Here is a 230,686-nt window from a genome sequence, read left to right on the forward strand (position 1 = left end):
TGCTGCGGGTCAAAATTAAATGTAATCACGTGTAACGCGTCGGCGGTGCGCTCGCGATCATCTGGCTGTGTCTGCAGTGGTCCGCCGAAGTCCGTGGTGAGCGCCGGATCCTGCAGAGTACGTGAAGCGATTTTTTCGATGGATTGCACTCTCACTGCAATTGGTGTCCAGCGTCCCAGCACAAAAAACTGACCGTGCATGTTTGCATCAGCGTTCAGATGTAGCCTCGCCACCTGCCGGGCTTCACCGTAGGCGCGCCCGGCGAGGCTGCCGCGGGCGGCAATGCTGATAAACGGCTGGTTGAGGTCGAGATACTGCCCCGGGTGTAATCCCGGCATGGTCCAGTCCACCGTGCCGGAAACTTTTGCGGTCACCTGCAGTTGTTTCAGCTCCGTTTCCAGACGGCGCAGCAGCTGCTGTTTGCTGAGCAGATCCTGTAGATAGACGCCGTCGAGAGCATCCAGGCTTTCGGCAAAGCCATCACTGTTCTGGCGGCGATTGAGCAATGCCAGTTCCGCGCGGGTGCGCTGTATGCGGTGTACAAGGTCGTCGTTATAGAGCTCTGCAATCAATTCGCCGGCGTTGACCTTATCTCCGCGTTTAAGCGCCATTTGCTTAAGTACAGCACCGGTCGGCGCCATCACCTTTTGCTGCGCGGAAAAATAGGTGCTGGCTGGAATCTGCATTGGCCAGGGCAGGGGAGTGAATAGCAGTGCGAGAAGCAAAGCCGCTGCGCACAATGCGGTTGGGCGAAACCGTTGCAGAGTGTTGGTGCCGGCAGACTCCGGTTGGACGTTATCCATATCACTATTTTCATTCTCGGTGTGTTTGGTCGGGCTGCCAGCAGGGAGGCCTGGCTTTACCATGTTCTGTTCCCGCAGGTATGACCGGAGAGCCTGGATTTCCCGCATTGCAGGGATGATCAACAGCAGACTGATGCAGATCACAAACAGCAAAATTCCCGCGGCCTTGAACAGCAGCTGGTAGGCGGCGTAACTGATGCCGGCGAACACCAACAGCCGGTAAATCAGGCTGGTTAGCCCGAACAGTCCCAGTAATTGTTGCCTGCGAGTTCGGGGCGCGGGATGATCGCGCAGTAACAGTGACCAGCTCCACTGGCGCAAAATAGTGGTTGCGCTCTGTTGCAGGTTCTTTTCCCGAGTGATGTCGCTCAACAGGTAGTAGCCATCAAATTTCATCAGCGGGTTGGCGTTGATCATGAGTGTCGTAATGAGCGATGCAGTGAACAGGTAAAACATCAACGCGCGCAGAGGGCCGTCGTCCACCAGGCACCAGATCAGTGCCGCCATCACACCCAGAATCAGTTCAAACATCACGCCCGCAGCAGAGATATGCAGCCGCGCTTTGCGTGGAAGGCGCCAGGCGTCCGTAATTTCGCTGTACATGATTGGCATCAGCGCGATCAAACCCGCGCCGATGCTATTGGCACGGACGCCGTAAAGGCGCGCTACACTGGCGTGACCCAATTCGTGAACCAGGCTGAGCAGCAGATAACAGCAAAAGAAAATGGCCGCACCCGCGGCATTCCAGCTGGCACTGAAGTAGGCGAGAAATTCCGGCCAGTGCTGTCCAATGGAGATCGCGCTGAAGCCGATGGCCGCCATCAGCACGATGTAAAACCAGTACTGTGCGGTGCAGCGAGCCAACGGCAGCAGCAGGCGGCTGCTCCGGTCGGGTGTAAACAGCGGGCGACGGATGAAAATGGTTTGTTGCAGGCGGGTGAGTCTCCGCTGCTGTGGTGTAATGCTGGCCTGCTTTTGTGCGAGTTTTTCACTGCTGGTCTGCAACAGCTCATTGTCGACGGCGAAGCGGAATATGCCTTCGATCTGCCGCACCTCCACCGTGCAACCCCGCTGCTGTGTGATGGCGCTGGCGATGGCGCTCGCGCTGCCCAGGCGCCAGTGCTGCAACGTCAGCAGTTCCAGCTCTCCCAGCTCCAGGTACTGACCGCGCAGAGGGTCGTACAGCAGCCAGCTTTCCTGCAGGGCGTCCTCGCGCACGCGATGAAACTGCAGGTCGGTACGCAGCGGCGGCCAGAGGTTGGGGGCTGCCTGCGAATTCTGCGCAAAGTTGGGAGGCGCTGAACACTGCGACTGCACTTGAGCGTTTACCTCTCGTCCGTCTTACACGCCGAGCCAGCGGCGGGCCGACGCCAGTGGTTTGCGCAACAGGTAATAGATCAATGGAACCCGTGCGCCGTAGATACGTGCGTGGCCGCGAGTATTGATCAGTATCTGCGGGTGGTCCTGCTCGATTCTGGCCAGAAGCCGGTAACTGGCTGGGAGGTTTTCCCCTTCACTGGTGAGCAGGCTGTGGTAGTGCAGTTGCCCCTCAATGGGGGAGAGAGGGTCGGATTCCGCGTAAAACACGGTGCGTGCGTGCTCCGGCAGCGCAATGGCGTCTACGGTGGGCAGGTCGATCTGGATCTGGCGCGCATCCGGTTGCACGATTTCCATGACCTTCTCACCGGCGCGAATACGCCGTCCTATCCATTCCGCCGGGTCGGTGTACGTCGCGATACCGGACGCCGGCGCCTTTACCCGTGTCTTTTCTAACTGGGCCTGCTGAAAATCCAGTTCCAGATGGCGAATAGCCAGATCGGTTTCCGCTTCTGCCAGCTTGTGGCCTGCGGACGTCTGCTGGAAATTGTATTGGCGGGTCATGCGCAGACGCTCACTGTAGAGTGCGATCTCCTGCTGCACACGGTCGATTTCCGCGGAGACTTCGGCGTCTTCCAGAGTAAACAGCAGCTGGCCGTCCTCGACCCGCGCGTTGGGTGGAATATTGATTTCCCGGATAACACCGTCGGTGCGCGCAGAGACGATGCGCGGGTCGATCGCGGCGAGGCTTGCCGGGGCGAGTACGCTCTGACGCACCGGTAACAGGCACACGCCCAGGAGAAGACCGGCGGCGATCAGCGGGCGGCGGCGAAACCAGTGGCGTAGAGAGAAACGCTTTGCGCCGCGCAGCGCGAGCATTGCTTGGCGCACGGCCGCGGCCAGCTCCCGCAATATTTCCTGCTCCTGCTCGGAAAGCGCCTTGGCTCGGAGTAGCGCGAGACACCCAAGATCTGCGTTCCGCGCGCTGCCCAGTGGCATCAACACCAGTGTTTTATGCAGAATTTCCGTCTTATTGTTTGTGCCCGCACCGACAGCGGCTGTCGAGAACGGAATCGACAATTGCAGCGGTGGTTGCGTGTTGGCGCGATGGATGTTTTCACGCGCCAGTTGTTGCCAGTGGTGAGCTTCGCTTGCGGTGGCGTCTACCGCAACGACGTTGGATGCTGCGGTGAGCGTAAGCGCCGGACCAGACAGGAACAGGCAGGTGTCAAATGCCAGCAGCAATTGGCTGTCGGTACAGGCAATGCGCGCGATCTGGGATTCATCGCTGGCACTGCGCAACCGTTTTTCCAGGGCGAGAAATGTGTTGAGTTTTTCCAGCAGCCGCGTGTCCACTTCAGTTGGCTCCATTCGCGGGCTGGCCGGCGACAAGTTCGTCGCGCCGCGTGTCATCGAGTTCAAACTGCGCTTCGCCACTCATGCCGGAAATCAACAGTGCCGGGGTGGATGCCGCGGTTTCGATCTGGTCGATTTTTCCGATCACGCGCACGGTGCGGGTTACCGGGTCTACCAGCGGCACAATGCGCTGCAGGCTCGCGCGGTAGACACGCCCGGTTTCGTTGATGGTGACCTGAAAGTGGTCACCGATGGAGAGTTGCTCCAGCCAACCGGAGGGAATGATCGCTTCTACTTCCAGGCCGCGGTTGTCAATCAGTTCGAACAGCGGCATGCCGACCTCCGCGCGCTGGTGCGGCTCCACACTGCGACCGATCACAAAGCCGTCAAAAGGCGCGCGCACTTCACAGTAGCTGTTGCGATGCCGGAGTATCCGGGCGTTGGCGGTAGCCTCGGCCAACTGGGCTTCGCTCTGAACCATTTCCAGTTCGCTGATATTACCGCCCAGCTGCTTCAGGGAAATGTTGGCATCCAGCTGACGGCGCGCGAGTGCGCGCTGAGATTCCGCGCCTTCCAGTTCGGCCTTGAGTTCCGTGCAGTCGAAACGTGCCAGTACGTCGCCTTTTTCAAAGCGATCGCCGGCACGCAGGCGCACTTCGGTGATGCGCGCTGCCAGTTCGCTGGAGAGTTGCACACGGCTGAGGGCGTTGAGCTTGGCGGGAGCGGTGTGAGGCCGGACTGGCGCGCCTGTGGCAGTGCTGTGGAAAACACAGGATGCAAGCAGGGCTCCTGCGCAGGCAGTGGAGAGCACCGCGCGGAATAACTGTCGGGCGCGAAAAATAAATACCACGGTTACCACCTTTACCACTGTTACTGCATTTTTATCCACGGCTGCTGTTTCAGATTTGCTCTTTGCGCAATGCCGTTACCAGTGCGCTGCAGCCTGTCCCTGTTCACGGATTTCCGCCTCGCGTTTTTCCACCCCTTCCGGGTTGTAACCGCCGACGGGCAGCAGCTCCATGCCGGCGCTCTGGGTACGCATATCCGCTACCTGCTGTTCGATCACATCCAGCGGCTGGCGGTAGTCGATGTAAAACTCGGGTTGGAAGCCCACCGCGTTGCTGAGGCGTCCATTGGCGCTGCGCCAGTCGGCGTAACTCACGTCCCGTTGCACACTGGAGACCAGGGCCTGGGTGGCGGCGTGAATACTTTCGAGCTCAGTGCCCTGGCTCGACTGCCAGCGGGCGCGGGACTGGCTTGCCATCTCGGTGTCCAGTGAAGCCATTTCTTCGGCGTAACCGTGATTCAGCTGGGCGCGTCGCAGGTGGCTGTACGCCAGGTCTACCTGGGTGAGCACCGCGACGGTGAGCGCGGCGCGGCGCACGTCGCCGAGGCGCTCGGTATCGCGGGCGTAACCCACCAGGTCGCGTCCACCGACCACCGTCCCGAGCAGGTCCCAGGTGAGACGCAGGCTGCTTTCCGCCCAGTCGTTGTAGAGAAGGTAGCTGTTGTCGTCGTAGAAGTAACCGGTGCGCAGTTCCAGTCCGGGCAACAGTTGCAGGCAGGCCTTGCGGATTTCCGCAGCGGCAATGCGTTCGCGGTAGTCTTCCTCGAGCAGCTCGGGGCGGTTGCGCAGGCTGTATTGTTCAAGTTCGTGAATGCTCATTTCCGAGAAGGGACTGCGCAGTATGTCGCTGGCGCTGGCACTTACAGTAAACGGTGTGCCGGGTGGAAGCCCCATCAGTGAGGCGAGCTCCATTTTTGCGTTGTGCATGTCGCCTTCCAGCGCCAGCAGCTGCTGCATCAGGTCCAGCAGGTCGCGGCGGTAGGCGAGGCTGGCCTCGGTCTGGCGCAGGCCGCGCTCGGCGCTTTCGCGGGATTTCTCCAGGGCGCGGCGAGTCTGCTCAATGAGTGCGGGAAGCTGGCTCTGGGCGCGCTGGGCGGCGGCGGCCATCCAGAAGGCGTATTCCACATCCATGATGACGTTGTGCATCAGCTTGCGCTGACGCTCGATGGCAATCATGACGCCGTCGGCCGCCTGCTTGGCGGAAAGATAGTTGATGCCAAAATCGAGTACGTTCCATGAGAGTTCCAGGCCGGCGGTGCTGTAGGTTTTGTCCAGAGATGTGGATTGGGCGAGGGACTGATTGCCGTTCACGTCCTCGCTGCTGGCGAAGTGCTGTTTGTTGCGGTGATTGTAACCGGCGCTGGCGGCGATTTCCGGCAGCATGTCCCAGCGTGACAGGCGCAGGTTGCGGTTGGCCACCACGGCTTCCATCAGCTTCAGACGGTTGTCCATGTTGTAGGCGATGGCGCGGGCAATGGCTTCGTTGAGATCAATGGGGCCGGTTACCGGCTGCTGGTTGCCGAATGCGGTCTGCCAGTCGCTGTTGGCCCGCAAGTCTATGCTGGCGTCGTCCATGGCGGTGGGCTTAACCGCACAGGCGGACAGGGTCAGACCGAAGGCTGCCAGGGTGGCGAGGGGAGCCAGACGCATATCACTTTGTCCTTAGCATACTTATTGACTACGAAGTGCACGGTACAGCTGCGCCCGGTAAATCTAGTTGAGGTGACAAAAGTTGTTGGTACGAAGGTGCGAATTGGCGTTTGTATCTTTGAGAAATGTGTGTTTTCTCGCCGCTTTGGCGTCGTATTCACTGAATTGGCTGAATGCCGTACGTGGAGATTGGTTTCCCTCTCACTCCAGGGGGGAGGAGGATGGTGGAAAAATCTGGCAGTATCCGTACGGGGAATGTCTGTGATCCCCCGGAAAGCAATAATAAAAACAACGGAAACCGACGATGAGAGAGAGCCTCGCCCTTGGCCAGTATTCAGTTTAACGGTGTCAGCAAGCGCTACGACGACGGTCCCGCCATTGTGCCGGGGCTGGATTTGACGATTCGCGATGGCGAATTCATGGTGCTTGTCGGGCCCTCTGGCTGTGGTAAGTCCACCACTCTGCGCATGATCGCGGGGCTGGAATCCATTACCGCCGGCGACCTGATAATCGGTGGCCACCGGGTCAACGACCTGCCCCCCAAGGACCGGGACATCGCCATGGTGTTCCAGAATTACGCCCTCTACCCGCACATGAGCGTGTTCGAGAACATGGCGTTCGGCCTGCGGGTGCGGAATTTTCCCAAGCTGGGTATTGAGCGGCGGGTGCGGGATGCGGCGGACACTCTTGGTCTTTCCGATCTTCTCGGGCGCAAACCCGGCCAGCTCTCCGGGGGCCAGTGTCAGCGGGTGGCACTGGGCCGCGCCATGGTGCGCGATCCGCAGGTATTTCTGTTCGACGAGCCGCTCTCTAACCTCGATGCCGAGCTGCGGGTGCAGATGCGCGGGGTGATCCACCGTCTGCACCGCCAGCTGGGCACTACCTCCGTATATGTCACCCACGACCAGGTAGAGGCTATGACCCTCGGCTCGCGTATCGCCATTCTCGATCGCGGTGAGCTGATGCAGGTGGGTACGCCGCTGGAGTTGTACAACGATCCGGACAATACCTTCGTCGCCGGTTTCATGGGCTCGCCGCCGATGAACCTGGTGTCGGTGGTGCACGACGGCACCCAGCTCACCTGTGAATTGATCAATCTGCCGCACCCGAAGCTACAGGGCTTGAAGCCGAATCTGCTGCTGGGGTTGCGTCCGGAAAAGCTGGTGTATGCCGCCAGCGCTCCCGCCCACTGGCCGCGGCTCCGGGGTGAGATTGAACTGGTGGAGAGCCTGGGTGCGGAGATGCTGGTGCATCTGCGCGCGGGGGCGGATCAGGTCATTGCTCGTCTGCCAGGTTTGCGGGTGTTCACTCTCGGCGATGTGCTGGAACTCGCCTTCGACCCGGCGGCGGTGTATCTGTTTGACGCGCAGAGCCAGCAGCGTATTCGCAGCGATGGCGCCAGGGCCGGGGCAGGTGTGTGTTGAAACGATCGGGTGCTGCGTATTGGCTGCTCGTTTTTCTGGTGCTGGCCATCGAGGTACACGCCGCGGAAACCCTGAACCTCTGGCACGGTTATCGCGGCGCCGAGCGCGTCGCCTTTGAACAGCTGATCGACGACTACAACCACAGTCAGAGCGATGTTCAGGTCAAGGCGCTGGCCGTGCCCTTCGGCAGTTACGCCGACAAACTCTCCGCCGCACTGCCGCGAGGCCAGGGGCCGGATCTTTTTGTATTCGCACACGACCGCCTCGGGGGCTGGGCGAGTGCCGGGCATACCGTGGCGCCCATCGACCACTACGTCGGAGAAGACATACTGCGCCGCTTTCCCCCGAACCTGATCGATGCCATGACCTTCGGCGGTGAGCTCTACGGCCTGCCGCTTGCCTTCAAGAGCCCGGCGCTGATTCTCAATACCGATCTGGTGCAGACCGCGCCTGCCACCACCGATGCCATGGTGGCCGAGGCCCGCCGTCACACCGATCGTAAGGCCGGGCACTTTGGCCTCGCCTACAGCTACACCGAACCCTTCTTTCACGGGGCTCTGATGAACAGCTTTGGCCGCGGTCCTTTTGATCGCGGTGGCAATCTGGATCTCGCCAGCCGCGCCAATATCGATTCCGTGGATATGTTGGTGCGCTGGGTGCGGCTGGACCGTATTTTGCCGGAGGAACCCAGCAGCACTCTGGTTACCAGCCTGTTCAATCAAGGGCGTGCCGCCATGGTCATCAGCGGTCCGTGGATGTTGGGGGAAATTGCCCCGGGGGTGAATTACCGGGTCGTACCTCTGCCGGTCAACAGCGACAGCGGCTTGCCACTGGCGCCCTGGGTGGCGGTGGAGGGGCTGTTTCTGTCGCCCTGGTCGAAAAATCCCGCCGCGGCGGTCGCATTGATGGACTATCTGACCCGTCGCTCCTCCGCGGAGAAAATGGGGATAGATGGTGGGCAGCTGCCGGCCAATATCCGCGCCTTTGAACATCCGCGTATCGCCACCGACGATACCGCCATGGCGTTTCGCCGCCAATTGGAAGTGGCGGTACCCATTCCCAATCTGCCGGCCATGACCCTGCTGTGGGTGCCGCTGGAAAATGTGCTGAAAAAAGTGGTGAAGGGCGCGGCACAACCGGAAGCGGAGATGCGCCAGCTGCAGCGCAGCCTGAGTGCGGATCTGGCGCGACTGGAGCGTTCCCGCGTCCGCGACCACAGTCCGGTTCAGATGCCGCAATGGATGTGGCTGTTACCGTTGGCGTTGTTACTGGTGGCGCTGCTGCTGTGGCGCCGCTACAGGGGGCAGATGGCTGCGGGTTGGTGGGCCTACCGCACCGCGTACCTTTATATTCTGCCGGCCATGCTGGGCATGTTGGTGCTCGTATTTTTTCCGCTGGCTTACGGTCTGCTGCTGTCGTTTACCGACACCACCGTGTTCAATGAGCACACGCCGCTGTGGTCGCGCTTTGCGGGGGTCGACAACTATGCCGCAATACTTGGAGATTTTCATTTATGGCGGGGCCAGGGCAGCGAGCGCAGTCTCGATTTTGACAATTTCTATTGGACTCTGCTGATCACGATTTTGTGGACCGCGAGCAATGTGATGCTCGCGGTGGGGCTGGCGTTGGTGCTGGCATTGGCACTGGACAAACCCATCTTTGGTCGCGCCTGGTTCCGCCTGATTCTGATTCTCCCCTGGGCCATACCCAACTACATTACCGCCCTGGTGTGGAAGGGGATGTTTCACCCTCAGTTCGGGGTCGTCAATCAGGGGTTGCAGGTCATGGGCATGACGCCGGTGGCCTGGTTCGACTCCATCGGCGCCAGCTTTTTTACCGGGCTTGTGACCAATGTGTGGCTGAGTATCCCGTTTATGATGGTGGTCATTCTGGGCGGCCTGCAGTCAATCCCGCGGGAACTCTATGAAGTGGCGAAGGTGGAAGGTGCCGGGCGCTGGTTCCAGTTTCGCGCCATCACTCTGCCGCTGCTGAAACCGGTGTTGATTCCGGCGGTGATCCTGTCGGTGGTGTGGACCTTCAACATGTTCAATGTCATCTATCTGGTGAGCGACGGTGCGCCGGCGGGAGCCAACGATATCCTGATCACCAAGGCGTTCCGTATTGGTTTTGAAAAATACCAGTACGCGTACGCGGCGGCCTACTCCATGGTGATTCTGGTACTGCTTTTCTGTTACGCCATGTGGCAAATGCGGGTGAGCCGGACGCTGGAGGTGGTGCGGTGAATACGGCCGTCGGGCGACGAAAACAGGTTCTTCCCTCGCGGCTGGTAACAGTTCTGCGGGATATCTTCAGCTGGCGTTTTGCCCTGCTGGTGTTTTCCACTCTAATTGTGATCTACCCATTGTTATGGGTGGTGAGCCTTGCCTTTTCCGGTCAGCAGTCCCTGACCCTGGTGCGGTTACCGGAGGACGCCAGTATCGTTCAGCAGTTGCAGGCCCTGATCCCGTTGCCCGAGCAGTGGACGCTGGGTAACTTCCGCGCAGTGCTTACGGAGCAGCCGTTTCTGCGCTGGCTTGGCAACAGCCTGGTGGTCGCGTTGGCCACCACCGTAGTCGGTCTATCCCTCAGTTGCACCGCGGCCTATGCCTTTTCCCGATTCCGTTTTGCCGGGCGCGAGCGCGGCATGTTGCTGTTTCTGATTTCGCAAATGTTTCCCGCAGTATTGATGCTGATTCCTCTGTACGTGATCGTGGTGCAGTGGTTGGGGCTCGGCAATTCCTGGCTGGGCTTGATTCTGGTCTACTCCATTACCGCACTGCCGTTCTGTGTATGGATGCTGAAAGGGTATTTCGACACTCTGCCTTTTGAAATTGAGGAATCCGCGCTATTGGATGGTGCGAGCCGCTGGACCATTTTCATCCGCATCATCCTGCCGTTGGCGCGCCCAGCCATTGCGGTTACCGGTTTGTTCGCATTCATGACCGCTTGGAATGAATTTATCCTCGCCTCCATCTTTATGGACGATGAATCCCGCTACACGGTCCCCGTGGGCCTGCGTTTTTTTGTAAGCGACTACGCTTCCGAATGGGGTTTCTTTGCCGCCGGTTCCATTCTGGTCTCACTGCCGGTTATGCTGCTGTTTCTCTCTCTACAGCGCTTTCTGGTGTCCGGGCTCTCCGCGGGCGCCGTAAAGGGATAAGTGAATAAATAGCGTAACCACCGATTAAATGATTCCACCTATAAAAACAGGCGTGACGCCATGCACAATAATTTTTACCCACTGCTCTTCCGCGTTAAAGCGCTTGTACTGGCCACCTGCACTTTCGGAGGCGCAATGACCAGTGCCGCTGAAAATTCCGCAGAAAGCAATGTGGTTCACCAGCCGCAATTTCGAGGTGTACAGCTCTACACGCTGCGCAACCAGATGCAGGAAAGTGTGGACCAGACTCTGACCAGAGTGGCTGCGGCCGGCTACCGCCAGGTGGAATTTGCCGGTTTCTACGATCACAGTGCTCGCGAGATACGTACGTTGCTGGATAACCACGGGCTCACCGCGCCGGCCAGTCATTTCCCGCTGGAAGCCATGGAGGCGGACTTTGCTGCGGTGATCGAGCAGGCGAAGACACTCGGCAGCCGTTATATCGTGCTGGCATGGCTGGAGCAGAGCCGGCGCAGCGCGGCGGATTACCGCAGGCTGGTGGAAGGCTTGAACGATTGGGGGCGTCAGGCCCGGGCGGCGGGATTGCGCCTCGCCTATCACAACCACGATTTTGAATTTGAATCCACATCAGACCAGGGCGATGGATTTATTCCCTATCAGCTGTTGCTGGACAATACCGATCCACAGCTGGTGTATTTCGAAATGGATCTGTACTGGATGCACAGGGCCGGGCAGGAACCGGAGCATTATTTCAGCCGTTACCCCGGGCGCTTTCCGCTGTGGCATTTGAAAGACGCGGATACCGAGGGCGGTATGGCGGACGTAGGGCAGGGTGTCATCGATTTTCCCGCGCTGCTCGCGCACGCCAAACAGGCCGGGCTGGAATATGCGTTTGTGGAGCGCGACGATGCGGCCGCGCCCTACGACAGTATTCAGCGCAGCCTGCGCACGATTAAACGCTGGGATTGAATGTATTCCATCAGCCCGCCGGCGCGGGCCCGGTACTTTTTCGGATCATCAGCCGATGCGGCAGTATCTTGTTGCACGCCTGCATTTTTTTGCCATTCAGCTGTGGCAGCAGCAGCTCCATACACTCGATACCGATTTCCGTCATCGGCTGGGCCACAGTGGTGAGTGCGGGGTAGCAGTATTCCGCGTAGGAAATATCGTCAAAACCCATTACCGATACATCCTGCGGAATCCGCAGGCCCATATCGTGCAGAGTGGCCAGGCAGCTCATGGCCATTTCATCGCTGAAGTTGAAGATCGCGGTGGGCCGGTTGGGCTGCGCCATCAGCTTGCGTGTGGCTTGCTCCGCGTCTTTCAGCCCGTAATTTCCCGCTTCGATCAGTGAATCGTCCACCTGGATGCCCGCACCGCGCAGGGCGTAGCGGTAGCCCTTGAGACGATCCTGGGTGCTGGGGGATTTCAGATGCCCGGTAATGGCGGCGATGCGTTTGTGGCCGAGGGTAATCAGGTAGTTCACCGCTTCCTCCGCCGCCGCCACGTTGTCGATATTCACCTTGGGCAGGCCGGGAAGATCAATCGGCTCGCAGGCGTTGACCATCGGCGGCAGCTGATCCGCCAGCGGGATATCCGGGTCGACATCGATGGGAAGGTTGGAGCAGAACAGCAGGATACCGTCGGCCTGTCGGGAACGGGCCATGGCGGCGAAGGAGCGCTCGCGGCTCTCAAGTTCCTGGGTGTCGCCGAGCAGCAGTGAATAACCGTTCTCCAGTGCGATACTTTCGATGGCTCGGATCACCGGATAGTTGAATGCACTGGTGACGTCCGGAATGATGGCCACCAGGTTGTTGGTCTTGGCCTTGCGCAACCCCGCACCCAGATTGCTTGGGGTATAACCGGTGCGATTGATGACTTCGAGCACCTGGTTGCGCTTCTCTTCGCTAACCAGTTCCGGGTTGTGAATCACCCGGGATACCGTGGACGGGGACACGTTCGCCGCTTTGGCGATTTCGATGATGCCAGTCATGGTGCTTTCTCTCGTTTTTTATAATTGTTTTTACCGCCGTTTGAGTACTTCTTATTTCGTGGTACTTCTTATTTCATGGTACGTCTCAAAACTATCGCAGGCCCGATCGATGATAGCGGTTGCGGGGCAGCAGTGCATCGGTTTCCTTGAGTTTGGGATGATCGTTTAATCAACGGAGCATTTGAGGATGAATCATTTTCGAGAAACGTTTTCAGAAGGCCGGTGTGTTTGATTTTGATCCCCGGGATCTGAAAATTTTCAGTATGCCGTGTGCCTGCTCCATGAAAAAGGGGCGCCGTGGCGCCCCGCAAAATACTACTGACGAACGTTACTGAATCAGCAGGTTGAAGCCCGGCTGGATAAAAATCGTATCCGGATGGGCTATATCAGTGGTGCTCCAGTTGTTGATGTTGACCGTGCCGTTACCGGTGTAGGAGAAGAATGCGGCTCCCGGGTGCGGTGAGGAGAAGCGCGAGGTGGTCACGCCGTCGAGGCCGGTGCCGTCAATGACGATATCGTTGAACACAATATTCTGGAAACCGCCGCCGTAGCCCACCTGGATAGCGCTGCGCTGGGTGTCGTAGATGGCCACGCGGGAGATGGTGACGTTGCGGATCGAGTTGGTGGACGCCTCCAGATCGATCGCGCCACGCTCGCCATTGTACAGGTCCTGGCTGGTGCCGCTGCGGATGATGGTGCTATCGGTAAACTCTACCCCGGTATTGTCTTGGAAGTGATAGCCGGGGAATACCGTGTTCATGCGGAAGCCGGAGCCACCCACCGTGTCCACAATCAGGTTGTAGCTGGCCTTGTGACCGCTGCCACCAAAGAACGCCACCGCCGCCGCGCGCCAGTTATTCTCGATGGTGTTGTGAGTGAACAGGTTGTTCACTCCCGGTGGTGCGGCGTTGTAATTACTGGTCCACACCGCCAGTGCATCGTCACCGTTATTGCGCAGGCTGCAGTTGCGCACGGTGCTGTTGCTGGTGCCCTGGGCGAAGTTGACCCCGTCCGCCAGGTTGTTGCGAATGCGGCTGTGTTCGATCAACAGATTCTCCGCATGGATCGCCGGGTTATGCGCATAGTCACCCACCCAGAAGCCCGCTTCGAAATGCTCGACCCACACATTGTGAATGCGCGAGTTGTTGCCGAAGTTGTCCATAAACGCTTTGTAAATTGCATTCTGGCTGTAGCGCGAGCGCAGGTTGGAGTTCATATACACATGGCTGAAATCCAGTTGGCCGAGTATGCGCAGGGAGATACCGCCGCTGGCGGAGTTGGCATTGGTGAACTGGATATTGGTATGCCAGATACCGGCGCCAACAACCGTCAGGTTCTGAATCATGTTATCGGTACTGCCCACCCGCCACATATCGTTCAGGTGGAAGGTGCCCGGCGGAATGTACAGGCTCTGACCGGTGGCTACCGCCTGGTCCACGGCGTCCTCGAACGCGGCGAGATCGTCGATGCCATCATTGGCCACTGCGCCAAAGTCGGTCACCGCCACGGCATTGGCCGGGCGCGCGATTGCCGCGGGCACATGCTCGATCTCGATAAAGTCCACACCGTATTCGATAGCATCGGGACCTTTCTGAATACGGATCACATCGCCCGCCTGCAGCGGCGAATCCAGTTTCCAATGCACCTCGTCGAAACGGAACAGCGGGCGGCCGCCGCCGGGAGCATCATTGGGGTGGTCGCCGGAGAAATACTGCCAGGCGAAGTAGGAGGTCAGGTCGATGGTCTTTGCATACTGGCCATTGACGTACACATCCAGTGACCCGTTGAGCCCCATACCGTCGCCGGAGTCCGGCATGGTAAAGCGCATGGTCACCCCGGCACCACCTTCACCACTGCGCACCGTCCACTGGGTATAACTGCCACTGGCGGGCAGGGCGATATAGCTCTGTGCGCTGGCCTCGGAGGCAAGCTGACTCTGGTCAAAGGTGGGCGCACTGCGTACCACGGCACCGCCGCCGATGGTGGCGATATCCGTATCGTAACGGTAGTAGGGCATGGCCGCGCCGTGGCTGCTGTCCGGTTCCGGATGCGGCGAGCCGGAGCTGCCACCGCTGCCTGATCCTGACCCGGAGCCAGAACTCGAACCGGAGCCGGAGCTGGAGGAGCTTGAACCCGCACCGCTGGAGCTGCTCGAACTGCTGGAGCTGCTGCCAGTGCCTGAACTACCACCGGAACTGCCACCAGAGCTCGAACTTGAACTGGAGCTGGACCCGTTCAACCCGTTGATGGTGATATGGAAATCCGGTGACTCATCTTTGATATTCACCACATTGTTGAACATGGTCAGGTTGTTGAATTCCACACTGCCCACGGCGGGACCCTGGCCGGCTTCCGGCATGGGGTTGGACCAGATACCGAAGCCGGAGCGATTCGGATACTGCGGATCTACCTTGGCACCGGAAATGGTGACGTTGGTAAACACCGTATCCTCGAATACATTTTCGTGCTGACTGCCGGAGTACTTGGTCTGGAACATGATGCCGTGATAGGTGGGGTCGACAATTTCCAGATCCGAAATGCGGATGCCGCGGAAGGTACTGGATGCGGAGAACAGCCACATGGCCGGAAATACCTGATCTCCCCAGAAATGCCCACCGGAACGCAGAATGGTGATGCCCTCGAAATTGGTGGTGGGGGTGTACTGGAAGCCGGTAAATGCATAGCCGAAGTCCAGTGAGCTGATGGTGACGCCGCTGTAGGTCAGGGTATCTTCCACCTGGATATTGCGGAAGGTATTGCCCTGGCCACCGTAACTGGCGAGACCGGCCGCGCGCCAGGGTGTCATGGCGGTGAGGTTTTCATACAGATTGTTCTGCACGATACCGCCGCCGTTATCCGTGGCTGCAAACAGTGCGAAGCTGTCGTCACCGGTGGAGCGTGCTTCGCTATTGAACACATGGTTGCCGCTGGAGCCGTTGGTGAAGTTCACCCCGTCGGCGAACGTATTGCGGATACGTGCATTCCTGATCACGGTGTCGTGTACGCTCGCACCCCAGAACATACACACCTGGTGTTCCACCCACAGGTTGTCCAGGGTCATGTTGCGCACGCCGTTGAAGTCGAACACCTTGCCCGGGCCATCGATACGGCTGACGTAATTGCCAAAGAAACTGAAGTTGGCAAAGGTGGAACCGTTGGCGGCCTGGGATACCGCAAAACCCGCATCCGTATTCGTTTGCGAGGACGGTGTGTAAAAGCGCGTGTACCAGGGACCGGCGCCGACAATTTTCAATGGTGCCTGGGTTACCTGGAACTTGTAATTGGTCTCGTAATTGCCCGGTGGCAGATAGACACCCTCCGCACCGCTGCCGGCGGCGTCGGTAATCGCCTGTTGTACCGCCTGATGGGTAAAACCGTTCGGTACGACAAAGGTCCCCGGGTTCGGGTTGGGAATCGGGGATACATTTTCCAGGCTGATAAAGTCAATGGTGTACTGACTGTCATTGCCCGCGTCCTTCTGCAGGCGTATCACACTGCCCGCGGGAATCACCCGGTCGAACATCAGGTTGGCCTCGTCGTAGATATGCCGCGGCGCTCCGGCGCCGGGATTATCCTGAGGGGAGGCCTCGTTGCCGTACAGCCAGGCGTGCTTTGAGGTTAGCGGCAAGGTTTTTTCAAACTGTCCATTCACATACACGTTCAGGCTTGAGGTAATTCCGCCGCCGCCCGGTGCATCGGGAATGGAAAAGCGTGTGACCAGGGTATTGGTGTCTTCCTCGGTGGTGAATTCTACATAGGCGCCGGTGCTGCTCAGGGTCACCGCGCTGCGGCCGGAAGCCTCACCGGCGAGATCGCCGATGCTGCGATTGGGCGCGAGTACCTGGGCGCCGCCGCCGGTAACGCCATTTTCCGCCTGATAAATGGAGTAAAGCATGTCCGCACCGCGCACCGTGGGGTCCGGGCTGGTGCCTTCCTGCTGGGTAGTGCCGGTGACCCCAATACTGTCATCGGAGGTACCGAACTGGTTGTAGGCGCGCACCGCGTACTGGTAACTGGTGGCAGGGGTGAGTCCGCTGTCCGCGTAGGCGGTCTCTACGGTACTGCCGATTAGCAGGCCATCGCGCAGGATTTCATAACCTTCGGCCAGTGGCGCCGCATCCCAACTCAGGAACAGAGTGGTACTGGTACCGCCGGAAATGAGCAGGTTTTGCGGTACCCCAGGCGGCACCGGATCCGGGTAACCGTGGATTTCCACCTCGGAAAACTGCCCGGCATTCCAGCCGGTATTACCGGTTACCTCGAGTCGGACATAGCGCAGTGCGGTCTCTGCGAAGCTGGCAAAGGTAGTATTGCCTGTGGCGGGATCGAAGCTGTATCCCTGCGCACCGGCCAGCGGGAAAAAGTTCACCCCGTTGTCGCTGCCGGAAATGGCAATGGTCTGGGTGCGCGCCTGCCAGGCGAAATCCGGGGGTAACTTCATGGTTACCTGGTCCACGTAATGCGTGCTGCCCAGGTCAAAGGTCGCGGACTGCGGGAAGCCGCCGCCGCTCTCCCAGTAACTGGATGCATTGCCGTCGGTCATATTGGCGGGTGGCAGATGCCCCACCGCGCTGGTCGCCGTGGCACTGGCATCTATTACCGGATAGCTGCTCGGCGTGCCGCCGCTGCTGCCGCCACTACTGCTGCTGGATGAGCTTCCCCCGGAGCTGCTTGAGCTGCTGCCGCTGTCGTCGCCGTAAATTTCCAGCTCGGATACTTGCCCCGCGGGCCAGCCGTCGTTGCCGGTCACCGTCACGCGGAGATAGCGCGCGTTGGTGCTGTTGAACGGAATATCGACCGTATTGCCGCTACCCTGATTGAAGTGATAGCTGGCGCTGCCGACGATGGTGTTGTAACTGCCACCATCACTGCTGCCGCTCACGCTCAGGGTCTGGTTGCGGGACTCCCAGTTGCCGGGCAATTTCAACGTGATACTGGTGAGGGATTTGACACTGCCGAGATCCGCAGTGAGCGACTGCGGGAAGGCATTGTTGGTGCTCTCCCAGTAGCTCGCCTGGTTGCCATCATTGGCGTTGCCGGCGCCGTACACATCGGTATAAGACGTCGCATTCAGTTGCGCGCCCGACGCGAGATTGGTTTGTGCCTGCGCCGGTAAAAGGTAAAACAGATTCAGCAGCGCGCTGGCCGCGAGCACCGTAGCTTTCGGTTTACTCAGGTGCCCACTGGTACCTCGGTAGTGTCGCCATGAAGCATGGCTCAATCGGAATTTCATCATCGGTTCCTCATTGTTTTTTATCGTAGTACTGCGCTTTGTCCTGTGAACATCGTGCATTTCCCCCGCCGGGGGATTTTCGGGCTGCACGAGATTGCCCCGGTCACAGGTGCCGGACTGCAAACGTACTGCTTGAGAAATGGCCCGGGAGGGCGGAAGACGGTGAAGACGCTGCTTCGGAAAGCATTACACGCGGGCGCGGCGTCAGTGGAATGTGGACCGGCTTGCCCCAGCGGCTTTCCGGTGGGGCGATTGGCGGCTTCCTGTGAGTGTGGATATCAACCAGCGGCCATCAGGGTGTATCCGCCAGCAGGCTGATGGCCATGCCACCGCCGGGTGCCAGTTGTGCTCGCACCTTGTCGCCGGCCTTCACCCTGCGGGTTTCGATCACATAATCCTCGGGATTCTTCTGGTAGTCCGCTTTCTCCCCGTCGCGATAGATGGTGGCGGTATAGCTCAGGTCTTTGTTGAGAAAATCCAGATTCACGGCCACCTCGCGCGCCTTCTCATCGGTAATCGCACCGACAAACCAGTCTTCACGTCCGCGGGCCTGTCGTGCGATGGCAATGTGCTCGCCGATTTCACCGGACAATACTTTTGTGGTTTCCCAGTCGGTGGCCACATCTTTGATAAACTGAAACGCGTCAGGATATTTTGCGTAGTTCTCTGGCAGATCCGAGGCCATTTGCACCGGCGAGTAGATCACCACATACAGCGCGAGCTGCTTGGCCAGGGTGGTGTTCACCTGGTTTTCCGGACGGCTGGGCAGGGTGATATCGAAGGTGCCGGGAGTGAAATCCATCGGGCCGGCAAGCAGTCGGGTAAACGGAATGATGGTGGTGTGATCCGGCGGGTTACCGCCGTCTTTGGACCAGGCATCGTACTCCTGACCGCGCGCTACTTCGCGGGAAATCAGGTTCGGATAGGTGCGGCGCTCACCGGTATCTTTGACGGTTTCATGCGCGACCACCATGACCTTGTGCTCAGCGGCAACCCTGGTCACCTTTTCCGCGTGCTGAACAAATTTCTGGCCGTGGTGGTAGTTGCCGTTGGTCAGCAGCTCACCGCTCTCCACATATCCGGTTTTAACCGCTTTCATGCCGTGTTTTTGCAGGAAATCGTATGCGTCCTCCAGCTGGCGCTCGTAGTTGTCGGTTTCCGATCCTGTTTCGTGGTGGCCGATGATGTACACACCTTTCTCCGCGGCATACTTGCTGAGCAGATCGACATCGTAGTCGGGGTAGGCCTTGGTGAAATTGAATGCGGCGCCCCCGTGGTTGAACCACTCGCCGTCCCAGCCCCAGTTCCAGCCTTCCACCAGTACTCCATCGAAACCGTTGGCGGCCGCGAAATCGATATACTTCCTGGTATTTTCTGTGGTGGCCCCGTGTTTGGGGCCCTGGTTCCAGGTGCTCTTTTCCAGATGCATCTCCCACCAGATTCCCACATATTTTCCGGGTTTGACCCAGGAGACATCACCCAGTTTATTGGGCTCGTTCAGGTTCAGGGTGAGATAGGAGGTGATCAGGTCAGTTTCCCTATCCGCAATCTGTACCGTGCGCCAGGGACTGGCGAAGGGTACCGGGGCTTCCACCTTCACCGGATTGTCCTTGTGAATGGGTACCAGTGCCGCTTTGAGGCGAGTGCCATCGCCCACGAGGTTCATGGTGGCGTAATCCTTCAATACCGCCTCGTGAATGGCAACGACATGGGCGGGGCTGGAGTTCGCTTTCATGGTGAAGGGGGTGTGCACCAGTTTCACCTGATCCAGTGGGGTATTCCGGGTGAGGTACTCATACTTCTCACCGGCCAGTGCGGGTGTCCACCAGCTGGAGTAATTTTCCAGCATGTTGAACTCGGTAGCCTCATCAAGAATCTCCACCTGTTCAAGGCCGGGCTGTGCTGGCACCTGATAGCGGAACGCGATACCGTCGTCATAAGCGCGGAAAATAAGGTTGAGCTTACGCGTCGCCTTCCCCTGGTCTTTCAGCGCGACGACCACTTCGTTGTAGTGGTCGCGAATGAAACGCTCTTCACCCCAGGGTTGTTCCCAGGTGGTATCGGCGCTGCGGGACTGCACGGCCTCGATAGCGAAGTTCTCCAGCATATCGGCGGCCTTGTGGAAATCGAGCCCCAGCAGGGATTCTCCTATAACGGGCTCGCCGGCGTAGCTGGCGCGATAGGCGGGCTGCCCCTTGTCGGTGAGATAGACATCCACGGAGATCGCACCCGAAGGGGACTGCAGCTTCGTCGGGAGCACCGCGTTTGCAAGTGCGTGGCTGGAGCACATTGCTACCGCCAGACTGGCAGCTGCAAATCCCGCTTTTTTTAAAAATAGATTTTTCATCGCTAGGTTCCGCTGTGAAATTTCGTCGCGTGCGTAGACACGTCTTTAATAATTTTCAGAATGACTGGATGGTAAATATTCGCTGTGTCTGCTGTCTATAGATTGAAATCGTTTTCAATATTTTCATTTTCGCCGCTGTAACTGGAAGAAAAAATATTCCCGCGTTCGGACTGCAAACGAAAAAATCCCCGCAGCCATAGGTGCGGGGAAAGGCGAAGATGACTCGAGAGAGTCTGACATGCACAAGGTGAACACAAGATCCGCGCTATGCGGCCATCGGCTTCTCCGACGGGCAGTGTTTTTGGATAAAGGAGTCATGATCCGGCAGTTGCTGGATGAAATCCTCCAGCGCCTTCCGGTAGTTGAACAGGTGGGCTCGGGTAGTCGTATAGTTGAAATTGTTGATCAGCGGCGAATAGGAATCCGGCCGCAGGCCCATGCCTTCGCATACGGAGCGCCAGCTTACGGGTGCAAACAGCGCATCCATGGATTCAGGTAACCCGCCCTGAGCCCGAAAATATTCCAGCGTTTCGTTTAGAGAATCCGGTACCGTCATGTTCCTGCACCAGCGCCAGAAGGACGTGTCTTCGCGCTGGGTAAGGCAGTAGTGCAGTACGATAAAGTCGCGGATTTCCCGGTAATCCATCGCCATGCGGCGATTGAATTCCCGAGCCAGTACCGGGTTGCAATTCCGTTCGGGAAAGTGCCGCATAAAATGTACCATGCCGCGGGCGATCAGATGAATGGCTGTACTTTCCAGCGGCTCGATAAACCCGGAGGCGAGTCCCAGAGCCAGACAGTTGCCTTTCCAGATTTCCCGGCGCATGCCGGTCTGGAACGGAATCACCCGCGGTTGCGTGATCGGTTTACCTTCCAGTTGCTGCATCAGGGTGGCAACCGCCTCGTCATCGCTACAGTATTCGCTGGCGTACACATAACCGTTACCCGTGCGGTGCTGCAGGGGGATTTTCCAGCTCCAGCCTGCGGGCTGAGCCGTGGCGCGGGTATAGGGAGGTGGCGGTGCGCTATTCTCCGTCTGTACGGCAATGGCGCGGTCGCAGGGGAGATAATGGGACCAGTCTTCGTAACCGGCCTGCAGTGTCTGCTCAATCAGCAGCCCGCGAAAGCCGGAGCAGTCGATAAAGAAGTCACCGCCGACATTCCGGCCATCCTGCAGGGTTACCGCGCGGATATCACCGCTGTTTTCCTGCTGAACTTCGACAACCCGGCCTTCGGTGCGGAGCACTCCGCGTTGCTCCGCGTAGTTTCGCAGGTAGCGCGCGACGAGGCTGGCATCCAGGTGCAGTGCGTAGCGGGCTTCGGATACCGGTGTTTTGCTGGCACCCTGGGGCAGAAAAAACTTGTTGTGTTTGGCCATCACGGAACAGGCGGAGAACTCCTGCAATCCGAAATCATCCCCTTCGGCGCAGGACTTAAGCCAGTTCTGATAGAACACATACTCATCCATGTTTGCGCTGATGCTGCCGAAGGGGTGGAAGTATGATTCTCCGCGCAGTTTCCAGTCCGAGAACTGGATGCCGAGCTTGAAGCTCGCCTGGGTTTTCTGGATGAAATCTTTCTCGTCGATATTCAGTGAGTGCAGCAGTTCCAGAAACGGGGGAATGGTGGACTCCCCGACGCCGATGGTACCGATCTCTTCTGATTCCACCAGTTCAATGCTCAGTTCATCGCGGGAAAACTGATTGCACAGCACGGCGGCGGCTATCCAGCCGGCGGTGCCACCGCCGACGATGGTGATCTTCTTCAGGGGGTTCATGATGCCTCCTCCACTGCATGCTCTGCGGCACAATGCTCACGAATAAACCGGATGTGATCCGGCACACCTGCCACTGTGCCACGCAGCGTGGTGCGCATGGTTTCCAGGTGTTGCTGTATCTGCCGTTCGGGAAGTTGATCCACCCGCAGGTCGTACCGGCGGGGTAGTAAGTGAAAGCCGGCAAAAATGGCCAGCCAACTGGGCTGATGAAACATTTCCCAGCGGTAGTTGACGATATGGCCGCTGGCGAGAAACAGGTCCAGTTTGTGCTGAAGGGCGTCCGGCAATGGCATACTGCGGCAGTAGCGCCAGAAATCGCTGTCCTCCCGTGCGCTGGCCTTGTAATGCAGAATCAGAAAGTCCCGCACCCGCTCGTACTCCAGTGCGGTTGTCTGGTTGAATTCTTCGACTATGGCCGGCTGCCGCTCGAAATTGGTGACCAGTGTTTTTATTTTTTCAATTGCGGTCTCGATCAGCGCGATACTGGTGCTCTCCAGGGGCTCGAGAAAGCCGGCGGACAAGCCGATGGCGATGCAGTTTTTTTCCCAGGCCCGGGTGCGGCGCCCGGGGGTAAAGCGGATGCGTCGCGGCGTGCTTGTGAGTTCACCGGCAATATTGCCGCGCAATATTGCCTCTGCGCGCTCGTCATCCATATATTCGCTGGCGTATACATGGCCGTTCCCATCCCGGTGCTGCAACGGAATCCGCCACTGCCAGCCTGCGGACTGTGCGTTTACGCGGGTATAGGGGCGTGGCACCTCCGTGCTTTTGCTCTGCACAGCCAGTGCGGAGTCACACAGCAGCCACTGCTGCCAGGATTCATAGGGTACTCCCAGAGTGTCACCAATCAGCAGCGCACGAAATCCGGTACAGTCGATAAAAAGATCACCTTCGATGATCTTGCCGCATCGGGTACGCAGTGACGCAATCTCGCCATTTTCGTGTTGTGCGACGTGTTCAATGATGCCGTCCACATGGATAACACCTCTGGCAACAGAAAAGGTCTGCATCAACTCTGCAAACAATGTGGCATCAAAATGCAGTGCCCAGTCATAAACCCAAAGGGATGAAGGTGGATTGGGGGAAGGGAAGGTAAACTTGCCCGTTTCCGCCAGTGTGACTCCAAGGGAATATTCTCCGATCGGCGCGGCCTTGCCCTGCTGATACAGTTTCAGCCACAGCTGGTGAAAATCGATACTCTGGCCTTCGGTGCGAAGATCCTGCCCGTAAACACCGAATGGGTGAATAAAGGAGGAGCCGGGGCTGTGCCAGTCATTGAACTGGATACCCAGTTTGCAGGTTCCCTGAGTTGCGCGCAGTACGTCGGTATCGCGCATGCCCAGACTGCGATAAAAATTGCGGATGGTGGGAATTGTCGCTTCCCCCACGCCAATGGTGCCAATGGTGGAGGATTCCACCAGCGTGATATCCACCAGCGATCCGAAATGCTGCGACAATGCGGCCGCGGTCATCCAGCCGGCAGTGCCTCCCCCGGCAATCACGATGCGATTGTTTGGGTTGCCCATTACTGTTGAACTCTCATGGTTTCTTATTTTTTGTGACGCTTTCTATGAAGCGCTTCAGAGACGCGGGCTGGATGCCAGCCCGCGTCGGTACTTCTAGATCATTCCATTAAAACTTGGCGCGAATGCCCAGTGAGTAACGCGCCTCGTTGTCATAGATCAGTGCTTCCAGCTCCACACCGTCGGCAATGCGATAAACCTCACGCACGTCCTCGCTGGTCAGGTTGGAACCCTGCAGATACACCGTCACATTGTCCATGACATCGTAGGAGATGTTGGCATCCAGGTAGGTTTCCTCCGGCGCGTATTTGGCAAAGTTCAGCGGGCCGTAAGACTGGATAAAACGCTCGCTGCGATGGTTGAGTGCCATACGCGCCTGCCATTTGTCCTTCTGGTACCAGGTGATGAAGTTGAAGGTGTTCTCCGAGTTGTTGGCGAACGGATACTTCATGCCAGTCACGTCGGAGTGGTCCCCGGGTACTTCGCTGGGCGAATAGGTATAGTTTGCCTCGATACCAAAGTCGCGAACAATGTCCATTTCGGTCAGGTCGGAGAGTGCGAGCTTCGCACCCAGCTCGATCCCTTTCACTTCCCCACCTTCACCTACAACCGGGCCATTACCCTTAATGCTGTAGGTTTTGCCGTTGTACTCCACATCAATGGTGCTCTCCTGGGTCTCGATAAATGAATCGATCTCCACCAGATAGGCTCCCAGACTCAACATGCTCGCTTCACCGAAATAATATTCCGCGGAAATGTCGAAGTTGTTGGTAAGCCAGGGCTCAAGATTGATGTTGCCGGCGGAGTTCCAACCGCTGGGAATACGCTGTGTCGCATCGTTCGGGTCGGCCGCGGTAAAGATAGTGCGGCTGCTGCCGTAGTTGTCGAGATCCAGATCCTGTTTGTTTTTGGCCGCCGCGAAGCGCAGCATCACATCGTCGGTCACATTCCAGGCGAGGTTCAGTGATGGCAGCACATCGGTGCGGGTTTTGGTCTCGGTAATACGGCCGGTGTAGTAGTTTGAGCCTCCGTTGGTGCGCGTTACGCTGGTGGTCTCGTAAATCACCGCCTGGATTTCCGAGTCGATGACCTTGACCCCGAAGGTGCCGAATACGTTGCCGAATTCGAAATCCGACTTCACATAGCTGGTCAGTTCATTCAGTGTCAGATCGTAGCTGGTGCCGGGATTGACGATGGGTTTGATATCACCGAATACCCTGCGGTTCATGGCTTCAGCATCGTCGAGACTTTTCGGATCCACCGCCCAGAAGCCGGGAATTCCGTTGACGTTGTCACCGAGGTCTTCCACAAAGACGAGACCGAGGCCGTGATAGTCGAGGCCCTGCGGAGGCAGGACATAGTAGGGAACAAAGGAGCTGGCATCGTCCTCTGCGCCCACCAGACGTTCGCCAGCGGAGCACTCGGCACCGGTGCCACCACCGTCAAATTTCTGGTCGATGGAACGCCACTGTGCGTAACATCCCACTTCATTATTTGCCGCGGCCAGTTCCGGACTGGTCAGACGATTGTCGGAACCCACATAAAACTGCGCCCAGTAATCGTAGTTTTCCTTCTCCACCGTGCGGCGGCTCGGGCGCAGACCAAACTCTACGTCGGTCACGAACAGGTTTTCCGGTTTGAAATTCACCCGCAGATTGACCGCGTTCAGGTCAGACGCGATATTGCTGTTCTGCTCGAGCTGCAGGCCTTCCATGATCCAGCTGTCTTTGTTCGCCATATACTGGGCGAGCGTTTTTTCTCCGTTGGCATCGGTGAGACCACCGGCGATGGTCTGGTCGAAGCCGGCCAGAGAAACCTTGTAATCCCGGTAGGCCATGGTCAGGCGTGGGTCTTCGTTGTAACCCAGTGGATTCGGCAATACAAAGCGGCCGCCGTTTACGCCGACTTCATCCAGACGGTCGGGGTCGAGGGTGAGGTTGTAACGCTCGATGACATCGGCCGGATAAAAATGATTGTCGAGAGTCTGTACCGTGTCGCCGCGGAAGCTATTGATGCCACCCTGTGCGGTAGCAAAGACCTGGTCGTTTTTTGCGGAAGCGCTGATGGCGCGGAGGCTACCGCTCCAGGGGCCGCCGTTGTCCCAGTTCAATTCCACGTTGAAGTTGGTGGAGGCGGTATCGATTTTGCGATTTGAGGTGAGGGAGTAAATCCACAGTGGCTCCACATCGAACTCGTCGGCAACCACCCAGTTGCGGCCGTCGTCACCGGTGACCGAGTCGCTGATGGAGGTGGGTGCCGCGATCTGCGCACCGCTCCATCCGTTGGGATCGCTGTAACGCGGGTGCCACAGCGCCTGCTGCTCAGCACTGGTAGCGCCCTGGCCCTGCCAGCGGTTGGACAGGTTCAGACCGACGCGGCGCTGGTACTCAGTAGCTTCGGTGTGGAAACCTTCCACCACCAGGTCGAGGCCGTTACCCAGGTCGGCCTGAAGCGCCAGATTGATGCCATCGCGATTGCGCTCGTTCTCGGCGTTAAAGAATTCGTAACCGTGGTTGGTATTGACGGTCCAGTCTCCGGAAAATTCCGAGCCCGGCCCCATTTCCATTCCCAGTGGATCACCGACGTGCCCCACATAATCGTTGGCCAGATTCTTCTGTCCGGTCACGCCGGAAACCAACAGGCCGATATCGTCATTGCGCCAGTTCACCAGAGCATTGAACGTGCTGTCGGCTTCACCGCTGATTTCCCCGTAGGAAACGTCGTAGCCGCTGGCGGTGCTGAGCCCGTCTTCAAAATCCAGCGGGCGATAGGTACGGATATCAATGGTGCCTGTAATGCCGGATACGGCATTGGTCACATCCAGCGATTTGTAGACATTGGCGCTGCGCAGCAGCTGCGCGGGAACGTCGTTAAAATTCGGCTGTGCGCTGGCCAGATTGCCGGCGGCGAGAAACTGCTCACCATTGAGCATCACCGCGACCTGCTGCATACCGCGCACGCTCAGGCTACCCCCCTCACCGGCGGTGCGTTGAATCTGTACCCCGGTAATACGCTGCAGCGAGTCGGTGATGGTGGTGTCCGGCAGTTTGCCGATATCTTCCGCGGCAATACCGTCAACGATGGATTTGGCATCTCGCTTGGTATTGATGGCGGTTTGCTGGGACTGCTTGACCCCGTAAACCACCACTTCTTCCAATGACGCGTCGCCCAGCTGTTTTTCCTGGACCTGGGCCATGGCGGTTCCCGCGACGCTCATGAGCGCGTAGGAAGCGACCGCGGCGGCAAGGGTCTTCTTGCTAAAACGGTTGGAATTCTTCATGAATCTCCCCTGATCACCAAAATTGGTTACTTGTTATTGATCCCAAACAACGAAAGCCTGCACGTGACTAACCGGGCAAGCGCTTCACCCGTGGGGCGGGCGAATCCAGTGGTGAAAGGAGCGGTCGGCAGATTGGTGCGCGCAGGCCGGGGTGACATACGTTCTCGCTATAATGCCGGTTGTCTCTTTCTCTCATCTTTTTGCGGTGTTCCGATTGCTGGTTTTATTGTTTGCAATGGAATCACTTCATGCTTCGCAGGAGCGGTTTTTTAATTGGATGCTCCGCGTTTTCTTCAAATGTAATGAAGTCAAATTCCGAGCGTCAACGGAAAAACCATGAAAACAGGATGAAAACGTTTTCTCCAGCTGAAAACGTTTTCAGCCGGAAAACGTTTTCAATGGCCGCTGGAAATCGGTGAATTACCGCGGTGGTGCGCGCGAGTTGACAGGGGCAAGCAGGCTGCAAACTGGCGTGGAGAAAGAACGTGTCGTCTGGGATGGAGGGAATGACCGGGGAAAAATCGCGGTGGCAAATGCATCGATCAAATCGTGGCCGTGCGCGCTTGCTCTGCGGGAGCAGCCTCTACCCGCACAAACCAGGTTGCCACTGCGGCAATCGCAAACAGCAGGCCGGAAAGACCCAGAACATAGATTGCCTGACCGGCAAACAAGTGGTGTACCACCAGCGCCAGCAGACTGGATGCGAGGATCTGCGGAATCACGATGAACAGATTGAAAATACCTGCGTAAGTGCCCATTTTGTGCTGTGGCAGGGTGCAGGTGAGAATGGAGTAGGGAATGGCGAGAATCGATGCCCAGGCAAACCCCATCGCCACCATGGACACCAGCAGCCACTGCGGGTCGCGGATCCACAGGAAGGACAGCATGGCGCCGGCGCCGAGCAACAGGTTGGCAATGTGTGCACTGCGGATGCCGATGGCGCGGATCATCCATGGAATGGCGATAGCCGCCAGCGCGGCAAATCCGTTATAGGTCGCAAACAGGATGCCGACCCAGTTTGCGCCCTCGTTGTAATGTGCGGAATTCGTGTCGACGGCACCAAAGTGAAAGCTCGCTACGGCGGGGGTGCCATAGATCCAAAGTGAGAACAGCGCAAACCAGGTAAAAAACTGCACCACCGCGAGCTGGCGCATGGTGGTGGGCATTTCCAGAATGTCGTGCATGATCTGGTAGAGGCCGTTGTGGTATTTGCGACGCTGGTACATATTGGCTGCGAGCAGCTGGAACGCGCCATAGCCCATAACCCCCAATGTCAGAATCAGCAGTTTGCTGTCCAGCCCCAGTGTCAGTACGGCCAGGGTTGCGAGCAGACCGGAGCCGGAAAACAGCATTCCCTGCCGAACAAAGCGCGGTTGATTTTTGGCCGCGTTGTAGGTGTCCTGCCATTTCTCCCCGAGGCTGTGTTGCTCCCGCTGCAACTGCTGCGGGCTGTACTCGCGGCTGCAGACGCAGGTCCACAGTACGGTAAACAGCACAATCGCGGCGCCGATATAGAACGCGTAGGAAACGGAATCGGGAATGGCCTTGCCGGATGTGGTGTTGGTGACATCGAGCCAGTGGTTGAGTGTCCACGGCATGGCCGAGGCCACCACGGCACTCACGCCGATAAAAAAGCTCTGCATGGAGAAGCCACTGGAGCGTTGCTTTTCCGGCAGCATATCTCCTACCAGCGCCACGGATGGGCCGAGCATGACATTCAGCGATGCATCGAGAATCCACAGCATGGCGGCCGCCATCCACAGTTCGCTGGAATTGGGCATGATCAAAAGTGCTGTGGCCGCGGCAAACGCGCCGGCGATCAGAAACGGCCGGCGGCGGCCAAAGCGGTTCCAGGTATTATCACTGAGGTAGCCGACAATAGGCTGAATCAACAAACCGGTAATGGGAGCGGCAACCCAGAGAATGGGAATTTCTTCCACGCTGGCGCCCAGAGACTGGAAAATCCGACTAACGTTGGCGTTCTGTAATGCAAAGCAGAACTGGATGCCGGCAAAACCGAAGCACAGGCTCCAAATCTGCCAGAAATGCAGTTCTGGCAGCTTGGGCATTTCTGGTGCTGTCTGCTCACGAGGATTGTGCAGCATTTTATTGTTGTTCTTTTCCCATGACTCCCGCAGAGAGTATGGGGTGAAAACGTTTTTCGCAACCGGAAAGCATGTGCCCCCGGTCCCATTCCAGCACAAAATGGTTTTCCTTCTCTGTGAAAACGTATTCATGCGGTAAGGCGGTAGTTCTCATTCCAGCTTGCCGCTAGCATTGCTCCGTCGATCGACCACACATAAAACAAAAAACCGGATACCGGCGAGGCAGCGACCGCGCCTGGTGTCCCTGTGGAAGAGAGAAAACCCGAACATGGAATTTCCGCTGATTGGCGGCTCGCTGGTGGATACCGCGGTCGTCGCTGTGTATATCGTTTTTCTGATATCCGTTGCCTGGCTGGTGTCGCGCGAAAAAGGCGGGCGCCAGAAAAATACTCAGGATTATTTCCTCGCCGGCCACGGCTTGCCCTGGTGGGCCGTGGGTGCTTCGCTGATTGCGGCGAACATCTCCGCGGAACAGATTATCGGAATGTCTGGTTCCGGCTATGCCATCGGGCTGGCCATTGCCTCCTACGAATGGATGGCGGCCATCACCCTTATCATCGTGGGTAAGTATTTTCTGCCAGTGTTTATCTCCCGGCGTATTTACACCATGCCCCAGTTTCTGCAGCAGCGCTACGACCATCGGGTGAAGACCATTCTCGCGGTGTTCTGGCTCGGGGTGTATGTATTCGTCAATCTCACCGCCATTTTGTGGCTGGGGGCACTGACCATCCACACCATTGCCGGCGTGGAACTGGTTTACGGCATGGTGTTTCTTGTTGCGCTTGCCCTGGCCTATTCCCTCTACGGCGGACTCAAGGCGGTGGCGCTCACGGATGTCATCCAGGTGGTGCTGCTGATCTTCGGTGGACTGGTGTTGTCCTGGATTGCGCTGGATCTGATTGGTGAAGGTCGCGGGGTAGCCACCGGTTTCAACGTACTGCTGGAGCGGGCGCCGGAGAAGTTCGACATGATCCTGTCCCGCGACAACCCACACTACGCGAGCCTGCCGGGAATCTCCGTACTGGTGGGAGGCATGTGGGTGATGAACCTGTCGTACTGGGGGTTCAATCAGTACATCATCCAGCGCGCGCTGGCGGCGAAGGACTTGCGCGAAGGGCAAAAGGGAATCGTGTTTGCGGCCTACCTGAAACTGCTGATGCCGCTGATCGTGGTGCTGCCGGGAATAGCCGCGGTGGTACTGTTACCGGACCTGGCGCGGGCGGACCAGGCCTATCCGGCACTGATGAACCTGATGCCCGCCGGTCTCAAGGGGCTGATCTTCGCCGCCCTGATCGCCGCCATCGTTTCTTCCCTGGGATCCATGGTCAACAGTATTGCCACCATCTTCACCATGGACCTGTATGCGCATCGCCACCCAAGTCATAGCGAGGCCCACTATGTGACGATAGGGCGTATTGCCGGGCTTGTTGCTTTGCTGCTGGCGGCTGTGTGCGCACGCCCGCTGCTGGGCAATTTCGACCAGGCTTTCCAGTACATTCAGGAGTTCACCGGCTTCTTTACCCCCGGTATTGTGGTGCTCTGCCTTCTGGGTATTTTCTGGCCACTGGCGACGGCTAACGGTGCACTGGTGGCTGCGGTGTCCTCCGCGGCGCTGTCTTTGGTTCTGAAGTTCACCTGGCCCGAGCTGCCATTTATCGACCGGGTGGGATTGGTATTCCTGTGTTGCCTGGCGCTGGCGGTGATCACCTCGCTGTTGCAGTCTTCGGCGAAGGAAAATCCGGCGGCCCACACCCCGGCCCCTATAAAAGGAAGTGATGCCTCCTGGGAGGCAGGCTTCGCCACGGACCAGACGTTCAATCTCGCGGGACTCGGTGTCGTGCTGCTGCTGGTCGCGCTCTACGCCACCTGGTGGTAATACGCATAATTGGAGCTGGCCGGGTCTTTGAGCACTGCACTCGCTAGCCACACCGTCAGGGGGGCAGGCTCCTATTGCCTGCCTCCTTTCTGCCTGCCTCCTTCGTCCTTTCGCTCCCCCTTCCTGGTGCTGTGTTACCCAGCAGCGAATTGCGGAAGCAGGGGAGAACCCGGAGGAACCTCTCAGTCACAACGTGTCTTGCCGGTCATTCCTGTGTGCCCGAGCCATGGACCCACTTTTTTCCGGCGCTGCACCTTTCCGGGTGGCCCTGTGCGCTTTCTCGGTGCAAAATTGCGACATCATCATAACTAATTGATATTTAAGTAATTTTTCGTTCCCGCTTTATGGGGTTCAAGGTGGGATAGTTCATTTTTAGCCGTTTCGGCAAGGTGGGACGACTCATATTGTGGCGCGGCGGGAGTATAGCGTCGCGCCAGATCGGGTTATCCTTGCGTGGTCTCGAGGTCCCCGATCCCGGCGAATCCAATAACGAAAATGACGTGACGATGGGGGAGACAACTCCATGAACAGAATGACCGGATTCAAGAAGAATTCCATCGCGGTGGCCATCGCCACCCTGGCCGGCGTCAGCGGCGCGGCCTATGCACAGAGCGAACAGGATGCAGCACTGGAAGAAGTGGTAGTGCTGGGCATCCGCGGCAGTCTCGAAAGGTCGATGGATATCAAGCGCGACGCCCAGGGCGTAGTTGATGCGATTTCTGCGGAAGATATCGGCAAATTCCCTGATACCAATCTCGCAGAGTCCCTGCAGCGTATTACGGGTGTATCTATCGACCGCCAGAACGGGGAAGGCAGCCGGGTCACCGTGCGGGGCTTTGGTCCCGACTATAACGTGGTTACCCTGAACGGTCGTCAGATGCCTGCGGCCAACCTGGAAAACAGCGGCGCCTCAGCCTCCCGCTCTTTCGACTTCGCCAACCTGGCGGCCGAAAGCGTAAGCGGTGTAGAGGTATTCAAGACCGGTCGTGCCAACCAGCCCACTGGTGGCATCGGCTCCGTGATCAATGTGAAGACTATTCGCCCGCTGGAGCAGGCAGATACTGTTTTCAGTGTGAGTGCTAAGTCCTTGCACGATACCTCAAGTGAAGAGGGCGACAGCCTGACTCCCGAGGTGTCCGGTATATACAGTGGCAAGTTTGCTGACGATACCATCGGTGTAGCTTTTGCCGGCTCTTTCTCCGAGCGTCACTCTGGCCAAGCGGGCTCTGAAACCGGCTCGGGCTGGTACACCATTCCTGGTGGTCAAGGCGATTGGGGGTCCATTGCTCCTGATAACCCCAACTTTGAGAACGCACCGCAGGCCGGAGATATCTACTCCGTACCGCGTGGTATCGGTTTTAACTTTTCCGAGACCCAGCGTGAGCGCACTAACGCTATTCTGACTCTGCAGTGGGCGCCCTCTGACCAGTTTGAAGCCACGCTGGATTACGCCTACGCCGAGCAGGATGTAGAGCACCAATACCATGCGATGGGTGCTTGGTTTAACGGTGTGCCCGTATCCGGCTCCTTTACCAGAGGTTCCGGTAACGGCAGCGTAGTGTCCCCTATTGTTTATACCGATGCTACTGGCGCTGATGTCACCTTCAACGCTGGCGATTGGGGTACCGTTAACAAGAATGACTCCATCGGCCTGAATCTGGTCTGGAACCCCCGTGAAGATCTGACTCTTGCATTCGATTACCACAACTCCAGCGCTGAAAATGGAGCCAAGGATGATCGAGGCACTAACAACAATATCGCCGGGGTACAGTTCAATCGTGCCGCGACGACAGTGAATTACGGCTACGACTTACCCGCTGTGGATTTTACATTCATTGATGGGCAGGGCTTCGATCCGTCGCAGATGCTGGTCTCCGGTAATGTTTTCAACAATAGCTTTATGGAGCACGATATTGAGCAGGCGCGCTTTGACGGCACCTTTGATATCGACGAAAGCTTAGTGAAGAGTATCGATTTCGGTATTGGCCGTAGCGAGTCCACTAACCGCTCCGCATTTGCCAACGTCCAGAACGAGACCTGGGGTGGTTTGGGGACCGCGGCGGACTACGATGACAGCCTGTTTGTGCAGAAGAGCATGGCGGACGCACTGCACGACTTCGATAGCGCTAGCAGCTCGGATATGACTCCGTACTACTATGCCGCTGATTTCGATGGTATGCGCTCGGCTGTTGCCACTTGGATTGAGGCCAATGGCGATACCCTGCCAGTTGCGTGGAACAGCCCGTGTGGCCCCTGGCTGTGCGCGAGCAATGATTTCACTACAGACCGCACCGCTGTTGAGAAACAGCAGTATGCGTACACCCAGGTTAATCTCGCATGGGATGAAGTAGCCATGCCGGTGCGCGTGGCGATGGGTTTGCGCTATGAAGACACCGATGTGGACGCTATGGCAAAAGTGCCACAGTACGACTCCATTATTTGGGCGGCCGACAACGAATTCATTGCACAGTCTAGCGGTGTTGGTTTCAGCAGCCAGCAAGGGAGTTATGCGAACTGGTTGCCGAATATCGATGCCGATATCCAGGTGATGGACGACCTTGTTGTGCGTGGTTCCGTAAGCAAGACCATTACACGCCCAGGTTACGGCGATATCCAGGGTGGCCAGACAATTGACTCACGCCTGCGGCTTCAGGGTGGTACTGCTGCGCGCGGTAACCCGGATCTGGATCCGTTTGAATCGCTCAATTACGATCTCTCCACCGAGTGGTATTACGGCGAAGCCAGCTATGTATCTGCCGGTTACTATCGCAAGAGTGTGAAGAACTTTATTGGTCAGGAATCTTTTGAAGAGACACCGTTTAATCTCGCGCACCCGGGAACTGGTGAGCGTTATGACGAGGCAGTAGCAACGCTGGGTACGGATGACTCCGCGGCTGTTCGTGCGTATATGGAAGCAAAATACGGCGCGCCGGTTGTTGGCGATCCAGACAGCGATGAGGCCGCGGTGTTCAGTGTGTTGACTCCGGTGAATGCACGCAGGGCTGAAATCGATGGCTTCGAGTTCGCGGTACAGCATATGTTCGGCGACTCCGGCTTTGGTGGACAGTTTAACGTGACCACTGTGAACGGCGACATTGCATATGACAACTTCAATACCAATAAAGGTGATGGCGTTGAAAACCAGTTTGCGCTGCTTGGCCTGAGTGACTCCATGAACGTTGTGGGTTTTTACGACATGAATGGAATTCAGGCACGTATCGCTTACAACTGGCGTGATGATTTTCTGGTTAGTACATTCGATGGCGCTGGTGAGCGCAACCCGGTCTATGTCGCTGCCTACGGCCAGTGGGATGCCAGCGCAAGTTATGATGTACGGGATGACCTGACAGTGTTTTTTGAAGGGATCAACCTGACCAATGAAACCAAGCGCTTGTATGGCCGTCATGAAAATATGATGATCGGCGCGTTCCAAACTGGTGCTCGGTATAATCTGGGTGTGCGTTACAGCTTCTAAGGCTGTAGTCAGGAGTGGCAGCGCATTGCCACTCACGTCTCGCAGGATGCAAAGGGCGTGAGCAATCACGCCCTTTGTTATTTTGATAAACCTTGAATTTAGGGGTTCGCAATGCAACAGGCACCGTTATCCATTTTAATTTTGGGCGGCGGGGCTGCGGGGTGGCTTACCGCTGCGGTAATTGCTGCAGAGCACGGTCGCGCTCAGGGCGGGCAGTGTGAAATCGCTCTGGTTGAATCGCCGGATATTCCTACGATTGGCGTTGGAGAGGGCACTTGGCCGTCCATGCGGGAAACATTGCGGCGTATCGGTCTGAGTGAACATCGTCTGTTTAATGAATGCGAGGCCTCGTTCAAACAGGGGTCACTTTTTTCCGCTTGGCGTACTGCGGATCCCAAAGATAGCTATTACCATCCCTTCTCTCTTCCTCATGGCTATTTCGAGCAGGACCTTGCTTACTTTGCCAGCGAAAACTATGCCTATGCGGTGACTCCTCAGGCTGCTATCAGTGACATGTATCTGGCACCTAAACAATTGGCTACACCGGAGTATGCCGGGGTACTTAATTACGGCTACCACTTTGATGCGGTCAAATTTGGGATTTTGTTGCGTGATCATTGCACCCGCACTCTTGGCGTCCACCATATAAGTTCCCGCATAGCTTCCATTGAAGGCAATGGCGGGAGGGTGACGGCGCTAGTGAGTGAGTCGGAAGAGCGTCTGACGGCTGACCTGTTTGTGGATTGCTCTGGGAGCGCGGCGATGATCATCGGCGATTTTCTGAAGGTGCCGTGGATTGATCGTTCGGATGTATTATTTAACGACCGAGCCCTCGCAGTACAAATTCCACATCCGTCTCCCGACGCCCCTATTGCCTCGGTTACGCGATCCACCGCACGTAGCAATGGTTGGATCTGGGATATCGGGTTGCCTTCTCGCCGAGGTATGGGATACGTCTATTCCAGTCAATTTATCAGTGCATCGGAGGTTGAAGCTGACTTCCGTCAGTTCCTTACATCCAGTGGAGCTGTGGATACAAATGTTCAGCTAAATTTCCGTGAACTTCAGTTCGCACCTGGTTATCGCTCTGCTATGTGGCAGGGGAATTGCGTCGCTGTGGGAATGGCGGCGGGATTTATCGAACCACTTGAGGCATCGGCGCTGGCCTTGATTGAGCAGGGGGCGGGGCTGATTCGTGATTTTCTTCCTGCTAACTCAGGACAGATGACGATCGCCGAAAAACGCTTTAACAAACAGATGCTTGCGCACTGGGAAAGCATTATCGATTTTCTCAAGTTGCATTACGTTCTGTCACAGCGTACGGATTCTGAATATTGGTTGGCTCACCGGCGCGAGGAGTCAAGTACGGACTCGTTATTGGAAAATCTGACAATCTGGCGGCACAGGGCACCTGCGAAGCAGGATTTTCCGCAGGCGTTGCCGCTGTTTCCGCCAGCCAGCTATCGCTTCGTACTACATGGCATGGGGTATGCCTGTGATTTAGCGCGGGCACCGCGAAAAGATAGAGACAAAGTCCGCTCGAAAATACTGTTGGATGAAGTGCAAAAGCAACTTGCAAGCTACCGTCTGGGATTGCCGGAAAACAGAGTGCTGTTGCGACAATTGACGTCCCGCAATCGGACTGGAGTTCAAACTTCATGATATATCCGGAGTTTATTCCTCCTGTAGAGAGCTGTGACGGTATTGCGAACGAGGAAATTGCCGATCATATTGCCGGTAGATCCACTCCCTTACTGATTAAAGGTGGAGTTTCCCTCTGGCCAATGGTGGCGGCCGCTAATTCCGGTAATCTTTCTGACTATTTGGCGCAGTATGATCAGGCGCAGCCAGTTATGCTATTTCGCGCTCCGGCGGAGGCGCAGGGGCGTATTTTTTACAATGACACCCTAACGGGATTCAACTTCCAGCGTGCCTCGGGAAATTTACTGGAAACGCTTCGTGAGCTGGAATCTACTGAAGGAAGTACCGCATGCTGCTATGTGGGCTCGACGCCAGTTGATCACCATTTACCGGGTTTGCGTACGAAAAACGATATACCTTTGGGCCAAAACCAGCCGCTGGTTTCCATATGGTTCGGAAACCGTACCCGTGTAGCCGCGCATTTTGACTTACCGGAAAACCTCGCCTGCGTAGTCGCAGGGCGACGTCGTTTTACTTTGTTCCCCCCAGAGCAGGTGGCGAATCTGTATCCCGGGCCTCTGGACTTTAACCCTGCAGGGCAGACCATTAGCATGGTCGACTTCTTCGCGCCGGATTACGACCGTTTTCCGCGCTATCGCGATGCACTGGGTGCAGCGCAGGTTGCGGAAATGGAGCCGGGTGATGTGTTATACGTTCCCAGTATGTGGTGGCATCAGGTCGAGGGTCTGGATGACCTCAATGTGTTGGTGAACTATTGGTGGCGCTCGACTCCGGTCTGGACAGGCCTACCTCAGGATGCGTTGATGCACGCACTGCTTTCGATTGGCAGCCTACCCGAGTCTCAACGCAGGGCCTGGTCCGGGTTGTTTGAGCATTTTGTAGTCAGGCGCGAAGACGCCGTCAGTCATATTCCCGATCATATACGTGGCTTGTTGGGTGACCTGAACCGAGAGTCCTCCGCACGCCTCAAGAAATTTCTCATAGATAAATTACAGCGAACGCCATAAACCTTGAGATGGGCGGCGAATAAAGAGAGAAACGCATGAGCGAAAGCATTAAAAAAGTCGTGATTGCCGGAGGTGGAACTGCGGGCTGGATGGCCGCGGCGGCACTCTCCAAGTTGATGGGTTCACAGCTGGAAATTACTCTGGTGGAGTCCGAATCGATAGGAACTATTGGCGTCGGCGAGGCCACCATTCCGACCCTGGTGTTTTTTCACCGACTGCTGGGTATTGATGAGGCAGAATTCCTGCGCGAGACACAGGGAACCTATAAATTAGGTATCCGGTTCGAAAACTGGCGGGACGTTGGGAAAGACTATACTCACGCATTTGGCGTCACCGGCAAAGACTGCTGGGCATGTGGTTTTCAGCATTTCTGGTTGCGCGGCAGGAAAATGGGAATTGCTGGCGACTTTGGTGAGTACTGCCTGGAACGTCGTGCCGCAGAAGAGCACAAGTTCACCCATTTGCCAAAGATAGGACTCAATTATGCTTTTCATCTGGATGCGAGCCGCTATGCGGCCTATTTACGTAAATTCAGTGAAAAATTTGGCGTTAAGCGGGTGGAGGGCAAGATCGACCTGGTGCAGCTGCATCCGGAGAATGGATTTATCCGCGGGTTGAAACTGGACTCCGGGCAGGTGATCGATGGAGATTTCTTTATCGACTGCACGGGGATGCGGGCAATGTTGATTGAGAAGGCTCTGCACACCGGCTTTGAGTCCTGGTCGCATTGGCTGCCTTGCGATAGTGCGGTAGCAGTACAGACTGAAGCGGTGGAGGAACCCGTTCCGTTTACGCGATCTATTGCCCGGGAAAGCGCATGGCAATGGCGCATTCCGCTGCAGACGCGGGTGGGCAATGGGCTGGTTTATGCCAGCAGCTATCAGAGCGATGAATCAGCTTGCGAACAGTTACTTGAAAATGTCGAAGGCAATACTCTGATAGAGCCAAGGTTAATCAAATTTCAGACTGGCCGTCGCCGTAAGCAGTGGCACAAGAACTGTCTCGCGGTAGGCCTGTCGAGCGGATTCCTTGAGCCGCTGGAGTCTACCAGTATTCACCTGATTCAGCAGAATATAGTGCGTTTTTTACGCTTCTTCCCTCAAAGCGAAATTCATCAGTGTGAGGTAGATGAGTTCAACCGGCAGTGTGAATTTGATATGGATAGAATCCGCGACTTCATTATTCTGCATTACAAAGTGACCGACCGATCCGATACGGAATTCTGGCGGCACTGCAGCCAGATGGAAGTGCCGGATTCCCTTGCGGCGAAAATCGACATGTTCCGTGAGACCGGACATGTTTTTCGCGAAGCCAATGAACTTTTTGTGGATTCATGGCAGCAAGTGATGCTCGGGCAGGGTTTGGAACCCGAGCGTTATCACCCGTTGGTGGACAGTATGTCGGAGCATGAGTTAACGGAGTTTCTTCAGCATATTCGTACCAATGTGGATAACACCGTAGCTAAATTACATGGGCACAATGAGTATCTGAAAGGGTACCTGTCTGGCGCTATCGTTCCGCCACGTTGAACTAAACTGCATCCTCAATCAATAAGGCGCCAATCGTGACGCCGACAGCAACGCAGGTGGCTCACATAGGAAAATATTTCAAAGTGGGACGACGGAGTAAATCCAAAGATATAGCGTCTACCTTGCCATAACCAAAAACGTGGTGACGGCCTGTACATAGAGAACGTGTGCAGGTTCGGTTTTCCACGAAATTCTAATAATCAATAAATTTATAGCGAGGTGTGACTATGCGTGTAGTCCATTCGGGGCGACGCTCCTTTCTGTTGTTTCTGTTTTTTCCTGTCTGCTCGGCTTTAGCTCTGTCAACGGCGCAATCGGTGAGCGCGCAGACAAACAATCTAGCCACCGGAATGCCCGTCACCGCCAGCACCGCCGATCTTCCGGCCAGTAACGCCGTTGATGGCAACAGCGGCACACGCTGGGCATCCGCCGCGCAGACGGATCCTTCCTGGATCACCGTGGATCTCGGCCAGCCCTATGACCTGGATCAGGTGGAGATTTTCTGGGAAGCGGCCAATCCCGACACTTATGAAATCTGGGGGTCCAATAACGGTGTGGATTGGACCACACTCTCCACCCAAACTGGTGGCGTGTTCGGGCACCGCACCGATACCGTAACCGTGGACGGTATTTATCAGCAGGTGCGTATCCAGGGGATCAGCCGCAGCGCCGGTAACCAGTGGGGTTACTCCATCTGGGAACTGGGGGTGTTCGGCACTCCGGCCCATTGCGACAGCGGTTGCCTGGTGGAGCTTGATGCATCCACAGCACAGGCTCGCATGACCGGTGGCGATATCGTGGATGTGCATTATTCGGTGAACGGTGGAGGCCAGTTGAATGTGCGCATGACGCAAAATGGCAACAACTGGACTCACAATATTCCGAACCTGTCTCCCGGTGATGTGGTTACTGTCTATTTCACCAAGATCACCGGTGGGGTTGGCGAAACCACAGATCCCGTCCAGTTCACGTTCAGCGGGCAGGGCGGATCTTCGTCCTCCTCATCCTCTTCCTCATCATCGTCCTCCTCCTCCTCCTCCGGCGGGGGTTCCGGGAGCGGTTCCAGCAGCTCTTCCGGCGGCAGCTCGGGCAGCAGTTCCTCGTCCGGCGGTAATCCGGACCTCGGAAATATTGTGCCGCTCTACAACAGCGGTACGGCGTTGGAGCCCGCCATTACGTTTGAAACACCGACGGCGTTGGTAACCCGCTTTTCCGATCGCGCGCGGGACCGCCATGCCAAGGAAGATCATTTCCAGGCCTACGATCACTATCTGAGTTTTTATTGGGAAGACCGCACGGCTTCTATCGAAATCATCGATGAGGTAGCGAAGGGGGGCGATACGGTGCGGATGAATGTGCGCACCCAGTTCAAGCTGAGCGATACCGAGGCAGAAAACCGCTGGTTCTATCGCGGTGTGGGCACCGTGGCGGAGTATTGCGACAACGGCGTGATGACTGTGGTGGACAACTACAACTATTACAAAGAGCGCAGTTTCAACTGCCGCGAGAACCGTGCAATCCAGGTTGGCGACAAGTTGGAATTTGAAATCAGTCAGTTCCTCGATCCCAGCGTACCCAACGGTCGTGCGAATTACTACGGTACTACCTTCCTGTACATTGTTGGCGAGGGGCTGGTGCCATGGGACGTGGGTGGCAGTACGCCGTTTGGTGGCATAAAGGATTCCTACAAAATTGCGGAGAAGGCCTGGCTGGGCGGTGACACTACCATTCACGCGTCGACTTCCGGGGAGACGGACAATCACTTTCTGCAGATGGCGACGAATATCGGGTACGACAACGCGCAGCCGTTTATGCTCGGACGACGAGTGCTGCACAGCTCCGCCATCGACGGTGTGCACGATGAAAAGCCGCTGGAAAATCCCGCCTTCGCGCCCATGGTAAATCTGGCGGGGCCCCACTACATCAATACCAGTTGCGGCAGTTGCCATGAGCGCAATGGTCGTGCAGCGCCTGCACCGGTAGGCGAACCGCTGGAAAAGTGGACCTTCAAAGTGGCGGATGCCAGTGGTAATCCCGATCCGTATCTTGGTTCTGTGTTGCAGCCGAAAGCACGCAGCGGCGCGGCCAGTGAAGGAAGTGTTTCGATTGCCTACTGGAGCGAGCAGAATGGTTTGCGCTCACCAAATTATGCGTTTACCGGGGTAACGCCTGCACGTTTTTCCGCACGTATCGCGCCCAACCTTGTCGGCATCGGATTGCTGGAAGCAATTCCGGAATCTTCAATTGTCGCGCTAGCAGATGCCGGGGATAGCAATGGCGATGGCATTTCCGGTCGTGTGAATCGTGTGGTCGATCCGGAAACCGGAGAAACCCGTCTCGGCCGCTTTGGTTGGAAGGCGGGCACCGCCAGTGTCCGCCACCAACTGGCTCGTGCATTTAACACGGATATGGGCGTGATGACTTCCGTATTTCCCAACCCGGATTGCGGTGGCAGCCAGTCGGACTGCGGTGCAGCGGGTGCAGAACTTGCGGACAATCATCTGCGGGATCTGACCAAATATATTTCCCTGTTGGGCGTGCGTCCGCAGCGCAACTACGACGATGCGGCTGTGGTGAACGGTGAGCAGGTGTTTGCCAGTATCGGTTGTGCCGGTTGTCATACACCGACCATGCAAACCAGCGCGTACCACCCGCTGGCGGAACTGCGTAACCAGACCATTCACCCTTACACCGACCTGCTGTTACACGATATGGGGGCAGGCCTTGCGGATAATCTTGGAGAAGGCGAAGCCAGTGGTGCGGAGTGGCGTACACCACCGCTGTGGGGACTCGGGCTTTCCGCCTGTGTGACGGGTGGTGTGGAAAATCCGGTCGGTGGTCAGGGCAATGAAGTGTGCACACCTGTACACAGTTACCTGCACGACGGTCGCGCACGCAGCATTGAGGAAGCCATTTTGTGGCACGGCGGCGAAGGGCAGGCGGCGAAAAATGCCTATCAGTCTCTGCCGGCGGCGAGCAAGCAGAATCTGTTGCAGTTCCTCAACTCACTGTAACTGCATATATTCTTTCTATTCGGGGCGATATTTTTATCGCCCCTTTTTTTGCGTGAAAAGCGCCGGCCCACCTTGTCCCATACGGCAATGTGGGGCGACATTTTTCAGCAGGAGACGCTAAAAGAACCGTTCTCATGTGGGCAGCGCTGAATAGCTACTGTGCGGCTATAAGAAGCCGCGCTGCGTTTTTCAGTGGTGTCTTTGAGTGAGAGCGTGAAAACAATAAACAAAAATATGAGGATACAGCGATGTCCAGAATTCTGTTCAGATCTTCCGTTCTGGCAATGGCGGTTGCCGCAGGCGCCTGTGGCGGCGGTGGCAGCAGCAATGATGACGATGGCCAGGTCAATATTCCCAACGACCCACCCGTAAACGAGCGGCCGGAACAGTGCCTGGAAGATGCGCTGAACAGCGGTTACTGCCTGGTGTGGGCAGACGAATTTTCCGGCGATTCGATCGACAGCGAAAAATGGTCCCACGAAGTGAATTGCACCGGCGGTGGCAATAATGAGGCGCAGTGCTACACCGACGCCGCGGAGAACTCCTGGGTCGCCGACGACATGCTGTATATCAAGGCGATCCGCGAGGACGCTACAGGCCCGAATCTGGTGGACGATGATCCGAATTACGATCCGGACGATACCAGCGGCAGTGGTACTTACACCTCCGCGCGCCTGCGTACCAAAGGCATGGGAGACTGGAAATACGGCCGTTTTGAAATGCGCGCGAAACTGCCGCAGGGGCAGGGCAGCTGGCCAGCGTTCTGGATGTTGCCGAGTGAATGGGTGTACGGCGGCTGGCCACTCTCCGGTGAAATCGACATTCTTGAAGCCGTGAATCTGAAAGTGGCTGGCGAAGATCACATTCACGGCACCTTGCACTATGGGGATAACTGGCCCGGCAACAAATACACCGGCGAGGCCTACCAGATTCCCGGCGGCGCGAACCCGGCGGATGACTTCCACACTTACGCGGGGGAGTGGGAAGAGGGTGAAATCCGCTGGTATGTGGACGGTGACCACTACGCCACCCAGACCAAGGACGGCTGGTATACCACCGCCGCGCTGGACAACGCCTATGCGCCCTTTGATCAGAGCTTTCATCTGATTCTCAATCTGGCGGTGGGCGGAAACTGGCCGGCCAACGTCAACGCCGGAGGTATCGACGAAGCAGCCTTTCCGCAGGAATACGTGATCGATTATGTGCGCGTATACCAGTGCACGGAAGATTTCGAAACCGGCAAGGGCTGCGCCAGTACCGATGGGGAATTTGTGCACAATCCGGGCGTCGCGCCGCCCCAGGCACCGGACAGTGAGGGCGATGAACTGGCAGTGTTCGACGGCGAAGTCAAAGACCCCTACCAGTGGTACACCTGGACGGCATTTGGCACGGTGGACTTTCAGGTGGTGGATGCCGGTGGCGACTACGGCGAGGTGGGGCAGGTCACCTGGAATACCGACCAGGGCATCGGCTTCTTCCAGTCCGCCGCCAGCTATGACCTGAGCGATTACACCTACGTGGAATTTGACCTGCGGGTTCTGGAGGAACCGGATGATGCCGGTTCCGCGTCACTCACCTTCCGCGCGGACTGCGGCCATCCCTGTTCCTCCGGTGATTACCCGCTGGATATGCCCGCGGTAGATCAGTGGACCCACTTCCAGATCCCCATGATGGAGCTGGCGGAAATGGGGCTCAACACCGCGAGTGTGAATACGCCATTCGTCATTTCCCCCGCCTGGGACAACCAGAATGGAGCGGTATTGCAGGTGGATAATGTGAAACTCACCAAATAAATCTTGTTCAGACGTGTCCCATTTTGGTGTTTACGCGGGAGTGGCAAGGTGGTTTGCACCATTTTGTGCCCCGGCTTCAAAGTGGGACGACCCTTTTCCGCGCAATCCGTACAACGGAGGCTGGAAAAGCCGGGTGCGCGGTCTCAAAGATTGAGACTCGGCAGCGGCGGAAAGTCACTCGATGATTCGAAAAATAATGCGAACAGGAATGGGAGTTTTGCGGTGATGAGAAAGCGAATTTTGCTGGGGGTCATCTCCGGTCTGATAGCGGGCGCGGGGCTCGCGGGCTGTACGGAACAGAATGGCGCTCAGAAACTGACCGCCGAAACCCCATCCAGCGCGGCCGGCAGTCGCGCCGAAGTGAGCACCCACTGGCCGCAACTGACCAGTGGCATTGCCAAAGATCCCGCAGTGGAAGCCCGTATCGACGCACTCCTGGCCAAAATGTCCACCGAGGAAAAAGTCGGTCAGATGATCCAGGTGGAGATCCGCACCGCCACCCCGGAAGACGTGAGACAGTATCACATCGGCTCTATCCTGAACGGCGGCGGCGCCTTCCCCTACGACAACAAACACGCGAGCGTCGCCGACTGGGTGGCGCTGGCGGATGAATACTACAAAGCCTCCATGGACACCCGCGATGGCGGTGTCGCCATTCCCATGATCTGGGGCACCGACGCCGTGCACGGTCACAACAATGTGATCGGCGCAACTCTGTTCCCGCACAACATCGCCCTCGGCGCCGCGCACAATCCGGAACTGATGCGCAAGATCGGCGCCGCCACCGCCGCGGAAGTCCGCGCAACCGGTATCGACTGGGTGTTTGCGCCGACGCTCGCGGTGGTGCGTGACGATCGCTGGGGTCGCACCTACGAATCCTACTCCGAAGATCCCGATCTGGTTCGCGCTTACGGGGGTGAGATGGTGGAGGGCATGCAGGGCGCAGCGGGCAGTGAAAACCTGTTGCAGGGCAAGCATGTGATCGCCACCGCCAAGCACTTCCTGGCTGATGGCGGCACTCTGAATGGCATTGACCGCGGCGACGCGGTCATCAGCGAAGAAGAGCTGGTGCGTCTGCACGCCCAGGGCTATTTCTCCGCGATCGAATCCGGCGTGCAGACCGTCATGGCCTCCTTCAGCAGCTGGAATGGCGAGAAGATGCACGGCCACAAATACCTGCTGACCGATGTACTGAAAAACCGCCTCGGCTTCGACGGCTTCATCGTCGGCGACTGGGCCGGCCACCAGTTTGTGAATGGCTGCAGCAATGTGAGCTGTCCGCAGTCCGTCAACGCCGGACTCGACATGTTCATGGCGCCGGACCCGAGCTGGAAGGAGTTGTACAAAAACACTCTGGCTCAGGCGAAGAGTGGCGAGATTTCCGCTGAGCGTCTCGACGACGCGGTGCGCCGTATTCTGCGGGTAAAAATTCGTGCGGGCCTGTTTGAAGCGGGCGCGCCTTCCTCGCGCGCGTTTGCCGCCGATGAATCCCTGATTGGCGCACCCGAGCACCGCGCCATCGCCCGCCAGGCGGTGCGTGAATCCCTGGTGCTGCTGAAAAACAACGACCGGCTGCTACCGCTTGCGCGCAACCAGCGCGTGCTTGTGGCCGGTGATGGTGCCGACAATATCGGCAAGCAGGCCGGCGGCTGGAGTATCACCTGGCAGGGTACCGGTAACCAGAACAGCGACTTCCCCGGAGCCACTTCCGTGTATGGTGGCATCGCTGAAGTCGTGCAGGCCGCCGGCGGCACCGCCGAGCTGTCGGTCGATGGCAGCTTCGAGCAGAAGCCGGATGTGGCCATTGTGGTCTTCGGTGAGGATCCCTATGCGGAAATGCAGGGTGATATTTCCAACCTGCAATACAAAGGCGCCGGTGACCTGGCACTGCTGAACAATCTGCGCGAGCAGGGCATCCCTGTTGTGAGCCTGTTTATTACCGGTCGTCCGCTGTGGGTGAATCCGCACATCAATGCCTCCGATGCGTTCGCGGTCATCTGGCAGCCGGGCACCGAGGGTGCCGGTGTGGCGGATGTGATTTTCCGCAACGCCGACGGCGAAGTGAACCACGACTTCAAGGGCAAACTCACTTTCTCATGGCCCAACGATGCACAGCCCACCGTACGCAACCCCGGCGAGAATGAGGCGCTGGCCCAGTTCAACTTCGGTTACGGCCTCAATTACGGAAGCAGTGTTCAGGTGGCCGCGCTCTCCGAACAGAGCGGTCTCAAAGTATCTGATGGCGAACAGGCACTGGCGGTATTCAACGGCCGCGCACTGGATCCCTGGAGCTTCCAGGTGATGGATGCCGCGAACAATCTGTCGGTCATTTCCAGCAGCGTGGCGAAACTTTCCGGCATCAGTGTGCAGTCCGTTGACCGCAAGGTACAGGAAGACAGCCGTCGTCTGCAGTGGAACGGCGAGGGCAATGCCGTGGCCGGCTTCTTTGCCAACAGCCGCACCGACCTCACCAGCTATCTGGGCAAGCAGGGCGCCCTGGTGTTCGATGTGAAAGTGGACGCTGCACCGAGCGACGCGGTAAGCCTTGGCATGAACTGCGGTATGGACTGCGGTGCCGAGCAGTCCATCACCGAACTACTCAAGGACGCGGCGCCGGGCGAGTGGAAAACCGTTGCGGTAGATCTGCAGTGCCTGGCGGATGCTGGTGCGAAACTGGATATGGTGCTGTCACCCTTCTATGTACGTACCGCCGGTGCGTTGGATATGACCGTGCACAATATTCATATCGCGTCCAAGGCCGACGCGGACATTCATTGCGGTTAATGCCCTTTCTGTAAAGAAAAGCTCCGGCTGCCGAATTACCCTCTCTCGCGGCAGTCGGAGTTCGCGAAGCCCCTGAAAGCACCTGTAAGGTGCTGGCCGAAACATAACAACAATAAAAATCGATCCAGCAGTACACGTTTTATTTCGATCGCGCGAGCGATCATCAGCGGTACCCTCTGCCAGCGGTTGCGGCGGAATCCTCGGAAATACCATGCCTCCGAATCATTCGGCGGGCATCGTACGCCCGAAATTTGCCGATCAGGATCGCAGTATCTCCCTGATCCATAACATTCATAAAAGCATGATGGGAAACACAATGAAAACCAAGAGAGCAACGGTTAAACGCCGGCTGCTGTTGACGGCCGCGTGCCTGTTGGCACAGCCCGCACTGCTGGCCACTGCGCAGGCACAGACCGCGCCGATCTGGGCCGATGAATTCGACGGAGACCAGATCAATCGCGATACCTGGACCTTCACCACTGGTGGAGACGGCAATGGCAATGGCGAACTGCAGTACTACACCGCGTCACAGAAAAATGCCTATGTAGAAGACGGCAATCTGGTGATTGAGGCCAGGCGCGAAAATTATGAGGGCAAGGAATTCACCTCTGCGCGCCTGCATACCAACGGTCGCTTCGGATTCAAATACGGCACCCTGGAAGCGCGCATCAAACTGCCGAAACTGGATAACGGACTGTGGCCGGCGTTCTGGATGCTCGGTAATAATTTCGGTGTAGACGGCTGGCCCAAGTCCGGTGAGATTGACATCATGGAGGCCGGCTACAAGGCGGCGATCGATAACGGCACGGTCAACAACGCGGTCTCTGGCGCGCTGCACTGGTGGCACGAATCCGGCGACTGGAGCGACTGGCTGCAGGCGGACCACGCGGAAGAGGTGGTACTGGAAAATAATCTCTACGATCAGTATCACACCTATCGTCTCGACTGGACGCCAGAGGCTCTGACCATTTCCGTGGACGACACTCAGGTGCTCACCATGGATATTACCGATCCCAATCTGTCGGAATTCCGCGACAACCCCAACCACATTCTTCTGAACCTGGCGGTGGGTGGCTGGAACTTTGTAGAGATTACCGATCCCGCGCAAATCACGGCGCAGTTCCCGGCAAAAATGTACGTGGATTATGTCCGCCTCTATGCCAATGAGCATACCGAAGTGGACGTGGCGAGCGAAAATTATTATCGCGGCGACTTCGGCATCATGACCGAAACCCACCCGGTGCTGGACGAGTTCAACTGGGGCGACAACGCCAATCTCTATATCTGGAACAACATGACCGCCGTGGCCACCGCGCCATCCGAAGGCAGTGCCGTGCTTTCCTATTCCGTGGCCGCCGGCGACTGGTGGGGTATGGGGTTGCTGCATAGAGACTACAACATGCGCAACTACAAGCACGGCTACCTGCACTTCGATGCCAAGGTGAATTCCAGTGTGAACATCGAAGTGAACATGGCGAGCACGTCCGGTGGTGAGGCCAAGGTGACGCTGGCGGAAGGTGGCGACCAATACGGTCTGGTGCGCGATGGTGAGTGGCACACGGTGTCCATTCCGCTGTCAAAATTCGGCGGTCTGGATATGGAGACCATAAAAACCTTTTTCAGTGTTTCCGGCCCGGCACCCGCGGAGGCGTTCGAGATCGCTTTCGACAATATCTACCTGAGTGAGAGCGTTGCGCTGGAGGCGCCGGAGTACGGCAGCTACGGTATCTACACCGAAACCGCCGCGCATATGGATGCGGGTAATTTCGGCTTTGGTGTCAACGGTGACCTCTATGTGTGGGATGAAACCCTCACCCTGGGTACTGGCGACAGCCGCGAAGGGAATGCCGCGCTGCATCTGACCTCAACCGGCAAGGGCTGGTTCGGCCTCGGCTTTACCGCGCGTGAAGGCTTCAATCTCACCGCGTTTGATAACGCCAATGCCGCGCTGCATTTCTCCATGAAAACCAGCGACCAGACCGATTTCCGTATCGGCCTGAAAGGGGGCAACGTCGATGGCATCGGCCAGGTATGGATCGACTTCAAACCGGGTGCCGATCCCTATGGGTTTGTTCGCGACGGTCAGTGGCACGATATCGTCATTCCCATGAGCGAACTCGCACCGGACCTGGAGCTGGCGGATATGCGTCAGGTGCTGCAGGTGCTGGGTTTCGGTGAAGTGACGAGCCTGTCCATCGACGACGTGTACATGTCTGGCGGTGAACAGGCACAGGATCCGGGCACCGATGGTGAAGTGGTAAACCGCGCACCGGTGGCGGCGATAAAGCCCTCGGTCATGGGCGGACCAGCGGGAACCAGCGTCGTGTTTGACGGTTCCCGTTCCACCGACGTGAATGGCGATGCGCTTACCTACAGCTGGGATTTCGGTGATGGTGTTACCGGAAGCGGAGTGAGTGTTTCCCACACCTATGCCGACAATGGCAGCTACCGCGTGGTGCTCACCGTCAGTGACGGTCAGGCCAGTCACAGTGCGGTCACGCATATTTTTATTGCCGACAATTACGGCGCGGGGAAAAGTGGCAAGCGCGGCCTGGGATACGGTCATCACTCGCAGGAAGATTTCGAGGTGATGTCGCAAGGCATTTCCTGGTGGTACAACTGGAGCCATGCGCCGGATGTTCAGATCGCAGATATCTACCAGAACTATGGTGTCGAGTTTGTACCCATGGCCTGGAACGGTGCCTTTGACGATCAGGCCATGCGCGACTACATCGCCGCGCATCCGGGAGTGAAATATATCCTCGCGTTTAACGAGCCCAACTTCATCGACCAGGCGGCGATGACCCCGTCCCAGGCCGCCGCCGAGTGGCCGCGCCTGGAGGCCATCGCCGATGAGTTCGACCTGGATATCGTGAGTGTGGCGATGAATTTCTGTGGCAACTGCGTCACCGAAAACGGCACGACCTATTACGATCCCATCGACTATTTTGATGACTTCTTTGCCGTGTGCCCGGACTGTCGTGTGGATGCCATTTCCATACACGCGTATATGCCGGTGGTGGGTGCTATCGAGTGGTATGTGGATCTGTTCAAGAAATACAACCGCCCCATCTGGCTCACGGAATTTTCCGCCTGGGAAGACACCACCACCGAAGCGGAGCAGCAGAAGTTCCTGATCCAGACCGTAGACTACCTGGAAAATGATCCGGACGTGGCCCGCTACGCCTGGTTCACCGGTCGCCGCAACGGCCACCCCTACAATGGTCTGTTTGATTACCGTCAGCCCGGCGTACTCACAGAACTCGGCAATATCTACGTGAATATGCCGGTGCACGGCGCGGCGAGCGTGCACAACCTGCCGAACAAGGTGCAGGCCGAAGCCTACGGCACCATGAGCTCGGTGCGTGTGGATAAAACCACCGATGTCAGCGGCTTTCTGGATATTACCGAAACTGTCACCGACAGCTGGGTGGAATACAACCTGGTGGGCAGTGCCGGCAGCGCGCAACTGCAACTGCGTGTGGCTGCGGACGCTTCCACCAGTATCGAAGTACTGATCGACGGCGTCAGCCAGGGAACCGTGGCAGTGCCCGCGACCGCCGGCGCCTGGGACACGCTTTCCACCCATGTGAATCTGAATGACGGTGCGCAGAAACTGCGCCTGGTGTTCGCCGGCGCAGTGCAATTGAACTGGCTGGATATCGGCGGCGGAAGTGGTGATCCCGACCCCGAGCCCACCGGCAATATTGCACTGAACAAAAACGTCACCGTGTCCTCCATGGAAAACGGTGACCTGAGCGGCGCGGCTGCCGTGGACGGCGATATGGGTACCCGCTGGTCCAGCGCGTGGAGCGATCCGCAGTGGATCTCCGTGGACCTCGGCAGTGTGTCTTCCATCGACAGCGTGGTACTGAAATGGGAGGCCGCTTACGGTCGCGTCTATGACGTGCAAGTATCTGACGACGGTCAGAACTGGAGTACCGTCGCCACAGTAACCGACAGCGACGGTGGCGAGGATATGCTTTCCGGTCTCGGTGCCAGCGGCCAGTTTGTACGTGTCTTTATCCACGAACGTGCCACCGGTTGGGGAGCGTCTCTGTGGGAACTGGAAATTTACGGTAGCGGCGGAACCACGGAACCTCCCTGCTGTGACCCGCAGCCGGGTGGCGACCTGGCCCTGAACAAGCCGGTTAGCGCCTCCTCGGCGGAAGGTAACTACTGGTTTCCCGAATATGCGGTGGACGGCGACGCGGGCACCCGCTGGGCGACGGACTTCAGCGACAACCAGTGGATTCAGGTGGATCTCGGTGCGGTGTACAGTCTCAGTCAGGTTGTGCTGAACTGGGAGGCGGCCTACGGCAAAGTCTATGAGATTCAGGTCTCCGCCGACGGCAGCAACTGGGCCACCGCGACCAGCGTCAGCAATGGTGACGGCGGGGTAGACCAGCTCAGTCTTGCTACCAGCGGCCGGTATGTGCGTATGCAGGGTATCGAGCGCGGTACCGTCTACGGTTATTCCCTGTGGAGTTTTGAAGTGTATTGATCGTCGATTGATACCGGGACGGGCACCGGCTCAGCCGGTGCCCGACTGCCCGTCAAAGGGCAACTGTCGGCTCAGCTGTGAGCCACACCCGCCGCCAGCGCCTGTTTGCGGTATTCCGTTGGTGACATGCCCACCAACCGGCTGAAGAAACGATGGAAGGCGGACTTGCTGTTGAAGCCGGATTCCAGCAACACATCCAATACCGTCATATCCACCTTTTCGGGATCGGACAGCAGCGCCTTGGCAGCTTCGACCCGATAGCTGTTCACATACTCAAAAAAGTTGGTGCCGAAGTGCTTGTTGATCACCGCGGATACTTCTTTCGCGGGCAGGTCGATGCGTTCAGAAAATTGTTCCAGATTCAGGTTTTTCTTCAGGTAGATTTTGTCGCTTTCCATCGCATTGCGTACCTTCTCGATGGCCGGTTCCGACGGTTCCTCTTCCGTGGTGGTCTCGCGGGCCTCCTCTTTCGGCTGGGTAACCAGCAGCTGATGCGCATAGGTCAGGCTGTAGGCAAAGAACGCATTGATCAGGATGAACGCCAGATAGTTATCGGCGATGCCCATGTAGTCGGCGACCACCACGCTGGAGAACTTCGCCACTACGTGCACCACCATGGTCCAGGTCCAGGAAATACACACGCCCCAGGCCAGCGCCGACAGCCAGTGCAGTTCGGTTTCCGAATAGTGGGAATACTCATCTTTCAGTGCATGGCGATAGCGGCGGATTTGCAGCAGTGCCGCAATGGCGTAGATAAATGGCACCAGTGAGGCCAGGTCCCAGATGAATTCGATGGCAGTATCCGGCAGAGACTGGCCCGCATCGGCCACATGGCGCAGGTCGCTGCTGGAAATACCGAAGATCGCGATACACAGCAGAACCGCCAGAGTGGGAAGCAGATGCAATGCCTGACGACGGTTGAATTGAAGCTTCTGCTGGGTGAGCGAGCAGAAATACAGGTAAATTGCCGGCCCCTTCAGCAGCAACGCCGCGAACAACAGGTACGGCAGCAGGGTCTGTTCAAGCCACGGCGCCAGTGTGAACTGGTCGTTCCACAGCAGCAGGGTACAGCCGGAGGCCACCGCGATAATCAGCAGGAACGCCGTCAGCAGGCGGCCGTCGTGACGAGCGCGAGTGGGCAGTATTGACTGGAATACTGCCAGCAACAGGCACTCCGCCGCGGTCATCAGCAGTACCACGTCGTGGATGTTGAATATGTACTGTTTCATCGAATCATCGCCAGATTGGTTTGGGGCCTGTCTGCCACGTTCGCGGCGGCCTCTCTTTGTTATGTTTTATCGCTCTTGTGCGCGGGAGTATAAGAGAATTCCCCCCGCGGGAGGAGCGCAAGCCGCGCCCACGGTGTCCGCAGGCCATCCCGCTTGCGGATTTTCCGAAAGTGACACCGCCCAGTTTGACGATTTCCCCAAAGTGGGGCGACGGAAGCGGAGACGCGCAGCACACTGGTCCTATCGGGTTTCCCGTAGCCTGTGTTGGAGAGGTGTTCCTTTTAGGCTCCTCGGCGAATCCCGCACAGGCACCCGACATCATCTCTCTTCTCCCGCCAAAAGGTCATTTCTCGTCGACCTATGGGACCGGCAGGTTCAGCCTGCCGGCATTTTTTCTCCCCCTCCGGCTTGAAGCGCATAAACTGAAGCGTTGAAACCCCCTGGGTTCTGCAGGCGCCTCATCCCTCCATATTTGTGTCTCCAACAGGCGGGAGGGGTGGAGTTTTCGTCGGCAAATCATTACCTTATAGCGCCATTTTTTTCAGGGGCTGTGCTGTGGCATCGGGGGCCGAGGTATCAGTTCAGACCAGAATCCGGCCTGCATCTAAGGATTATTTAAGGAAATAGCCATGACCAGAATTGTCGCGGACATCGGTGGCACCAACGCCCGCTTCGCCGTAGCCCACTCTTATCAGGGCGGCTACCGGCTGGAAGCCATCCAGGTGGTGAACTGTGCGATGTTTGATGACTTCTACTCCGCAATGGGTCAATGGATTGAGGGGCTGGACGGGGAGCGCCCGACCCAGGCCTGCATTGCGGTGGCCGGACCGGTGGAGAAGACCCCCGAGGGTGGGCGCGTGACCATGACCAACCTGGGTTGGGACATACGCGCTGAAGCACTCTGCCGGCGGTTCTCATTGGAGCGCGCACTGGTAGTGAATGACTTCGCCGCCCTTGCGCTATCGCTGCCGCGGCTGCCGGAAGAAGACAAATGGGCGCTGCGGGATGTGCCTGCACAGGCCAACGGCCCCATGGTCGTGCTTGGCCCCGGCACCGGCCTCGGCGTGGCCGGCCTCGTCAGTGAGAGCGGTCATTACCGCGTGGTACCGGGGGAGGGCGGCCACGCCAACCTCTCCGCCGGCAGCGAGCGCGAACTGGAGCTGCTGCGTATTCTCGCCCGTGACCAGATGCCGGTGTACAACGAGTACGTGCTGAGTGGCGGTGGCCTGGTCAACCTGTACCGTGCCGTGTGTGCACTGCACGGACGCGAGGCGGAAGCGCTGACGCCGCCAGATGTCAGCAGCCGCGGCCTGGATGGCTCCGACCTGCTGTGTCGGGAAACCCTGATCGACTTTCTCAATTTCCTCGGCAGTGCCGCCGGTGATGCGGCGCTTTACTACGTCGCCCGCGGTGGGGTGTTCCTCGGTGGTGGTGTGCTGCCGCGTATCGAATCCCTGTTGCCGGAGAGCCAGTTTGAGCAGCGCTTTACCACCAAGGGCCGCCTGGGCGAGTGGCTGAAGGGGGTGCGGGTGGAGGTCCTCAAAGCCGGCTACCCGGCGCTGATCGGCGCCGCCGCCTGGCTGGAGAACTGACTGGCCCGTTCTCTCCCTCAGAACCGCGCTCTTTCGGGCTGAACAATTTTTGTTCACCGCGTATAATCCCCCTCCATGGTGACCCGGGCCGGCCCCCTCCTCCTCCGCCGGCCCCGGCTTCTCCCCCCTCCTCCCCCCTTGGGGGTGGAGGATATGGACTTCGGGTAGGCCTAGGATGGCATTACTCACCATAACGATAAGTCCAAGGGAGAAGATGATGAGTCTGACAAACAAACGTTTCCGGCCGGCACTGCTGTCTGCAGCTATTGCCGCGTCCGCTGTTTCCGTTGGTGCTTTTGCCCAGGAAGAGGGTAACACCCAGCTGGAAGAAATTACCGTTACCGGTTTCCGTAAGAGTGTTATGGACTCTATCGGCACCAAGCGCGATGCCAAGGCGGTAGTCGAGGCCATCTCTGCCGAAGACATCGGCAAGTTGCCGGATTCCTCCATTGCTGAAGCCATTTCTCGTCTGCCGGGCCTGGCGACCCAGCGCCTGGACGGACGTGCGAGCCGCGTTACCATTCGCGGTTTCGGTGAAAACGAAAGTGCCACTACCTTTAACGGCCGCGAGCAAGTCTCCATCAGCGATAACCGCGGTGTTGAATTCGATCTCTACCCCTCTGAGATCATGAGCGGCGTAACCGTCTACAAAACCCCGACCGCCAGCCTCGATGCCGAAGGTATCGCAGGCGTAATCGACATGCAGACTGTAAAACCGCTGTCTCGTGGCGAGCGTGTAATCCAGTTCAATGGCCAGATGGAGCAAACCAGCTTCGACAAGCTGAACCCGGATGGCGAAGACCAGGGCCATCGCGGCACCTTCTCCTATATCGACCAGTTCGCGGACGACACCATTGGTGTGGCGTTTGCCTACAACACCATGAGCTCCCCAAACCAGGAAGAGCGCTGGAACACTTGGGGTTACCGTACCGATGCCCCCGGTCTGGAAGGCTATTCCGTACTCGGCGGTGCCAAACCGTTCGTGCGTTCGTCCCTGCTGGAGCGCGACAGCGCCATGCTGGTGGTTGAGTTGCAACCCAATGAAAAGCTGCACACCACCCTAGACGCCCTGTATGTAGATTTTTCTGATGAGAAAATCCTCCGCGGTATCGAAATACCGGTCGCATGGGGACAGGGGGCGATCACCGCGAACGATATTGATGAAGAAACTGGCTTTGTAACCAGCGCTACTACCGAGGGGCAGCGCGTGGTCGTGCGCAACGACCTGGAAACCCGTGGAGCTGACCTCAAGTCTTTTGGTTTCAATACCAAGTACGATTTCAGCGACAGTTTCCAGTTGGAATTTGACGCAAGTCACTCTGCGGTCAAGCGTAAGATTTGGAGTTTCGAGAGCTACTCTGGTACCGGCCGAGGTGACAGCGAGGGTATTGCCGACGATCTGACCTATACCTTTGATGGTGGCAACACCGGCGCCAAATTTGAACACGGCCTGGATTACAGCGACTGGAACCTTATCCAGATGGGGGGGCCGCTGACCTGGGGATGGAGCCAGGCGCTGAATGACAAATACGGTCTGGCTGGTTCTGATTACGAGAACGCGGCTCAGGACGGCTTCCTGAATGCGCCGGAAATTGATGACGAGCTGACCTCTCTGCGTCTGGCGGCCACCCAGATGGTGGAAGCGGGTATCGTCAATGAAATCAGCTATGGTGTTTCCTACCGTGATCGCGAGAAGGAAAAACGCTCCAAGGGCTACTACATGACCTTGGCAAACTTCGACGCGGAAAATGGCGGCATGCTGGTGGTTCCAGAAGAATATCGCCTGGGCAGTGTTTCGCTGGACTTTATCGGTATGGGCGACATGATTGCCTATGATGCTGCGGCTATGCTGCGCGACGGTTATTACGATCTGACCGACGAAGCGCTTACCGGTATTCAGCACTTGACCAAGTCCTACAATGTTGGTGAAACGGTAACCTCTGCTTTTGCTCAGGCATCACTGGAAACCGAAATTGCCGGCCTGCCACTGACTGGTTCTGCAGGTGTGCGTTACGTGTACACCGAAGTGGATACCAAGGGTTATACGGGTAAAGTGGAAAATGGTCTGGTGGTTGCGGAAGCCTCCGACGTGAAGCATGACTACGGCCATGTGCTGCCGAGCCTGAACCTGGCACTGGCGATTGACGAACAGCAGACTCTGCGTTTCGGTGCGGCCAAGACCATCTCCCGCGCGCGCATGGACGAGATGAATTCATCTGTGAGCTTCGAGTTCATGTCCACTGCAGATGCTAACGGCAATAACTTCAAGATCAGCGGTGGTAACCCATATCTTGAGCCGAAAGAAGCAATTGGCCTGGATCTCTCCTACGAGAACTACTTCAGTGACGAAGGTTACTACTCTGTAGCGCTGTTCTGGAAAGACCTGGACTCCTGGCATTTCGACGGCAACTACGAAGTTGACATGTCTGAGGTGCTGGACCTGAGCTCTGTGGAGCTTCCGGAAGGCGTCAATACCACTGCGACCCGTTACTCCAAGATCAACGGTGGTGGCGGTACTCTGCAGGGTTATGAGTTGTCTCTGTCATTGCCGTTCAACCTGTTCAGTGAGAGTTTGGACGGCTTTGGCTTGCTGGCGAGCCACACAGGCGTAAGTTCTGATATCACAGACCCGAATGGCAGCGACTATGAGTTGCCGGGTCTGTCTGACAGCATCCAGAATCTGACCTTCTACTACGACAACCACGGCTTCTCCGCCCGTACCAGTGTGCGCAAACGCTCCGACTTCAAGGGCGAAGTATATGGTGTTGGCTTCGACAGCCAGCAGGTGGACGTTGTTGGCGAAACCATTGTCGATGCTCAATTGGGCTATGACTTCGGTGAGTCCGGTATCGGCGGCCTGGAAGGTCTGTCCGTCTATCTGCAGGGTATCAACCTTACCGATGAGCCTTTCACTACACTGAGCGGCGATAACGCGCTGCAGGTGCGTGACTACCAGAGCTACGGCAAGACCTATTTGCTGGGCTTCAGCTACAAGCTGTAATCTCTACTGAGTTGTCTCTATAGCCCCTGTAATTTCGGTTGCAGGGGCTTTTTTGTTTGCTGGGAAGCGTTATGTGATTTCGAAGGATCCCGTTTAAGAAACCCGTAAAGGGATAGCGTTGTGAACCATAAAACGATAAAAAAAATCGTCATTCTCGGCGGTGGTACCGCCGGTTGGATGACTGCGGCTATGATTGCCAGAAGCCTGGCGGGCACTGTGGATATCACTTTGGTGGAGTCCGACCAGATTGGAACCGTTGGCGTGGGTGAAGCTACGATTCCGCCGATTCTGAATTTCAACCGTGCGCTCGGCCTCGACGAGGTGGAATTCCTGCGTGCCACCAACGGCACCATCAAGCTCGGAATTCAGTTTGAAAACTGGTCGCGCCCGGGCGAAAGCTACATGCATGCCTTTGGCGGTATCGGCAAAAATTTTCCCTTTTGTGATTTCCATCATTTTTGGCTGCGCAGCCGCGCATCCGGCTACAGCGACAGTTACTGGGATTTCTCCCTGAACTATCAGGCGGCGAAGCAAAACAGATTTGCGCACCTGGCGAATATTCCCAGTACTAACCTTCCGGGACTTTCCTACGCCTATCATTTTGACGCCGGGCTTTATGCGCAATATCTGCGCCGCTACAGCGAGTCCAAAGGTGTTAAGCGTGTCGAGGGCAAGGTGTGTGATGTGCGCCGTAACCTTGACAGCGGCTATGTGGAAAGTCTGGCTCTGGAAAATGGACAGGTTGTTGAGGGTGATCTTTTCGTCGACTGCTCGGGATTTGTTGGCCTGCTGATTGGTAAGACCGTCGACAGTGAGTATGAAAGCTGGAGCCAGTGGCTGCCCTGTGACCGCGCCATGGCGATTCCCAGCGAGTCTGCTGCGACGATTGTCCCGTATACACGTTCCATTGCCCATGCCTGTGGCTGGCAATGGCAGATCCCGCTTCAACACCGCACAGGCAACGGACTGGTATATTCCAGCCGCCACTGGAGTGACGAGCAGGCCCGCGAGGTCCTGTTGGGCAATTTGCCAGGTAAGCCGCTTGCGGAACCGCGAATTATTCCCTTCAAAACCGGTCACCGGCACGAGCAGTGGAAGAAGAATGTGGTAAGCCTGGGGCTTGCCAGCGGATTCCTGGAACCTCTGGAAAGTACCTCCATCCATCTGGTGCAGTCCGGTGCTACCCGGTTGGTCAAGTGTTTCCCGCATCGCGGCATTCGCGCGGAAGAAGTGGCGGAATTCAATCGCCAGTCACGGGTGGAAATGGAACGTATCCGCGACTTTATAATTCTGCACTACAAGGCCAACCAGCGACGCGACAGCGACTTCTGGCGGCATTGCGAAAGCATGGATGTGCCGGAAAGCCTGCAGCACAAAATCGAGCTGTTCCGCGCGACCGGCAAGGTTTTCCGGGATTACGATGACTTATTCACCGAAGTTGCCTGGCAGCAGGTGTTGATCGGCCAGGGCGTGCTGCCGGAGGATCATCATTTGATTGCGGATGGTCTGAGTGACGCGCAACTGGCTGACCTGCTTCAGAGCCTGAAAACCCTGATCCAAGGTACGGTCAGACAACTGCCAGCGCACGACGAGTTTTTGTCCTCACTGCTGGCAGCTGGTACCAAATAGCCAGTTGATGGCATTGGGAAACTCACGGCGCCAGAAGGTTTCGCTGTGGCTTCCCTCGCCGTCGAGTTTTGCCTGCCACAAGTGCTGCTTTCCGCGACTTTTCAGGATTTTTTCCATTTCCATAAAGCCTTCGATCATCTCGTCCCCCTCGCGCGCGCTGGTCAACAGGTATACCCGTGTATTGTTCAGCTGCGGATTATTCGCAGATGCGGTCAACACACCTGGCGCAATCCAGTAGGAGGGGGAAAAAATACCGGCCATGCCAAAAATATCGGGGTAGCGATTGATGGCGTGGTTGGAAATGAGTCCCCCCATGGAGCTTCCCATGATCGCGGTGTGTTCGCGGTCTGCCAGCGTGCGATATTCCCGGTCGATACGAGGTTTCAATTCCCTCACCAGGAAATCCACATAGGCATTGCCTTCGCCCTTGCCGAAACGCTCGTTGTCGTAGGGGTTGAGTTCAGTCATGCGCAGCCTGTCGCCGTGGTCGATGCCCACCACGATTATTTCCAGGCCGCAGGTCTGTGCCAGCTGATTGAGGCTCTCGTCCACCCCCCATTCACCTACATAGGAGGTCGCATCGTCGAACAGATTCTGGCCATCGTGCATATACAGCACCGGGTAGCGTTTAGCGGAGTGCTGGTAACCCGCGGGCAGATAGATGCGGTAGGTACGCTCGCGTTGCAATGTGTCCATCGCAATCGCCGGCATTACATGTACATTGGCTTGTGCGGTAGATGATGCTGTAGGTGATGTGGCAGCGTGTAGTGCCGATGCGCCGAGTAGCAGGAGCAGCGCCTGCGCGAGTTTTTTGTGCATTGTTGTGACTCTCCGGGCAGAGGTAGGGTGCCAGTATCCAGCGAATCGCGCGGGAGAGCCTCAGCCTTGGCTGGGGAGGATGTGGGAAGGGCCCCGCGTAATACGGGGCCCAGGCAGGCTTATCAGTGTGCCGTGGTGGTAAACGCGTTACACACCATCACATCGATATCCAGAGAGCCGATCACGCGCTCGGCGGTATTGCCGCGCAGCATGGAGCCGGTCTCGCCGTACTGGTTCAGGGTGCCCATCACCACCACATCCGCGTCGATTTCTTTGGCGATTTCCGCAACCACTTCGTTGGTGTAGCCCTGTTTTACATGGATACGGTCGGTGGGTACTCCGGTCTTGTCCGCCAGTTTGGAAAGCTGACCGCGGTCGGGGTAGAGCATGGAGTCGAGGAAGGCATTTACCAGATGCAACTCGGCGCCATAGACGTCGGCTATGTAGCCGGCGCGCTCGGTGATCTGGCGGTTGAGCTGGCGCTGCTGGGTGGTCTGGGCCTGGTAATTGACGGTGGCCAGCACCACTTTGCGGCGGGCCTTCGCGCCGGGGCGAATCAGTACCACCGGGCATTTCGCATGCTTCAATACCTGCCATTTTGACTCCGCGAAGGTGAAGCGGCGGCTGGTGCGGGCGTGCACGGGCAGGTAGATCATTTCCGCGTTGCAGCACTTGGATTCCTGAATGATGGCTGCCTGCCAGTCACTCGACCAGCATACGGTGATCTCGAATTCCACGCCGGCTTCTTCAATGGGATTGCGGATCTGGTCGCGGAACCAGAATTCGTCCCGGAACAGGTGATCGTTGACCGCGCGGGTATCCACCGCCTCGCCATCTACGGCGACGAATACGGCGAGTTTCGGTTGCGGGGTGCGCTCACGGGCCGTAGCCAGGGCGCGTTCGAGGGCTACATGGCGGTCGTCATTGGGGTCGACGACAACGAATACGATGGGTTTATCCTGCATGATTGCTCCTTCAATTCTGATCCCTAAGTTTTCTCTCAGCTGCCCGGTCTATCGCTTCCGCCCTCTGTTATGTGCTTTTGGGGGCGGTCTGTGGGCGGTCACGTGACCGGGAGGTCAAGACTATCACCGGACGCGGCGTATTTCATCCGCACTCCACCCATCTACGCCCCATGTCGGGAGGATGAAACGGTGGCGGAGGCGAGTACATTAGGCTGCTGTGATGACCGTTCGATAACGACGGAGAGAAGATAATGAGAAAAATGTTCGGCCTGAGTGCCGCCGTATCCGTAGCCGCGCTCACCCTGGCCGCCTGCTCCGACCGTGAACCCGAGCAGGTATCTGTACCAGAGACGATCGAGTCCGCATTGACCCAGGTCAATAGCGGTTCTGTGGACCCCTTCTGGAACAATGCGATCATCTATTTCATGCTCCCGGACCGCTTCTACAACGGCAACCCGGATAACGACCTGTCCTACGGCCGCAAGAATGACGCGGCTCATATGCGCGGCTTCCAAGGCGGCGACCTACAAGGCGTTATCGACAAACTGAATGAGGGATATTTCGACGCGCTGGGTGTTGACGCCCTTTGGATGTCCCCGATCTATGAGCAGAATCACGATGCCACTGACGAAGGTACCGGGCGCACCTATGCCTATCACGGTTACTGGCCCAGGGATTGGACCGCCGTTGACCGCAACTTTGGCAATGAGGCGCTATTGGAAAAGCTGATTGAAACAGCGCACGGCCGCGGTATTCGCGTACTACTGGATGTAGTTGTGAACCATACTGGTCCAGTAACAGCAAAGGATCCGCTATGGCCGGCGGAGTGGAGTCGTTCCGACTCTGTGTGCGATTGGTCCGGTTTTTCCGGTACCGTCAGCTGCATGCTTGTTAGCAACCTGCCAGACATCCGCACCGAGAGCGATGTGCCGGTAGACCTTCCTCCCCAGCTCACCGAGAAATGGCAGCGCGAAGGTCGCCTCGGTCAGGAAGTGGCGGAGCTGGATGCGTTCTTCGAGCGCACCGGTTACCCGCGCGCACCGAAGTACTACATCATTAAATGGCTCACCGACTGGGTGCGGGAATACGGTGTCGATGGCTTTCGTGTAGATACGGCCAAGCATGTGGAACCTGAAGTCTGGGCAGTACTTAAAAAGGAATCCAGCCTGGCACTGGCGGAGTGGAAGGCCCGCAATCCGCAGCAGAAGCTCGACGATCGCGACTTCTTTATGGTCGGGGAAGTCTACGGTTACGGCATCACCGGTGGACGCGACTTCGATTTTGGCGATCGCAAGGTGAATTTTTTCGACTACGGCTTCGACAGCCTGATTAATTTTGATATCGCTGCGCGTGCCGATCGTGAAGATATGGAGTCGATCTTTTCTAGTTACTCGCAAATGCTGAATGGCGGGACACTAGATGGTTCGGGTGTGCTCAACTACCTGACTTCTCACGACGACATGAACTCCTTCGACCGTGAGCGTCAGCGTGCCCGCGAAGCGGCATTCAAATTGATGCTGGCGCCCGGCGCCGCACAAATCTACTACGGCGATGAGCTGGCCCGGCCACTGACGGTGCCCGGTACCGAGGGCGATTCCCAGCTGCGTAGCCCGATGAACTGGGGAGATTTGGAAAAAGCCGAAACCCGCGAAATTCTCAGCCACTGGCAGAAGCTGGGGCAATTCCGTCAGTCCCATATGGCGGTAGGTGCCGGCGTGCATCAGCAGCTTAGTGCTGCCCCCTATATTTTCTCGCGCACATTGAATGATGATCGCGTGCTGGTCGCGCTGGACATGCCGATCGGAGAAAAAACCGTGGAGGCCGGGGCGGTATTCGCGGAAGGCTCTCTGGTGAAAGATTACTACTCCGGTGCAGAAGCGCGGGTAGAGCAGGGGATGCTGAACTTTGACACCGGGTTTGACATCCTGTTGCTGGGAAGCCCCAGGACCCAGGATCTGAGTGCAAGATAAACCCTATCTCCGTCATTCCCGCGCGCGGGAATGACTTTGACATCGGTCAATAGGCCTTCGTTGGCTGCGTGTGACCTCAACTTCTCTTTCTCGTCGAAAGGTTTGCCGGCCATAGAGTTTCTATCGCCGGCTTTTTTTGTGCTGGATTTCAATGTCGATGTCAGTCACAGATATGGCGCGGTGAAGGACTACGCCCCCAGGGGAGGAGGAGGTAACACCGCGGAAATGGAGTAACGTGATCCTGCGCATCCATAGTTTGCGTGCGCTGCGCTGAGCGGTTGTCGGCGAATAAAAATTAAAAGGTTACGTGCAAAACGCATGATGACCATCCGGATAACAATAACTCCCGGAGCATAGCGATGATTTTTGCCCCAATAATGGCCGGAGTGTCACACTCCGCAGCCACCGTATGCCTGCGCGCGGCCCTGAGCCTTGTCGTCGCACTGGCACTGTGTCTGCCCCTCAACGTGAGCGCGCAAACCTGGTCTGAAGCCTGGTTCCGCGGTACTCCGAACGATTGGGGAACAACTGCGATGACCTACGATACCGGCGCCGGTGTCTGGGTTACCGAGCAGACCTTTGAAGGTGCCAACGCCCGTTTCAAAATCAGCCATTACCAAAACTGGAACGAAGCCTATCCAGCCAGCGACTACCAGGTAGCGAATGGCCGCTATCGCATCACTTTTGACGATGTGAGCAAAGCGATCAGTGTAGCGGAAATTACCGAGCCGCCAGCTGAGGGAGCACCCACCAGCCTGTGCTTCGACAACCCGCAGAATTACGCGGCGCCGCATATCTACTTCTGGAATCCACAGCCGGCGGGCAGTGTCGGTAATCTCCCCGGTTGGCCCGGTCTCGCCATGACCGCAGCGGGAGACAACTACTGCTACGACTTCTCTGCCCATCTCGACAGCGACGTCATGCCGGACTCCCTCAATGTCATTTTCAACAACAACGGCGCACCGCAGACTGCAGACCTGACTTACAGCGGCAACCCCTGCTATATCGGCGGACAGTGGCAGGGAGCGGAAACCTGCGGCCTGGACACCGACCCTGTTGTCGATCAGCCACCCACCACGCGCCCACTACTGGCGCAGCCGCTGAACTTCCCCATTTCCGGCAATGTCTCTGCCGGTAGCTACCGCTTTGAGGTAGCCTACCCGAATCTCCAGGGCCTGTTCATGTCGCCGGTGATGGTAATTCCGGATGGTATCAGTGACCTTTTGTATGTCGTGGATAAAGCCGGCTCCATTTTCGTGGTCCCCAATCGCGAGGATGTGGCACCGGCGGAAGTGCGCGCCTTGCTGGATATCAGTGGCGTGGTGCGCAATTACCACGAGCAGGGTCTGCTCAGCATGGCGTTTGATCCGGACTACGCCAGTAACGGTTTTATCTACATCTATTACATCCACGGTACCGACGACAACGAGCGCGCACCCGACGGCAGTTACGGTGATGCCATTCTTGAGCGCTGGACGGTCAATGATCCGGCAAATCCCACTCAAATACTTGCCGGTTCCCGCGCGGAAATTTTACGGGTGCCCCAGCGTGGTCCGGACCACAAGGGCGGCATGATGCAGTTCCACCCGGAAGAAAAATATCTTTACCTGAGCATCGGCGACGGCGCCTATGGCCACAGCGCCACCATGAGTTATCCCGAGGATCCGCGCACCAACAACGGCGCACAGGAGACCGATAACCTGCTCGGCACCTTCATCCGCATCAAACCGCTGACACAGCCGGTTAATGGAAAATATTACGAGATCCCCGCGGACAATCCCTTCGTCGGCGTGCCCGGCTTTCGGGGTGAAATCTGGTCCTACGGCCACCGCAATCCCTGGCGCTGGAGTTTCGATACCGAGGCTCCCTACACCCTGTGGGAAACCGAAGTGGGACAGGCGGGATTCGAAGAGGTCAACCTGATTGCAAAAGGAAAAAATTACGGCTGGCCCATCTGCGAAGGCACCAATAATCGCGGTGACCTCGGCGGCGATCCGGGTAAAAACTGCAGTACGGATTTCGAGCCGCCGCGAGATGGCTACGCCCATCCCACCGGCTTTTCCATCATTGGCGGTGTGGTGTACAGGGGCAATGCGCTGCCCGGTTTGAGTGGCCATTTCATTTTCGGGGACTATGTCACCAAGCGTATCTGGTCCATCGTTGACGGCGAGGCCAAAGCCCTGATCAGCGATACCTTCCCGGAAAACATCGCTTCATTTGGAACCGACCTGAGCGGCGAAACATTGCTGGTCTCCACATACGGTGTGGAGTACGGCGGTCAATCCACCATTTACAAGGTGGTGGACGACGATGCCGAGGCGGCGGTCATTCCGGCAAAACTTTCTGAAACCGGCCTGTTTTCCAATCTGCAAAATCTGCAGCCGGTAAGTGGTGTGTTGGAGTACGGCCTGAACACCCAAGGGTGGTTCGATGGCGCCAGTACCCGGCACTTCATCGCGTTGCCAAATGATCGTCAGATTGATTTCGCGGCGACGGAAAAATGGGAGCTTCCCGTTGGCACGGTGCTGGTGAAACATCAGAGTATTGCCACCACGGAAAATCCCGCGCAGCCATTCACCACGTCGGTACTGTTCCGACAGGATACCGGCAAGTGGCAGGCGGCGAATTATTACTGGAACAGCACTGGAACCGATGCCGACCTGGTGACCGAGTCTCTCACTGTGATGGACGGTGGTATCGAGAACCGTCAGCGGGTTGTACAGTCTGCCGCCGACTGTGGTTCCTGCCACATCGGAAGTGGCAGTCGCGAGCCTCTTGCTGTACACACCCGTCAATTGAACCGCAATTTCCAATATGGCGAAGGACCGGAGACCATCGCCAACCAGTTGGACGTGTTCAACAGCATCGCACTGTTCACGGAAAATATCGGCAGCGCCGCCGGTCACGCCGCATTTGTGGACGCCGACGATACCGGTGCGGATCTGAACGAGCGCGCGCGCACCTACCTCGCGACTAATTGTTCCCACTGTCATGCCAGCGGGTTTATGGATCTGCGCTACGACACCCCCCTCGACAGCATGCGCCTGGTCAATGTGGAAACCACCGGCGGCGCCGCGCGTCTGCGCCCTTTCGATCACACCAGCAGCTTGGTCTATATCTATCAGACCACCGACAACAATCGCATGCCCAAGGGCACCCGCTATACCAATCCCGTGGCCGAGGTCCTGTTCCTTGAGTGGATAGACGCAGTGAATGCTCAGCAGGTGGGTATCAGCTTACAGGCAGACAGCGAGCGGCTGAACGGTGGTGACGCGCTGACCGTGTATGTGCAAGCCCTGTACGACAACGGTTTTACCACACCGGCAGGCACCGCTCCGAGCGTTGCTTCCACTAACCCGGCGGTGCTGGCTGTTGAATCCGTCAGCGAAGGCGCATTCGTGCTGCGCGCCGGCGATAACGGCAGCGCCACGATTACGGTTCAGCAGGGCGGTTTCAGCGAGTCCCTCGGCATCAGCGTGACCAGTGTGGACACGAGTATTACCCGGCTGGAAATCGCTCCGGTGGATATCGCACTGGATAGTACGCGGCAGTTGGTTGCCTTCGGTGTGCGCGCCGACGGCACCCGTAAAAACCTGTACGGACAGGTGAGCTGGTCGATCGCCAGTGGTCCCGCCAGCGTGGACCAGAGCGGCCTCGTCACCCGCACCGGCACGGGCGTTGTCACCGTGCAGGCCGCAGTCGGTGAATTTATCGCAACCGCCAACCTCGCGGAGGGCTTTGACGGTATCGGACTGCGTTTCGATAACCCGGACAACTGGGCGCAGGTCTATGTGCACCTGTGGATCACCGTGAACGGTCAGGATCAGGCGCTGACCCAGTGGCCGGGAGTGTTGATGGCCGGCCCGGATGCGGACGGCTGGTGGACACATCATGTCGATGAGGAAGACCTGCCGAACGGTGAAGTAAACCTGGTGTTCAACAACGGCAATGGTCAGCAAACCGGAGACCAGCGCAACATTACCGAGTCTTCCAGTTTTGCTGGCGGCACCTGGGAACCCTGGACGCCGGAGACACCCGTCGGCGGTGACACGTCACGGGTCTCGGTCATTGGCGGCACCACCGCGGATGGCGAGCGGGATTACCCGATCGGCAGTGTGATTATCGTGAATGCCGGAGCCCCGCCATTCGGAACCGCGTTTGGTGGCTGGAGCGGCGACGCCGCGCCGTATATTGTCAGCGATCCGTCGCAGCCGCAGATCCAGCTGTTGATTCCGCGGCATGACCTCTCGCTGGTAGCGCTGTTCCCCAGCGTCAATAACACGCACGAAGCCGGGCAGAATTTTTACGCCGCCCAGTGCGCCGGTTGCCACGGTGATCAGGGGCAGGGGGATGTGGCCCCGGCTCTCGCCGGCACCGGTGGCAACTGGCAGCTCGGTGATCTGACGCAGTACATCAAAGACTTCATGCCCATGGATGCCGCCGCCAGTTGCGCAGGCAGTGAGCCTGGAGCATGCGCCTATGAAATCGCGCGGCTGATTGTCGATGAAGCCTGGAGCACAGGTGTTTGCGCCGGCAGCGACTGTGATGGCAGCAACCTGGATGCGCGCAACCTGCGGCTGCTCACCCGCGAGGAATATCTCAACAGCGTTCGGGATGTTTTCGGCATCGACTTTGATGTCTCTCTGATGAATCCGGTACCCGCGGACGGCCGCTATCGCAATTTCGATACGGCGTCTTTCCTCACCGCCGGCAATGACCGTACATTGGGTTACGAACTGGTATCGGGGCAGGTAGCGGATCTGGCTGTTTCCCAATCCGGTTTCGGCAATCTGGTCAGTGGCTGCGGTGATAACCCGTGTGTGGTGGATACCCTCGGCTTCCGCCTGTTCCGCCGTCCGCTGACGGGCGATGAGATCAATCGCTATACCGCACTCTATAGCGCGGAAGACGATGGTCGCCTGCTTATCCAGGCCATGCTGATGTCACCGCATTTTATGTACCGCTCGGAACTCGGCGAACTGGATACATCCACGGGACTTTACCGGCTCACAAACTACGAGATTGCCACGCTGCTGTCCTACACCTTCTGGGTGACCACTCCGGATGACACGCTGTTGCTTGCGGCCAGTGAAGAAGTTTTTGACGTGGAAACCCAGGTGAACCGCCTGTTGGCGGATCCGCGCGCGGAGCGCGGTCTGCGCCGCTTTATCGGTGGTTGGTTGATCAACAATCAGTATCCATTCCCGGCGATCACCAGCGCGGACCTCATTGCGGCCTTCAAGGAAGAGACGGTGGGTTTCGTGCTGGAAAATATTCGCAGTAACAGCGCATTCAGCGAGTTGCTTTCGGCGAATTACACCTGGGCTAACGGCGCACTGGCGGCCCACTACGGGCTCGACAGCAGTAACAGCAACTGGGCGATGCGCACGTTCGCCGCGGGAGATCCGCGCAGTGGCAGTGGCCTGTTGGGCCACGGCAGTTTCCTCGCCTCACGCACCAGTACCGTCAATCCGGCGCCGATCAAGCGCGGCGTTTACGTGCGCGAAGTGTTGATGTGCCAGGAATTCCCGCCGCCCGCGGCCGCGGACTTTAACGTGGTATTTGAAGATACCGACAGCAACCGCGAGGCCACCGCGCGGCATACGTCCGATCCCGCCTGTTCCGCCTGCCACCAGTTTATCGACGGCGTGGGTTTCGGTTTCGAACGCTTCGGCAGCGACGCCCTGTACCGCACCATCGAAACCATTGGCACCGGCGAGCAACGGGAAATCGACGATAGCGGCAGTATCAAGAGCCTGTACACCCCGGCCACGGTCATGGATCCCACCAGTCCAAGTTACGATTTTTACTCGGTGCCGGAGCTGGCGTCACTCATCGCCGGCAGTGATCAGGGCGAGGCCTGCTTTGCGCGACAGTTCTACCGCTATGTGGTGGGACGGGAAGAGGGCGTCAGTGATGATGTGATCATTCATCAGGTCAGTGAAGATCTGCGCAATGGTGGTGGTATGCGCGATATGTTGCGCACTCTGACACTGTCTGACGCCTTCATCCTGCGCCGTTGAAATTCGGGAGATAAGAATAATGAAACTGCTGAATAAATTTGGCTTCACCTCCGTCAGGGAATCCACCCGTCAGTCGCGTAGAAAATTCCTGCGCAATCTGGCGCAGGCCGGAATGCTGCTGCCGCTCGCCGGCAGTATGCTCGGGCAACGGGTATTTGCGCAGAGTGGCAGCGCGCAGCGGGTGCTGTTCCTTTACTATCCCAACGGCGTGGTGCCTTATAACTGGCTGCCTCAACAGGGGCCGGGGAGTATCAGCGGCAGTCAGGAACTGAGTTTTGGGCTTGGTCCGCTCGCGCCCTGGCACAACCGTATGATCGTGTTGCAGAACCTCACACTGGATATCGGCAGCGGCGCCGGTGCCCACTACAACGATATGCGCGGCATTTTGACCGGCAACAATCAGATCAGTCGCGAGAGCGCCAGTATCGATCACCTGATTGCCGAACAGCTGGGCAGCGAAGGGGTGTTGAGCCTCGGTGTGCGCACTGGCAGTCGCTCGGATATCATGATTTCCAAACCACGCGGCTATGCCAGTGAAGCCCGTCCCATTCCCAACAACGATCCGGCGGATGCCGCGCAAAAGCTGTCGGTGGGAATTGCCGGCGGTGGAAGTGCCGGTAGCAATGGCGACAAGCAGGCATACTATGAAGCCATTCTGAATGACTTCGACAGCCTCGCCGATGTCACCCTGGAAAACGCGCGCCGCGACAAACTCACGCTGCACGAAAATGCATTGAAACGCCTGCGGGATCTCGCCGGAAACCAGGTGGGCGAGTGCAGTTTCAACACCAATGTGATGAGTGACCCCTATTACAATTCCAGCAGCCAGCTCACACCAGCGGAGTGGCAGATGTTTCCCCACCTGGCGCGGGCGCAGGTGGAGAATATTGTCGGAGCGTTTTCCTGTGGCCTGCATCGAGTCGCCACCCTGCAACTTTCCAAGGGGGATGAAAACGGCAACCTGGTGAACTATTCCTACGACGAGTGCTGGCAGATGGCCCAGGACGCCATCAGTCAGGGCATCCAGCACAGCAACGGCAGCGGTCCCGTCGGTCCCATTACCCGCTGGTACAACGAATTTGCCAGCCACAGTGCTTCCCACCGCCCAGGCGACGTCCCGCATACTGCACAGGTGCGCTGGTATCACGCACTGCTCGCCTACACCCTGCAACAATTGGATAACAGAGGCCTGTTGGACGACACGCTGGTGGTGATGTTTTCGGAAGTCGGCGACGGCTCCAAACACGGCGGCGCCGCCGGCGCCGTCACCCTTGCCGGTGGTGCCGGTGGTGCGCTGCAGATGGGGCGCATCATCAACTGCGGAGACGGCGTCAACAACGGCCAGCGAATCTATGGCAGCCATCAACTGTTCGGCGATGTGGCGCGGTATATGGGAGTAAATAATCTTCCAGAGAGCCATTGGTCAGGTGGGGTTGTATAAATCACTACTAACAGAAGGTCGGCTGCGGCAGGATCTACTTGGTACTTTTGAGCCAAATTAAATGTCGGAACTGTTAAGCACGACTGGAGTTCGTGCTTTTCTGACGTTGACGGATTGGTAAAATCAGCTCCGGTTTCAAGGAGTGGAAACATGACAATCCAGTACAAAGTGGGGCTGAACGCCCCTAACCTACGAGAGGACGTTCGTCGCATCCAAAATTTGCTCAATCGGGCGTTGAAGACATTTCCTCGTATTCATGGCGCGTATAAACCTCTCGCCGACGACGGTAAATGTGGAAAGCTTACACTCGAAGCAATCAAAGTATTTCAGGAAAAGATAATGGGTTTCCGCTACCCAGATCAGGTAGTGGACCCGGGTGGTAAAACCTGGAAAAAATTAAATGGGAATGTGCCTGATGTGAGCACGCTTTCCGTCAAGGCTTCCGAATGGAGTTCCTCTTCCATTCAGTCTTGGCTCAATGAGCAGATCCCGCAATCGGTGATTCAGCAGTACCATGACGTAGACCGTCGTTTGAACATCCTATCTGCCCGTCCGGCAACACGTCTGGCCAAATTACCCAATCAAAGCGGGTCGACCAAAGACCGCTCGGTTATCGCCTTCCGTCAGGGGGACGAGCGCTGGGGGGCGAGCAAGCTTGGATTTGGTAACGGAACAATCCACCAATATGGTTGTACCATGACCAGTTTGACCATGGCTGCGACTTATCTCGGTAGTGCCAATAGCCATTGGCCAGAAAATATGCAACCTTCTCAACTGACGCCGTTGGTTGCCAACGAAATCCTGAAGAAAGCCCAGGCTTTCCAGCCCGGTACCGTAAACATGTACGTCACGCTGGGTGCGAAAGCGCTCGGCATGGAAGGCAAGGATAGCGGTGTGGGAATCAGGATTCAGCAAAGTGATCTGCAGTCTATCGACCATTGTCTTCAAAAGGGTGGCCTGGTGTTGGCGCACGTTGACTATAAAAAAGACTGGATCGGCGATCATTGGATTCTGATTTCCAGGAAAAACTCGCAGGGAGAGTATCAGGCAATCGACCCTACTTATGGAAAGCATATGATTCTGTATGCATCGCCCGATGGCGGTATTCCGGTTCAACCTCATGTGGTGCTGTACGGAAGAAATAGTAGTTGGATCGATAAAACTCCAGAAAACGTAAAGCGATATCGAGTTGTACGCTATCTGACACTCCATGATGCTAAAGAAAAAAACGGAGGTTAAATTATGAATTGTAAATCCAGAATTTTTAGCCTCGCGGCTGTGGTAGCTTTGGTAGCATGCGGTAAACCAGTAGCTGAAACTAGTTCCGGATACCCGGATAAATATGAAACCGGCTCTGAAAGGCAGGTCATGCAACTGGTGTTCAATGATGGTTGCGCGAGCTGGAACGGAGCCTCAATCAGAGTTTCTACTTTTGAGGGCTACTGGACATTGAGTCGTTATTCCAGTCAGCGATGCACGGCCCCGGCTCTTTTTGAACAGCAATTTGAGATGGACAGTCAGTTCATTGGATTTTGGGAAAACACGCTGGTTATAGACGTGGGTACTGCGGATGCCGATAGAGAAATGTATTTATTGGACGGAGGTTCTGGAGAACGAATTGGTGAAATTTGGTACGTGGGTGAGCCTTTGTTTGGAAAAACAGGCATCACTTTTTACGAGCCAACACGTGAACAGGCAATATTGGATGAGTGTCCGCAAAAACGCGAGGAATTAAACCGTTGGCAGGATCAGGGGGCGATGATCATGTATGCCAGCAAGAAGCGGTTTGACCTGAAGACTCGTAATACGAATGCGCTAGAAGAAAAAGGTTGCTATGCCATGCGCTAGGGCTGCGGCGATATTGAGTCGAAGAGCCAGGTAGTGAAGACTACCTGGCTTTTTACATTTTACTTACTGCACTGAGGGAAGATTCTGAAGGGCGTTTTTCAGCTCGCGCAGTTTCTCCTTCACCCGCGCTGCGTTGTCCGGTCCGATGCGGATCATTAATTTGTGCAGCCCTGGCATTTTCTCCAGCTTCTCATCGGCAAACTTGTAGTACACGGTGGGGCGTACGAGTTTTATCGGGCCTTCGATTTCCGGCGCATTCAGAGCCTGGTCAATGGCGGCGAGGAGAGCGGCGTGGAAGTTTTTGTTCTTGAGGCCGAGTTCACCATAGGCTTGCTTCAGGCGCGGGTACCAGAACTGGTAGAGGCCGACGGCCTTGTCGGTATCCACCATCGCAAACAGGCGCACGGGCTGGTCGTAACGCTGATAGTTTTCCTGAGACAGCACATAGACTTTCTGACCGTCAGTGCGGGTTTCCAGCTCTTTAACGGCAATGTTGCCTTCCAGATTATTGAACGGGCGGTTCTTTGGCATCAGGTCGCCTTTAGTCGCGGTGTTAACCGCGGCGACCCATTTGCGCACCACTTCGTCGGGCACGATCCACTTGGCCAGTGCGCCATTGGCGGACAGGCTGATGATGTCTTTGCGGGCTTCGCTGTCACTGTCATTCAGGGCGGGGAGCTTGCGCGGTTCTTCTTTGGGCGCGGCGGGTTCAGGCGCCGGCGGAATGTCTGGCTCTGGTTCTTCCAGATCGACGGTAGGCTTGGTTTCCGGGGCCGGTTCAGTGATGGGGGCGGGAACCTCGGGTTTGGGAATATCCCGTACGGCAAACCAGTAGATTCCGAAAGCCACCGCCGCCGTAATCAGCAGGGCGATCAGCCAATCCTTAATAAAGCCACCCATTTACATGTCCTCCCGTTGATAACTGCGCACTACGTATGGCGCGGTTGTGTTCAGTGTAAACCACTGACTGTGAGGTCTGAGACAGTATCAGGTTGGGAAGGTTTCGCCTACCTGTACGGGGGGCGGGGCACGAAGCAGGGGCGGGACGCTAAGCCGGAGACGGCGCGACACAGAGACAGGGGCGCGAGTGCGCCCCTGGCAGGACTCAAAGGCGAATTTTCAGGATCTGCCCCGACAGACCGGAAAGCTCCACGGCTACAGACCCGGTGAGGTCGTCGGCAACGGTCACCTCAGCACTTCCACTCTCCAGCTGGTTGACAAGGGTGTACTTACCCGGCTTCAGTTTCCATGCGTCAACCAGTTCTTTCGGCAGACCCAGGGTCACGGTGCTGGCACTGTCGGCGAAGTTTGCGATGACCAGCAGGCGGTCGTCGCCGTTCCAGCGTGCGAAGCTGTATTGCTGCTCACCGTAATTGTCGCCGTGCGCGCGGTTGTAACGGTGCAGATCCAGATACTCACCGGTGAGGGCTGGGCTCTGGTGGGAAAAGTTCAGCAGTTTGCCATAGAAATCCCGCAGGGATTTTTCGCCATCGCTGAGGTTCTCGCTATTGTACTGGCCGTCGTTATTCCAGCGGCGAATGCTGGGGACCGACCAGTAATCGAAGATGGTGGTGCGGCTGGTTCTGCCAAAACCGGCATCGCCAGTGCCGGCTTCACCCAGTTCCTGGCCGAAGTAGACAAGCGTGGGCGCGCCGCTGATGGTGGCGGAAACGATCATCGCGGGGATACCGGCGCGGGGATCACCGGCAAATTCCGGGCTGGCAATGCGCTGCTCATCGTGGTTTTCCATAAAGCGCAGCATGTGCGCCTCGATCCCGCTCAGACTTTGCTGGATATCTACCAGCGGGTCGGTGCCGGCCTTGTCTTCCATCACTGCGCGAATGGCATCGTAGGTGCCTACCTTGTCGTAGAGGTAATCCATCTTGCCGAGGTGAATGTAATCGCGGTACTTCTCCGGCTCATAGATTTCGGCGAGCAGCAGGGTGTCGGGCTTCTGCATCTTGATGCTGGAATTGAGGTAGCTCCAGAACTCCACCGGCACCATGCCGGACATGTCGTAGCGGAAGCCATCGATGCCGAAGGTGAGCCAGTAGTCGGTGATCTCGCGGAATTTTTTCCAGCTGCTGGGCACGTCCTTGCCCGCCCAGAACTGGGCATGGGCGCGGTAGTCTTTCTGTGCATAGTCTGCGGGCAAGGTCGCGAAGTCATGGCTGCCGTCCGGGCGCACGCCGAAGTTGATTTTCACCGTCTCGTACCAGTCGCCCTGTTCCGGTTGCGGGGCACGGCTGCCATTGCCGGTCCATTTGGCCGGAATTTCGGAGAAGGTACCGTCGACCAGATCGTGAGCTTCACCGTTCAGGGGGCGGTAGCCGTCGTCGGCGACCGGGACCTGGAAAGGCTCGCCGGGGACATAGTAAAAGTTGTTGTCGCGGGCGTAGGCCACACTGGTGTCGTCGTCGGCGCCGAAATCGCGCACGCCCTCGGGCTTGTCGAGAGACTGGTAATTGCGCGCAACGTGATTGGGTACGATGTCGATGATGACTTTGAGACCGGCCCTGTGGGAGCGCTCGATCAGTGCTTTGAATTCCTCAAGACGCTTTGCCGGATTGTCGGCCAGGTCGGGGTTTACGCTGTAATAGTCCTTGATGGCATAGGGGGAACCGGCGCGCCCCTTGACCACATCCGGATCGTCATTGGCGATACCGAATTCGGTGTAGTCGCGCACCACTGCGTGGTGCAGGGAGCCGGTGTACCAGATGTAGTCCGCTCCCAGCGCGCGGATTTCTGCCAGTGCCTTGGGGGTAAAGTCACTGAACTTACCCACGCCGTTTTCTTCGATGGTGCCCCAGGGCTTGTTGGTGGGATTGGTGTTGCCAAACAGACGCGGCATGACCTGGTAAATCACAGGCTTGCCGGTGGTGGTGGCGCTAATTGCCTGTGGTTCTTTGGCTTGCGTGGCTTCGGTTTTTGAATCGCAGGCGGTCAGGGCGCTGGCGGCAATCGACGATGCCAGGATTAGCTGAATAAATCTGTTCATGGTCAGTATCTTTTTGAATTAATGGCTGACAGTGAGAGGAAGTTCGCTTCCGTCCCATTCGAATTTCACGCGCAGGGTGTTGTTGCGCTTGTCGAAGTAGGCGGTACTGCCTGCGAGATCTTTCTCACGCTCGACAAGTGCAATCTGCTGTTCGCCGATCTGTATCTGTTTCGGCAGCTGACCCCAGTTGTGCAGCACCAGGTCGAGTGTGCGGGTGGTCGGTGCCCCGGCATAACCCTTGCCATCGCTGGCGAAGGTGAAGCGGGTGGCGGTCTCGCTGCGTTCGCCGGTAAAGGTCAGCTTCTGGTAGGCGCCTTTGGCGAAGGCATCCGCAGTAGCGCCGTCATCCTCGTAGACATAACCCGAAGACTGCGTCACCGACTCGTGGGCGTAATAGTCGAGACGCAGCTGGTGGCTGGAGTATTCGCGGGTATTTTTCATGTCCGGTACTGTGGGAATAAATGCACCGGCGCGCACCAGTACCGGGATGGTTTCCAGATCCACTTTTACCCGGGCGCTGTCACCGCCGTACTGGTTGTCGTTCCAGTAATCGAACCAGACACCGCCAGGCAATTGGACGCGGACTTCTCTGGTGCCAGCATCGGTCACCGGTGCCACCAGAAAGTCGTTGCCCCACAGGTAGGCTTCCTTGTTGTCCATCAGTGCCAGGTTGTTTTCATTGTCAAAAAACAGCGGGCGCATCAGCGGCATGCCGGTCTGGCTGTTTTCGAATGCCAGGGTGTAGTTGTAGGGTAACAGGCGGTAGCGCAGCTTGACGTACTCGCGGAGGATGTCGCGGGTTTTGCGGTCGTGGAATACCGGCTCGGGGGCGATGTGCTCCTGCGCGTGCGGGCGGTATACCGGCTGGAACACGCCGTACTGCAACCAGCGGATATACAGCTCGCGATCGAATTTTTCACCGCCGGCAAAACCGCCCAGATCCGAGTGGGTGTAGCCGAAGCCCAGCAGGCCCATCTGCAGCGACAGTTCCACCTGCGGTTTGAGTCCGCCCCACTCGCGGGAGACGTCGCCGGTCCAGGGGATCATGCCGAAGCGCTGGGAGCCGGGGAAGCCGGCGCGCATCATGATGAACGGGCGTGTATCACGGTTCGCTGCCTTTTCTTCGTCGAACAGCATCTGCGCCCAGCGGTGGCCGTAGGCGTTGTGGATTTCATCCGCCATACCCACCGCGTGCACGGTGTCGGACGGGTGCACTTCCGGCTCACCGAGGTCGCCCCACCAGCCGGCCACCCCCTGTTGTTTCAGGCCTTTGTAAATATTCCAGAACCAGTCGCGGCCGTCTGCGGAGAACACATCGATCAGGCCGGTGTTGCCGAAATAGAAATCAAATTTCTTTGGCTCACCGGCGAGGTTTTTCGCCAGCGCATTGCCAGCCACCGCGCTGTCCCAGCGCTCGGACGTGGAGAGCACAAAAGGCTCGGTCACCAGAATGGTGTTGATGCCCCGCTCGCGCAGGTCTGACATCATCCCGACCGGGTTGGGGAAGGCCTTGTTGTCCCACGCCAGGTTGCCCATGTGCCCCTGGATATCCGGGCCGAACCAGTAGAGATCCAGCACCAGTGCGTCCAGCGGGAAATCCTCTGCGCGGAATTTCTCCACCACGTCGCGCACTTCCTGCTCGGTGCGATAGCCAAAGCGGGAGGCGAAGTTACCGAACGCCCAGCGCGGCGGCATCGGCTGGCGGCCGGTCACATCCACGTAATGTTCAATCAGCTGCGGATAAGTGTTGCCCGCCACCACGATGTAGCTGGTGCGCCCGCCCACGGCCTCGAACTGCATTACGTCTTTTTCACTGGCGCCGAGATCCATGGTGCCGGTGGCGCTGTTGTCGAACAGCAGAATGTATTTGTTGCTGCTCATGACCGCCGGCAGGCCGAAGTACATCTGCTCGGATTCGGTGGTGTAGCCGTAGTGGGCCTTGTTATAGAGCGGCAGGCGGTGACCGCGACGATCCATACCCAGCACCCGCTGGCCGCCACCGATCAGCTTTTCCTGTTCGGCGAGGTTGAAGCGGAATCCGCGCATGGTCTGATTGGCGAAGAAGCCGTGTTCTTCGCCGAGCAGCGGTTTGCCATTGCGCAGGTATTCGATGGCGAAGGGCATCTTGTGGATAACCGCGGTCAGTTCACCCAGGGAGTAGCGCAGCGCTTCTTCGGAAACGTGCAGCTGTGCCTGCACATCGCTTTTCAGTTTTTCCGCGCGTGCAAAAGAGGGCAGTTGTTTGAGCCCTTCTCGCTGGTAGTGAATTTCCAGTGCGGCGTTGTTCAGGGGGGTGAGCGTCACCTCGCTGTCGCTGGTCTGGATCACCAGTTTGTCATCGAGCAGCTGGTGGCTCAGGTAACTGCGGCCGGTGTCCGAGCTTGCAACAGAAATGGTTTCTGCGAGTGCCGGTTGCACAGCGGTGGCCAGCAGGGCCGCCAGCCCGAGTTTTCGGATCAGTCTTTTGGACTTTTTGCTGTTATCTGCTTTCATCGTCGCTTTCATTACGTTTTTTTAAGATGGTTTCGTTATTTAGCGTATTTCTGCAACCAGTACATCGCCGGGGGCGACAACCAGTTCACTCAGGGAAATGGATTTGCCATTCGCGATATCGGTAGCGGTGGACTTGTTGCCGAGCATCTCCGCAAGACGCGCCGCTGGCAGTTCCCGCGGTTTGTCGCTCTTGTTGATGGCCACCATCACCGTGTCTTTATCGTCGTAGCGGAAGTACACATAGAGTCCGTCGATGGGCGCAAAGTGCTTGAGCTTGCCGCTGTGGATAACGTTTTTATCCCTGCGCCAGTTGAACAGGGTGCGCACAAAGTGCTGAGCCTCCTGTTGCGTTTTGTTCAGATTTTTGCCGGTAAAGGCGTTGACCTTGTCGCCCGTCCAGCCGCCGGGGAAGTCGCTGCGTACGACGCCGTCGTCCCGCTGCTTGGGGCTTTTTGCGAGGATTTCGTCGCCGTAGTAGAACTGCGGTATTCCGCGCATGGTGGCGAGGTAGGCCACGGCCATACGGAATTTGCCCGGGTCTTCATCCAGCTGGCTGAACAGGCGGCTGGTGTCGTGGTTACCACCAAAGATGACCAGATTGTTTGGGTCGGGGTAGAGCACATCGTTGGCGAGGGATTCGTACAGGGTGACGAGGCCGGTACTCCAGCTCTCCGGTTTTTCCAGGCCGTCGCGCAGTCCGTAGTGCAGGGGGAAGTCCATCATGCTCGGCACATGGGACACATAGCCATTGCGGTTGTTATTGCCCGCCTGCCAGTAGGCCACCAGTGCCGGCTGCCGCGTCCACTCCTCACCGACGATATTGAGATTCGGGTATTCGCGCATCATGCGCGCGGACCAGTCGGTGAGAAAGGCCGCATCGGAGTAGGCATAGGTATCCACGCGGATACCGGACAGGTCTGCGTATTCCACCCACCAGATGGCGTTCTGGATCAGGTAATTGGCCATGCGCGGATTGCGCTGGTTGGGATCGGGCATGGAGTCCACAAACCAGCCATCGGTAAACAACTGGTGGTCTTTGTGGCTGGCGTAGGGGTCCATGTGCACAGTGCGCGCGTGGTTGGTGTATTCGTATTCACCCTTCTCAATGCCTTTGCCGTTCAGCCAGTCGTTGCCCGGCAGATCCTTGAGCCACCAGTGCCCGCTGCCGATATGGTTTGGCACCATGTCCTGAATGACGCCGATGCCTTTTTCTTTCGCCGCCGCCACAAACGCGCGGAAACTCTCGTTGCTGCCATAGCGGGGATCGATACGGTAGTAATCCGTGGCGGAGTAGCCGTGGTAGGAGTATTCCGGCTGGTTGTTTTCGATCAGCGGGTTGGGCCAGATCTGGGTGAAGCCCATATCGGCGATGTAGTCGAGATGCTGCTGCATACCGGCGATGTCGCCCCCGTGACGGCCGCCGGGACTGCTGCGGTCGGGGCCTTCCAGCATATCCGCGGTGCGGTCGTTGCCGGTGTCGCCGTTGGCAAAACGGTCCGGGGTGATCAGGTAGATGACATCGCTGCTGTCGAAGCCCTTGCGATCGGCGGAGCCGGTGCGGCGCGGTTTCAACTCGTAACGGAGGTTGTGCTTCCAGTCACCCTTCTGCAGATGGATCTGCAGTGTACCCGGCTCGGCACGCTCGCTCACGGCGAGGTTGATAAACAGATAGTTGGGGTTCTGTTCGCGTTCAGTGCCGGTCACGGTTACACCGGGGTAGTCGAGACTGACCTCGGCATCGGCCAGATCGCGGCCGTGCAGCATCAGCTGGAGATGGGGCTCCGCCATATCGGTCCACCAGAAGGGCGGCTCGGTACGTCCCAGTTGCGGTGATTGCTCGGCCTGGGAGCAGGCGGAGGTGAGTGGCAGGGTCAGCACGAACATCAGGCTGGCGGCCAGGCGGCTTGCGGGCTTGGACATGGCGGGAACCTGTATTACCTGTCAGGAGTGATTCGAGTTATTTTCCCCATTGTGCCCAAGGCTGTCGCGCCTGTTATCCCCCTCCACCGAGGGGGAGCTCCCGCCACTTCGCCATTTTCCGGCCTGGCGCGTATTTTCTCCACGCCCCTGCAGGGGAGGAGGCCTCCCCCCACCTGAATTCGCGACCATGCGGGCGGGATCATGCTTTGATCCGGCGATGTACATAAAAATAATCCACCGCGAGATGATGAAAATGTTCAAGAAAACTCTGGCCCTGGCCGGGCTGCTGCTCTGTGCAAGCACCGCCGCCCAGGCCGAATGGTACCTGCGCGGTACCCACAACAACTGGCAGGCCGACCAGATGCAGAATCTGGGCAGCAATACTGTGCTGGCGGACGACGTGGTGTTTGCCAGTGCCGGCGAGATAAAGTTCGACCGCTGGGGTGACTGGAGCGAGAACTACGGCGCCAATGGTCAGCAGGGTGGGAACAATATCCCTGTGCCGGCCGGTACCTGGGATATCAAGTTCTACACCGATACCCACGACTACCACATCCTCCCCGCCGAAGACCCGGTTACACCGGGGCTCTCCCTGCACTTGCGCGGCACCCACAATGGCTGGGCGGCCGGTGACCTGATGACCCGCGTCGGCGAGACCGACGAGTACGAGGCGTGTCGCAACTTCGCCAGCGGTGACGGCAACGGCGGCCCGCGTTTCAAGATCGATCCCAGTGGCAGCTGGGCCGGTAGCCAGTTCCCCGCGCAGGATGTGGCCGCCGGCGGCTGGACCCATGTCGTTGCCAATGGTGCGAACAGCAGTGTGGTGAGCGTCACCACCGGTCTGGGTGAGAACTGCGGTGCGGTCGAACCGGATTCCGATAATGACGGGGTGCCCGACAGTCAGGACGACTGCCCGAACACCCCCGCGGGCACCAGCGTCGATGCCAGTGGCTGTGAAGTGGTACAGCCCGAGACATCCGACTTCCGCAACCGCAGCATGTACTTCGTGTTTGTGGACCGCTTTGCCAACGGCGATACCGGTAACGACAACGGCAACAACGCCGCGGCTACCTCCAGCAGTAAATCCGCTGGCGGCCTGTCCGAGTGGAAAAAATACTGGGGCGGCGATATCCAGGGCCTGATCGACAAGCTCGATTACCTGCAGGCGCTGGGGGTGACCGCCATCTGGGTAACCCCGCTGAACGACAACATCGACGCGTCCGGCAGCGATGGAGCTTACCACGGTTACTGGGGGCGTGACTTCTATGAAGTGGATGAACACCTGGGCGACTGGGCGTTAGTCGACCAGCTGGATGCGGCAATGGAAGCCCGCGGTATGAAACTGGTGCTGGATATCGCCCTCAACCACTCCAACCAGGACGACCAGTACGAGTTCGGCGCGCTCTACAAAGAAGGAGTATTCCTCACCGACGTAAACCAGGACAACGGCACCTGGTATCACCACAACGGCGCCATCGCCGACTGTGGCGACAGCAATCCGTCCACCACCTGCGGCGGCGAGTGGGACGATCCCTGGGCCTTCCGCAACAAAACCCTGTTCAACCTCACCGACTTCAACCACGGCGTCGGCGGCAACAGCACCGCAGACCAGTACCTGATCGATGCGGCGCTCAAGTGGATGAGCCACGGTGTGGACGCCTTCCGTATCGACGCGATCAAGCACATCGAGCCGAGTTTCATCAACCGTTTCTCCGCCGCGGTGCGCGCGCAGAATCCGGATGTGTATATCTTCGGTGAGTGGTATGGCGCCGGTGCCGGCGACAGTCTGTCCATGCAGTTCCTGAACGAAGATCGCGGTTCCGAGCTGCTCGATTTCCGGCTGCGCAACCATATCGAACAGGCCATCGCCGGCGATATCACCATGACCCAGCTGAACACCCACATCGAATCCCGCGCCGGCGCCATGAACGGCCGCGAAAGCTGGCAGCCGATTTTTCTCGATAACCACGATGCCACCCGCACCAGCGTATTCCTGCAGACTACCGGTCCGGTAGACAACGGCCGCACCGGCAAGGGCTTTTCCAAGTCGCTGGCCGACGCGCGCCAGAACCTGGGTATGGCACTGGTGATGACCCTGCCGGGTATCCCGACGATCTATTACGGTACCGAGCAGAACAGCACCTGGTTTACTGCCAATGGCGACGGCCAGGTGGGGCACGACCCCTACAACCGCGAAGGCATGCCCTCGTTCAGCCAGACTACACCCGCGTTTACCATGATCAGCGCACTGGCCAACCTGCGCGCACAGAGCCCGGCTCTGGCCTCGGGCTCGTATCAGGAGCGCTGGATCAATCAGGATATTCTGGTGTTCGAGCGAATCTCCGGCAGTGACGTGGTGATGGTCGCAGTAAACCGCGGCGGCAGCACCTCGATCAATGTGAGCAATCTGGCGCTGGCCGATGGTCAGTACACCAGTCTGGTGGGTGGCGATTCTGTAAACGTGAGCGGTGGCTCCGCGGTACTGAATCTCAGCGCCAATGAAGTGATCGTGCTGCATTGAAACGCTAAAACCCGCGTATAACGGAAAAGGCCCCGGAATGATTCCCGGGGCCTTTTTGTTTCAGCGCAATGTCGTTTCAGAGCAATAGCTATCGAAAATCAGAACTCTGCACTCGCTCTCAGGTACCAGAAACCACCGTTGAACCCAAACGGTGACGTCAGTGACTGGCGAACGCCGAGGAACTGAAGCGTCGGATCGGCTTCGTCATCTGCCTGTACATCGAAAATGTTCTCACCGCCGAGGGAGAGCTTGTAGTTCTCCCTGAGGGTGATGGTGGTTTCAATATCCACCAGAACTTTTCCGCTGTACGACGATGCATCAGACGCGTCGCCGGGACCGAACAGGCCAAAGGTGCTCTCCCAGTCGCTGTAGCGGTTGAAGCGCAGGTAGCCATTGAAGAGGTCGCCGGAATCGAAATCGAACGTCAGGGTTGTGCGATCACTGGGTACCTGGTTTTCGAGGTCGAATACGCGGGACTGGTTGATGGTATTGGGGGCCACCTTGGTGACTTCCTGCTGGTTGTGATTGTGGCGCAGGTCCACGGTCAACAGGCCGCCGGCGAGATCGAAGTCACTGGTCACCGCCAGATCGATACCGGACACGTCGGAATCAAACGCATTGACAAAGTAGTTGGCATTGCTGCCTTCCAGCAGCGACGCATTGGCGACGCCTGCGCCCTCCAGCAGAGCAACCTCAGCGGCGCCGATGGTGTTGTTGCGCAGTGCCAGCCGGTCTTCAATGGAGATGTTGTAGTAATCGATGGTCACGCTGGTGTTTGACAGCGGACTCCACACGGCACCCAGCGTGAAGCTGGTGGACTCTTCCGGTGTGAGTTCCTTGGCGCCAAGTGCCATGGCCACCGGATGATTTACTGGATAGGTGCCGTTCGGGATCAGATTACCCGCCGCGTCCGATGTGGTGGTGACGTTCAGCGTGTTTACCTGACCCGGTGTCGGTGCGCGGAAACCGGTATTGGCGGTACCGCGCAACGCAAAATGATCAGTGAAGTCATAACGCGCGGACAATTTCCAGTCGAAGGTTGAGCCGAATTCCTCAAAATTCTCAAACCGCAGCGCGGCACCCAACAGCAGTTTATCCGTCACGTCCGCTTCCAGGTCCACATAAGCGGCGGTGCTGACACTGCTGTATTCACCCGCGGCCTCCAGCGGGAACCCCTGGAAGCCATCGGAGCCCACGCCAAATACTGCGGCGGTGGGGCCCACGGCAATGGAGGCTTCATCGCCGGCGCCAATCTTGTAAGTCTCGTCCCGCCATTCCATTCCGAAGGCCAGGTTCAGTGGCGAGGAAAAAGAGGCAACGTCGATCGGTTTGACGAAATCCGCATTCACGCTGGTCTCTGACTGGGTGAGCGTGCCCGGATTGAAACTGGTAGGGGAGTGAATGCCGAGGCTCGGGTTGATGGAGTTTTTCAGCACATAGGAAACTTCACTCTCCGCGCTGCGCGCGCGTACATCCCAACTGATGCCGTTGGCCCATTCACCGCGGGCACCTGCTACGGCAGCGAAATCGGTGATATCCGCACCGAACTCCGGGTTGTAACCGCCGGGGAACTGGGTGTAGATGGGGTTGCGCAGTACGAAGCCGCTGGCGCTGCTGCTGTCGGCCATCAGGTAATCTGCCGGGTTCAACCCTTGGGCGATGATGTCATCCACCAGGGACTGGGGGGCCGCGTCGGGCATGAAGTCTCCATCCGCGTCTTTCTGTAAGGTGTCGCGGGCGGTGAATTCGGCCGAGGGGTCCAGTACCGGACCGCGGTAGAAGAAATCGGAGATGGTTTCGTTCTTGGAGTAGCCAAGGTTTCCGTACAGCTCAGTGGTGTCGTTCAGGGCGTAGCCGGTATTGACGAAAAACTTGAGGGCTTCTACCTCAGGGTCACCCCAGCGTTGTCCGAGGCCGTCCAGCGGCACGTTGTCTACACCCACAATACTGCCGACATACTCGGCATCCGGGCGGGCGCCACCGCGCCAGGTTTTGTCCGCGGACGAATGCTCGATGGTGGCATTCACAAAGCCCTGCTCACCCAGCGCGAATCCGCCGTTGGCCGCGAGTGTGGTGCGCTGGCCGTCGCCTTCGAAATATTCACCGGTCTGGGCGGAAAGACTGAAACCCTCCGCATCGTCCTTCAAAATTACGTTCACCACGCCGGCAATCGCATCGGAACCGTACTGGGCGGATGCGCCATCGCGCAGTACTTCCACCCGCTCGATGGCCAAGGACGGCAATGCGGCAAAGTCCACCGCCTGCGCGCCCTGGTTGGTGGTGCCGAGAGGCGCGAGCTGAAGATTTACCAGCGCGGAACGATGACGGCGGGTGCCATTGACCAATACCAGAGTCTGGTCCGGCGAGAGGTTGCGCAGGGTAACCGGGCGGATAAACGCGGTGCCGTCGGCGATGGGGAAACGTTGGGTGTTGAACGAGGGGGCCACTTTGGCCAGGGATTCGGTCAGGTCGAAGCTGCCCTGGTCGGAAAACTTGTCGCCGCCCAGTACATCGACCGGAGAGAGCGTCTCTGTGGGCATTACTCCTTCCTTGCGGGTACCGGTGGTGACCACTTCCTCCATCACGCCATGGTCGGCCGCGGCCTTCTCGTCCGTGGCCTGCTGGGAAAATGCCAGTGACGCCGGCAGCGCGGCCGCAGCGGCGATTGCCAGAGTCAATGCTTTGACTTTGAATTTTTGCATGATCATCGGTCCTATTATTTTTATGAAATCGGGATCGATAGTTCGCTTTTCTCGTCACGACGAAAACTATCGTGACCCGATTGTCGTTATTGTTCTGAATGAAGCTGCACCAGAGTAGGGCAATTGCGGATCGGCATCAATAAATGGTGCACAAAATGGAAATTACGCCAAGACATACACCGCCGTTATCATGAGGCGATAAGAGTCTTTCGGTTGAACTGGATTGATGAAATTCCCGTCCTCACTGAGTGCCGGTTCCGAGGACGAGAGGGGAATAGGTTTGTGTAGAGCCTGTACAGATACCGGTACGAAACACGCCTATCAGCGCTATTGGCTGGCGTTCTCTCGCCGGAGTGCCTTGATATCGATGGCCCGAGAAAATGCGTCCGGAACCTCTAACGTACTCAAGGTATTTTCGTCGGGCAGGCAATGCTCATTGACGAACTGCACCAGATCCTCCACCGGGTCGCAAAACAGAATGTCGAGTGACAAACGATTCATACCGTACAGGCCGCGGTGAATCATATTTGCACTGAATATCAGTAGATCCCCGGCATCCAGCCTAACCTTTATAGCACTGGAAAGGGGCTCGTGGTTCCTCCGCCCATTTCGCTCAAGGCGCACATCCAATTCCTCGCAGTTATCCCAGCGTGTATGCGTACCTGGGACCAGCTCCAATCCCGGTTCATCCCGCAGCGGAATCCGGAAGTGAATCACATTCGGACCAGACAGTGCCGCCTGCTGCTCGGAAACAGATAGATGGTACTGCGGATCTCTATGCCAGTAGTTGTTCTGCGAAGCATTCACCGGGTCGAAGAACAGCTGGGTATTCATAAAAGTAGCCCCGTCACCCATGATGGCAGTAACCATATTCATCAACTTACTGGAGCCGATAAACTGGAACAGTGCCGTGCGGTCCTCCTCGTCGAGGTGCATGGGGCCGGTCAGATAGGCAGAGTTGATTGCCTTGTCTTTATAAAAAGTGGCATTTTCCTGTTTCCAGGATTCATGAAAACGATCAACCACTTCTCGCAATCGGCGCAGCTCATCATCACCGAGAAAGTTTTTTTTGCGGAAATATCCGGTCTGTGAAAAGGAACTCGTCATTGCTGTATAGCCAGTCGGCGGTTTGGAAATATTCCGGTGCCCGGATGGAAAAAATACAACTCTCACTTTGAATGCTTTTGGGTGTTGCTACAGCCAGCCCACTGCCCTCAGCGGCGCAATGAGATACCTGCAAGAAGGTCGTCATCTTAACGCCCCTGGAGCCGCCAACCAACAAGGCGAAGTCTTATGCTACAGTGCCCGCCCTCACATTTCCCTGCCACAGCGAGCCCACACCATGAAACCCTGGATTGAACTCGGAACCGCCCGGATTCCCAACGACGGCGGCATTCTCACGCTGCGCCAGCGTGATCAGGAGTTCTCCATCTCGCTGTCCGGCCCCCGTGGTGAGCTGATGAACAGCCGTAGATTCCACAGCGAGCAACAGTTGTCCGTTCTGGGTTGCGCCCATCTAAAGGACGCACAGAACGCACGTGTGGTGGTGGGAGGGATGGGCATGGGCTACACCCTCGCCGCAGCCCTTGAGGCACTGCCTCCCAGTGCCGAAGTCATCGTCGCCGACTTGATTCCGGAAGTAGTAGCGTGGAATCGTGGGCCGTTGGGTGCTTGCGCCGGCCGCCCGCTGGACGATAAGCGGGTCACCGTCCATATCGGTGATGTCGGTGAGCTACTGGTGAACGGTGACGGTTACTACGATGCCGTGCTGCTGGATGTAGACAATGGTCCAGAGGGATTGACCCACAGCGACAACAACTGGCTGTATTCCGTCGAGGGCACCAGCGCTATCTACAGGAGCCTCGCGCCCAGTGGCACCCTGGCGGTGTGGTCGGCATCGCCCGACACCATGTACACTAGCCGTCTGAAAAAAGCCGGCTTTCAGGTCGACGTCAAAACCGTGCGCGAGCGCCCCGGAAAGGGGGCGCGGCATGCCATATTTCTGGCGAAGAAAACGACGGGGCGGTGATCACGCCGTTGTTTTCTGGAGCGGTTGTGGCTGTTGCTCGATGTATTCCCGGGTTGAATCACTGATGGCGCTCCGTGCTACACCGATAATGTCCGTTCCACTTGCTTATGATTTCCTCTCCACTAGGTCCCGGTTGTGTTGGATGAAATCGATGTGGAGTGACTGGCTGCCGGTCGATAAAACCTGATAGCATTTTCACTCAGCACACGTTTTACACCATCCGGATCCAGAACCTCAAATAGCATCAGGAAGTCCTCATCGGAATATTTCCTTGGTGCGCGAGTAGACGGTAGATCCGTGCCAAACATCAGCGAATCAGGATTCGCGGAGTACAAGTCTCTAATGGCAGCCCGCACCGGAAAATCCACCCGGCCAAACCCGGTCGCTTTTATCTTCACATTATTTTCCGCAAGCCGGGTCAATGTTCCAAATCCACGCTTACTCAAACCGAGGTGATCAATACTGACGGCCGGTAGGCTAGCGAGCACATCATAAAGGTCATCCAGATCTTCTGAATCGACGTAGAGCTCAACATGCCAACCGACTATCTCGAAAACTCTTGCTGCCAGTGACTTCAAATGTCCGATGCCTTCCGAGCCTCCACGCTTCAAATTGAAGCGAACTGCGCGAACGCCTGAATCATTCAGGCGAATGATCTTGCTGTCAGAGACTGAGTGGGGTAACTGAGTTACACCCACAAACGATGGTCCAAGCTTTTCAAGAGCATCTAGCAAATAGCTTTGATCGAAGGCCTGAAAAGAACCGGAAACGACAGCGCCACCGCACAAGTTGTACGACGAAACTCTGGACAGGTAATCCGCATATGAAAATGGGGCTGGCAAGTACCCGTTGTTGGCGATAAGAGGATAACGCTCGTCGATAATATGGAAGTGCGCATCGAACAATGATTGGCTCCGAATTTCTATATCCGATACGTCTACAGCTTGAATCACTCAAAATCTCCTGGGCTTTTAAATTCGGAAAGCTCTTGTCTCTTAAAGGTGTTAATAGAAATCGATTTGCATGGATTTCATAGAAAAGTTAGGCGCTGTAGGAGCGAAGAATCACAGAAAATTTCTACGCTGGAAGCCAGCTTGGCCAATCGATGGTAATTCAATAATCTTTAGCAAGACATACTACCAATGGATGTTTCTCTGTGGCCCATTCATGACAAAGATCGGATAAATATTGAGCTAGCTCGTCTTCCGTGATTTCGGATGGAATATATATTCCGGCATTTCGGCGCTTGCCTTCCGAACCCTGATAGAAAGTGGTCCAGCCACTTGGGTTTTTCTCAACGAGAACTTCTCTACCGAAAATGCTGTACTTATACCTCATCATGGATTCTCCAGTATGCTGAACCCTTTCCCTGAAGGGGTCATAGGTCTAGGGCAAATTACCTAGTATACCCTTTCCGCACCAGAAATTTGGCTCACTAACTCAGGCAAAAGGTTTTCGATAGAACTATATTGTTGGTGAATCTTTGCTCTCTCGAACCACTAACATGCATAAAGTGTCGTGGACAAAAAGAGTTGCCCCCTATACATTTCCGATTCTAGTGCGTATGCGACTATCGCAATCGGGTGGAGCAAAGTACCTACAACATATACGGGTAAAAGCTCGATTACTATTGATACCTATGCATAACGACTCAATAAGCGGAAATTGATAGTTGGCTATGATTTGAAGCGAAGCGGAAAAAGCCAACTGTTAATTTTCCGTTTGATTGCCTTGTTATATTCCGTTCTAACCACTACACCTTTGATTATTTTTAGCCTGATTACATATTACATTGAGAATTTTTTCACCGGCTTCTTTATATCCATTGCTAGATAAATAGTCAGATATTTCAAACAGTGCATCTATGCCTTCTGAAGATTGATTAATTGTGAAAGCTATGTACTTGTTAAGTTCTTCAGTCGCATTTTCAGAAATAGCATAATGAGCTGTTAACTTTTGCAAGGTTTCGATTGGAACAGAAGCCTTAAACCCAAACTTTTCAGATAAATCTGTATAGTGTTTTTTTAAACCGTTTAACCCTGAAGTTTTTACTTCGTAGGTTGGTTCCCAGCCCGCAAATGTTGATTGTAAAGCATATTGCATAGAAGAATGTTTAGTGGTTCTATGAGATTGCTCTGGGAATTTTTGGAATTCAAAAGAGCTTTTAGATAAGTTGCTTAACTTCTGAGTTAATTCAGTAAAAGGGTTTTGCATATGCTCACCTTCATTTGCGATGGTAATCGTAAGAGGAGCTTTCTTTTTTAAGTCCTCAATTTTTGATTTGGATACCATATCTAAGATGTAGTTATCATCAAGAGAAGGACTGAAGGCGAAGTATTTAGAAAAACCAGGATTATTACTTAACCAATAATCTAAGACGAAACGGCCTGAATTAGAATGCCCAGATAGAATTGTATAAGGTGCAACTCGGTAATTATCATTAACAAAAGATACGACTTCTGTCGCAAGAAATTCAGCAAATGGCGTTGTTTTTCCATTTTCAGGAGTAAGTTCTTTTCCTCTACTTTCGATACCCACAACTATAAAGTTTGGAATTTGATCTTCTAATAGGTCAATAGTCGATAGGGTTGAAAGCATATCCCATTGACCGTGTAGTACGTATAATACTGGATACGAATTATCTTCATCGTGATATTTCTTTGGGAGTTTTATAAATAAGTTTCTCTCTTCCCCAAGTGTACCGGACTTTAACTTAATTTCCTCAGCTAAAATTAAATCTGATGCAAATGAAAACTGTGAACAAAGTAAAACAAAACTAAAAATAAATACTCTCATTTATAGCTCTCCATGCTGATGAAACTCTAGGAATATAACGCCCGCAGCGTTGGGCGTCCCGCGGAGGCCCGCAGGGGACTTAACCCGCTTTTGCACACACCTAGTTGTTAGCAACTGATTTTACGCTCGAATTCTTGAGGTGAAACATACCCAATAGACGAATGTGATCTCTGATTGTTGTAGTAGCGCATATATTCGGTCACTGTCGATCTTAACTGTTTATCAGAATCGAAGACCTGGCGCTTAATACGCTCTGTTTTAAATTGGTGAAAAAACGACTCCATGAATGCATTGTCATTCATGTTCTTCACCCGATTCATGCTCTGACTGATCCCATACCGACGTAGTCGCTCACGATATTGGCCTGACAGATACTCGCTACCACGGTCAGAGTGGAAGATCAGCTCCGGGTGATGCCCGCGGTTGCGTACCGCCCTATCTATGCTGGCCAGAGTCAGAGAAACATCTCTGCGAGCACTCAGCGACCAGGAGACCACTTTCCTACTGTAGCGATCCATGACTACCGATAGATACTGCCAGCTACCATCACTCAGCTTTATATAAGTAACATCACCCACCCAAAGCTGATTCGGACGCGTCAGTTCGATGCCCTCTATTTTGCACTTGATCCCGTAGACATGCTTGTACGTGCCCGGCCGAGCTGTATAGATCTTCGACTTTACGGCCAGAAGGCCGTGCTTTCGCATGATTCTAGCAACTCGCTTTTGACCGACATTTATACCTGTTTTCTTAAGCTCTTGGGTGATTTTCGGGCTGCCATAGCAGCCATCATGCCGATTGAAGATCGATCTAATAAGCTCGAAAAGCTCGCTGTCTTCCTGCTCACGGTCAGAAGTACCCCGCCGGCGCCAGGAGTTATATCCATCCCGGGTAACACCATAGAGCCTGCACATCATAGCGATACTGTGCTTTTCCCGGTGCTGATCTATGAATTCGAAGATTTCCCTTTTTGCTGTAAAGAGAATTGGATGGCTTTTTTTAAAAGGGCATGCTCTTCCTGGAGCAGGTTATGTGCTCGCTCCAGCTTTCTCAGCCGCTTCAGCTCCGATTTCACCTCAGGATCAATCTGTATGTTTTTCTTCTTGGCCATGATCTGCCCCCGTCGCATCTCCATACGCCAACGATAAAGCATCACTTCATGGATATCGAGCGCTTCAGCCACATGTTTGGCTAGCACACCAGGAATCTCGGTTAGCGAGACTGCTGTTGCTTTGAAATCATCGTCGTAGCGGTTGTAGTGCTTTCTGCGTGCCATTTGACACCTCCAACTCAGTTAGATGGAGGTGTGTGCAAAAGCGGGTTAGGTTCCGAGCAAATTGCCCGGCCTTGTTATGAGCCTTTGATCAACTCCCCAACTCCCTGAATTCTCCAATTCAAGTGACAAGTACTAGAGACCTCACAGGAATCTTTTCCCTCACAGAACTTATCCCAGTCCACTTCATAGTTAACATCGATAAAAATTTCTTTGCTCTTCGGGAGACAGACAAATGCCTCATTAACAATCGTTTCACCGATTAACTCTTTGGACACTCTTAATGGAGAACTAAAAATAGCCTCTCCATCTTTAAAAACCAATGCCTCAACGTATGCCTTATCTAATTTTGGGATTATTGGATGACGATCAGGAACTCTAATAGTTAAATACGTGCAACTTGGCCATTCGTCAATCGCTTTAATATAAAACCCTAGTTTACTGGCTTCGCCAACTGAAATTCTTGTCGGAGGCTCGGAACACACCAAGGAACTCCAAGTAATGAAAAATAACGTAGCAATGCGTTTCATACTGGATGGCTCATAACGCCGCAATCAGCCGCGGCTTACTTTGTGTGCTTTTTGCACGAAAATGGGAGCGCAGCGACCGTGCAAAAAACGCACAAAGTAAGACGTCGGCTGCATTGCATTGTTAGGGCTCGGGGGCGGAGTGCCAAATCATTTTCTTTAGCTCTACCCCTGAACTACCACCCGCCTCCTTTAAATCCCTGAATCCGACCTTTGAATACAAGCTATATGCTGCTTTGTTTTTTAAAGATACATTCAAAATCACAGAAGCAAAACCTTGCGACTTAGCATGGCCGAGCAACTCTTTTACTAAGCTTACGCCAATTCCGCCATTTCTTTTCTCGGGCTTTACCCACATAGAAACTAGCTCGTATTGACCTTCGGTGTGAATACCACCGACTAATCCAACATCCTCTCCATTACAACGAGCAAGGAAAAATTTTAGCCCATTTACTTCCGAGGCTATTGACTTCCATTTTTTGTCAGAAATCTCTTTTGCATCATGATAGGCAAGACCAAATGCATCGGGAGAATCAAGAAGTGACTCTAGTCGAATTTTTTTTAACGATTTCCAATCGCTTTCAGTGACGGGCACGATGCTCAAAGTCTTGGAGCCCTAACGCCGCGCTCAGCCGCGGCTAATTTTGGGCGCTTTATGCGCGAAAATGGAAGCGCAGCGACCGCGCATAAAGTGCACAAAGTTAGACGTCGGCCTGCAGCGCTTTGTTATGCGGTGCTAGCAATTTAGCCTTGGCACCCACTGAAGTTCTCCGCTACGCAACTCAAATTCAACATCTAAGACTCTAATTGTTTCACGATCTATGTATATTGCAGGAGTTCGTAGTGAAATTTTTTCAGGATCTAAAATTCCAATGTTCACTTTACCGGAAAATGACTTAGCATCATCAAATTTTTTACCATTAATAAAGTAAACTTCTGTACCGCCCTTCAAGTTAATAGGACTCCAGGAATCGATTTTAGATGTGGAGAAAGCGGTCCCATCAATTGAAACCTCTAAGATATTTGAAGCTAGCTCTAACTCATGTCCATCTTCAATGCGAAATGAGACCCAAATATCTTTTTCACTAGTTTCAGAAGTATTTATTGACGACTGAAAAGTAACGCCTGGACGTATCTCTAGAGATAGAATTTCTTGATTTCCGCCAGGGTCACAAGTACGTGAACTTGTTTTTCCCTCTGGATGCACAGGCCTATAGTAATCCCCGCGGGGGACAGCAATACAGCCAGAAAGTATGACAGTAAAAATTAAAATTACGGGCCGCATACTTTTAGCTCTTACTCGCATAACGCACGCAGCAGGGGCGACCAATGCTATGCGCATTTTGTGCGAAAATTGGGAGCGCAGCGACCCGCACAAAATGTGCATAGCGTTGGGCGTCCCGCGGAGGCCCGAAGGGCCGGAGCAAACTGCCTGCGATTGTTAGCACCTTTACTCAAACCAATGGTTCTCATTATTTGTAAGGCAATCCCACTCAGGTCTAGAAACAACCGAGATATTTTCAAGTTTTGTGCCTATTAATATATTTGAACTATCCCAAGATAACACCTCACAGATATCATCTGGTCTACCCCCATCGAATTTCGGTAAATTATAACCAAATCCCCAAAACCCATTTACTAGTAAATTTTCGAGCTCTTTAACATTCTCGGGGATCATTTTTAACAAAGGCGCTTCTACTAACTTTCGAGCTATTTCCAAAGGTTGATAGAGTTCGTCATCTAAACACCACTCACCGCCATCTTTCCAAAGATACGCCAAATAATCTACGTGTGCTATTTGAATAGCATTCTTAGATAAATTTGGACCACTCTGATAAAAAATACTATACCTTAAGCTTTCTGTTTCAATTAGATCTATCGAGAACGGCTTAACTAGTGAATATCCAAGATCTATACCTGCGAATAAAGCTCTAAATTCTTCAAGAGTGGAATCAATATTCCCATTCTTTTCAAGAACCATTTCAAGACTTTCAATAAGCTTTCTCTTGCCCGCGTATTCTTTCATGTCTGAAGTGCTAACGCCCAGCGCAGGCGCAGCCAGCGCGGAGCGTCTTTTGTGTTAATGTTTGAGCGCCAGCGAGTAACACAAAAGGTGCGTAGCGTTGGCTGTCGCTCTGCCGCTGTTTGTTATGCATTGGAGCCCGCTACATAGATAACTGCCGGGGCAAACGTTGCCGCGGTAAGAACCCAAAAAATCGAAAATTTGGCTCTACTTACCCTATTGGGACTCTCTACTCGATAGTATGTATATGTGACATACCAGTACACCATAGGACAAACTATCATCAAGCCGACCAAGGTAAAACCTACCGCATTAGATACACTATCAGCTGAAACAATAAAGTTGAAAGGAATTACTAAAAAGATAAGTATCGACCACAAGAATACATGGATAGATAAGCGATACCAAATACTTAATACGTACTCAAAACCGCAATCCGGGCAGCGAGATTTAGAAAAACTAATTGGTACCACTTCATCTACTTTTTTCGACTTGCATTGAGGGCACTTTATTGCCATTCACTTCTTCCTACGTGATGCATAACGCCGCGAGCAGCGGCAGCTTGCTTTGGGCGCTTTATGCGCAAAAATGGGAGCGAAGCGACCTGCGCATAAAGTGCACAAAGTAAGCTGTCCGGTGGAGGTCCGCAGGGCCGGAACATACTGCCTCGCTTTGTTATGAGGTTTAGTACGTTTGAACGTTGACGAAATCAGCACCGGGCGGCTTTGCTCCTTTGCTAATGAGGAGTTCAAACACTTCTTGTGAGCAATTGCCCCAAACCGCGAAATTGATCGCCGCCATGTCATCATCACGAACATAGCTGACATCTGCGCCGCTTCTCATTAATTGGAGTGCAATTTGGCTTCCCTTTTTCTTTCCAGTTGAACAAGCGCACATGAGAGGCGTCATTCGGTTGTAGTCCAACAGATTGAGATTTGCCCCTTTTTTAATCAAGAGATCAGCAAGTTTGGTAAGACCATTTACACAAGCTATATGCAAAGCTGTGCGCTTAAACCTTGCCTCCTGACTATTTATATCGACACCGCCGTCGATCAATTGCTCGATATCTTTCAGATTATTTCTGCTAACCGCTAAGAAAAGGGTCTGTATTTTGTCTTCTGACTTCAATTTTTACTCCCCTCATAACGCCCGCAGCAGGGGCGACCAATGCTATGCACATGTTGTGCTAAAAAGGGAGCGCAGCGACCAGCGCAATATGTGCATGGCGTTGGGCGTCCCGCGGAGGCCCGAAGGGCCGGAGCAAACTGCCTGCGTTTGTTAAGCATTGAAGGCCCTGTGCTCTCCCTGAAAACCTCTGGCTTTGCCTTTATGGCTACAACCTGGAAATGCCCAGCCACGAGAAAATGTATTTTTATACTGATTTTCCTGCTGTTTTGAGATGCCGCTGGATCTGGCACTCAAATTGGTTGGATAGCCTCCACCTGCAGGCACATTAAAATTGAACTCAATTTTGCAATTGAGGCAATTTAACTTAAGCGGAGTTGAAACAGCTATTGGCAGCAACTGTCCATGGCCATCTCTTTGTTCCATACCACATTCTCTTACTTGGATAACGTCCTTATCTAAAGGGGTCGTACTAGCTAACAACAGGCCAGGAAAAATTCCAATTATGAGCGGTAAGAATTTCATTACTTGTGATGCTTAACGCCCAGCGCAGGCGCAGCCAGCGCGGAGCGCCTTTTGTGTTAATGTTTGAGCGACAGCGAGTAACACAAAAGGTGCGTAGCGTTGGCTGTCGCTCTGCCGCTGTTTGTTATGCCTCGGGGCTCGCTAGGTACTCCATAGGGTTTAGGTAGAATGCTTTTTTCCAACCTTGAGTAGCACCATCAATTTTCCAGGGTAAAGGAATAAGGCTAACGATCGAGTAATGCATATGTGCGGGCTTGCCCGCTGCATTGCCTGTATCCCCAACTTTACCAATTTCAGTTCCTGCAGTAACAAGAAAACCTGTTGATTCCGACAAACTATCCAGGTGCGCGAAATAGTGAATTCGCCACTTTGGCCCCAAGCCAACTACGATGTTTCCTCCTTTTGGCACGCTTCCAGTGTATAGAATGGCCATATTCGTTGCACTTACGGCGGAAGCACCTCTATTTGCAAAAATATCAACGCCCTTATGAACTCCGGAAGAACCCCACGGCTCATACCAAAACGTATCTTTGTTCCAGTCGCTTGAGCTTGCACCGGATACAGGAATTACCCTACCTTCCGGGATGACGAATCCCAACGAAATAACGATGATCAAAAACGCTAAAATTTTACTTTGTAGTTTCATGATGCTCTTGAGGCATAACGCCGTGCTCAGCGGCGACTTACTTTATGCGCATTTTGCGCGAAAATAGGAGCGTAGCGACTGCGCAAAAGGTGCATAAAGTAAGGCGTCAGCTGCAGCACCTTGTTAGCTTAGGCCGCGGCAACGGAGTTCAACATGGCCGCGTACTGGCGCATTGCGGCCTCATAGTTTTGTATGGTTTTATCAGCTACTACGTTCAATCTCGATAATTGCCGCGTAATACTCTCAATATCTCGCTCATCTGATAGGACCCTGTAACTTACAGTAATTTTTAGGTATTTACTCACAGAATTAAGATATGAGATGTATGAATCAATTGAGCTTGACACTCGATCATTGCTTCCGACACCTGCGGATTTTATAAAATCTATATATTCAATTTCTTTTTCGATCATTTTTACGCCTTTGGCTCAATACACTTGAACGTAATTTCTGTTTTGGGGAAGTTTCCCATAATGTATGGAGGCTTAGCATCTACCGTCTCAATGACCTCAACAACTTTTCCTGACTTTTGACATTGAGCGTAAGCTTCCTTCATAGCATCTGCTTTCAATGTACCCATGCCAGAAAATCCAGTGGCCGCCTGCCTTGAGACAATGTAAGTATCATTACCCATTGGCACGACGCCAGAATTTTGAGCGCAACCGGCAACAATCAATGTTCCCAAGATAATTTTAAACTTCACGATATTCTCCGTAATTAAGCTAACGCCCAGCGCAGGCGCAGCCAGCGCGGAGCGCATTTTGTGTTAATGTTTGAGCGCCAGCGAGTAACACAAAAGGTGCGTAGCGTTGGCTGTCGCTCTGCCGCTGATTGTTAAGCATTGCCTAGCTCTGGACGAAAGGCTGACTGGGAAGCTGTGCTCCACACCACGGGCAATAGTTTACTATCGTTTGACCATTTAAGAACCAACGCATTCCAGAATCAGGGGTATATGAAATTTGGATTCTAGTTTTTCTTGGCTCTTCAGAAGCACCGAACATTTGTGGACAGCAATACTGTGATAGCTTCTGTTGCCTCTCCATTAATTGAACACCAGAGTACATACTTACCCAGCTCTTACATGACTCACATGAACGCAAGTGATCCACTACTTCTTCATCAATTTTAGAATCGAATGAATCATTGGCCATTCTTGGTACTTCTCTATCGTAGAAGTACCGTAGCGCAACAATAGCCTTATCTTTATAGTGCGCCACCATCCAGTCTTGAGCTATTGAGCATTTCATCCGTGAGCTCTCTTTGCTTAACGCCGCGCTCAGCCGCGGACAACTTTGGGCGCTTTATGCGCGATAATGGGAGCGCAGCGACCGCGCATAAAGTGCACAAAGTTGGCCGTCGGCCTGCAGCGCTTTGTTATGAGCGGACTACGCACTTTCTTCGAACCTGGTTTCCTGCCTCGCCACTTTTGCGAGCCTCAGAATTTCATCTGGCGAAACGAACTTATCGACTACCGACCTAAACTCTACTAATGCCTGCTTGAGATCCTCAATTTCAGATCGGATACGCTCCATGTTTAAATTATCTCCCTCTTCACCAGCCATTATAGAAATATAGCGAGCCTTTTCTTCCGCTGTATTTTCTATAGGAAACATTTCCTTGAAGAATAGTGCTGCGCCAATTCCATGGAGAGTTACAGTTCGGTTCATCTTGTAGCCGACAACATCTGCAAGTTTATCTTGCAGCTCAGGATTAACTACGGATATATGATCTTGACCGAGTAAATCACCCGAAAGGCGATATAAACGTAGACCTTGCCTTCGAATTTTTCTGTCCCATTTTTCTAATTTTAAAAGTGCCATATCCGGGGACAATCTAGAAATTACCTCTACGGGATTAGGTTCAGACTCTGAAACCAACTCCTCGCCGTCTTCCACACAGTCTTTTATCAGAAAGTACACGCGAAGCATTTCTAGGACAGACTCACTACGCTCTGACTCTTTTTTATGTTTACTGTATTCGGTTGCGCCTGTTTTCACTAAATCTACGAGCGCTTTTATCTGTGAGAACATGCTATTTGCTCATAACAGTTTATTCATAAGCCCCAGATATAGGCATTCTGCCTATATCTGGAATAAATTGTCCATATCTAGCCATTATGCCTAGATATGGACGTTTGCGCTCCAATAGTTTTGGCGCAAAATCTTCCTTTCTTCCGCGCTGGGTACAAGCTATAGGTGCAATCTGAGATTTCCATCAATTTCGTCAATTAACGACTTCGGCACGTCATGCTCCATGGCCAGGTTTCTCCAGTGGGAGACTTGTTCCACGGTATTGTCCACAATGCTGTCGATTTTCCTTCTGCTGAACAGGGGGCTGACTCTTTCAAGGCTGTAGATATCTTCGCGGGTGAAGTTGTCGCGTTTCCCGTTCAGGCTCATCCAGTGATTATTGACCCATTTGCTTCCCGGCTTGTAGCTGTAGGCAAGGTCGTATGCTGGTGCCAGTTGCCACTTCTTTTCCTTTAATAGAAAGGCAAAGTTTTTTGAGTGGTCGTCGTGATTGCGCGCGACGATATTGAACACCATTCGCCGGAACAGTTGCTCGGCTTCCCGCGCACTGAGCTTCAGTTGTCGCGCTACGCCAAAAAGTTCTCCATAGGAAAATGCCCCCGGGGTTTTGTAATTCACGTGAGCTATTCCGTTCAGGGTCTGGATGTGGATCTTGTCATTCCCGCGGCGATCAAAGCGCTCGGTTAAAAAGTGCCGGCGACTCCCTTCACTTAACAAATGGCAGGGCATCATGTCGATGCCGCAATTGGTGGCCAACTGATGGTAGACATACTCCATGGCACCAAAGCCCATGGGGTCGCCGAAGGTCTCCCGGTCTTTGTTGTGTTCGCTGACGCCGTCGAATTTCATCAGGTAGTGGGTGAATCCCACGGGTGCATCGGTTTGGCCGGAGCGAACCTGGGTGAATTCCCTGTTGAAAGCGAGCACAGCCTTGGGGCGTGCGCCGCCGGCGCTCATGCCGACAGAGAGCAGGGCCATCATGGCTTCGCGGTTTTCCTCGCCGGTTTTGTGCAGATGCACGCGAAAGCCGGAGCGGCTGTCGAGAACTTCCTGGGCGATGGCGACCAGTTCGCCGATGGCGATGTCCTGCGAGGCATTGAGGTATTTGATGCGGGTCGCGGGACTGTATTCCATGGCGCCCATACCACGCTTGCCGGTGTACTGGAGCCTTTGCAGCGGGGTGATGTCTGCGGGGTTTTTACCTTGCGCCGCCATCCATGCATTGAGCACCGCATTGCCGAAGTCGTCGGGAAGGGAGTCGGCAATCAGTCCCGGGAGGCCGCGGAAGGTTTCATGGCTGAGCTGGGGGAAGGAATAGATGCGGCTGCTTAAGGGCATTTTGAGGGGCGACAGTTCTACCCCGGTTTCGATGAAGGCGGGCGCGTACTCAAAGGCGCCGATCCCGGTATTGGTATCGAAGCTGACGGCGCCTGCGGTCTGCCCCCGGTAATCCACGTTGATGACTTCCATCACCATTCGGGCTCCTCCCGTTCGTCCTTATCGCCTTCTCCGTCTTCCTTGCCGCGCTGACCGGAGGCTCTCTGGCGCTGTTTACCTTGCAACTTGGCGAGTTGGATGGGGGAGGGAGGGGGCGGTGGCAGGAAGTTGTCGAGCTGGTCGATGAGGTCGACTGCCTGCAGTATTGCCACCAGGACCTCCAGCTGGGCCTTACCTTTTTCCGCGTTGAGCACGGCCTTGCGGCTGAGGCCGGCGCGCTCGGCGACCTCCAGCTGGGTGAGATCCCGGTTCAGGCGTGCCTGTTTCAGGCGCTGCCCCAGGATTTCCGCAATGGCGGCGGGAGATTTTTCTCCGATATTCATAAGGTTCTAAATTTGGTACTTAGATGGTTATCTTGATCATTATGTCCTTGTTTTCGGATATTGCAATATATGGATATAAGGTGCCGAATATGGGACTTAATCAAACTTAAATCGATTTAAGTGCAAATATGGGATTCTTATATTAGATAGCCTGTTTTGCTCGGGACTTCCTGCTGGGAATCCCTTGTGTCTGGCGACACCACTGTTGCCGCTCTCCGCCCCCGCTGAGGAGGATGGCCGTCGCCGCCCCGGCTGACACAATGCCCGGCATAACCAGAGCGCCGCACCGCATCAATGTGGTGCTCACGCCCGACCCCAACAATAAACAGGCGGTTAATGCGATGAATAAACAGCCCAAGCTTCCCTTTTGGCAGGTATGGAACGTCAGTCTCGGCTTCCTCGGCGTGCAGTTCGGCTTCGCCCTGCAGAATGCCAACGCCAGCCGGATACTTTCCGATCTCGGCGCGGACCTCCACTCACTCTCATTGTTTTGGATCGTGGCGCCACTGATGGGCCTGATAGTGCAGCCGATTGTCGGCTCCGCATCCGACCGCACCTGGAACCGCTTCGGCCGCCGCAATCCCTTTATCCTGTTTGGTGCCATCGCCGCCGCGCTGGGAATGGCGTTTATGCCCAACGCCGGCATCGCGGTAGCCTTCGTGGCGCCGATCCTGTTCGGTGGGGTGATGCTGGCGCTGATGGATGCGGCCTTCAATGTCACCATGCAGCCCTTCCGCGCTCTGGTATCCGATATGGTGCCCTCGGAGCAGCGCACCGTGGGTTACGCGGTGCAATCCCTGCTGATCAATATCGGCGCGGTGATGGGGTCCATGTTGCCGTTTATCCTGACCAACGTTATCGGCCTCGAGAATACTTCCCGCGCGGGTGAAGTGGCGCCGTCAGTAATCTGGGCCTTCTACATCGGTGCCTCGGTATTGCTGGGCTCGGTGCTGTGGACTGTGTTCCGCACCCGGGAATACGCCCCGGCGGAATACAATGCCTATAAAGGTATCGACGCCGACGCGGTGGCCCGCGAGCAGGCCGAGCGTAAATCCCTGCCCCAGCGCCTGCGGGGTTTCTTCAGCCTGCTGGCGACCATGCCCAACACCATGCGGCAGCTGGCACTGGTGCAGTTCTTCTCCTGGTTCTCCCTGTTCATCATGTGGGTCTACACCATGCCGGCCATTACCCAGCATGTGTGGGGGGTGGAGGCCAAGTGGTTTGACTCCCACTACCTCGCATCCGTGGGTGAAATCCCTGCGCACATCGCGGCCGCCAAGGGCGCTGCCGGCGACTGGGTGGGGATTATTTTTGCTGCCTATTCACTGTTTGCGGCCATTTTCTCCGTGGTGCTGGCCCGGGTGGCCAACACACTTGGACGCAAGCCGACTTACGCGTTGTCGTTGTTGCTGGGTGGATTGGGTTATATGAGCTTCGTGTTATTCCAGGGCGGCGAAGCTACCCAGGTAAATCTGCTGATCACGCAAGTTACCGTGCCCAGCGGGGCCATCGGGCTGCTCCTGCCGATGGTCGGTGTCGGCATTGCCTGGGCGGCAATTCTGGCAATGCCGTACGCCATCCTCTCCGACGCACTGCCGGCGAGCAAGACCGGGGTGTATATGGGCATCTTCAACTTCACCATCGCCGCCCCGCAGATTGTGTCCGCGTTGGTGGCGGGCCCGATTCTCGCGACCCTGTTTGACAACCAGGCCATTGACATCATCATCCTGGCGGGTGTGTTCATGGTGTGCGGTGCAATTTCGGTCTTCTTTGTGCGCGAAGAAGCGGTTGCTGCAACCCCTGCGGAAGGCGAGGCCGCTGTAGTCTGATTTGATCTCGCAGATTGATGTCACCTTCTATTGCCCCGCTCGTCGGGGCTTTTTTTTGTCTGCCAACTGCCGGGGTAATTTGAGATCTAAGCGTGATTGCGAGAGCATTGCCGGTTTCGCAACCGGATACGTCTCCTTCCATGTCTTTTCTCGCTTCTTTTGAATCTGCCCTCAATACCTTCGTTGCCTTCGCCTGGGGGACGCCGCTGCTGGTGCTATTGGTCGGCGGTGGCCTGTTTCTGCTGATCAGCTCGCGCGCGCGCCCTTATCGCCATCTGGGGCACAGTATCGACCTGTTGCGCGGTAAGTACGACGATCCCGACGATCCCGGCCAGGTACCCCATCGACAGGCGCTCTCCACCGCACTTTCCGGAACGCTGGGGCTGGGCAATATTGCCGGTGTGGCGTTGGCTATCAGCACCGGTGGGCCGGGTGCCATTTTCTGGATGTGGGTGACAGCCCTTGTGGGGGTGGCGACGAAATTCTTCACCGCGACGCTCGCGGTGATGTACCGCGGCCGTGACGGTAATGGCGAATTGCAGGGTGGGCCCATGTATGTGATTCGCGAAGGCATGGGGAAAAAATGGCTGCCGCTCGCCTACCTGTTTGCGCTCGCCGGCCTCTGCGGCCTGCTGCCGGTATTTCAGTCCAATCAGACGGTGCAACTGCTGCGCGAGTCCTTCGCGCAGCCGCTTGGCTGGGTAAGTGCGGAAAATACATTTGCCTTCGATCTTTCCCTGGGCGTCGCCCTGGCGATAGCCGCCATGCTGGTGATCGTCGGGCGTATTCAGCGTATCGGGCGTTTTGCGGTGCGCGTAGTGCCGGCGATGGTGGTGTTTTACATGGCCTTGACCCTGATTGTAATCGGCTATTTCTGGCGCGAAGTACCCGCCGCCTTCGCGTTGATCTTCACCGACGCCTTCTCCGGTCAGGCTGCCGCCGGCGGTGTATTGGGCACGGTGATTGCAACGGGTATCAGCCGCGGAGCATTTTCCAATGAGGCCGGCATCGGCTCGGAGTCCCTCGCCCACGGTGCCGCCAAGACCACGGAGCCCGTGCGCGAAGGCGTGGTGGCGATGCTCGGCCCCATTGTCGACACCCTGGTTGTGTGCACCTGCACCGCGCTGGTGATTCTGCTCACCGGTGTATGGCAGCACGGGGAGGGGATCGAAGGGGTTTCCCTGACCGCGAGTGCCTTTTCCCAGGTGTTCGGCGGCTGGGGACCGCTATTGTTGCTGGTGATGGTGGTGCCGCTCGCGTTCAGTACCATTGTCACTTACTGGTACTACGGCGTGAAATGTTTCAGCTTTTTGTTCGGGTCCCGCTGGCAGTCGCTGTATACCGCAGTTTACGTGGTGCTGATTGTGCTGGGGGCGGTGGCGTCTCTCAGCATCGTCAACAACATCATCATCGGTATGTATGCGGTGATGGCCATCCCGACCATGACTTCGACACTGCTGTTGTCCGGAAGGGTGAATCGCGCGGCCCGTGACTACTTTGTGAAAACACCGGGGGCCTGAACCGGGAGTGGGTGGCTGCGCGCTTTTTATACGAATACTGAGGGTTGGTTGATTGGCGCGAAAAAAATTATTGTGAGAGTTCTCACAAAGTGAGTGCAAGAACTGATTTTTGTCTCACCCGCTATGGGAACTGTCAGAAAAAAGCGCTAAAAACGTGGTTTCATTAAAAACATAATCACTCTACGGTTACATTAGGTGGCACCATGGCTAACCCTCTCGATCCCAAGCCGGATGCAAATCTGGACTCCAACTCTTTTCTTTCTGGCATGAATGAACGCAGTTCGGGCGAGCGCCCGTTTGCGGACAAGTTCGATTCAAGCCTGGCGAAAGATCGCTCTGTAATCGGTAAAAACATCAAATTCCGCGGTGAGCTGATCGGCACCGAAGACCTGCACATTGAAGGCACCATCGAAGGTACCGTCATCATGGAAGGTCACGACCTGTCCATCGGTCGCGAAGGGGAGATCAACGCCAATATCCATGCGCAGAATATCGTGATCAACGGCAAGTTGACCGGCGATGCGCTCGCGGATGAACTGATCGAAATCCGCAATACCGCCGTGGTCAAAGGCAACCTGATCGCGCCGCGTATCCAGCTGGACGATGGCGGTAAGTTCCGCGGCTCCATGGATATGGTCGATACCGATGATGAGATGAAAGCTCGCCACGCGGAGTTCAAGGACAAGCTGGTCCACCCGAACCTGCCGCCGAAAGAAGACGTATCTGGCAAGCACGCGGCGGTGAAAAAGTCGTTTGCTCCCAAGGAAAATGCCAAGGATCAGGCCAAGGATGCGGAGCTGGCCGACAGCTGATGTGCCGCAGCAACGCCGCAGTATCCCCCCGTGCGGCGTTGCTTTATTCCTGACTTCAATCCCAGGCTCACGCCCCGAATTCTTGCGATAAACAATGCAACACCGTTCTTTTGGCCTCGCTGCGTTAACGACCGAGATGGTCAAAAGCGGGGACCGAATTCTCGATCTCGGACCACTTTCGTCGGGCACCACCCAGGCGTTTCTGGGGCTCAATTGCCAGTGTCACATCGAGGATCTGGTGGAATATCTGGCGGAAAACCAGCATGCCGATGATCCACTGGCGGCACTGGAAGAGCATCTGATACCGAAGCCTGCGAGCCTGAAATTTGATGTCATCCTGTGTTGGGATCTGCTGAATTTTCTCGACCTGGATGTCATCCAGCACCTGATACACTTGCTTGAACCCCATCTGAAGCAGGGTACCATCCTGCATACCATGCGCTACACCGGGCGCAACCAGCCGCACAAGCCGCGACGTTTCCGCCTGCTGGACAATTTTTGCTTTGAGTATGTAGACGATCCCAGCTATCCGGAAGTGGCATCCAAGGGGCATTCCACGGTCACCCTGCTGAAATGCATGGACAGGTTCAGCCTGTTCAACTCGCTGATGAAGCGGGAGGGAATGGACCAGAATGTCACCGAGCATTTCCTCGAATACGACAGCGTTACATCGCGCAACCAGGTGCGCAGCGGTGGCGCTTCGGATGTCAGCGCGTATTTCCGGCAGGTGCGCGATGATGAGCGCATGGAATTTATCGGTGTACACAAAGCATTGGAGGTACTGCCGGAGAGGGCAACGGTACTTGATTGCGGACGCAAGAATGGACGCAATATCGACGCACTGAAGAAAAAAGTGGGCTCCCTGTATGTGGAAGACCTGCACGCGTCTCTGACCTGGCGCAAGAAGATGCACGGGGAAAGCAGCGACTTCAGTGAGTCCATGTTCAGCTTCGACCCCGGCACCCGGCTGGATGGTGTTTTCCTTTGGGACCTGCTGAATTTCTGCAGCCCGTCGCAGATACAGGCGCTCGCTGAACTGTTGGCCGGGCGCATGAACTCCGGCGGTACCCTGCATTTTCTGGTGTACAAATCCAGCCAACAGCCGGAGCGTCCGGCGATGTTCGAAGTACTCGAAGATGCGCGGGTGGCCGTCACCGGTATTGCGGAGGGACAGCGGGCGCGTGCACTGGGAAGTACCGCCGATCTCATGCGGCTGCTGCCCGGCTACCGTCTGTTCAGCCACCATCTCGGACGCCTGCCCTCCGGGCATTCGGTGCAGGAGTTCGTGTTGCAACTCAAGTGCTGACCGAAATTCTCTAAAAAATTACATCGATACAACTCCCTGCGAGTTTCCAAGCGAGATTGCTTCCATGTCTGAATTTTTGCGCTCTGTTTTTGTCGCCCTGAGCCCGGATGCGGTAACCGAAGGGTTTCTCTATCTGATGCTGGTGCTGTTTGCGCTGGCGTTACTGTGCCGGTTTATCCGTCGCGCCGCCGAGTTCGTGGAGCAGGCACCCGGGCTGCTGACATCCCTCGGGATTCTCGGCACCTTTACCGGCGTCATCATCGGCCTGTTTGAGTTCAGCCTGGCGGGCATCGACGAGAGTATCGCCAACCTTCTGGATGGCCTGAAAACCGCGTTTATCACCAGCGTGTGCGGTATCGGGCTTTCCATTCTGCTGCGCACACTGACCCGGTTTATTCCGATGCCGGGCGAAGCGTCCGCGGTAAGTGAACTGGGTGAAATCCACAATGCGCTGCAACAGCTGCAGGGTGCGTTGGTGGCGGGTCAGGAGCGCCAGCTTCAGCAGAGTGAAGCCCAGATGGAAAATTTTTCGCAGCAGGTGTCACAGGCACTGGTGAAAGAATTGGAACAGGTGGTGGTGCGCTTCAATGAACGGGTGGAGGCCCAGTTCGGTGAGAACATGACTCGCTTCGGGGAAAACTTTGCCCATTTTGATGGCATGGTGGAAACCCTCACCCGGGAGTACAAGGCCCATGAGGAGCGTGTGGAATACTGGTCCGAGCATTGCGACACGGCAGTAATGGGGCTGGTACAGGTGGCGCGGGATCTGCAGCAGATTCACCAGCGGCTGGCGGAAATGCCGCAGTTTTTTGATGGGCTGCAAAATTTTGGTGAGCAGGCGCGCGAGCAGATGCAGGCACTGAACGGGCAACTGGATCGCTACCGCGATGTGAGTGTGCAGATGCAGCAAGTGCTGCCGCAGCTGGGGGAGCGCATCGATCAGTTTGTGCAGGGTATCGATGTGGTACAGCAGGTGATGACCAGCGATATGAAGCAGTCCCTGGTCAGTATTGCTCGCCAGAGCGAGCTGTTGGGCGCGCAGATCGAAGCGGTATCCGGCGCCTTCGAAAAAATGTCCAGTCTGGACGCCGACTTTATCCAGAACCTGGTGCAGGAATCAGTGGTTACCCACCGCAACGGTATGCAGGAGCTGGCCATGCAGCAGGCGCGTACTCACAAGGAAATGGTGGAAGCGCTCAGTCACGTGATCCGCAAGAGCATGGGGGACGCGGAGCTCTCCATTGGCAAGCAGTACCAGATGGTTGAGCGCCGCATGGAAGAGGAAGTGGAGGGGGTGATCGCAGCCATGGGGCAGGCGCTGGCGACCATCAGTGGCCAGTTCACCCGCGACTACCGCCAGTTGGTGGCGCAGATGCAGCGACTCACGCAGGCGGCGGCATCCGCGGAACGCGCCCGTGAGGAAGTTGCCTGATGTCGGCGAGGTCCGGGTTTCCCCGTTCCGGAGGTTCTCACCGCGGCGAGGGTGAGGCCTCGTGGATCAGTGTGTCTGATCTGATGGCGGGGCTGATGATGGTGTTTCTGTGCATCGCGGTGGCGATGATGCGCTCCGTGATGATCGAGCGGGAAAAGATCCGCACCATCGCCATGTCTTACAAGGAAAACCAGCTGGCGATTTACGAATCCCTGCAGCGCGAGTTCGCCGCCGATCTGCCGCGCTGGGGCGCGACCATCGATCGCGACACCCTGACCGTGGCCTTCAATAATTCCGACGCGATGTTCGATACCGGCGAGGCGTCACTCAGCGCCAGCTACCAGATAGTGTTTGAGGAATTTTTCCCGCGCTATATGAATGTGCTGGCACCGTTCAAGGCATCGGTGGAAGCGGTGCGCATCGAGGGGCACACCAGCTCCGGCTGGGGGCAGTCCAGCGACCGCAATACCACGTATTTCAATAATCTGCGGTTGTCTCAGGACCGCGCGCGCTCGGTGTTGCGGTATGTGTACACCCTGGATGAAGTAACCACTCACCACGCCTGGATGATGCAGAATGTGGCGGCTGTCGGATATTCCTCGTCGCGGCCGATTTACAATGACGACGGCAGTGAGAACATCGAACAATCCAAGCGAGTGGCCTTCCGCGTGATCACCAATTCCGAAACCAAGATCCACAGTATTCTCGAGGAGTCTTTCTGATGGGCCGCTGGACACGGCACCTGGAGGCGCTGACCCAGGCCATTTCCGGAATCGGTGCGACACCGGTCGCCGGGGCGCCCGATGGCGATCCGGTCGTGGACGGTCCGCTGGAGACCGATGTGGCCGGTGAGCCGCCGGTTGCGACGACCAGTATCGAGCAGGCGTTGATGCAGGGAATGGAGGTAACTCTCGGCGACCTGCGGGCGACGGAGCACGGCTGGCTTTATCGCGGGAGCCCGGTCATGGTGTTCGCCGTGGATGTGGCGGCAGTGGACGATGTGCAGGTGCGCCGGGAATTTTTCCAGCGGATACACCTAACCAGTTGCTGCGGTGCGCTGGAAGACCCCGGTCAGGTGGTATGGATCGGTACGGCGCGCGAGGTGCTGGCCGCCCCGGGATTGAGTGCGGCTCCCCACGCTTGCGAATACTGCCTTGCCAAGGTCAATCACCGCGGCTTTCGCGGCCTCGGGCCGCGGGATCGCAGCCGGGTGGCGGAAGCGCTCAGTTTTCACTGGCATGTGAGCCAGTACGCCGCGGAATACTTCCCCGAGAGTGACGCCAGCTTCTGGAGACCCGGTGCACCGGTACAGTCGCTACCGCAGATTGCTCCGGAATCGGCCGCCAGTGGCAGCTGCGGCTTCTGCAACTGGCAGGTGCCGGCGGGGCGCGAGTGGTTTGTGCCGGTGGAGCGCGGGCTTGCGCTGGGGCTGTCAGTGGATGCCTGCGTACTCTGTGCCCAGCAGCAGGCCATGGGGGTGCTCGCGCTGGCGGACGACAGTGCACTGGAGGCGAGTCGGATGCGCTGGCTGGCACAGACAGATACTGGCGATGCGCTGGACGAGGAGAGCGGGCGCGACTGGAGTTGGGTGCGCCGGCAGCTTCCCCTCGCGTGGCACCCTCTGTGTGAACAGCTGGAGCGGCGTCTTTCGCCCCCGGATCTTTTCTACCATTTTGCCGGCTACGAAGGCGTGGCGGTTCTCGCCTGGCCTGAACACCGTCGCGGTATTGTTGCCAGCGAGGACGAGCGGGCAAAACTGCCGGAGGGCTGGGATTTCTGGACCATGCGCAGTGTGCTCGGGAGTCTGGGATAGGCAAACGGCGGAAACAAAAACGGGCAGCGAAGGCTGCCCGTTTTTTTTATCGGTTAACTACTTACTGCCGCACGGTCACCTTGGTGCCCATGGGGGCATTTTCATAAAAGATTTTCGCCATATGCCAGGGCAGGCGAACGCAACCGTGGGATTCCGGGCGGCCGGTGACCTTGCCGGCGTGCATGCTCACGGCACCATTGAAGCGCATGAAAAAGTCCATGGACGCACCGCGGAATACCGTGCCCGCCGGGCGTTTGTCACGGCGCACATCCACGCTGCTCATACGTACATAGCCGGCGCGATCCACGTAATGACCATAGAGGTTGGAGTTGTGATACACCTCTTTTTCCGTCACGCGGAACGTTCCCGTTGGGGTGCGGTTACCGGCGACCCCGGTGGCAACCGGAGAAATGCCCGCTAGCTGGCCACCTTTATAGAAATAGGCCCGCTGCTCACTCAGATCGATGATGATGTGCGCAGCACCGCCGACCACTTCCGGGCGCCACCAGGCGCTGCCGTCGGTCATGGATCTGTGCTGTTGATAGGGGTGCGGATAATCCCCAGCCTGTGCCACGGGTGCCAGCATGGCCGTTGCCGCCAGCAGCAGGCCGCCGCCCAGCAGGATTTTTTTGACGGAGCGTTTCAGAAGAGTGGAAGAGCGTTGCATGCATACCTCATCTGCTCTCGCGAGCAATTTGCAGGCCGTACGCGCCGCCGCCCGTATGTGGGACGACCGGGTTTCTCCAGAAGTGCAGGGACGCAAGAGCCCCTGCGCCGGAGCGCACATAGCAAGCCTGTGAATTTCCCCAAAGCGGCGCGCCGGTGTGTCCCGGATTGGCCGCGGGATGAGCCCTGCCGGTAGGTACTGTGAAAACGCAGACCTCTCGGCAAGTGAGAGGCATGGTAGGGTCGGGGGTTGGCGGGTATTACATTTAAATGGAATGACGGGTGCTGGTGATAGACAAAAAGACACACAAAAAAAAGCCGGCTGCGAAGCCGGCTTGAAACATTCCAGAATGTCTGGAAAACGTGCTTTGACGAGAGAGCAACAAAGTTGACGATCTTATTGAGAGGTAACCGTTTGAGTACTGAGCCCCGGGTCGGTTCACGGCACTTGCACAAGTGCGCGCCAATATTTCAATAAGTTCGAATTTTTTCCTGGGTGGGTGCCACCACTTATTTGCGAAGAAAGACGCGAGCGCCAGCGACCGGTAGCTGAACGCGGTCTCCGGAGACGGAGCCCGCGAAGTCATCGGGTGTAATGTCCTCACTGCCGACAAATTTTTCCGGCAGGGTGTATTCCTCCGCTGCGTGGCCCAGGTTCAGCACGACAAAGTAACTTTCCTCTTCGTCGCCACCGCGTTCGAAGACCAGAAGATCATTGCCGCTATCCAGAATCTGCTGGCTGGCCGTGGCCAGTGCCGGAGACAGCAACCCGTGCCACTTCAGCAGCGCGCGGAAGCGATTCAACATGGAGTGCTGGTCGTCTTCCTGCACCGAGGCGGCTAGGTGGTAGTGTTCCTCCGCTACCGGCAGCCAGGGTTTCACCTTGGAGAAGCCGGCATTGATCTCGCCGCCGTTGAACCAGGGCATGGGGGTGCGGCAGCCGTCGCGGCCCTTGAATTCCGGCCATAGATTGATGCCGTAGGGATCCTGCAGGTCTTCAAACGCCACCTCCGCTTCCGGCAGGCCCAGCTCCTCGCCCTGGTACATGCACACGCTGCCGCGCAGCATCAGTTGCATCAGGAAGAACAGCGGCGCGCGGGCGCGGGCGGTTTCCGGGTCGAAACCCCGGTTCCAGCGGGTCATGGAGCGCGGCACATCGTGGTTGGAAATGGACCAGCAGGGCCATCCCTCCTCGATCACCTGGCGGTTCTTCTCCAGCGTGTCGCGCAGGAACTGCGCGCTGCAGTTTTCCGACAGCAGGTCGAAGGAATAGGCCATGTGCAGGCGGTTTTCCGTGGTGTACTCGGCCATGATCTTGTGGGTGTTGTCGTCGCCCACTTCGCCCACGGTCATGGTGCCGGGATACTCTTCCAGCAGGGCGCGCACGCGCTGCAGGAACACCAGGTTCTCCGGTTGGGATTTGTCGTGGATGTGCCACTGGTACTCGTAGCTGTTCACCGGTGGCAGGCCATTCTTGTCAAGCTTTACCGGGCGCGGCGGGTTGCTTTCCAGCGAGCGGTTGTGAAACGCGTGGTTGATGGCGTCCAGGCGGAAGCCATCGACCCCGCGGTCGAGCCAGAATTTCAGGTCCGCCAGCAGCTGTTCCTGGACTTCCGGATTGTGCAGGTTCAGGTCCGGCTGCTCCTTGAGGAAGTTGGTCAGGTAGTACTGACGGCGGCGGGTGCACCAGCGCCAGGCGCTGCCACCGAAGTTGGACATCCAGTTGTTCGGCGCGCTGCCGTCTTCCTTCGCGTCCGCCCACACATACCAGTCGGCCTTGGGGTTGTCGCGGGTCTGGCGGCTCTCCTCGAACCAGGGGTGCTGGTCGGAGGTGTGGCTCAGGATCTGGTCGATGATGACTTTCAGGCCGAGTTCGTGGGCCTTTTCGATTACCCGGTCAAAGTCATCCAGGTTGCCGAAGATGGGGTCCACGTCCCGGTAGTCGGACACGTCGTAGCCGAAGTCCGCCATCGGCGACTTGAAGAAGGGCGAAATCCAGATGGCGTCCACGCCGAGGGATTTCACATAGTCGAGCTTCTGGCAGATACCGGGCAGGTCGCCGATGCCGTCGCCGTTGGCGTCGCAAAAACTGCGCGGATAAATCTGGTAGATAACGCCGTTGCGCCACCATTCCGCGTTTGTGTTGCCTGTGTGAAGACCGCTCATACCGTGAGTCCGTTATTGAAAGCTTTTTATGGGTAGCTATTAGCTTAGGGTCAGTATGGCGGCGCTGGTGGCGCCTTACCTCCTCCCCGAGTGGGGGGGAGGGGGGTGTGTCGGTGGACTGGCGGGGGGACCGTCAGGGCTTATCCTGCACCGAGCGCAGCAGCTGCTCCGCCAGCGCAATGGCCTCCTGGCGGTCCTTCACATCCAGCTTCTGGTACAGGCTGCGGATGTGGGTCTTGATGGTGCTGGGGGCGACCTTGAAGTGCCGGGCGATGCGCTCGTTGGAGAGGCCGGAGTGAATGGCGTTCAGCACCTGCCATTCGCGCGGGGTCAGCGGCGAATGCCGCAGGAAGTCCGGCACGGCGTCGCTGGCGAGAATCTCGCGCACGATGGTTTCGTCCAGTTCGATACGGATGCCGCCGCCGAGTTCCGGCTGTTGCTGGGCGAGCTTGATCAGTTGCTGCGCCTTGTCTATCTGCAGTTCGCTGAGGGCGTGTTTCCCGCTTTCCTCCAGTGCGGCCTTCAGCATCACGATCATGGGTTTACCGACCTGCAGGAAGCTCGCGGTGAGGTCGCTCTCCTGCATGATGGTGAGTGCTGCACGCAGGTGCTCCAGCGCCGGCTCGCGGCGGTCCCGCAGCCAGGCGAGGTGGGCGGCGAGAACGCGGTTGCGCAGCTGGTCGGTGATCAGTCCACACTCTTCGGCCACCTGCTGCAGGCGCCCCAGCAGACGATTGGCATCGGACCAGCGGTGCAGGGAAATCAGTGCGCGCACATGGTTGCGCCCGTGGCACTGCTCGAAGTGGTTGCTGGGGCGGTCCGCCACCGCGTCCGCCTGTTCCTGCCAGGCGGCGATGGCCCCGGTATTTTCCAGGGCCTGCCAGACGCGCATTCTGGCGGCATCCGCATTGGCTACCCAGTCGCGGTGGTAGTGCTCGCCGTTCAGCAGGTGTTCCACCCGCTCCATCCACTCCAGGCTCTCGTCCTTGTCACCACGGGCCAGCGCCACTTTCAGCAGCAGCGTGTATTCCGGCAGTAGCCAGCGTTCACCCACCTTGCGGTTGATCTGCATGCCGCGGCGGGCGGATTCGGCGGCGCCGTCCAGATCGCCCGCCTCCCACTGCAGCTGGCCTTTCAGGCGGTAGATGAATTCGGAGATCGGCAGACCGATCAGGTGATGCTCTTCCGCCAGTCGCTGGGCGCGGGCCTGCAGCGCAGCGGCCTTTTTCAGCAGACCGTTGGCGAAGGCAATCTCGGTCTGCTGGCACAGGGCCCAGGCGGCGTTGGGGATGTCCTGGCGGGCGAGGGTGGCCTTTTCCACCGCTTCCATGTGGTGCATGGCCTGGTCCAGTTCGCCGAGGCAGAAACTGGTTTCGCCGATGACCAGCTGCGCGGCGATGCGCTCGCTGTCCTGGTCCGCCGGCAGCAACTCCAGTGCTTCCTGGGCGTACTCCTTGGCTTTCAGTGTCTGCCCGCGGGAGACCGAGACCTGGGCGCGCATCGCCGCGAAAGCGCCTTCGAAGTCCTGCCACTGCTTCGGGTCTTCCCGCTGCAGCCAGCTCTCGGCGGCGGCCAGCAGTTTGTTGCAGCGCTCGTAGTCGAAACTGTCGCGGGCGAGACGCGCCGCCAGCAGGGTGAAGCCGGCGTGTTGCTTGATCTGTTCCTCGCCGAGCCAGTTGAGGCTGTCGTTGAGGACGCGGAACTGCCCCTCGCGCAGGAACTGCTCACCCTGTTCGGCGATCAGCCGGTGCACCCGCGCGCGATCCTGGGCCTTCAGCGCGTGGCGCAGGGCTTCCAGGGGCTGCTTGAGTTCCTGCCAGGTGTCACTGGCGGTCTGGTGCAGGCGGGTGAGTTCGTCGCCGTCCCCAAGCTGGCGCTGCAGAAAGCGCGCGAACACCGGGTGGAAGCGGAACCACTGGCGGCTGGAGTCCTGCGCCTGCAGGAACAGGCCGCGGCTGGCCGCGGTTTCCAGCTGTTGCTGGCCGCCGCTCTGCCCGCTCAAGCGCTCCGCCAGCAGGCCGTTGACGCGGGTGAGGATGGAGGTGCGTGCCAGCAGCTGGCGCAGCTCCGGCTCCAGCCGCTCCAGAACTTCCTCGGCGAGGTAGTCGAGGATATGTCCGTGGCCCTGCTCCAGCTCGCCCAGATAGCGGTCCACTTCCTCCTGGTTGCGCACGGACAGCGCGAACATCTGGATCGCCGGTGGCCAGCCCTCCGACAGCTGGTGCAGCTGGGCCACACGGTCGCTGCCGAGGGCGAACGGCAGGCGTCGGGCCAGGAGCTGGGTGGTTTCGTCGATGGTCAGGGCCAGGTCGTCCGCGCTCAGTTCCAGCAGGCGTCCCTGTAAACGCAGGGCACCGAGGCCGAGCGGCGGCTGGCTGCGGCTAGTGATGACCACGCCGATACCGGCGGGGGCGTGGCGCAGCAGGAAACGGGTGGCGTCGTGCACCGCGGGGTTGTCGATCTGGTGGTAGTCGTCGAGGACGATGCGCAGCTCACTGGGGAGCTGGCGCAGCTCCGCCAGCATCTGACTGATGGCCAGGGATGGGTCGAGGTTGTGCTGCGCTTCGACAATCCTGCTGGTTTCCGGCACGCCGTTGCCGGTGGCGCGATGCACGCTCTCCACCAGGTAGCGGCAGAACTGGCGGGGCTCGTTGTCGCCGCCATCCAGTGAGTACCAGGCCACCGGATTGTCCTGCTCGGAGGCCCAGGAGGTGACCAGTGTGGTCTTGCCGTAGCCGGCGGGAGCGGTGACCAGTAACAGCTGGTCACTCTGGCTCTGTTCCAGCAGCGACAGCAGCCGCGGCCGTTGCAGGGTGTGTTCCGGGCAGTCGGGGAGGCTGTACTTGGAGGCTAGGAGCATGGCGTTGACCGGTCGCTGTGTGTAAGACCCACGTGTTCAGGCGCAATTGTACACTCTGAGTCTGCCAGCCCCCCGCCGGCTCCGCGTCCTCCCCCGTGGGGGAGGAGTCGTCGCTACTCCATCCCGCGGAAAGCGTGCAGTCCGATCACAGCGCCCACAAAGCCACCGGCACTGCGGGTGCTCACCACCCGTCCGTCCGCCGCCAGCAGCAGTGGCTGCCAGTGTTTGCCATCGTCCAGGCTGTAGTGGAAGTCATACTCCGGGCCGCGGGCGCGGATACGCAGCTGGATATCCGCCGGCTGGCCGGCATCGGTCGCCAGTGCGCTGCGGGCGATGGTCTCGCCCTGCGGAGAATGCCCGCCGTCGCGGCGACTGACAATCAGGTCTGAGCCACCTTCGCCGTTGCCGGTGATGCCGAAAAAGTAGAAGTGCCCGCTGTTCTGGAAAACCGCCATGCCGGCGCGATCATTCTCTCGCTGTGGGTAATAGTGCATTCGCGTGGTGGCGACGGCGTGCAGGTGTTGCTGGCGACGGGCGACGAACGCGGGATTGCCGGTGTCGCCGAGGGCGGTGGCCGTGGCGGTGAGCCGCAGGCTTCCCGGGGTGTGCTCCAGGCTGTACCAGGGCTGTGGGGATGGATTGCGCAGCTGCAGCCAGTGCATGGGCAGTTGCGGTGAATCGAACTCATCCCGCAGGGTGAAGTTGCCGGACGTGGCGATGGCGGCGGCCGGTTGCACTGGCAGTGCCGGGCGTTTGGCTGCGAATGGAATCCGCTGTTCGCCGCGGGTGATCACCGGCCAGCCGCTTTCCCAGGTCATCGGCATCAGGAAAGTTTCGCGGCCCGTATTGTAGAAATCCCCCTCGTAGGGGCGGGTGCCGAGGAATACCGCCCACCAGTTGTTCTTTGCGTCCTGCACAAAATCCGCGTGACCCACGGAGGTGACGGGAGCCGGGCGCGCCGGATCCAGATGACGCTGGGTGAGGATAGGGTTGTTATCCCAGGGGGTAAACGGCCCAAACGGCGACTCGCCTTTGAACACCACCTGCGAGTGATTGACGCTGGTGCCGCCCTCCGCCGCAATCAGGTACAGCTGACCGTCTTTGCGAAACAGATGCGGTCCTTCAATCCACACCGGCTTTGCCGCGAGGTTCACACCGCCGTTGACGGCCAGTTTGCGCGGGCCGGTGGTTTTCAGTTTTTCCGCGTCGAATTCCTGCACCCAGATGGCGCGGTGGCCGTCATACAGCGGTTCGCCGATGGGGGCGTCGTTGTTGATGATATAGGCTTTGCCGTCGTCATCGAAAAACAGGGAGGGATCGATGCCTCCCACTTCCGGTAACCACACCGGGTCCGACCAGGGACCCGTCGGATTCTTGGCAGTGACCACAAAATTGCCCCCACAGTCCACACAGGTGGTGACGAGATAGAAGGTCCCGTTGTGGTGGCTGATGGCGGGGGCAAAAATTCCGCGGGAAATACCGAGGTCGGAAAAATCCAGCTGCCCCGGGCGGTCGATCACATGCCCGAGCTGGGTCCAGCTCACCAGGTCGCGGCTGTGGAACACCGGGATACCGGGAAAGTGGGCGAAGCTGGAATTCACCAGGTAATAGTCGCCGCCCACCTGCACGATACTCGGGTCGGGATAGTATCCGGCGAGGATGGGATTGCGGTACTCGTCCTTGGCGATGGGCTGTTCGAAGATCCTGTCTTCACCGCGGTACTCGAACCAGTCGAAGGTGGCGGTGCTTTCCGGTTCCGCGTTCGCGCCCGATGACAGAATCACTGCGCCAAGGGCGGTCGCAGTGGCGAGGTGGAGAAAAAATTCAGTCATGGTGTCGATGGCCCTCGGCGTGTTGGGTTTCGATGGCGCTGAGACCATTGATCAGATAGGCCAGTGGCGCATTCCAGTTGATGGCAATTTCGTTGCTGGCATAGCTGCACATATGGTCGGTATAGGAGCGGTCGGCGACGTTGCTCGGATAGTCGCAGCCGTCCTGTTGTGAGGGGTTGGGCCCACCCACCAGAAACCCCGGCAGCGGAGGCAGCTCCGGGCGCGCGGCGGCGAGGCGGTGATGGGGGTGTTGCGGGGTTTTACGGCCGAAGCCGGTCACGTAGGAGTAACCGGTGGCGTTGCGGCCCAACAGGTAATCAAGGGTGTCTTGCGCGCTGCGCAGGAAGTCGGCGTCGCCGGTCATGCGGAAGGCTTCCAGAAACAGGATACCCTGATTGGCGGCCACCGCGTTGCTGCCCCATACAAAGTTGTTCGCGTCACTGACCATCGCCACCCGGTAGGCGTTGCGGCCGCCTGCGTCACGCAGTTTGCGTGCGGTATCGACGAGGTGTTTTTCCACTCTGCTGCGCCAGATCGCGCTGTTGGCCGGCAGCCGCTCTTTGTGGGCGAGCAGGCTGTAGTTACCGAGCCAGCGTACATCGGCCCAGTTCGGCAGGGAAAAATCGGCGGGAGTGGAACGGACCACTTCCCAGTAGGCCTGGTCGCCGGTCGTGAGGAAAAGTTCCGCCGCCGCCCAGTGGCGCTCGTCGGCCAGCTGTTCATCGCCATAGGCGCCGGTGGTCACGTCCGGGTCGAAGGTTTTGTTCAGTTCATCCTGGCGGTAGCGGATATCCGGATGCTGCTCCGCCCACTGCCAGGCGTTCTGCGCGGCCTGTAGATAGTGTCGTGCGGCGTGCGGATCGTAGGGCTTGAACACCCGCGCGGCCTGCGCCAGCACCGCGGCAAAATCCAGTGCGGCGGCGGTGGTCTTCTGCACCATATAACGGGGCTGCACCGCGAGATGTGCCGCGATCATTCCCTCGAAGCTGGCACTGGTGAGTTTGTGATAGACACCGCCGTCCTCCGGGTCCTGCATGGCGGCGAGCCAGTCCAGGTTGTAGCGCACCTCGTCGAGAATATCCGGCACATCATTGTCGGATTCCGGGATATTGAGCTTCTGATGCAGAAAATATTCCGCATAGCGCTCGAATGCGCTCATCAGTGTACCCATGGTGATCCCGCTGTTGACGACATATTTGTTGTAGTCGCCGGCGTCGTACCAGCCTTTGGGGGCGGAGACCCGTGTGCCCGCCGGGCGGGACTTGCTGGCGGCGGAGGGGTGGATCAATACCCGGTCGTCGGGATGCCCGGCGGCCCGCTGCCAGGGACCCGCGTGGTTTTCCGTCAACGCCATCGACGCGCGCTGGTAATAGAAGGCCCTGATGCTGGCGCTGGCGAGATCGCGGTAAACACTCTCATCTATCGTGAAGACCGTGGAGCGCACCGGCATCCCGTTGCCAGGCTCTGTTATCTCGAGGTAATAGCTTCCCGGTGTTTCCACCGCGGTGAACGCCGCGATCAGTGTACTTTTTCCGCTCCAGGTCTTTTCACCGGACGGTTGCAGGGTACCTTCGAAGGCGATGCTGTCGCTTTCCGCCGCGCGCACCACAAATCCGGGCGTGGCGCCACTTGCCGTTGGCGTGACTACCACAGCGAGCTTTTGCGAAGATGGAGAAAATCCCAGCTGGTTCAGACGGATGTTCTCGCTGGTGGCCGGCTTGGCCTGCGCGGGCTGAATATGACCTGCGGCCGCAGCCAAAATCAGTGCGCAGGCGCATACCAGTTTTACGTTGTTGCTGGGTATAGCCACGGCGTGCTCCTTTGGTTGATTACCCGTTCGACCACCGCATTTAAATGCGACCGCGAATATGTGGCCGTACTTCCTGCCGATAATACGCAGCCAGGGCGCGATGGCTGGATGGAGGAATCGGCGGAAGATCGCAGGCGGAGACGTTGCTGGCGATCTGCTGTGGGCTGGACGCGCCGGCAATAACGGTGGACACGGCGGGGTGATCCAGAATCCAGCGCAGCGCCAGTGCCGCCTGGTCGCCCGGTTGGGTTTCCGGGAGTGAGGGATTCAATAAGGGGGTCAACCCCCGGGCCAGCTCGATACCTTTTTCAAATGGGATACCACCGAAGGTTTCGCCCACGGAAAAGGCGGCTCCGTCGCGGTTGTAATTTCTGTGGTCGCTCTCGGCGAAGCGGCTGTCGCGGGTGAACTTGCCGGAGAGCAGACCGGAGGCCAGTGGCAGGCGCACGATAATGCCCACGTTTTTTTCCCGCGCGGCATCCAGCAGTGTTTCCGCGGCGTCCTGACGGAACAGGTTGAAGATGATCTGCAGGCTGGCGATGCCGGGATGTTCCAGGCACATGAAGGCTTCCTCAAGGGTTTCCACGCTGGCGCCGTAGTGGCGGATCAGTCCGCTGTGTTGCAGTTCATCCATCCAGGAAAAAATATCGCCCTGTCGCAATATCTCCGTCGGTACACAGTGCAGTTGCGCCAGGTCAATGGTGTCGACACCGAGACGCTGAGCGGAATCCTCGAGGCTCGCGCGTAACGCGGCGCAGCGATAACCATCGGGATACAGACCGCTCCCGCGACCGACCTTGGTCGCCACCACCAGGTTGTCCGGCTTCCGCGAAAAGTGTCCGATACGACGCTCACTTTCACCGGCGCCGTACACATCGGCGGTGTCCCAGAAGTTGATGCCACTGTCCGTGGCGGCCTGGAGAATGGCATCGGCGGTGTCGCTGGCGAGCGGACCGAAGTCGCCACCCAGTTGCCAGCAACCCAGGCCGATTTCACCGACGCGGAATCCGGTTTTTTCCAGCTGGCGATATTTCATGCTTCTGCTCCTGTCACTTACTGCGGTTACTGGATCGGGGCTTTTCGATAAGACGTTTCAGCGGGGCTTTCTACCTCCGCGAACTCGTTGTCCACCTGAAACGGCGCCGCGGGAAGGCCCGCACCGTTGTAGAGATTGGCTTCGTCGGGATTGTCCGCCCAGGCGTAACGCACGGACTGCGGGTGCATAACCTGTTCACTCCAGACCTCAACGCGCTGGCCGACAATCCGCGCATTCGCCCAGTGGTAGTGACCGTCGTCACCGGCGATGGCGAATTCGAAAAGCTCGGCACGTCCTTCGCGGTGCTCACATTCGCCCACGCAGGGTCTGGCGATCAGGCCGCCGTCGGTATGTGTGAACGCGAGCAGGACTTTCTGCGCATCAAATCGGGCCGATACCAACTGCGGACCGGAAGCCACCACGTCCGCGTGACCGTAAACGTGGCGCTCTGCCGCCAGCGCGAGGCGCTCGCCCACGGTCTTTTTGTCCAGAGGGTGGATGTCATTCCATTCACCGATATCGATGGCCACCGCCATGGCGGTAGCGGGCAGTACAAGCGCGCGCGCCTGGGCTTCGCGCAGTTCCGCCCAGGCACTGTCTTCCGGGGTTGGCTTTGCCTGCTGGAAATTCGCCAGTTGCACGAACAGAAACGGCAGGGTTTCCTGGCCGGCCATCTTCCGCCAGCCCGCGCGCCAGTCACCAATCAGGGCTGGGAACAGCGATTGGTATTCCGCCGCCCGCCCCACATTGGATTCCCCCTGATACCAGAGCGCGCCCTTCACCCGATAGTTCTGCAGCGGATGCAGCATGGCGTTGTACAGGCCCGCGGGCTTCCAGCGCACAAAGGTCTGCCCGGGTAGTGGCGGCATGTGCGCAGACTGTGTGAATTGCCACTGCCCCCGGAGATCAACATGCTCGTCGTTCACCGTCAGGCGATAGGGTTTGTCCTCGACGAATCCACCGCGGTCGCCGCCGCTGTTGGTTACGCGGATGGCGATCACGTTTTCTCCCGCCTTCAGCACACCTCCGGGTATGTGATAGCGGCGGCGGGGATACAGGTAGGTGGTGTTGCCGACCTTCTCGCCGTTGATCCAGGTTTCATCGGCATCGACGATACGTCCAAGCTCCAGCAGCCCGGGTTCAGCGGACAGGTCGGCGGGCAGGGTGACGGTTTTGCGCAGCCAGAAAATTCCCTTGTCATCGGTTCCGGTTTGTTCGGCCCAGTAACCGGGTATCGATACTGTCTGCCAGCCACGGCTGTCCAGCGCCGGGGAGTACCAGGGCGTTTTACCTGGCTGGATTCCGAGATCTCGCTCCGCGGCGGTTGCATACCAGCGGTCGCTGCGGGCGCGCTCTTCGCGCTCGATGCGAGCAATCAGACTCGCGTCTTCAAATCTTTTCTTTTCCGCCAGGTGCGCGGGAAACTGTTGCAGGGTCTCTTCACTCACCCAGGCCTCCGCGGGCGAGCCGCCCAGGCTGCTGTTGATGATGCCGATGGGCACCCGCTCCCGCCGCTGGATTCGGTCGGCAAAAAACCAGGCCACCGCGGAGAAATTCTGGATATTGTCCCGGGTGGCGGAGAGCCACTGGCCGCCGCTAAGGTCCGGCTGTGGGGCATTGAAATCGTAGGTCTGCGGTACCTTGAATTCGCGGATGCGCTCGTTGTCGATCGCGGCGATTTCTTCCGGAAAGCGGTGGGCGATCCGATTGATCGGATATTCCATATTCGACTGCCCCGAGGCCAGCCACACGTCGCCCAGCAGAATGTCTTTCAGCGCGATTCGATTGTTGCCGCGGATACTCATGGTGTGTGGGCCACCGGCGGGCTGCGCATCGAGTAACAGTGACCAGTTGCCCCGGTCGTCGGCTTCGGTGCGGTAGTGCTTGCCGAGAAATTCCACCGCTACATGTTCCCCGGCATCCGCCCAGCCCCAGATTTTTACCGGCGCCTGCCGCTGCAATACCATGCCGTCGCTCACAAGCCTTGGCAGGGAGACATCCGCGTGGGCGGCGCTCCCCAGCATCAACACGCCGAGTACCACCCTGTGGGAAATACCACGAAAACATGTGCTGGTTTTTATGGCATGGTTTTTCATCGGTGTGCAGCCTCCATGAACTGGCTCTGTGGCGGACCCAGATAGCTGGGCTGGAGTCCGCCGGTATCGATCAGAACTTTCTGCAGGGTCACGCCCGGGTCCACCGCGTAAATGCGCAACCGGTGGTGCCCGGGCTCGGTCACCTTGTGGGTGGATATGGAAACGCGCACACCGTTTTTCACCGCCGTTTCCCAGGCGCTGTCGGACAGGTCGGCCAGGACATCCACCACTTGTGGTTGCCCATCGTCGAATGCAATCGCGTAACGCAGCCCGCGACCCGGCTGGAAATTCAGGCTCGGGGCAAACAATCCCTGTACCCGGATGTCCCCGGTGCTGAACAGGGTCAGATCGTATTCCACATAGGGAGCCTCTTGCGGCCGGGTGTATACCTGGTCACGGACGGGAAATACCGAGATAGAGGAGCCGGTGCGCCCGTGCAGCGGGATCTCCTCCCAGGCCGCACCGGCGGTGTCGCGCTTGCGACTGAAGTTGGCGGCCTCGATGGATATCACACCTTCGGACTCCACAAAGCCGCGCACCTGCGCGCGGGATTTTTTATCCGGCTTGAAGGCGGAAACCGCCACCCGCGCACTGCCCCAGCCGGTGCCGCGGATATCCACAAAACCCGTCTGCTTTCCTTGCGGTGCATTATCCCAGTCAATGGATACACCCAGTGAGTGTGTGTGCTGCTCCACGGTACCTTCCTCGGCATCCACCCGAATCCAGGGCGCACTGGTCGTCACCGCAAAATCAAACGCCCGGGTGCCGCGGTTGAAAATATCGATTGAATGTTCGGCCGGTCCGAATGGACTGAATTCCGGTAGCGCAAGCCCGCCAGATGCGGGCCAGAACCTCTCGCTGCCGGTTACCGCAACGCCCATATCCGCTTCAGCATGGGGTTGGTAGTGGGCGAGCGCGGGCAGGGTATTCGCCGGTGGATTATTCCAGTGGGTATAGCCGATGTGCGGCTGCGACATCATATGATTCCACTTGCCGCCGTTGACACGGTGATATTGCCGGGTGAGTTCCGCATCCAATGCGAACCACGCTTTTGCCTGTTGTGCCACCTCGTCGGTTTCCGCGCGGCCCTGGCGGGCGTAGAGGCGGTTTTTGGCGGTAGCCAGTTGCAGTTGCGTTACCGCGGCGGTGGCTTTGACCGGGTGTAATACCAGCTGGAAGAAGGCATCCCGGTAGCGCGATGGCAGCGCCTGCGCAATTTTTTCCGCGCGGGTAACCAGTGCACTCAGTTCCGTGTTGATCCGTTCTGCCTCGCCGTAGTGGGCCAGGCTGTACGTGTCGGCATCCAGCAGCTCCGGCTTGCGCCGCCCATTGTGGCGGGTATAACCCTGCACCAGTGCAGCGATGTCTTTCGCGTGCTCCGCCCCGAACTCCCGCGCCGCCCACAACTCGCCGAATGCAGGCAACCGCTCCTTCGGCCAGGCCTCCGGATTCCAGGCCATCCGCAGGAAAAATTCCGTGGGAAATTCCTGTGGCTTCAGGTCTCCCACATTCACCAGCCAGATACGATCCGCGCCATAGGCGTAAGCCAGATTCATCTGCTCCCACACCTTGGCGATGGGGGTGCTGTTGATCCAGCGATAGGAACGCGGCCCACCCACGTAGTCAAAGTGGTAATACACCCCCGCGCCGCCGCTGCGTTTTCTCTCCTCCGGCGTGGGCAATCTGCGGATATTTCCCCAGTTGTCATCCGCCCACAGCAGCGTTACATCCTCCGGCACCCGCATCCCGTTTTCGTAGTAACCCTGCACTTCCTTGTACAGTGCCCACAGCTGCGGCACCTGATCCAGAGGCCGCTGGTCAAACACCGTGGAAAGAATACGCCGCTGATCCCGCACAATTGTTTCCAGCAGACCGATATTCTGCTCCTCGCTCATCGGCGTATCTTCCTGGCCGCGCATGCCCAGGGTATAGATACTTTCATACGGCTTGTTGCGTTTGGCTCCCGCTACCCAGAAATCGTACAGCCCTTCAGGGTTGGCGGAATAATCCCACTCACCTTGCGCCGGGCCGGAACCGAACGTATCGCCGTACCGGTTCCACTCCTTGTCTGCCCGCATCATCGGTTCATGGTGGGACGTCCCCATCACAATGCCGTATTCGTGCGCCCGCACCATGTTCAGTGGGTCGTCATCCGCGAAGGCGTTATTCCACATCGCCGGCCACAGATAATTCGCCTTCAGGCGCATCATCAGTTCAAACACCTTCTCGTAGAACGTGTGGTTGTAGTCTCCGTAGTTTTCTTTCACCCAGTTGGTCAGCGCCGGCGCTTCATCGTTGAGAAATATTCCCCGGTACTTCACCCGCGGCCAATCCACCACTCGTGTATCGGCATTGATAAACAGACTCCCGGATTTTCTGACCGGCACATCCGCCCACCAGAACCAGGGCGAAACCCCAATCTGCTCACTGATCTCGTAGAGCCCATACGCCGTACCACGCCGATCACTCCCCGCAACCACCAATGCCTTGTCCACCTCCGCGAACGGGTGGCGCACCACCTGAATCAGATAGCCCTCCCACTTGCCGGCGATGTCACTCACGTCAATCCGCTGCTCTGCAATCAGGCTATCAATCAGGGGGTTCTTGCCGATCTCACCCACAATCACCACATTGCCTGACAGCTTCCCCGGGTTGGTAACAACACGCGGTTTAACTCCGGAAACCCGCTCCACATCCAGCTGGAAATTGCGCAGCGCCAGCGTGATGGCCGAATCCGCATCGGCACCGGCGTACAGACGCGCCGGTGCCCCTTTAAAAACCAGCGGAAAGTTGTTGCTCGCCGGAAAGTCGGAAACGAAGGAAGGATCACCCAGGGCCAGTGCCCTGGAGGAAAGGAAAGTGCAGGCGAGGACAATAGCTGCCCAATGTGAGAAAACGTTCTTGAGCATTTTTTATTACGTTTGTTAACGCCACAAAGGCTACGAAGCAAAAAAACCAATGCGAAGGCGGAGAACCGGGAGCGGGTTTTCAGGAGCGTCGCAAACAGGGACGTTTGCGACGCAGCTTACAGGGATGTATGCACAGCGGTCCTGAAAACCTGTACGCGGTGCTCCGCCGCCACAGTGCCAGGCTACAAAGTCAAGCCGGAAAATTACTGCGCAATAACAGAGAACTCATCGATATAAAGCGTCTCGACAGTATCTGGAATATTTTCGAAATAAAGCCGCAATTCATTCACCGTACAATCGGCAGGTACCTCCAGTGTCCCGGTCATCTCGGTCCAGGTTCCAGCCGCCATACCTTCCACAGAAACGACACCGGAATAACTGTCATCGGCCCCCTCACAGGAAAGCTTGCGAGTCAGCGTCACCGGTGCCGCATCCGGGCCCGAATGATTGACCCACACCGACACATCGTACGTAGTGCCCGGCACCACCGCCGCCGAAAGGTTATAGGAAGGCATCGAATTCGCCGCCCGCTCCGAAACCTTCAGGCTCTGTGAACCCGCCTGCGCCTGTTCGCTACTTACCGCCAGCGCCGTACCACCACTCCACCAGGCACTCCAGTTGGAAGACAGTGAAGAACCCTCAAACCCGCCATCCATCACCAGATTCGGGTCCTCCTCCTCGCCCGCACCCGGCGCAATCAGCTGCACATTATCGATATACACATCCGTACCCGCCGCCGTGTTCTCGAAATACATTAACACCTCGGTCGGATCACAGGCCGCCGGAATCTCCAGGGTTCCCGTCAGCTCCGTCCAGCTCGCCGCCGGCACCGCCTCATTGTTCGCCAGCCAGCCGTAACTGTCGGACTGACCCGCACAGGCCAGCTTGCGGGTAATGGTTACCCGGCCCGCCGCACTCGGATTCACCCACGCGCTTACCGGATAAACACCGCCGGCCTCCACCGCGTCCGTCAGGTTGTAAACCGCATAGGCGCCGCCGCCAAAGCCGGAGGCCAGCAGACTGCGGCTGCCGGTTTTCGCCTGTGCTGCCGACGTGCTCAGTGAGCCACCGGCCCAGCCCGCACTCCAGCCGTCCGCACCCTGCTCAAAATCGCCGTTACTTACCAGATTGTTCACCGGCACCGCGCCGGCGACACCGAAGCGCAACCAGTCGATATTGCCCACGCCGGTCACATCGTTGAAGCGCACATACACATCGCGGTTGCCGGCGATCGGCATCCAATCGGCGGTCGCCGTGATGAAATCACTCCAGCCATTGGTGGCCGGCAGTTCCACGCGCAGGGTATTGGCGCTGTCGAGGCTGTCGAGCCGTATCGAAAGGCTGCCGGTGCTGCCGGCGCCCTTGGCGTAGTTCACACTGAAGCTGTCCCAGGTGTCCCTGAACGCCACGCTCTGGAACAGAATCCAGTCTCCCACGTCGGTATGTGCCACCACACTGCCGGCGGCCTGTACCCCGTGCCCCTCGTCGTAGAGTTCCGCTTCCAGGGTGATCAGCTCGTCGCTGCCGCTCCAGCCACCGGGAATGTATTCCGGCACCAGCGCATCGCACTCCGCGTCACCGGCGAGGTAGCAGTTCAACCACTGCAAGCCCGCGCGTTCACTGCCGTCGCTCGCCAGCAGCCAGGCTTCACTGCGCCACATATGACCCTGACGGTAGCCCCAGTGGGTAACACCGGCGACTGCGGGGTGCTCCCAGAACACACGGAACAGCTCGCGCAGTTTATTGGCGTGGCGGGCGTCATCGGCGAAGTTGATGTCCAGTTCGGAGACGTAAATCGGCAGTCCGGTGGTGGCGAGGCGGTCGAGATTGTCTTGCACATCCGCCGCCAGGGATTGTTCGAGGAAATGCGCCTGTACACCGATACCGTCGATCAGCGCGCGCTCCTGCAGCAGCCGGATCAGTGCGAGATAGTCCTCGGTAGCGGTGTTGAGGCTGAGGATGTTGTAGTCGTTGAGAATCAGGGTTGACTCGGGGAAGGCCTCACGGGCGATCTCGAAGGCGGTAATCAGCCAGTCCCATCCGGTATCGCCGTCTCCACCCAGCGCCTCCTTATAGGACGGCGGCGCGTGCAGTGGCTCGTTGACCACATCGATCATGTCCGGGTTGGGGGAGCGGGCCTTGAGTGCGTCGACCCATTCACGAACCTCTTCGAGCTGTTCCTCCGCAGCGAGATCCGCAAGCCAGGTCGGCTGCTGCTGCCCCCAGAACAGGGTGTGGTATTTAAACGCGAGCCCATTGTCCGTGGCGAAGGTGTACGCGGTGTCGAGATCCGTCCAGTTCATGGTGTCGCGGGTGGATTCCACCGAACCCCATTTACCCGCATTACCGGGGGTGACCTGATTAAACCAGGTGGTGAGTCGGGTGTAGTCGTCGGCATTTTCCGTGGCGGTGCCGAAGAATTTTTCCAGCGCCGGCAGCACGGTTACCGTAACAGCGTCTGCGGTGCTGCTGGCTCCGCCGTCGTCACTCACACGCAGCTCGAAGGTGAGGGTGATCGCTTCATCGGTGGCTGGTGCGGTGAAGCTGGCGCTGCCGCTGCCATCGGTATTCAGGGCAACGGCGGGCCCCGTGGACTGGCTCCAGTTGTAGCTGGTAATGCTGCCATCAACGTCGCTGCCGGTACCGGTGAGGGTGACGCTGCTGCCGGCGGTCACCGTCTGGTCCTCACCGGCCTGTGCCACAGGCGCAACATTGTTGTTATCCGTGGGCGATGCATTGGGCCCTTTGACTTTCTTCTCGGTACAGCCGGCGGAAGCAATCGCCAGTGCGAGCACCGCGATCGGAAACAGGGAGGTTTTCATGGTCGTTTACCCTAGCCGTTGGTCCGGTATTCCGGACTTTGTTGTTGTAGATACGGTATGCGGGGCAGGACAGCGGCGCGCCCGCGGGCTGTTGACGCAGAACGGTTACACGGAGAGGTGTCATCGCTTGAGTCATCGCTATTGTTAACGCCGCGCCGGTTGCGTGTTTTTTTGAGCGCAGGGGAAAGCTGCTGTTCGTCGCGGGCGCGTGCCGGTCTTTGCCGGTTCTGATGTCAATTTCCGGTAACGCTACCATTCGATGTAAACGTTTACAACATGTGGCGTGAAAATCTGCATAATTGCGAGGCAACGCGGTGAAACCGGGGTTTGAAAGTCCTTGACAGGTTCCTGCCGGGTGAATAATCCTAGAAATTGTTAGCGGTAACAATGCAGTGAAAAGAATAAAACCGGGCGTATGTATCCGGTCACGAAACTCACAATAACAAGCCGCAGCAGCCGACCCGATGCCACTACCGAATGTTCGTGAAGATCTTTCGTGTACAGCGAGCGGGAGCGCCGGCGGCAAGCGAGATGGGAGCACGTCCGTGTTCGATAAAACACAGTTCAATAAAAACATCTTCAAGAAAAATCGCCTGTCGGAAGTAATCTTTGCCCTGGCGGCCACGGCCTTCAGCGCGCAGCAGGTCTGGGCGCAGGAGGATGGCGCGTCCGGGCAATCCTCCGGCGCCATCGAGGAAGTGGTGGTAAGTGGGGTGCGCTACAACCTGCAAAACGCACAGGACATCAAGCGCGAGGCCGATACCTTTGTCGATTCCATTTCCTCGGAAGACATGGGCTCACTGCCGGATCGCAGTGTGCTGGAAGCCATGCAGCGTATGCCCGGTGTTTCCATCGAGCGCTTCGCCGGTGCTGACGACCCGGACCACTTCGGCGTAGAGGGGTCCGGTGCCGTGATCCGCGGCATGACTGCAACCCGCTCCGAGTTCAATGGGCGCGATTCCTTCACCGCCAACTCCGGGCGCGGTCTGTCCTTCCAGGATGTACCGCCGGAATTGATGGGAGGTGTGGACGTTTACAAAAACCAGTCCGCCGACATGATCGAGGGGGGCATCGGCGGGACCGTCAGCCTGCGCACGCGCAAGCCATTCGATCTGGCGGAACAGACGATTTCCATCTCTGCGGATTACTCTCAGGGCGATCTGGATGAAGACGGAACCCCCAGTCTCTCGGCCCTGTTCAGCGACCGCTGGAGCACCAGCGCCGGTGAATTCGGTGTGCTGTTTAATGTGGCGCACTCGGAGCTGCTCGGCGCTTCCCATGGCATCCAGTCCGACACCTATCTGCAGTACGGCGCCGAAGGCATCGCCGGGGCAGAGGGTTTCGATACCGTGTGGATTCCCAATGCCTCGAACTTCTTCAAGAAAAACGACGAGCGCACCCGCAAGGGCTACGCCGCGGCGTTCCAGTGGGCGGACACCGATGAAACGATACTCGCCACCGCGCAGTTCATGCGTTCTGACTCACGCCTGTCGTGGGCGGAAAATGCGGTGAAATACCAGGGCGACGCCTACGATGCAGAGCGCCGGGTCGGCCCGCTGGCGGGCACCGAGTTTTCGTTTGACGACGACGGGGTGTTCGAGCAGGGCGCGATGGTGACCGAGGCCGGGTGGCGCGGCGGTTATGCGCCGGGCGATGGTCAGTACGGTTCCAAATTCCAGACCGACACACGGGTAAAAGATACCCATACGGTGGTGGACGATTTTGCGCTGAATCTGAAACTGACTCCCAATGACCATTGGGAATACAGTTTCGACCTGCAGTACATCCAGGCGGAAACTCGCGATGACGATCTGCAGATCGCCCTCGGCCAATGGCTGACACAGACCTATGACGCCAGCGGCGATACTCCGAAACTGGTGGTGGAAGACCCCAACCTTCCCTACGACGGCAGCAGTGACCCCAACTGGTTCCGGAACCCGGAAAACTACTGGTGGCGTTCGGCCATGGATCACTACGAGCGCTCCGAGGGTGAATCCATCGCCGGACGTTTTGACGGCACCTATTACTTCAGTGAGGAGCCACTGGGACTGCTGCGCGCGGCAAAATTCGGCGCGCGTCTGGCGGAGCGGGATCAGACCGTGCGCCTCACCTCCTACAACTGGGGCACCATCGGTGCGGAGTGGAATACGCCCTATTACCTCACCGACCCGGAAGTGGCGGGGCAGCCCTATGAGTTTGTCAGCTTCAGCGATTTCCATCGCGGCAATGTGGTGAGTGTGCCCGGTGGTGGCTTCCTGTTCCCCGATGCGGACTACGTCAAAGGGGTGATGAAGGGTTACCGCGATCTGTTTATCTCCCCCTCCGGCGATCCCTGGGAACCCTACCCAACCCGCGACGACATTGTGGCGGAGGGTATTTTCCAGGCGCCGGAAGTGTTCGATACCACCGAGACCAACCGCGCGGCTTATCTGCGCCTGGACTTCGGCTCCGACGACACTGCATTGCGTTTCTCCGGCAATATCGGCCTGCGTTACGTGGAGCTGGAACGGGAGGCCATGGGCTCGGTGCAGTATCCGGATCTGGTGGGTATTCCGTACCCCGAGGGCGCACCGGTGGATCTGGACGATTACGCCGCGGTGTATGCCTGGGGCGAACAGGCGGTGGCCGACGGGCGCTACGCAACCGTCAAGGACGCCATTGCCTACGCGCGCGATGCCAACAACTGGCTGACCCAGGAGGAAAAATCCTTTGGCAACGACGCCTTTACGCTGGAACAGGGCTGGAGCAAATACAGCACCGTGCTGCCGAGTTTCAACCTGAAACTGGAACTGCGCGATGATCTGCTGGCCCGCTTCGCCGTATCCAAAGCGATCGCGCTGCCGGATATGTCGGAAGTGAAAAATCAGGCGGTGATTGGCGCCCGTCAGCTGGGGGTGGTGCGCTTTGCGGCAGATGAACTTCCACCCAACGCGCCGGCGCCGGTGGAGGGTGAAGACAACGGCACCGATATCAAGTCCGTCTCGGAAGTGGACTGGGTGGGCACCGGCGGCAACCCCTATCTGTGGCCGATGGAATCCATCCAGTACGATGCCTCGGTCGAATGGTATTTCGCCCAGGTTGGCTCCTTCACCACGTCGCTGTTCTACAAGGATCTGAGCGATACCTTTATCACCGGCGCCTTTCCGCGTGAATTCGCCAACCCGCTGACCGGGCAGGTGCAGACGGTGGATTTCGAAACCACGGTAAACGGTGGCGACGGATTCATGCAGGGGGTGGAACTCGCTTACCAGCAGTTTTACGACTTCTTGCCAGAACCCTTCGATGGACTTGGCCTGCAGCTGAACTACACCTGGATCGATTCCGGTCTCAGCAACAACGGCATCGGCAGTCGCGCAGAGCCGGCCACCGGTGTGGAGGAAAGTACCGAGCGCTATCCATTGCCGGATATCACGCAGCTGCCATTGCGGGGTGTATCCGAGCACACCTACAACATCGTCGGCATGTATGAAAAGGGGCCCTGGTCCGCACGGCTTGCCTATAACTGGCGCTCGCGTTACCTCCTCACCACCCGCGACGAAATCAGCAAGTACCCGATCTTCAATGACGACGCCGGGTATATGGATGGATCGCTGTTTTATAACTTCGACAACGGCGTAACGGTGGGCCTGCAGGTTTCCAATCTGCTCGATACCCAGACCGAAACCGTGATGCAGCTGGACGACGCCGGCACCGAGGCGGGCCGTTCCTGGTTTATTCAGGACCGCCGTTTTGCCCTGATTGCCCGCGCAAATTTTTAATTTTCCGCACGACGTCCTTTAACGACATTGTTGTGCTTTCTCGTCGGCGCACTGTGCGAGCAGTGCGCTCTTTTTTTGTTTGAATGCGGAAAGTTCAGCAGGTAAGTTTGAATCTGTTGTATCTGGCAGAGCGGGTTGACGATGAACAATAACAATATCCGTAAAATCGTGATCGTCGGCGGTGGAACGGCCGGTTGGATGGCCGCGGCGGCGCTGTCCAGAGTGCTGAAAAACCGCTTCTGCGATATCGAGCTGGTGGAATCGGAAAGTATCGGCACCGTTGGTGTCGGTGAGGCCACCATTCCGCAGATTCAGGTGTTCAACCACATGCTGGGGCTCGACGAAGACGAGTTCCTGCGCAAAACCTGCGGAACCTTCAAACTCGGCATCCAGTTTGTGGACTGGGGCAGGAAGGGGGATTCCTATATCCATGCGTTCGGCGAGGTGGGCAAGGATATGGATGGTATCCCGTTTTACCACTACTGGCTGAAAGACCACCTGCGCGGCGGCAGCCGCGACATCGGCGAATACACCCTCACCGCACTGGCGGCATTGCAGGGGCGCTTTATGCGGTCGGTTAATGCCGGCAACTCACCGCTCTCCAACATCACCTACGCTTTTCATTTTGACGCCGGACTCTATGCGCGTTTTTTGCGGGAGTACGCCCAACAGCGCGGGGTGATTCGAACAGAAGGCGTGGTGGTGAAGGCGGCGCTGGAGCCGGACCGTGGCTTTATCGAATCCATAAGGCTTGAAGATGGCCGGGTAATCGAGGGCGACCTGTTTATTGACTGCTCAGGATTCCGAGCCCTGCTGATTGGCGAAGCGCTGGGCGTTGGCTACGAAGACTGGCGGCACTGGCTGCCCTGTGACCGCGCCTGGGCGGTGCCCTGTGAGGGGGATGACAACCCCGCGCCCTACACACGTTCCACCGCTCGCGCCGCCGGCTGGCAGTGGCGAATTCCACTGCAACATCGCATTGGCAACGGCCATGTGTTCAGCAGTCAGTTTATGGAGGAGGATGAGGCCCGCGAAATTCTGTTGCGCAACCTCGACGGCGCACCGCTGGCCGATCCGAAACTGCTGCGCTTTACCACCGGCAAGCGCGACAGATTCTGGCACAAAAACTGTGTTGCGCTCGGCCTTGCCAGCGGCTTTATGGAACCGCTGGAGAGCACCAGCATTCATCTGGTGCAATCCGCCGTTGCGAGATTGTTGAGCTTCTTTCCCGACCGCCATTTCGATCCGGTGGATATCGACGAATACAATCGCCAGACGCACTTTGAGATGGATCGTATTCGTGATTTTCTGATCCTTCACTATCGCGCCACAGAACGCGATGACAGCGATTTCTGGGATTATTGCCGCACCATGAAAATCCCTGATTCACTCGCGCAGAAAATCGAGCAGTTTCGTGCTAATGGTCGCATCGTGCGCGCGAGTGGGGAACTGTTCAATGAATTGAGCTGGATGGAAGTGATGTTGGGGCAGGGCATACTGCCACGAGGCTATCACCCACTGGTGGATGCGATGCCGGAGGACAGGTTTGCGGGGCGAATGCACGAGATAAAATCGGTGATCGAGCGCTCGGTGGCAGCGATGCCCAGTCATCGGGACTTTATTGCTGCGCACTGTCGAATGTAGAAGGTGTTCCGGATACCGCGAGTTACGAGAATAAAAAAGCCCGCACCTTGCGATGCGGGAATCTGTTGCGCCGATCAAGAGTGGATGGCTGGGTAGATTTTGTTTACCTGTGAGACATCGGAATTTATTCGCAGCTGCCGATAGCTTCCCAGGGATCTCCAGCCGTCGGGAGATTGTTCTGCGTCCACCATTTGGCCCGATAGATGGTGCCCTGGTAGGTGGCCTGATCGTCGGTCACGTAAATTGCACTGGAATCCCAGGCCGCCGGACAGCTGCTGCCCTCTTCGAACGTCACCACCAGAGTGTGGTTGGCGGAGAGGCTGGCAAAGGTATAGCTGTCGGCAACCGCCTGGGCAACCCCGTCGACCACCACGCTCGCCACGCGGTAACCAGTGTCCGGTACGAAAGTCACGGTGAAGTCGCGATTGCCGCGGGCGGAGATGATGCCGCCGGTACCGGGCGCCGGAGAAATACTGCCGCCACTGCCGGATACACTGGCGGTGATTTCATAGTAAACCGGCGTGTCGATGGTGATATCCGCGAAACTTCCACTGACGCCCTCAAAGTTGCTCGCGTCGAGATCGTTCACATCGGTGTCGAGCAGAATCAGCTGTTTGTTGTCGCCACCAGAAGCGGCAGGCGTCAGTGACAGGACTGCGTTGTCACCGTCCTGTGCCAGTTGCAGCTGGCTGAAGCTGTACTGGAAGGCTCCCATGTTGATCACGGTTTTTGCCGCGTCAAAGCCGTTTACGGTGACGACCATGTTCCAGCCCCAGGTCTGCCAGCCGAGAGAGACGATGTAACCCAAACGGTCGAAGCTGCCGGTCACGTTGTCGAACATATCGCCGTGCAGGTCGCTCAAGGTCAGGCCGGGCAGTTCGATATAGCTGTAGATGCCGCCATCTGCCGCCTGCACGCCGACAAACACGGAACCGTTGCTCTCGTAGGCTTTCAGGTGTTTAAAACCGATACCGGCGCTTCCACGAATTTTGTCGACGGACGGATCGAAATTATTTGCCACCTGTGTGCCGGACCAGGCGATGGTGAATACATCGGATTGGACGATTACCGCGGATACGTCGGCGGTTACCTGCGCCGCGGTGGCGCCATTGATGATCACACTCTGTCCGGAGAATTGCAGCTGTGCGCCGCCGCTCACGTTGCTCACCACCAGCCCGGAAAGCGGGTTCTGTGCCGTCCAGTCGCGCAGGATGATGCGGTCGTCGCCAATGGTGAAATCGGTGAGGGTGGTAGTGGAACCGACCTGTTCATTGAGCAGAATCACGTCGGTGCCGCCACCGGTGATCACCGAGTCGTTGCCCCAGCCCGCGGACAGGGTCTCGTCATAGGAGGAGCCCTGAATGGTCTCACTGGCGGGAGTATCAAACAGCGTATTGAAGCCGCCGAATTTGTGCACATAGGTGGTGATACAGGTACCCAGCTCATCGCAGGTGATCGAGTCACTGGTGAGCAGTGCGCCTGCACCCCAGGCACCGCGCAGGTGTGCTGCCGCAAGCAGGCCGGACATCGTGGCCTGCACCTGAATCGGATCGCCATTTTCATCGGTACCGGGCCAGCTCTTCGCCAGCGCCTGCCCCCAGGTCATGTTGGCGTCTTGCAACAGTTGGGTTATCACGTTGTAGTTAAAGCGCATGGCATCGCGAATGACCAGTTCCTGCTTGGCCGGAATCAGAAGATCCTCAAACGAGTCGATGCCGTTCTTGCCGACGAAGGTTCCCTCCCAGCGGTTGATATCGGTAGACAGCACATAGTTGCCACCGGAGCCGGGAATTTCCGCCAGCGCTTCGGTTTCACAGCCTATCCATGCGCTGTCATCGAGGAAAATATAAAAGCTGTCGTAGTCGGTGCCGTCGACGTTGACGGTTATCGGGCTGTAATAGCCGGAATCGATCAGCAGCGCCTCACCCAGCTGGTAGCCCACAAAGCCCCAGGCGTTGGTGGAGTTGTACTGCATCGCCTTGTACATCTCGGCATCGTAGGGGGTTGCCGGATTGTAAATATCATCGACGCCGAGCTTGGTGAAGAACTGGCTGATGGTGGTTGGCTCGGGAATCATACTGCCGGTGGAGCAGTCGCGTACGATATGGCCGGGCTCGGTAACCTGGGCGTAGGTGTACACCGGGTTGTTCAGATTCTCGAGATAGAAGTCCGCAAGCGCGGGATTAATTCCGGATTCGAAATTGCGCAGGGTGTCGAGAAAATCCTGCATGCCGCCGTTGGCGGACGCACTGATGGAGTGCGCGGACAAGCATAAACCAGCAGCAAGAAGCGCGTATTTGGTTTTCATGGTTAGCCTTATTATTAATTTGGTTTGATGTAGTGTGGGTGACCGTCAACCCGAAGTGGAACGGGTACATCATGGCGGCTTGGCTCAACGGTATGCGTTCAAAATTAAATAGTCAAATAAATTGACTAAAAAATTTTCAATGTACTCTGTGATTTTGAAATAGTGTGTTTGTCGTTTTTCAAAAATGGGGGAAATAGTGCTAAAACAGGGCAAAAGTTGAGGGGGTGAGCGTAAGCGGTGCGTCTGGATCAGCTCGACCGCCGGTGGTGGCGGTCGACTGAATAATAAAGAGGTCTCTAACTGAATAAAGAGGTTTCTAGATATCCACCGCTCTCCCCGCGCGTTTGCCATCGGCACTGCGCGCTCGCAGTGCGATAACGGACTCCGGCGCTGTCTGATCCGTCACCATCTGCCAGTTGCGCCCATCGTAATACTCTACGGTGAGACCGGGATAGGGTGTGGCAATGTTCAGCTTTCCTTCCTTCACGTGTGCGCCCGGCAGCGGAATCCGATAGTTCACGCCGCCGAGATCCAGCTTGTAGAGCTCCTTGTTGCCGAGTGCCGCGGAGAAGGAAAGCCAGTCTTCCGCCAACAGCGTCTTGTCGACAAGATTGCTTTCGCGATCAAATTTCTGCTCACGGGGTGGCAGTTCCCACTCTGCTTTGTGCCAGGCGCGTTCCGCCAGGGCCAGCAGCCGTGGGAACACCTTGTACTCCACCATTTCATCGGTGCGCGTGGTCTCACTCCAGAGCTGCCCCTGAATTCCCATTACGGCCGGTGCAAATTCGGCAGATGGCGCCACCCCGGTCCAGGGATGACCATCTGCATCGGGAAACACTTCAGCCATCTGCGGTGTGTTGAGTGGAGAGTAACCGAACACCTTGCGGGTATCGGATGTGCGCGATGCCCAGTAGTAGCCGTTCTCTTTCGGGTCCATCTCGTAGGGCATATCGAAATAGAGATGGTCGGAGTGAGACTGCACTACGCCAAATCCGCGGCTCGCCAAGCGGTGGCTTTTATCGCCGCCGTCGCCGAAGGCTGGTGCCCATGAGTTGATGTAGTTATTGGTGGTGCTGAGATCTTTTTCCGGGTCTTCGATATGTTTGAGGCCGTCATACCAGGCCCCCATGGTCTGGATACCGGCGTCGTTCACGATAGCGCTCACGCGACCGGCAAAATAGTTACCCAGTGCATCGATGGATTCCACCGCGCCATCCGCCACCAGTTTCTGGCACAGGGGAGAACCGGACCAGGGTTGCTGGCGGGCGGATGCGACGACGTCCCCTTTTTCCGGATCGCTACCCGGCGCGTCTTCAAAACTGTCGAAGGCGAGCAGGTTGTACGCCTCGTCACCGCCAAAATGCCAGGTGGTGAGCGGTGCGCCGGCCGCGTCGTGCATCTGCTGTACCTCGCGAATCAGTTTCGCTACAAACTGGTAACTGGAATCGATGCAGGGGTTTACATAACTGTCGTTGTAAAACTGTACTGAAAGGAACTCGGTATCGTCGTCCGGGTCGATCAGGCGGAATTCGCTGGCTTTTTCCGGGGCGGACTCGCGATACTTTTTATACCGTGCTTCCATTGCGACGATGGCGGCGCGTGCATGGGCCGGCGTGTCGAACTCGGGGATGACCTCGATATGCCGCGCGGCGGCAAAGCGGACAATCTCGATATAGTCCTCGATGGTGTAAAAGCCACTGCCGAAGTTGTTACTGTCTGGCCCCGATCCGAGTTGAGGCAGCAGACATTGGGTTTCACTCAGGTCGAAGCAGCGCTTGCCACCGATGTCCGTCAGCTCCGGCAGACCGGGGATTTCCAGGCGCCAGCCTTCATCGTCGGAAAGGTGAAAGTGGAAACGGTTGAGCTTGTAGGCGCTCATCTGTTCCAGCAGTTTCAACACTACGTCCTTGCTGTGAAAATTGCGTCCCACATCGAGAAACATCCCGCGATACTGAAAGCGCGGCGCGTCCTCTACCCTGGCCTGTGCCAGGGTGCGCTTCTCCGCATCGACGAGTGCGAGCAGTGACTGCAATGCATAAAAGGCGCCGGCCTGATCGTAGGCGACCACGCTGGCCCCTTGTGCCTGTGCGTCCAGGCGATAGCTGCCACCCGGCGCATCGGAAAACGTATCCGGTTCAATGGCAACCCGTACCGGATAGGCGGCGTCGCCGCCCGGTGCCAGTTGCAGTTGCTGCAGTCGCTGGTTGAAGGCATCCAGACTGCTCTCTGCCATAACCGTGCTCTCGACACGGATACCATGGCTGAGTTGCAGCGGGGGCTGGGAGTAGGGTGTGGTGGAGAGCGGCTTTGGAATGATGCGCGGCTGCCAGCCGTCGCCTACGGAGGTATGGTTGCCCGCGGCGGTGTGGCTCTGGAAGCGGCTTTCCGCATTCGCCAGCGTGTTGGCGTCGTCGGCGGTGTGTTTCCAGTTCAACGGATCATTGGCGGTGATGGGGAGCACGAAATTATCGAGTTCATTGCTGTCGGCATTTTCGATAACCAGGGCATTCCCGGCGCTGTCCGCAACAAAAAAACGTGGCATAAAATCGGTTTCAAACTGGATGCGTTCCTCGATCAGGATATCCAGTGGCAGGGTCGCCCCCGGGGCCAGACCGGGAAAATGTTTGCTGGGTACCAGCCGGTGCAGATCACCTTTTACATGCTCCAGTGTAAACGCGTCGCTGTTCAGTAGCGCGAGATTGCGGCGGATACTATGGAAATACAGGGCCCAGTCCTGCGCTCCTGCCGTCAGCTCGGTGCCACTGTTGGTCAGGGACATGCGGTAGGTCGAGCATTTTGCCCTGATGCCACCGGCGCGTTTGCACTGTTGCCGCAAGGTGCCGTCTACGCCCTGGAAGTTTTGCAGCACTTCCAGTTTGATGGAAAGATTCCGGGCAATCTGTTCCATGGATGTTTCCTCCCCGGTCAATTCAGGCGAAGGTGTGCCGGTTGCCGATTGGTCGCAACCGGTGAGCAGGGTGGCCATCAGTGTGGCGCCCGCCAGGGTCATATATCGCATGTGTTATTCCGTTTTTATGTTGTTATGCAATCGGGGCGGGATTGAGGTTCAGGCCGGCTCGCTGGTGGCGGAGATTTCCAGGCTCTGGGCCAGCAACTGCGCGGTGGCGCGGGCACTGCAGGCGCGGCTCGAATAGGCGCAGACGTAGGTGGCGAGCTCCGGAAAATTGCCCAGCTCATAATCCGAGCGCAGAGCCACCACGATGACGGCATCGCCAAACTTGTCTACTGCGCGGCGAACGATGTCCGCCTGTGCTGCGCCGTCATAATCCAGGCCGGGCAGCGGGTAGTCCTCGGTCACGATGACCAGCGGCAGGTCGATCCGGCAGCGACTGTCCTGCGCCAGCAGGGTTTCCAGCAACTCGTATCCAACTTCAGTAAAACGACAGCCCCGTGTGTACAGTTCATCCTTGAAAACATCATAGGCGGCCTTCGGCTCATTGGGGCCGATGCCGCGGGTGCCGATCACCAGTTGGTGCATCTGTGGATTGGAGGCGCCAATCAGAGTAAACCCGTCCTGCTTCAGTGGCCAGGACCCGGAGCGATTGCGCAATACTCGAATCGCCTCGCGGGCACACTCTGCGGCGATATGCTGGTGTTCACCACTCTGCAGTGAACCGCGCACAAAGCGCGCGGGATGGGTGAAGGCCTCGCGTTCATATTTGACCGAAAGTACGCGGGTCAAGGCGGCATCAATGATGTCTTCCGCGAGTTCACCGCACTCCACGGCGCGGATGACACCGTGAATGGTTTCGCGCTGTTTATCCTTGTAGCCGCCAAGCTGATTTTCGTAGTGCTCTTCACTGAGCATGACAAGGTCGGCACCGGCTTCCAGTGCCCGCACAGCGGCCTCCGCCGGAGCGTAATTCTTGCGCATGGCCCACATGTTCATGCTGTCGGTAATGATCAGGCCCTTGAATCCCATTTTTTTGCGCAGAATATCCTGCAGGATTTTTTTCGACAGGGTGGCGGGGTTTTGCGGGTCGATTTTCGGGTACAGAATGTGGCCGGTCATGATCAGATCGACACCGGCATCAATCGTGGACTGGAACGGCACAAGGTCGCTGCGGCGCAGCTGATCCCAGGATTTATCCACCGATGGCAGCAGGCGGTGGCTGTCTTCGCCGGTGTCGCCATGCCCGGGAAAATGTTTGGCCGATGACACCACGCCACCACTGTGCAGGCCTTTGACTGCGGCAGCCGCGTGGGCGGCGACTTTTTCCGTCTCTTCGCCAAAGGAGCGCACGCCGATAATCGGGTTATTCGGATTGCTGTTGATATCGGAGCAGGGGCCGAGGATACAGTTGAACCCCAGTGTGCGAATTTCCCGGCCGAGCACCCGGTGCATTTTTTCGGTCAGGGCGAGGCTGTCAGCCGAACCCAATGCCAGATTGCCGGGGCCGGTGGTGGTGTGTTCCACCAGCACGCCCCAGGCGCCCTCCTGATCCACCGCCAGCAGCAGAGGTGCGTCGCAGGCGCGCAGGTGCGCTTCATAATCCAGTTGCGAGGTGAGCTTGTACGCTTCTTCTGGGGTATCTGCGTTGTCATGGGTCAGATAAAAACCACCCACGTGCAACTCTCTGACCAGCGACTTTGCATAGTCCGTATCTTTCCCGGAATAACCAAGCACAAACAGCTGGCCAACCTTTTCCGCCAGCGACATGTGCCGTATCAGTGTGCTGACGTGTTTCAGGGTATCCTGTGGCATTGCTCAATCCTGTTCTACTTCTCGCTAACGTTGTTACTCGATCGTCAGGCGCTCAGGCGCTGGGCGCCGGTGATGAATCCCACCAGATCCCGCGGCGATACATCGTCGATCGCCACATCGGCGATGCTTTCGCCGCGCAGCAGCACCACCGCGCGATGGCAGGTTTCCATGACGTGTTGCATGTTGTGGCTGATCAGCAGCACTGCTACACCCTGGGAACTGATCAGGCGAATCAGATCGTTCACCTGCGCGCTCTGCTCAACACCGAGAGCAGCGGTTGGTTCGTCCATGATCACCACGTCGGCGCCGCTGTTGACCGCGCGCGCGATAGCTACCGCCTGGCGCTGGCCTCCAGACAGCTTCTTGATGGCTTCGCCGAGATCGGGAATGCGCGAGTTCAAGCGCTGCAGGGAGCGGCTTGCGGTGGCCTCCATGGTGTTGTCATCGAGCCAGCCGAAGAAACGCAGCAGCGGATTTTTCGACAGCACTTCACGGTTCAGGAACAGGTTGGCGGTGATATCGAATTCCGGAATGACCGCAAGATCCTGGAACACCGTTTCAATCCCCAGGCCGCGCGCATCCTGGGGGGATGCGATTTTTGCTGTGTGACCGTTGACCCGGATTTCTCCGCTGTCCGGCGGATGAATGCCGGACACACAGCGCACCAGGGTGGATTTGCCGGCGCCGTTATCGCCGAGCAGGGCGACCACTTCACCTTTGTTGATATTGAAACTGACATTTTTCAGTGCCTGGATGCCGCCGAAGCTTTTGGAAATATTCTTGACGGTCAGCGCGGGCTGTTTCAGCAATTCGTTACTCATTTCTGCTGCTCCTTCACACCGATGGCCACGGCGACGATCAGAATCAGTCCGCGAGCAATCATTTGTTCGTTGGTGGAAAATCCGGAGAGGATCAGGCCGTTGTTGATCAGTCCCATCAGCCAGGATCCGATCACTGCACCGAGGATCGATGCGCGCCCGCCGAACAGGCTGGTACCGCCGATGGCAACCGCGGCGATAACGGTGAGCAGATCCGCTTCACCCAGGGTGTAGCGCGCGCCATGCAGGCGCCCCGCATAGAGCAGTCCGGCGAGGGCCGCGGAAGTGGAGGCAATTACCAATGAGGCAATACGGATTTTTACGGTGTTGATCCCCATCGCGCGCGCGCCGCTTTCGTTACCGCCGACGGCCAGAAGATGGCGGCCGTAGCGCAGTTTGCGCAGCACGACGTAGCCGATCAGGGATGCCGCGATGGTCCAGACCAGCAGCACGGAAACCGGACCGAAACTGCCGGAGCCGAAGATAAAATTGAAACTGCTGTCGATGATAGGGACGGATTCCAGATTGGTAATCTGGCGTGAGACACCGGTAATCACACCCATGGTGCCGAGGGTAATCAGCAGGGAGGATACTTTCAGCCACTCGATCAGCAGGCCGTTGATCAGGCCGATGGTCACGCCCACGAGCAGTGCACCGAAGACCGCCACCGGCATGGGCACCAGCTGCATCAGCACCGCTGCCACCAGAGCCGACAGCGCCACCACCGAGCCGATGGACAGGTCAATGTGTCCGCCCGCCAGCGCGAATGTCAGTCCGATGGCCATGATGGTGATCGGAGTGGTCTGGCGAATGATGTTCATGAAATTCGCCAGAGAAAAAAACGAGGACTCGTGCAGTGTCACGGTAAAAAACAGCAACACCAGGAAAAAAACATAGTAGACAAAATATTCCCTGCGAATGAGGGCGCTGGCAGACAGCCAGTTGTTGGACTTCAGCGAAGAGAGCATGCATCGACCCCGGCTAAGTGATAATACGTACGCAGTCGGTTTCCACCTTCCGCACTTCTGTTTTGTGTTATTGGATTTTTGGTTCTTTCTGAAAACGGTCGGCGGTTACCGCAACGCCTTGTCCAGCAGCGAGGGCAGTTCCGTGCGGTATGCGCTGGTCCAGATACTGCGGATATTTTCCCGCTGTACTTTGTCGAACCCGACCACCGAGAAGGCTGGTGCCGGCTTGCCAATCAGGCCATAGACGCCGAGACGGGCCATGGCCTGGCCTATTTCGTAGGGGCGGTCGGCGATGGTGCCGTACATGCTGCCATTCATTGCCATGTCCACCAGATTGTTTACGCCCAAATCGTGGGTGATGACCTTGATGTCGCCGCGTCCCATGGAGCGCAGCCCCTCGATCACGCCTTCCGCGGCCGCGTCCCACGCCACGTAGATGGCTTTCAGCTCCGGATGTTGCAGCACCATGGCGGAGGCGATGTTGGAGGTTTCGCTCTCCTTGGTAAAACCCCGCTCCACCGCGATCTCGAGGTTTTCGGTACCGTGTTTTCCCTGTCGGATCGTGTCGCGGAAGGCCTGATCGCGGTTGTTGGTAATAAAGTAATCGGCATCGTGATAGATCATGCCGATGGCGCCGCTGCCGCCAACGGCGTCGCGGGTCATTTCCGCCGCGGCCACACCCATGCCGCGCATGTCGTCGGTAACGATACCTACGTAGTCCTTGCCCGGTTCAAAGCCGCGGATCGGGTTGGACAGCAGAACCAGCTTGCTGCCGCGATGTACCGCCGCGCGAAAACTGTTGGCGGCGCTGGTGCTGTCGATGACGAGAGAGAGGACAATGTCTGGTTGGAGCGCCATGACATTCTCGATGTCCGCAGCCTGTTTGGCCGGGTCATACTGGGCGTCGGTCTCGGCGACAATATTGATGCCGAGCTGGGTGAAGGTGTCCCGCGCGCCCTCTGACAGGGCGTTGACCCAGTTGCTGGAGCCGTGCCACACCAGCGCGGCCTTGTATTTTTTGTCGCGCACCTGGGACGTTTCCTGCGGTGTCAGGGAAATTTGCTCCGCGTTGACCGCGATATTGCCGAGCGGACCGCGCAAAGGGGATTCTTCCGCGGTGGCGGGTTCGGGTGGGGCGGGGGTGGCATTCACCCATTGGCTGGCAAGTAGCGCGGCGAGAATCAGCGGTCTGTACATTTTTTATTGTCCGATGTCTTAGGCCTTGCCCAAGCGAATGGCAGCGCTTGCGGGTGGCCTGTCCCTGTTTGCATGAGTCCAATATTGGCGAAGCCTGTTTTTCAAGTCAAACAAATTGACTAAATGCATTTGAGCTTTTATGCTGCGGCTAACTTGCGATACGTGCGGCCGTGCAGGAAAGGTTGCGCACAACGTGAACACCATTTTCTGTTTGCGCCTTACTTAAGGAAGGGAGAAAAGCTTGAGAGGAAACAATTCCAAGCAGAGTAAATCGTCGAACCTGCGCCTGGTGCTGAACCTGATCACCACCGGTCGCCCCATTTCCCGGGTGGAAATCGCGCGGCGCACGGAGCTCACCAAGCAGACGATTTCCAACCTGACCGACGAGCTGGCGGTTGCCGGGCTGATTCACGAGGCCGGTATCCGGCGTGAGGGCGGGGTCGGCAAGCCTTCCAAATTGCTCGATCTCAATCCGGAGGGTGCCTATACCATCGGTTTGCGGGTCAAGAGCCGGAGCGTGGAAGCCGGGCTCTACAATATTGCGGGCGAGGCGCTTGAAACACGTCAGTTTCCCTTGAAGGAGCAGGGGCCGGATCCTCTTGCGGAAACCCTCGCGCAAATTGTTGAAGCCTGTCTGCAGCGCACTACGGTACTGCGTGAGCGCGTGCTGGGTGTTGGCCTGGTTCTGCCGCCACCGCAGTCCTTCAGTCGTGATCCACGCAAAGTGGGGCAGGTTGGACTGATGAGTGATCTGCATGTCCAGCAGGTCCGCCGCCAGCTGGTGGCGCTGACCGGGTTGCCGGTGGCCTGTGAAAATGTCGCCGCGGCGGTGTCCGCTTCCGAGATGTTGTACGGCGCAGCCCGTGATCTGCACAGCTTTGTTTATATCCACCTCGGCGACAGTCTCGAGGCCGGCATTGTTTACAATCGCCAGTTGTTCAGCGGTTACAACGGTATCTCCGGCCGTTTGGGGCATGTGATCGTTGATCAGCGCGGCGGCCTTTGCATGTGCGGCAATCACGGTTGTCTCGACCTCTACGCGTCACTTGGATCTCTGGCAAAAATGCTGGGTCGCAAAATTGCGCCGGGTCAGGACTGGTGGGAAATCCTCGCCGAGCCAGATCGGCACAAGGCCGTATTGGACACGTGGTTTCAGCAGATGAGCGAGCCCATGCGGATCGGGTTCAATATGGTGGAAAACCTGCTCAACCCGCAGACGGTCATTCTTGGTGGAGATATTCCAGACTGGTTTATCGATCAGTTCATTCGCCGCCTGCGCCCCTTTATTCCATCGGTATCCCAGTACGGCGAGCGGGAAATTCCGCGTTTTATTCGCGCACCGAAAATGGAAAACATGGCGCTGCGGGGGGCGGCAACGCTGCCGATTTACTCCGCGATCAGTGCCGATGGTGCGAGTGCCATTGAAATGTCGGGGCTCGGGGAGATCACCGAGCTGCAGGAGTTGGTGTACGCCTGACGGTTGGGCCCCAATTAACTATTTGCTCTACTAGCGCCGCCGATATTATTCGCGCGGCGGGGTCGCGCAGTGCGCCCATTTTCGACCGGCGGACATTCCTGCCAATCCTGCGCCGGCGTGCCCGGCGGTCCAAGCCCCAGTATTTTCCCTCCCATTTCACCGCCAATAAATAATAAGTAAATTTGATTGACATAATATTAGTCTAATGCCTAGACTAATTTCAGCTCGATAACACTGGAGATCCAGTCAACCCAGGGGGTATGCGGGGGGGAGCTCGGCTTTGCTTCATAAAAATAAGAGGACTCACTATGTCAGTCAGTTTGAAAACAGCCATTCAACACGCCAATAAACTGGCCTTGCGTTACGGTTCCATCAGCGCCCTCGCGCTGGCGGGCATTGCGGCGCCGGGCTTTGCACAGGATGCGACGCTGGAAGAAATTCAGGTAACCGGTATTCGCGGTAGCCTGCGCAGTGCGCTCGACAGCAAGCGCGATTCCAACGCGGTCATCGACTCCGTATCCGCCGAGGACATCGGCAAGTTCCCGGACAAAAACATCGGTGATGCACTGCAGCGTGTACCCGGTGTGACCGTGGTGCGCGGCTTCGGTGAAGTAAACGGTGTAACCGTGCGCGGTACAGCCCCGCAACACAGCGTGGTACTGCTGAACGGTCAGAACGTGGCCAGCGTTGGCTGGTTCGACCTGGGTGGCACCAACCGCAGCTTCAACTTCGAGCTGCTGTCCGCGGAGCAGATTTCCGGCATGGATGTCTACAAATCCGTGGATGCGAGCCTGAACGAGGGCGCGCTGGGCGGTACCGTTAATCTGCGCACCCGCAAGCCACTGGAAATGGATGAGTTCACCGCGACCGCTTCCGTGGAAAACGGCTACAGCGAAGCCGGTGAGGACTGGTCCCCGTCCTATTCCGGGCTGGTGAGCTGGAAGAACGAAGCCTCAACGTTTGGTGTGCTGCTGGCGCACTCTTCCGAGCAGCAACATGTGGTGCGCGAGACCCTGAGCTCCTTTGCCCCCCCCTACGATCACGTGCCGGATTCCGAGGGAGCCTCCCACAATATGACCTGGGGTATGGCATCGATCCTGTTTGATGAAGAGCGCGAGCGTTCCAGCAGTCAGTTCACCATGCAGTACTCGCCCACCGACGCACTGACCTTCGCACTCGACTACAACCTGTTCACCCTGGACAACGACCACGTCAATACCGCACTGTTCGCTATTCCCGATTTCAACGGTGCCTACCTGGATGCGGACTCCGTTGTTACCAACGAATTTGGTGCGGTTACCAGCGCGACCGTGGTGCCGGGCAACCTGACCGATGGCGGTGTGCCTTTCTTCAACAACTCGGTACTGCGCAAGCCCGAGATGGAAACCGACGCCCTCAACCTGACGATGGACTACGAGGGTGATGGCTGGAGTTCCCATGTAGTTTACGGTCGCTCCAATGCGGACAGTTTTACCCCGCAGACCAGTACCTGGTGGGGAGACCTGGAAGATCGTGCGAGCACTGGTTTCAGCTTCGACCTGGCCGATGCCCACAAAATCATTCCCACCGACCCGAACTATGTGACCGATCACAGCCGCATGCAGCTGTTCCAGGAATTCACCTTCCTCGACAACATTCGCCAGAATGAAATCGAGTATTTCCAGGCGGACTTTGCCATCGACGTGAATAAGGGCATCTTCACCACCGTGGATACCGGCCTGAAATTCCAGGATCAGATGTATCTGGGCCGTTTGGACGTTCGCGATGTGGACCTCGCCGCGGCTATGGCTGATGGCCTTACTCTGGCGGACTTCAACGGCGGTGTGGTTTCCGGCCTGCACGGTAAGGAAGGTCGCGAGGGCAGTCTCGACAGCTTTGCGGTGATCAGCGGCGGTATCTGGGATTACGGTTACGCCAACCGCGCCGACACTGTCACTGTTATGAGCGCCTTCTCCATCACCGAGGAAATTACTGCGGCCTATGCCAAGGCCAATTTCGAAGGTGACGGCTTCCGCGGCGACATCGGCCTGCGTCTGGTGGACACCGATGTACTGTCTAAGGGCAGCATTGACGGAGAGCCTGCCAAAGGTGAGCGCAGCTACACCAACTTCCTGCCCAGTATCAACTTCGCGGCCGATATTACCGAAGACATGCTGTTCCGCTTCGCGGCCGGGTCCACCGTATCCCGCCCGGATTACGACGACTTGCAGATGGCTTCCACCATCGCCATCAACATGGGCACAGCCACCATCGGCAGCCCGGATCTGGATCCCTACAAGTCCGACAACTACGACATGGGCGTGGAGTGGTACTTCACCGACGCTTCCGTTGTAGGCGCAACCCTGTTCCACAAGAACATCAGCGATTACATCGAGCAGGTCACTAAAATGGAAGCGCTCGCGGGCTGCTCGCAGACCTGCCAGGTGACTCGTACCTACAACGTAGGCACCGCGGATATTTCCGGTATCGAGCTTCAGTACCAGCACGACTTCGGAAACGGTTTCGGTGTACAGGCGAACTACACCTACACCGACAGCTCCGTGACCAACTCCGCCGGTCAGGAAGTGGATGTGGATGAAGTTTCCCAGAATTCCTACAACCTGTCCGGTTACTACGAAAACGACCTGATCAGCGCGCGCGTTGCCTACAACGCCCGCGATGGCTGGCATGGCAACTACAACAACAGTGGTACCGAGAGCCGCTACGACGACTACGACCAGGTGGATGCCTCTGTGATCTGGCACGCCACGGACAATCTGGACGTGTCTTTCGAGGCGGTGAATATCTTCAACGAGCCTCTGGTACAGCGTCTCCCGACCTACGGCGTTATCCACAGCGTGGACGAGTTTGGTGCGCGCTACTTTGTGGGTGCCAGCGTGAAGTTCTGATCCCGCACTTCACCACAGGCAGGCTGCTGACACAGTGTGTTCGGCAGCCTGCGCTACAAGTTCACCTTGTATTGGCCAGCATTGATTATGGCGCCGGAGGGGAAACCCTCCGGCCTTTTTCGTTCAATAAAAAAGCCAGCGGAATTCCGCTGGCTTTTTTATTGGTGAGCACTGTGTGAATGGCAGACCCTGTGCGGTTTACCAGTCGTGCATACCGCCGTCTTCCAACCGGTTTACCGGTAAAAATGCGCGCTGGTAGGGGAAATCCTTTGCCGCTTCCTCGTCGATATCCACACCGAGTCCCGGTCTGTCACCGGGGTGCAGGTAACCGTCACTGAAGCAGTAGGCGTGGGGAAATACTGCATTGGTTTCATCGGTGTGGTGCATGTATTCCTGGATACCGAAATTCGGAATCGACAGGCCAAAATGCAGTGCCGCCGCCATGGTCACCGGCGACAGATCGGTGGCGCCGTGGCAACCGGTGCGCACGTTGTACAGCGCGGCCAGGTTGGCAATGCGGCGCAGATGGGTAATACCGCCGGCGTGCACCACCGTCGCGCGGATATAGTCGATCAACTGTTCCTCGATCAGCTGTTTGCAGTCCCAGATGCTGTTGAACACTTCTCCCACCGCCAGCGGCGTGGTGCTGTGCTGGCGGATCAGGCGGAAATTGGCCTGGTTTTCCGCGGGTACTGCATCTTCCAGCCAGAACAGGCGGTAGGGTTCCAGATCTTTTGCCAGTCGCGCGGCTTCGATAGGCGTCATACGGTGATGACCATCGTGCAGCAGATGGATATCCCACCCCAGTTCTTCCCGCGCCGCGGCAAACAGTTGCGGCACAATGCGCAGGTATTTTTCCGTGGACCAGATATTTTCCGTGGGCAGGTCGGCGTCCGCCGGCTCGTAGCGGGCCTTATCCTTGCTCACGCCGTAGGTGGAATCCAGCCCCGGTACCCCGCATTGCAGGCGCACCGCGCGGTAGCCTTGGGCGATGTACTTCTTCGCCTCGGCAATGGTCTCGTCGATGCTTTCACCATTGGCATGGGCGTACACCAGATTGCCCTTGCGGCAGGCGCCGCCGAGGAGCTGGTACAGCGGCAGTCCGGCGACCTTGGCTTTGATATCCCACAGGGCCATATCCACTGCGGCGATCGCCGACATGGCTACCGGCCCGCGGCGCCAGTACGCGCCCTTGTACAGATACTGCCAGATATCCTCAATCTGATGGGCGTCGCGCCCGATCAGACAGGGTGTGATATGGTCTTCCAGATAACTCGCCACCGCCAGCTCGCGGCCATTGAGCGTGGCATCGCCGAGGCCATAGATGCCGTCGGCGGTTTCGATTCTCAGGGTGACGAAGTTGCGTCCGGGTGACGTGGTGATAACCCGCACGGATTTGATTTCGAGCATGCTGTATTCCCTCAACGCGGTAGAGCATGTTTTAACGGCGAGTTGTGTCAACTAGCCAACCTGGGTGGTATTTCCTTGTTTGGGTCTTGTTTTGATAGCGCTACCATTTTAGCCTTGGCTGCGGATGCAATGAAAGCCCCCCAGCCGGGGAGGCGGTATCAGAAAAAATAAGAGAGCCCTTGAGGTCACCATGCATAGCGATGTGTTCTCCCTGTCCAGAATCCTGCCCTTTTTTTTCGCGCTGCTGTTCGCGGCCACCGCCGCACACGCGGAGGACGGCTATGACCTGTGGCTGCGCTACCAGCCGCTGGAGCAGGGGGGGCGAGATCTTTACCGGCCGCAGCTGCGGCAATTGGTGATTCCCGGAAGTGAGTCATCGCCAACCCTGAACGCCATTGAGCACGAGCTGGTGCGCGGCGTTGGTGGGCTGCTGGGGCATTCGCCCACGGTGGACGGGCGTATCCGTGGTGACGGTTTCGTGCTGGTGGCGACCCCGCAACGGTCGGCGGATGTCCGTGCGGCAAAACTTCCACTGAATGCACTGGGGGACGAGGGCTATCTGATCCGGGCGATCACCGTTCGCGGCTATAGGGGCACGGTGATCGCCGCCAATTCCGAACGCGGTCTGTTGTACGGCGGTTTTCATCTACTGCGGCTGCTGCAGACCCGCACCTCTCTCGATGAGGTGAGTATCAGCAGTCGCCCGCGCCTCGGTCTGCGTCTGCTGAACCACTGGGATAACCTCGACCGCAGTGTGGAGCGGGGCTACGCCGGCCAGTCTATCTGGGACTGGTGGAACCTGCCGGATCTGCTCGATCCTCGCTACACCGACTACGCCCGCGCGAACGCCGCCATCGGTATCAACGGTACGGTGCTGAACAACGTGAACGCCAGTGCCTACAGCCTGACGCCGCGCTATCTGGCCAAGGCCGCGGCGCTGGCAAATGTGTTCCGCCCTTACGGTATTCGCGTTTATTTGTCCGCGCGCTTCAGTGCGCCGGTGGAGATCGGCGGTCTGAAAACCGCGGATCCCGAAGATGCCGGCGTGCAGCGCTGGTGGAATACAAAGGCGGATGAAATTTACAAACTGATCCCGGATTTCGGCGGCTTTCTGGTCAAGGCCAATTCCGAGGGACAGCCGGGACCGCAGGATTACGGCCGCTCACACGCCGAGGGTGCCAATATGCTGGCCCGTGCGCTCAAGCCTCACGGCGGCGTGGTGATGTGGCGGGCGTTCGTGTATCAGCAGGACAACCCGGATGACCGCGCCAAACAGGCCTACAGCGACTTCGTCCCTCTGGACGGTCAGTTTGATGACAACGTCATGGTGCAGGTGAAAAACGGTCCCATCGACTTTCAGCCCCGCGAACCCTTCCATCCAATGTTTGGCGCCATGCCGGAAACCCCTCTAATGATGGAGTTCCAGATCACCAAGGAATATCTTGGGTTTGCATCTCATCTCGCCTACCTGGGCCCGATGTATGAAGAGACGCTGCGTGCGGATACCTTTGCAGCGGGCGCGGGTTCCACGGTGGCCAATGTGATCGACGGCAGTCTGTACGGCCACCGCCTTACGGGCATCGCCGGGGTGGCGAATATCGGCGCCGCGCGCGATTGGACCGGTTCCATCTTCAATCAGGCAAACTGGTATGTCTTTGGACGCATGGCCTGGGATCCTCGCCTGGGGGCTGAGGCCATCGCGCGGGAGTGGATAAAAATTACGTTTGGCAGTGATCCACAGGTGCTTTCCATCGGCCTCGACATGATGATGGCCTCGCGCCAGGCGGTGGTGGATTACATGACGCCGCTGGGGCTCGCGCACCTTATGGCTACCGGCCACCATTATGGCCCGGGTCCCTGGGTTTCCGATCTGGCGAGACCGGAGTGGAACCCGACGTATTACCACCGCGCCAACCAGTACGGCATCGGCTTTGACCGCACCCGCGAAGGCAGCAATGCGGTGGCTCAGTATGCACCGCGTGTAGCGTCGCGGTTCGCCAGTCGCAGAGAGGTGGGTGATGACCTGTTGCTCTGGTTCCACCATCTGCCGTGGGATTACCCCATGGCGTCCGGGCGTGATCTCTGGCAGGAACTGGTGTACCGCTACGATCGCGGCGTGGCTACTGCGCACAAGCTGCAGACGCAGTGGCAGATGCTGGAGTCGAAAATAGATCCGGAGCGTTTCGATAAAACCGCGCGCCTGCTGGCGGTGCAGGTCCGTGAGGCGAAATGGTGGCGGGATGCCTCCATCGCCTATTTCCAGTCGGTTTCCGGGCGCGCACTGCCTGAGGGCAGCGCGAAACCGGAGCACAGCCTGGCGTATTACCAGCAGCAACAATTCCCCTGGGCGCCGGGACACTGAGGTTCGGATTCCACAACCGTTTTCCCGCGGTGCCGCGCAACACGGCGGCGGGATTTTTCTATGAGGGGGGGACTATCCCCCTCGCTCAGCCGTCTTCCAGTTAACAGACCCCAGATAAAACAGAAACCACTTGACTCATCGCGCCCACAGGCGTATCTCTAATATGGTAGCGGTACCATAAAGATTAGATTTCAAACAATAACCAATAAAAGCCGCCAAGCCCTTCTCGGAGTTGTTCAGCTGGGATGCGTCAACCGCGGCAACAAGCGAAGAGGGAAATCCAAATGTTCAAACGCACGAAGCTGTCCGGGGCCGTGGTTGCGGCCATCGCATCCATGACCTGCGCGCCGCAGTTGTTCGCTCAGGAAAACACCACGCTCGAGGAAGTCACCGTTACCGGTATCCGCGCCTCCATGGAGCGCGCCATGGATATCAAACGCGATTCCGCCGGCGTGGTCGACGCCATTTCCGCCGAGGATATGGGTAAATTCCCGGATACCAACCTGGCCGAGTCCCTGCAGCGGATTACCGGGGTCTCCATTAACCGGGTGAATGGTGAAGGGGCGGAAGTGACTGTGCGCGGCTTCGGCCCGGACAACAATATGGTCACGCTGAACGGTCGCACCATGCCGACCGGCACCACCTATGGTGGTGGCAGTGGTGCCGATGGCACCACGCGGGCCGCCGCCAGCCGGGCCTTTAACTTCGCCAATCTGGCCTCCGATAACGTCAGTGGTGTAGAGGTCTACAAAACCAGCAAGGCGAATGTGGCCACCGGCGGTATCGGTGCCACCATCAATATCAATACGGCACGTCCACTGGATAATCCGGGCCTCACGGCCAATGTGGGGGTAAAAGCCGTTGCGGATACCACCAACCGTTACAACGACGATATTACGCCGGAGTTTTCCGGAATCGTCAGCTGGGCCAATGAGGCGGAGACCTGGGGGGCATCCCTGGCGTTGAGCCATCAGGAGCGTGATTCCGGATACTCCGGTGTGACCGTCAACAACTGGAATATCGGTGTATGGGGACAGGATGATCTCTATAACCAGGGGGCTGTACCCGACGCGGATAAAGCCGAAATCGTCAATGCCCCGGAAGATGGTCAGCTCTACGCGCGCCCCAATGATTTTCGCTACGCGTTCTCCGACACCCAGCGTGAGCGTCTGAACGGCCAGTTGACCCTTCAATTCAAACCTACGGAAAAAATCACTGCTACCGTAGATTATCTCTATGCGGATAACGACATCGAAGAGCATCGCGGCGAAGTGGCCAACTGGATTCAGAACGGATCCAACGTTGCTCGCATCGTTTTTGATGACTCAGAGATCGCGACGCCCCTGAGCATCACCGAAGCTTACGGTGGCACTGTGGATGTGGGGTACGAACAGCAGTACCGCTCCCAGAGCAATACACTGGATTCCCTCGGCATCAACGTGGAGTTCGAAGTAAACGACCGCCTGACGCTGGCATTCGACGTGCACGATTCCAGCATGAAAAGTCTGCCCACTGGTCCGGATCGCGCCGGTGAAGTGGCCATCGGTCTCGGTTCCCCCACCGTTACCGGCAAAACCCTCGATTTCAGTGGCCGCACACCGCAGTACAGTTACAGCACCAGTGTGCCGGGCAATGCCATCACGTCAGAGCATATTGGCTCCTCCATTTTGCGTGTTCGCGGCGCGGGCTCCGTGAATGATATTACTCAGGCGAAATTCGACGGCAGCTTTGAGTTCGACAATGGTCGTTTCGATTTCGGCGTTGAAACCCGCCAGATGGAGATGAATGCCTACCAGACTTCCGGAGTCAACCAGACCCTCGGCAACTGGGGTATCGCCAACCCCGGTGAATTCCCGGCGGAAATGCTGGATGTCATCAATGTGGCCAGCGAGTTCGAAGACTTCAACACCGGCAGCAGTCCGGTGCTGGGTTTCCGCGGCGACGCGGTGGAACTCACCCGTTACGCCAACACCCTGTACCCGGACACTTGTCTGTGTGTTTCCGACACCAACTCCTTCAACGATATTCTGGAAGAGGACACCGCGGCGGCGTACTTCCAGGTCGGTGTGAACAGTGAGCTGGCCAATATGCCGGTTAACTTCCTCGCCGGCGTGCGTTACGAAACTACCGATGTGAATTCCCAGTCTCTGGTCAACCCGATTCCGTATCTGGTGTGGGAAAACAACAACGACTTCGCGCCAGGTGCCGCCGGTGATCAGCAATTGTGGGCGGATGAGGCGAGCTACGACAATCTGCTGCCGAGCCTCGATTTCGACATCCAGTTCAGCGAAGACCTGGTGGGACGTTTCTCTTACAGCAAATCCATCGCCCGCGCCGGCTACAGTGACCTGAAAGTGGCTCCTGGCAATTTTGCCCTGGATGGTTCCACCATCAATGGTGCCATCCCCACCGCCACGTCTTCCAACCCTGGCCTGTTGCCGTTGGAATCCAACAACCTGGATCTGTCACTGGAGTGGTATTACGGCGATTCCAGCTATGTATCCATCGGCTTCTTCGAGAAACGCGTGGATAACTTTATCGGCACCGGTCAGGAAGATGAAACCCACTTCGGTATTCTCGACCAGACCGCAGGCCCGCGTGCGCAGGCCGCCATTGCCGAGTTGGAAGACCTTGGTCTCGCCACCGATGACACCAATCTCTATGCCATGGTGGTGTTGATGGCGCATCCGGAAGCCATTACCGAAAACCCGGCTATTTTCCCCAACGGTGTTTTCGAAGGGACCAACGAGCAGTTGTTGCTGTTGGGTGAAACCGCCGGTTGGGATGTGACCCCGGAAAGCGGTGATCCGGAAATGGTGTTCCGCACCAGCAAACCCATCAACAACCGCGAAGCCAAGATCCACGGTGCCGAACTGGCCGCGCAGCATTTCTTCGGGGATACCGGCTTTGGCATCCAGGCGAACTACACCATCGTGCGCGGTGACGTAGGCTTCGATAATCTCGGCCTGCCTACCGAAAACCAGTTTGCTTTGACCGGGCTCAGTGATACCGCCAACGTTGTGCTGGTTTACGAAAACTTCGGTCTGCAGGCGCGCCTGGCGTATAACTGGCGGGATAAATTCCTCACCGCCACCAACCAGGGCTCCTCGCGCAACCCGCGTTATGTGGATACCTTCTCCCAGATTGATCTGAGTATCGGCTATGAGCTGACGGAGCAGATCTCCCTGGCATTCGAGGGTATCAATATCACCGGTGAAGACATCGTGGAGTTCAACCGTAACGAGCGCATGGTGCGTTATATGGACGATCTCGGTGCGCGCTATCAACTGGGTGCTTCCTACAAATTCTGATGCATGCACGCGTGCCCAATTGATCGTCTGAAGTGCAAAAAGCCGCTGGAAACAGCGGCTTTTTGTTTGGCTGAAATGCCGGTACCATGAGTTTCAGTGTGCAGATAATAATAACGAGGTGACCATGCAGAATAACTATGTGCTGCTCAATAACATCGAGCATGCGGATCTCAGAGTTCAGGAACATTACTCCGTAGAGAACGGAGATGGCGCCGCCGCGGTCATGACATTCCCGACCGAGTTTGAAAATATTCAGCGGGAGTATCCCATCCTTTTAAGAAAAAACTCCGCGACGGATGAATTTCAAGCCGTGACCATTCTCGGCCTGCAAAAAGACGAAAACCTGTTTCTTGAAGCGGGTCAGGAAGGCAATGGCTGGGGCGGAGATTATGTGCCGGCTATCGTCGCCAGGGGGCCTTTCATTATCGGTTTTCAGGGTACAGAGGATGACCGCGGCGAGACGCCTCAACCGATGATCTATGTGGACCTCAACAACCGCAAACTGAGCCGTAATGAGGGTACGCCACTGTTCCTGGAATTTGGCGGAAACAGCCCGTATCTCGAATATATATCGGGCGTATTGCGTACCATCCATCAGGGCGAGCGTGTGGGGCGTGCGATGTATTCCGCACTGGACGAGCTTGGCCTGATCGAACCGGTATCCATCAATGTAGATCTGAAGAACGGCGACAAATACGAGTTGTCCGGGTACTACACCATTAGTGAAGAGCGTCTGAATATGCTCGAAGGTGATGCGCTGCATGCCTTGAACCGGGCGGGCTATCTGCGCGGAGCTTTTCTGATGCTTTCCTCACTGGGAAATATTGAAAAGCTGGTGGCCCGAAAAAATGCGCTGCTGTAATCCCGTTGAAACTCTGAACGGGATTACCCCTGGGGAAATCCCGTCAGAAATTCTATCGGCCAAGCGGCCGATCGTATTGAAAGGATTGGTGAATCACTGGCGTCTGGTCGGCGAGGGGTTGCGTTCGCCCGAGGCGGCTGTGGACTATCTGAACCATTACTACAATGGCAAACCCTGCCTGGTAAATTTTGGCCGCAGGGGAATGGACGGCCGCTATTTTTACGGCCGCGATTTGCGCTCTCTGAACTACGACACTCTGCGTGCGCCGATCGATGACGTTCTCAAAAAAATCTTGCATGCGCAGGACGCGGATGGCGCTGACGACCGGGAAAATCCGTATCACTCCTATTACATATCCTCTACATCTGTCGATGGTCACTTCCCCGGGCTACGCCAGGACAATGATCTGGATATCCCTCGTGAGGATCGGGGCTACCCGGTGGCGCCGCCGCAAATGAAAATCTGGATCGGCAATCAGTCCGTGGCCAGTTGTCATTATGACGCCTTGGACAATATTGCCTGTTGTGTTGCCGGTCGCCGTCGGTTCACCATCTTCCCTCCGCAGCAGTTTGCCAATCTCTACTTTGGTCCGCTGGATCTCACGCCCGGTGGCCAGGCCATCAGCATGGTAGATTTCAACAATCCGGACCTTGATCGCTTTCCCCGTTTTCGCGATGCACTTGCCGCGGGATTTGTGGCGGAGCTGGAGCCCGGGGATGCCATTTATATCCCGAGCATGTGGATGCACCACGTAGAGGGGCTGAGTGCGTTTAATATTCTGGTGAATTACTGGTGGGACGATGCTCCGCTGCATACGGGGTCCGCGATGAACGCGTTGTATCACGGGATTTTATCCCTGCGGGATAAGCCCGAGCACGAGAAGGAGGGGTGGCGGCAACTGTTCGAATACTATGTGTTCGGGCCCGGGGAGCGCGCCGGAGCGCACCTGCCGGAGCAGGCGCGTGGGGTGCTTGGGAAACTCGACAGCGTCAGCGCCCGTCAGCTGCGCGCGCTGCTGATCAATAAATTGAATCGCTAGCAGGCTGTTGAAAACAGCCTGCTAGGCCGGGCCACGGATGGCCTTTTTCAACAACCTGCCGGAGATGGTTGCGATGGAAAATTCTGCCGTTGGCGAAAAGGGCCGAAAAAAAATGGTAAAACGGGTTGTCATTTCCGGCGGCGGAACCGCAGGCTGGATTGCCGCCGCGGCGCTGTCGAAGAAACTCGGCGAGCTGCTGGATATCACCCTGGTGGAGTCCGACGCGATTGGCACCGTTGGTGTCGGGGAGGCGACCATTCCTCCATTGCGCACATTCCACCACCTGCTGGGCATTGATGAACGGGCCTTCATGCGCGCGACACAGGCGACCGCAAAACTGGGCATCGCCTTCGAAAACTGGGGCCGGGAAGGGGAGCGCTATATTCACTCATTCGGTAAAACCGGCACCGGTGCCTGGATGTGCGATTTTCACCATTTCTGGCTGCGCGCAAAAGAAATGGGTTTCACCTCTGCATTCGGCGAATTCTGTCTGGAACACCAGGCGGCTTTGGCCGGTCGCTTTGCCTGTGGGCCGGAGTCTCCCCTGAATTTCGCATACCATCTGGATGCGACCCGCTATGCCGCATTCCTGCGTGCGTTCAGTGAAAAGCATGGGGTATGCCGGGTGGAGGGGACCATTTGTGATGTGCGTCAGAACCCGCACAGCGGCGATATAGAGTCTCTGTTACTGGAAACCGGTGAGGAAATCTCCGGCGATCTCTTTATTGATTGCACGGGCTTTCGCAGTTTGCTGATTGGTACCGCGCTGCAGAGTGCTTTCGAAGACTGGTCTCACTGGTTGCCCTGTGACAGCGCGGTTCCCTTGCAGACCCGGGCGAGCGAGCCGGCTATGCCCTACACCCGCTCCATCGCCGAGTCCTCCGGTTGGCGCTGGCGGATTCCCCTGCAGGAGAGAGTGGGCAACGGGCTGGTGTATTGCAGCCGCTATCTCTCCGACGACGAGGCCATTACACGGTTACTTGAGCAAGTTGACGGCGAACCGTTGACCGACCCGCGGGTGCTCCGCTTTACCACCGGCCGAAGAGCGGCCGCCTGGAAAAACAACTGTATTGCCCTCGGGCTTGCGAGTGGATTTATCGAGCCACTGGAGAGCACCAGTATTCACCTGATTGTGACCGGTATCGTGCGTCTTATGCAGCTGTTCCCCTTTAATGGCGTGGAGCCATCACTGCAGGGGGAGTACAACCGTCAGACGCGACGGGAGCTGGAAGATATTCGCGATTTCATCGTGTTGCACTATCACCTCAACCAGAGGGTGGGTGATCCCTTCTGGGATTACTGTCGGCACATGGCGATTCCCGACAGCCTCGCTCAGCGTATTGCGCTGTTTCACGAGCGCGCTCATGCTTTCCAGAATAACGACGAGCTGTTTCGCGTGGACTCCTGGGTGCAGGTGATGCTCGGGCAGGGGTTGCAACCCTTGTCCTGGCATCCGCTCACCCAAATGATGAGCGAGCGAGAAATGCAGCGGCTGTTGGGTGGACTCGGTTCGCAAGTGGAGCGCGCGCTGCACCTGCTTCCCGAGCACCAGGCATTCATTGAACAGTATTGCCGCGGGGACGTCGTCGCAAAGGTATAGACCTGTCCCGAACTTGCCTCAGGTTGCGCGAACAGTGATCATTGCGTTCACTGAATTGAACGGGCCTGCGAAACCGTGAGACCAAAACAGAGCCGCCGCCAGGGCAGCGGCCCCACCATTGCCGATGTGGCCCGCGAAGCGGGCGTCTCGCCGATGACCGTATCCCGGGTGATCAACGGTGAAGACAATGTGCGCGCGAAGACCCGCGAGATCGTCAATGCCGCGATCAGCTCCCTCGGCTATACCCCCAACAGTGCCGCGCGCAGCCTCGCCGGCGGTGCACAGATCAAGATCGGCCTGTTGCACAGCAATCTGAGTGCCTCCTACCTCAGCGCCTTTCTGATCGGTGCACTTGAGCAGTCCAGCCGCTACAACATCCAGTTGGTGGTGGAGCATTGTGATGTAGCCCTGAACGCGGAAGCTGTTGCGGCGCGCATGCTGAGTGGCGGGGTAGAAGCCATGCTGCTGCCGCCGCCGCTGTCCGACCTGCCTGCGGTGCTGGAGGTGCTGGAAAGCAGTGATACTCCCGCCGTGCTGATCGCATCTGAACAGCCGCGCAACAACATTTCCGTGGTCAAGATCGACGACTACCAGGCCGCCTACGAAATGACCCGACATATTGCCTCCCTGGGCCACAAGCACATCGGCTTTATAACCGGTGATCGCGGCCAACAGGTGAGCCGGCGCCGTCTGGAAGGCTACCGCCAGGCCCTGAAAGACTCCGCATTGCCACTGGACGATCAGCTGATCGAAGAGGGCTTCTTCACCTATCGCTCCGGTCTGAATGCCGCGGAGGGACTGTTGAACCTGAAGCACCCGCCCACCGCCATCTTTGCGTGCAACGATGAAATGGCCGCGGCCACCATCTCGGTAGCCCAGCGTCGCGGCCTCGATGTACCCAGAGACCTTACCGTGTGTGGATTCGATGACACCGCTTTGGCGACCACCATCTGGCCGGAACTGACCACCATCCACCAGCCGGTGGTGGACATGTCCCGGGCCGCCGTGGACCTGCTGGTAAAAAAGGTGCGCGCCATACGTGCCGGTGAAGCGGAAAACGGCCAGCAAGTGCAGCTGGACTTCACGCTCATCCGTCGCCGCTCGGATGCCCCGCCGCGTTCGTGAGAAGGTCGGTCGCCAAAAGAAAAGCCGGCACGAGGCCGGCTTCAAGCAGAGATACGATGAGAGAGTTCGATCACAACGCATTCAACAAGTGATCTGGGGGAACTGGTTACTTTGACGGGGGGCTGGCGCTGTAGTTCCCCGCGGCACAGAAATTTCTCGATTTTTTTGTGTTGAGGCCTGCCAGTCCGAATGATCTGGCGCGAATAAGCTCTTTTTTGGCGCTTTTCTTCCCATCGTCACCATCCGGTGTTACTTTTCCGGGATTGTGGTACTCGGGTCACAGTTTGTTTCAGGGCAGGCCGCACAGATTCCACAAACAACCGATGCGCGGGCAAACCCCGGCGAGGTATTCGCATCCAATAAGCAAACCTAGAACAACTCAAAGAACAACACTTGCGGGGAGCGAACAATGGCTGATCTGGTCATTTTGGCGGCGCCGGGCATGGGTGCCGTGGACGAAGGCTTTGCCGAGCCGCTGTTTCAGGCGCTGAAAAACAGTCTTGGGGACGACTGGTCCCGTATTCACACCGACACCATCCTGTGCCAGGGCCACCTGCAGCCAAACCTGGAGCGCGTGTTCGAGGCCATGCAAAAGCGCGACATGGACTATCTGCGCGCGCGCAAATTCATGCTCTATGGCCTCGCTGAAGCCTCCGCGCAGATGGCGGATATTCACCAGCGCGGCGGCAACTACGATAAAACCCAGCAGGCCATCTACCAGACCCTCGAACGCGCCGCCAAAGCCACCAGCGACAACGCCCCGGTGATCCTGCTCAGCCACTCCATCGGCTGCTGTATCCTCTCCAACTATCTGTGGGATGCCCAGCGCGCCACTATCAACCACGGTATATGGCGTGATGGCGGCCCTAAAGGCGTCCACAAAGGTTCCGCCAAGGATCTCTTCCTGCGCGGCAAAACCCTCGCCCACTGGTACACCCTCGGCGCCAGTACCCCCCTGTGGACCGCAGGCCTCGCCCGCGACCAGATCCAGGCCGTCACCTCCGACACCCGCGGTTACAACTTCCGCTGGAAAAACTTTTACCACCCCGACGACCTCTTCGGCTGGCCCCTGAAACCCCTCAGCCCCTCCTACAACCAGGCGGTCTACCGCGATTTCGAGACCCGCCCCCTTGCCGACTGGAGCGCCGCCAGCTGGGGCCCGCAGCTCGTCTCCCACGACGGCTACTGGCAGAGCGAGATGGTGCTGAAGAGTCTGGTGGAGGATGTAACCGAGGTGCTCAAGAAAACCACAGCGCGTCGGCCGAGTCCGCTGCAGCGCGCGACCGCGATGGCCTGAGCAAGGGTAAGAACTCAATGCGAAGGGATTGATACCGGGTGGGGGCTTGCGAGACCTTCCGCGAGAGGGACCTCGCGGAAGAGCCCCCAGGGATGGGTTCACGGCGTGTCTCGCAAGCCCCCACCCGGTAGCGGTCCCGCCACATAGCGATATTCAGGGTGCCCGTTCAGTGAAAAGGTAGTGCGAGGTTATAATCGCCCGCGAAGACTAATCAGGTACTCCCATGGCTCTGCAATTTCACTCGGTTCCCGTCACGCCCTTCCAGCAAAACTGCACCCTCCTGTGGTGCGACGACAGCAAGCGCGCGGCGGTGGTGGACCCGGGTGGCGACATCGACCGCATCCTTAACGCCGTCGAAGAGCGCGGCCTCAAACTGGAAAAAATCCTCCTCACCCACGGCCACCTCGACCACGTCGGCGGCACCGCCCCCCTGTCCCGACAGCTCAACCTGCCCGTGGAAGGCCCCCAGCAGGCGGACCAGTTCTGGATCGAAAAAATCGTCGTCCAGGCCCAGATGTACGGCTTCCCGCCGGTGGAAACCTTCACCCCCGACCGCTGGCTCAACGACGGCGATACCGTCACCGTCGGCGACGAAGTCCTCGAGGTGGTGCACTGCCCCGGCCACACACCCGGTCACGTCATCTTCTTCCACCGCGACAGCAACCTCGCCCTCGTCGGCGACGTCCTCTTCGCCGGCTCCATCGGGCGCACCGACTTCCCCATGAGCAACCACCAGGACCTCATCGACTCCATTACCAAAAAACTCTGGCCCCTCGGCGATGGGGTAAAATTCATCCCCGGCCACGGCCCCATGTCCACCTTCGGCCAGGAGCGCCAGACCAACCCGTTTGTGGCGGACAAACGCTTTGGCTGATTCAGCGCGGGTTCACCGCTGCGCCTGTTGAATAAAGCCGTACAAACGGCGGATAAAAAAATGAAACTCTGGAAACTGCTCATCCTCATCACGCTCCCCGCATGGCTCGCCCTCGCTGGCGGCTGCGCCGTGATTTCTGAAAACGAATGCCAGGCCGGCCTCTGGTACGAGCGCGGTATTGAAGACGGCGCCCGCGGCCGCAGCCAGGCCACCGTCTACCAGATCGCGCAGAAATGCCACGAATACGGCGTGCGTACGGATACCGAATCCTGGCTGCGCGGTTATGAAGAGGGAGTGGAACAGTTCTGCACCCCGGAAAATGGCTTTGTGGTGGGCCGCCGCGGGCACAACTATGAAGGTGTCTGCACCGGCCCCACCGCCGATCTTTTCCTCGTCAACTATGAACGCGGCCTCGCGGTGTACCAGGCCGAACAGCAGTACGCCGCCCTGGAGCGGCAGTATTACGAAGCGGAGCGCGAAATCGCGCGGATTGAACACGCCCTGGAGGAAACCGAATCCAAGGACGAAGCGAAGTCTTTGCGCAGCCAGCGCCGCAGTCTGCTGCGGGAAATGCGCCATCTGGAAGCTGAGATGATGCGCTTTGGCGGCTTTGGTGCTTTCAATCCGACGCTGTTTTACTGATATTCCTCACCGTTTTTTGTGAATTCAGAGAGGTTAGGCAATGGCGATCTGGCACGGTGAACCGACGGTCGAAGCGATCAATCAGAGCATGGGCAACTGCATGCCCACGTATCTGGGAATGAAGATTATCGAAGTGGGTGACGACTATCTTGTCGGCACCATGCCGGTGGAAGACCGTACCCGCCAGCCCTTCGGTATCCTGCACGGCGGCGCCAGTGTGGCGCTGGCGGAAACCCTGGGTTCCATGGCTGCGAACATGGTGGTGGATAACAGCAAGTTTTACTGCGTGGGGCAGGAGATCAACGCGAACCACCTGCGCCCGGTGCCGGAGGGTATTGTCACGGCCAGGGCCAGTGCGGTGCATATCGGGCGCAGTAGCCAGGTGTGGGAAATCCGCATCCACGATCCCAAGGGCAAACTCAACTGTATTTCCCGCATCACCATGGCGGTGGTGCCGGTGCCTTCCCAGTAATCATTGATTTTCAATCTGTCGTGACCGCGGATCTGTTTACCTTTGAGGACGTTTCCTACCGCTTGTCCCGCTCGCCGCGGCGCAAGCGGCTGGGGCTGGTGGTGACGGAGAAGGGCGCGGAAGTGCGGATTCCCCAACGCTGCGCCGCGCAGCACGGCCATCAGTTCCTGCGCGACAATATCGCCTGGGTGCGGGATCAGTTACGTGGGTTGGAGCATCGTCAGGCACAGGTGCCGGAACATCAGTTTGTGTTCGGTGCGCGGTTTCCCTGGCTGGGTAAATTGCTGGAGCTGGACCGCGCGGCCTGCGCGGTTGATGCGGGAATCCGCGATGGGTATATCCAGCTGTATTGCCGTGCGCGGGAGCCGGATGAGGCGCAGATTCAGGCCTCGTTACGCAGGCTCTATCAGAGCAGGGCGTTGGAGACTCTCACGCAAAAGTCCCGCTATTTTGCCGGCCTTTTGGGCCTGGAGTTCTCGTCGGTAAAAGTGCGGCGTACCCGCAGCAAGTGGGGACATTGCACCATTCGTGGTGAGCTGCAATACAACTGGCTGGTATGCCTCGCGCCGGAACCGGTGGTGGATTATCTGGTGATCCACGAGGTCTGCCATTTGCGACACCACAATCACAGTCGGGCATTCTGGGATCTGGTGGCCAGTCTCTGCCCTGACTACCGGACATTGCGGCGCTGGCTGAAGGAAAATGGGCATCGACTGCAACTTTAAGGTTGCGTTGGATGGGTGCATTGAAGCTGGATTAGTGGCGCTCGGGCGACGGGTGAGGGTTTTCAAAACCGCTGTGAATACATCCCTGTACGCTGCGTCGCAAACATCCCTGTTTGCGACGCTTTTGAAAACCCTCCCCCGTCACCCGGGCTTCAATTTGAGCCGATGTGCTTCGAAAGCGCGTGTCCCCTCACACTTGCCAAGTAATAGTGTGATTAGGATTTAAGCTGGAGTGCTGGGTATGCGTTTTTGGAAGCGTCGGCGACAGGGACGTCGCCGACGCAGCGTACAGGGATGTATTCACAGCGGTTCCAAAAACGCATACCCAGTAATCCAGCGCCACGGACTCGACCGACCGGGGACCACCTGACCCACAACGCTGCGCAAGTTTCTACTTATCCCGCCCAATCTGGCGTAAACTCCCCAAATCATTTTCAAGGCAAGCCGGTATGGAATTGGAACCACTCGGAGACGATTTTGAGGACAACTGCGACCGCTTTCTGCCGGAAGCGGTCGATCAGGGGTGCGTGTGGTCGCTGGAAGGGGAGGAGGGGTTTGCCCTGTGCGAATCGGAAACCCGCCCCGGCACTGACGTCATGCCCTTCTGGTCCCAGCGAGAATTCGCCGAAGCGCATATCGCCGACGACTGGAGCGACTATAAAGTCGTCGCCATCGACCTGGAAGAATTCATGGACGACTGGCTAACCGGCATGCACGATGACGTACTGCTGGTCGGAATCAACTGGAACGACGAACTCGAAGGGGAAGAAATTGAACCCCTCGACCTGCTGGAACAACTGGAGCAGGAACTCGAATAACGAGGACACTCCTAAAATCTACTGCGCGTGCGCCTGGCGGCGGCCGGCGGTGCTGGTGCGCCAGCCCGGTCAGAATGCTCATGTACTACGTGTACATTCCGCTTCCTGCACCCCGGCGGCCACCACCAGCCACCCGCTCGCTACGATTTTAGAAGTGCCCGCCAGAATACTGTTTAAAATTCAAACACGAATAAAGCGGTGACAACCAACGGGTAATACACCGTATTGCCGGAAACAAATCTCCAAAGGGAGGTCTGAGGTGAGTCAGTTTTCAGGAGTACAGAGCGTCATCTACGGCGTCAGTAATCTGGAAGAAGCCAAAGCGTGGTATACCACCCTGCTGGAAGTGCAGCCGTACTTTGAGGCCGACTGTTATGTCGGCTACAACGTCGGTGGCTTCGAGCTGGGGCTCGACCCGAACGCGCGCAACGTCATCAGCCGTGCCGACGGTGTCGTCGCCTACTGGGGTGTAGCGGATATCGCCGCCCAGGTCGAGCGTCTGAATGGCCTCGGTGCGCGCCAGCACGGGGAAATTGTCGATGTGGGGGAGGGCATACTCATGGCCAGTTTCCTCGACCCCTTCGGCAACGTTTTTGGGCTGATCCAGAATCCCCACTTCAAATTGACAGCAACCCCGTCCGATTGAGCCTGACAGAGACAGAGCGCAGTATTGGAGCAGTAACGTGAGCAAGCCCCCCGCGAACCGGTTCCGCCTCTCCGATCAGAATTTCGCCGCAGAAAGCCTGGCGCAGATTGGCCGTGGCTATGTGGTGCCGGACCGGGTGGCGCTGATCACCGGCTGCTCCAGCGGCATCGGTCGCGAGCTGGCACTGGCGCTGCATGCCCGTGGCACCATTGTCATTGCCACCGCCCGCCGCGCCGAAAGTCTGCAGGAACTGGCGGATGTGGGTATTGCCACCGAAGCGCTGGACGTAAATAACCAGGCGGATATCAACCGCGTGGTACACGCCATCAAGACCGCCTACGGCCGCCTCGATATCCTGGTCAACAACGCCGGCTACGGCCAGATGGGACCGCTGCTGGAGCTGGATACCCGCGCGCTGGAAGCCCAGTTCCGCACCAATGTGTTCGCCCCCATGGCGCTCGCCCGGGCCTGTGCGCCGTTGCTGAAATCCCGCCGCAAAGGGGTTATCTGTAATATCGGTTCCGTCTCCGGCGTCATGCCAACCCCGTTCTCGGGTGCCTATTGCGCGTCCAAATCCGCGCTGCACACCCTCTCCGATGTCCTGCGTCTGGAGCTGAAACCGTTTGGCATTCGGGTGGTAACCGTGCAGCCGGGCGCCATCGCCTCAGAATTCGGTCGCCACGCGGAAACCTCCCTGCGCGGCCTGCTGCCGCCGGATTCCTGGTACAAACGCAGCGAAGACCATGTGCGCGCCCGCGCGCTGGAGTCCCAGCAGAATGCCACTCTGGCGCGGGATCTGGCCAAGCGCCTCGCCGCCGAACTGTTGCGCAAGCGCCCTTCGCCCCTGTTGAGGGTCGGTAACAAGAGCAGGCTGCTGCCGTGGATGGCCCGTTGGCTGCCGCGCTGGTTGCGGGACAGGATTCTCTCCAAACGCTTCGGACTGAAGCGGCTGCAGCTCACTAACCAATAACCAACGGGTAGTTCGCGCAACCGCGGTAACACCGGCGCTACAGAATCTCCCGACAGGCCTCCACCAGCGCCGCCATCTCCTCATCCGTGCCGATGCTGATGCGCAGGTATGCGCTGATCCGCGGTTTGTTGAAATAGCGCACGATGATGTTGCGCTCGCGCAGGGCGAGGAACAGTGCCTCGGCGGACATCTTCGGCGGTTTGGCGAAAATGAAATTCGCGGTGGAGGGGATGATCTCAAAACCCAGCTCATTCAACTGCGCGCAAGTGTATTCGCGGGTGGCGATCACTTTCGCGCAGTTGTCTGCAAGCCACTCGCGATCCGCAATCGCCGCCGTTGCCACCTTCTGCGCAATACCGTCGATGGGGTAGGAGTTGAAGGAGTTCTTCGCCCGGTTCAGGCCCTCAATCAGATGCGCCTGGCCCAGCGCGTAACCCACCCGCAGTCCCGCCAGCGCGTGGGACTTTGACAGGGTGTGTACCACCAGCAGATTCGGGTAGCGGTCGAGCAGCGCAACCGCACTGTCGCCGCCAAAATCAATATAGGCCTCGTCAATCACCACCACCCGCATCGGGTGCAGTGCCAGCAGCTTCTCAATTTCCGTCAGCGGCAGATAGCGTCCGGTGGGCGCATTCGGGTTGGGGAGGATGACGCCACCGGCGTTTTCCACCGCGTAATCCTCCACCGCGATGGAAAAGTCTTCCCGCAGCGGCAGGGTATGCGCCTCGATGCCGTAGAGCTCGCAGTAGACCGGGTAAAAGCTGTAGCTGATGTCCGGAAACAGCAGCGGCTCCGGGCGCTGGAAGAAGCTGTAGAAGGCGTGCGCCAGCACCTCGTCGGAACCGTTACCCACAAAGACCTGATCCGGGCTTAGCTCGAATTGCGCAGCGATGGTCTCGCGCAGCTCGGTGGATTCCGGGTCGGGATAGAGGCGCAGGCGGCCTGGTAATGCCGGGTCCTGGAGCACCGCCTGGGCTTTGGGTGACGGCGGGTGGGGGCTCTCGTTGGTATTGAGCTTGATCAGGCGCGCGGTGGATTTCGGCTGTTCCCCCGGCACGTAGGGATGGAGCCGGGCGACGGCGGGGCTCCAGAACGGGTTGCCGGGGGGCTGATTGCGTGTGGGCTCGGTCATGGCATTCACTCCTTGTGCGCGCCGCGGATTGCATGAGTGCTGGGCGGGCGGAGATTTTATGCCCTGCGCGCGCAGGTTTCGACGACTATTCGCCCTGAATGTCCTCGCCGCTGACTTCGTCCTTGTCTGCCTCTTTATCCGCGCGCTTTTTCTTGCCCTTTTTGGCGTCTTCTTCGATCGGGATGTCGAACAGCACCGGTGCATCGGCGAGAAACTCTTCCAGTGGTACCGGATCGCGGAACAGCAGATCCTTGGATTTCAGCTCCTTGGATACCTGAGGAGACTCGCTGAATTCGTCCATATCTCCGATTTCCACCGCCGCCGCGAAGCCGAGAAAACTCCACGGAATCAGGATTGCTCCCAGAACGCGCCAGTGCGGGGCGATATTCAGCGCAAGGTACGCCGCGCACCACAGCATCACGGGCAACAGCACCGCCAGGGCGAGGATATTCAGCAGCGGCAGCACCTGGCTCAGATTGAAATTGAAATTGAGCAGGGTGCCAAACCACTGCCAGGCCGCGTAGACCAGCGCGGCAGCCGCGGCGATGGATAGATGCGCCAGGAAGTGAGCCTCGTGCTTCACAACCTTGCCGATAAACGCCCAGGCGGCGGCGTACACCAGCAGGCCGATCACCGCATCGGTCAGCACCTTCACCGCGCTGGTCCACTCGAAGTCGCTGCTGGTACCGAGCCACGCAAACCACAGGCTGAGCCCCGCCACCAGCAGGCAGAGGGCCGCGGCCACAAATGGTGTTGCCAGGCGGTCGAACACGGTTTCCGCCGAGTGCAGGGGAACCGCCGGCGCCACGCTCATTTCCGTGTCGATAAAGCGTACCCGGCTCTTGCCGAGCTGGATTTCGTCGCCGCACTGGATCTGGTGCTCGGTGATCGCCGCGGGTTTGATGGTCTTGTCGCGGAAATTGCGTACCAGGCGCAGACCATTCAGGCTGTCGAGGTCCCGCAACACATAGCAGCCATCCTCGTCCCGCACCACTTCCGCGTGTACCGGGTCCACGTGGGGGTCTTCCAGCATCAGCGCATTGCTATAGCAGCGGCCCAGCGTCACGCGCTCTCCATCCATGCGATAGCGGCCGCTCACCCGGTGGGCACGATTGATTTCTTCGATAATCAGTGCCATTGAATCTCGCTCACAAACTTCTCGGTAAAGGCGCTGGCGGACTCCCTGGTGAATCCGGAAAGGGTAAAGTGGCTCACCAGCGCACGGTTGGCCTGGTCTATGGTCAGGCTCACATAAAACACGTCATACAGCTCCGGGAATTCCTTGTAGCGGCGTACACAGTAGGAGGTGCGTGCAATCGCGGGCTCGCTGTTGCCGTTGGCCTTTGGCGGCGTCTGCAGTTCCCCGTCGTCGTTTTTTGTCTTGTCGGCGGTGCCATTGCGCGGATGGCTGGTGAACTGTTGTTTACAGTTGAAGTTGGTTACATCGTCTTCACCGGCACTGTTGCCCGGGTAGAAGCCGCTCATCTCGTCTTCATAGGCACTGTAGAAGCGCGACGACGCGAGCTTGTCGTCCGACTCCAGCCAGAAAAATTCGTATTCCACCCGCCCGGTATCAAATGTTTCCGACAGGTACACCACATCCTGGCCGGTACAGCCCTTGGCCACCTGCTGGATCGGCTCGTCCTCATCGTCGGTGGAATTGCCCCAGCACTGGATCGACGGCACGATTTCTCCCACCACCAGCGCATCGCCTAACGGGCGCAGCTGCCAGTCGGCGTCGAGAATCTGGTCGATGATGCGCTGCTGGTTCTTGAGCAGCTGGCGGTTGATCACCGGCTGCAACGCAATGGCGCCGTTGCCCGCGGCCATTTCTTTCTTGAAGTCCGCGAGCAGCGCGACCAGCTTGTCCACCGGCACCAGGAAGCTGATCTGGTTGCCGGCGGTCGCCACATTGATACCCACCACTTCGCCGTGGCGGTTGATCACCGGGCCACCACTCATGCCGGGGTTGATGGAGCCGGAGAAGTGAATACGGTCGTAAAAACTGCCGCTGGCGATGCCGTTGTAGGTGCCGGGCACAATGGTCATGCCGAGGTCCAGCGGGTTGCCCATGGAGACGATGGTCTCACCCTTGCTCGGCGGTGTGTGTGCCAGGCGCAGATGGTCTTCGCCCGGCTTGCCTTTCTGGCGCAGGATGGCCAGGTCGTTGATGACATCTACATCCAGCAGTTCGAGGTCGCCCTCTTTGCCGTCCACCGACAGATATCTGAGGATGTATTTGTCCGGCTCGTGTACGGCTTCGGATACCACGTGGTAATTCGTGGCGATCAGCCCATCGTCGGAAATCTGAAAACCGGAACCCAGCCCCGCCTTGGAGTTGGAGGATTTTTCGATCAAGCGGATCTGGTACAGGCTGCCGCGGTAATCGCTGTAGAGCTGCTCATAGCTCTGGGCGAGGGCAAAACACGGATATAGAAGCAGCGCAATAACGGCCACACAGGCGCGGTAATTCAGGCGCGTAAACATTCTCGACATTGTGGATATATCAGCGCTGTTTAATTTATGGGCGAAACGGCCGTCGATATTACGGGATCGGTCGCGGGCCAACAAGCAAACGCGGGTCAGGGCACAAGCCCGTTGCGGCAAGTTGTGTACCGATCTCACAGTGTAGTGAAACCTGGCGCATCGCGTTCACCAAAGCTACCTCGTGTAATGACGTGTAATGGCGTGTGATCGACCTGTAATAGGGTTCTGAGTAGATTACCCCTCAAGGTTGAAGGAGACGCGATGCCCGGCCGTCACAGGAGCCGCGGCAAGGTGGATTGCAGACACCCTGTCACCGGTGCCATCACGGAAGATGGAACCAATGAGGGAGGCGACGGAATGGCTTCCCTCACCGGCGACAGCACAGCGCCCCTCAACCAGTTTGCCAACGGATTGGTAAATGCCTGTTTCACAGAGCCATTAAGGGAAACAGGAAGAGATCAGGAAGACTTCGGCGCAAGCTGAACCGTCAGGCCGGCCCGGTAACCACAGAGCCTAGGAAGCCGGGAGAGTGGAAGGGCCTGACAGAGGCACGGATGCCTCATTTCGCTCTTGATAGTGTTGTTGTAACCGTAGATGGCTGGGACCATCTGATTTATACCGGCAGTAAGCTCGCTTACTGCCGGTTTTTTTTCATCAAAATGTTATGGAAACCCGCCAACCGGTTGCAGTAAGCTGCGTGACGCAGTTCTCATTGTTGGGCTGTGTCAGTATTAGAAGTTTTTTAAAGACCATTGATCACCCTGGGCGGTTTGCGGGGAGGGTGAGTGATTGCTCACCATCAACAATAAAAGGAATGACAACATGATAAGTGCCGAACAAAAGTGTGAGGACATGAAAGTCCTTGAGTGGAACTTCCCGGAGGATGGACGTGAGATCAATCTGGTGCTGAAGCCGAAGCCGGCGGACGCCCGTGGAGTTCCCACTTATTGGCAGTTAAACGAGGCGGGTAATCCCGGGGAGGCGGAAGCTTACGGGAATATGGATTTCAAAATCAAAAGCGGTGCGGGTTTCCTGACCCTGAATGTCACCCTCGACCCGTCCGAGTTTGGGTTTGCCGATCTGGAGTTTGTCGACTTTCCGGGCCTGCTGCAGGCGGATGGCATTGTGCCGTTGACTCAAGGCTTCAGGCACCAGTTTTACTCTCGGGTTGTGTCTGCGGATAAGCGCCAGCTGAAAATCAAGATCACAGATCTGGATATGGTTCCGGATAATTTTGCCTTCCTGTGGTTCTGCTACAGTCCATCAGCGGATGCGCATTTTGTTTCTGGTGACCCGAAAGCGGTGCTTACGCCGCAATAATCAGTTACAGATTACCGTTTTTACCTCGGTGGACGTTTGTGGTTGGGCGCAGAGTCGCTGGAATGCCGGTAAACTAAACCATTCTGCGCTCATCCCTTGCATTATTAATTGCTGAACATAGTAGTTGGCTGATAGCCACTCTTTGGAAATGGCGTAGACTTGGGCTGCATAGTACTTGACATAAGTGTCTTCAGGATGCTCTTGAAGTAGTCTGTGTGCCAATGTGATGGCTGCTGATTCGTTCCCTAAATAGGCTAGAGCAATCATGTGAAATTGCCGTGAATTAAGATCGAGCTTTCCTTGAGTTACTTGTAATAGTGTGGCGTAGGTCATTTGCGCCTCGTCAGCTTCATCTAGCATGAGGTACGTCTCTGCTAACTGACCGATTACTGTTACGTTGTCAGGCATCGAATCAAATAGATTTTTGTATATCAGTAGTGCGTTTTCGTATTCCCCTTGCAGGAAGTAAATGGTTCCTAGGTTAGTGTTTTGTCCCCAGTCACGAAGGTTCTCTGGGATTGCGGTTATGGCGGCTTTTGCGGCGGAAAGATTGCCGCTTTCTAGTTCAATTACACCAAGCGCAGAATAAGATGGCCAGTGAGTGGGTGATGTACGAATGATTTGGCGTAGAGTTTTTCGCGCGTCGACATAATTCCCACTGGCAATTTGATTGAGAGCAATTAAATACTGGTTGTCTGTTGATGGGGTCAGCGCGGCGGCTTTTTTTGCATAAGTAAGGCCGGAATCATAATCGCCTTTCGTGAAAAGATAGCGAGAGTATTTGGATAGCAGGTCTGCTGATGGAAATTTTTGTTCGTTTATTTTTTTAAGTAAATCATCGAATTCGGATTTTTCATTATTGTAAGTCTGCAGCCACAGCTTAAGTTCAAGTATCTGACTTTCAGGGATATTATTGGATTCAGCTTTTTCTAGCATGGCGAGACCGGTCCGAAGATATGCTTTATCGTGCGTAAGCACAAATAAATCTGTTGCTGTGTGTGCGTGTGCGCGGTATAGGTTGGAGTTTTCTGGGTATTTTCTAATTAGAATTTCCAATTTCGCTAGATCTGATTCGGAGTTTTCCTTGCTTCCTCGATGGTTAAGTATGTCCAAGTAGTCGCTATAGTCCTGTTCAGACATTGCCACATACGCTTCAATGTTTTTAGTGTAATTGGTCGCAAAAAGACTGATGCTGCTGCTCGTAATTCGATGCTCCGCTTCCTGGCGCTTATCTGCCAAAAATACAAAGCCACTCTGCTGCTGAACCTGACTGTTGCCCGGGTTTAGCCGCTGTAGCTCAATGTCACACCGCAACTCCGCACACTCTAACCGCGCAAACAGCGCATCCGTCACCCCCTTATCCCGCAACGCCTGCAATTGTTCCTCAAAGTCCATTCCCTCCTTCGGCTCAAAACTCACCAGCGCACTGGCCTTCAACTTCGAAACCGAATTCTTCAACGCCTGCCGTACCATGGTGCGGGTCAGTGCCTTGGCATTTTCCTCACCGCGGATTTCGCCGTTGATCTCCACCGGCATCACCGCGATGTATTGTGGTTCCAGCCGGGTGATTTCCTGCCAGCCCCAGTAACCGCCCGTGCCGACTACTAGCGCGGCTGCGATGCCGGCCGCGATGCGCTGCCAGCGGCGGCGGCTTTTGGTTTGTTGGCGGGTGAACAGGTCGGTGAGGGTTGCGGTGTAATCTTCGCTGGCGGTTTCCAGTCCCTGTTTGTGCAGAAGCTCCAACCCCTGATACACAATCAGCGCGCTCTGCGGGCGCAGGGTCGGGTCTTTGGCGAGCAGTTTGTCCAGCAGGATGGCGAGCGGTTCGGGAATGTCCGCCCACGCCTGTCGCGGCGGGGTGTGGGGTTCGTTGGTGATGCGGTTGGCCATGGCCAGCGCGCCGGCTTCGTGTTTGTCGAAGGGCCGGCTGCCGCACAGCAGTTCATAGGCGATGGTGCCGAGGCTGAACAGGTCGCTGCGGGCATTCAGGGTTTTGCCGAGAATCTGCTCCGGCGACATGGCGGTGACGGTGCCCGCCAGCTGGTTTTCCGCCGTCAGGGTTTTTTCGTCCAGCTGCTGGGATTTGGCGATACCGAAGTCGGTGATCTTGGCGGTGACCTTGCCGCTCGCGCTTGTCGCTATAAGGATATTATCGGGCTTGAGGTCGCGGTGAATGATACCGAGATCGTGGGCCTGCTGCAGGCCCTGGCAGATCTGCATCAGCAGGTTGAGTTTCTGCTGCAGGCTGGGGGTGTGCTCGCGCATCCAGGCACGCAGTGTGGTGCCGTCGATGTATTCCATCACCAGCGCGATATTGCCGTCTTCCTCCAAGACATCGTGCAGGGCGACGATATTGGGGTGGTTGAGCTGGGCGAGGAGGCGGGCTTCCTGCTGGATGCGGTCGCGGGCGTTCTGGCTGGCGGCGTCGTCTTTGAGCTTCTTGATCGCCACCTGGCGGTGCAGCTTGCGGTCTTCGGCGAGGTAGACAATCCCCATGCCACCGGCACCGAGCGTGCTGTGGATAACATAGCGATCGCTGCCCATGAGCAGCTTGTGGGTGCTGTTGGCCGCTTGTGCGGCGGTGGGATCGGCAATTTCCATCTGCGTGTGTTCTTGTTCTGGTTGAGCCCGGACCCGCTACCCCTGGATCCCGTATGTAGCGAGATGGGCGAACAGAAACTGCCTACAGTTTTGTACCCGTCTCGCCGTTGCTGGCAATCTGGGAATTGCCCGCATGGTGTTTATTTTTGTCGCCGCCGCAGAGACCTGGATACTGCCGTCGCAGGTCATCGAACGCAGGCATGCCGCAGATTTTGACAAAGCGCGCGGTGCAATACCAGACGGGGGCAATGCCCTGCTCCAGAGTCTTGCGAATATGCACCTTGGCGGAGAGCAGGTCGCCGGTGGTGATGTACACCTGGGCGCGGGCGTAATTGGTGTAGAGGTCGTCCGGCGCATCGCGGCGGATCTTGAGCAGGTTCTCCACGGCTTTTTCCGCCTCGCCCAGTTCCGCGTAGGCGCGTGCCTGCATCAACAGGCCTTCCCAGTCGGTGCGATTTTGAGTGAGTGCGAGGGCGCGCTGGGCGAAGTTGAGGGCCTCGCCGGGCTGCTCGAGTTCGCGGGCGATTTCTGCGCGGTACAGCAGCGGGTCGGCGTCTTTGGGGGCGAGAGTGGAGACGCGCTCAAAGCAGGTCTGGGATTCCCCGTAATTCTTCTCGATGTAGTAGGCGAGGCACAGGTTGTAGGTATCCATGGGGCCGATGCGCTCGAGACCGGCCTCGGTGAGCAGGCGGATGGTTTCCCCGGCGTTGCCGCTGTCTAGCATGTTGGCGGCGAGAAGAGAAATGGCGTCGGTGGATTCGCGGTTGAGGGCGATGGCCTGTCGCAGTACGTCGTTGGCGGCCTCCATTTCGCCGGTGAGCGTCAAGGTAAGCGCTTTCTGGTTCAGGTAGGCATAGCTGGTGCGCAGGGCGAGCGCGCTGTTGATATGTTCCAGCGCCAGCGCGTAATCGCCGCGCAGGTGGTGATAGAAGGCTCGCAGTTGGTGGTAGCCGGCCTGGTCCGGCAGGATCAGCTTGAGTCTTTCCAGCAACGCCTCGGCCTGGCCGGGTTCGTTGCGCAGCACCGCAAGGCGTAGCTCGTTGATCAGGATTTCCGGCGTGTTGGCGAGACTTTCCGGCGCCCGTTCCAACAGGTTGGTGAGGCGGGTGTCCGCCTCCGCGGCGCGGGTGTTGAACTCCTGATCCATCACCATCTCGCCGTAGAGTTCGTAGAGCGGTGCGAAGTGTCTGGCGCGCGCCTGCAGGGCGTCCAGCCGATCCAGCAGCTCCCCCAGGTGCAGGTAGTCCTGGCGGTGCTCGTAGATTTCCAGGTAGGTGAGGTAATCCGTGGCGCTGATCTGCGCGCCGTGCTCACTACCTTTGAGCGGGAAGGCGGCGAGCAGTCCATCCAGTTGGTGCAGGGTGCGGGCGCGGCTTTCGAGTCCTTCTTCCACCGCCAGGCGGGTACTGCGGTTGCTGATGACGGCGAGGGTGCTGCTGTCGAGCAGTTCCAGCGACAACTCACAGCTGCGGGTGTCGCATTCCACGGCGGGTATCAACAGCAGATCGGCATTCAGGGATTTCGCCTGCGCATCCAGCGGCAGCCCCCGCAGCCTGTGGGTTTCCGAGTAGGAGATCAGGCTCAGCCCCCGCCGCTCGGAGAGTCCCTGCTTCAACGCATTCTGCACATTGCTCACCAGCAGGCGCTGGGTGCGCGCGATCGCGGGGTCAGGTGAAAAGTCCAGCTCTCGCGGTTCCAGTACGGCGATATATTTGTTTCGGGTCGATGACGCTGGAGTGGAGAGCTCGTCAATGGCCACCAGTGCTGCAGCGCCCAGTGTGCACAAGACGACGGCGGCAATCGTGGCGCGACGCAGCCAGGTGCGAACATCAGTGCCCCGGTGGTAATAACTCTCCGCGGTCACGGTTTCGGTCACGCTGTGGGTGCGGGTAAAACTGGTGCCGCCGCCCTGAATCTGCAGCAGCAGGGCCTCCAGCTCGGCGGCAACCGCGGCGGCGTTCAGCGGGCGCTGCTCCGGCTTTTTTGCCAGCAGCCGGTCCAGTAGCGTGCACAGGGCCTGGGGCAGTTCCGGTGCCAGTCGCGCCGCTGGTGGGTGCGGGCTTTTGACGATGCGATCGACAATGACATAGGGGCTGCTGTTATTGCCGAAGGGGGGTTGTCCGCACAGAAGGCGATAGGCAAGTACCCCAAGGGCGAACAGGTCGCTGCGGTTGTCCAGTGGCTTGCCCTGAGCCTGTTCCGGCGACATGGCGCCCCAACTGCCGGCGATGTGTTGCTCGCGGGTGAGGTCGCTGTCTTCCTGCCAGTTCCTGGCGATACCGAAGTCGGTGATCTTGATGGTGCCAGTGCTGTCCACCAGGATGTTTTCAGCCTTGAGATCGCGGTGGATGATCCCGGCGCTGTGGGCGCGGGTCAGGCCTGCACAGATCTGTTTCAGCAGCTGCAGCTTTTGTGACAGGTCGGGGTTGCGCTCTCTCTGCCAGCGCTCGAGATTGCAGCCATCCACATATTCCATGACCAGCGCAATACCCTCTTCACCCTCAACCACATCGTAGAGTTGCACGATGTTGTTGTGATTGAGCTGTGCCAGCAGCAGGGCCTCGCGGCGGATGCGCTCACCGGCGTTGCTGCTGTTGGGATTGCGGAGCAGCTTTTTGATGGCAACCTGGCGGTTCAGTCTCTCATCGGTGGCGAGATAGACAACGCCCATTCCTCCCGAACCTAATCGAGTGGTGGCGTGGTAACGACCGATGTAAAAAGGTAACGGCTCTGGTTGCATGCTGGTGACTGCGGTAAGTAATTTTTTACGGGCAAACCGCCGTCCTTGGATAAGGTTCGTTCCCTGACGAGTTGTTTTCAGTGGCGCCGCTCGTCAAGCGGGCGCAACCTCCGGTATGGCATATTCCCCGGTGCTGGCTTCCAGCTCTTCTTTCTGTGAACCCTTGAAAATATCCAGCAGGTAACAGCCCAGGCGCATCTCATAGGAGCGGCGTTCCACAAGACGCGAGGTATCGATGGCGTCTGGCAGGCTGTCGGCGATCTGTTTGCGCGCACGGAAAATCTGCGTATTCAGGTGGTTCACGGTTATGCCCAGCTCGCGGGTGGCGAGGTCGGCGGATACCCAACCCTGGTCGGCGTGATCGATCCCGCGCTGGATATCGCGAATACGCGCGCGCGCCAGGTACAGCAGCAGGTAGTTGTGGGTGCGTGCGGGCAGGTCGAGACGCATATCGTCACGGGTCAGCTGCAGTTGAATATGCTCTTCGTGATGACTGACGGAAAAGCGCAGACGGAAATCCGATACGCAAAGATTTTTGAAGGAGAGCTCGGTCGTAGTGCTCTGGCTATTGCCGAGAAACAGCTCCCAGCTGTGGCGCGCGCAGTCGATGCGGTAGCCGTGCCGGACGACTCTGGCGGTGCTGCTGTTTCCCGAACCATCGAGCATCTCGTAGATCCACACTCCATTGATCGGATTGAAATGCAGACTGGCGATGGGGTCGTGTTCGTCCGGCAGCAGGTGATAGGACTCAAGTGAGATGGCGTCGCCGCTGTGAATGTCGATGAGCAGATTTTCCGGCGCGTCGAGGTTTTCCACTTTCCACACCGGGTTGGTGGCGCGACCGAAGGTGATCCCGTCACCAATATGTAACTGCTGGTTTTTGGCGGGGATCAACTGCTGGCCGTTGACCCAGGTGCCGTTGCGGCTGAGATCGCGAATGATCCAGTGGCTTCCGGTCCACTGGATGGCCGCGTGAATACCGGAAATCTCCGGCAGGGTGATGCGTGTATCGGCAACCCCCTGGCGGCGGCCGATGGTGTGGTGCGCCATCAGAAAAACGGGTTGATCCCGGTCAGGATGTTGCAAGCAAGCCATGTTCAGTCCCTTCCCCAAAAAGCTGCACCGGCAAGTACACGCGCAGCATTGGGCCTATGTGCGGTGTCGGGTGCAGAAGTTATCAAGACAGGGCGGCTGGAATGGTGTTTGCCTGGCACAACCTTGTGCGCGGCAATATGGTCAGGAATCGAGCCTGAAAGCGCAGTGGGGGCCGCTCCAATACGAGCCCTCACTGATCAATTTGTTTTTCGCCGGGGCGCGGTCGCGGCCTGGAGTCACTACACCAATTACCTCGCCGGGTAATGTGCGTCACTTCTCATTTTTTCTGCCGCGACAGAGCTTTGCACTGCTGTCTTGAGTCAGTAGTCACTTACCAATAGGCGAGCGTCCACTATAGTGTTGCCGCTCCATTTATACCGGACTGTCGCCCGATTGCAATCGTCAGATGTGAATTGTCCGCAAACAGGCACAGATGTACCGGATGTGGCTTGAGGATATATCGATGGCGCCTAAGTCAACTCGGACTGCGGCGGCTCAATGTGGAAATTGGTGTCAGAAGCTGCTGCTGTGACCGGGGTCGTCTTCTTCGGGCAGGTTGCGCTCATCTTTGCGGTCCAAGTCGCCCACATCCAGAACTGGTGAAGCATCGATATGCTCGGCGTCCATCATCAGTGCCACCCGCTGCAGAGCAGAGATGATCATCGACTGTTCCCATTCACGCAGATCACGGAACTGTTTGACGAAGTGGTCCTGCAGTGGCGTAGGGGCATCGCGGATGATCTCCATACCTTTTTCTGTCAGATAGGCGTGCACCTTGCGCTTGTCTTCTTCGGAGCGCTCACGGTACACCAGACCGCGCTTTTCCAGGCGGTCGAGAATGGTGGTAACGGTGGCCTGGCTGAGGCTGATTTCCTTGGCGAGCGCGCCGATGGTGACCTGGCCGTGCTCTCGGATTGCCTGCATTAGCAGCAATTGCGGTGCGGTGAGGCCGGCGGTCTTTACCAGCTGCCGCGAGTGCAGGTCGGTGGCGCGGATCAGGCGGCGGAGTGTGGTCAGTACTTCTTCGATCTTGTCCATCAGCAGCAGGGTCTCAATTTCATCGCGGTAGCGGGCGCCTGAAAAGGTGGTGGGGAGATAGTGCCCGCGCCCGACTTTAGGTTCTGCGCCGCTTTTGTCAAATCCGATCCCGCTGCGGTTGCCGCCTTTACCGTCCTCCCGAGCGTGACTGCGCTTTTGCGTGGATTCCGGCGACTCTTTTTTCCCTCTGCACAGTTTTGGTTCTTCGCGCCCGGAGATGGTGCGGGAGCCCTCGCCATTACTGGGATCCTCGTAGCTTCCGGCGTCAGGGCTTGCGGTGCGATTGATCGTATTCTGATCATGTTGCATGAGTCTTGGCCTTGAATCCTCAATAATATTTAGAGTACTATGGATTTAAATATTTAGATCAGTAAATAATTTTTTGCGGGTCAGGTCAAATTTTCAGCGTGCAATGGTTTTCGTTCGGTGTTATTTGTGTGATTCCGGCGTTATTGCAGAAGTGTGAACCTGATTTAAAATTTTGATGACTAAAGGTATTGGTTTGAGTGCCAGCAGCCAGCTAAAAGAAGACGACTCAATTGACGACAAGGTAAGTGGAAAGCGGCAGGGGGATATCCACGCGATCAAGCGCCAGGCCCCCGAGGTTCTGCTGCGCCGCCCGGTCAGTGAAGACGGTGCCGCGGTGCACCGTCTGATTGGCAATTGCCCCCCCCTGGACACCAACTCCCTCTATTGCAACCTGCTGCAGGCCAGCCACTTCTCCACCACCAGCGTGGCCGCGGAATTGAGCGGTGGAGAGCGGGATGGCGATTTGGCGGGCTTCATCTCCGGTTACCTCATCCCCGAGCGCCCCGACACCCTGTTCATCTGGCAGGTGGCGGTGGCAGAGCACGGGCGTGGTATGGGGCTCGCCGGCCGTATGCTGCGCGAAATCCTCGCCCGCCCCGTGTGCACGCAGGTGCGCTTTCTCGAAACCACCATCACCCCGGGCAACGACGCTTCCTGGGCGTTGTTCCGCGGCCTCGCGCGCAAGCTCAACGCGAACTGCTGTGACTCGGTACTGTTCGACCGCGAACGCCATTTCAACGGCCAGCACGACAGCGAAATGCTGTTGCGTATCGGGCCGTTTGCGGTGCGTTGACCCGACACCGGGTTTCCGGGTTTGCCGTTTCCAATGTTTGTTTTTCCAGCTGTCACCAGACACTCAATCACCAATAGGGATTGTCGACATGAAAGTTTTTGACGAGATCGAATCTGAAGTAATGAGTTATGCCCGCGCCTTCCCGCGGGTTTTCAACAAGGCGCAGGGCGAATACCTGTACGACGAGGAGGGCAATCAGTATCTGGATTTCCTCGCCGGTGCCGGCACCCTGAACTATGGCCACAACAATCCGGTATTCAAACAGGCGCTGCTGGACTACATCCAACAGGATGGCATTACCCATGGTCTGGATCTGCACACCAAGGCCAAGCGCGAGTTTCTGGAAACCTTCTACGAAAAAATTCTCAAACCGCGGGACATGAGCTACGTCATGCAGTTCACCGGCCCCACCGGTACCAATGCGGTGGAAGCGGCATTGAAAATTGCGCGCAAGTACAAGGGGCGCGAGAACATCATTTCCTTCACCAACGGGTTCCACGGTTGCAGCCTGGGCGCGCTGGCGGCCACCGGCAACTCCCACCACCGCGGTGCCTCTGGCGTGAGCATGAGTGGCGTAGCGCGTATGCCCTACGAGGGGTATCTGGGGGATGACATCGACACTACCGCTTATCTGGACAAGGTGTTGAGCGATTCCTCCAGTGGTATCGACCACCCCGCCGCAGTACTGGTGGAAACGGTGCAGGGCGAGGGTGGTATCAATGCGGCCAGTGTCGAGTGGCTGCGCAATCTGCAAAGCGTATGTAAAAAACACGATGTGCTGCTGATTGTCGACGACATCCAGGCGGGTTGCGGCCGCACCGGCAGCTACTTCAGTTTCGAGGAGGCGGGTATCGATCCGGATATCGTCACCCTGTCCAAGTCTCTCAGTGGTTACGGCCTGCCGTTCGCGGTGGTGCTGATGAAGCCGGAGCTGGACCAGTGGAAGCCTGGCGAACACAACGGCACCTTCCGCGGCAACAACCTCGCCTTCGTCACGGCCACGGCTGCCATCAACCACTACTGGAGTGACGACAAATTTGCCAGGGATGTGCTGCGCAAAGGTGACTACATCGAGCAGCGCCTCAACCGCATCGTCGAGAAGTACGGCGACGGCAACATGACCACCCGTGGACGCGGCATGTTCCGCGGCCTCAACTGCGTGAGTGGTGAGCTGGCCGACAAAATCACCAGCGAGGCGTTCCGCAATGGGCTCGTCATCGAAACCAGCGGCGCCGACGACCATGTGGTGAAAACCCTGTGTCCGCTGACCATAAGCGATGACAACCTGAAAAAGGCACTGGATATCGTTGAGGCCGCGGTGGCCAAAGTGCTGAAGGGCGAAGAGGTCCCGGAAGAGCACGATTTTTTTGCCAGCGGTGAAGAGGTGCCGGCCAGTGCGCTCGCGGGCGCGGCCTGATCTATTCATCCGCAGATTAAATAGTCGTCTTAAAAAGTAACGAAAAGAGTTGAATTGATGATTGTCAGAAAACTTCAAGAAGCCGAACAGGGTGAGCGTCGTATTGTTTCCGAAGGTTGGGAGAGCACCCGCCTGGCGCTGAAAAACGACAATATGGGCTTCTCATTCCATATCACCACCATATACGCGGGTGCCGAACTGCACCTGCATTACCAGAACCACCTGGAAGCGGTGTACTGCATTTCCGGCGAAGGTTCGGTGATGGCAGAAGCCGATGGCGTGGTGCACGAAATCAGCCCCGGCACCATCTACCTGCTGGACCAGCATGACAAGCATGTATTGAAAGGCAAGACCGAAATGAAAATGGCCTGCGTGTTCAATCCACCGCTGCACGGCAAGGAAGTACACAACGCGGAAGGCGCCTACGAGCTGGATGCTGAAGAGGTGCAGGACGAAAAATAAGGTGGCCATGTTCAGTGCGGCGGCGGAGTTCTGGGGCACAAGCCGTGCCTATTTCGCCGCGACCGCACAATCGCAATCCGAAGATGGTCAGCAAAGGGATGCCATGAAGACGCATACGGTAGAAAAAATCGGCGGTACGTCCATGAGTGACTACCGCGCGGTACGCGACAACATTGTTTTCAAAAACGGCAGAGTGAACAGCGAGGGGCTGTACCAGCGGGTATTTGTGGTCTCCGCCTACGGTGGTATGACCGATATGCTGCTGGAACACAAGAAATCCGGCCGCCCGGGAGTATTTGCGCTGTTTGCCGGCGCCGACGACGAGCGCGAGTGGTCCGATGCCATGGGCGCGGTGCGCAAGCGTATGGAGGAGATCAACGCATCACTGTTTAAGGACGATGTGACTCTCGCCAAAGCCAATGCCTTTATCGGCGAGCGCGTGGACGACGCCGCGCGCTGCCTCGCGGATCTCGAGCGGGTCTGCCAGCACGGGCACTTCGCACTGGAAGGGCACCTCGATGTGGTGAGCGAAATGCTCGCGAGTCTCGGTGAGGCCCACAGTGCCTGGAATACAGTACAGCTGCTGAAGCACGAGGGTGTGAACGCGCGCTTCGTGGATCTTACCGGCTGGCGCGATGGCGAACACAAAACCCTGGACGAGCGCATCGAGCAGGCGTTCGCGGATGTGGACTTCGCGAGAGAGTTGCCCATCGCCACCGGCTATGCGCACACCGCCGATGGCCTGATGAAAACCTTTGCGCGCGGTTACAGCGAAATGACCTTCAGTCGTATTGCGGTGTTGACCGGCGCCAGTGAGGCCATTATCCACAAGGAGTATCACCTGAGCAGTGCCGATCCGCGTCTTGTGGGCGAGGAGCAGGCGGTGCCTATCGGTCGCACCAATTACGATGTGGCGGACCAGCTCGCGAATCTCGGCATGGAGGCCATCCACCCGCGTGCGGCAAAAGGTCTGCGCCAGAATGCCATTCCGCTGCGGGTGATGAACACCTTCGAGCCGGAACACCGCGGCACCCTGGTCACGGGCGACTATGTAAGCGACACACCGCGGGTAGAAATCATCGCGGGGCGTAAAAACATCTATGCTGTTGAATGTTTCGACCAGGACATGATGGGCAGCATGACCAGTTACGACCAGGCGATCAACGACGCCATCGCGCGCTTCAAGGGCGCGGTAGTGACGAAAGACATCAACGCCAACACCATCACCCATTACCTCGGCAGCACACTGAAAACCGTCAAGCGGATCAAGAGCGCAATCAATGAGCGCTTCCCCGATTGCGATATCCAGGTGCGCAAGGTGGCGGTGGTTTCTGCGATTGGCACGGATATGAAAGTGTCCGGCATGCTGTCGCGCGCGGTCGGTGCGTTGGCCAGTTCCGGCATCAGCATTCTCGCGGTGCACCAGTCCATGCGCCAGGTGGACATGCAGTTCATCATTGACGAGAGCGACTACGAAAGCGCCGTCAAAAGTCTGCACGCCGCACTGGTGGAAGTGCACGAGCACGGCGACGCCATATGCGCCGCCTGATGTCGCGAAGACTCTCGCTACTGCCGCCGGCTTTGCTGGCGGCAGTTTGCGTTGTGGCCTCACTATTACTGCTGCTCGCTCTACCTGGTGCTGCTCAGGATCAGGTCAAAGACCAAACCGATGTCCCTTCCCCGGAAATTACCAGTGAAGAAAAAGCGCTGAACGCGCAGAAGCAGCGGGAACTGGATAAAGTTGCCGAGGCGGTGGAAAACCTGGACAAGCCACTGTACTCCGCATTCATCGAGCGCTACGTGCTCGACGAATTGAAACAGCTGCGCATCGATATGGCCGCGCAGAAAGTCTCGCTTACCGAAAACATCGTCGACCGCCAATTGAGTGCCGCGGACAAGGCGATCACCTACGCCACCGATACCATCACCTATTTCTTCTATCTGATTGCCGGCTTCAGTTCCCTGCTGGTGATTATGGGCTGGACCTCGATTCGCGATGTGAAGGAAAAGGTACACACCCTCGCCAATCAGGAAATTTCCAAGCTGGTAGAACAGTATGAGGCGCGCCTGCGCAGCATCGAAGAGCAGCTGTCGGAAAAAACCCAGCACATCGAAAACAATCGCGATGAAATCGAGCTTACCCGGGAAATCCACTCCCTGTGGTTACGTGCAGGGCGAGAACAGACCCCTACCGGGAAAATTGCGGTGTACGACCAGATCCTGAATCTGCGTCAGGACGACGGTGAAGCGCTGACCTACAAAGCCGATGCGGTGCTGGAGTTGGATGAACCCCAGTGGGCCATCAACCTGTGTCTCCAGGCACTGCAGATCGACAGTGAAAATGGCAACGCGTATTACCAGCTGGCTTGTGCTTACGCCTATCTGGAACAGTGGGAAGAAGCGATCAATTATCTGAAAGAGGCGCTCGCCATTTCACCCGCATATCGCGACGAAGCTCTGGAAGATCGCGCCTTCAATGCGCTTTACGAACGCAGGGAGTTCGCCCAGCTGATGGGTATTCAGCCGGAAAAACCAAAACCGAAAGATGCCGATTGACGGCACATTGCTTTCACGATCAGTTTGTTGAAACGATTGTTCACGACCTTTTCAACAGCCTGCCAACAGAATAACAATCGAAACGCCGGGGGGCTTTCATGTTGCTCAGTTTTCTGCTTTTCCTCTGTCTATTTGCCGCCGTTGGTATTAGCTCCTACCGAAAAAGCCGCGGCACCAAAAAAGACTACTATCTCGCCAGTCAGGATGTTTCTCCCATGCTGGTAGGACTGTCGGCGGTGGCGACGAATAACAGCGGCTATATGTTCATCGGCGTGATCGGCTACACCTACGCCACAGGCCTCGCCTCCATCTGGCTGATGCTGGGATGGATACTCGGGGATTTTCTCGGCTCCCTGTGGATACACAAGAACCTGCGGGAGGCGGCGAAGCGCAGTGGGGAATCCAGCTACGCCGGGGTGCTCGCCTGCTGGCAGGGAACACGCTTTGCTGTGTGGCAGAAACTCGCGGGCATTCTTTCCCTGCTGTTCCTGCTCGCCTATGCCAGCGCGCAACTGGTGGCGGGGAGCAAGGCGCTGCACGTGGTACTGGATCTTCCGTTGTGGAGCGGCGCAGTGATCGGGGGAGCGATTGTTGCTGCCTACTGCCTGGCGGGCGGCATTCGAGCGTCGATATGGACCGATGCAGCGCAGTCGCTGGTGATGGTGGTGGCGATGGGCACACTGCTGTTTGTGGCCACACAATCCGTTGGTGGCCTTTCTGCGGCGTGGCAGGCGATGGGGCAGGTGGAGGGGTTCCTCAACTGGTACCCGCAGGACCTGTTGTTGCCGGGACTGGCTGGTGGAATCCTGTTTGCGTTGAGCTGGCTGTTTGCGGGTATCTCGGTGGTGGGGCAGCCGCATGTGATGGTGCGCTTTATGGCTCTGAACGATTCGAAGCGCATGGTGCAGGCGCGCTGCTGGTATTACCTGTGGTTTACGATTTTCTATTGTATGGCGACGGGGGTGGGTATGCTGTCGCGCATTCTGTTGAATGATCCCGGCTCCTTTGACGCAGAACTGGCGCTGCCGATGATGGCGATGGAGCTGTTGTCGCCAGTGATGGTGGGCCTGATCCTCGCCGGTATTTTTGCTGCAACCATGTCCACGGCGGATTCATTGGTGCTCAGCTGCTCCGCCTCACTCACCCACGATCTGTTGCCGCAACGCACGGAAAATACCCGACTGCTGAAACTCGCCACCCTTGGAATTACCGCCGCAGCGGTGGCCTGGGCACTGTTGAACAAGCAGAGCGTGTTCAGTCTTGTGGTCATGAGCTGGTCGGCGCTGGCATCGGCCTTTGCTCCACTGCTGATGGTTTTGGCTGCGGGCGGACGGCCTTCGCAGAAGCTGGCGATTGTGATGAGCGTGTTGGGCCTTGTCACTGCGCTGATCTGGCGTTGGGTTGGATGGCACGCGCATATCTATGAGGGGATGCCCGGGATTTTGATGGGGCTTTTGGTGTTTGTTGCTGGACGGTTGGTGGCTCGGGAGCCTGTAGGTCGTACGGTTAACGCCTGATGGTTTTGTGGTTCGTTTTATTTGAGTCTGGTGGCGGCAGATCGGTGGGTATTCGTTTTTGAAACCGCCATGAATACGTCCCTGTAGGCTGCGTCGGAAACATCCCTGTTTCCGACGCTTTCAAAAACGAATATCCACCGATCTGCCTTCAATTCCTGCTCTGAACTTCGTTAGCAAACGAGAAAACTACGTAGCGTGATTCAGTTGAGGCAGAAACTTTCAGTTATTTACAGGGCTAAAAGCTGACGAAGTAAAAATCTCGAGTCGAAGGTAAAGCGCCGGGTCCCCCCTTTCGGAAGCGTCGGAAACAGGGACGTTTCCGACGCAGCCTACAGGGATGTATGCATGGCGGTTCCGAAAGGGGGGACCCGGTGATTTACCGCCACAGGACTTCAAACAGGGCTCGAACTACCAGCACCGTCCCCCCCAAAACCAAAACCCAAACCCCAGAAACGAGAAACCCGGCACTGAGGCCGGGTTTCTCGTCCATCCTGTGAGACGGAAATCGTTTCAGCGAAGGCTTACTGACGGATGCCTTCCACATCCAGAATCAGCTCAACGGTCTGGGACGCCGGGCCCAGGTCGTAGTCGATACCGAAGTCTTTCAGTTTGAACTCGGTCTTGCCGGTGAAGCCCTGGCGGTAGCCGCCCCAAGGGTCTTTGCCGCCGCCGATTTCAGTCACATCGATCGCGATCGGCTTGGTCACACCGTGCAGGGTCAGGTCGCCTTTCAGGAGGGCCTTGCCATCGCCTTTCGGTTCAAAGCTGGTGCTCTTGAAGGTGGCGGTGGGGAATTTGTCCACATTCAGGAAATCCTTGCCGCGCAGGTGCTTGTCGCGCTCAGCGTGGTTGCTGTTCAGACTGGTGGTATCCACCGTCATCTGAATGGTAGAAGCTTCCGGCTTGGCTTCGTCATAGGAGAAGCTGCCATCGAACTTGTCAAAGCGGCCGTACAGCCAGCTGTAACCAAGGTGCTTGATGCGGAATTGCACAAATGCGTGGGCGCCCTGGGTATCGACCTTGTAATCTGCCGCCTGGACAGATGCAGCCGCCAGCGCGGCGAACAACAGAACAGCGAGTTTTTTCATGGTTCAGTTTCCTGTAAATGGATTCAAGAAATTCAGAAAGTGAGTGATCACTCTCCCGCTAAAAATGATTTTCAGGCGGCTTATGGGCGCGGAGCCAGACCGAGCATTTTTCTGAGCGTTCCATCTTTATTGACGAAGTGGTGCTTGAAAGCCGCAAGTCCGTGTAACACCACCAGTCCCATCAGCATCCACGCCAGATACTTGTGAATCGCCCCGGCAATATCTTCCTGATTGTCCAGCCCCTGCAGCGTGGCTGGGATCGAGAACCAGTTGAACACCTCGATCGCGCGGCCATCGGCGGTGCTGATCAGGTAACCGGAGATGAAAATAGCCAGCAACAGGGCGTAGATCGCCCAGTGTGTCACGCCTGCCGCGCGCTGCTGCCAGCGTGGCGCGGGCTCCGGAGCCGGGCTTACATTTGCCCAGCGCCACAGCAGGCGCGCCAGTAACAGGACCAGCAGCAGAATGCCCACCGATTTGTGGATATCCGGTCCCTGGCGATACCAGGGGTCGTAATAGGAGAGTCCACGCATCCACCAGCCGAGCGCAAACATACCGATGATTGCCGGCGCCATCAGCCAGTGAAAGGCGACGGCAACCCAGCCGTAATGCGTGTGACTGTTGCGGGTCTGCATGAGTGACTCCGGCCTGTTACAGGAAAGGCTCGCATTATAAAAATTCTCTGGCGCTGGAATAGCGCAAAAAGCCGGAACTATTTTTCGAAAAATTCGCACGGGTGGCAATGATGGCTGGCTCCTGCCCGCCAAGGACTCAGGGTGGGGAGCGGGAGGGGGCGTCAGTGGTGAGAGCTGTGCTGGTGCTCCGCCGCATTCAGCACCTTGCCCAGCAATATCGGGTCCAGATGTGTGCGGTCACTCAGTTCGTGGGTGAGCCAGTCGAGGTCGTGCGCCGGCGTACTCCGGTCGCGGCCATTTTCCATCGCCAGCTGTTCCAACTGCCAGATCACATCGAGCAGCAGATCCGGAGCAAGGGCTGGTTCGTCGTCGCTGGAAAACAGCTCCGCCTCCAGCCGATCCAGATCCCGGCGTTTTACCACCAGCTCGCGGTAGTCGGGGTACCAGCGGCTGCTGAAGGGTTCGGGACGATTGCTGACATCGAAGGTGATGCGCAGGCGATTGCCCTCGGCGTCCTCGAGGGTGGGTGTGTCGTTTTCCTCTGCCGGCAGCGCGGGGCGTTGGCGCAGGATACCGACAATGGCGCGCCAGTCGCTGCTGTGTTGGGGGCTGAGGCGCAGGGGGGCTTCGAGGGTGGTGGCAGGTTTTTGCGGCAGGTCGATGTAGCTGAGCTGCTGCCCGGGGCGGTACCAGTAGAGATCGAGCAAGTGGTCATCCGCCATGCGGGCGAGGTCGTCGCTGGTGAGGGGTTCTTCCGACAGGGCGCTGAGGTGATCCACCGCCTGCTGGATGCTGAGCCAGCGCCGCATATGGAATGGCCTGTCGTTGTTGGAATTGCTGCCCGTCACGATGATCGCTCCGCTACCCTGCGACGTTTTTCACCCAGTAAGGTTAGCAGTTGGCGGTGAATTTGGTGGGGTGTTCGCCAGCAGGTCCCACAGACATATACCCGTCATCGCGGCCTTCGCGTCGACGTTCAGTGACGCTCCTACAGCCAGCCTTTTTTCTTGAAGTAGAGATAAGGCGCCATACCCGCCATCAGCATCAACAACAGCGCCCAGGGGTAGCCCAGTAGCCACTGCAGTTCCGGCATGTGTTCGAAGTTCATACCGTAGATACTGGCGACCATGGTGGGAGGCAGGAACACCACCGCGGCAATGGAGAAGATCTTGATGATCTTGTTTTGCTCGATATTGATGAAGCCCTGTGTGGAGTCCATCAGGAAGTTGATTTTTTCGAACAGGAAGGTGGTGTGGGACATCAGGGTGTCGATGTCGCGCAGTATACCCCAACAGCTCTCGCGCAGTTCCGGGTCGTCTTTCAGGTGGCGCTGCAGGAAGGCAATGGAGCGCTGGGTATCCATCAGGCACAGGCGGATTTTACCGTTGGAATCCTCGAGCTTGGCCAGGTGGTCGATGGCGTCTTCGAGATCCGCCTCTTCCTCTTCCAGTACCAGATGGCTGACTTCCCCCAGTTTCAGGTAGTTATCCTCCAGTGCATCGGCGAGGTTTTCCACTTTCTGTTCAAACAGCAGGATCAAAAGCTCCTGAGCGTTGTGGGCTTCCACCTGGTTGCGGCGCGCGCGCATACGCAGCAGGCGGAAATCCGCCAGCTCGCTCTCGCGCACCGTGATCAGGCGCTGGGGCTGCAGGATGAAGGCGACGGTGGCGGTGTCGTGGCGGCCTTCGCTCTGGGTGAGGTACAGGGAGTGCACGTGGATGCCGGCGGTATCCACGAAATAGCGCGCCGAAGACTCAATTTCATCCACATCCTCGGATTCCGGCAGCTCGGTGCGCAGCAGCTGTTCCAGCAGATCGCGCTCGTCGTCTTCCGGATCCTGCAGATCGATCCAGGCGGCTTCAGACAGCGGCTGGCTGTGGTAGTCGCTGCCCGCATAGGTCTCTTTGATCTTGCCCCGCCGGGTTTCAAACAGTCTCAGCATTACCGCTTCCTTGGTCGTCAGATTTATGCCCGGTTATGCTCCGGGGAGCCTGTGCGGCATGGTGTCAGGCCATTGGCAACAAATCAATTGCCGCCACCCGCGGCGATAGGCAGGTGGCGGTTATGGCGCGGTCGTGGGACTGCACACGCAAGCCGGTACAACGGGTGAATATCGTCACAGCCACATGGGCAGTTGCGCGCGGATTTCCTCGCTGTTGCAGGTGGTGAGATTCTTGCGCGACTCGCCGGCGATGGTAGCCAGGCAAGGTGTGCTCATGGACAGGCGCAAACTGCCCGCCATGGAAGGTTCGGCGACGATGTAGAGGCGGTCAAATCGCCCCTCCTGGCGACCGCGTTCGAGGGCGTGGGCGATGTCCCGGGCAAACTTGCGTGCGCCTTCTTTGCGCAGATCCGTGGGTTTCGCCATGGCATGGCGACCCTGGCCATTGCTGTCAAAGGCGCGCCCGGGGGCATCGGTGATCAAGTCGCGCCCTTTCATGCGCCCCTCCGGGTAAACCAGAGATTCTATTTCATGGAGAGAGCCCGCACGTTTTTCCGCTTCGAATACGCGGGCGTGAGTATGGTTGGCTACCAGAACCCAGGCTTTTGACATGGCCGTATACCTCTGTTTATTGCTGAGTCTTACCGCCCAATGGTAGGCCGGCAGGGGAGGGCTTCCTAATCGAGAGCGGGGAACAGCGGCGGTAACAGAGGGGAGCGGGCCCGGCTGACGGGCTGCAGTGATCAGGCTGCAGCGATCAGGTTGTAGGGCAGCCCCGCAAAAAAAGTGCGTCCTTGCACTCATAACGCCAGCCGGCGGGCGTAAACACCGGCTTGCCCCGAAATTACAAGATGCGGATAAACCCCGGGGACAGTGCTTCCGTGCACTGCGTGCTTGAAGCGCGCGTCGGTTCCCGCCTGTGAACAGGTCCCTGCGCTACAGAACTCATTGGTTCCGGTGAATCATAAAGGATAATGCCTGCAAATGCGAATACTTATCATTAATGTTTTTTCCGGGGGGCAACACCGCGTCTTTCCCGTGGGCGGATTGCCCACGTCGCCGGCCTTGCGTTGCGGCGGGTCACAGGTTTGTCATGAAACGTACATAGACTGGCGGGTATGACCAATAAACACCGCCAGATCGACATGGCCTGATGAACCCGCTATTCCTGACAAGCCGCAAACTACATTTCACCGCACTGGGACTGTTGCTGGCGGTGGGAACGGTGTTGTGCCTGTGGAGTTCCGGGCAGCGTGTCGCCCTGCCGGAACTCGGTGACTACCACCTCTATCGGTGCGAGACCGGAGGGGAAAGTACCGCCCCGGTGTACCGGCTGCTACTGGTCTCATCGGTGCGCGCACGGGAAATTGCCGATCGCCTGTGTGCGGCACCCTCCGTGCAGCGAGGCTACAGCGCCGTCCAGGTATCCTGGAAACCCCGGGCCTACCTCACCGCAGAGGAAATTCTGAGCGAAGAATACGACCTTATCTGGAGCCGCGCCCACAGCATGGCGGGACTGGTGCCGGAATACGGTGACTATTACGAACCGCTGCTGCAGTACGACCACTACCGGGTCTACTGGTACAGCCGCGGAGGCTCGCCAAAACTGAGCGCCGACTACTTTCATGGCAAGCGTATCGGCCTGTTGAATGACAAACTTAGCCACACGCTTTATCTGCTGCCACTGGCCTCTCTGAAAGAAGCGGGGGTCAACTTCGGTGAAGAAAACCTGCGCTATTTCGACGACGCCGCCAGTCTCTATCAGGCTTTCGCCCGCGACGAACTGGATCTGGTGAGTGGCGGCGACTATGTGCGCACCGACCTGGATATTCCCCTCAGCCGCACCCTGATTTCCGGTGACGTTACCGCGGCCACCCTGTTCGTACGCAAAAAACGCGTGGCGGGAATCGACTGCGCGCTGGCGGCGGCGTTTGACGGATTTGCCGATGCCTACCTGCAGGGGCGCCGTGTATTTGTGGGGGCTGAATACTGTGCACCGTGATGTGCTGGTCCGTAATCAGAGCGTCCGCCGTCTCGCACTGGGCTGGGGTTTGCTGAGTGTGTTGTTCTGTGTTGTCGCTGGCTGGCAGTCGCAGCGCAGCCTGTCATTGGAGCTGTCGCAGCAACTCCAGCGGCAATTGCCGGAAAAGCTCGCACTGGCATTGCAGACGCGACTCAACGATGAGCAATTGCTGCAGTGGGTAGTGCAGCGCCTGGAGCGGGATCTGGACTCCTTCACGGCCGCTGGTAATCTGCCGCTGGTGCGGAACTGCTCCGTGCGGGTGACGCAATTGATGAACGACGGACGCGAGTCGGCTCCCGGGGAAGCTGCCGGGCCGATCGATGTCCACTGGCAGATCGGCAACGAACCGCGCACCACGTCCCTGTTGCTGGATTGTGGATACAACTGGCCAGCGCTCATTCTCAGCCAATCGCTGCTGGCGCTGTTGCTGGTGATTGCTGCGGCCTGTTTGCCGCGCCCGTTGTCAAAATGGCAGCGTAACCGCATAGATGAGCTGACTGGATTGGGGCTGCCTGCCGCCCATGCACGCAGCCTTTCCACTCAACTCTCTGACGGGCAGATGCCGTGGTTTCAGCGTGCGCTGCACGTCAATGGCGGGGATCTCGATGCAGCGCTCGCTGCCGCTCGCGCGGAGCACCGGCTCGCGTTCGATGCCACATCGCAGCAGGTGCATGTTCACGGTGTCGCGATCAAGCTGGCAAAAACGCCATTCTTTTATTACCTCTGGTACGCGCAACTGCGGCAGCAGGGGGAAGGCTGGCTGCTGAATCCGCCGGTAAACCGCCCCGAGCGGGAGGGGGCGGAATCTCTGATTGCCCTGATGGAAGCACACGGCGGCCACGCCAAATCCATCAATGACCTGCGGGAAAACGGCCTGCGTGCAAAAACCCTGGATCAGAACCGCAACAAGATCCGCGATGAACTGGTTTCCGCACTCGGAGAAGAGCTCGCCGCGACCTACCTGTTTGAATCCGAACGAGACTTGAAGAGCGGCCGCTATCGCTATCGGCTCGCGCTTGGATCTGAATCCATAGAGATTGCAACGCCTTGAAATCTAATAGGCACATCTGAAAATCTACTGGCGTGCGCCTGATGGCGTCCGGCGGTACTCAGAATGCTCATGTATCCCCTACGCACTCCGCTTCTTGCGCTCCGGCGGACACCACCAGCCACCCGCTCGTTACGATTTTACGAGCTGCCCTAATGTTTTTTGGTTTTCGGGATATCTCTTTTCCGCAATAAAGCCTCTTTTTAACCCGACTGTCACACGCGCTTTCGATCATCTGCGCCAAGCGGTCAGGAACGCACCTGACCAGATTCTGACTGGCTTAAGACCCAACCAATTCCAGCCGATAATTGGAGCAGACAATGATCGTATTCCCTCGCAACCGACTGTCCCTGTGGGTGGCACTCAGCGTAACCGGCGCGGCTCTTCCGGCCGTGGCCCAACAGGCGGTGGATGCCGCTGCCCTGGAAGAAGTCACCGTCATGGCATCGCCAATCCGCGACAGCCAGAAGGCCGCCATCGACGCCAAGCGCGATGCGGATAACACCGTCGACATCATCTCCGCCGATACGATCGGCCGCTTCCCGGACCAGAATCTGGCCGACTCTCTCGGTCGTGTGCCCGGCCTCGCTATCGAACGCGACCAGGGGCAGGCCCGCTACATCAACTTCCGCGGCGCACCCTTCCGCTATACCTCGCTGGCGATCGACGGTCTGAGCATTCCGGGTGCCGAGAATGGCCGTGTACCGCGCTTCGACAGTTTCCCGTCCGTGGTTACCAGCCGGATCGACGCCAACAAGGCAATCATGCCGAATATGCCTGGGGAAGCGGTTTCCGGTTACATCAACATTGCCACCTTCGATCCGTTTGCCCAGCCCGGTTCTGTAACGTCACTGGACCTGGGAATGGGCAATCAGGAACTCGGCGATGGCGACATCCAGAAGTCGGCATTCCGCACGTCCTGGTCCGGGGAGAATTTCGGATTCTCCCTGTTCGCGTCCGAGAACAGCCGCGAGCAGATCACCGATAACCGCGAGTACGATATTGAACGCAATGAAAGCGACGAGCTGCTGGTGAATGAACTCGACTTCCGCAGCTACAAAGTCACTCGCGAAGACCGCGCCTATGGCGGTCGTTTCGAATTCCGCGGTGACGGCGCGTTGGAGCGTGTATTTGTCTCCACCCTTTACAACGAGTTCCAGGATTTCGAAGAGCGCAACCAGTATGTGTTCGACTTCGCCAGTGGTGCTGGCGATGTCGGGGCACCTCAGGCCGTGGGCGCGGTAGCTGAAAACCAGTTCGCGCGGGTAGGGCGCGCACTGGAATACGGTCTGTACGAAAACTCCACGTTCACCAACACCCTGGGTGCGGACTTCGCCCTGGGTGAGTGGCAGATCGAATCGCGGATCAACGTGACCGAAACCGAAAACAATATGTTCCTGCCGCTGCCCCGCAGTGAGGGCGGGTTCGTGATGGCGAGCTTCGATGTCAGCGATCTGCGCGACCCTGCGGTGACCGATCTGTTCGATCCGCGTACCCAGTCCGCAATCGATATCAACGAGGTCAACTACGCCGTGAACCTGGGCATGCTGATCGGCACCGAGATGACCATTGATGCAACCAAGTTCAAGCTGGACGCAGAGCGCGAGCTGATGCTGTTTGGTCAGGACGCGGTGGTGAAAACCGGTTTCGAGATGGATTCCCGCGAAGCCGATGGTTTCGGCATGGTTTTGTCTTATGGACTGTTTCCGTCGGAAGTGAACATCGGCGACTACGCTACCAGTGAAGCCTGGGATAGCCAGTTTGGCAATGGCATCGCCGGCGCCACCTATTACGACAACAAGGGCTTGCGCGCTGCCTGGGATGCTGCGGTGGAGGGCCTGACACTGACCCCGAACGCATCGCAGGCCATCCGCCTGGAAGAAGAGATCACCGCGGGTTACGCCATGGTGACCACCCACTACGACTGGGGCAACCTGGTGCTGGGGGGGCGTGTGGAAAACACCGATTATCTGAGCGAAGGCCCCACTGGTAATTTCGAAGACAGCTTCACCAATGTGTTGTCCAGCGCGCACCTGAACGTGGATCTAGCAGAAGACGTGAAGCTGCGTATGTCTGTCTCCACCGGCGTAAGTCGCCCGACCTATGCCGAATGGCGCGGTGACGACATGATCGACTTTATTCAGAGCAGCGTGACTGCCGGCAACCCTGAATTGAAAGCCGAGGAGTCTGTCGGTGCGGATCTCTCTCTCGAGTGGTACGCCGGCGACGCCAGTCTGCTGAGTGCCGGCCTGTTCACACGCAGCATTGACAATGTGATCTACGCACAGAGCGACGTTGTCTCGGGTGATTGCGATATGAACCCAGGCTCCTGCTACGAAGTACCGGGCGTGGACGTCGATTACTGGGTTTACACGCAGTATGTGAATGGCAGCAACGGCAAAATGAGCGGTGCCGAGTTCAACGCCATTGCCCAGGCCGCCGATTTCCTGCCAGCCCTGGAAGGCTTTGGTATCAGTGCGAATCTGACCCTGCTGGACAGCGAATTTGAAACAGTAAACAGAGAGCGTCACAGTCTTCCGGGTACTTCCGACACCATCCTCAACGCATCGGTGTTTTATGAGATGGAAGGTTTCTCCATCCGCCTGAATCACCAGTTCCGTGACGACTGGCTGTCTACTACCGAGAACGTCGGTATGACCGATTACTGGGCGGAGCAGAAGCGCGTGGATCTGTCTGTGAGCTACGACCTGCCGATGAATGTATTCGGTGCGGACATCACTCTCTACGCCAATGCCAACAATCTGACCGATGAGCAGGACGTGCGATATACCGGTGACGAAAGCACGCCGAACCAGGTGGAAAGCTACGGTCGCCGCTACCTGGCCGGCTTCCGTGTGAACTTTTAAGAAATTGAATTGAAAAGAAAAATATATTGAGGTGTCTTATGAATACATTTGTTTCCAATACACTGATGGCCGCCATCGCGGCCCTGATGCTGGGTGGTTGCGCGACTTCCGATTCCATGAACGGCAATGCGCTCAGCGCAAACGCCGCGCCGGTACAGGCTAGGGCGACAGTCGAGGCGGAAATTCCCCACACGCGTTTGCTGCCGCTGGAGGGTGGGCGCAACTTCCGCGATCTGGGGGGGTACAAGACCACTGATGGCAAGGAAGTGAAATGGGGCAAACTGTACCGTTCCGGTGTATTGGCCCATCTGACCAGAGGTGACTACGACTATCTGCAGGAACGCGATATTGCCACCATTGTGGATTTCCGCTCCTCCAGCGAACGCGAAAACGAGCCGACCCGCTGGGCGGCGGGCAACGTCATCGCCATGAACTGGGATTACGAAATGGGCAACTGGGAACAGGAGTTTGCCAAAGTGTTGGCCAAGCCGGGTTTCGGCAAGCAGGACCTGGTGGCGATGATGGATCAGGGTTATGTCGGCCTGGTTCAGCAGCAGACGCCACACTACCGCGCCATGTTCCAACAGATGATCTCACACGATGAGCCACTGCTGTTCCACTGCACTGCGGGCAAGGACCGCACCGGTATCGGCGCTGCGCTGATTCTGACGGCCCTGGGGGTGGATCGTGAGACCGTAAAGCAGGATTACCTGCTGTCCAACGAGTATCTGAAAAACTCGGAAATGCTGACACTGCCGGCGGATGCCACTGAAAAGGAAAAGCGGATGTTTGCGTTCTTTTCCCAGCTCCCGGAGGATGTGCGTGGCGTGCTGGCTGGTGTGGAAGCGTCCTGGCTGGATTCAGCATTCGCCGAAATGGAGCGTCAACACGGTTCTGTCGAAGGCTATATCGAGCACGCGCTGGATGTGGATGCCGGGGAACTGGCTCTGCTGAAGGCTCGCTACCTGCAATAACGAAAGTATTGAGATGCATTGACTCGCTGGTCGGCCCTTTGCCTCGTGCATCGGGCCGATTTTATTATTGATCTTCACGCCCTGAATAGCGCTACGCGCGTATATATTGCCTCGCTCCTGCGCCGTACTTTCCCGGCGAAACCGGTTGTCGGGTGATTTCCATACAGGTTACGCTGCTTTCCGAGAAGTGGCCCGTTGGTTGCAAGGTCTACTTTTCAGGTAAGCCTGGCGGCGGCCAGTTTCTTGCCAGTTTGACGGATCTGGAGCACTCGGGAGCGAAGCCATGTATCAACCCCAATTTTCTTTTACCAGTCCCTTTGGATTGTCCCCTCTGCTGATGCTCGTGCTGTCCGCATGTCTTCCGTTGCAGGCGATCGGCAATACCTCGACCCAGTGGGAAGGCTACACGGGCCGTGACCCCGCTATCTGGCTGGCGGTAAAACCTGTGGAAATCCGCATCGATGCCCCCACCCCCCTTAAAGGCAATAATTTGCAGCTGTTACTCGCCCTGTCGAGTGTAGGTGGAGGGCTGGGCGAGATACGCGAGAAAGCCCGGCAGGAGTTCAGTGATTACCTGAATCGGCAGGTACGCCAGCATTTCGGAGAGTTTTTTGCCGATGAGCAGGTGCATCTGGTGGAAGCCGGCGCGCCGTTGACACTGCACATCAGTTTCGATGTCGCAATCCGTCAGAAAATTCTCGATATTGTCGAAGCCAAAAATCACGAGACCGAGAAAGGCATCATGACCGCCTATGGCAAGTTCCGTTATCGCCTTCAAGGCGCCGCGGCGGCAGATCACGTCTTGCGTGAGGGGGTTCTGGATCTTTCAGATCTGAATCTGAAAGAACGTTATCGCACCATGGCGCCCAAAGACGGGGGCGTTGTCGAAGATACCACCCGCGAGGCCGTGGAGCGTCTGCTGGCCACCATTGCCGAGGAGGCGCTCGATCAGGTTGAGGATGTGCTGGAAGCGGACGCTTTGCTGGCGCTGACCCGGAGATAAAACTTCCGGGCCTGTTTTCAGCGGGTGTGGCCGCGCCTAGGAGTCAGCTCAATATCGGTTGCCCGCGGTACATTTTGTGGGGAAGGGTAGGCGTGCCTCTGCCATCGTGCAGCGCCAGTTCTTCCCCGTAAATCATTTCATAAATATCCTTGCGCCTCGCTTCCTCCAGAATTTTATGCCCGCGATATAAACGTTGCGGAGGTTCATCACCGGTCAGAAAGGGACTGCCGCGCAGGATTTCCAGTTCCGCTATGAGTTTACGGCTGTCGTTGTCTTTGGTGCGATGCTTGAATCGTGCCAGCTGCGGTTCGAAATCGAAGTCGGAAAATCGCAGGTTGATACCGAATTCTGCCTGGATACGCTTGCGCAGTTTACGCAGGGTATTGAGTGCCTGAGAGGTCATCAGCCAGTGGTGGTTCGTCATCGTCAGTGCGCCTTTTGTTGTCGTTTATTCCTGATAGAGCAAGGAACGGGCCAATTTTCCTGTAATGTCGCGATTGTTCCGAAAGCGGGTTGTGGTCGTGCGGTATCCGGGATTGCTGCTTCGTGGCGCAAAAGTGTGCGGCCCCTGCCCGATAGTTGTGCAGTGGTGACAGGCAACGATGATCTGATCTGTTAAGCTCTGTGCCAAATGTGACCTTGCCAGACGAGACCAGAGAGGAATGTGATATGTCAGCAGCACCGATCAAGTGTAAGGCGGCGGTGGCCTGGAAAGCGGGCGCGCCGCTGTCGATTGAAGAGGTTGAGGTCGCGCCGCCGAAGGCCGGGGAGGTCCGGATCAAACTGATGGCAACCGGTGTGTGTCACACCGATGCGTTTACCCTGTCTGGTGAAGACCCCGAGGGCGTGTTTCCGGCGATTCTCGGTCACGAGGGGGGCGGCGTTGTGGAGTCCGTAGGTGAGGGTGTCACCAGCGTGGCGGTGGGGGACCATGTAATCCCGCTGTATACCCCTGAGTGTGGTGAGTGCAAGTTCTGCATGTCCGGCAAGACGAATCTGTGCCAGAAGATCCGCGCCACTCAGGGGAAGGGTCTGATGCCCGACGGCACCACGCGCTTTTCCGTCAACGGCGAGCCCATTTATCACTACATGGGTACTTCCACCTTCTCCGAATATACGGTACTGCCGGAAATTTCCGTGGCCAAGGTCAATAAGGACGCGCCGCTGGAGGAAATCTGCCTGCTGGGGTGCGGTGTGACCACGGGCCTGGGGGCGGTGGCGAACACCGCCAAGGTGGAAGCTGGCGCAACCGTAGCGGTATTCGGACTCGGTGGTATTGGTCTCGCCACCGTGATTGGCGCGCGCCTGGCCAAGGCCGGTCGGATCATTGCCATTGATATCAACGAAGATAAATTCGAACTGGCAGAAAAGCTCGGTGCAACCGATTGTATCAATCCGAAAAATTACGAAAAGCCGATTCAGGAAGTGATCGTCGAGCTGACCGACGGTGGGGTGGATTATTCTTTCGAATGTATCGGCAATGTCAATGTCATGCGCTCGGCGCTGGAGTGCTGTCATAAAGGCTGGGGAGAATCCATCATCATCGGTGTCGCCGGTGCCGGACAGGAAATTTCCACCCGTCCTTTCCAGCTGGTCACCGGTCGCGTATGGCGCGGTACTGCGTTTGGCGGGGTAAAAGGCCGCTCGCAACTGCCGGAATACGTGGAGCGCTACCTGGCGGGCGAATTCAAACTGGACGACTTCATCACCCACACCATGCCGCTTGAAAAAATCAATGAGGCCTTTGAACTGATGCACGAAGGCAAGAGTATTCGCAGCGTGATTCACTATCAGTAGGGGCTAGAAATGACTTTGCAGCTTGTCAGCAGAACCCAGTGTTTTGACGGCGCCCAATGCCAGTATTCCCACCGCTCTCAAGTACTCGACTGCGAGATGCGGTTTTCGATCTTTCTCCCCTCCCAGGCGGAGAGGGATCAGCGCTTTCCGGTGCTCTACTGGCTTTCCGGCCTGACCTGTACGGATGAAAATTTTTCGCAAAAGGCCGGCGCTCAGAGGATGGCCGCGGAGCTTGGCATTGTGCTGGTGATTCCCGACACCAGCCCGCGGGGTGACAGCGTGGCGGATGCGGAAGGCTACGATCTGGGCAAAGGCGCGGGCTTTTATATCAACGCTACCCAAGCGCCGTGGAAACCGCACTACCAGATGTACGATTACATCGTGAAGGAGTTGCCGGCACTGGTCGAAGAGAATTTTCCGGTGAGCGGACGCCGCGCGATCTCGGGCCACTCCATGGGTGGGCACGGCGCCCTCACCATTGCGCTGAAGAATCCCGGGCGTTATCTGTCCGTCTCGGCATTCGCTCCGATCTGTAATCCGATTGCCTGCCCCTGGGGTGAAAAAGCGTTTGCGGCCTATCTTGGTGAAGACCGTTCAACCTGGGGCGAACACGACGCCTCGGTGTTGATCGGGCGCGCGGTGGAGAAATTGCCGGTGCTCATTTCACAGGGAGAGGAAGATACGTTTCTGGATCAGCAATTGAAACCGAATGCGCTGGAGGCGGCGGCAGAAGCGGCGGGCTATGCGGTGAACATCGAATATCACGCGGGCTATGATCACAGCTATTATTTTATTGCGTCTTTTATCGAGCAGCACCTGAGATTCCACGCGGATTATTTGCTCGCGCACTGACCTTTCCGCATGGACCACTGGCAGACAGGGGCTGTAAACCCGGCCCCTGTTTCCGCCTGCATCCTTTTGTTTCGTTCAGGCGCGGCATTCACCGCGAATTTCCACCGTCCCCTGCAGGCTGCTCTTCTCGATCACAAACCAGCCTTTCGGGCAGTAACTGGTTTCGGTGAGAACGTCTTCCAGCCTCTCCTGTGCCGCTTTTTCCGGGTCTTCCCGCATTTTCCTGCTCATGCCAGCGCCGGGAGCGCCTCCCATCCCGCCACCCATACCCCCGCCAGGTCGGCCACCACCGGGAGCGCCGCCCTTGCCTCCACCGCCCGGACCGCGCCCCCCCATTCCTCCTCGGGGGCCGCCGCCCTCGCCCCCGCCATTGACGGAGGCGGTATAGGTGAAGATACGGTTTCCCTGCTCGGTGATGTTGGCAATGAAGGATTCCGAAAAGACGGGTGGTGTCTTCGGGGTACTGGCGCAGCCGGCGAGTACTGTGATGGCGGTAAGGGCCGCAGCGTAGTAGTGAGTTTTCATGGGGGCTCCCTTGCGTTATGAGCAGTATGAGACCACACCAATGAGGACGGGTTGAGTGTGGGTGGGTAAAGATCGGTAAGAGAGTGTTAAGGCTAATCGCAGTCCTGTGGGGAAGGGCAGGGTGACGGGTAATCTGTGAAAATATCTAACATTTAAAATGATAGTTGTTGAAAGTTATTTTCTCGGTTGGTATGTTTCCTCTTATGCGCTGGTATCACCGGTCCATTCTTGATGTTCACCTTGTATCGCTCGCAGTCGGGACTCCCATAAGAATTGCCGGTTAGGGGGCTCCCGGAGCTTTTTTGCCGGATGTGGGGTGCAAAAGGCCGGTTGTGGACAGGCTCTGGTGGCCGCGCGGGGCTTTTGAGGATGCGAAGATATAAAGAGGACACTGGGCAGGGATTGCCAGGGGTAGTGTCGTCGTACAAATAAAAACATAAACACCACCGAGGGTTAGCCATGCCAAGGAAATTCAATCCCAGTTTTAATAAAAAAATGCTGAGTGTTGCTGTATGCGGCGCGGTTTACGGTCTGTTGCCGGCGCAGCTTATGGCGCAGGAAGCAGAAAAAATTGACGATGCGCTTGTAGAAGAGGTTGTGGTCTACGGGGACATGCGCTCCACACTCCAGTCCGCCCAGGATCTGAAACGGGATGCGGACACGGTAAAAGATGTGATTACCGCATCGGACATCGGCGCAATGCCGGACAAGTCCGTTACCGAAGCCCTGCAGCGGGTATCGGGGGTTACCATTGAGCGTTTCGCCGCCTCGGACGACCCCAACCACTATGCCGATGAAGGTACCGGCGTGCTTGTGCGCGGCCTCGATCGCGTGCGCAGCGAAATCAACGGCCGCGATGCCTTCAGTGCCAACCCTTGGGGCGGTTTGAACTACGAAGACATCTCCCCGGAGCTTCTGGGGGCGGTAGAAGTGGTGAAGAACCAGACTGCGGACCTGACCGCCGGTGGTATTGCCGGCACGGTGAACCTGATTACCCGCAAGCCGCTGGACACCGATGAGCAGATTCTGGCGTTCACCGCCAAAGCCAATTACGGCGATTTTCGTGAAGAGGCCACACCGTCCTTTTCCGGACTGTTTTCCGATCACTGGGAAACCGACATCGGTAAGATCGGCTTCCTGGTGGCGGGCTCCGGCTCCGAATACAAAACCCGCGGCGATGGTGTTGGGGTAGCCAACTACTATTCCCGCGGCGATGCATTTATTGGTGAGTACCAGTGGGGCGCTATTGTCCGTCCTGCTGCGGACTCACCGCTGGAAGGCCCGATGATTCCCGGTCAGGAGCCCGGCAGTGTGGTGTATGCGCCCGGTCAGTTCTCCCTGCGCACCGCGGAAAATGACCGCACCCGCGAGGGGTTTGCCTCCTCCCTGCAATGGCAGAGCAACGACGAAAAAATCACCGCCACCCTGGAACACATCAGCTCCAAGGCCGAACTGGAGTGGGAAGAGCGCGTGATCGGTACCCAGGGGCAGGGGTTCCACCCGACCACCTGGTTTGCCGCACACTGGCTGTCGGATGAAGCCCAGGGATATCCCATCACCTTTGACGATGGTTATCTGACCAGCGGCATCATCCGCGCCGATGCCGAACTGCCGATGCTGGCCTCCTCGCGCTACAACCAGAACATCAACACGGTAGAAGACACCTCGTTCAATGTCACCTTCAGGCCGACGGATCGCCTGGCGGTATCCGTGGATTATCAACACGTCGCATCCGAGGAGATCGTGCACAACTACGGGATCAACGCCCGTGTTGCTCCGGGCTCCAATGCGTCGGACGTATTCCTGGATCTGCGGGGATCACTGCCGACGGTCGAGTTTTTGAATCCCGTCTGGAACAACCCGGGTTACTGGTCAAACTGGGCCGGTGAAAACCAGACGCACTACATTGCCACCGCCATGGACCACGAGGTCGATTCCGATGCGAAGGCGGACAGCTTCAGGCTCGACCTTGATTACGAACTGGATGGCTTGTTCAACAAGATTCACACGGGCGTGTATTACTCTGATAAAGAGCTGATCATGCGCAACACCGAATACGCCAACTGGGGCTTCGTCAATGAAGGCTGGATGAAAGACCAGGTGGATAAGGCCGGGCCTGATGTGGCACCGGAAGCCTGGGAAACCGTCGACTTCAGCGATTTTTACGATAGCCGTGTATTGCAGGGCGATATCACCAGCAATTTCTATTTCCCGCGCATGAGCCTGGTGAAGAATTTCAGTGAAGCCATGCGCAGCGGTTGCGGTACCTGGAACAATGCGCCGTTCGGTTCCTCCGGCCAGCCCAATGCGGAGTGTTACTCAGGCTCCGAAGATCTCGCCGATCGTGTCGATGGTCCTTTCGCCGCGCACGATATTTCCAATACCGGGGAAGAGCGCCTTGAGGCTTATGTTCGCGCGGATTTCGCCCTGGATGACAGCGTTGTCCCCGTGCGCGGTAATGTGGGCTTGCGCTACGTCAGCTATCAGTTGGATTCGGATGGCTACGTGGTACTGCCCCAGCCCATTTCCGGCAGCGACAGCCTGATCAGTGTGTTCCAGGAAACCTATCCCGATCTCTACGCGTTTGCGGATGGCACCGGCTCCGTACAGAGCGTCAAGGGCACGGATTACGATACCGTACTCCCCAGCCTGAACCTGGTGTTCAATCTGTCGGACGATGTGCTGCTGCGCTTCGGTGCCTCCCGCGGATTGTATTTCCCGACGCTGGATCAGGCCCGCAGCACCAAAACTCTCGGCATAAGTTACACCGCGGTACGAGAGAACCCCGGCTCCGATGATACCGATGATGCCACCAACCCGGTCGTCGGGGTTACGGACGTCAACCTGTTCGGTACCTCGCTGAACCCGAACCTGGAGCCGGAGAAGTCAGATAACTTTGACTTGTCTACGGAGTGGTATTTTTCTCAAGCCGGTTCGGTGTCTGTGGGGCTGTTTTATAAAAAGCTGCACGACATTATCCGCAATCGCAGTTTCGTTGAGACCGTGACCAACCCGGACAACGGTATTTCCCAGGAATTCAGCCTGTCGGGTCCGGCGAATACTGGCTCCGGTTCCATTCAGGGGGTTGAGCTGTCTTACTCTCAGTTTTACGACTTCCTGCCTGGTGCCTGGAGTGGCCTGGGTATGCAGCTCAATTACACCTACATCGATCAGAACGGTCTGAACGATCCTGAGAGCGGCCTGGGTGCGCAGCGTTTCACCGCGGATGGACAACCCATTAGCGATCAGCGCGATACGTTCCGCAACTTCTCCGGGTTGCCGCTTGAAGGATATTCCGATCAGAACTACAACATCGTGGGCATGTACGAGTACAACGATTTCTCGATGCGTCTTGCCTACACCTGGCGCTCGGATTACATGGTCACCCGCCGTGATTCCAATGAGTTTGCCCCCATCTACACGGAAGCAGCCGGCATGATGGATGCGAGCCTGTTCTACGCCCTCAGTGACAACTGGAGAGTAGGCATGGAGATCGGCAACCTGCTGGATCTTGAAACCAAGACCCTGGCGCAGGTCAGCGAAGACGGAACCACCAAGGAGTCCCTGAGCTTCAAGACCGACCGTCGCTTTGCTCTGACAATCAGCGGCAACTTCTGATCGCTGTTGTCATCCATTAAAAAAGGTGTGCCACGAAAGTGGCACACCTTTTTTCGTCCAAAATTGGAGTGCACACCTGAGGTGTACCACTCCCACTCCCCATTAAAAAGTCAAACATCCTCGCCCTGTAGCAATGCCTGCACGGCATTGGCCAGGAATATATAGCTGGCCCCAACGGTGATTACGTATTCGTTCTGTCCCCAGAAAAATGGCCAGTTTTCCTTGTTCTCAGGGAGGTCCGGCGGAAGTATCAGAACACCGGGCACTATGCCGCCGGGAATAAACGAGAAGTCCGCGCGGTTGGAACCGTAGGCCACCAGCTTGGATTCCGCGCCCACCCCCGATACCAGTGACAGATTCGAACCGGGATGGCGTCCGAGAATATAGTCGAGGCTGCGGAACACCAGGTCTTTTTCGATAATGTGCGGAAAATGCTTGTGCAGCCAATAGTTGGTGTTGCCGAAATTCACCACGCTGCCGGCACCCGCCCAGCCCCCGCGGGTGATGGGGACGCCGTAGGGATTTTCCTGCTCGAACTCGCGGATCTGTTCGCGGTGCGCGCGTACGAGCGGCTGTATATTTTTCCTGAAATCCTCATCCATCAGCGGAACCGCCTGCGCGAGCGTGGCGGCGTTGAATGCAAATCGATCGCGCACCTGCGGCAACAACTCGCGTATCGCCGCGGAATATTGCTCGTCTTGGGTGGTGATCAACAGCTCCACCGCCGCGGCCAGTTGTTCCTCTTCCAGCCGTCCACCCGTGGTGTTGCCGTAGTGATACAGGTTGGGTTCGCGCTGCTGTTCATACTGCCAGACATGGCGCGCGGTGGAGAGGCATTCGTCGGCGAGCTGTTTGTTGTAACCGCGCAGCGCGCGGCTGGCGGCGGCGAGTGCGGCAGCGGACCCGTAATTGAGTGCCGATGAGTTTGTGGTGAATGCCCAGCGGTCGTCGAACTCGCCACTGTGTTCACCATCGGTGTTCAGCACGCGCTGTTCTGGTGAGGGCGCCACGGTGGATGGCAGATACATTTTCCCGACCTGCCGTTCGCCGGCGAAGGGATCCAGCGCCGGTTTGTAAATGCGGTTGTCGGTTTTGGTGGAACCATCACCCAGGTGCGGATACTGGTACAGGTGCGCGGCCACAATGCCGGGGATGGCGTGGCCGACGGCGCGGTGCTGGGCGATTAGCGCCAGGGTGCCGTGTTCGATTTGTTGGAGCATGTCCGGCACACCGTCCGGCCGGTGCATCTGTACGCTGCGTTTCTGCTGGCTGATGGTGGTGTTGTCGCGGTCCAGACCGAACTCTTCCCAGGCGTGCACCAGGTCGCGCACCGTGTGGTATTGCGACTGGGTGCGGATATCGTAGTCGCCGGCATCGTACCAGCCGCCGATATCCAGCCCGGGAATATGCTCGAAGGGTTTGAATTTTGTGTCTGTCTCGGTGCCATGTGCGTAGAGATCGAAATGTTCATAATCCGCGGGCGCCTGCAGCGCATCGTCGAGATGCGAGCGACCGTGCCACACGCGGTAGGCCTCGCGCACTTCCATATGATCCATCTGTACCGGCAGGAAAATATCCAGTGTCGGCTGCCAGGTATTGGCATGCACGGTGGCATTGATGGGGAAAGGTGCGCTCAGTTGTTTGCCATATTCGATCTGGTACAGGCCCGGTTGCGTGACGGAGGAGAAATCGAAGGTGAGGTACTGGTAGCGCAGGTAGTCACCCCAGGGATAGGTAGCGGCTTCCATTGCGGTGGATTTTTTGCCATCCGCTTCGATCTTCAGCAAGCGCGCGCGGTTGTGCGGTTTGTCGTTGCGGTCCAGTTCGATGACGGCCTGTTTCGGTTGCGCGGGATGGTATCCGGCCTGGGAATAACCGAGTACCGGTTGGCGTATCCAGTCGGGATCTGCCTGCACGTCCAGTTCCCAGCGCATCACTTCGCCCGCGCTTCCGGCGGGAATCAGGCTACGCACTACGAACCAGCCGTTCTGCGCCTTGTTGCGACCGTCGAACAGCATCAGCTGGCTGTCGCCACTCAGTGCGCGGATGGCGACGCGGTGTACGGGATCTTCCGGCGACAGCACCAGTTTGCGGCCACTGGCGAGCGGCAGCGGTTGGGTGCGCCCGTCATCGTCAACCTGCATACCGCCTCCGGGATGCCGCGGCAGCAGGCCGCCTTGGCCGTCCATCAGAAACGCTTTGCCGAAGTAACTGGCCGGCAGAAATTCCAGGTTGAATCCGGCCTTGCCTGCGAGGTTTTGCGGCAGCGGTGCATCCAGCTGCACACTGAGTTCGACTTTGCCGCCCTCCGCGCGCGCTATTACCCGATAGGAAAAGTCGTGTTCGGGATACGCCAGCCGGGTTTCTATACGGTTTGCCTCGCGGTCGACGCTGCGTCCGACCAGCTGGCTCATGCCATCCCACTGCTCCGGCGTGTGCAGCAGGCGCAGGTCGCCATTGGTGGCGATGCGCTCGCCGCGCTGGATGATCTCGATTCCGCTGGTCTTGGCGTCGAAGAACAGGCCACCCGGTGGGTTGCTGAAGGCCAGTATATTGACTCCCGGCGCCTCGAAATACTCGCGGTCATTGAGGCGCAGATCCGGCGTGATGGCGCTGGCGATTTCCGCCTCGGTGAACATCGCTGCGGTGGAATCCGCGGAGGATGATTCACCGCCGCAGGCGGTAAATCCCAAGGCGATCAGGGGTATGGACAGCAGCATAGATTTTTTATTTTTCACGATGTTTGCGTTCCTTATTGTTCTTGTAGAAATTCGGCAAGGCCCCGCACTGGCGCTCTGAAGTTGCAAGCCTGTCGGCCCTCCTGCGCGAAACAGTGCTCTGTGAAGCCATGGCGCCTGCTCGTCTCCGCTTGCAGAAAGCCATGGCACAACCGTCGAACGGCGAAACGCTTGACTCCAACCTGGAAGCGGCGTATACCGAAATGGTAGCGCTATCATTTGGCAAAAGCTACCGCCCAGAACAATAACCAATACCGCTGGCGCACTTTCGATGTGGTCTAGATGTGGCCTAGTCGAGAGGGGCCAGCGGAACAGCGTAGAGAGGAAACAATAATGTTTAAAAGAAGCAGGCTGTCCCATGTCATCGTCGCCGCAATGGCGTCCACGCTAGGTGCGATACCTGCCATGGCGCAGGAGGCTGCCGACGATGCCCAGCAAAACACCCTGGAGGAAGTTCAGGTCACCGGTTACCGGGGCGCACTGCTGAACTCCACCGCAGCCAAGCGCGACTCTGTGGGTTTCAAGGACGAAGTGTTCTCCGACGATATGGGCAAGATGCCGAGCCAGAACCTGGCGGAATCCCTGTCGCGCATTCCCGGGGTCAAGATCAACCGGGAGGTTACCGGCGAAGGCCAGCAGATTTCCGTGCGTGGTCTGGGGCCTTCATTTACCAAAATCGTCCTCAATGGCAGCTCCATCAATGTCGCCTCCAAGGGCAATCTCAACAACGATGGCGGCGTCGGTCGTGAAGTGGACCTGGATATTTTCCCCACCGAGCTGTTCGGCAGTCTGTCGGTAGAGAAGACCGCCACCGCCCGGCAACTGGAAGGCGGGGTGACCGGCTATGTGAATATGCGCACCCTGCGCGCTTCCGACCTCGGGGATGGCCACAACATCCGCTATGCCCTGGAGACCGATTACCGCGACTCCAACGGCGAAACCAGCCCCAAAGGCGCCTTTACCTACGCCTTCAACAACGACCAGTTCGGCGCGCTGGTGACCGTAGTCAACAAGGATGCCAATCGCCAGGTGGACGGGTATGAAACCGTCGCCAACCTGGGCCAGTTCGGCTGTCTGATCACCGACCAGCCCGGCAGCGTCGACTGCCGTGACGGCTCCAGCCAGACCTTCCGCTTCACCGACGTGGCAACCGCCGATTACGCGGCGGCACATCCCGGCGTGAACGCAGGGGACATCATCGACATCTACGACAGCGCGGGCATGTCCCAGGCCGAACTGCAGCAGGTGGGTATGCCCTATATTGGCCGCGTGCAAACCACACAGGGTCAGAAAGAATCCCTGTCCTCGCTGGTATCGCTGCAATACCGCCCCAGCGAGAACATGGAGGCGTCTGTGGATATTCTTCACGCGAAGACCGACGCCGACTATGTACGCACCGAGGTAATGCACTTCTATCGCCGCAACTACCAAACGCCGTTTATTCCGGAAGACATTACCGCCGTGGATAACGGCAACGGCGCCCGCCTGCAATCCGGCACCCTGTATGGCCACAGTGCCTGGGTCGGTTCCCGCGATTACGAAGACGACCTGGACTATGTCTCCGTCATGCCCAGTTTCGACTGGCAGATCAGCGACAGCTGGAAACTCAATATGTCGGCGAGCCAATCGGATTCCGAGTTTGTGCGCGACAATCCCTACGCGCTCTTCTTCACCGCACCCGGCACCATGACCTATGCCAGCAACAACAAAGTTCCGACGGTGCAGCACTCGGGCTTCGATAATTTCGGCGGCTACTATATGGTCCCGGAAGCCGGTGGTGACTATTTCCGCGTGGGCCACGAAGAGCGGGAGACGGAAACCCGGGGCTTCCATGCGCAAATGGCGTGGGGCGAAGATGCCGATGTCAACGGCATTATTTTCGGAATCGACACCGATGAAATGTCAGCCGAACGGCGGGTTTACGGTGTACCTTCGGACATTAGCGGTTATCTCGCGGACTACATGACGGCCAATGGCATCGACAACGTCAAGGGCAACCTTGGCGATTACCTGCAGTCCGTCACCATCGGCGACAACGTCGACAGCTACAGTGGTTACACCAGCGTCGGCGATCTGAATTGGGGCAAATTCAAGCGTGACATCAACTACAGCGGACTGGATCTGCGACCGAATACGGTCACGGAAATTTCCGAGGAAGTAACGGCGATGTTCCTGGAGGCCAATTCGGAGACCCAACTGGCGGGACACACCCTGCGCCTGAATGCCGGCGTCCGCTACGTGGATACCAAGCAACATGTGGCCACCCAGGATGGCGCTACCGACCAGGATTACAGCAAGATACTGCCGTCCATCAGCGGCGTGCTGGATGTCACCGAGGATATCAAGCTGCGCGCCAGTTCTTCCAAAAGTCTGACCCGCGCCAACCCCGCCGATATGTTCCCCAATTCACAGTGGGCCGGCTCCGGTATCGACGCCATCAATACCGGCAATCCCAACCTGCAACCCTTCGAATCCGACAATATCGATATCGGCGGTGAATGGTATTTCAGTGAAATGGGCTACGTCGGTCTCACCTATTTCACCAAGAACGTCTCCGGATTTACCACACAGGCGCAGATTCCGGTGAACTTCAATGACCTGGGTGACTGGGGCATGGATACCAGCAATTTAAGCCAGACCCAGGCGGATCAGCTCTCCATCTGCGATCCGAACTGTATCGTCAACGTCAATACCCGCAACAATGTCACCGGCGTTACCAAAGTGGATGGCTGGGAAGCGATCTGGGTGCAGCCGCTGGATTTCGTACTGCCCGGCCTGGGCTTCAATGCCAGCGCCACTGTGATCGACGCGGTCAACGAAAACGGTGAAGACATCGCGGGTGTTGCCGATTCCTATAGCTTCACCAGCTACTACGAGCGGGACGACTTCCAGGCACGCATCACCTATTACCACGAGGACGGTGCCTATATATTCGAATCCTGGGGTGCCCCCGTCACCAATCGCAGCCGCGGCCAGCTGGACCTTTCGGCGAGTTACCGACTGCCGTTCCTGTCGGATAACGACCTGACGGTGACCTTCGATGCCTACAACCTGACCAATGCGGATCTGTCCAACTATATCGAGGGCGATCAGAGTCAACCGTTCAACTCTTATTACCCCGGAGCCATTTACACGCTGGGCGTTCGCGGTTCCTTCTGATCATTTGATAAGGGCAATCGCAGTGTGTGCATCGCGCACCCTGCGATTGCCCGCCGTTCCGGACAGCAACATGTTTCGACTTCGCTATTTTCTTTCACTGGTGGCACTGGGTGGTGTGGCCTTTGCCTACCTTACATTTTTCCCCGCAGACTTATCTTTGGTGGAATCGGCATCGCCCGAGTATTCCGAGCACCGGCAGCGGCTGCCACTTCGCAACGGCTGGCGTTTCTTCAAGTATGAATCCGCCGAGGTTGCCGACGCGCTGATCTACGATGTGCGGCCCAAAGTCACCGACGACGAAGACGGCAAGGCGGCGGATGCCATGCCCACCGCGGCGGAGGACACTCCGCAGGCCGACCGACAGGTATTGAAACCGTGGATACTGCCCAGCGCCAACGACTTTATCCGGAATCCGCAACGGCGCTTCGAGAGGCCAGCGGGTAGCCCCGGCAGCGATTTCCCGTTTACCCGTGCCGATTTCGATGATGGCGACTGGCAACCGGTGTCCCTGCCTCACGACTGGGCTATTCACGGCCCCTTCTTTGCCGGTGAATATGCGCCGGTGGGCGGTGGCATGGGCCGACTGCCGAGCCCGGGAATCGCCTGGTACCGGAACAAACTGGATATTCCCGCGGCAGACGCCGGCAAACAAATTTATCTCGATGTCGACGGCGCCATGTCCTATGCCATGGTGTGGATCAATGGCGAACTCGCCGGCGGCTGGCCCTATGGCTACGCCTCCTGGCGCGTCGACCTCACGCCCTATCTCGATTTCGGCGGCGTCAACCAGCTCGCCATCCGTCTGGACAATCCACCCGCATCCTCGCGCTGGTATCCCGGCGGCGGTCTCTACCGCAATGTGTGGCTGACCAAAACGAATCCTGTGCATATCGCCCAGTGGGGCACCTTTGTCACCACACCCTCGGTATCCGCCGAGGCGGCGCAGGTGGAAATGACCATTGCCGTCGATAACAACTCCGCGCAGGCCGTAGCGGTGAGGGCGAGTACGGATATTTATGCTCTGGACATCAACGGCGCGCCGCGCGGACCGAAAGTTGCCAGCACGCAGGCCGCGGAACAACCGGTACCCAGTGGTGGCAAGGCGATTTTCAATATGGCGGCGCGGGTGCGTGAGCCGCAACTCTGGGGTCCACCGCCCACGCAGAAGCCCAACCGCTATGTGGCCATTACCAAACTGCTGAACGGTGACGGCGAAGTGGTGGACCGCTACGAAACCCCCTTCGGCATTCGCGAGATCCGCTTTGACGCCGAGCGCGGCCTGTTTGTGAACGGTGAGCGCATTGAAATCCGCGGTGCCAACCAGCACCACGACCTGGGTGCACTCGGCGCGGCCTTCAATCGTCGTGCTGCGGAACGACAGCTGGAAGTGTTGCGCGAGGCTGGTGTCAACGCCATTCGCATGGCGCACAACCCGCCCGATCCGCAGTTGCTGGAACTGACCGACCGCATGGGTTTTCTGGTGGTGAACGAAATTTTTGATGTGTGGGAGCGCAAGAAAACCCCGCTGGATTTCCACCTGATTTTCCCCGACTGGCACGAGGCGGATCTGCGGGCCTTTATCCGCCGCGATCGCAACCATCCGTCGGTCATTATGTGGAGTCTCGGCAATGAGGTGGGGGAGCAGTACACCGGCGAGGCCGGGGCCGCGGTGGCCAGCCGCCTGCACGACGTGGCAAAAGAAGAGGACCCGACACGCCCCTCCACCGTCTCCATGAATTACGCCAAGCCACATATGCCGTTACCGGGCGTGATGGATGCCATCAGCCTGAATTACCAGGGCGAGGGTATCCGCGATGCGCCGGCCTACCAGGGGTTGCAGGGGATCCGCACCTCGCCGTTGTACCCGGATTTCCAGAAACAGTTTCCGCAGAAGGTAATCCTGAGCAGTGAAAACGCGGCCGCCGTGAGCTCCCGCGGTGAGTATCTGTTTCCGGTGGAAGAGGGCATCAGTGCACCGGTCGCCGATGGCCGTGGCGGTGATCCCGGCAGCCAGCAGGTCAGCGCGTACGAGTTGTACACCGCACCTTTTGGCTCTTCCGCCGACAAGGTATTCCGCTCCCTCGAACAGCACCCCTATGTGGCCGGGGGCTTTGTCTGGAGCGGCTGGGATTACCTCGGCGAGCCGACGCCTTATTACGGCGCGCGCAGTTCCTATTTCGGTATCGTCGACCTGGCTGGATTCAAGAAAGACCGCTTTTACCTCTACCAGTCCCAATGGCGACCGGAGCTGCCCATGGCCCATATACTGCCGCACTGGACCTGGCCGGAGCGCAACGGCGAAGTCACACCAGTGCATGTATTCACCTCCGGTGACGAGGCGGAACTGTTCCTGAACGGCCGATCCCTGGGCAGAAAGAAAAAAGGTGAATACGAATATCGCCTGCGCTGGGACGATGTGGTGTACGAACCGGGTGAGCTGCGGGTACAGGCTTACAAGAATGGTGAAGCCTGGGCCGAAGACAGGGTGGTCACCGCAGGTGCCGCCGCGGTGCTCGCGGCGGAGACCGATCGCGCACAAATAACCGCAGATGGCGACGACCTGGCGTTTGTCACCCTGCAGGTGCTGGATGCGAAAGGCAACCCGGTGCCGCGTGCGCACAATGCCGTTACTTTCGATCTGCAGGGGCCCGGGGAAATCATCGCCACCGAGAATGGCGATCCCACCAGCCTGGTTCCGTTCAATGCGCTGCAGCGCGACACCTTCAATGGTCTGTGCCTGGTGGTGGTGCGTTCGCAGGCCGGGCGGGAAGGTGAAATAACGGTAACCGCCTCCTCGCCGGGGCTGGAAAGCGCTACCGCAAAAATTGTCACGACGCTTTAGCGATGTGGGGGAAACACCGAATTGGTATTTTCCCCACCGCTGCTATTCAATGCCCCGTAGAAAACTGCTCGATGGCACCGCGCTTCTGCATGGTGGCATAGCCGGTTTCGCCGTCGCTACTGAGGGCGACATTGGTAGGGTGCTGCCCCTTCAGGTGAACGGTCGAAAGCACTTCACCCGCTGGGGAAACCTTTAGAACCACACCCGCGCCGTACCGGGCGATATAAAGATTGCCTTCCGAGTCGGTCTGCATTCCATCCAGTCCGAAGTCATCGAATTCCATCAGCAGTTTTTTGTTGGCAACATCGCCATTGTCCTGCACGTCATACACCCACACACGGCGTTGTACACTTTCATTGAGATAGAGTTTTTCTCCATCCGGGCTCAGTTCTATGCCATTGGTGGTGCCCATGTCTTCTTCCAGCAGGGTGAATTCCCCTTCCGGCGAGATACGCCAAAGCTGTCCGCTGTTACTGGCCCAGTCCGGATCACTGGCATAGATAGTGCCGTTGCCGGCGATGGTGATATCGTTGGGTTGGTGCATCTGCGGGTTGTGATATTTGCGCAGGATTTTTCTGGAGGATGGCTCGATCTGCAATACATTGTGGCCGGTGTAGTCGGCGACGTACATCAGGCCATCGTGGAAGCGGATACTGTTGCCGGTGCTACCGTCCGGCAATTGCAGCCAGACCTCACCCTTGCCTTTTCCGGTCACCCGGCCAATGGTGCCCTCGCGGGCGAAATTCACCGCATACAGGTTGCCATCCGGGCCAACCACGGGGCCCTCCACGCCATTGGTGAAGCTGCCCTCCGGCATCCAGTCGGTTGTCTGTACATTGGCCGCCGTAGCTGGGCCGCCGGTAATGGCCAGGGCCAGGAGAGAAGCGCCGAAAATATTAGCCATGTTGTTTTTCCTTGTTGTTCTGGCGGTCGCCGGCATATTGCAGACGATCCATCAAACATTCCAGTACGTCGACTGCGGGTAATACGACTTCGTGGTGCATCCCCTTTAGCGACGCGATCTGCTCGCGGATGGTGGTCTCCTCAGCAGTGGCAAAGGGTTTTCCATCCGCAAAGCGGGAGGCAACCAGGAAGCCGAGTTCCATCTGCTGCTGGACCAGTTCCGCGAGTTTCTGGATGTCTGTCGGAATCCGCTCCCGCTGTTGCAGTATGGCTTCCGCGGCAACACCGGCACGCCACAGATGCAGCAGGCCGTTTTGCAGTGCATCCTTGTCAACCCACGTTTCGATATCTACCGGGGCATCCGGCAGGTTTTCCGAGAAAGTACGCAATTCCTGTAGTGCCATACTTTCCGCCGGCAGACTGTCGGCCAAACGGTTCAGCGGGTCGCGTCTGGAATAGGTTTCATGCGCGGATTTTTGGTGGTGGCGGTGATAGTAGTGGGCGGGTTCCAGTACCGCCGTGAAATCCCTGGCCTGGGTCTGCAGGTTTTCCGGGAAAAGCGCCTGCAAGGCTGCCAGATGTTGGGCTTTGTGCCGCAGGCCGACCGCGGTTTCCGCCCAGTGGTTTATTGCGTTTAGCCGCTTGTAGAGAAAGGTTTCATCCTGCAAGGCTTCGTCGGACCACAGCCGTTCCGCCACCGCAAAAGCGCGCGGCCACAGGCGAAGGTCAATGTTGTCTTCATCGACCATCTCCGCCCACAGCGCGACCTCACCACCGAGGATATTGTTTTTCTGGGCATCCGTAAGAGGCGTACCGATATTGGCCAATGCCGGTGAGACACTTTCCATTTGGCGGCTGTCGATCAGCGCACCGACGGGGTGATAGGGCGCATTGCCCACCACAAATTCGCCGCTGAGTTTTTTACCCCGTAACTGCAATCGCGCGTGCAGCGGGCCCATCCAGGTATCCAGGTTGAATCGGGTATTGGGGCCGCTGCGCTCGATATTGTGCAGCACCTGCGGAGCCTTGCCGGAAAAATTCATTACCCCGCGCAGCGCGCCCTCGGCGGATTCAATCAGGGTAAACGTTCCGGAAACCGGACTGCCGCGTTTTCGCGGTGCGCTGAATTGCCAGGTCTGCCACTGCTCACCGGGTTGCAGATCCCCGAACTCCAGCGGCTCAGGAATAATGGCGTTGCGGTAGTGGTAGTCGGTGTACTGGGGCTGATCCAGATAAAAGCCGGTGGAAAGGATACCGAAATGCCCCGCGCGCGCGATTTCGCCGAGGGCATCCGGTCCGCGCCATGACTGTACGGCGGCACTTGGGGCAAGGCCTGGATGCAGGATTTCGTCCCAGCCGATCAATTTGCGTTCGAGCCTCGCGAGAATCTCTGCCAGCCGGCTGTTGAAATAATTGTGCAGCGCGTCGCTGTCTGCCAGCGCATGTTCCTGCATGAATTTCTGTATGTCCGGGTTGGCTTCCCAGTGTTCCGGATCCACTTCGTCGCCACCGATATGCACATATTCAAACGGAAACAGCTCGGCCACTTCCGCGAGAATGCTTTCCGCAAAGTGGTACACCGCCGGGTTGGCCGGGTTCAGCAGCGGCTTGTGCACACCCCAGCGGTCTTCCGGTTTATACGGGCCGGGCGCCGACAGGAGTTCCGGGTAGGCAACGGCAATGGCGCTGGCATGGCCGGGCATATCGATTTCCGGCACCACGACAATACCGCGCTCACCGGCGTATCGGACGATATCGCGCACCTGTTCGCGGGTATAAAAATTTCCGCCCGGTGCCGTCTGGTGCAACTTCGGGTAGGTTCGACTTTCCAACCGCCAGCCCTGGTCGTCGGTGAGGTGCCAGTGGAATACATTCAGCTTGGCGGCCGCCATGCCATCCAGCTGGCGTTTAATGGTATCCACCGACAGGAAATGGCGGGAGGAATCCAGCAACAGGCCGCGCCAGCGAAAGCGCGGTTGGTCGATGATGGTCAGCGGCGGCAGGGCAAGGTAGTCGTTTTTCTCGGTACCGATCAGTTGCGAGAGCGTCTGCAGACCGCGGAGTACTCCTTCGTCAAATTCTGCGCTCAGCGTGATTTTTTGTGGATTGATGTCAAGCCGGTAGGCTTCCCGCTCACTGGTTAATTCCGCCAGTCTGACTGGCGCGGCTTGTGATTTTTCGGAAACGAGTTTGATTACGGAAGTATTGCTGGCGATCGCGGGATCATCGCAGCGTGTAGTGGCCTCCAGGGCAATACCGACCTGGCGCTCGGTGCGCAGGCGAAAGCGGGTTGCCGCCGCCCCCAGCCTTTCTCCCGGTGCGCGCGGGAAGCAGAGTGCGCTGCGCTCGCTGAGGGTGAATTCACCGGCGGCGTCGTGCCGTATGAGTTGCTGTGGATACGGCATGGGTGCGGGCAAGGCATGCCCGTTGTGTGTGAGGGCGGTCAGTGGCAGCAGGGCGCACAGACCGAAGCCGAGAAGATGATGTGTTTTTGCCATGTGGGGTTCTTATTGGTATTCAGCCGCGGTGCGCCGGACTCTCAGAAAAAGGTTTCCACCACTTCCTGCACATTGAATGCGTCGTCGATCACCAGAATCCGCCGCCATTTGTCAAAGGTCAGGCATGGATGTGAGGTGGACAGGGCGAGAATGTCGCCCACCTGAAGATCGGCATCCTCGGGAATCTGCATCATCGCGTGCTGGTCCATGATATTGGTGAGCCGCCAATTGCTGCCCACCCCACGCGGCGCTGAATCCCTGCCGGGGCGGAAATGCCGTTCCGGCTTCGGCAGGCCGGCGTCATAGGCCGCGTCCCGTTTGCCCAGATTCAGGATTGCCATGCCGGGTTCCGGCAGTGACTGCACATACGCCCAGACTTCCAGCGCGGATTGCAGATCCCCCTGCGGGCAGCAGTGCCCGTCGAGTCGTTCGATCTTTTCGAGTCTGTGCATGACCGCCGCCTGCGCCTGCTGATAGATGCCGCGATCGTGGGTGAGGTAGCAGCCAGGGCGGAGTACCGGCAGGATGCGAGCTTCATCGTGATCGGTAAATATCTCGGCGACCAGATCGTACCAGGCGGAACCGGCGCCGCTCAGAATGACCGATTGGGTAGCGAATTTCTCCCGCGCCAGTAGTTCCAGGCAGAGGTCGCGCACCTGCTGCAGGTGCTCGGTTACCCGCGCCTCGGCGCGCTCTCCGTGAATCAGTCCTTCGTAGGTTTCCACTCCCGCCAGTTGCAGTTGTGGCCAGCGTTCCATTTCTTCGCACAGTGCGTGGAGCTGTGCGCTGCTGCGGCAGCCGGTGCGGCCAGCGGGGATGCCAATCTCAATCAGCAGTTTGAGGGTTTGCTGCTGCTCCCCGAAAAATGCCCCCAGCTGGCGCGCGTTTTCTACCGAGTCGACCAGGCAGTAAAACGCCAGTTGCGGGAAGTCCGTCAGCAATTCGCTGGCCAGTCGCATGTTCGCACGGCCTACCAGCTGATTGGCCATGAGTACATTGGTTGCCCCGGCCTCCGCGGCCACCCGCGCCTGCTGCGGGTTGGCCACGGTCATACCCCAGGCGCCAGCGGCCAGTTGCAACCGGAAAAAAGCCGGAGTCATGGTGGTCTTGCCGTGGGGGGCAAGTTTTACCCTGTGGCGGTCCGCAAATGCCTGCATCCAGTGCAGGTTGTGTTGCAACCGGGAGAGGGAGACCACGGCCGCTGGCAGTGGAACCTCCTCACGCAGGAGGTTCGGCATTGAGCGTGGCGCTGGTGTGCTGCGGGAGAGGCTCATGGGACCGACTCCATCTCTTCACTTAGTTAAAAATATGGTAGAAAGTATCACATAAATAAATGCAGTATTGAAAGTAACAAACACGATACCTATACTGCACCGACTTGAGTAACATCCGTACCCGTGTCAGAGCCTGTGCCGGATCAGCTTTCCGCCGATCCGGCACAGGATTCGAAACTCCAGTAACACAGGAACACTGTTGTGAGTCACGAACCGGATATTGTCTCGAAGATTAATGCGCACTACGGCCAGCTGCGCGACGCAGAGCAGAAGATCGCCCGTCTGGTGACAGACGATATCAGCTTTGCCGCCCACGCCAGTATCAGCGAGCTGGCAGGTAAGGCCGGTGTCAGTGAAGCGACCATCACCCGTTTTGCCAAGGCGGTGGGCTGCAAAAATGTGCGGGACCTCAAGCTGCGCCTGGCTCAGGCGGTGGCGATCGGGCAGCGGTTCTATACCGAAGTCAAAGTGGAGCCGGGAGCCAATTACGGTGTATACGATGAAATCAAAGCGGCATTGGATCACAACGCGCGTCTGATTACCGAGGCGGTGATCGAGCCGGCGGTCGAGGCTCTGGTCAAGGCGCGGCAGATTTTGATTTTTGGCGTGGGTGGCGGTTCCACGGTGATGGCACAGGAATGTCAGCATCGGTTTTTCCGCCTCGGTTTTCCGGCCACATCTTACTCGGATCCGATGTTGATGCGCATGTCCGCCTCGACCATCGACGGCAATGATGTGGTGCTGTGCCTGTCCATGGGCGGTTACAGCCCGGATGTGCAGGAGGCCGCAGAAATCGCGCGGGAATACGGTGCAACCATCGTGGGCGTTACCGTAGCGGATTCACCTCTGGCCAGGGTGCTGCACCACCTGGTGCCGATGGAGCCGCTGGAGACGGATTACATTTTCAAACCCACCGCCGCCCGCTACGTCATGCTCGCCGCCATTGACGTGCTTGCCACGGAGCTGGCGGTAAAACAGAAACGCAAAAGTCGCGAGGCGTTGAGGCGTCTCAAGCACACTCTGGACAGTCACAAACACGGTGAGGATCGCCTGCCGTTGGGAGATTGAGCAGAGGAACGGAAGGATATGGGATGACATACGATACGGTGATTCGCGGAGGCTCGGTTGTCGACGGTAGCGGCGCCGCCATGTTTATCGCCGATATCGCGTTATCCAATGGCCGCATCCAGCGCATCGACGCCCCTGGCAGCATCACCGACCCGGCCAGGGAAATCATCGACGCCGAAGGTCTGTATCTCGCACCGGGATTTATCGACGTCCACACTCACGACGATCTCGAAGTCATTCACAAGCCACAGGTGCCCTCAAAAATCAGTCAGGGCGTGACTACCGTGATTGTCGGCAACTGCGGCATCAGTGCCACCCCAGTTACCCTGAAGACTGATCCTCCCGACCCACTGAATTTGCTCGGCGACCGCACAAGATTCACATACCCACAATTTTCCGACTACGCCCGCGCGGTACAGAATGCCCGCCCCAACGTCAACGTCGCCGCGTTGGTGGGTCACACGTCCCTGCGCAATAACCACATGGACGATCTGCAGCGTACTGCCACTGCAGGCGAACTCGCCGCGATGCGCGCGCAACTGCGCAGTGCGCTCAGCCAGGGCGCCATCGGTCTCAGTTCCGGCCTTGCCTATGGCAGCGCGAAATGTGCGGATACCGCCGAAGTGCTGGAAATGGTCGCGGAGCTCGCGGAGCAGGGCGGGGTTTATACCACGCACCTGCGTACGGAGTTTGATCGCATTCTCGAGGCCATCGATGAAGCGCTTCTGACCGCGCGTGAACACCGAGTACCGCTGATTGTTTCCCACCTGAAATGTGCCGGGCGCGGTAATTGGGGGCGCAGCGGTGAGGTGCTCGGTGCTCTGGAAAATGCCGCGCGACATCAGCAGGTTGCGTGCGATTGTTACCCCTACACGGCGAGTTCCAGCACGCTGGATCTGGCGCAGGTTACGGACGATATCGAAATTTTTGTCACCTGGTCCGAGCCGTTCCCCGAACAGGGGGGGCGACCGTTGGCAGACATTGCGCGGGAGTGGAATCTCTCCTGTTACGAGGCGGCCGAAAAATTGCAGCCGGCGGGGGCGGTTTATCACTGCATGAGTGACGAGGATGTAAAAAATATCCTCGGCCACCCGCTGACGATGGTCGGCTCCGATGGATTGCCCAATGACCCACATCCGCATCCGAGACTGTGGGGCGCCTTTCCCCGGGTGTTGGCGCATTACGGGCGTGATCTGGGTTTGTTTGATCTGCCGCAGGCGGTGCACAAGATGAGTGGCTTGTCTGCGACCAATTTCGGGTTGGCGAATCGCGGGTTTATCCGCGAGGGTTACTGCGCGGATCTGGTGTTGTTTGATTACGTGGGATTGGAATCGCTGGCGAGCTATTCGCAACCGCAAAGGGCGGCGCGGGGGATCTCCCGGGTCTGGGTGAACGGGGTGTGTGCTTATTCCGGCGGTGTCGTTTTGGATAGTCGAAGCGGAGCCTTTTTGTTTCGCGGCTAGGTTAGTCGTTCTGTTCGGGCTTGCTCGGTGCTCTGTTCGGGATTCGGGGCAGCAAAACACTGGGTGGGCGTTTTCAGAACCGCTGTGAATACATCCCTGTACGCTGCGTCGGCAACCTCCCTGTTGCCGACGCTTCTGAAAACGCCCACCCAGCGCTTTGCCTTACATTCGAATTTCTGCACTCCGTAAGTTTAAGAATACCCAATCGCTTACGAAGTGAATTTCTCAACGCGAAGGCGGAGTGCCGGTGAAAGCCTTTCGGGAGCGTCGCAAACAGGATGTTTGCGACGCAGCTCCCAGGGATGGGTTCACAGCGGTCCCGAAAGGCTTTCCCCGGTGCTCCGACGCCACAGGACCAAGAACAAAGCGGACCACAAAACTTTCAAACGAAGGTAGTAATCATGATTCAAAGATTCGGCGCAGAAGGTGGCACAGGCACAGGCGGTCAACACCTGCCATTTTCCAGTGCGGTAGAGGCCGGTGGTTTTCTCTATGTATCGGGTCAGACACCAATGCGCGATGGTGAGGTAGTGGAGGGAGGGATTGTGGAGCAGTCTCAGCTCGCCATCGACAACTGCTTCGCGATCATGGATAAGGCGGGTTACGGCGTGGAAGACGTGGTGCATGTAACCGTCATTTTGACCGATGCGCGATACTTTCAGTCTTTCAATAAAGTCTTTAAAGAAAATTTCGGAGCGCATCCACCTGCAAGAATCTGCTCCGTGTGCGACCTGGTAGTAGACTGCAAAGTAGAAGTTGGCGTAGTGTGCTACAAACAACCGAAAGGGCGCCTCTAAAAATCTACTGCGCGTCTGCCTGGCGGCGTTCGGCGGTGCTCGGCATGCTCATGTATGACCTATACACTCCGTTGCCTCCGCTCCGGCGGCCACCACCAGTCACCCGCTCGCTACGATTTTTAGAGCTGCCCTACCTCCTGAGTTATTCGTCAGGTGTTTCGGGATGTAAAAATAACCCAATGAATCGCGTTCAATAAAAATAAATTTCCAATGAATGCCAGTGTTTTTCTCGGGGCCTTCGGGCTCTATATCACGTTCCTGATCGCCATCGGCTGGTTCACCTCCCGGCGAACCTCTGGCGAGGATGACTTTCTGCTGGCCGGACGCAGCCTGCCTGTCTTTCTTACCATCGGCACCACCGTCGCCACCATGGTGGGGACAGGCTCGTCCATGGGTGCGGTTGGATTTGGTTATGCCAATGGCTGGGCGGGCGCCCTGTACGGGATTGGCGGCGCAGTGGGAATACTGTTATTGGGGTTGTTGTTTGCACCTGCGCGAGCGCAGGGTTTTGCCACCATGAGTGAAGAGCTCGCGTCCTACGTGAATGATCACCCGTTGGTAAAAAAAGTGGTTGCCGTATTGATTCTGATTGCCTGCCTCGGCTGGCTCGGGGCGCATATTCTTGGTGGCAGCCTGTATCTTGCGTGGATAGCCGGGATAGATCTGCAGGTGGCGAAACTGCTGGTGGCTGCGGGTTTTGGAATATTTGTGATCGTGGGTGGCTACCACGCGGTAGTGTGGACAGATACCTTGCAGGCACTGGTGCTGTTCTTCGGTTTTTTACTGATGGCGGCATTTGCCGTGCACGCCGTAGGTGGCTGGGAGGTGATCGTCGAAACTTCGCGATCGGCCGAGCGTGTGCAACCGATGGGTTTACTGCCCGCCATATCCCTCGCTGCGGTAATTGCCGTGGGCGTACTCGCCACACCGTCGTTCCGCCAGCGGATTTATTCCGCGCGTAGCGTCAAATCTGTGCGCAAGTCGTTTTATATTTCCGGTGGCCTCTATCTGCTTTTTTCGCTGGTGCCAGCGATCATCGGTATCTGTGCGTTTGCGCTGGATCCGCAGCTGGACAATCGCAACTACGCCTTTCCCTATCTTGCCCTCGAAGTTCTCCCGCTCGGTATCGGTGTGCTCGTGTTACTCGCCGGCCTTTCCGCCACCATGTCCAGTGCCAGCTCCGATGCCATTGCCGGTGTCTCCGTGCTGGTGCGGGATCTCAGCAATCCGCATCGGCGGGAAGGTCTTACCCAGTCGCGCATTGGATTGCTTGTGGTGATCAGTGTGGCGTTGGGAATGGCGCTGTTGTCCGATGATCTCATCGGCTATATCAGCAAAATGATTTCCACCGTGATGGCCGGGCTCTTTGCCTGTGGATTGCTCGGACGATTCTGGCCGCGCTACTGCTGGCAGGGGGCGCTGGCATCGCTGTTGGCCGGATCGGCGACGTCGCTTCTGGTGATGCTGACGACGGAGGGGCTTTTAAGTGAGAGTTACTGGGGAAATCCCATTATTCCCGCGGTATCAGCGGCGCTGTTGACGGGAATACTGGTCAGTCTCGTTTCTCCACAGCCCGCGACAGATTCCGCCCCGACATTCGACGCCGGATAGGGTCGCATCGCCGCAAATTCTGGCGCTCAATTGGCCATCCCTCTATTATCTCCCGATCATTTCGGGGAGCTGTGCTGCAGTTTCCGCTAATAAAAATCCAGATTGCGAGTGACTGCATGAAACGGAAACTGTTTTTCCTGCTGGGCTGCGCTTTTGCCAGCCATTCTTCTGCCGAACAACTGACTATCGACAGAATATTCTCCGATCCCGCCTTGAGCGGCACCAGCCCGCGTGCGCTGCAGTACTCTCCCGATGGTAGCCGGGTCACCTTTCTGAAAGGTCGCGACGAAGACTACAACCGCTACGACCTGTGGGAATACCGTCTGAAAGACGGCGAGACCCGCATGCTGGTGAACTCCGATAAGCTCCACTCCGGTGAGGAAAATCTTTCCGACGAGGAAAAGGCCCGCCGCGAACGCCAGCGTATTTTCGGCAGCGGCATCATGGAGTACAGCTGGTCCAAGGATGGTAAGTCCCTGCTGTTCCCTCTGGCCGGTGACGTGTTCTATTACGAGCTGCAAAACGGCAAGTCCAAGCGCCTGACCGAAACCGAAGCCTTCGAAACCGATGTACGGGTGTCTCCCAAGGGACATTTTGTTTCCTTTATCCGCGACCAGAATATTTTTGTGGTCGACCTGGCGACCGGCAAGGAGAGCCAGCTCACCACCGATGGAAAGGGCCCGATCAAGAACGGCATGGCGGAGTTTGTGGCTCAGGAAGAAATGGACCGCATGACCGGCTACTGGTGGTCGCCGGATGAGAAGCGCATCGCCTTCCTGCAGGTGGACGAAAGCCCGGTGGATGAAGTGACCCGCAGTGAGATCTACGCGGATCGCATCGACATGATCCAGCAGCGTTATCCCGCGGCGGGTCGCCCCAATGTAAAAATCAAACTGGGTGTACTCGATCTCGCCAGCGGCAAGACCCAGTGGCTGGATCTTGGCAAGGATCAGGATATTTACATTCCGCGGGTCCAGTGGGCGCGCGATAACCTGCTGTCTTACCAGTGGCAGAACCGCAGCCAGCAAAAGCTGGAACTGCGTTTTGTTGATATCCCCAGCGGCAAGACCCGTGTTGCGCTCACAGAAACCAGTGATACCTGGGTCAACCTGTTTCACGACCTGCGTTTCCTGAAAGACAGTGACCGCTTTGTGTGGGCCTCGGAAAAAGACGGCTTCAAACACCTCTACCTGTACGATTTCAGCGGCAAGCAGCTGGCGCAACTGACCCGTGGCGAGTGGGCCATCGACGAACTGGAGGCGCTGGACGAAAAGACCGGCAAGGTCTACTTCTCCGGTCGCAAAGACACGCCGCTGGAACGCCACCTGTACGTGACCGACCTGAACGGTAAGGGCGAGATCAGCAGGATTTCCTCCCGTGCAGGTATGCACAGCATTGAGTTCGCCGACGATGCTTCCGGCTACATCGATACCTATTCCAATCCCACCACTCCGGCGCAGGTGAGCCTGCACGGCGTGGACGGCAAGCGCGTGACCTGGCTGCAGGAAAACAAGGTAGAGAAGGGCCACCCGCTGTATCCCTATATGAGCGACTGGATCAAACCGGAATTTGGCGAGATCAAAGCACCGGAGGGTCACACCCTTTACTACCGTATGTACAAACCCGCCGGCTTCGACCCGAAGAAAACCTACCCGGTAATGGTGTTCCTGTACGGTGGCCCTCATGCGCAGCTGGTGACCAACAGCTGGGACAGACCCTTCAACCAGTTCATGGCCCAGCAGGGTTATGTCGTATTCACCCTCGACAACCGCGGTTCTGCCAATCGCGGCAAAAAATTCGAAGACCCGATCTTCAAGAAAATGGGCAGTGCGGAAGTGGATGATCAGGTGACCGGGGTGAAATTCCTGCGCAGCCTGCCGTTCATCGACCCGGAGCGTATCGGGGTCTATGGTCATAGCTACGGCGGTTACATGGCGCTGATGACCATGTTCAAGGCCGGCGATTACTTCAAGGCGGGTATCTCCGGCGCGCCGGTGACCGACTGGGGGCTGTATGACACCCACTACACCGAGCGCTACATGGGCAACCCCAATGAAGTGCCGGAGGCCTACGAGGCATCATCTGTATTCCCTTACGCCAAGGACCTGAAGGGCGAACTGCTGATCTACCACGGCATGGCGGACGACAACGTGCTGTTCACCAACACCACCAAACTGATCAAGCAGCTGCAGGACAATGACCAGCAGTTCGAGCTGATGACCTACCCGGGCAAAAAGCACAGTCTGCGCGGCAAGGAAACCGGCAAGCACTGGCATCAGATGATGAAGAACTTTTTTGACCGCACTTTGAAGGCCAACAACTGAAACGTGTGATGAATCCGTAAGGAAAAGGGGCTTCAATTGAAGCCCCTTTTTTTTGTTGTGCGTGCGGTGAAGCCTCAGTTCGCGCAGGCCGCTTCCAGTTTCAGCAGCGGCCCCTGTCCAGTTTCCTTGGACGTTATGTCCACGCCGTTACTGCCGTTTTGTGGCGCAATGACCAGGCCGGTATTGCCGCCGGAAATCCACGCTTCTACCAGCCCCGAGTCGAGCAGATCGATCTGGCGGGTTCCGGTGCTGGACGGAACAAATGTCGCAGCCAGATTCCCGAGTGCGTTGTCGCCGCCCACGGAATTCCAGCTCGCGCTACCTTCCTGCCAGTTGCCATTGGCCTGATATACGCCATAGGTGTTGCTGGATTTGTCGGTCACATTCAGCTCCAAAATCGCACGGGTGAAATTGCTGCAGTGTTCCACCCCTGACAGATCGAAGCGGATCAGGGTATACAATTTTCCGTAATAGCTGTCGCTGCCGTCTGCGAGAAGCCCGTCGTCGTGACCGTCGTAGTTGCTGCCGGCACGGCCGGAGGCGATAAATACGTCGTCACTCGCTGCCTGGGTAAACTGCTGCACACTGCTGCCGCCAGAAGAGCCGGACCCGGATGAACTGGAGCTCGAAGAGCTGGAGCCGCCAGAGCTTGACGAGCCGCTGCCGCAATCCGCATCCACCCGCAGTACCGGTGTAAGTCCGGTTTCCTTGGAGCTCATATCCACACCGTCGGTACCGCCTTTTGACGCGATCACCAGGCCCGTGTTTGTACCTGCGAGCCAGGACATGATCGTGACGGTATCTATTGCGATTTGACGTACACCCGTGGATGAGGGCGTGAAACTGGCGGCTTCGGCTCCGAGGTTGGCGGTACCGCCGACGTTGTTCCAGGTGGCTGAACTTTCCGTCCAGTTGTTGTTGGCGAGGTAAACACCATAGCTGTTGTTGGAAAGATTGGTGACATTGATCTCCAGTGTGGCGGCGTTGATGGCGCAGCCCTGAAGTTCATCCGGATTGAACTTGATCAGCGTCATCATCTGCCCGTACGTACTGTCGGCGCCATCGGCAAGCAGCCCCTCGCTGTCTCCATCAAAATTGGTGTTGGCCTGCGCGGAGGAAATGAATACGTCGTCGGTGGCGTTCATGGAAAACATCTCTCCGCTGCCGCCGGAGCCGCTGGATGAACTGCTTGAGGAGCCACCGGAAGACGAGCCGCCCGAGGAGCCGGCAATCACGCTGCGGTTGGCGCCGTTGCGGTTCAGTGTCAGCGTTTCACCGACACCATTGGCGGACCACCAGTTGACGTTTGCGGGTAACAGCAATGGATCGGCTTCCCGTTGCGCGTGCGAAAGTGTGGCAGCACTGCTGTCGAATTCCGCCGTGCGCACGGCCAACTGACCGGGACTGACCTGAATGACCTTGAACTGCTGGATGCTGGCGAGATCGATGGTCCAGGATTTGGGGTCGTTGGCGGAGCGCGCCGGGGCGCCCCAGCTGCCTTCACCTACGTACACGGTGCCGCCGTTGCTGGTTGCGGAAAAATTATTGCCGCTGGGAACCAGTGCCTGGGTCAGTTTGGTGAGATGGGTGTCGGATTCCACCACCAAATTCATGCTGTAGTCGTAAAACGCCTGCGCCCACCAGTTGAACAGGGTGGGGTTGTCCGACTTGCCGGTGTAGTGGGGGAATATCGGCTTGTGATATTGCGCGAAGCGCCAGTTGCTGTTGCTGCCATAGGCGGATAGGTCGCTCTGCAGCCAGTTGTTCATACTGGCGGCGTAGGAAGACCAGCCACTGTTCTGGAACTGGCTGTTGAGGGTGTACACCCGAAGCAGCGGAGAAACCTGCACCGCGCCGTAGGTATCGTTCGGGTTACAGTTACCGTCTTCATTGAAGTCGACACCGAACACCTGGCACAGGGTGGAGTAGTTATTGTCTTCGTGGTTGCCGTGGGTTGGGATCAGCGGATAGATACGTTTGTAGCTGATGCCGTCGATCTGGTCGCTGGAATAGGTCAGTGTCCAGTCGTCGAGAAAGGCACTCATCTGCGATGCGCTGTTGGCATCGGTAAAGTCACCGCCGTGCATGATTGCGAGTGGGCGGATTTTTGCCAGCAGCTGGTTGCCCTGACGACGGGTAGTGTGGCCGGTTCGGGTGTCACCACCGGCGATGAGTACGAACGGCTCGGCGGTGTCCGGCGCGGTCTTGAACCAGAAGCGCTCGCCGCAGCCATTCTGGTCGCACACGCGGAAATAGACGGAAGAATCCGGCGTGAGGTTTTCCAGGCGTACAAAGTGACTTGTGATGCTGCCACCGAAGGTGCGTGTGGCATCGACCGAGGCGTTACTCCAGCTGCTCTCGCTGGTGCTGTAGCCGTAACTGACATAGGGGTTGCTACTGCTGCCGTTGGGTGAGAAACCAATGACGGCGCTGTTACTGCCGTCTTTGTCCCACACCAGACGGTAGTGCTTGGTGGCCGCGTTGGCATCGGCGGCGGCGAATACGGACATCAGTCCCGCTACACCTGTTGCCAGCGCGAAACTGCCCAGAGAGGTTTTCATGGGGAATTCCTTGTGCGTGATTTTTATGAAAGGAAAAAGACCAGAGGAATCGTTACCGCAGGGGCAGTGTGAGAGCGGTTAATGACAGCTGTTTGAATCGGCGCTGACGAGGCGCACAAACGCCGCATTGCGATGTGGAATTGTGAACTGTTCCCCATCGACAAAACTGATCGCCTCGGCTCCGCGGTGCAGGTACCGGTATACATCCGGCAAGGCCTCGCCCTCATCGCCCGTCCAGTAGTCGCCGCGTTTGGTATGTGGGAAATAATCCGTATCAATTTTCGCCTGGCCGGCTTTGGCTTGGGGGTACACCAGTGTGGCGAGTTCTGCGGCGGTGGGTAGCCGCCAGTTGTTTTCGCCGCATAATTTTTGCTGGTTGGTGCGGCGGATCAGGTCTTCGGTATCGCAGCGTGTCTCCTCAAAATAGCAGTCGCCATTATCGGGAACACCAACCTCCGGCAGCGGTTCGGCCCGCTCTGTCCGTGCCGCGGTGTGGAATCCCGGCGGATTTGCGAGATACCAGGAGTAGGTCCAGAGACCGTCGTGGATGCCTTCATCGTCGGTTTTCACTTCCCACAACAGACCACTGCTGTTGTCGCACACACAGGACCAGGGGCCGCTCCAGGGAGCGATGACCTGCCCCGCGGCGTCGCGCTTGGTGAGGTGATAGGGAGCCGCTTCTGGCGGAGGTGGCTGGTGCAGGACGGCCGCGGTAACGACGGCGATCGGCAGGCCGGCGAAATACAGGGCGCGTTGCCAGATCTTCATGGCCGCAGCTCCAGTTGGATGGCGCGGGTGTGACGGGTGTGGGCGATCTGCGCGCGGTCGAAGGCGGAAACCCACAGACAGATACCATCACGGATCGGCACATCCAGTGAGGAGCCGGTGACCAGCTTGCGCGCCATTTCCAGCGTCCAGTACCCATCGTGCCACTGTGCCCGCGCGCGTACATCGGCGCGGTCGCCTTCGAAACGGTTGGAGTTGTAGATCACCGATGGCATGACGGTGCCTTCGGGATAGAGCTGATCCGTCTCCGCAGAGTAGGGCTGATAATCAAACCAGGAGGCAACCCAGTGTGGCGGTGTTTCCCGGTGCGTTTCCGCTTGCTGATAGGCCGCCAGTTGCCGCGGGTTTAGCGGCAGGCGCTTGGGGATGACGGTTCCCGGGCGATACCACTGCCAGTTCATCACATAGGCGCCGGACTCTTTTCCGTCCTGCTGGTAGCCTGCGGTGTAGCGGCGCGAGCCCGGGCGGGGGAGGTCCGGGCTGGCGATATAGTTGTCGTCTGCCAGATACATGTCGTTGGTGCGCACCGCCTTCCAGTGCCAGAGGTCGTGCAGCTGGCCATTGTCGCTGTAGTGATAGCCCTTGCCGTGCCAGTTTGCCGGCCCTTCCTTTAACGGATTTCTTCCCAGATGTGCGGTGCCGGCGGCGGCGAACTCGCAGTCGTGCGAGAGCAGTACCGCAAACTTGTCTTCGTAATGACGAGTCTCGTTGAACAGGTGAAACCCCTGCTGCTGCACTTCCCAGCCGTGTGCGGTTTTCAGCAATGGCAGGTGCGCCAGGCTTTCGTCGGGATCCCGCCAGCGTGCTTGCAGGTAAAACTCCTCGCCGTTGTGCAGCGCACGAAGCTCTACCTCGGTTGCGCCGTTCTCGAAGTTGGCACCGCCATCGGTAAACACGTAAAGCGGAGGGGCACTTTGCCATGGCGACTCCGCGGCATCGCCGTCGATCTCCAGCGGTATATTCAGTGGGATGGCGTTGGCGGTGAGAATGAAGTGGCTCTGGTGGCGGAGCGTTGCCCAGCCCAGTGATGCCAGCAACAGGCCCGTGACGATAATGGCGAGTCCGGACTTCGTGCCAACGCGCGTGTGTTGCGGCACCAGTATGGCGGCGGGCACCCGTCGCCCCCAGCGAATTCCGTAGAGACCGCCGTGAAGGAATAAATACAGCAGCACGCACAGGGCGCAGATCAGATGCACCTGCCGCAGGTCCGTGCCGATAAACAGCAGCCAGCCACTGGCGATGACCGTACCAAGCAGTGGGTAACCGACCCGAATGATGACCCGGTGCCAGCCCGGCCAGCGCCAGAGGCGCGGGGTGGTCGCAGATACACTGCGCAGACAGTGCAAGACAAAACCGGCCGCCGCCAGGGTAAATACCAGCGCACTGAGAAAGTGCAGCCGGTGTACCTCGCCCTGGGGCAGAAGCTCCTCGAGGTGCAGGAGTGCCGGTTGCGACAGCGTGGCGATACGCAGGCCGGTAAACAGACTCACCAGTACGGCAATGATGGCGGCGCAATGGGTAATAACCCAGAGGAGGCTCTTTTGCCGTGAGGTGTGTGTGGCGGGCACGGATGGATCCCCCAAAAAGTCCGTCTCGGATAAGCGGTTACCGCAAACAGCCCAACAGGGTAAGCGGCGCCGGTGGCAGTTTGATGACGGCAGCCTGCCGTGGCGCGGTAAAAATGATGGAGCAAATGCAATAAAATCTAAATGATAATCTGTTGCATTTAGGTTGTGTGTTCTTTAGACTCGCGTCCCAAATACATGGGGCTATCTCTGGGGGTACATAACGATGCAATCCAGCCAACAAATGTTCACGCGCGGTCTGTTGGCAGCCGCGCTGTTTGCTGCCAATACCGCCATTGCTGAGGAGGTCAGCAGTTCTGACAGAGTCGAAAGCGTAGAGGTCGTGGGCGAGCAGTTGGATTCCTATCTGGTTAGCGACATGGATACTGCCACAGGCCTGGGGCTCTCCATCATGGAGACACCGCAGTCCATTTCTGCGATTGGCCGCACGCAGATCGATGACTTCAACATGTACAACCTGAATGATGCGCTGCTGGCTGTTCCGGGTATCCAGGTTGAAAGTGTGGAAACCGACCGGACCTACTATTCTTCCCGCGGATTTGACGTGACCAACTTCCAGGTAGATGGCGTAGGTCTGCCATCTACCTACGGCAACCGCAGCGGCGAAACCGATACCTCTATTTACGAGCGTATTGAAGTTGTGCGCGGTGCGAATGGCCTGATGAGCGGCGCAGGGAATCCTTCGGCTACCGTAAACATGGTGCGCAAACGTCCAACCGACGATCTGCAGATGTCGTTCAACGCGACCGCCGGATCATGGGACAGTCTGCGTCTTGAGAGTGACGTTGCGGGTGTCCTCACAGATGGCCTGCGGGGCCGTGTGGTGATGACCAAGGAAGACCGGGAATCCTATCTGGACTTCTACGCCATGGACAAATCCGTGGTGTACGGTGCACTGGAAAAGGATCTGGGTAAATCCACGTTGTTAACCGTTGGCGCCAGCTACCAAAGCAGTCTCGCTGACAGTCCTCTGTGGGGCGCGCTACCACTGGTGTATTCCGACGGTACACCGACCGATTACGATGTGTCCGCGTCAACCTCGGCTGACTGGGCCTACTGGGACAATATCGAGAAAGAAGTCTTTGCGGAACTGAAACACGAATTTGCCAATGGCTGGGAACTCAAGGGTTACTACAGCACTACCGATATCGAAGGCGACAGCGAGCTGTTCTATATGTACAGCCTGCCGGATCGCGATACAGACGTGGGGCTGATCGGCTACGCCAGCGGTTATACCCTGGACGCAAAACAGGACGTGTTTGACCTGCGTGTGTCCGGTACCTATCAGTTTCTGGGGCACGAGCACGACCTGTTGTTTGGTTACAACTGGTCCGAGGGTGCCACCAGGGAAATATCTCTTTACGATTACACCAATGGTTTCCCGCCGGTGGGTGACTTTACCCAGTGGAACGGCCAGACTCCGGTAAAACCGGTATTTACCGACGGGCTGACTGGCAGTAATTTCGATGAAGAACAGAGTGCGTGGTACGCGGCGACCCGCTTGCGTATGACCGACAGCCTGAGCCTGGTGAGTGGTGCTCGCGTGGTGAATTGGACAGCTGATGGTGACGGTTATGGTACCAGCAAGGTCACCAAGGTTGACGGGAAGGTACTGCCCTACGCCGGCGTGGTGTACAGCATTGCCGACAATTACTCGCTGTACGCGAGTCATACCGAAACCTTCCGTGCCCAGGACGATATTGCCAAAGACCTGACCTTCATCGATCCAACCGAAGGCGTCAACGACGAGGTCGGAGTGAAAGGACAGTTCCTTGGTGGAAAGCTCATCGCCACCCTGGCGTACTACCAAACCCAGCAGAACAATGTGGCTGAATTCGCCGGTCAGATAGAAGATCCCAACAATGATCAGGTGATGATCGACTATTACGAAGGTCGCGACTACGACAGTAAGGGTTATGACCTGACAGTAAGTGGCGAAATCATTGACGGTCTGAATATGGAGTTCAGTTACGCCAAGGTGGATATCGAAAACAAGGCAGCCAATGGCTTGAACCGCGATTTTATCCCGGAGCAGACGGTGCGACTGTACGCGAGTTACCGGCCGCCGATGCTGGACCAACTCAAGGTGGGAGGTGGTCTCAACTGGCAGGATGATATTTCCCGAATGCACGCGGCAGGGCACAGGATCGAACAGGATGCCTATGCCATCCTGCAGCTATTTGCCAACTACAAGGTGAACGAGCAGTTGAGCTTTTCTGTTAATGGTGAAAACCTGACGGATGAGAAATACATCAGCAGTCTCTACTGGGATCAGGGCTTCTATGCTGCGCCGCGTAGCTTCAGTGCCTCGGTGAACTGGCGTTACTGATTCGCCGGTGTAAATCCGGGGTATCTCCGGGGGTGAAGACCATCGCTGTGGTCTTCACCCCGTTTGTATTTGCGACTTCAGATTCTTGGCCGGTGTTATTCAAACGAGAACAACATGAATAAAACCCTGTTCAAACTTCACAGCTGGATGGCTCTTGCCGCGTTCATCCCATTGCTGGTCATCTGCGTCACCGGCAGCATCCTGGTGTTCAAGCACGAGATCGACGCACTGCTGCTCGCCGACAAGGTGCGGGTGGAATCCGCCGGCCGTGCGCGTTTGAGTCTGGATACCCTGGAAGCGTCCATGCACCGCAACTTCCCGGGCTACGAAGTCACCGGCTGGGCGCTGTTTCAGGACCGCGATCGCGCGGATGTGGTGTACACCATGCAGCACGGTACCGACGAATGGACCTACGCGCTGATGGACCAGTACACCGGCGAGCCGTTGCGTCCGCCCATGGGGTTGACCCACCACTTCACCGACTGGCTGCTGGACCTGCATTACACCCTGTTGATGGGCGACTGGGGCATGCTGATTACCAGTATTTTTTCCATCCTGCTGTGCGGGCTTGGGATCAGCGGCTTTATCCTGTACCGCAAGTTCTGGAAGAGCTTTTTCACGCTGCGCTGGAACGCGCGCATGATCGTCTACTTCTCCGACCTGCACAAAATGACCGGCATCATCGGTGCGCCGGTTCTGTTGATTCTCGGTTTCACCGGTGCCTGGTGGAACATCACCCATTTTGCCCACGAGCTGGAAGAACACGCTGGCGGTGCCGAGCACTACAAAATGGCAGAGCGTCTGTACAACGATGATCTGTCGCTGCAGTCGCTTATGGATGACACCGGCAACCGTATCCAGAACTTCGAGACCACCTATATCTCCTTTCCCTGGGAGCCGGGTGCGAACTTCACCTTCTGGGGGGATGTGCACACCGGCAACCCGCTTAACAGCGAGTACGCCAGTAACATCACCTACAACGCCCAGAGCGGCGAGCACATGCTCAGCTACGACATTCGCGACGCGACTCTGGGCGCTGTGATCATCGACAGCTACCGCCGTCTTCACTACGGCAACTTCGCCGGCCTGGTGAGCAAGGTGCTGTGGTGCGTGATTGGTCTGTCACCGCTGCTACTGTCCATTACCGGCATCTACATCTGGTACCAGCGCCGCGAGAAGCGCCGCAATGCCAGGGAAAAGCGTCGGGCCAAGGCCGAGGCGCTGACGGGCGTTACTGCCTGACGGCATCTCGGACAGTTTCCTCGCAGGAGGGCTTTTGCTACCATCGTTTGGCCTTACCAAATAATGAATTTCTGCCTGACAGAAAACTGTAGCGAGCCCTTGTATGAACTTCCTCCGAGTGATCACTGCCGGCGGGCTGATCTGTGGCGCAGTGCTGCTGGCCGCCGCTGGCTGCGGTGCCAAAAATGCCCCCCCGGAATCCTCCCGTCCCGTCCCGGCTGTGCTGGAGACCCTCCAGCCCGCGAGGGATATGACCAGCTACCGCGCCATTTCCGATCAGCTCTACCAGCTGGACCGGGAGGCGATCGCGCGGGAACTCGCGGCCGCCGGGCTGGAAAAGAGCACCAAGCCGGCGAAGCACAAGCTGTTTGGGTTCGATGTCAAAAAAGCCGTATACGATCGCGATTTCATGGCCAGTGCGGAAGGCAAGGCCCTGGCCGACAGCCTGCTCACTT

The 230,686-nt window shown here is 57.6% G+C and carries 148 protein-coding genes (2 of these 148 running past the window's edge); 75 read left to right on the forward strand and 73 right to left on the reverse strand.

From position 1 onward, the window contains the following. The 4 genes in view from C3938_RS10120 to C3938_RS10135 are tightly spaced (at most 36 nt apart) and all read right to left on the reverse strand, a layout consistent with a single transcriptional unit that may run on beyond the window. Window positions 1–2,120 carry the 5' portion of a site-2 protease family protein gene (locus C3938_RS10120; RefSeq protein WP_105103002.1) on the reverse strand. It extends 121 nt beyond the left edge of the window, so 2,120 of the gene's 2,241 nt are visible here — the first part of the coding sequence; the start codon lies at window positions 2,118–2,120; its stop codon lies off the left edge, out of view. Between the two features lie 24 nt (window positions 2,121–2,144). Beyond that, window positions 2,145–3,476: an efflux RND transporter periplasmic adaptor subunit gene (locus C3938_RS10125; RefSeq protein WP_158681638.1), complete on the reverse strand. Its 1,332-nt coding sequence runs from the start codon at window positions 3,474–3,476 to the stop codon at window positions 2,145–2,147. 1 nt (window position 3,477) lies between these two features. Further along, complete coding sequence (locus C3938_RS10130) at window positions 3,478–4,365, reverse strand: efflux RND transporter periplasmic adaptor subunit (protein WP_105103004.1); 888 nt, start codon at window positions 4,363–4,365, stop codon at window positions 3,478–3,480. A gap of 36 nt (window positions 4,366–4,401) precedes the next feature. Continuing rightward, window positions 4,402–5,973: a TolC family protein gene (locus C3938_RS10135; RefSeq protein WP_105103005.1), complete on the reverse strand. Its 1,572-nt coding sequence runs from the start codon at window positions 5,971–5,973 to the stop codon at window positions 4,402–4,404. Window positions 5,974–6,296: 323 nt separating this feature from the next. Here C3938_RS10135 and C3938_RS10140 point away from each other — a divergent pair, with 323 nt between their 5' ends. The 4 genes from C3938_RS10140 to C3938_RS10155 all read left to right on the forward strand — a co-directional run bounded on the left by C3938_RS10140 (window position 6,297) and on the right by C3938_RS10155 (window position 11,487). Beyond that, complete coding sequence (locus C3938_RS10140; RefSeq protein ID WP_105103006.1) at window positions 6,297–7,397, forward strand: ABC transporter ATP-binding protein; 1,101 nt, start codon at window positions 6,297–6,299, stop codon at window positions 7,395–7,397. Next, window positions 7,391–9,640 carry an extracellular solute-binding protein gene (locus tag C3938_RS18080; protein WP_105103007.1) on the forward strand — a complete coding sequence of 750 codons (2,250 nt, stop codon included), beginning with the start codon at window positions 7,391–7,393 and terminating at the stop codon, window positions 9,638–9,640. The genes C3938_RS10140 and C3938_RS18080 overlap by 7 nt, the downstream gene beginning before the upstream one ends. Beyond that, a complete protein-coding gene (locus C3938_RS10150; RefSeq protein WP_199775526.1) occupies window positions 9,637–10,557 on the forward strand; it encodes a sugar ABC transporter permease in 921 nt (306 codons plus the stop codon). Before C3938_RS18080 ends, C3938_RS10150 begins: the two co-directional genes overlap by 4 nt. Before the next feature lie 135 nt (window positions 10,558–10,692). Continuing rightward, window positions 10,693–11,487, forward strand: a complete 795-nt coding sequence (locus C3938_RS10155; protein ID WP_158681639.1) for a sugar phosphate isomerase/epimerase family protein — start codon at window positions 10,693–10,695, stop codon at window positions 11,485–11,487. 10 nt (window positions 11,488–11,497) lie between these two features. On the opposite strand, the gene C3938_RS10160 is transcribed toward C3938_RS10155, so the two are convergent. From C3938_RS10160 to C3938_RS10190, 7 genes are all read right to left on the reverse strand, one after another. Next, a complete protein-coding gene (locus tag C3938_RS10160) occupies window positions 11,498–12,511 on the reverse strand; it encodes a LacI family DNA-binding transcriptional regulator (protein WP_105103009.1) in 1,014 nt (337 codons plus the stop codon). A gap of 328 nt (window positions 12,512–12,839) precedes the next feature. Further along, window positions 12,840–17,747, reverse strand: coding sequence for a discoidin domain-containing protein (locus C3938_RS10165; RefSeq protein WP_199775527.1), 4,908 nt, complete (start codon window positions 17,745–17,747; stop codon window positions 12,840–12,842). Between the two features lie 289 nt (window positions 17,748–18,036). After that, a complete protein-coding gene (locus C3938_RS10170) occupies window positions 18,037–20,004 on the reverse strand; it encodes a glycoside hydrolase family 97 protein (RefSeq protein WP_199775528.1) in 1,968 nt (655 codons plus the stop codon). 352 nt (window positions 20,005–20,356) lie between these two features. After that, on the reverse strand, window positions 20,357–21,868 hold the full coding sequence (locus C3938_RS10175; protein WP_105103012.1) for a tryptophan halogenase family protein: 1,512 nt from the start codon (window positions 21,866–21,868) through the stop codon (window positions 20,357–20,359). Continuing rightward, window positions 21,865–23,394 carry a tryptophan halogenase family protein gene (locus C3938_RS10180; RefSeq protein WP_105103013.1) on the reverse strand — a complete coding sequence of 510 codons (1,530 nt, stop codon included), beginning with the start codon at window positions 23,392–23,394 and terminating at the stop codon, window positions 21,865–21,867. The genes C3938_RS10175 and C3938_RS10180 overlap by 4 nt, the downstream gene beginning before the upstream one ends. 106 nt (window positions 23,395–23,500) lie before the next feature. Next, entirely contained in the window at window positions 23,501–26,671 is a 3,171-nt protein-coding gene (locus tag C3938_RS10185; RefSeq protein WP_105103014.1) for a TonB-dependent receptor, read from the reverse strand. A gap of 542 nt (window positions 26,672–27,213) precedes the next feature. Continuing rightward, window positions 27,214–28,776: an MFS transporter gene (locus tag C3938_RS10190; RefSeq protein WP_233998758.1), complete on the reverse strand. Its 1,563-nt coding sequence runs from the start codon at window positions 28,774–28,776 to the stop codon at window positions 27,214–27,216. A gap of 268 nt (window positions 28,777–29,044) precedes the next feature. Here C3938_RS10190 and C3938_RS10195 point away from each other — a divergent pair, with 268 nt between their 5' ends. The 9 genes from C3938_RS10195 to C3938_RS10235 all read left to right on the forward strand — a co-directional run bounded on the left by C3938_RS10195 (window position 29,045) and on the right by C3938_RS10235 (window position 50,420). Further along, window positions 29,045–30,652, forward strand: coding sequence for a sodium/sugar symporter (locus tag C3938_RS10195; protein WP_199775529.1), 1,608 nt, complete (start codon window positions 29,045–29,047; stop codon window positions 30,650–30,652). A 523-nt stretch (window positions 30,653–31,175) separates the two neighbouring features. Next, the gene (locus tag C3938_RS10200) at window positions 31,176–34,127 is read left to right on the forward strand and encodes a TonB-dependent receptor (protein ID WP_105103016.1); all 2,952 of its coding nucleotides are present in this window, start codon (window positions 31,176–31,178) and stop codon (window positions 34,125–34,127) included. Window positions 34,128–34,238: 111 nt separating this feature from the next. Beyond that, entirely contained in the window at window positions 34,239–35,789 is a 1,551-nt protein-coding gene (locus C3938_RS10205) for a tryptophan halogenase family protein (protein ID WP_105103017.1), read from the forward strand. Further along, on the forward strand, window positions 35,786–36,796 hold the full coding sequence (locus C3938_RS10210; RefSeq protein ID WP_105103018.1) for a cupin-like domain-containing protein: 1,011 nt from the start codon (window positions 35,786–35,788) through the stop codon (window positions 36,794–36,796). Before C3938_RS10205 ends, C3938_RS10210 begins: the two co-directional genes overlap by 4 nt. 35 nt (window positions 36,797–36,831) lie before the next feature. Further along, entirely contained in the window at window positions 36,832–38,325 is a 1,494-nt protein-coding gene (locus tag C3938_RS10215; RefSeq protein ID WP_105103019.1) for a tryptophan halogenase family protein, read from the forward strand. 317 nt (window positions 38,326–38,642) lie between these two features. Further along, entirely contained in the window at window positions 38,643–41,339 is a 2,697-nt protein-coding gene (locus tag C3938_RS10220) for a di-heme oxidoredictase family protein (protein ID WP_325027384.1), read from the forward strand. A gap of 248 nt (window positions 41,340–41,587) precedes the next feature. Further along, the gene (locus tag C3938_RS18330) at window positions 41,588–43,132 is read left to right on the forward strand and encodes a glycoside hydrolase family 16 protein (protein ID WP_105103021.1); all 1,545 of its coding nucleotides are present in this window, start codon (window positions 41,588–41,590) and stop codon (window positions 43,130–43,132) included. A 225-nt stretch (window positions 43,133–43,357) separates the two neighbouring features. Continuing rightward, window positions 43,358–45,916 (forward strand): glycoside hydrolase family 3 protein, encoded by a 2,559-nt coding sequence (locus tag C3938_RS10230; protein ID WP_105103022.1) that lies wholly within the window; start codon window positions 43,358–43,360, stop codon window positions 45,914–45,916. Between the two features lie 316 nt (window positions 45,917–46,232). After that, the gene (locus C3938_RS10235; RefSeq protein WP_105103327.1) at window positions 46,233–50,420 is read left to right on the forward strand and encodes a glycosyl hydrolase; all 4,188 of its coding nucleotides are present in this window, start codon (window positions 46,233–46,235) and stop codon (window positions 50,418–50,420) included. Window positions 50,421–50,491: 71 nt separating this feature from the next. Here C3938_RS10235 and C3938_RS10240 read toward each other — a convergent pair whose 3' ends face one another. Continuing rightward, window positions 50,492–51,649 carry a helix-turn-helix domain-containing protein gene (locus tag C3938_RS10240; protein ID WP_105103023.1) on the reverse strand — a complete coding sequence of 386 codons (1,158 nt, stop codon included), beginning with the start codon at window positions 51,647–51,649 and terminating at the stop codon, window positions 50,492–50,494. Between the two features lie 629 nt (window positions 51,650–52,278). Between C3938_RS10240 and glk the strand changes: the two genes are divergently transcribed. The 3 genes from glk to C3938_RS10255 all read left to right on the forward strand — a co-directional run bounded on the left by glk (window position 52,279) and on the right by C3938_RS10255 (window position 57,871). Then, on the forward strand, window positions 52,279–53,241 hold the full coding sequence (glk, locus tag C3938_RS10245) for a glucokinase (RefSeq protein WP_105103024.1): 963 nt from the start codon (window positions 52,279–52,281) through the stop codon (window positions 53,239–53,241). Between the two features lie 217 nt (window positions 53,242–53,458). Then, entirely contained in the window at window positions 53,459–56,242 is a 2,784-nt protein-coding gene (locus C3938_RS10250) for a TonB-dependent receptor (protein WP_105103025.1), read from the forward strand. A gap of 120 nt (window positions 56,243–56,362) precedes the next feature. After that, window positions 56,363–57,871, forward strand: a complete 1,509-nt coding sequence (locus C3938_RS10255) for a tryptophan halogenase family protein (RefSeq protein WP_105103026.1) — start codon at window positions 56,363–56,365, stop codon at window positions 57,869–57,871. On the opposite strand, the gene C3938_RS10260 is transcribed toward C3938_RS10255, so the two are convergent. Further along, a complete protein-coding gene (locus tag C3938_RS10260; RefSeq protein ID WP_105103027.1) occupies window positions 57,845–58,690 on the reverse strand; it encodes an alpha/beta hydrolase in 846 nt (281 codons plus the stop codon). The genes C3938_RS10255 and C3938_RS10260 overlap by 27 nt on opposite strands. Before the next feature lie 122 nt (window positions 58,691–58,812). Continuing rightward, window positions 58,813–59,655 carry a universal stress protein gene (locus tag C3938_RS10265; RefSeq protein ID WP_105103028.1) on the reverse strand — a complete coding sequence of 281 codons (843 nt, stop codon included), beginning with the start codon at window positions 59,653–59,655 and terminating at the stop codon, window positions 58,813–58,815. A gap of 251 nt (window positions 59,656–59,906) precedes the next feature. On the opposite strand from C3938_RS10265, the gene C3938_RS10270 reads away from it, so the two are divergent. The 5 genes from C3938_RS10270 (at window position 59,907) to C3938_RS17850 (ending at window position 70,937) form a co-directional block, all read left to right on the forward strand. After that, on the forward strand, window positions 59,907–61,625 hold the full coding sequence (locus C3938_RS10270) for an alpha-amylase family glycosyl hydrolase (RefSeq protein ID WP_233998759.1): 1,719 nt from the start codon (window positions 59,907–59,909) through the stop codon (window positions 61,623–61,625). 359 nt (window positions 61,626–61,984) lie between these two features. Beyond that, entirely contained in the window at window positions 61,985–67,648 is a 5,664-nt protein-coding gene (locus C3938_RS10275) for a PQQ-dependent sugar dehydrogenase (RefSeq protein ID WP_105103029.1), read from the forward strand. Window positions 67,649–67,667: 19 nt separating this feature from the next. Then, window positions 67,668–69,089: a DUF1552 domain-containing protein gene (locus C3938_RS10280; RefSeq protein WP_105103030.1), complete on the forward strand. Its 1,422-nt coding sequence runs from the start codon at window positions 67,668–67,670 to the stop codon at window positions 69,087–69,089. Window positions 69,090–69,239: 150 nt separating this feature from the next. After that, window positions 69,240–70,328, forward strand: coding sequence for a peptidoglycan-binding domain-containing protein (locus C3938_RS10285; protein WP_105103031.1), 1,089 nt, complete (start codon window positions 69,240–69,242; stop codon window positions 70,326–70,328). Window positions 70,329–70,331: 3 nt separating this feature from the next. Further along, window positions 70,332–70,937 carry a hypothetical protein gene (locus C3938_RS17850; RefSeq protein WP_158681640.1) on the forward strand — a complete coding sequence of 202 codons (606 nt, stop codon included), beginning with the start codon at window positions 70,332–70,334 and terminating at the stop codon, window positions 70,935–70,937. Window positions 70,938–71,000: 63 nt separating this feature from the next. On the opposite strand, the gene C3938_RS10295 is transcribed toward C3938_RS17850, so the two are convergent. From C3938_RS10295 to C3938_RS10310, 4 genes are all read right to left on the reverse strand, one after another. Beyond that, window positions 71,001–71,837 (reverse strand): DUF3014 domain-containing protein, encoded by an 837-nt coding sequence (locus tag C3938_RS10295; RefSeq protein ID WP_105103033.1) that lies wholly within the window; start codon window positions 71,835–71,837, stop codon window positions 71,001–71,003. A 205-nt stretch (window positions 71,838–72,042) separates the two neighbouring features. Then, a complete protein-coding gene (locus C3938_RS10300; RefSeq protein ID WP_105103034.1) occupies window positions 72,043–73,935 on the reverse strand; it encodes an alpha-amylase family glycosyl hydrolase in 1,893 nt (630 codons plus the stop codon). Between the two features lie 18 nt (window positions 73,936–73,953). Beyond that, on the reverse strand, window positions 73,954–76,428 hold the full coding sequence (locus C3938_RS10305) for a TIM-barrel domain-containing protein (RefSeq protein WP_105103035.1): 2,475 nt from the start codon (window positions 76,426–76,428) through the stop codon (window positions 73,954–73,956). A 39-nt stretch (window positions 76,429–76,467) separates the two neighbouring features. Then, window positions 76,468–78,348 (reverse strand): glycoside hydrolase family 13 protein, encoded by a 1,881-nt coding sequence (locus C3938_RS10310; RefSeq protein WP_105103036.1) that lies wholly within the window; start codon window positions 78,346–78,348, stop codon window positions 76,468–76,470. Between the two features lie 253 nt (window positions 78,349–78,601). On the opposite strand from C3938_RS10310, the gene C3938_RS10315 reads away from it, so the two are divergent. Then, window positions 78,602–80,869 carry an alpha-amylase family glycosyl hydrolase gene (locus C3938_RS10315; protein WP_325027385.1) on the forward strand — a complete coding sequence of 756 codons (2,268 nt, stop codon included), beginning with the start codon at window positions 78,602–78,604 and terminating at the stop codon, window positions 80,867–80,869. 98 nt (window positions 80,870–80,967) lie between these two features. On the opposite strand, the gene C3938_RS10320 is transcribed toward C3938_RS10315, so the two are convergent. Further along, entirely contained in the window at window positions 80,968–83,571 is a 2,604-nt protein-coding gene (locus C3938_RS10320) for a TonB-dependent receptor plug domain-containing protein (RefSeq protein ID WP_105103330.1), read from the reverse strand. A 327-nt stretch (window positions 83,572–83,898) separates the two neighbouring features. Next, entirely contained in the window at window positions 83,899–84,678 is a 780-nt protein-coding gene (locus C3938_RS10325; protein ID WP_105103037.1) for a phytanoyl-CoA dioxygenase family protein, read from the reverse strand. A gap of 235 nt (window positions 84,679–84,913) precedes the next feature. On the opposite strand from C3938_RS10325, the gene C3938_RS10330 reads away from it, so the two are divergent. Then, window positions 84,914–85,600 carry an MnmC family methyltransferase gene (locus C3938_RS10330; RefSeq protein WP_105103038.1) on the forward strand — a complete coding sequence of 229 codons (687 nt, stop codon included), beginning with the start codon at window positions 84,914–84,916 and terminating at the stop codon, window positions 85,598–85,600. 122 nt (window positions 85,601–85,722) lie between these two features. On the opposite strand, the gene C3938_RS10335 is transcribed toward C3938_RS10330, so the two are convergent. The 16 genes from C3938_RS10335 to C3938_RS10400 form a co-directional block, all read right to left on the reverse strand. After that, entirely contained in the window at window positions 85,723–86,553 is an 831-nt protein-coding gene (locus C3938_RS10335) for an amidohydrolase family protein (RefSeq protein WP_233998761.1), read from the reverse strand. Window positions 86,554–86,713: 160 nt separating this feature from the next. Then, window positions 86,714–86,941 carry a DUF7661 family protein gene (locus C3938_RS18395; protein ID WP_105103039.1) on the reverse strand — a complete coding sequence of 76 codons (228 nt, stop codon included), beginning with the start codon at window positions 86,939–86,941 and terminating at the stop codon, window positions 86,714–86,716. Between the two features lie 405 nt (window positions 86,942–87,346). Beyond that, window positions 87,347–88,396, reverse strand: a complete 1,050-nt coding sequence (locus C3938_RS10345) for an alpha/beta hydrolase (protein ID WP_105103040.1) — start codon at window positions 88,394–88,396, stop codon at window positions 87,347–87,349. 107 nt (window positions 88,397–88,503) lie between these two features. Next, window positions 88,504–89,382, reverse strand: a complete 879-nt coding sequence (locus tag C3938_RS10350; RefSeq protein ID WP_105102755.1) for an IS3 family transposase — start codon at window positions 89,380–89,382, stop codon at window positions 88,504–88,506. Then, the gene (locus tag C3938_RS10355) at window positions 89,343–89,672 is read right to left on the reverse strand and encodes a transposase (RefSeq protein WP_233998727.1); all 330 of its coding nucleotides are present in this window, start codon (window positions 89,670–89,672) and stop codon (window positions 89,343–89,345) included. The genes C3938_RS10350 and C3938_RS10355 overlap by 40 nt, the downstream gene beginning before the upstream one ends. Window positions 89,673–89,746: 74 nt before the next feature. Continuing rightward, complete coding sequence (locus tag C3938_RS17855) at window positions 89,747–90,199, reverse strand: hypothetical protein (RefSeq protein ID WP_158681641.1); 453 nt, start codon at window positions 90,197–90,199, stop codon at window positions 89,747–89,749. 121 nt (window positions 90,200–90,320) lie between these two features. Beyond that, window positions 90,321–90,791, reverse strand: coding sequence for a GNAT family N-acetyltransferase (locus C3938_RS10360; RefSeq protein ID WP_233998825.1), 471 nt, complete (start codon window positions 90,789–90,791; stop codon window positions 90,321–90,323). A gap of 141 nt (window positions 90,792–90,932) precedes the next feature. Continuing rightward, window positions 90,933–91,481, reverse strand: a complete 549-nt coding sequence (locus C3938_RS17860) for a hypothetical protein (RefSeq protein ID WP_158681642.1) — start codon at window positions 91,479–91,481, stop codon at window positions 90,933–90,935. Between the two features lie 165 nt (window positions 91,482–91,646). Beyond that, window positions 91,647–92,222 carry a hypothetical protein gene (locus tag C3938_RS10365; RefSeq protein WP_105103042.1) on the reverse strand — a complete coding sequence of 192 codons (576 nt, stop codon included), beginning with the start codon at window positions 92,220–92,222 and terminating at the stop codon, window positions 91,647–91,649. Between the two features lie 681 nt (window positions 92,223–92,903). Continuing rightward, a complete protein-coding gene (locus C3938_RS10370; RefSeq protein ID WP_105103043.1) occupies window positions 92,904–93,347 on the reverse strand; it encodes an ankyrin repeat domain-containing protein in 444 nt (147 codons plus the stop codon). Between the two features lie 150 nt (window positions 93,348–93,497). Continuing rightward, window positions 93,498–93,770 (reverse strand): hypothetical protein, encoded by a 273-nt coding sequence (locus C3938_RS17865; protein ID WP_158681643.1) that lies wholly within the window; start codon window positions 93,768–93,770, stop codon window positions 93,498–93,500. Between the two features lie 223 nt (window positions 93,771–93,993). Continuing rightward, window positions 93,994–94,515 carry a M23 family metallopeptidase gene (locus tag C3938_RS10375; RefSeq protein WP_105103044.1) on the reverse strand — a complete coding sequence of 174 codons (522 nt, stop codon included), beginning with the start codon at window positions 94,513–94,515 and terminating at the stop codon, window positions 93,994–93,996. 415 nt (window positions 94,516–94,930) lie between these two features. Continuing rightward, entirely contained in the window at window positions 94,931–95,218 is a 288-nt protein-coding gene (locus C3938_RS10385) for a hypothetical protein (RefSeq protein WP_199775530.1), read from the reverse strand. Window positions 95,219–95,900: 682 nt separating this feature from the next. Next, the gene (locus C3938_RS10390) at window positions 95,901–96,545 is read right to left on the reverse strand and encodes a hypothetical protein (protein ID WP_105103046.1); all 645 of its coding nucleotides are present in this window, start codon (window positions 96,543–96,545) and stop codon (window positions 95,901–95,903) included. A 159-nt stretch (window positions 96,546–96,704) separates the two neighbouring features. Further along, window positions 96,705–98,021, reverse strand: coding sequence for a type II toxin-antitoxin system HipA family toxin (locus C3938_RS10395; RefSeq protein ID WP_105103047.1), 1,317 nt, complete (start codon window positions 98,019–98,021; stop codon window positions 96,705–96,707). Then, window positions 98,015–98,365: a helix-turn-helix transcriptional regulator gene (locus tag C3938_RS10400; protein ID WP_105103048.1), complete on the reverse strand. Its 351-nt coding sequence runs from the start codon at window positions 98,363–98,365 to the stop codon at window positions 98,015–98,017. The genes C3938_RS10395 and C3938_RS10400 overlap by 7 nt, the downstream gene beginning before the upstream one ends. Before the next feature lie 260 nt (window positions 98,366–98,625). Here C3938_RS10400 and C3938_RS10405 point away from each other — a divergent pair, with 260 nt between their 5' ends. From C3938_RS10405 to C3938_RS10435, 7 genes are all read left to right on the forward strand, one after another. Beyond that, a complete protein-coding gene (locus C3938_RS10405; protein WP_418903578.1) occupies window positions 98,626–100,194 on the forward strand; it encodes an MFS transporter in 1,569 nt (522 codons plus the stop codon). A gap of 140 nt (window positions 100,195–100,334) precedes the next feature. After that, window positions 100,335–101,714, forward strand: coding sequence for an alanine/glycine:cation symporter family protein (locus C3938_RS10410; protein ID WP_105103049.1), 1,380 nt, complete (start codon window positions 100,335–100,337; stop codon window positions 101,712–101,714). 203 nt (window positions 101,715–101,917) lie between these two features. Beyond that, on the forward strand, window positions 101,918–102,526 hold the full coding sequence (locus tag C3938_RS10415; protein ID WP_105103050.1) for a bactofilin family protein: 609 nt from the start codon (window positions 101,918–101,920) through the stop codon (window positions 102,524–102,526). Window positions 102,527–102,620: 94 nt separating this feature from the next. Next, the gene (locus C3938_RS10420; protein ID WP_105103051.1) at window positions 102,621–103,832 is read left to right on the forward strand and encodes a hypothetical protein; all 1,212 of its coding nucleotides are present in this window, start codon (window positions 102,621–102,623) and stop codon (window positions 103,830–103,832) included. Window positions 103,833–103,896: 64 nt separating this feature from the next. Further along, window positions 103,897–105,264, forward strand: coding sequence for a hypothetical protein (locus C3938_RS10425; protein ID WP_105103052.1), 1,368 nt, complete (start codon window positions 103,897–103,899; stop codon window positions 105,262–105,264). Then, complete coding sequence (locus C3938_RS10430) at window positions 105,264–105,986, forward strand: OmpA/MotB family protein (protein ID WP_105103053.1); 723 nt, start codon at window positions 105,264–105,266, stop codon at window positions 105,984–105,986. Before C3938_RS10425 ends, C3938_RS10430 begins: the two co-directional genes overlap by 1 nt. Continuing rightward, window positions 105,986–107,077 (forward strand): hypothetical protein, encoded by a 1,092-nt coding sequence (locus C3938_RS10435; protein WP_105103054.1) that lies wholly within the window; start codon window positions 105,986–105,988, stop codon window positions 107,075–107,077. Before C3938_RS10430 ends, C3938_RS10435 begins: the two co-directional genes overlap by 1 nt. A gap of 61 nt (window positions 107,078–107,138) precedes the next feature. On the opposite strand, the gene C3938_RS10440 is transcribed toward C3938_RS10435, so the two are convergent. Next, the gene (locus tag C3938_RS10440) at window positions 107,139–107,744 is read right to left on the reverse strand and encodes a L,D-transpeptidase (protein ID WP_233998763.1); all 606 of its coding nucleotides are present in this window, start codon (window positions 107,742–107,744) and stop codon (window positions 107,139–107,141) included. On the opposite strand from C3938_RS10440, the gene C3938_RS18300 reads away from it, so the two are divergent. Further along, a complete protein-coding gene (locus tag C3938_RS18300; protein ID WP_267893031.1) occupies window positions 107,743–107,877 on the forward strand; it encodes a hypothetical protein in 135 nt (44 codons plus the stop codon). The genes C3938_RS10440 and C3938_RS18300 overlap by 2 nt on opposite strands. Before the next feature lie 376 nt (window positions 107,878–108,253). Here the strand turns inward: C3938_RS18300 and C3938_RS10445 are convergent, their stop codons facing one another. From C3938_RS10445 to C3938_RS10480, 8 genes are all read right to left on the reverse strand, one after another. Further along, entirely contained in the window at window positions 108,254–109,909 is a 1,656-nt protein-coding gene (locus tag C3938_RS10445) for an alpha-amylase family glycosyl hydrolase (protein ID WP_105103055.1), read from the reverse strand. Between the two features lie 133 nt (window positions 109,910–110,042). Next, window positions 110,043–112,769, reverse strand: coding sequence for an HTH-type transcriptional regulator MalT (gene malT, locus C3938_RS10450; protein WP_105103056.1), 2,727 nt, complete (start codon window positions 112,767–112,769; stop codon window positions 110,043–110,045). A gap of 113 nt (window positions 112,770–112,882) precedes the next feature. Beyond that, window positions 112,883–114,601, reverse strand: a complete 1,719-nt coding sequence (locus tag C3938_RS10455) for a glycoside hydrolase family 43 protein (RefSeq protein WP_105103057.1) — start codon at window positions 114,599–114,601, stop codon at window positions 112,883–112,885. Continuing rightward, complete coding sequence (locus C3938_RS10460) at window positions 114,594–116,411, reverse strand: glycoside hydrolase family 9 protein (RefSeq protein WP_199775531.1); 1,818 nt, start codon at window positions 116,409–116,411, stop codon at window positions 114,594–114,596. Before C3938_RS10460 ends, C3938_RS10455 begins: the two co-directional genes overlap by 8 nt. Window positions 116,412–116,451: 40 nt before the next feature. Then, on the reverse strand, window positions 116,452–117,447 hold the full coding sequence (locus C3938_RS10465; RefSeq protein ID WP_105103058.1) for an aldo/keto reductase: 996 nt from the start codon (window positions 117,445–117,447) through the stop codon (window positions 116,452–116,454). A gap of 26 nt (window positions 117,448–117,473) precedes the next feature. Continuing rightward, on the reverse strand, window positions 117,474–119,543 hold the full coding sequence (locus C3938_RS10470; protein WP_105103059.1) for a sialate O-acetylesterase: 2,070 nt from the start codon (window positions 119,541–119,543) through the stop codon (window positions 117,474–117,476). Further along, window positions 119,540–122,452, reverse strand: coding sequence for a glycosyl hydrolase 115 family protein (locus C3938_RS10475; RefSeq protein ID WP_105103060.1), 2,913 nt, complete (start codon window positions 122,450–122,452; stop codon window positions 119,540–119,542). Before C3938_RS10475 ends, C3938_RS10470 begins: the two co-directional genes overlap by 4 nt. Window positions 122,453–122,655: 203 nt before the next feature. Then, window positions 122,656–125,274: an endo-1,4-beta-xylanase gene (locus C3938_RS10480; protein ID WP_105103061.1), complete on the reverse strand. Its 2,619-nt coding sequence runs from the start codon at window positions 125,272–125,274 to the stop codon at window positions 122,656–122,658. A gap of 545 nt (window positions 125,275–125,819) precedes the next feature. On the opposite strand from C3938_RS10480, the gene C3938_RS10485 reads away from it, so the two are divergent. Further along, window positions 125,820–129,032, forward strand: a complete 3,213-nt coding sequence (locus tag C3938_RS10485) for a TonB-dependent receptor (protein ID WP_233998765.1) — start codon at window positions 125,820–125,822, stop codon at window positions 129,030–129,032. Window positions 129,033–129,173: 141 nt separating this feature from the next. After that, on the forward strand, window positions 129,174–130,676 hold the full coding sequence (locus tag C3938_RS10490) for a tryptophan halogenase family protein (RefSeq protein WP_105103063.1): 1,503 nt from the start codon (window positions 129,174–129,176) through the stop codon (window positions 130,674–130,676). Between the two features lie 124 nt (window positions 130,677–130,800). Here the strand turns inward: C3938_RS10490 and C3938_RS10495 are convergent, their stop codons facing one another. The 6 genes from C3938_RS10495 to C3938_RS10520 all read right to left on the reverse strand — a co-directional run bounded on the left by C3938_RS10495 (window position 130,801) and on the right by C3938_RS10520 (window position 140,693). After that, window positions 130,801–132,945 (reverse strand): carbohydrate-binding protein, encoded by a 2,145-nt coding sequence (locus C3938_RS10495; protein ID WP_199775532.1) that lies wholly within the window; start codon window positions 132,943–132,945, stop codon window positions 130,801–130,803. Window positions 132,946–133,300: 355 nt separating this feature from the next. Continuing rightward, window positions 133,301–136,003 carry a family 20 glycosylhydrolase gene (locus tag C3938_RS10500; protein ID WP_105103065.1) on the reverse strand — a complete coding sequence of 901 codons (2,703 nt, stop codon included), beginning with the start codon at window positions 136,001–136,003 and terminating at the stop codon, window positions 133,301–133,303. 48 nt (window positions 136,004–136,051) lie between these two features. Next, window positions 136,052–137,710 carry a glycoside hydrolase family 3 protein gene (locus tag C3938_RS10505; RefSeq protein WP_105103066.1) on the reverse strand — a complete coding sequence of 553 codons (1,659 nt, stop codon included), beginning with the start codon at window positions 137,708–137,710 and terminating at the stop codon, window positions 136,052–136,054. A gap of 44 nt (window positions 137,711–137,754) precedes the next feature. Next, window positions 137,755–138,531 carry an ATP-binding cassette domain-containing protein gene (locus C3938_RS10510; RefSeq protein WP_105103067.1) on the reverse strand — a complete coding sequence of 259 codons (777 nt, stop codon included), beginning with the start codon at window positions 138,529–138,531 and terminating at the stop codon, window positions 137,755–137,757. Continuing rightward, window positions 138,528–139,496: an ABC transporter permease gene (locus C3938_RS10515; RefSeq protein WP_105103068.1), complete on the reverse strand. Its 969-nt coding sequence runs from the start codon at window positions 139,494–139,496 to the stop codon at window positions 138,528–138,530. Before C3938_RS10515 ends, C3938_RS10510 begins: the two co-directional genes overlap by 4 nt. A gap of 105 nt (window positions 139,497–139,601) precedes the next feature. After that, on the reverse strand, window positions 139,602–140,693 hold the full coding sequence (locus tag C3938_RS10520) for a substrate-binding domain-containing protein (RefSeq protein ID WP_105103069.1): 1,092 nt from the start codon (window positions 140,691–140,693) through the stop codon (window positions 139,602–139,604). 241 nt (window positions 140,694–140,934) lie between these two features. Between C3938_RS10520 and C3938_RS10525 the strand changes: the two genes are divergently transcribed. Both C3938_RS10525 and C3938_RS10530 read left to right on the forward strand, forming a co-directional pair. Beyond that, on the forward strand, window positions 140,935–142,170 hold the full coding sequence (locus tag C3938_RS10525; RefSeq protein ID WP_105103070.1) for an ROK family transcriptional regulator: 1,236 nt from the start codon (window positions 140,935–140,937) through the stop codon (window positions 142,168–142,170). 308 nt (window positions 142,171–142,478) lie between these two features. Continuing rightward, window positions 142,479–145,058 carry a TonB-dependent receptor gene (locus C3938_RS10530; RefSeq protein WP_105103071.1) on the forward strand — a complete coding sequence of 860 codons (2,580 nt, stop codon included), beginning with the start codon at window positions 142,479–142,481 and terminating at the stop codon, window positions 145,056–145,058. Between the two features lie 198 nt (window positions 145,059–145,256). On the opposite strand, the gene manD is transcribed toward C3938_RS10530, so the two are convergent. Continuing rightward, window positions 145,257–146,468 (reverse strand): D-mannonate dehydratase ManD, encoded by a 1,212-nt coding sequence (manD, locus tag C3938_RS10535; protein ID WP_105103072.1) that lies wholly within the window; start codon window positions 146,466–146,468, stop codon window positions 145,257–145,259. A 190-nt stretch (window positions 146,469–146,658) separates the two neighbouring features. Here manD and C3938_RS10540 point away from each other — a divergent pair, with 190 nt between their 5' ends. From C3938_RS10540 to C3938_RS10605, 14 genes are all read left to right on the forward strand, one after another. Next, entirely contained in the window at window positions 146,659–148,830 is a 2,172-nt protein-coding gene (locus tag C3938_RS10540) for an alpha-glucuronidase family glycosyl hydrolase (protein ID WP_105103073.1), read from the forward strand. A gap of 284 nt (window positions 148,831–149,114) precedes the next feature. Next, window positions 149,115–152,141 (forward strand): TonB-dependent receptor, encoded by a 3,027-nt coding sequence (locus tag C3938_RS10545; protein ID WP_105103074.1) that lies wholly within the window; start codon window positions 149,115–149,117, stop codon window positions 152,139–152,141. A gap of 124 nt (window positions 152,142–152,265) precedes the next feature. Next, window positions 152,266–153,003 carry a SapC family protein gene (locus C3938_RS10550; RefSeq protein WP_105103336.1) on the forward strand — a complete coding sequence of 246 codons (738 nt, stop codon included), beginning with the start codon at window positions 152,266–152,268 and terminating at the stop codon, window positions 153,001–153,003. Further along, window positions 152,990–154,042, forward strand: a complete 1,053-nt coding sequence (locus tag C3938_RS10555) for a cupin-like domain-containing protein (RefSeq protein ID WP_105103075.1) — start codon at window positions 152,990–152,992, stop codon at window positions 154,040–154,042. Before C3938_RS10550 ends, C3938_RS10555 begins: the two co-directional genes overlap by 14 nt. A 73-nt stretch (window positions 154,043–154,115) precedes the next feature. After that, window positions 154,116–155,642 (forward strand): tryptophan halogenase family protein, encoded by a 1,527-nt coding sequence (locus tag C3938_RS10560; protein WP_105103337.1) that lies wholly within the window; start codon window positions 154,116–154,118, stop codon window positions 155,640–155,642. Between the two features lie 75 nt (window positions 155,643–155,717). Then, on the forward strand, window positions 155,718–156,767 hold the full coding sequence (locus tag C3938_RS10565) for a LacI family DNA-binding transcriptional regulator (RefSeq protein ID WP_105103076.1): 1,050 nt from the start codon (window positions 155,718–155,720) through the stop codon (window positions 156,765–156,767). Between the two features lie 409 nt (window positions 156,768–157,176). Further along, window positions 157,177–158,064: a hypothetical protein gene (locus tag C3938_RS10570; RefSeq protein ID WP_105103077.1), complete on the forward strand. Its 888-nt coding sequence runs from the start codon at window positions 157,177–157,179 to the stop codon at window positions 158,062–158,064. 223 nt (window positions 158,065–158,287) lie between these two features. Further along, the gene (locus C3938_RS10575; RefSeq protein ID WP_105103078.1) at window positions 158,288–158,938 is read left to right on the forward strand and encodes an MBL fold metallo-hydrolase; all 651 of its coding nucleotides are present in this window, start codon (window positions 158,288–158,290) and stop codon (window positions 158,936–158,938) included. A gap of 60 nt (window positions 158,939–158,998) precedes the next feature. Then, window positions 158,999–159,580, forward strand: a complete 582-nt coding sequence (locus C3938_RS10580; RefSeq protein ID WP_105103079.1) for a DUF2799 domain-containing protein — start codon at window positions 158,999–159,001, stop codon at window positions 159,578–159,580. A 40-nt stretch (window positions 159,581–159,620) separates the two neighbouring features. Beyond that, a complete protein-coding gene (locus C3938_RS10585; RefSeq protein WP_105103080.1) occupies window positions 159,621–160,052 on the forward strand; it encodes a hotdog fold thioesterase in 432 nt (143 codons plus the stop codon). A 20-nt stretch (window positions 160,053–160,072) separates the two neighbouring features. After that, window positions 160,073–160,777: a M48 family metallopeptidase gene (locus tag C3938_RS10590; RefSeq protein ID WP_105103081.1), complete on the forward strand. Its 705-nt coding sequence runs from the start codon at window positions 160,073–160,075 to the stop codon at window positions 160,775–160,777. Between the two features lie 449 nt (window positions 160,778–161,226). After that, window positions 161,227–161,595: a DUF2750 domain-containing protein gene (locus C3938_RS10595; RefSeq protein ID WP_105103082.1), complete on the forward strand. Its 369-nt coding sequence runs from the start codon at window positions 161,227–161,229 to the stop codon at window positions 161,593–161,595. Window positions 161,596–161,854: 259 nt separating this feature from the next. Next, a complete protein-coding gene (locus tag C3938_RS10600) occupies window positions 161,855–162,241 on the forward strand; it encodes a VOC family protein (protein ID WP_105103083.1) in 387 nt (128 codons plus the stop codon). A gap of 37 nt (window positions 162,242–162,278) precedes the next feature. After that, window positions 162,279–163,211, forward strand: a complete 933-nt coding sequence (locus C3938_RS10605; RefSeq protein ID WP_105103084.1) for an SDR family oxidoreductase — start codon at window positions 162,279–162,281, stop codon at window positions 163,209–163,211. Between the two features lie 37 nt (window positions 163,212–163,248). Here C3938_RS10605 and hisC read toward each other — a convergent pair whose 3' ends face one another. The 3 genes from hisC to C3938_RS10620 all read right to left on the reverse strand — a co-directional run bounded on the left by hisC (window position 163,249) and on the right by C3938_RS10620 (window position 166,839). Then, a complete protein-coding gene (gene hisC, locus C3938_RS10610; protein ID WP_105103085.1) occupies window positions 163,249–164,343 on the reverse strand; it encodes a histidinol-phosphate transaminase in 1,095 nt (364 codons plus the stop codon). Between the two features lie 85 nt (window positions 164,344–164,428). After that, the gene (locus tag C3938_RS10615) at window positions 164,429–165,481 is read right to left on the reverse strand and encodes an FHA domain-containing protein (protein ID WP_105103086.1); all 1,053 of its coding nucleotides are present in this window, start codon (window positions 165,479–165,481) and stop codon (window positions 164,429–164,431) included. After that, complete coding sequence (locus C3938_RS10620) at window positions 165,472–166,839, reverse strand: S1C family serine protease (protein ID WP_233998769.1); 1,368 nt, start codon at window positions 166,837–166,839, stop codon at window positions 165,472–165,474. The genes C3938_RS10615 and C3938_RS10620 overlap by 10 nt, the downstream gene beginning before the upstream one ends. Window positions 166,840–167,091: 252 nt before the next feature. Between C3938_RS10620 and C3938_RS10625 the strand changes: the two genes are divergently transcribed. Both C3938_RS10625 and C3938_RS10630 read left to right on the forward strand, forming a co-directional pair. Continuing rightward, complete coding sequence (locus C3938_RS10625) at window positions 167,092–167,313, forward strand: hypothetical protein (protein WP_105103088.1); 222 nt, start codon at window positions 167,092–167,094, stop codon at window positions 167,311–167,313. A gap of 339 nt (window positions 167,314–167,652) precedes the next feature. Continuing rightward, complete coding sequence (locus tag C3938_RS10630) at window positions 167,653–168,150, forward strand: hypothetical protein (RefSeq protein ID WP_105103089.1); 498 nt, start codon at window positions 167,653–167,655, stop codon at window positions 168,148–168,150. On the opposite strand, the gene C3938_RS10635 is transcribed toward C3938_RS10630, so the two are convergent. The 4 genes from C3938_RS10635 to C3938_RS10650 form a co-directional block, all read right to left on the reverse strand. Then, window positions 168,151–170,751: a serine/threonine-protein kinase gene (locus C3938_RS10635; RefSeq protein WP_105103090.1), complete on the reverse strand. Its 2,601-nt coding sequence runs from the start codon at window positions 170,749–170,751 to the stop codon at window positions 168,151–168,153. Between the two features lie 82 nt (window positions 170,752–170,833). After that, a complete protein-coding gene (locus tag C3938_RS10640; RefSeq protein ID WP_105103091.1) occupies window positions 170,834–173,491 on the reverse strand; it encodes a serine/threonine-protein kinase in 2,658 nt (885 codons plus the stop codon). Between the two features lie 93 nt (window positions 173,492–173,584). After that, window positions 173,585–174,586, reverse strand: a complete 1,002-nt coding sequence (locus tag C3938_RS10645; RefSeq protein ID WP_105103092.1) for an FHA domain-containing protein — start codon at window positions 174,584–174,586, stop codon at window positions 173,585–173,587. A gap of 513 nt (window positions 174,587–175,099) precedes the next feature. After that, window positions 175,100–175,624, reverse strand: coding sequence for a MarR family winged helix-turn-helix transcriptional regulator (locus tag C3938_RS10650; RefSeq protein WP_105103338.1), 525 nt, complete (start codon window positions 175,622–175,624; stop codon window positions 175,100–175,102). Window positions 175,625–176,108: 484 nt separating this feature from the next. On the opposite strand from C3938_RS10650, the gene ectA reads away from it, so the two are divergent. The 6 genes from ectA to C3938_RS10680 all read left to right on the forward strand — a co-directional run bounded on the left by ectA (window position 176,109) and on the right by C3938_RS10680 (window position 182,678). After that, window positions 176,109–176,726: a diaminobutyrate acetyltransferase gene (gene ectA, locus C3938_RS10655; protein ID WP_105103093.1), complete on the forward strand. Its 618-nt coding sequence runs from the start codon at window positions 176,109–176,111 to the stop codon at window positions 176,724–176,726. An 88-nt stretch (window positions 176,727–176,814) separates the two neighbouring features. Beyond that, on the forward strand, window positions 176,815–178,143 hold the full coding sequence (ectB, locus tag C3938_RS10660) for a diaminobutyrate--2-oxoglutarate transaminase (RefSeq protein WP_105103094.1): 1,329 nt from the start codon (window positions 176,815–176,817) through the stop codon (window positions 178,141–178,143). Window positions 178,144–178,200: 57 nt separating this feature from the next. Beyond that, window positions 178,201–178,605 carry an ectoine synthase gene (locus C3938_RS10665; protein WP_105103095.1) on the forward strand — a complete coding sequence of 135 codons (405 nt, stop codon included), beginning with the start codon at window positions 178,201–178,203 and terminating at the stop codon, window positions 178,603–178,605. A 7-nt stretch (window positions 178,606–178,612) separates the two neighbouring features. Continuing rightward, entirely contained in the window at window positions 178,613–180,154 is a 1,542-nt protein-coding gene (locus tag C3938_RS10670) for an aspartate kinase (protein ID WP_418903582.1), read from the forward strand. A 53-nt stretch (window positions 180,155–180,207) separates the two neighbouring features. Further along, the gene (locus C3938_RS10675) at window positions 180,208–181,161 is read left to right on the forward strand and encodes a TPR end-of-group domain-containing protein (RefSeq protein ID WP_233998770.1); all 954 of its coding nucleotides are present in this window, start codon (window positions 180,208–180,210) and stop codon (window positions 181,159–181,161) included. A 98-nt stretch (window positions 181,162–181,259) separates the two neighbouring features. Further along, window positions 181,260–182,678 (forward strand): sodium/proline symporter, encoded by a 1,419-nt coding sequence (locus C3938_RS10680; protein ID WP_105103096.1) that lies wholly within the window; start codon window positions 181,260–181,262, stop codon window positions 182,676–182,678. 521 nt (window positions 182,679–183,199) lie between these two features. On the opposite strand, the gene C3938_RS10685 is transcribed toward C3938_RS10680, so the two are convergent. The 5 genes from C3938_RS10685 to C3938_RS10705 all read right to left on the reverse strand — a co-directional run bounded on the left by C3938_RS10685 (window position 183,200) and on the right by C3938_RS10705 (window position 186,955). Then, window positions 183,200–183,766, reverse strand: coding sequence for a YceI family protein (locus C3938_RS10685; protein WP_105103097.1), 567 nt, complete (start codon window positions 183,764–183,766; stop codon window positions 183,200–183,202). Window positions 183,767–183,846: 80 nt separating this feature from the next. Next, complete coding sequence (locus C3938_RS10690; protein WP_105103098.1) at window positions 183,847–184,401, reverse strand: cytochrome b; 555 nt, start codon at window positions 184,399–184,401, stop codon at window positions 183,847–183,849. Window positions 184,402–184,562: 161 nt separating this feature from the next. Further along, window positions 184,563–185,249, reverse strand: coding sequence for a hypothetical protein (locus tag C3938_RS10695; protein ID WP_233998772.1), 687 nt, complete (start codon window positions 185,247–185,249; stop codon window positions 184,563–184,565). Window positions 185,250–185,389: 140 nt separating this feature from the next. Continuing rightward, entirely contained in the window at window positions 185,390–186,343 is a 954-nt protein-coding gene (gene corA / locus C3938_RS10700) for a magnesium/cobalt transporter CorA (protein WP_105103100.1), read from the reverse strand. Between the two features lie 174 nt (window positions 186,344–186,517). After that, window positions 186,518–186,955 (reverse strand): host attachment protein, encoded by a 438-nt coding sequence (locus C3938_RS10705; protein WP_105103101.1) that lies wholly within the window; start codon window positions 186,953–186,955, stop codon window positions 186,518–186,520. 541 nt (window positions 186,956–187,496) lie between these two features. Here C3938_RS10705 and C3938_RS10710 point away from each other — a divergent pair. From C3938_RS10710 to C3938_RS10730, 5 genes are all read left to right on the forward strand, one after another. Then, a complete protein-coding gene (locus C3938_RS10710; RefSeq protein ID WP_105103102.1) occupies window positions 187,497–188,345 on the forward strand; it encodes a hypothetical protein in 849 nt (282 codons plus the stop codon). Beyond that, window positions 188,290–189,417: a hypothetical protein gene (locus tag C3938_RS10715; protein ID WP_158681645.1), complete on the forward strand. Its 1,128-nt coding sequence runs from the start codon at window positions 188,290–188,292 to the stop codon at window positions 189,415–189,417. Before C3938_RS10710 ends, C3938_RS10715 begins: the two co-directional genes overlap by 56 nt. Before the next feature lie 317 nt (window positions 189,418–189,734). Further along, window positions 189,735–192,281, forward strand: coding sequence for a TonB-dependent receptor (locus tag C3938_RS10720; RefSeq protein ID WP_105103104.1), 2,547 nt, complete (start codon window positions 189,735–189,737; stop codon window positions 192,279–192,281). Between the two features lie 38 nt (window positions 192,282–192,319). Continuing rightward, entirely contained in the window at window positions 192,320–193,255 is a 936-nt protein-coding gene (locus C3938_RS10725) for a tyrosine-protein phosphatase (RefSeq protein ID WP_105103105.1), read from the forward strand. 283 nt (window positions 193,256–193,538) lie between these two features. After that, window positions 193,539–194,258, forward strand: coding sequence for a hypothetical protein (locus C3938_RS10730; protein ID WP_105103106.1), 720 nt, complete (start codon window positions 193,539–193,541; stop codon window positions 194,256–194,258). A 43-nt stretch (window positions 194,259–194,301) separates the two neighbouring features. Here C3938_RS10730 and C3938_RS10735 read toward each other — a convergent pair whose 3' ends face one another. Beyond that, window positions 194,302–194,682, reverse strand: a complete 381-nt coding sequence (locus C3938_RS10735; RefSeq protein ID WP_105103107.1) for a hypothetical protein — start codon at window positions 194,680–194,682, stop codon at window positions 194,302–194,304. A gap of 245 nt (window positions 194,683–194,927) precedes the next feature. Between C3938_RS10735 and C3938_RS10740 the strand changes: the two genes are divergently transcribed. Beyond that, entirely contained in the window at window positions 194,928–196,055 is a 1,128-nt protein-coding gene (locus tag C3938_RS10740) for an S-(hydroxymethyl)glutathione dehydrogenase/class III alcohol dehydrogenase (protein ID WP_105103108.1), read from the forward strand. Window positions 196,056–196,064: 9 nt separating this feature from the next. Beyond that, on the forward strand, window positions 196,065–196,907 hold the full coding sequence (gene fghA / locus C3938_RS10745; protein WP_105103109.1) for an S-formylglutathione hydrolase: 843 nt from the start codon (window positions 196,065–196,067) through the stop codon (window positions 196,905–196,907). Between the two features lie 75 nt (window positions 196,908–196,982). Here the strand turns inward: fghA and C3938_RS17870 are convergent, their stop codons facing one another. Further along, window positions 196,983–197,432, reverse strand: a complete 450-nt coding sequence (locus C3938_RS17870; protein WP_158681646.1) for a hypothetical protein — start codon at window positions 197,430–197,432, stop codon at window positions 196,983–196,985. A gap of 459 nt (window positions 197,433–197,891) precedes the next feature. Here C3938_RS17870 and C3938_RS10755 point away from each other — a divergent pair, with 459 nt between their 5' ends. After that, complete coding sequence (locus C3938_RS10755; protein ID WP_105103110.1) at window positions 197,892–201,050, forward strand: TonB-dependent receptor; 3,159 nt, start codon at window positions 197,892–197,894, stop codon at window positions 201,048–201,050. Window positions 201,051–201,160: 110 nt separating this feature from the next. Here C3938_RS10755 and C3938_RS10760 read toward each other — a convergent pair whose 3' ends face one another. Continuing rightward, the gene (locus C3938_RS10760) at window positions 201,161–203,788 is read right to left on the reverse strand and encodes a glycoside hydrolase family 9 protein (RefSeq protein WP_233998774.1); all 2,628 of its coding nucleotides are present in this window, start codon (window positions 203,786–203,788) and stop codon (window positions 201,161–201,163) included. 333 nt (window positions 203,789–204,121) lie between these two features. Between C3938_RS10760 and C3938_RS10765 the strand changes: the two genes are divergently transcribed. Next, on the forward strand, window positions 204,122–206,947 hold the full coding sequence (locus tag C3938_RS10765) for a TonB-dependent receptor (protein WP_233998776.1): 2,826 nt from the start codon (window positions 204,122–204,124) through the stop codon (window positions 206,945–206,947). Between the two features lie 70 nt (window positions 206,948–207,017). Further along, entirely contained in the window at window positions 207,018–209,789 is a 2,772-nt protein-coding gene (gene galB / locus C3938_RS10770) for a beta-galactosidase GalB (RefSeq protein WP_105103112.1), read from the forward strand. 46 nt (window positions 209,790–209,835) lie between these two features. On the opposite strand, the gene C3938_RS10775 is transcribed toward galB, so the two are convergent. From C3938_RS10775 to C3938_RS10785, 3 genes are read right to left on the reverse strand one after another with little or no spacing between them, the layout of a single operon-like run. Then, on the reverse strand, window positions 209,836–210,693 hold the full coding sequence (locus C3938_RS10775) for an SMP-30/gluconolactonase/LRE family protein (RefSeq protein ID WP_105103113.1): 858 nt from the start codon (window positions 210,691–210,693) through the stop codon (window positions 209,836–209,838). After that, window positions 210,686–213,190, reverse strand: a complete 2,505-nt coding sequence (locus C3938_RS10780) for a beta-N-acetylhexosaminidase (RefSeq protein ID WP_105103114.1) — start codon at window positions 213,188–213,190, stop codon at window positions 210,686–210,688. Before C3938_RS10780 ends, C3938_RS10775 begins: the two co-directional genes overlap by 8 nt. Window positions 213,191–213,231: 41 nt before the next feature. Further along, entirely contained in the window at window positions 213,232–214,464 is a 1,233-nt protein-coding gene (locus tag C3938_RS10785; RefSeq protein ID WP_105103115.1) for an amino acid deaminase, read from the reverse strand. Window positions 214,465–214,665: 201 nt separating this feature from the next. Between C3938_RS10785 and C3938_RS10790 the strand changes: the two genes are divergently transcribed. The 5 genes from C3938_RS10790 (at window position 214,666) to C3938_RS10810 (ending at window position 221,727) form a co-directional block, all read left to right on the forward strand. Continuing rightward, window positions 214,666–215,532, forward strand: a complete 867-nt coding sequence (locus tag C3938_RS10790) for a MurR/RpiR family transcriptional regulator (protein WP_105103116.1) — start codon at window positions 214,666–214,668, stop codon at window positions 215,530–215,532. A 23-nt stretch (window positions 215,533–215,555) separates the two neighbouring features. Further along, complete coding sequence (locus tag C3938_RS10795; RefSeq protein ID WP_105103117.1) at window positions 215,556–216,995, forward strand: N-acyl-D-amino-acid deacylase family protein; 1,440 nt, start codon at window positions 215,556–215,558, stop codon at window positions 216,993–216,995. A gap of 401 nt (window positions 216,996–217,396) precedes the next feature. Further along, complete coding sequence (locus tag C3938_RS10800; protein WP_233998778.1) at window positions 217,397–217,792, forward strand: RidA family protein; 396 nt, start codon at window positions 217,397–217,399, stop codon at window positions 217,790–217,792. 210 nt (window positions 217,793–218,002) lie between these two features. Further along, complete coding sequence (locus C3938_RS10805) at window positions 218,003–219,403, forward strand: sodium:solute symporter family protein (protein WP_105103118.1); 1,401 nt, start codon at window positions 218,003–218,005, stop codon at window positions 219,401–219,403. Between the two features lie 116 nt (window positions 219,404–219,519). Next, entirely contained in the window at window positions 219,520–221,727 is a 2,208-nt protein-coding gene (locus tag C3938_RS10810; protein ID WP_105103343.1) for a S9 family peptidase, read from the forward strand. 74 nt (window positions 221,728–221,801) lie between these two features. Here C3938_RS10810 and C3938_RS10815 read toward each other — a convergent pair whose 3' ends face one another. From C3938_RS10815 to C3938_RS10825, 3 genes are all read right to left on the reverse strand, one after another. Next, a complete protein-coding gene (locus C3938_RS10815) occupies window positions 221,802–224,288 on the reverse strand; it encodes a DNRLRE domain-containing protein (RefSeq protein WP_158681647.1) in 2,487 nt (828 codons plus the stop codon). A 78-nt stretch (window positions 224,289–224,366) separates the two neighbouring features. Beyond that, window positions 224,367–225,056, reverse strand: coding sequence for a DUF1566 domain-containing protein (locus C3938_RS10820; protein WP_105103119.1), 690 nt, complete (start codon window positions 225,054–225,056; stop codon window positions 224,367–224,369). After that, window positions 225,053–226,642: an ethylbenzene dehydrogenase-related protein gene (locus C3938_RS10825; RefSeq protein ID WP_199775533.1), complete on the reverse strand. Its 1,590-nt coding sequence runs from the start codon at window positions 226,640–226,642 to the stop codon at window positions 225,053–225,055. The genes C3938_RS10820 and C3938_RS10825 overlap by 4 nt, the downstream gene beginning before the upstream one ends. A gap of 223 nt (window positions 226,643–226,865) precedes the next feature. Here C3938_RS10825 and C3938_RS10830 point away from each other — a divergent pair, with 223 nt between their 5' ends. The 3 genes from C3938_RS10830 to pelA all read left to right on the forward strand — a co-directional run. Further along, window positions 226,866–228,989 (forward strand): TonB-dependent siderophore receptor, encoded by a 2,124-nt coding sequence (locus tag C3938_RS10830; protein WP_105103120.1) that lies wholly within the window; start codon window positions 226,866–226,868, stop codon window positions 228,987–228,989. Between the two features lie 114 nt (window positions 228,990–229,103). Beyond that, entirely contained in the window at window positions 229,104–230,231 is a 1,128-nt protein-coding gene (locus C3938_RS10835; RefSeq protein ID WP_105103121.1) for a PepSY-associated TM helix domain-containing protein, read from the forward strand. Between the two features lie 103 nt (window positions 230,232–230,334). After that, window positions 230,335–230,686, forward strand: partial view of a pectate lyase gene (pelA, locus tag C3938_RS10840; protein WP_105103122.1) — the beginning only. It continues 875 nt past the right edge of the window; only the first 352 of its 1,227 coding nucleotides appear in the window; its start codon is at window positions 230,335–230,337; its stop codon lies beyond the right edge, outside the window.

Source organism: Microbulbifer pacificus (assembly GCF_002959965.1).
GTDB lineage: Bacteria > Pseudomonadota > Gammaproteobacteria > Pseudomonadales > Cellvibrionaceae > Microbulbifer > Microbulbifer pacificus_A.

Bases quoted from the DNA above. Each gene is read 5' to 3' on its own strand.
- C3938_RS10135 (WP_105103005.1), bottom strand. From the start codon at position 5,973: ATGCGTCTGGCTCCCCTCGCCACCCTGGCAGCCTTCGGTCTGACCCTG.
- C3938_RS10155 (WP_158681639.1), top strand. From the start codon at position 10,693: ATGACCAGTGCCGCTGAAAATTCCGCAGAAAGCAATGTGGTTCACCAG.
- C3938_RS10160 (WP_105103009.1), bottom strand. From the start codon at position 12,511: ATGACTGGCATCATCGAAATCGCCAAAGCGGCGAACGTGTCCCCGTCC.
- C3938_RS10165 (WP_199775527.1), bottom strand. From the start codon at position 17,747: ATGATGAAATTCCGATTGAGCCATGCTTCATGGCGACACTACCGAGGT.
- C3938_RS10175 (WP_105103012.1), bottom strand. From the start codon at position 21,868: ATGAACCCCCTGAAGAAGATCACCATCGTCGGCGGTGGCACCGCCGGC.
- C3938_RS10180 (WP_105103013.1), bottom strand. From the start codon at position 23,394: ATGGGCAACCCAAACAATCGCATCGTGATTGCCGGGGGAGGCACTGCC.
- C3938_RS10185 (WP_105103014.1), bottom strand. From the start codon at position 26,671: ATGAAGAATTCCAACCGTTTTAGCAAGAAGACCCTTGCCGCCGCGGTC.
- C3938_RS10190 (WP_233998758.1), bottom strand. From the start codon at position 28,776: ATGCTGCACAATCCTCGTGAGCAGACAGCACCAGAAATGCCCAAGCTG.
- C3938_RS10195 (WP_199775529.1), top strand. From the start codon at position 29,045: ATGGAATTTCCGCTGATTGGCGGCTCGCTGGTGGATACCGCGGTCGTC.
- C3938_RS10200 (WP_105103016.1), top strand. From the start codon at position 31,176: ATGAACAGAATGACCGGATTCAAGAAGAATTCCATCGCGGTGGCCATC.
- C3938_RS10205 (WP_105103017.1), top strand. From the start codon at position 34,239: ATGCAACAGGCACCGTTATCCATTTTAATTTTGGGCGGCGGGGCTGCG.
- C3938_RS10210 (WP_105103018.1), top strand. From the start codon at position 35,786: ATGATATATCCGGAGTTTATTCCTCCTGTAGAGAGCTGTGACGGTATT.
- C3938_RS10215 (WP_105103019.1), top strand. From the start codon at position 36,832: ATGAGCGAAAGCATTAAAAAAGTCGTGATTGCCGGAGGTGGAACTGCG.
- C3938_RS18330 (WP_105103021.1), top strand. From the start codon at position 41,588: ATGTCCAGAATTCTGTTCAGATCTTCCGTTCTGGCAATGGCGGTTGCC.
- C3938_RS10230 (WP_105103022.1), top strand. From the start codon at position 43,358: ATGAGAAAGCGAATTTTGCTGGGGGTCATCTCCGGTCTGATAGCGGGC.
- C3938_RS10235 (WP_105103327.1), top strand. From the start codon at position 46,233: ATGAAAACCAAGAGAGCAACGGTTAAACGCCGGCTGCTGTTGACGGCC.
- C3938_RS10240 (WP_105103023.1), bottom strand. From the start codon at position 51,649: ATGAAACAGTACATATTCAACATCCACGACGTGGTACTGCTGATGACC.
- glk (WP_105103024.1), top strand. From the start codon at position 52,279: ATGACCAGAATTGTCGCGGACATCGGTGGCACCAACGCCCGCTTCGCC.
- C3938_RS10250 (WP_105103025.1), top strand. From the start codon at position 53,459: ATGAGTCTGACAAACAAACGTTTCCGGCCGGCACTGCTGTCTGCAGCT.
- C3938_RS10260 (WP_105103027.1), bottom strand. From the start codon at position 58,690: ATGCACAAAAAACTCGCGCAGGCGCTGCTCCTGCTACTCGGCGCATCG.
- C3938_RS10265 (WP_105103028.1), bottom strand. From the start codon at position 59,655: ATGCAGGATAAACCCATCGTATTCGTTGTCGTCGACCCCAATGACGAC.
- C3938_RS10270 (WP_233998759.1), top strand. From the start codon at position 59,907: ATGAGAAAAATGTTCGGCCTGAGTGCCGCCGTATCCGTAGCCGCGCTC.
- C3938_RS10275 (WP_105103029.1), top strand. From the start codon at position 61,985: ATGATTTTTGCCCCAATAATGGCCGGAGTGTCACACTCCGCAGCCACC.
- C3938_RS10280 (WP_105103030.1), top strand. From the start codon at position 67,668: ATGAAACTGCTGAATAAATTTGGCTTCACCTCCGTCAGGGAATCCACC.
- C3938_RS10285 (WP_105103031.1), top strand. From the start codon at position 69,240: ATGACAATCCAGTACAAAGTGGGGCTGAACGCCCCTAACCTACGAGAG.
- C3938_RS17850 (WP_158681640.1), top strand. From the start codon at position 70,332: ATGAATTGTAAATCCAGAATTTTTAGCCTCGCGGCTGTGGTAGCTTTG.
- C3938_RS10295 (WP_105103033.1), bottom strand. From the start codon at position 71,837: ATGGGTGGCTTTATTAAGGATTGGCTGATCGCCCTGCTGATTACGGCG.
- C3938_RS10300 (WP_105103034.1), bottom strand. From the start codon at position 73,935: ATGAACAGATTTATTCAGCTAATCCTGGCATCGTCGATTGCCGCCAGC.
- C3938_RS10305 (WP_105103035.1), bottom strand. From the start codon at position 76,428: ATGAAAGCAGATAACAGCAAAAAGTCCAAAAGACTGATCCGAAAACTC.
- C3938_RS10310 (WP_105103036.1), bottom strand. From the start codon at position 78,348: ATGTCCAAGCCCGCAAGCCGCCTGGCCGCCAGCCTGATGTTCGTGCTG.
- C3938_RS10315 (WP_325027385.1), top strand. From the start codon at position 78,602: ATGTTCAAGAAAACTCTGGCCCTGGCCGGGCTGCTGCTCTGTGCAAGC.
- C3938_RS10320 (WP_105103330.1), bottom strand. From the start codon at position 83,571: ATGCAAAAATTCAAAGTCAAAGCATTGACTCTGGCAATCGCCGCTGCG.
- C3938_RS10325 (WP_105103037.1), bottom strand. From the start codon at position 84,678: ATGACGAGTTCCTTTTCACAGACCGGATATTTCCGCAAAAAAAACTTT.
- C3938_RS10330 (WP_105103038.1), top strand. From the start codon at position 84,914: ATGAAACCCTGGATTGAACTCGGAACCGCCCGGATTCCCAACGACGGC.
- C3938_RS18395 (WP_105103039.1), bottom strand. From the start codon at position 86,941: ATGATGAGGTATAAGTACAGCATTTTCGGTAGAGAAGTTCTCGTTGAG.
- C3938_RS10345 (WP_105103040.1), bottom strand. From the start codon at position 88,396: ATGAGAGTATTTATTTTTAGTTTTGTTTTACTTTGTTCACAGTTTTCA.
- C3938_RS10355 (WP_233998727.1), bottom strand. From the start codon at position 89,672: ATGGCACGCAGAAAGCACTACAACCGCTACGACGATGATTTCAAAGCA.
- C3938_RS17855 (WP_158681641.1), bottom strand. From the start codon at position 90,199: ATGAAACGCATTGCTACGTTATTTTTCATTACTTGGAGTTCCTTGGTG.
- C3938_RS17860 (WP_158681642.1), bottom strand. From the start codon at position 91,481: ATGCGGCCCGTAATTTTAATTTTTACTGTCATACTTTCTGGCTGTATT.
- C3938_RS10365 (WP_105103042.1), bottom strand. From the start codon at position 92,222: ATGAAAGAATACGCGGGCAAGAGAAAGCTTATTGAAAGTCTTGAAATG.
- C3938_RS17865 (WP_158681643.1), bottom strand. From the start codon at position 93,770: ATGGAACAAAGAGATGGCCATGGACAGTTGCTGCCAATAGCTGTTTCA.
- C3938_RS10375 (WP_105103044.1), bottom strand. From the start codon at position 94,515: ATGAAACTACAAAGTAAAATTTTAGCGTTTTTGATCATCGTTATTTCG.
- C3938_RS10390 (WP_105103046.1), bottom strand. From the start codon at position 96,545: ATGTTCTCACAGATAAAAGCGCTCGTAGATTTAGTGAAAACAGGCGCA.
- C3938_RS10395 (WP_105103047.1), bottom strand. From the start codon at position 98,021: ATGGTGATGGAAGTCATCAACGTGGATTACCGGGGGCAGACCGCAGGC.
- C3938_RS10400 (WP_105103048.1), bottom strand. From the start codon at position 98,365: ATGAATATCGGAGAAAAATCTCCCGCCGCCATTGCGGAAATCCTGGGG.
- C3938_RS10405 (WP_418903578.1), top strand. From the start codon at position 98,626: ATGCCCGGCATAACCAGAGCGCCGCACCGCATCAATGTGGTGCTCACG.
- C3938_RS10410 (WP_105103049.1), top strand. From the start codon at position 100,335: ATGTCTTTTCTCGCTTCTTTTGAATCTGCCCTCAATACCTTCGTTGCC.
- C3938_RS10415 (WP_105103050.1), top strand. From the start codon at position 101,918: ATGGCTAACCCTCTCGATCCCAAGCCGGATGCAAATCTGGACTCCAAC.
- C3938_RS10420 (WP_105103051.1), top strand. From the start codon at position 102,621: ATGCAACACCGTTCTTTTGGCCTCGCTGCGTTAACGACCGAGATGGTC.
- C3938_RS10425 (WP_105103052.1), top strand. From the start codon at position 103,897: ATGTCTGAATTTTTGCGCTCTGTTTTTGTCGCCCTGAGCCCGGATGCG.
- C3938_RS10430 (WP_105103053.1), top strand. From the start codon at position 105,264: ATGTCGGCGAGGTCCGGGTTTCCCCGTTCCGGAGGTTCTCACCGCGGC.
- C3938_RS10435 (WP_105103054.1), top strand. From the start codon at position 105,986: ATGGGCCGCTGGACACGGCACCTGGAGGCGCTGACCCAGGCCATTTCC.
- C3938_RS18300 (WP_267893031.1), top strand. From the start codon at position 107,743: ATGCATACCTCATCTGCTCTCGCGAGCAATTTGCAGGCCGTACGCGCC.
- C3938_RS10440 (WP_233998763.1), bottom strand. From the start codon at position 107,744: ATGCAACGCTCTTCCACTCTTCTGAAACGCTCCGTCAAAAAAATCCTG.
- C3938_RS10445 (WP_105103055.1), bottom strand. From the start codon at position 109,909: ATGAGCGGTCTTCACACAGGCAACACAAACGCGGAATGGTGGCGCAAC.
- malT (WP_105103056.1), bottom strand. From the start codon at position 112,769: ATGCTCCTAGCCTCCAAGTACAGCCTCCCCGACTGCCCGGAACACACC.
- C3938_RS10455 (WP_105103057.1), bottom strand. From the start codon at position 114,601: ATGACTGAATTTTTTCTCCACCTCGCCACTGCGACCGCCCTTGGCGCA.
- C3938_RS10465 (WP_105103058.1), bottom strand. From the start codon at position 117,447: ATGAAATATCGCCAGCTGGAAAAAACCGGATTCCGCGTCGGTGAAATC.
- C3938_RS10470 (WP_105103059.1), bottom strand. From the start codon at position 119,543: ATGAAAAACCATGCCATAAAAACCAGCACATGTTTTCGTGGTATTTCC.
- C3938_RS10475 (WP_105103060.1), bottom strand. From the start codon at position 122,452: ATGCTCAAGAACGTTTTCTCACATTGGGCAGCTATTGTCCTCGCCTGC.
- C3938_RS10480 (WP_105103061.1), bottom strand. From the start codon at position 125,274: ATGAAAACCTCCCTGTTTCCGATCGCGGTGCTCGCACTGGCGATTGCT.
- C3938_RS10490 (WP_105103063.1), top strand. From the start codon at position 129,174: ATGAACAATAACAATATCCGTAAAATCGTGATCGTCGGCGGTGGAACG.
- C3938_RS10500 (WP_105103065.1), bottom strand. From the start codon at position 136,003: ATGCGATATATGACCCTGGCGGGCGCCACACTGATGGCCACCCTGCTC.
- C3938_RS10505 (WP_105103066.1), bottom strand. From the start codon at position 137,710: ATGCCACAGGATACCCTGAAACACGTCAGCACACTGATACGGCACATG.
- C3938_RS10510 (WP_105103067.1), bottom strand. From the start codon at position 138,531: ATGAGTAACGAATTGCTGAAACAGCCCGCGCTGACCGTCAAGAATATT.
- C3938_RS10515 (WP_105103068.1), bottom strand. From the start codon at position 139,496: ATGCTCTCTTCGCTGAAGTCCAACAACTGGCTGTCTGCCAGCGCCCTC.
- C3938_RS10520 (WP_105103069.1), bottom strand. From the start codon at position 140,693: ATGTACAGACCGCTGATTCTCGCCGCGCTACTTGCCAGCCAATGGGTG.
- C3938_RS10530 (WP_105103071.1), top strand. From the start codon at position 142,479: ATGTCAGTCAGTTTGAAAACAGCCATTCAACACGCCAATAAACTGGCC.
- manD (WP_105103072.1), bottom strand. From the start codon at position 146,468: ATGCTCGAAATCAAATCCGTGCGGGTTATCACCACGTCACCCGGACGC.
- C3938_RS10540 (WP_105103073.1), top strand. From the start codon at position 146,659: ATGCATAGCGATGTGTTCTCCCTGTCCAGAATCCTGCCCTTTTTTTTC.
- C3938_RS10545 (WP_105103074.1), top strand. From the start codon at position 149,115: ATGTTCAAACGCACGAAGCTGTCCGGGGCCGTGGTTGCGGCCATCGCA.
- C3938_RS10550 (WP_105103336.1), top strand. From the start codon at position 152,266: ATGCAGAATAACTATGTGCTGCTCAATAACATCGAGCATGCGGATCTC.
- C3938_RS10555 (WP_105103075.1), top strand. From the start codon at position 152,990: ATGCGCTGCTGTAATCCCGTTGAAACTCTGAACGGGATTACCCCTGGG.
- C3938_RS10560 (WP_105103337.1), top strand. From the start codon at position 154,116: ATGGAAAATTCTGCCGTTGGCGAAAAGGGCCGAAAAAAAATGGTAAAA.
- C3938_RS10570 (WP_105103077.1), top strand. From the start codon at position 157,177: ATGGCTGATCTGGTCATTTTGGCGGCGCCGGGCATGGGTGCCGTGGAC.
- C3938_RS10575 (WP_105103078.1), top strand. From the start codon at position 158,288: ATGGCTCTGCAATTTCACTCGGTTCCCGTCACGCCCTTCCAGCAAAAC.
- C3938_RS10580 (WP_105103079.1), top strand. From the start codon at position 158,999: ATGAAACTCTGGAAACTGCTCATCCTCATCACGCTCCCCGCATGGCTC.
- C3938_RS10585 (WP_105103080.1), top strand. From the start codon at position 159,621: ATGGCGATCTGGCACGGTGAACCGACGGTCGAAGCGATCAATCAGAGC.
- C3938_RS10595 (WP_105103082.1), top strand. From the start codon at position 161,227: ATGGAATTGGAACCACTCGGAGACGATTTTGAGGACAACTGCGACCGC.
- hisC (WP_105103085.1), bottom strand. From the start codon at position 164,343: ATGACCGAGCCCACACGCAATCAGCCCCCCGGCAACCCGTTCTGGAGC.
- C3938_RS10615 (WP_105103086.1), bottom strand. From the start codon at position 165,481: ATGGCACTGATTATCGAAGAAATCAATCGTGCCCACCGGGTGAGCGGC.
- C3938_RS10620 (WP_233998769.1), bottom strand. From the start codon at position 166,839: ATGTCGAGAATGTTTACGCGCCTGAATTACCGCGCCTGTGTGGCCGTT.
- C3938_RS10625 (WP_105103088.1), top strand. From the start codon at position 167,092: ATGCCCGGCCGTCACAGGAGCCGCGGCAAGGTGGATTGCAGACACCCT.
- C3938_RS10630 (WP_105103089.1), top strand. From the start codon at position 167,653: ATGATAAGTGCCGAACAAAAGTGTGAGGACATGAAAGTCCTTGAGTGG.
- C3938_RS10635 (WP_105103090.1), bottom strand. From the start codon at position 170,751: ATGGAAATTGCCGATCCCACCGCCGCACAAGCGGCCAACAGCACCCAC.
- C3938_RS10640 (WP_105103091.1), bottom strand. From the start codon at position 173,491: ATGCAACCAGAGCCGTTACCTTTTTACATCGGTCGTTACCACGCCACC.
- C3938_RS10645 (WP_105103092.1), bottom strand. From the start codon at position 174,586: ATGGCTTGCTTGCAACATCCTGACCGGGATCAACCCGTTTTTCTGATG.
- C3938_RS10650 (WP_105103338.1), bottom strand. From the start codon at position 175,624: ATGGACAAGATCGAAGAAGTACTGACCACACTCCGCCGCCTGATCCGC.
- ectA (WP_105103093.1), top strand. From the start codon at position 176,109: ATGACTAAAGGTATTGGTTTGAGTGCCAGCAGCCAGCTAAAAGAAGAC.
- ectB (WP_105103094.1), top strand. From the start codon at position 176,815: ATGAAAGTTTTTGACGAGATCGAATCTGAAGTAATGAGTTATGCCCGC.
- C3938_RS10665 (WP_105103095.1), top strand. From the start codon at position 178,201: ATGATTGTCAGAAAACTTCAAGAAGCCGAACAGGGTGAGCGTCGTATT.
- C3938_RS10670 (WP_418903582.1), top strand. From the start codon at position 178,613: ATGTTCAGTGCGGCGGCGGAGTTCTGGGGCACAAGCCGTGCCTATTTC.
- C3938_RS10680 (WP_105103096.1), top strand. From the start codon at position 181,260: ATGTTGCTCAGTTTTCTGCTTTTCCTCTGTCTATTTGCCGCCGTTGGT.
- C3938_RS10685 (WP_105103097.1), bottom strand. From the start codon at position 183,766: ATGAAAAAACTCGCTGTTCTGTTGTTCGCCGCGCTGGCGGCTGCATCT.
- C3938_RS10690 (WP_105103098.1), bottom strand. From the start codon at position 184,401: ATGCAGACCCGCAACAGTCACACGCATTACGGCTGGGTTGCCGTCGCC.
- corA (WP_105103100.1), bottom strand. From the start codon at position 186,343: ATGCTGAGACTGTTTGAAACCCGGCGGGGCAAGATCAAAGAGACCTAT.
- C3938_RS10705 (WP_105103101.1), bottom strand. From the start codon at position 186,955: ATGTCAAAAGCCTGGGTTCTGGTAGCCAACCATACTCACGCCCGCGTA.
- C3938_RS10710 (WP_105103102.1), top strand. From the start codon at position 187,497: ATGAACCCGCTATTCCTGACAAGCCGCAAACTACATTTCACCGCACTG.
- C3938_RS10715 (WP_158681645.1), top strand. From the start codon at position 188,290: ATGCCTACCTGCAGGGGCGCCGTGTATTTGTGGGGGCTGAATACTGTG.
- C3938_RS10720 (WP_105103104.1), top strand. From the start codon at position 189,735: ATGATCGTATTCCCTCGCAACCGACTGTCCCTGTGGGTGGCACTCAGC.
- C3938_RS10725 (WP_105103105.1), top strand. From the start codon at position 192,320: ATGAATACATTTGTTTCCAATACACTGATGGCCGCCATCGCGGCCCTG.
- C3938_RS10730 (WP_105103106.1), top strand. From the start codon at position 193,539: ATGTATCAACCCCAATTTTCTTTTACCAGTCCCTTTGGATTGTCCCCT.
- C3938_RS10735 (WP_105103107.1), bottom strand. From the start codon at position 194,682: ATGACGAACCACCACTGGCTGATGACCTCTCAGGCACTCAATACCCTG.
- C3938_RS10740 (WP_105103108.1), top strand. From the start codon at position 194,928: ATGTCAGCAGCACCGATCAAGTGTAAGGCGGCGGTGGCCTGGAAAGCG.
- fghA (WP_105103109.1), top strand. From the start codon at position 196,065: ATGACTTTGCAGCTTGTCAGCAGAACCCAGTGTTTTGACGGCGCCCAA.
- C3938_RS17870 (WP_158681646.1), bottom strand. From the start codon at position 197,432: ATGAAAACTCACTACTACGCTGCGGCCCTTACCGCCATCACAGTACTC.
- C3938_RS10755 (WP_105103110.1), top strand. From the start codon at position 197,892: ATGCCAAGGAAATTCAATCCCAGTTTTAATAAAAAAATGCTGAGTGTT.
- C3938_RS10765 (WP_233998776.1), top strand. From the start codon at position 204,122: ATGTTTAAAAGAAGCAGGCTGTCCCATGTCATCGTCGCCGCAATGGCG.
- galB (WP_105103112.1), top strand. From the start codon at position 207,018: ATGTTTCGACTTCGCTATTTTCTTTCACTGGTGGCACTGGGTGGTGTG.
- C3938_RS10775 (WP_105103113.1), bottom strand. From the start codon at position 210,693: ATGGCTAATATTTTCGGCGCTTCTCTCCTGGCCCTGGCCATTACCGGC.
- C3938_RS10780 (WP_105103114.1), bottom strand. From the start codon at position 213,190: ATGGCAAAAACACATCATCTTCTCGGCTTCGGTCTGTGCGCCCTGCTG.
- C3938_RS10785 (WP_105103115.1), bottom strand. From the start codon at position 214,464: ATGAGCCTCTCCCGCAGCACACCAGCGCCACGCTCAATGCCGAACCTC.
- C3938_RS10795 (WP_105103117.1), top strand. From the start codon at position 215,556: ATGACATACGATACGGTGATTCGCGGAGGCTCGGTTGTCGACGGTAGC.
- C3938_RS10800 (WP_233998778.1), top strand. From the start codon at position 217,397: ATGATTCAAAGATTCGGCGCAGAAGGTGGCACAGGCACAGGCGGTCAA.
- C3938_RS10805 (WP_105103118.1), top strand. From the start codon at position 218,003: ATGAATGCCAGTGTTTTTCTCGGGGCCTTCGGGCTCTATATCACGTTC.
- C3938_RS10810 (WP_105103343.1), top strand. From the start codon at position 219,520: ATGAAACGGAAACTGTTTTTCCTGCTGGGCTGCGCTTTTGCCAGCCAT.
- C3938_RS10815 (WP_158681647.1), bottom strand. From the start codon at position 224,288: ATGAAAACCTCTCTGGGCAGTTTCGCGCTGGCAACAGGTGTAGCGGGA.
- C3938_RS10820 (WP_105103119.1), bottom strand. From the start codon at position 225,056: ATGAAGATCTGGCAACGCGCCCTGTATTTCGCCGGCCTGCCGATCGCC.
- C3938_RS10830 (WP_105103120.1), top strand. From the start codon at position 226,866: ATGCAATCCAGCCAACAAATGTTCACGCGCGGTCTGTTGGCAGCCGCG.
- C3938_RS10835 (WP_105103121.1), top strand. From the start codon at position 229,104: ATGAATAAAACCCTGTTCAAACTTCACAGCTGGATGGCTCTTGCCGCG.